Origin of the sequence: Paenibacillus sp. FSL H8-0548 (genome assembly GCF_038630985.1) — a bacterium.
Classification (GTDB): Bacteria; Bacillota; Bacilli; order Paenibacillales; family Paenibacillaceae; genus Pristimantibacillus.
Genome location: NZ_CP152049.1, coordinates 7,030,676 through 7,261,361, shown reverse-complemented (window position 1 = coordinate 7,261,361; position 230,686 = coordinate 7,030,676). Strand labels below are relative to the sequence as shown.

Sequence of the window (230,686 nt, the reverse complement as noted above, 5' to 3'; positions counted from 1 at the left end):
GTAGAAGCTGTGCAGGACAGGGTCAAGCCGGAACGCGATGAACAGTACCTGAAGTATATCCGGGATAACACGATCAGGATTAATCGCATGATCGAGGAGTTGTCCTTCTTGTCGCATTTGGAGACGGGACAAGTCTCGTACCGAATGGAGCCGGTTCATGTGATTCACTTCTTGCGTGGTTTTTTTGAACAATATGAGCTGGTTGTGCGTGACGCAGGGCTCAATTTCACGCTGGATATCGGAGATGCGGAAGATCAACGACCTAACTCGCCTGTCGTCGAGATGGATGCGCAAAGATTAGAGCAGGCGTTGTTTAATCTAGTGTCGAACGCGATGAAGTTCACCTCTAGCGGTGGGTTGGTGCGTATTGCGTTAGCTGTGGAGCAGGTGAATCATACCCACTATGCGATAATTAGTGTACAAGATTCTGGCACGGGTATTCCTCCAGATCAGCTCGAGCAAATCTTCCATCGCAATTACAAGTATGATCGACCGGGCGTGGAGAACGGAGTAGAGGGCAGCGGGCTCGGGCTGGCGATTTGCAGGGAAATCGTACAAGCGCATGGAGGGACGGTTCGAGCGGAGAGCGACGGCAAGACGGGGTCGATATTTTATGTATCGCTTCCTTGTATTGTAAATGAAGGAAGGTGACGGTGTGGTGGATACTCACAAAATAATGATCGTCGATGATGATCCCCATATATGCGAGATTGTTCAGGTGTATTGCGAGAGGGAGGGTTTCATATCCTCCTACAGTCATAGCGGGACAGAAGCCATGAAGCTGCTTGCGTCTTTCGAGCCGGATTTGATTGTACTGGATGTACTGCTGGCTAATGAAAACGGTATTGATTGGTGCAGGAAAGCTCGCAGCTATACGAATGCACCGATCGTGTTTCTGAGCAGCCGTGAGGAAGACGAGGTGAAAATCAGCGCGTTATCCTATGGCGGCGACGATTATGTGACCAAGCCGTTCAGTCCGGGAGTGCTCATGGCCAAGATCAAGGCTCATCTTCGCAGAGTGTCGAGCGGCAGAAGGGAACAACTGCTGGAGTTACCGGGTTTGACGCTGGATTTCTACGCACAGTCCGTCAACATGGGTAATGAAACCATCTTTTTATCGAAAAAAGAGTTCAGTCTACTCTCCTATATGGCACAAAACGTTAATCGTGTCGTCAGTGTCGATGCATTGTTTCAGCTCGTCTGGGGAACGGAGAGTCTGGAGGATACGAGAACGGTCGCTGTACACATCAGTAATTTACGCAAAAAAATCGAGGCCGACCCTGCCAATCCTGAGCGAATTATTACGATTCGGGGGGCCGGATATATGCTGGTTGCCAGAGGTGCGTTGCAAGCTCGAACTTAATGTTTTCTTTAAGTCCCATAATTGGACCAATCTACCATGATAAAATAAAGGGTTACAGACAGCGCTGTACTAAGCCAAATAGGAGTGATGTTTATTGGGAAACACAGACAAGTTCGAAAGGATAGCCTTCCTGATAAAGCTGTATAAATAAGCCGAAACTACGCTCCTAGCAATGAAAGATTTTTATTCATGGGCTTCAGGATTATATAAAAGGACCATACTCCAGCTATAAGAGCAGACTTTCGCTGATCCGACAATACGGTGAGCCTTAATATGTAAGTGTAGATGATAATGGGGGGAGAACATGAATAAAAGGAAAGATATTTTAAATGCTTGGATTACGATAGAACAACTATCCGAAGGTTCTATTAATAGAAAAGATAAATCGCTAAAGCTCTTACATACAATGGAAGAGGACTGGAATAAGTTTTTTACAGACTTTTTAACTAAACAAAAAGAACAACAAAATGTATCAGATAAATTCTTTAAAAAGTCGGGCTTAGTATTATATTTTGATATTTTCAATTTTCAAGAAGTTGTTGATATATTGAGGGAGAAGTACAAGATTGCGAAAACCTACGAAGAAGTTAGTAACTCTGACAAATTCACCTTCTCTATATATTTTGATAACCAATTAAATTTTATAGCAGACCAATTGTTTTTTACAATGAGCGGTTATATCCGCCAACATGGTGATTTACCGGAAAATTTTTCAAAAGTTGAAAACTCATTTAGAGAAGATTTGAGCAGTAAATTTGATGAGGGATTTAATACCACCATTTCTGAGCTTTTACAAAAGTATAATGTTTCCACAGATAATTTTCGCTATGCATTTGTGAAAAACTTTGATAATAGAGAAGTAAACTTACATTCGTTTTTTATTGAAGATCTGAACAAAGCACAGATAATCACTAATAAAAATTTAGATCGATATTTTAATGGATTTTCGGGATATACACAAAATCTAAATGGCAATAAAAAGTCAATTCATTTTAATTCACAAATTTTCGAGACAATCATTTTACAACCTAAATATTATCCGTTGGGACGTTTCCCAAGTGATCCTGGTTTTGCACTTTCATTCATGCAACAGGTTGCGGTGAATCTAGCTTTAAACGATGAAAATGAAATTCGTAGTGTTAACGGTCCGCCAGGGACAGGGAAAACAACACTGTTAAAAGATATTTTTGCTGATTTAGTAGTACAACAGGCAGCGGAAATTATGCAGCTTTCTGATAAAAGGATTCAAGGTAGTCTAGTTTATTGGAAAGATGCCAAACTTGGGGTTTTACCGCCTTCCATTTCAGATAAAAATATTGTTGTTGCAAGTTCAAACAATGGGGCAGTCCAAAATATTGTTCAGGAGTTACCAAAGAAAGAAAATGTTGCTGACGATTTTCAAAAGCAATTAGATGAAGCGGATTATTTCAAAGATGTTTCTAATTCTGAATTAACTGGTGAAGGCTATGGAAAGAATCGTGAGATTAAAAGTGAGCTTTTAAATGAGGAAAATTGGGGTGTATTCTCGTTAGAAGGTGGAGCTTCAACAAATATTAACAAGTTACTTTTAAACATTGAAGCAATTGAAAAAGATTTAGAAGTTAATTATCAAGCGAATACAGGTGAAAGTGTATATCAAGAATTCTCCCGTCTCTATGATGAATTAAACATCGAAAGAGAAAAAATGCAAGAATATAGCGAAAAAATGTATTTGCTTCAAAAATTAAAAACCGAGCAAAAGGAGCAAATTATTGCTTTTGAACAAGAAGAAAAAAAGAAACGAACAGGTTTAATTTCACAGGAAGAAGAAGCGAAACGTGAACTTGAAAGACTGAGACAAGAATGTATAAATCTCCAAAAAGATTTATTGAATTCTTCCACTGAAACTGAAAATTTAATTAATGTACAAGCTCAAGCTGAAAGGAATTATGATGTAGTTACTTCACAAAAGCCAAGTTTAATGTGGTTTCAGAAATTATTTAATAAACCAAAAGTTGAGCAGTATTTTAAAAATCTGAATAAATCAAATGATCATTTAAATTATCTATCTAAACAAAAAACTGAATTGTTGAATAACCGCATGCAACTCGAAAATGGGATAAGGGAAAATGCTACGGAAAGTGAGTATGCTCAAAAACAAATTCAGGACACAAAAGCTGACTTCGATCGATGGATGACCAATCAACAAAATAATTTTAAAAAATTGGAACAAGAAATTTCGTTATTGGAAAAAAGAAAATCTCAAAGTGGCATTAAGGAACTAGATTTTTCACTGTCATATGCTGAGCTTCAAAAGTCTAACCCATGGTTTACAATGCAATTCCGTAAATTACAATCAGAGTTGTTTATTTCAGCTTTAAAAGTTAGAAAGCAATTCCTGTATGAAAACAGAAGGAGTTTGAAAGCCGCGAGGATTATTTGGAGTAGTCAGTCTGAATACATGGGAAAAGAGAATGGACATCAGTTAATTTCAGAATCATGGCAATGGTTGAATTTCACTATCCCTGTTGTCAGCACTACTTTTGCTAGTTTTGGTAGAATGTTTAAAAATCTTAATGAAAACTCAATAGGCAATCTATTCATAGACGAGGCTGGTCAAGCACTACCACAAGCTAGTGTTGGTGCGATCTTTAGAAGCAAAAAGGTTATGGTTGTTGGGGATCCATCACAAATAAAACCAGTAATGACGCTAGATTCAAATGTTCTGACCTTGATCGGAAGACATTACAAAGTCGATGAAAAATTCGTCTCTGCTAATGTGTCTACTCAAACAATTGTGGATGCCACAAGTCAGTATGGTTTCCAAAAAAATGAGGATGAATGGATTGGTATACCACTTTGGGTACACAGACGTTCGGACTATCCGATGTTTACGATTTCAAATAAAATATCGTATGACGGGTTGATGGTACAAGGGAAATCAGAAGCTGAGTCACAAGGGAAATCACAGTGGTATGATTCAACCGGAAAAGCAAATGACAAATTTGTTAAAGAACAAGCTGACTTACTGAAAAGTATGATTGATAAACGTTTGCAAGAAGATCCGAATTTGGCGGATGAAATTTATGTTATCACCCCATTTAGAAATGTGGCTTATAAACTTGCACTAGTTTTAGATGGAATTAACTTCACGAAACGAGAAAATGGGAAAACAACGAATATTGGAACTGTTCATACTTTTCAAGGGAAAGAAGCCAAAATTGTCTACTTTGTTCTTGGAGCTGACTCTGATAGCAGTGGGGCGGCAAGATGGGCTGTCTCTGATCCAAATATGATGAATGTTGCAGCTACACGGGCTAAAGAAGAATTTTATGTTATTGGCGATAAGAAATTGTATGCTTCACTCGGTAGTGAAGTGGCAAATAAAACGATTTCAATTATTGATGACTATAACAATGATGAGGTCTGGAATGATGCTTAGGGGAAGCTCTCCAAGTTGGAGGGCTTTTCTTTTCGCCTTCGAGATGTTACGGTGAGCCTTATCACAAATAAAGTGGATTTGTTGGAAAAAACATAATGAGTATCATCAGACAAGTTTTCTCTTAGGAGAGAGCTTGTCTTCTTTTTGCTGAATGTCAGTCTTGATCATTCGCTAGACGTAGAATAGAAGAATAGAGTTGCTTGAATTCGGCAGGTACTGGTAAAACGGTATCTGCTTTTTTGTATGCAGCTGAGATGGGGACAGAGTTCGTCGTTCTGGATTTTTCGCCGATAGACCCGTTACGCTGCCATGTGGCTTATGCGCCCCGGCGATGTTTTTTTTATGCTCTGAGGTCAACATGAAGTCAACATGCGGTTCCTGATACCATTGTCTGCGTGGTTACGATCAGACGCACGGCCCAATCTTAATTTATCTACTTTTTAAACACAGATGTCGGATATTTGACTTCTTTTTATGTGTAGAAAGTCTATAATGAGTCTCAAATATCAAAAGCGTGTACCATTCTTTACCTCTATGAGGCTATGATTCAATCCTCAATTAGAATTGAAAAGAAAGTTCAACGGTTGTTGTCGAAGCTGTTATACGGTGGGATCAGCCTCACCTACTTTAAGTCCTATTATTACTGAGGAGGTGGTATTAGGTAACACTTAAGTACAGCTATACAACGCTAGCGCATCAAGTAATTCATCTTAGCCTATTTCAAATAGAAAGCGCTTTATCGCAGGGAAAACGGAGAATAGCTTTCTGCGGCCGAACTGGTAACTATATGCATTACTAAGAGGAGCGAAGTAAATGAAAAGAAGGCTTAAGAAGTACATGTCTGTACTGCTCACCGTTTCCATGGTATTTATGCTTATGCCCTCGGTGGTTTTGGGGGCGGAAGAAGCCGGCAGTACCACGCCTATCGCTTTGACACAAGTAGGCGATGTATTGGATTTTGAGGATGGCGATTTAGCGGGGATAGTAACCGACGCTCCTGGAACCACTGGTCCTGGATCAGTTACGGTAGCGAATTTTGAATCGAAAGCACTTCGCGTTCAACCTCCATCCAGCGGTGGAGCAAGTTATTGGTGGACCCTTCCCCTTGATAGCGGAGAATATGACCTTACCGGCAAAGATCAGGTTGAAGTAACCTTTGACTGGTGGGTTGATATTACCAGACCTAGCGCAAACTCGCTTGATGTCCGCCTTAACAACGGTGCGGACCAAGTCGTAACGCTTCGAACTGCAGGAGGCGGAACGAATGCAAACTCACCGGCGACCATCTCGTATTACACAGGAAATATGGCCGCCAGCAACGTTCCGGCAACAGGAACCGCCACTACTGCGCTGACAGGTGTGCCGCGCTTGACCAAGCTTTCGGTTATCATTAACGTTGATCTTCTGGCACAGGAGGCGTTAATCAGCGTTACCGACGGCGGTTCAAGGGCATACACCACGCCACAGCCAATAGCAATAGACTCCGGTAAGCTGACCAGCCTGAGTATAGGCGCAAGCCGGGCAAACGGACAGAACTGGGCCAGGTTTAACGCGGTTGCGGGTGTTGATTGGGATGAAGACACCTATGGCATGCGCGTTGATAATATCCAATTCAAGGCTGCTTCGTCCGGCGATGTTAAACCGATTATAAACCCAAGTGAAATAACGCTATCCCCAACTTCCGCTAATTTAGAATATGGAGAAGGTTCGCTTGCGGATAAGCATTCAGCGACATTCAGCGCGGTTGTATTGCCAGTTAATGCAAGCGACAGGACGTTCACCTGGTCAATCAGCGACGAGAGCATTGCTACTATAGCTGTAAACGAAGATAGCAGCGTGACGGTTACCGGGGTTGGTGCAGGCGTGGCCACTCTTACGGCTGTGTCCAATATGGATGGTTCCATTACGGGCAGCGTGTCGATCAATGTGCAATATATTCCGCCGATTACTGAACCAACTCCGGACTTTTCCGCCCTATTAGCGGAAGGGTACACGCAGGAGTTCGGGAGCAATTTTGACGGTGATGATGCAACCCCGCTATGGATATTCGCTGGCGGGAGCTACCATACGCTTGCCAGGGAAGACGCTCCTCAAGTCAATAATTATTTCAGATTTGACGCATCCGGTTCAGGCAACCGCGGCGGTAAGGGAGATCTGCCACAGGCTGTTTTCGGCAGTAAGGTATATGCTAATTTTGACTGGAAGGTTCCAGCAGTTACCACCGCGCAAAATACGTTTAACTTAAGCTTCCAGGATGGAGCGAGTGTTCTGCTTAGTTTAAGAACAGGCACCTATAACGGCGCAAGGACAATAGGCGCGTTTGCAGGGGCTTTACCAGGTCCGACCGGCACTGATCCTGCTTATTTTTGGAGCAATGACCGTTACCATGCGTTTACATATAACGAGGTTAATATATGGTATACGGTAGGTGTAGAGTTTGATTTTGATACGATGATCGCTACGGTTTCCCTTGTTCCGAGGGATGATGCCGAGGCGGAGCCTTCCGTGCTGACGATTCCTTTTGAGGGAATCCAAATAAGCTCGTTCGTTCTCACTGGCGAACGCGCGGCAGGCAATAACGTCAACGTTGTAGATAATGGCGTTGATAACTTTTACTTCTTTACAAAGCCGCTTTCACCGGACACGATATCAGAAGTGCTACCCTATGACTTCTTGTCGGAGCGCCCCGCAACAGCGGACAACAATACATGGCAGAGCTGGTTTAAGACTGTCTACATCGGGCAATTGACTGACGAGGCAGGGCTTAACCTGCCGGCAACCGTTAACGTTAAAGTGGCGGGCGGCACTACTGAATCGGTAGGCGTAACCTGGGAATTAACAGAAGTCCCATGGTCTACAACAGCCGCGGAGTTGGTGTATGACCCGAATAAGCAGGGCGTATTCTCCTATGTCGGAACGCTTACGAGTGTTCCTGACGTAGCGGTCAACAGAATGGGAGTAAAGGCGAAGCTTTACATCGAGAACCGACATGGAGACAAAATTACTTCCAAGCCGTTCTCAATGGAGTGGTTGGACAGAGGAGTAGTAGCCGTTCCGGAAAATAGCGGACAAGGCATACTTGTAACGTGGCGATTGCTCGCTTCGGAATATAACAAGGGTTTAACATTTAACGTGTACAGAAACGGCGATAGGGTCAATACGTCACCGGTTGCTACGCTAGATTATGTTGACGCAGACGGTAATACCGGAGATATTTACGTGGTAGAGACTGTAAGTACCGGCGAAACAAGCAAACCTGCAACTGCATGGGCCAATAATTATATTGACATTCCCATGCAGAGACCGGCGGATCGTCCAAACCCGGCGCTTGCTTACGGCGCGACATCCAATGCGGATCCGATTACCTACACAGCTAACGACACCTCCGTGGCGGATGTTAACGGTGATGGACAGTATGAAATTCTTGTGAAATGGTATCCGTCTCAGGCGCAAGACCCGGGTCTTGCTAACAGACATACTGGCGAGACGATATTCGACGCCTATACCCTTGAAGGTAAGCTGTTGTGGCGAATCAATCTGGGTATCAATATCGTATCCAGCGCGCATCACAGTGCGTTCAACTTCTATGATCTGGATCAGGATGGAAAAGCAGAGTTCTCGATTAAGACAGCCGACGGAACTAGGGGTTATCTTCCTAAAGCGGATGGTACAATCGATGACCTAACAGACACTCCGGCTTGGGTATTGGGCGACCCTGAAGCGGTATGGGTAGGCGGCCTTCAAAACCCGGCAAATGATAACCAGGTCAACAATACGGCGCTTGGCAGAGTTGCGTCCGGCCCGGAAACATTTACAGTATTTAACGGAGAAACAGGACAGCCGGTTAATACGGTCAATTATTTTGCGCAGTACAACATAACCCCCAACTGGGGCGACAACAACAATAACCGCAGCGACCGCTTTAATGGCGCGGTAGCCTATATGCCGAAGAATGGCGTGAATGGCGCAGAGCCTTATCCTACGGTTATTGAGGTACGTGGTCACTACGGCCCGCATTTTGTAGCTGCCTATCAGTTTATAGACAGTGAAATTGTGAAAGTTTGGACGTTTAAGCTAGCGGATTGGAACGCCGGTAGTAATCAGGGCAATCATAATTTGAAGGTTGCCGATGTGGATTTTGACGGTTACAGCGAGGTTGTGCTTGGTGCCATCACTTTAGACCATGACGGAACGATCTTGTGGAGCTCCAATGGAATCAATGGTACAGTAGTTGCGGGCCACGGCGATGCGCTGCACGTAGGTGCCATGATTCCTGGCAGTAACGAAATCTATGTTTTCCAGCCACATGAAGCTGGACCTCCGAACAATGTAACCTTGGTTCGCGGTTCCACAGGAGAGCCTGTATGGACGTATTCGGCAAACCTAGGCGATGTTGGGCGCGGCGTTGCGGCCAATATAACTCCTTTGCCGGGCTTCGAGGTTTGGGCAATTGAGACGCCTATGTACAACATAGTGAGCGGCGAGGTTATTACAACCGAAGTCGGAGGCATTGGCTCAGCTAACAAGGCTCCTGTTAACTTCATCCTGTATTGGGACGGAGACCTGCTTAGCGAGTTCTTCGACGGGCCGGATAATCTGACCACAACAGGTGGGCCATCCATCACAAAGTTTAATTATGATGTGGCAACTGGGGAAAGCGAGCTTGCAACGCTTCAGACTTTGACCGGAACCTATTCCAACAACGGAACCAAAGCAAATCCAAGTCTTATCGCCGATATCTTCGGAGACTGGCGTGATGAGATTCTTGTTCGTACTAGCGACAATAATTCTTTAAGAATCTACACTACGGATATTCCGACGGACAATGTGATTTACACCCTAATGCATGATCCGCAGTATCGTTTGGCGGCGAACTCGCAGAACGCTATGTACAACCAGCCGGAGCACTTGAGCTTCTATCTGGGCGAAGACATACGTGATGAAGTTCAGGCTCTGCAGCTTCCTGTGCCGAACATCTACTATACTGATGCGTCAACGGAGAATGCTACGCTCTCGGCAGCAACGGCAACGTTCTATAGGAATGCTAGTAATGACATCATGGTGACGGTGACATTAAACGGCAACACGCTCACGGGAATCAAGAAGGGCGATACTGCTCTTGCTGACAACGACTACAGCCTTGCTGCTGCAACTTCGGATGGCAAGCAAGTGGTTACGATTAAAAGGAGCTACTTGGCAACGCTATCGAATGGTGACGTCCTAGCCTTCGTGTTCAGCGCAGGTGAGCCTGTGGAACTGAAGATCAATGTGACGACGCAGCAGACGAATGATCCAACAACGAATCCGGTAACCCCGACGGATCCTGACTCCGCAACGCAGACGCCAACTCCGGAGAAGCCTGTACTGAACAGTGCGATCGCGAGCGCAGAGTGGACAAAGGCTAATGTACAGCGAACGCTGCAAGCGAATCCGTCGGTTAACTTCCCCGACGTACCAGAGAAGCATTGGGCTGCTAAAGCAATCCAATATGCATCGCAGATTGGTATTGTCGAAGGCGTTCCTAACGGTCAGTTCAAAGGTTCGGATAGTGTAACACGAGCTGAATTCGTTGCGATGATCGTTCGTACTTTAGGTATTGATACGACAGGAGAGGACGGTTCCTTCTCTGACACGGATGGACACTGGGCAGATGTCCTTATCAGAGCATTGCATCGTGCAGGTATCGTGTATGGTACAGGCAATGGCACGTTCAATCCTGACCAAGAGATCTCTCGCGCCGAGATGGCTGCAATCTTAGCTCGTGTGCTGAATATGAGCACGGCTAACGGAGCATCGAAGTTCTCCGATCTCAGCGGTCATTGGGCTGCAGACCATATCGATCAGCTTAGCCGAGCAGGCATCTTGAACGGTGTCGGCGCCGGTAAGTTTGCACCAAACGATACCGCTACCCGCGATCAGTCGGTGGCGATCATCATGCGGATGCTGAACATTGTACTCGATCTTGGTCTGGATCTGTAAGACAGCTATATCTGTAACAAATGAAGCCGTCCCCAAAGTCAATCGACTTAGGGACGGCCCATTTTGTCGGGATCATGAACCACATCCTCTTCATGGCAGAGAACTGCATTCCATTCCTAACGGCAGAGTCTGAGAAATATACTTTTTGGCTGGTGCCCTTCGTATCGCGCATATTCATCGGAGTTCCGTTACCGGGTGGATAACGGTCCATGGGAGATTTCGGTGCGCAAACGTCCCGAATGGTGGGGTCACCCTGTTTGGGGTTGAATTGCTATGACTCTCCCTCAATAAGGTCATCTCGGTCCGTTAGCCTTCAGAAGGAAGTTACTCCAAGCTCAGATTCCCGATACGCGATTCTAATCAGCTCATTTTCCTCCATGTAATCTTCTATTAGAGGGGGAATTTCGTAAGTTCCTATTTTCTCACTAATCTCCAGTCGTCAAGCACTGATTTCTGTTTTGATCCAGATAACCTGCTCTTTTTCTTCATTTTTGGCCCTGCACCTTAACTTAATGACATTGGTTTACCAAAGAGGGCTTTTTTAGGCTACTTATGATTGGAGCGCTATTGGAGTGAGGAGGTGAAAGGTTGTCCGGAATCAATTCCGGTATGGATAAGCTGGACATCTGTTTCAATGGTGAAATTGCTTTTGCTGAAGCGCTCGGGCCAATCCTGCTCCCACTTCTTCCATAGTCTATTATGGTAACGATGAAGCCTTGCGCTTACATCAATGACATCGGTTTTCTCCGCCAAGATAAATCGCATCGTTTCTTCAAGTTTCTTCTTTAGAATCCGCTCAACCTGCTCAGTAAAGCGATTGGTTTCCTCTCCAGTAGTAAGCTGCGAGCATGTTAATTCCATTACGCTTCCTGATGCGAATACCTTTATATCCAGTGTCACATTCCCGTTAATGATTCGAGGCGAGAGATTGGTTTCCAATCTAAGGATCTTGAAGGATTCACTACTAAAGCCTCCCGTTTTATTGTTTGGGCAAGGGATGTTGATTATGCCGCTGCGAAATTGATTTCTAAGCATCAGCAAATAGGGAGATTTACTGCTGGGCACGATCCGAAGAAGCTTTCCCTCGGGAAAACGGAATATTGCCGTCGTATTCGAAGGCGGCAGCATCTGATCAGCTGTAGAATAAACGAGAGGCATTAGAAAAGTAGCGCTTGGCTGCTTGGCGTAAATACTCAGATCCGTTAAGGATACGCTATTTGATAAACCGGATTGCTCTTCGGTTGTTTTGATGCTGGAGGAGAGCTGCTGCCCGGCATTGTTATCTATGAAAGGCAGTTTCGATAAGTAGTTATAGGCATCGCCTTTTGTGATGATGATAGATATGGAGCTCTTTGGTTCATTGGAGCGGGAGAAAAAATCAAGCACGTCTCCAATGTTTCTTTTTCTGGAGAAGTTCTCACCTACTAATAAAGCTTCCATATGGCTCCATTGCAGCTTTCGGCCAAGCTCGTTGTCTATGCGAAGCGAAGCGCCAAACACTGTGGAGCTCTCACTTGTTATATTGAAGAAGGAGGAGCTCTTTCCTGGAGAAAGTTCCTGAGCTTGCGTTCCGCCTGGCTTGTAGATTTGAGTCGTCAGCCGGATTCGTCCGTCGTCGGTAAGATCGATGCCTGCTGCTTGTACAAACGCCCAATCGTTGAGCTCCAGCCTGTCCCAGCAGCCACTCAATATAGGAAACACTAGGAAAAGCATGACGAGCACATGAAGGGTTCTCATCAGTCAGCCTCCTTTCATGAATTATCCCTTGTTTCCGGAACGATGCAATCTGCGATTTCTAGGAGATTTCAACATGGTTTTCAGTGGAACTCGGACGAATATGTCGCGGAGATCCCTGATTTTAAATGGAGCTAGCGATGATAAATAAGGCTCGCCTAGCGGCTGAAGGCAGGTTAAATGAAGCAGTGTCAGCAAAAACACGACCATCAGTCCGTAACCACCAAGCATGCTGGCGGCAATCATATAAGGAAAGCGGAGAATCCGAAGGGCAATAGCCATATCGTAATGCGGTATGGCAAAGGAAGCAATGCCAGTTAAGGCAACAACGATGACCATAAAAGGGGATGCGATCTTGGCCATTATCGCAGCTTGTCCGATTACGAGAGCACCAACGATACTTACTGCGGACCCGACCGTTCGAGGCAAGCGAATTCCAGCCTCTCGAAGGAGCTCAAATGAGATTTCCATAACGAGCGCCTCAACGAAGGCGGGGAATGGAATTCCTTCCCTCGAGTCTACAATCGCGAGCAGCAGCACTGTCGGAATTAGCTCAGGATGGAAAGTAGACAGCGCGATATAAATACTGGGTAAAGTGAGCGCAATAATAAAAGCCAGCAAACGTAAAAAGCGAATGAATGTCGCGAATACGGAGCGTATGTAATAATCCTCGGCCGTTCCCATAAAATCCACCAGCAGAGCCGGACAGATCATAATCATAGGGGAATTTTCAACGAGAACGATTATTTTTCCATCCAACAATGCTGCAGTAGCTGAATCTGTGCGTTCCGTGTAGCGCACCTGCGGAAACGGAGTGAGCGTGGATTCCTCAATCCAGTCCTCAATGTAAGAGGTTTCTAATACTTCATAATCAACGATGCTTGCTAGTCGCTTCCGGAACTCGAGCAGCACGCTAGGATTGACGACCTGATTCAGGTAACCGAAGCCGATTTTGTTCTTAATGACCTTGCCCACCTGCAAAAACTCCACCTTAAAGTCAGGTGTGCGCAGGCGCTGTCTGATCATGCCTAGATTCGTCGCCATATTTTCTACGGTACCTTCTCTTGGTCCATGTACGGCAGGCTCATTCACAGGTTCGGTTACTTGTCTTTGTGCTGTCGACCCGGATTCGAAGGCCAATGCTTTGCCGATTTGGTCAAAGAGAATAACGATATAGCCATTCATAACAAATTCCAATATTTTGTCATATTCATCGAGAACGACGAAAGGCTGAAGAGCGGTGTTGGATCTAGACATACATACCTCTAGCTTCTCCGGGGTAATGGAATCCCACTTCTCCGAAGTGTAAGCAGCCACATGTTCCAGAGCTTGCTGAAGCAGATGAGTCGTATAGCTGGCAAGCGAAGCACAGTAAATAGAAAGTGCTTCGTATTGGAATGATGCTCCGTATTGCCAATCTTGAAAGTTAACGTCCTGGCAGCAGGAAAATACTTGTTCAATTTCTTTTTGGTTATTGGTCAGGTTCGTGTTGAGCTTTTTTATTGATCGGATCGCTTCATTCAAAGTCCCAGCCTCATTTGTCTATCGATATTTTATTTTTTATCCAAGTTATAATAGTTAAAGAAAAGATGAGCATACAGCCAATTGCAAGAACCGAAAATGGCCAAATCAGATATACCTGCTCTTGAAAATCAGCAGGGCTTTTAAACATCGTTGCCGATAAAAAAATACAGATCAGCGCTAGCGGATAGAGGAGAATCTTATCGTCTTTTATACGGAGCAACTCGATGAAAACATAATTCAGAATCATGAGCAGCAGCGTCGCTTTCATGTAAGAGCCCAGAATAAGGGCAATTCCAATGACGGCCTCAACCCTTTGGAACAGCTCGGCAATGCGGATTTCAATAGCTAAGCGGTACAGCGAGTAGTTAAAAAAACCGGCAGCTGGACCAAATGCCATCGTTGCGCTGATCGTTGAAATAAACAGCATGAAACCAGTGAAGGAAAACGCGAGATAGAGCTTCTTATTCAGTTCTTGCTGGCTGCTTCTGGAAACAAAAGGCAACAGCATGGAGAATAAGCAAACCTCACCAAACGGGAAACCTGCCGCTATAAAGAAGCCATGCGTGACGGGTTTAAAGCCATGGTCAAAGAAAGGCAGTAGGTAGCTGGGGTGATAGACTGGAATAGCAAGTAAGATAACGGTTATGGAGAAAAGAATCAAAATGACCAGTAGCAGCAGAAACATTCTAGCCGCTATCTTAATGCCTGCTCTAGACGTTAAGGCGGCAAGGATCATACCGATAGAATGAAAGACATACGGCGGAGTTTGGTCCATCATCACCGTTGTAAAGAAATCGCCTATGCTGGAATTAATGGCGCTTATTGCAAAAAAAAGCATGCAAACTATAGGTATTGATACAAGGAGGGTAAGCGGATTGCCGATTAGCGCACGGCAGTAAGCAATCAAATTCTGACTATTATGCTTGCTGTGCAAATAGAGTACGCAAGCAAGTACAAGCATGCCAAACCCGTAAGCGAATATGACGCACAACCATGCATCATTGCCGGCTGCCGCGGTTAACGGGTTGGGGATAAAAACGATTGCCGAGCCTATGGAATAGGCAGAGAGCAAACAGGCAAGCTGCGTGATCGTGATGGTTGAGTGCTGGGAAGACATGTAGATTACCTACTCTGCATTAGAATTTATTTTAAGAGGGCCAATAACTGTTTGGCGGGCCAGCCATAAATTAATCTGGACAGCGAACCGATATTAGGCCAAGACAGATGGAAGATAAACAAGATGGATAAATAGGTTGCTGGTAAGAGCAATAACACATATGCGGCTTTTGTCTTTGTGTCTGCTTGTTTAAAGTTTTGCAGGTCGCTTATCAATAATGCGATGATCAGCAGAGCTGCCACAAATAGGTTTTCTAGCATAATTAGCCGCCTTTCTAAAAAAATTGATTGAATGACCTTATAATTCCTATAAGCATTCATAATTATGCAAAGGAAGGCTGCCTGCTCCTTACAAAGCTGAGGGGACAATTTCAAGTAATTCATGCTATGAAACATTCCTCTTACAGTTATGGCGTGCACAGTCTTGTCGGCGAACTGCGTTTTAAACATCACCGGACTTGCGAAGAAATTGCAGACGCTTCAAACGAACGTGGTGTCGTGACCAGTGAGCGCTATCAAATGCTGTCGTCCGCCAGTCTCGACGATTATGTCAGACAATGTATGGCAGAAATAACTGCGCAAAATGGTGAAATCATCCTATCCATGGATGGCGTCCAACCCGAGAAGGGGAACGAGATGCTCTATGTCATTCGCGAGGTATTCAGCGGCACGATTCTAGCGGCTCGAAACATGAAGATTGGAGCAGCAGCCGAATTGCGTACGCTGATCGATCCCATTATCGAAATGGGGTATCCCATCGTAGGCATTGTAAGCGACGGACAGGTTTCCATCTGGCAGGCTTTCGAGTCCCTCTTGCCTGATGTGCCGTATCAGTACTGCCAGTACCAAAACAGAACTTTGATCCTGTGCAATTCCAGCATATCTCACAAATTAATTGTGATAGTCCCCTTTTGGAAGTTATTAAAAATGCTCATAAGAACAGGAATTCTGTTGATCTATATCTTGTCCTCACTCGTGATAAATCGGATCATGAGATTATTATTTCAGTAGATCTTGATAAATTCAATAATATGAATGGAAGCAAAAGCACTGCTAGTCTTGCTCTTAGATTATATTATAAAGTTAGTGACTTTCTGATCCATCAAATATGTATTTCAAATATCAGGCCTGTTTATTAACCACTAAATGGTAGAAAAAAAGCCGTCAACCCGGTAAAATGTTTGTACCCCTACAAACAGACCAGAAGGTGACGACTCCATGAAAAAGTCTAACACGATTCTCCCCATTCTTTAAACTGTTCTACGCCCGAAGAGGCGGAATCCATCGTGAAAACGGTTGGCTACGTCGATACGGCGCGAAAATTCACCGTTTATCAGTTGCTTCACTATTGGGTTGCCACAGTCAGTGAGGAATGGTCTGGCTATTGTTTCGGCGCGGATCACGCGACCGTTTACTATTACAAAGGATTTCATATGCTCACGCTTGGCTGGTCGAATGGTCATACGTTTATCCCGGTTGACTTCTCTTTGCTCGCTTCTCTTAAATCGCAAGTCAACGGCATCATGGAAGGTAACGACAAGCGAACCTCTGGTTACAAGCGATGCGTGGAAGCTCTACTGCCTGATCCAGATTAGTTCAGGTTACTGTCAGAACATTTTTCAATAAGGTGTATGTTCCTCACTGTAATAAACGATCCAAATCCGGCTGTAGTTTGGATCGCAGAACATACAGCATGATGGCACCAACAAGGAAAGCGACGGCATCCGCAATGACGAGCGACCAGACCACCCCGTGGAAGCCGTTCATGCGATTGGCGATAAACAACACAGGAATCAGAGTAATACCCTGAATAATGGACATAATAAACGCGGCAGTTCCTTGCGCTGTTGCTTGGAAGATCCCCGTAAACAACGTAGTCATTCCTGTAATAAACAAGGATAAGAACGTAACATGCAGAATGTAGCTGCCCATTTCGATTAATTGCGGGTCATTCGTAAATAAACCAATTAAATGGTCGGAAATCAGATAGACGATGATGCCGAACACGACGGCTAACGCTACAATCGCCTTGATCGTAAATCCAATAGTATGCTTCATTCGTAATTTATTCGCTGTAAAAGTGAAGGCAATCAACGGTACGACCCCCTCGCATAAGCCCATCAGAATAAATTCAGGAAATTGCAATAAACGTGATGATATTCCGTAAGCTGCCACAGCTTGATCCCCATATTCAACAAGAAAATGGTTCATGATGAGCGACATTGCACCTAAGAAGATACTCATAATAAAGACGGGAACTCCGATTTTGAATACATTGCTCAGAATCTCCTTGGTAGCCTTGAACCATTTTAGGGAGATGGTTAAGAATTGGCTCTTATAACTCATATGGAAGGCGTAGAATATACTCGCAACCAGGTTTGAAATGACCGTAGCAGACGCAACGCCGATCACGCCCCAATGGAAGACGAAGATAACTAGCGCATCGAGAATAATATTTACGACAACACTGAGAATCATACCAATCATCGATGTGATTGCTGCTCCCTCTGAGCGAACCATATTCTCCAGCGTGAAGAATAACACGACGAATGGTGAACCTATAAGCATAACCGTGACATAGTCCTTCGTGAATCCGAAGGAGTCAGGCGTTGCCCCCAGGCCATGGACGATTGGATCGATCAACGGGAGGCCGACGGACATCACAATAATACCGAGAACCAAACTGCTGTAAAAGGCGAATGATGACACATGCTTTACAACATCATATTTTTTCTCTCCCAGCAAACGGGAGATGAATGTACCGCTACCCATGCCAATCAAGTTGCCTAGCGCCATAATGACTGCGAATAACGGCAAGGTTAGTGCGAGTGCGGTTAACATGGCCGTATTGCCCAGTGTACCAAGGAAATAGGCATTCAAGATGGAATAGATGACACCCATTGACGTGCCTAGCATCATCGGTACAGCGAAGTGAGCTACGGCTTTTGCGATTGGTGCTTTTTCAAAGTAATGAAGGTTTTCTGTATCCATGCGGGTCACTACTTTCTTCATTTATTTTGTCCTTCACTCTAACGGTGTTAGATTGTGTCTTACAGTGTTAGATGATATCATGAACCTAAGAACCTGTAAAGCATAAACTTACACTGTTAGATAAAAAGGTGGATACCGATGAAAAAACAGCAGCCTCAGATTTCGGAGGATAAAATTTTGGAAACCTCGTGGGAGCTTCTTGGAGCGGAGGGCATTGAAAAATTCAGCATGAGACGATTGGCCGACCGCTTAGGGATTCAGGCGCCCTCTTTGTATTGGTACTTCAAGAGCAAGCAGAATCTCTATCAGCGTCTGGCCAACCAGGTATCAAAAATAATTCTGGAGGAGTTCCACTCTGAGGGGGACTGGAAGGAGCAGCTGACAGAACTTGCGGTTACGGTACGGAGTGTGCTCCGCCGGTATCCCTGCTCCACGCAGCTCATGATGATGACGCTGCCCCACGAACCGGACATCATCCGGTTCACCAACCGTATGCTGCTCTGTGTGGAATCGACGCCGCTTGAGCAAGAGCAGAAATTGCAAGTGGTTACTACACTTGTGAACTTTGTCTTCTATTTCGTCCTAGACGATTATCAGCATGAGCGCAATGTCTCCGCTATTCGTAAGGACCAGGGAACACTCCCGGGTGAAGAAATGATTCGCCTTCTGGACTCCATGAGCGAGACGGAAGCGGGACTGTTCCGAAGAATGTTTACGAACGGATTGTTCGAGCTGATGGGGACTGACGGAGCGTTTGAGTTCGGATTGAAGCTGATTCTGTTGGGGGTCGAGCAGGTGATCAAGGAGCAGGAGAGGTAGAATGTACGCTATTTCTTTTGACGGTTTAACCGATAGTCCCGAACCTCAATTTGGATCCAAACACATCTCGAAGAGATGTGTTTTTTCGTTTGTTTTTTGGGAGAAAAAAAATAGCTGGGGTGGCAAGCGATATCGATGAGACCGAATAAACTACCCAAACGGGGAGGTTATTTGTAGAAAAAACAGTGATATAGTCAAATAAGGGTGTATTTTGTCGCTGTCTATTTTAAAGGAGATGCGATAACAGCAACTAGCACAATAAAATGACTATGTGATTCTTCAAGAACACTAGGAGGAGAACTCATATTTGATCTTTAATTCATTAGCATTTCTTGTTTTTTTTCCGGTTGTTACGATCACTTATTATTTATTACCTCATAAATTGCGCAATATAGGACTGTTTGCTGCAAGCTGTTTTTTCTATATGTACGCTGTTCCCATTTACATAGTGGTTATGCTTGTGATGATTACATTCGATTATTGGGCTGCTCTTTGGATTAGTAGAACCGATGGAAGAGGCCGCAAAATTGCGTTAATAGCTAGCATACTCGGTAATGGACTGCTCTTGTTCTCATTTAAATACTATAATCTCTTTGCCGATAGTATGAACGTTGTTCTTGATACGCTGCATATAAGTAACCATTTACCCCATTCCAGCTGGTTATTACCCATAGGACTGTCATTTCATAACCTTCAAAGTATTGCCTACATCGTTGATGTCTATCGTAAATCAATAAAACCAGAGAGAAATTACATTATATTCGGACTTTTTGTGATGTTCTATCCGCAAATGGTGGCTGGGCCAATTGAGAGAGCAGCGAAAATGCTGCCGCAATTTCGTCAAAAGCACGAGCTGCGCCTGCAAAACGTGGTAGAGGGAGGACAATTGATTCTCTGGGGCTTGTTTCAAAAGCTAGTGATTGCCGATCGCTTGGCCATTGTGGTCAATAAGGTGTATGCCGATCCAGGCTCTCACAGCACAACTGAAATTTTATTGGCTTTATTCTTCTTCTTTATTCAAATTTATTGTGATTTCTGCGGGTATAGCGATATAGCTAGGGGCTGTGCGCGTGTTATGGGTTTTGAGCTGTCTTTAAACTTCAACAATCCATTTGCTGCTAGAAATTTGATCGATTTCTGGTCTAGGTGGCATCTTTCCTTAACCTCATGGATTCGCACGTACATATTTTTCCCAATGATGCGCAGCAAAATATTCGGAGGTTGGGCGTTATTCAATGTGGTTGCGATGTTTGTTTTTAGCGGTCTCTGGCATGGAGCGAATTGGACGTTTATTGTATGGGGGATATTAAACGGATTGGTATATCTGATTCAAAGGAAAAACCGATTTCTGCACAGCAGCGGATTTAAATATATCAAAATTGCAATGAATATCGGGTTAATAAGTTTGCTGTGTGTTTTCTTTCGATCCACTAATCTGGAGCAGTCTGGTGAGGTATTTAAGTATTTGTTTGTGAATTATGAGGGCTCATTTAATATCATGGGGATATTGGATCGGCTAGCGATTAGTCCTTTCGATTTACTTATAGATTTGCTGCTCGCACTATTCATTATCGGTATTCAAATTGCCATGGATGCAAAAGGTAAAAACTATATTGAGCTTGTTAAAATACCTGGACTTTTGCCTACATGGTTACGTTATTTGTTAATCTATGCGCTTATTTTCGGTATTTTGTTTTTAGGTGTATTTACGGGAAATACCTTTATTTATTTTCAATTCTAGGTGAGAAGGGGTTCTTCATTGTTAACATTTTCCTTTGGGTATTTGGGTTTTATGATAGCAGCGACAGCAATCTATTTACTACTTCCCATTCGTTTTAAGCCAATTGGCTTGCTCTTATCGGGGTTAGTATTTGTAGTTTTGTTTATACCTCATGCGCTGCCCTATTTACTTTCGTTAATTCTATTTAATTATTTATTTGGCAAATCCCTAATTGGTAGAAAGACTAATCGAAATCGTCTGCTTCAGCTAGGGATCGCTGTTAACGTGACTTTGTATATTTGTTATTGGATAACGGCTGGAATTCTGAGGCAGGAAATGAACCATCCGTTACTGATCCATCTCGGTGCGGTGTTTATTACCTTGCAAAGCATTAGTTATTTAATAGAGCTTTACCGCGAGAAAATTTCACCGAATATCAGCCTGCTTGCTCTATCAAATTACCTGTTGTTCTTTCCAAAGCTGATTGCAGGGCCGATCGAGAAGCCGGGAGGTTTCTTTAATCAAAATAATGGGCATCACGTTTTCAATCGCCAGCGCATAACAGAAGGGGCTAGATTGGTCCTTTGGGGTATCTTTCAGAAAGTAGTTATTGCCGATCGAATGGCGATCATTTCTAGTTCTGCGCTCTCTGAGCCTGCGGATCACTATGGGTGGGAGCTGGTTTTGGGCGCTATTTGTTTTATGTTTGCGCTCTATTTTGATTTATGCGCTTATGTGGATATCTCGGTTGGCTTTGCCCATATGATGGGCTTTCAAATGTCTCCTCATTCTAATCTCCCCTTCGCTGCAGACCGCCCAATTCACTATTGGAATCGTGTAATGACTTCTTTAACCGCATGGGTCAAAGACTATTTAGCTTCACCAATAGCGGGATGGACAAGCAGGGATAAGCCTAGATTAGCTGCTGCCCTTATACCTATTCTTTGTACTTGTATTCTCTTCATCGGAGGCGGGGTAGGTTTTCTATTCTGGGGTATGGTTTGGATGATTTCAGTTGCGGGCAGTAAAACGGTCATTACAGATAAAATACCCGCTTTGGAGCTGCCTTTTGCTAGTAAATGGTTGGTTTGGCTAACCGCATGCTTGGCTTCTGTATTCCTTGCATTCTCGAGTTTTCAAGACGGAGCCTACTTCTTCCTGCATGTGTTCCAGCGCTTAAACCACTTTCAGGGTGAACAATTACTATTAAATATGGGAATTACCTCAAATGATTTAATTATAGCTTTGGTGGGGTTAGCTGCAGCTATTGTTGTAGGGTTTGGGAGCTTTGGGACGAAGTATAGCTACCCGAAAAGCGTGTTTCAGATGTACCAGAAAAAGCCTTGGAAGCGTTGGGCTGTCTTTTATATAGGCGTTATATTGCTGTTGATTTTTAGTGAGATTGGAAAGACAGCTTTTACTTTCGGTTTTTAACGAAATCCATCTCTCAATTAAGGAGGTAAAGGATGCGCAAGCTTATGATCAAAATTGGACTATTTATCCTTCCCTTCATCGTTTTAATTGGCATACTCGAAGTCGGGCTAGGTAATGTTCAGGATGTCTATTCCTATAAGGCAGATTTGTTCAAAAAACAGCAAGATCAGATTGAAACCTTGTTTCTAGGGTCATCGCCTACAGCTTATGGTGTTGATCCGAGTTATTTGCGGGCTAATTCATTTAATTTAGCCAACCTATACCAATTCTTAGATCAGGACACAGCACTCGTCAGTAAATTGGCTGCTGAGATGCCGAATCTGAAGCTGGTTGTATACAATCTGATCCCTCCGGCAATCGAACTAGGGAGCAGGAACACAGAGGTGGAGATTCTGACTTATAAGTATCACCAGTTTTATGATACGAGATTTGATCACTGGAGTGATTGGCTAGACCTCCGAGCTTACAGTGAAATCGCTAGGTTTGGTTATCGCGACAGTATCGATTATCTGCTCAAGGGCTTTAAGGTTTCTTTGTTACAAGGAAGGGAATTTTCGGAGGAAGGGTTTGTTAGCAACTCGAGTGTTGGGGACGCAGCTAATGAAGGAGAAACCAATGATGAGGCAGTGAAAAAAGCTCGAATAGCAACTCTGATTACACCCTTCCAAGCTCAAGGAAATATCGTGCATAATCAACAGCTTATTGAAGCGAATATCAAGTTGTTACAGGCAAGAAATATAACAGTTGCTTTTATCATTTCCCCTGTAATGCCTCAGTATGCTGCGTTGTATACAGAATCCTATAAGGATACTAAAGCTTTTATGGAGGAGATGGAGCTTAACTATAAAGTGAAGGCTTATGATTATTATCAAGATAATCGCTTCAGCAAAGAGCATTTTAGTGATTATTTACATCTAAATTCACAAGGAGCCATTGAGCTGAGTGAACTAATCGCTAGGGAGGTGATGCCGGTTTATTATGGTAAGGATTAAGTTATTACTAAGAAAATTCAAGGAGGAAAAAAGCATGTGGGTTCAGCGAATGAGAAGTAAAATCAGTGGTTATTTAGTTTTGAGCGTGCTTATAGCTGCATTAGCTCCTGCATTGACTGCAGCTGCAGAGCCTATGCAGACATCGGAAATATCAAAGGTATTAGCAGGGACTACATTCAGTGGGTCAAACACTCAATTGAATGGGAGTGCATTTTTTTCGGGGGAAGGAGCTATTTTGAACGGTAATAACCATTTCGGTGGTGCTTTCACCCAAACTCCTGTCACCTTGGACGATAACAAAGGCTTTAGTGCATACGCTCAGATTACTTCCAATTCATCAAGTAGCTTCCAAACCTATAACCGTGATGGCGGTTTTGCATTTGTACTGCAGACTAATGGTAAGAACCTTGGAATTAGCCCTACCAATCTCAATTTTGGCTATGGAGGCATTCTCCATAGTATAGCTGTTGTAGTTGATGTGGAGAACAATAGAATAAAACTGATGAAGAATGGCGATACAGGCAGTGTACTGGCTTCAGAGCCGATCAGTTCATCGTATTTAATAAGCACGACTCCTGAAACAAAGCATCTCTGGGTAGAGTATGACGGTTCAGAACTAAGCGTTCGTCTGGCGGCTACAACCTCTCGTCCGGAAACTGCCGATTTAACCTTATCCATTGATTTATCTGATGGTATTCTCAATGGTAATTCGGTGTATGCCGGATTCACAGCATCTTCGCATTTATCGAGTTGTGGAGAAATAGCATACCACAAGCTGAATAAATTTTATTTCGACAGCAAGATAGCCCCTATTACACCAGCAACAAATACGTATGTGCAAGTTCTAACAGCCGTTAATAATGTAACTGTTCCTGCAGATGGAGCTTACTTAGTAGGAGATAGTTTAGACTTTTCTGTAAAATATAATGCTGCTATCACAGTTACGGGGACACCTCTTTTGCCCATTACGATAGGTTCGAATTTAGTAAATGCCTCTTATGTATCGGGCAGCGGGACGAATACTTTACTTTACCGCTATGTAGTCCAAGCGGGTGACAGCGATTTAGATGGGATTAGCGTTGGAGCGAGTCTTTCGCTTAACGGAGGGTCATTAAAAGACCCAAACAACGATAATGTATCATTAGTATTAAATAATGTAGGAAGTACGACAGGAGTAAACGTAGAAAAGTCTAAGCCAACGGTTACGACAACTACAGTATCAGCAATAGCAACGACAACAGCTACAGCAGGCGGGAATGTAACTGCTGCTGGTGGTGATGCGGTAACGGAGCGTGGGGTGGTGTATGCGACCAACACTAATCCAACACTGTCTGATTCCAAACTTATCGTTATAGGAACTACAGGCAGCTATACAGCAGCGTTAACTGGATTAACTCAAGGAACAACCTATTATGTTAGAGCGTATGCGACTAATGCTGTAGGAACCAGCTATGGAAGCGAAGTAAGCTTTACCACGAACGCAGAACTACCATCGGTTACGACAACAGCGGTAACGGAAGTAACATCAACAACCGCTACAGCAGGTGGAAATGTAACTGCTGATGGCGGTGGTGTGGTAACGGAGCGAGGTGTGGTGTATTCCACTACGAGCGATCCAAACGTGGACGACGCCAACATTCTTGAAGTTACAGGAGCGACAGGCAGTTATACAGCGGCATTAATTGAATTAACTCCAGGAACAACCTATTATGTGCGGGCTTATGCGACTAATGCTGTAGGAACCAGCTATGGAAGCGAAGTGAGCTTTACCACAAACGCAGAACTACCATCGGTTACGACAACAGCGGTAACGGAAGTAACATCAACAACCGCTACAGCAGGTGGAAATGTAACTGCTGATGGCGGTGGTGTGGTAACGGAGCGAGGTGTGGTGTATTCCACTACGAGCGATCCAAACGTGGACGACGCCAACATTTTTGAAGTTACAGGAACGACAGGCAGTTATACAGCGGCATTAACTGAATTAACTCCAGGAACAACCTATTATGTGCGGGCTTATGCGACTAATGCTGTAGGAACCAGCTATGGAAGTGAAGAAAGCTTTACCACGGATGCAGTACAACCGACAGTGACGACAACAGCGGTAACGGAAGTCACCACGATAACCGCTACAGCAGGTGGAGATGTAACTAGTGATGGTGGCGAAGTAGTAACGGAGCGAGGTGTGGTGTATACGACTAACACTAATCCAACACTAGCTGATTCCAAACTTATCGTTACAGGAACTACAGGCAGCTATACAGCAGCGCTAACTGGGTTAACTCCAGGAACAACCTATTATGTTAGAGCGTATGCGACTAATGCTGTAGGAACCAGTTATGGAAGTGAAGAAAGCTTTACCACGAACGTAGTACCAGCGACACCGACACCAGCGACACCAACACCAACACCAGCAACACCAGCACCAACACCAGCAACACCAGCAACACCAACACCAGCAACACCAACAACACCAACAACACCGATATCAACACCAGCACCAACGCCGACACCAACATCGGAGTTATTTAAAAGTGATGTTGTCGATTTTGCTAATGTAGTAAGTTCTATCCAGTCATTAGTAGAGAGAGCCAATAGCTCTGCATCTCCGGTTGAACTGTCAGATGTTAATGGCCATTGGGCAGAAGAGACTGTAAATACGTTCATTAAGCTTGGTGTCATCCAAGGTAGTGGCAACAATAAATTTAATCCGAATGAAGACATCACACGGGCGGAATTTGCAACGATCCTGTCGAGACTATTCAGCATGAAGACAGGGAGCAAGGCTGTAGAATTAAGTGATGTCAATAAACACTGGGCTAAAGAGGCTATCGAAACGCTTGCATCCCTTGGAGTAATAAACGGCTACAGTAATGGTACATTTGATCCAGATCGTACCATTTCTCGTGAAGAAATGATTATCATTATTTCTCGCATCGTAAATTTAACTCCTGCAGCTGAAGGAGTAAATAACAGTGCGTTTACGGATATTGATGATTCTTATGCTAAAGACACGCTTAACGATGCTGTTAATGCGGGGATCATCTCAGGCAAAGGCAATAATAAAATAGAGCCTAAGAGCAAAGCTACACGTGCAGAGGCATTAACGATTTTGCTAAACCTATTGAAACTTGATCCTCAAATTACAACCTTATTAGATGAATTGAAGTAATAAATGTCTCGATTTGAACCTCCAACTCCACTCTTTTAGTGGTCTTGGAGGTTTATTTATTTATAATTTGGACGGGCTCATCTAGCCTTTGTCAACCCAGTATCCCTAATTCTCTGGCACGCTGCAGTGCTAGCACGCGATTATTTACTCCAAGCTTTCTGTACACATTTTTAATATGATACTTCACGGTTTCACTCGTGATCGTAAGATGAAGAGCGATAGCCTTGTTAGGCAGTCCGTCCGCGATCAACTGTAAAACCTTCGTTTCCTGCTCAGTCAGTATCTCTTTAAACGATATAAACCCTTCCGTGGTGACTTGCAACGCTTGAAGCAGCTGCCTCACATAGGCCAAAGAAACCATTGGCGTATTCGGAATTGGATTGCTTGATCTTGTCTTCAAATAAGCAGTCAGCAGCTCGGATATCTCAGCGCCTTCGTCCACGAAGCTGCGGACATATCCATGGGGCTCCGCCAATTGCAAAGCGGTCTCTAACTGAGTCAGAGCATCGGCTGTCCTGCCTAAGCGCTGAAGTACCACACTTTGCATAATTAGCACCTTAATCCGATCCCGGAGACGATCTTCCTTGCGCAATAGCTGATTCAGGCGACCCAGTAAGTCCAGCGCTTCTTCTAATTGTCCGCTTGCTGCAAGCACTCTAGCCAGAGCCAAATACTCCAGAACTTGATGGAGAGAAACTTCATCCGTATGCGCCAAACCGCATCCTTGCAGCCAAACAAAAGCATCTTCAGCTGCGCCTTGCCTCAGGGCCAGACAAGCTTGCTCGGCTTCGATTTTTAGTGTGAATAATTGATAATCAGGGGAGTCGATCTGCGACTTCAATTCCGCGAGTAGCTCTGAGGCCTGATTCGGATTTCCGAGGGCTTGCTGAATCGTCGAAGCGCTCGTGGCGACTTGAATGAAAATCCGTACAAAGGGCTGAATATCTCTTCGTCCAAGCGCCTGACTTGCATAAAACTCAGCTTCCTCCAGCCGATTCCACTCGTACAGTAATTTGCTGTAAGAAGCGAGAAAGAAACCGGCAAAAGGATAGTTTGCCTTTTTCTCCAAAGCAACAGCCCATCTGGATAAAAAAGCATCCGCAGCATGCAGGTCGTTGATATACGCGAAAAAATCTACAAACGGATCATAGCCAACATATTGGTAGCGCCTCATCGTTTGAAAGAAGCTGCCTTCCGGCATATATTGCTCTACCAGCTCGTAGTATTCAGAGGTTTTTACCAAGTCTTTTTGCAGATAAGAGGTGACTGCACTGAAGAAGTAAATATTGCCCATGGCCTGCTTCCATTCTGCATCAGTCAGATTTTCTTTCAGCGCTTGAAATCGGCCTTGGGCCTGTTCTATTCGTAGAGAAGCAGCTTCCCATTTCCCCACTCCAAACAATACCGATATATAAAACAGTTCAACCATTGGCTTCTCGGCAAAAGAATATTCCGGCAAAGCAGAGACCCATCTGATCAGCACTATACTTTGCGATTGCACTAACATATGAAGATTTTTCTCAATTAAGCGAACAGCGTCCGCATAGTGTTGGCCTGCTAAAAAATGCTCCATTGCATCTTCGTCGAGTCCGTAATTTTCCAACCAGCATGCCGCATTCCTATGTGCTTGCACCCAGTTGTCCGGATCGGTAATCGACCCCATTCGCTGTAAAAATTCTGAAAATAAATGATGATAGCGATACCATTCCCTCTGATCGTCTAAAGGAATGATAAATAGATTCATTTGCTCTAATCTTTCCAAATATTGTTGACTGTTCTTTTGACCGGTTACGGCCTGGCACAGGGATTGATTCATTCGACTTAAGATAGACGTAGCTATTAAAAACGAGCGCATTTCCTCTGATTGATGGTGAAAAACTTCCTCCAGCAAATAATCAGATATATGATGCTGTCGTCCGTTAAATTGATGAATAGTGTCAGCTATATTAGCACTTTGCTTCAGAGAAATCGCCGCCAGCTCCAGCCCGCTTATCCAACCCTCGGTCTGATAGTGGAGCTCCGCCACTTGCTCCGATGTTAACCTTAAATCCGTGGTGACCTGAAAAAAGACTTGCCCCTCATCCAGCTGGAAGCGCAAATCCTGCATCGTGATTTGATTGTATTCGCCCTTTGCCATCAATCTGGCAGTTGGTATCGGCAACTCGCTGCGACTCGCCATATATAGATGAATGTGAGAGGGCAGCCGCTCAAGTAAATAGGTCAAAGAGTTATGAATATCAGGACTCTCGATGAAGTGATAGTCATCAAGAACTACCGCTAGCTCGCTGGGGAATCGATCAAGGTCATTCAGCAGCGCAGGAATCGCATGCTCTAAAGATGCCCAAAGCCCTTTCTCAAGAAAAGAGCAAATCGCCTCGCCAAAGCCTGGGACCCTCTCCTGGATAGAAGCGGTTACACCACTCCAAAATTGAATATAATCGTTATCCCGTGTATCCAGCGAAACCCAAGCCACAGGCGCGCCGCATTGCTTCGTCCATTGGCCTAACGCTGTTGTTTTGCCGTAACCGGCCTGTGCGGAGACGTGTGTCAGCTTGACTTTCATTCCCTCATTAAGCGTACGAATCAGCCTTGGCCGAGCTACCAATTCGCGCCGTACATGGGGGATATGAAGCTTCGTACGTACAATCATGTAAATTCCTCCGTATGTAAACCGCTGTTAATACATACTATAATTCGACAAATTTCTATGTTCTCCTGTCATCTAGGCTGGGATCAGTATATGCGATTTTAAAAACCAGCTTTAAAAAGTGAGGGAACCGTAAGCCAAAGAGCTTGAGCGGTTCCCAAATATCTAGCTGTATGCCGGTTATTTCGCAGCTCCCAGAGGGGAACGGCAGCCTCCCGTTCCCAATCCCAATTGGTTATAGTATTCTTTTATATTCACAATGGTCTGACCATGTGTGACCTGAGCAATGAGCGGTTCGATTGCTTCAACATTTACGGTTTTGCTCTCCAGAAGCGCATCAAAGGCATGCTTGATTTCTTTAGGAAATACATTTCCGACCATACTGGACAAACCATTACATCCACCTATGGCAATATTGGATACTAGGTTTACATCACCTGCTGCGAACCGAACAAATGATTCAGGAAATAACGTGTCTCTATGGCGATGAACGTCCCCACCCTCCTTAAAACCGAGGATATTTTCATGTCTACTTATTAAATCATGTAATGACCCTGGGCTCAGATCAAAACCTGTTCGGGAAGGATTGTTGTAAAGAATTACATTTTTGGTTGTGTGTGTGAGCAGCTCATCCACATACATGATAGCTTGTTGTTGGGTCGGTTTAATGTAAGGAGGGAATCCAATCATTATGATATCAAAGACCGAACCTTCAAGCGCTTGCATTAATCTCACTCCGTCTCGGGTTCTAGTGGATGCAACGCCAAAAATCAATTCCACATCCAGAAAATGCTTTTGATTGAAATAGTCTATAATATGCAGTCGTTCCTCAATGCTCAATGAATGCTGTTCTCCTGTAGAGCCTGATATAAATAAAGAGTCGATTCCGTTTTCCTTCAGATAATTGACTATTGGCTCGAATCCCTCCAAATATAGGCTTTCATCATCTCGAAACGGAGTAGGTATGGCAATATGAAAATTGTTCATTTGGATCAATGACCTCCCAGACAAAAAAATTGTACTACTTTGACTATATAGCATTACAGGGTGAAAACGAAGCTGACATTAATATCTATTGTGATGCAAATCGCCAATGAATTCCTCGTACAATCATCGCGTTAAGCCCTTAAAGGAAATAAAAACTGGATATGACGGATTCAGGATGGAAACTTGTTCTTTCGGGCATGTTAGGGAAAATAAATGGAGGGGAGTGTACCATGATGGCAAGAAGAAGGAGAAGGTATGCGGTGCCAGGGGTAGAACAGGGGATGCAGGCTTTCAAAGCGGATGTAATGAAGCGGGAAGGATATACCGTTGATCCGAATCGACCGGATGACGTAAAATATGAAGTAGCCAAGGAGCTTGGTGTACCTTTGCAATCAGGTTACAATGGTGGTCTAACTACGGAATCGGTGGGCCATGTCGGCGGCAAAATTGGCGGCTCCATGGTTCGGGAATTGATCCGTCTTGCCCAAGAGCAAATAGTAAACAGGGAGCAACCTTGAATTTGGAAGGACAATTACAGTGAAGAAAAAATAAGATTAAGGACTCATCCGTAGAAATGCGGGTGAGTTTTTTTATATTGCACTATTTTGCGAATCAATGATATGTTTGGAGATGACTGGAGGAGAGGAGATGAGAGAAGAGAATGCATACGAAAGAAAGCTTAATGGAGCAATTAATACAACTCGGCATTGATCGTAAAGGAACGTTGCTAGTTCATTCTTCAATGAAAAGTATGGGAGAGGTCGAGGGCGGTGCGGACACTGTTTTGGACGTGTTCATGGAGTATATGAAGGACGGACTCCTCGTATTTCCTACTCATACGTGGTCTTATATTAATGCAAAAAATCCGAAATATTACGTCGATCAATCCGCTTGCTGCGTAGGGATATTGCCTGAGCTTTTTCGGAAGCGGCTCGGTGTTGTGCGTTCGCTGCATCCTACCCATTCGGTTGCTGCTCTGGGACGCGACGCGATAGAGTTTACAGGTGACGATCATCGTTTTGATACGCCATGCGCTAGAGGCTCATCCTGGGGGAAACTGCTCGATCGCAAAGCGACCATTTTACTAATTGGTGTAGACTTGAAGCGTAACACATTTATTCATGGCGTGGAAGAATGGGTGGACATACCAGGCAGGATGACGGATGACCATGAGATGCTCTACACTGTATTATCCGATGAGACGGAAATTTCTGTACCTTCCCGCAGGCATTGCGGTCTGTCGTGGTCGGAGCATTTTTGGAAAGTAGATCATGTCCTTGAGAATAGGGGAGCAATGTATAAGTCGAGTCTAGGCGACGCTATCGTCAGCGTTTGTGATGCAGCAGCGGTGGCAGAGATCATAACTGAAATGCTCTTAGCAAACCCGGATTTATTTTCAGACAATAACCCACTAGACTATGACGATACATAGAGTTCTCTATGGCTCGTGAGTTGTTGGTTAAAAAAAGGGGCTTTTCCTAGCTAAGAGGAAAAGCCGGCGTTACTGTTTACGTTGATTAGTTGGCAGCCGGATTTCGAATACTGTCTTTTCAAACGGGACACTCGTCAAGATAATTGATCCGTCGTGGAAAGCAATGATTTCTTTGACAATGGATAGTCCAATGCCGAGTCCTTCGCCTTTTCTGCTGCTATCGGCACGGTAGAACCGTTCAAAAATATGCTCTTGATCTTGTACAGGAATACCGCGTCCTTTATCAATAACGGTCATGAATATGATATTATCCTTTTCCGACAGTCCGATCTCAAGATAATGACCTTCTGATCCGTAACGGATTGCGTTGTCGAGCAGATTTCGCAGCGCGCGCTCAAGCAGGGAGGCATCGAACCAGGCTTCGATATCCTGCTCTGGGATATTTACTTCAACAGTAAAGCTTTGGCCCTCCAAAAGCATTAGGTAGTCTACAGCAATTTTCCTCATCATTTCAGATAGATTATGCACTGCAAAGTTAGGCTCAATATTTCCCTCATCCTGCCGAGCTATATCTAACAATTGATCTAACAATTTATCCATATAACGAGAGCGCTGCAGCATAATCTTGGCGCTAGCTTGCAGCTCCTGCTCATTCTTATATAATCCAGCTCGAATCGTTTCCGCGTAGCCTAGAACTATAGTCAGTGGGGTACGTAAATCATGTGAAAGATTTGACAGCAGCAGCTTGCGTCTCTTGTCAAATTGCTTGATTTGCTCGGTTTGATTTTGAAGACGGCGAGCCATAGCATTATAATGCGCAGTTAGCTGACCGATTTCATCTTTTTTCGTGTCCTCTAGTACAGTGATTTCACTTTGTAGGTTAAGCTGCCCTATCGCATAATTGAGCTTATTAATACGTTTGTTCATGGAGAAGAAAAACCATAGAGATAGCAGATATGGAACTAAGAACGCAACGATTAACGGTAACATAAAAAGAGACAAGACTTTAAAGGTGCGCATAAAGAAATAAATTTGTCCTTGTTTCATAGCGTCACTGGATAAACTCATGAGCAGGTAATAGGGTTGGTCCTGCAGACTAATGGAAAAAGTAAGCGTAATTGGCTCATCGACACCCCAGAGGTTCTGAGGCATATAAAGCATACGGTCCGCAAGCTGCCTAAAATCATAGTTGTTCTTTTCCCCGAGGGTATCATAAATCGTCGATCCATCTTCTGCAATCCACTCAAAACGAATATCAGGATGGTTGCTATGAGTATTATCCAGTAGGGGTGTTATGTCTGCAGCATGAAAAGCTTGTTGCTCTTCAATCGTATCAAGAACTTCTTGCGAGATGGCGTTCAGGCTATTCAGATCATATCCCCGATCTCCTATGTTAGCCAAAACGACGCTTAGCGCAATAAACAGCAGAATACTCGCGATTGCACTAATAAGCATAAGCATCCAAAGCTTCGTTCGACTTTTCATTGTCCGTCTCCCGAGAATCGATAGCCGATTCCACGTATGCTATGAAGGTAGTGGGGAGACCCCTCCGTTGGTTCAAGAATGCTTCGCAGTTTGCTTATAAAAACACTTAAATTGTTATCATCAAAGTTTTCATGATTCCACACCTGCTTGTAAATTTCTCTTTTGGTTAAAACGCGGTCTGGATTTTGCATGAACATTTCTAACAGTTGGCACTCTACCGGAGTTACAGAAAATGATTTTCCATCATTTTGCAATGAATAATTATCGATATCCAGCACTAATTTATTTAAACGCAGAATCTTGGCAGGATAAGAAGAATGAGGGCGATGTCGTCTTAGCTGTGCTTGCACACGAGCAACCAATTCCACTGGGCTAAAAGGCTTTGTGACATAATCATCTGCACCTAATCCGAGCGTTAAGATTTTGTCTTGCACTTCTCGCCTTGCACTAAGTGCAATTACTAACGACTCAGCATTTGCTTCTCGTAAATATTGCAGTACCTCAAACCCGTTGCCATCATCCATCATGAGGTCCAGTATCAATAATTCAATGGCATTTTCATGTAAGTATTGAATAGCTTGTCGTCCTGAGCTGGCTTCTATGACCCCAAGCCCTGCTTGTTCCAAATGCATCCGAATTAACTGACGAATTTCGGGTTCATCATCTACAATTAAAATATGATTGATGGCGAATCAATCCTCCTTCTTCCATGCCATTAAATCCATCTTGATCACGATCAAATCATAACAATAATAAATAGAGAAATACATAGTTTATACCATTCATTAAGAATCCATTAAGAAAAGTAAGTTTGTATGTCCACTGCTATTTCTTCTTCAGTACTCTGTATGCAGGTGACTTTGTCAAAAGTGCGGTGCTAATGTCGAATAGGCGGAGGATTGACGAAAGTTTTATCGGAAATATAGATTGCCCCATTATCGTCAACGGATGCATAGAAGATATCTTCTTGGCGAACCCCCATCTCTTGCAATTGCGACTCCAGCCACAAGGTATCTTTCTTGATATAAGAGAGCGTATCTTTGTATACGGTTCCTTCAACGACTAAAGAATAGGACAAGTCGCTCTGCCGCTTGACCAGGCCCAGATCTTCGAGAGTCGGCGCCGATTTTGGGCTCTTCTTGTAGACGGTCAATTTTCCGTTGGCCTCCAGTACGGCAAACTCGACATCGGCGAGATGAAAAACGTCCTTCTCGCGCAGCATCTGAAGGATATTATCGATCGAGTATCGTGATTTCTTCAGGTTATTCACTAATAGGTTTCCTTGATGCACGACGACGGTCGGCTCGAACGATACCATTCTTCCGAACTTTCTCGATTTGATCGTCAAAACGGAAACAACCCGCTGCAGGAGACCGATCAATACGATCGCTATTCCCATATGGATATGGTTAACGTCAGGCTCAGCAATATCAGCACCAACGACGGATCCTAAGGAGAGGATGACCAGAAAATCGAATACGGGTAATTCCCCCAGAGAGCGTTTGCCCATAAAAAGACCAACCATTAACATAAGGGGAAAAATCGTCACGATCCTTCCTGCAATCAGCAATGAATCTTTTGCGGTTTCTATCCACATGTACGAGATACCTTCCTTTTATTCCAATTAACCTTCATCCAACGTCAAGTTCGAGGCTTCCATTTCAGGTTACCCTCAAACTTGTTGGTGTAAACAAAGCGAAAACCGTCACACACCTGATCGCAACTTAGGGTTGCGGGGCCGTGCAACCAAAGCGATCTTTACTTCTGCATGCGATTAGCCCAATATAGGCTTATAAATTGCAGAAAGGCAGTTGCTGCTATGATCTTTGGAGAGAAGCTAAAAACGGAAAGAAATAAGAAAGGTTGGTCACAAGAAGAACTAGCCGAGAAGCTGTTTGTAAGCCGGCAGTCGGTTTCGAAATGGGAGAATGGTCAAAACTATCCAGGCATTGAAATCATTATTAAAATAAGCGATCTGTTTGGGTTAACTATCGATGAGCTATTAAGGAGTGACGAGGAGTTGACAAAAAAGGTGATAATAGCAAGCAAGCAATTGGCTCACCCGAAATTAAAGTTTCTGTTTGATGTCCTCTTTTTAGCAGGCCTTGTGCTGTTGGTGTTCAAACTCGTTGTCCTCTTTCTGAACAAAACAACGGCGCTGGAGATTCCACTGTATGGCGGGTCATTTTTTTGGAACTTCGGTTCTTTGATTCTAATGGTTGGCGGGGGAATAGGCTCCAGCATGCTGAAAGAAAAATATAAACAAGACTAATCAGACGACAAGGGTTGGCCTCGGAATGTACAGTCCTTCGCCATGCGGATCGGTTTAATCGTATCTGGTATTTTACTAGCAGGGTACGCTATAATTGAAATCGTTGTAGCCCCTCTTCAAATAACAGAAAGGGTTTTTTTATGATTAAATTACATCATGTCAGTAAAAACTTTTCTCAATTTGAAGCTCTTAAATCGATATCCTTAACGATAAATAAGGGGGAGATTTATGGCATTATTGGAGCAAGTGGATCAGGTAAATCCACCTTACTGCGGATAATGAATTTTCTCGAAATTCCGGATCAAGGTGAAGTCAAAGTTAATGATGAAACATTAAATGATATGAGTAGTTCAGAACTTCGACAGGCACGTAAAACAATCGGGATGATCTTTCAACATTTTAATCTAGTGGCGAATAAAACGGTGTACGAAAACGTAGCTGTATCGTTGAAACTAGCCAATGTTCCAAGGAAAGTACGGCAAAGCCGCGTGCTGGAGTGTCTGCAATTTGTTGGGCTCGAGAGCTTTGCAGATAAATACCCAGCAACATTAAGTGGGGGACAAAAGCAGCGTGTGGCTATCGCAAGAGCATTGGCAAATCATCCACAGGTTTTGTTATGTGATGAACCGACCTCATCGCTTGATCCTAGTACAACGGCTGAAATACTGGCTGTATTAGAAAATATAAATAAAAGTTTTGGTGTTACAATTGTCATCGTTAGTCATGAGATGGACGTGATCAAAAGTATATGCAATCGCGTAACGGTTATGGCTGATGGAGAAATTTATGATACCGTAGTGATTGAACCAAAAGGAATTCGTCAGATTGAAAATATCGCCGAAAGCTTTGTTAAGCAGCTTACAGGGGCTGGTGACATAGATCATGCCTGAAATTTTAGTGCAATATAAAACCGAAGTTTGGGACGCTATAGGGGAAACCTTTTTCATGGTGGGTGTGTCTATTTTAGCCGCAGTGTTAATCGGTCTCCCCGTCGGAACGCTGCTGTTTCTTTGCAGGAAAGGTCAAATACTGGACAATCGCTTTGTTTTTTCAATATTAAATTTGCTGGTAAATATTACTCGTTCATTTCCGTTTTTATTATTAGTCGTTTTTTTAATCCCCTTTACAAGATTAATTATTGGTACGGCAATTGGTACAGCGGCTGCAACTGTTCCGTTATCGATTATAGCCATCGCTCATTATTCACGATTAGTCGAGCAATCCTTATTGGACGTGCCAAGAGGTGTAATGGAGGCGGCGATTTCAATGGGGGCTTCTATTAAAGAGATTGTTTTAAAGTTTCTTTATGTTGAAGCTCGTTCTGGACTCCTGCTAGGGTTAACAACGTCGATTATTAGTTTCATTTCCTATTCCACGATTATGGGGGTTGTTGGAGGCGGAGGTATCGGGGATTTTGCTATTCGGTATGGGTATCAACAGTTCAAAACTGACTTAATGATCTACGTTATTATCATTATGGTCATACTCGTACAGTCCATCCAGTTTATTGGATCAACAGCAGCAAAAATGATTGATAAGAGATAAATAATAGGAGAGAAACAAAATGAAAAAAATACTGTTATTCGTTATGTTGTTTACATTTATTTTAGCTGGGTGTGGACAAAATAAGGTAAATAATCAAGTTGCTCCGCAGGATACTGCTAATGGAGTGGTAACCTTAAAGGTCGCATCTTTAATTCCACCAATGACGGACATCCTTGAGATCGTTAAGCCAACGCTAGCAGAGAAGGGTATTCAACTAGAAATTGTTGTATTAGGTGATAATGTTCAGCCTAACAGCGCTCTTAAAGCAGGTGAAGTTGATGCGAACTTCTTCCAGCATGTCCCGTATATGGAGGAATTCAATCGAAACAATGCAGCAGAGCTAGTTCCGGTGGTACCGATCTATTTTGCGAACTACGGTGTATACGCTAAAAATCACAATACAATGGATGAATTACCAGAGGGCGCAGTAATTGCTATTGCAAATGATTTTTCAAATATCGATCGTTCATTATCTTTGCTCGCTCAACATGGTGTTATTACGTTAAAAGAAAAAACGGGTACCTATTATACGCAGGCTGATATTACTAATAACCCAAAAAACTATAAATTTGAAGAAGTAGATCTATTAATGCTAGCGAGAATGTATGATGATGCAGATGCAGTAGTTATGACGCCTGCTTACGCCTCGCCACTTGGATTAACACCAAAAAGTGACGCTCTTCTGACGGAAGGGATCGAAAATAACTTCGCGATTACTTTAGTGGCACGCAAAGACAATGTTGACTCGGAGCCAATTCAAAAGCTAGCTGAAGTAATGACGGGTCCAGACGTACGTGAGTTTTTAGAAGAAAATTATGATGAAACGGCAATACCAGCGTTCTAATAAACATTAAAAGGGTTATTCGAGTTTAAATGGCTCCTCTCTCCCCAGCTCCAGAAGCATTTGATCCGATAGGGGTCACTATTCCTGATGGATAGTTCTATATAGGTAGAAAAAAAGAACCGAAAGCGAATTTGACTATCGTAACGTAGTCATCTAGCTGTCAGTTCTTTTTTTATTGCTCTTTAACAAAGAGGGGATGCAAATTTAAAAAGCCAATTAACCTTTGAGGGATTTCAATTTGCGTTTTAGCCAAAATTTATTTAGAAGCCATTAAATTATTATATAATACTTACATATGAAACCATTTCATAATCATCCTGGGAATGAGGTGTAGTTATTGATGTATAGAGTGGCTCTGTGTGACGATGAGGAAAAACAACGGGAGCTTGTTAAGAATATCCTAATTACACTATCGATAAAGTCTAATATAGAATTTGAGTTCGAATTGTTCGATTCGGGAGAGCAGCTAGTATCTCATTATGAGAGTAGTGGAAATCCCTTCCATATTATAATATTGGATATTGAAATGGGTGGTATTAACGGAATACAAACAGCCCAGTTAATCAGAAATTTAAAAAATTTTGATGAACAAATTATTTTTCTAACAAGCTATCCAGAATATATGGTGGAAAGTTTCGACGTAATTACTTTCCAGTATTTAATAAAGCCAATTGCACCCCACATCTTGGAGGAAAAAGTCATAAAGCTGTGCCAATACTTTCAAGCACTTGATAAGAAGTGGATGATTATTAAGTCAGCTTATGAAGAAGTGGTGTTAAGATATGATGACATCATTGGTATTGAAGCTGCCAAAAGCTTAACGATAAAAAGTAAACTAAACTTTATAACAACGAGTCAAACCTATGATAGCAAAGGCATTATATCCGAATACGCATTAGCATTAAAAGATTTTAATTTCTTGCAAATTCACCGTTCCATTATTATCAACCTGATTCATGTGAAGAAATTTGCTAGTGGAGCTGTACTCATGTCGAACGGTGCGGAGTTTCCTATAGGTCGTTCGAAAGTGAAAGAGGTTAAAGACTTTTACACCAAATTTATGGTTATGAAGGGCCATTAATATGATTCAATATAATCTGCCTATTGTTCTCTGTGTCGCACTTGTCATGTGCTTTCAAATCAATTTATTTTTTAATTCGGTCCTAGATAAGTCAACCAGAAAGGGGAATAGAGTTGTTTACTTCATCATATTCGTGGTGCTTGATTTCATATATTTGACGGTTTCTATGACTACTTTTGCATCCTCGATCTTAGCATTGGTGATGATATTTAGTTTAGCGCAAGCTTATCGAGTAGAGTTAAAAACAAAAATTATTTTTACGATAATTTATGTGGTTCTAATGACTATCGTTAATGTTATAACCCTTTATATTTTTTATGTGATTGACTCCGTTGACTTAAGCACCGTTGATCCTACAAATGCACAAGCTCAATTGCCCTTTATTAAGGCAATATTACTCAATTGCATTATCATGTTTGCTATCATTCAGATGATACGGCTCATAGCCAAACGCAGGAGCTTCTCTATCCATTATCGTTACTACATTATATTCATGATTGTCCCGGTAATAAGTATATATCAACTTAATTTTCTAATTAATTACAGTGAAAAGAATATTTATTATTTCATATCGATCATTGGATTTCTTTTCATAAATGTGGGCATCATCTATATTTTTGATAACATTATTGATAAATTTCAATTCATGCATGAGAATGCTCAATTGCAAAATCAAATGGATTATCAGGATGCGAACTACGAGAAAACGGTGCATAGCTTCAAATCGATTAAGAGAATCATTCATGATACAAATCAGCAGTTTCTATATATTGAAGAGTGTATTAACCGAAATGAATTAGCAGCGGCAAGGGAGCATATTAAGGTTACATTGAATAAGGTCGAAGGAGCCTATCAAAGGGTGAATACGGGTAATCTAGTGATAGATGCCCTTGTTACGAATACGCTTAATATTGGCCAAGCGAATGGCATAAAAATAAATACAAAGCTAAGCTTATATTCACAGGAATTAAATATTGATAGGTATGACTTATGTGTCGCGCTAGGCAATATGTTGGATAATGCGATAGAGGCATCCAAGAAGGTTAAAATTGCAGAGGATAGATACATACTTATTAAGATACATTCAGATGAGTCTGCTCTATTTATCCACATTGTTAATCATATGGAGAATGAGTCTGCCCATTTGCATAGCCAAAAGTCAAACCCAGATTTTCATGGCATTGGCTTAACAAATATATCTAGAATCTGCGACAAGTATGGCGGGAATATGACCATTGAAGCGAATCATAAAGTTTTTAATAATATGGTTCTAATCCCATTTTAGAAAAACAATCCTTAGACAGCATGCTGTCTAAGGATTGTTTTTTTCGTTTCAGGGTGTTTTTCTATATAAAATTGTTCGTTATAGTATCATTCATACAGCACAGTATGGTTCATTCAGTTCAGTATAGTACGATTCGTTCAGCAAGAAACTCTGAGAGTGGAATGGGCCTATATTATTGCACAAGATGAAAATGGAGGGATTTAAGATGGCAAATGTTACAGTTGGTAATGAAAATGGCGCTCCGATTCAGCTTCACTATGAGGATATCGGCTCGGGAAAACCGGTCGTACTCATCCACGGTTGGCCGCTTAGCGGAAGGTCATGGGAGAAACAAGTGTCTGCTCTGGTGGAAGCCGGCTACCGCGTGATCACGTATGATCGTCGCGGTTTCGGGCAGTCGTCTCAGCCTTGGCAGGGATATGACTACGATACATTCACGGCCGATCTACATGAACTGATTCTGTATCTAGATCTCCGTGATGTGACACTTGTAGGATTCTCAATGGGTGGTGGCGAGGTTGCACGCTACATCGGTACCTACGGAATGGAACGGGTATCGAAGGCGGTGTTGGCTGGGGCGATTCCACCGTATCTATACAAATCTGAGGATAACCCGGATGGCGGGTTCGATGATGCAGCAATTAAGGGTTTCCAAGATGGGGTGAAGGCGGATCGGCTAGCATTCCTGGATAACTTCACGACCACGTTTTTTGCCTCGGGAGATAGAACTGACTTGGTCAGCGAGGCGTTCCGCTTGTATAATCGAGACATTGCGGCCTTCGCGTCACCGAAGGGTACACTCGACTGCATCTCGGCGTTCGGCTATACGGATTTCCGCGGCGATTTGGCGAAGTTTAACGTGCCAACACTAATTATTCATGGCGATGCGGACGCAATCGTGCCGGTTGAAATCAGCGGGCAAAAGGCGCATGAGCTGATTGCTGGCAGCCAGCTCGTAGTGATCGAAGGTGGCCCGCACGGGTTCAACGCCACGCATGCCGAAGAATTTAACGGAGCTTTGCTGCAATTCTTGAAAGGTTGATTATTCAATAAGGAATCGCGCCCCTTTAAGAGGCGCGATTTCCAAACCAAGAGGAGAACGAATCGAATGACGAACAGAACTTTGAACGCTGCATTGCAGCAAATCGCAGCGACAACGCCAATCGAGGCGCATAATCTTCTACAGGCATTCATTAAGGAACAGCAAAACTTAGGGTTGGCAAACGGGCTGCCGGTCGGTGGTAAAGCGAAGGATTTCGAATTAAAAGATACGTTTGGCAGGGGAATCTCGTTATACGAAGAGTTATCGAAAGGACCTGTTGTCCTGACGTTTTATCGCGGTGGCTGGTGCCCATACTGCAACCGCCAATTGCGGGCGTATCAAGAGGTCTTGCCGGACATTCAGGCGCTGGGATCCCAACTGATCGCGGTCAGTCCGCAATTGCCGGACTCCACGCTTTCCTTCAAGGAGAAGGCAGAGCTGACATTTCAGGTCCTTAGCGATCCGAAGGGGCTAGTGTCCGCCGGATATCGGCTGTTGTACGATGTACCAGAATCACTGAAACAGCTGTTTATGGAGATGAACATTGATCTGAAGGAATACAACGGGACAGAGCATTGGATTCTCCCCGTTCCGGCAACGTTCATGATCGATGAACATGCTGTCATTCGTTCGGCTTTCGTCACACCGGATTTCATGAAACGGATGGAGCCTGATGAGATTATACGAGAACTGCGGTCGCTATAATACGCAAAGTAAATGCCATCCGATTTGCACCATACAATCTAATGGTTATGCCGTATGGTTGAAGATAGATGATTAATTAGCCAATAAGATGATGGCCGTTGAGATTCCAGAAGGAGGATGAATCACATTAGGAGGTAACGCAGGGGGGGGAGAACTTATGTTTAAAAAGAGAAGCAGCGTGTTGATATTTTTGGGGGTTGTCATGTTAACGCTTGCTGCTTGCAGTTGGACTCAGGATGCGGCATCGAAGCCAGTGAAGCAGATACAAAAACAACCTAAAGAGGAGCAGCAGAACGAACAGATACAGCCAGCAGAAGAGCTTACGCCGACGTTGAAGGAATCGGCGGCACAGGTTATGACTGCTCTTAAGGCTGGAGATATGAATACGCTCGCGGGCTGGTTGAGCTCGGACGGGGTTCGATTCTCACCGTACGCCAACATTAACACAAAGACTGATATTGTATTGGCAAGTGATGAGCTTGAAGGTTCAATGGCGGATACTAAGAAACGCGTGTGGCGGACTTTCCCTGGTACGGATGATCTCATCGAGTTGACGTATTCAGAATACCATAAACAATTCGTCTATGATGCGGACTTTATTAAGGATGCAGAGATTTCAGTGAATGAGGAGTTGGGAGAAGGTGCAATGATCGGCAACTTGAATGAGGTGTATCCAAAGGATAGCTACGATTTTGTAGAATATCATATTGCGGGTACAGATCCTTCAGCCGAGGGGAGAGACTGGCGCAGCCTGCGCCTTGTCTTTGAGAAGGTAGGAGACGATCATATTAAGCTAGCCGGTATCATTCACGATCAGTGGACACCATAAGTGAAAAGGTAAAATCGATTCCAAATACGAACGATGAACCTTTTATTTTTGGACAGGGTAATGGACCTGACTCCGCCTGCAATTATCATTTGTGAATTCGAATGTGAGCAATGGTATGCTTTAAGGAGATACTGAAAAGGCGGTTACATGCGGCATGGACATAAATGATCTCGTTGTTCTGTGGAATCACGTGCATTGCAAAGTCATAGATATTCGTCGCATCACGCTTCGGGCTGGTGAATCCATACGCTCCTATTATGTGCCCTCAAGCTTATTTCTTATGGCGATTCGCGGGCATTGCCGCCGAAATGGCCGATCCTGGCTGGGCTTCGTTTACTACAGAAGCATTGCCACAGTATGCGGGAGACTATATTATTCTGACCTCCGATTCGGAAGCGCTGGATGAGCTCAAAGCTAATCCGATCTGGGGCTCGCTGCCAACAATCAAAAACGATCACGTGTTTATATGGACAAGCGATCGCTCCGGCTACTGGGACCCGATAGCTATTCTGAGCCAGACGGAAGAATTGGCTGCATGGCTGACAAGCCTCTGATTTTGCTGCGTGTCCGATCAGAAGCATGGAGACCTCGATAGTGACGGTATCTGCACTATGCAGAATTACTGAATAAATATCAGCCAATTGTTAATTTTGAAGGACCACTGGCTTCTTATCGATAATTGTCAAATAACTGCAGGAAACAAGTATATGGCATTTTTAATAGATTACAAATGAATTCTGCCCGAAGCAAGTTGTGGGGAGGATTCTTTTTTATTATATAGGAAACTATGGATTCTCCAAACCTATTGATAACGATGCTGCACGAGCAGCCGGAGAGGGGATAACGAAAGCTAACGGAAGCCAGCGACGCTAAAGTTGCATTTTGGGTTAGCGTCACATTTTAACGGAAGTGGGAGACGCTATTACGCAGAAATGAAGCGATATCGTGTATCTTTTGTACAAATAGAGGCCCGTGTTTCCGTTACAATCTTGAAACGACATATATAGGCGATTTAGCGTCTCTGGTTTCCGTTAGAAGTCCGAGCTGACGCGTCTGCGATGTGTAATCACCTGTAAGGGTGATTTTGTTATGATTTCATTCCAGAACTACATGCTGGTCCGTATTTTGATGTAAACGGAACAGCAGAGACAGCTGCTTGGCGAGAAAGAGCGGCGTGTAGGGCATATCATCGCGAAGCCAGCAAATAATGGTGCCGATGAAGGCGGAGGAGCCATACCAGATTGCAATATCTTTCGGGACGATTACAGCCGGAGTAGACGAGGAGTCGTCTCGGCTCTCTTTTCGAGTAGTAATAATATCAATCATCAGATTCATAAGCCTATCGCTGAAAATAGGTATGCGTTGTGTAGAGAGCAATACCTTGTAAAACTTTGAATTTTCTGCGATGTGCTCGAGTATTTTGACCAATATGGACCAATCCCTATCTATAGAAGGAGACAGATTTTGAACATCATTCAGAATAGCTTGAAGTACATCAATCATGTCATCTGCCATCTTCTCAAGCATATCTGGAATATCACGGTAATGAAGATAAAAGGTCACACGATTAATGGTTGCGCGTTCAGCAATCCGGTTCACGGTCATTTTCTCAAGCTCAGTCTCTTCAAGCAAATCGATAAATGCATCTCGAATCAATTGGCGTGTACGAAGTACACGCGGATCGGTACGCGGTGGTGGTGTTGACAAAGACGCTCAATTCCCTTCTTCATAAATTTTCTATACGACAATTCAATCATGTTTTGTCGTTTATTTTCCGAGTAGACGACAATTTTTGATGGATTGTAAACTAATAAACATTTTTCGGAAATCTGTAGTTTGTGAAATATAAGAGAAATAATTATAATCTTTTACATCGAGCTTATTATACTACAGAGTGTCTATTAGGTTCACGGAAAATTTGAAGGGATGGAGCAGGATGAGTAAAAACTTAGCTTTTGACAGCAGTACCATCAAGAAAGGTCCTTTATTGTTTGTTATGATTCTGGGGGCGTTCATCGCCGTTCTGAATCAAACCATAATGAGCGTTGCACTGCCGGAGCTGATGGTGGACTTCAGCATTGAGGCCTCCACCGCGCAATGGCTAACAACCGGATATATGCTGGTTAACGGGGTTCTTATTCCGATAACAGCCTATCTCATGCATCGGTTTACTACCCGTGAGCTTTTTCTGTCTTCTATGTTTATTTTTCTCGTCGGAACCATTGTTTCGGCAGCAGCGAATGACTTCAACATATTGCTGACTGGCCGTTTGATTCAAGCGGCTGGCGCTGGTATTATTATGCCGCTGCTAATGAATGTCATCCTTACCGTTTTTCCTCCTGACAAGCGGGGAGCCGCGATGGGAATGGTCGGTTTAGCCATTATTTTTGCCCCTGCTATCGGGCCTGCAGTCGCTGGTTTTGTCATGGAGCATTATTCTTGGAAGACTATGTTCTATGGAATGATTCCGTTTGTTGTTATTGTTCTAGTTGTGGCATTAATTTATTTGAAAAATGTGACAGAACGAAGCTATCCCAAAATTGATGTTTGGGGTGCGCTTCTCTCAACGATCGGATTTGGTGCTGTTCTTTACGGTTTCAGCAGTGCTGCAAGCAAGGGGTGGTCAAGCGCGGAAGTGGTTATACTTCTTGCTGTAGGTATTGTCTCCTTGATTTTGTTCACCTGGCGGCAACTGGTTTCCAAGAGTCCGCTCCTGGATCTAAGGGCATTTAAATACAGCATGTTCTCCCTAACGACCATTATTAATATTGCGGTTACCATGGTTATGTATGCAGATATGATGCTGCTTCCTCTATATTTGCAGAATGCACGTGGATATACAGCTATGGAGTCCGGGCTTTTAATGCTTCCTGGAGCACTTATGATGGGACTGATGATGCCGGTGACAGGCAAGCTTTTCGATCGGTTTGGAGCGAAGTGGCTGTCCATTATTGGTATGGCTATTACGATCGTGACAACAATCGGCTTCGTTAACCTGACCGACTCCACCAGTTTTACGTATTTGGTTCTGATGTCTACAGGACGACGTATCGGGATGGCCTTGTTTCTGATGCCAATTACAACGGCGGGCCTAAACCAGCTACCCACAAGACTGCATGCGCATGGTACGGCCATCTCCAATACGATCAAGCAGGTGGCTGGTGCGATAGGTACCTCTCTGATTGTCACGATTATGACGAATAGTACTAAGTCGCATCTTCAGGATATGGCCGCCGCTGGTGACTCCTCTTCACAGAAGGATATGATCGTGCAGGCGTCTATTCAAGGTATTAATGATGCGTACCTTTTCATTATTGGAATCGGCGTTGTCGGGCTACTGCTTTCTTTCTTCATTAAACGTAAGGGGCAGGCCGAGGAAGTAGAAGAAAAACCGAGTGTTGCTCTGAGCGGAAAAACAGCTGTTGAATCATAGGAAGAAGAGTTAGCCTTGAAGTAAATAGGCAAACAAAATAAAGACCCGAGAATGGTCGCTTTGAGAAAAGCGACTATTCTCGGGTCTTCTTTTGAAATATAGGAAAGTATATCATTTCGCCATACTATCTCTATATTTCTCCGGAATGAAACGCGCAGCGTCGCCAAAGGGCGGCGATAGCCGTTTCACCTTGAAATATAGGAAAGTATGGGTTTTCCTAACCTGTTGATATCGATGCTGCGCCAGCAGCTGGAGAGCGGATAACGAAAGCTAACGGAAATCAGAGACGCTAAAGTTCCATTTTTGGTTAGCGTCACATTTTAACGGAAATGGGAGACGCTATTCCGCAGAAATGAAGGGAGATCGGGCATGTTGGGTACAAATAGAGGCCTGTGTTTCCGTTACAATCTTGAAACGAAAAATAAAGGCGATATAGCGTCTGTGGTTTCCGTTAGAAGTGTGAGCTGATGCGTCTGCGATTCCAATCACCTGTATTTATCAAACGATATAACTTGAACTTAAAAAATGTAGATCTAGCGAAGCTAGAAGATTGTTCTGAAGGGCTGCGCAGCGCTCAAAACATAAATGCTTAGATTAACTTATATACGCTGAAATTTTTTTTGAAAAAAGACTTACATCGGAGTCATGAATTTTGATATACTAACAAACAGACCGGTTGGTATGTTGGGAGGAAAGAATGAATGTGGATACAAAATCGCGGATGATTGCTATGGCTACAATCCTTTTTCAGCAAAAAGGTTATAAAAGTGTAGGGCTCAATGAAATTTTAAAAGCCTGCAATGTTACAAAAGGAGCGCTCTATCATCATTTTCCAAATGGCAAAGAGGAACTGTTAATTACTTGTTTATACGGCTTAAATGAATCGATTACGACAGATATCGAGGCTATTTTCAAGAGGCATCCAGCAACTAAGGAAGCGGCACAATCCATAATTGATACGCTCATTCACAGCTTCGAATCAGAGGGGACTATTACTGGCTATACATTTAGCAGTATTGTCAGTGAAATGGCCACCGTGAGTGAACCTATTCGCAACGCATGTAGTGCACTTTATGAAAACATTCAACAGATATACTATGTGAATCTTGTATCCGAAGGCTTCTCGAATGAAGCAGCTTCCGCTGCCGCATTGTTGTTGACAGCTTCGATTGAAGGCGCGATGATGCTCTGTTTAACGCAAAAATCATCAGATCCTTTAAAAACGATCGGTAAGCTATTACCGAATATACTGAAGGTTTAGTCATGCGAAAAAGTATGATTAGCTTAACGGTTTTACCCTATATTTGAAAGGAAGAAAAAAATGAATCAAGAAACTAGATTGCCAAGAAACGGGAAAGAGGGCGCGTTATTTGGTGCCATCATTGTTACACTTACAGCTGCATTTATGACGACATTTAGTGTCATTCTTGCTGTTGGGGAATTCAATCAAGATGTTCTCTTAATGATCCTTAAGACGTTGCCGATCATGTGGGTGATTGCCATGATTCTTGAACCGGTTCTTATTGGTCGTATTGCAGAAAAATTGGTGGCGAAATTCACAAAACCAACGGATAGCTTTAATGCAAAGATTTTATTTCGCATCGTATTTACTGTAGTAGGAATGTCGTTCTGTATGACGCTTATTGGTGGCATTGTAGGGAATGGTTTTAATACAGAAACCTTTAGCAACTTCTTATCGAATTGGCCAAGAAACTTCGCAATTGTACTGGTCGCTGAGTGCTTAGTGATTCAACCCATTGCACGATTTGCGATGGTAAAGCTGCATGCCGCTCAAGAGAAGAAGCAAGCCGTGCTGACGTAATATACATGATGCAACGAAACTAAAACTTATAATAAGTGAAACAAGCTCTCAGTCGAACCTATTCGTCTGAGAGCTTGTTTTAATTTTGATAAACAGCTCCTAAATGATGCCATATGTTTCCTTTGCGTTTTCTGCTAATATTGGATTTGAATTACGAGAATAATAATCCAGCACGGGGGCTTGCAGCTATGCCATACAATATGTATTTATCAGCGTTGCTGATGGCAGCCACCTGCTGCTCACTGGTCATCAGTTATCTTTGTTGGAAAAGAAGAGAGCTCCCCATCGCGATCAGCTATGGGCTGGGTGTGCTGGCGGGCGCCTTTTACTCATTTGGTTATGCCTTTGAAATTATTAGCGGCTCCCTAGAGCATATACGCTTCTGGCTGCGCGTCGAATATATCGGAATCCCTTTTGGCACGATCTTGTGGTTTATTATGGTGCTGCAATATACGGGGCGCCAATCACTTGTCCGTACGAAGTTCGTCATACTGCTGCTGATGGTTCCCCTGATTACCTTTATTGCTCATCATACGAATGAGTGGCATCATTTATTTTATACAAGCATGAGTCTAGATTACTCGGAGGGCTTCCCTCTGGTTATTCTGGAAAAAGGACCGCTCTATCAACTCCACGTCATATATTCCTATTCGTTTTTTGTCGTAGGCATGGGCTTAATGATTCAGATGTTCCTTAAAGCGACATCCCGGATGAAAAAGCAAATTGCCCTCATGATCATTGGTTCCTGTGGCCCTTACGGCTTTACTTTGATCTATTTAAGCGACTTTCTCCAATTATCGATTGATATTTCTGCCTTTGGGTTCCTGTTCTCCGGTATCTTCTTTATGTGGGGCATTTACCAATTTAATATGCTGAGACTTGCGCCCCTAGTGCTGCAAAAGGTATTTGCCTCTATGCAGGACGCTGTTATGGTGTTTGACCTGGATAATACGTTAACGAGCTTCAACGATTCGGCTAAACGCGTCATTGAAGGCATTCACTACAATTGGGTTGGCCTTCCCGCTGATCAGGTATTTGCGAAATACCCCAATTTGCTTGAGAAAATGCTGCAAGGTCCTTTGCAGGAAAATAAGGTTCAGCTTGCCCGACCAGCGGATGATCGATTTTATAATATTCATATCTCTTTCATTCAAGACAATAGGCACAAGCCCGCAGGGAAAATGCTGCTATTAACCGACGTAACGGAAACGGTACGAACGGAGGAACGGCTGCAAAACAACGCTAGGCAGCTTCAGGAGCTAAATACGTTTAAGGACAAAATGTTCAGCGTCGTGGCCCACGATATTCGTGATCCGCTTGCGGTATCTCTGAATTTAATGGAGCTGATGGAGGAAGAGCTGCAGGATTGTGGAGAGCAGCATAATGAAATTGTATTTGAAATGGGCCAGCAAATTCAGAAGACGTATCAATTGGTAGAAAGTCTGCTGGAATGGTTTCAGAGCCAGCGCGGCGGAATGGTGTTCAATCCGGTGGTCAGGAATCTGGCACAGACGATACGGATGAATACGCAATTGCTGCAAGTCCGTAGTGAAAGCAAAAATATTCGCATCCTATCCGAGGTCGCGCAGGAAACGTATGTTGTAGCGGACAAAGAGATGCTGGATTTGATAGTCCGCAATCTGCTGTCCAATGCAATCAAGTTTACGGAGGAGGGCGGAGTAATTCGAGTAAGAGCAGAGCATGCAGATGGAAAAATGAAGATCTCGGTAAGTGATACGGGAATGGGGGTTCCTGCGGAGCAAGCGGATTCCCTCCTGCAGAAAAACGCCTTTCCTGTCCCTTCAATTGGAACCGCCGGGGAGCGTGGTGTTGGGCTGGGCCTCACCTTATGCCGAGAATTTGTTCAATTAAACGGGGGACATATCTGGTTCGATACGGCTTCTGGGCAAGGGAGTACGTTTTATTTTACCCTCCCACTGTCGGAGCCAGCGCAGGATGTAGATAGGAGGACTGCCGGGTGAGGGTTGTTATTATTGATGATGAAAATGCAATGCATTTGATTATGAAACGAATGCTTAGCAAGATCGATGGAATTGAGATCGTAGGCAGCTTTCATGAGACGGCAGCTGCTAGTGCATTTATGCTTGATCATGACATCGACATGATCTTTATTGATGTTCATATGCCGAAGGAGAGCGGACTTGAGTTTGCCCAGCGTCTAAGGGAGAGCGGAAGACAGACAAAGCTTGTATTCGTCACCTCGCATAAGGAGTATGCGCTGTCGGCGTTCGATGTTTACGCTTATGACTATATGGTGAAGCCTGTTGTTCAGGATAGGCTGCGTCAAACCGTCCAAAGGGCTCTTTCCGAATGTATTGGAGACTCTGCCCCTGCAGCTAAGCTGTGGTTCAATTGTCTGGGGCGAATAGAAATTCGAAATACCGAAAACAATATTGTAAAGTGGAGGACGAGCAAAAGCACGGAGTTGTTCGCCTATTTGTCGATGCATAAAGGCAGGCTGGTATCAAGAGCAAGACTTATTGAAGATATGTTTGGCGGTATGCCTCGAAAAAATGCAGAAACCTATCTGAACACAACAGCGTATCAGCTGCGCAAGCTTCTCGAGGATCATGGACTTAAGGGGAGTCTGCATTCCGATGGCAATCATTATGCATTAAATCTTAATGAATTTCACATTGATTTATTGAGATTTGAAGAGGGCTGCAAACAGATGGTGAGGGTTCATCATCAGAATATTGAGCAGGCGCTTGAGCTTGAACAGCTTTATGTTGGCGACCTGTTCGGAGATCTCGCTTACCCTTGGGCGTGGAGCGAGATTGAACGGTTTTCGCAAATGTATATGTTATTTTCCCAGCGAATATGTGGTTTTTTGTTGAATAAGGGAGATACGGCAGAAGCGATTCGACTGTTGAAGAAACAAAGCGCGATAAACGAACTGGATGAAGAGATGGTTCAGCTGCTAATGCGGGCACTCGCGATACAGAAAAATAAAGAAGCGCTAATTCGAGCCTATGAGCAATTCTCAGTTTCCTTGTATGTTGAAATGGGCATAAGCCCTTCGTTTGAAGTAACAGTTTTGTTCGAGCAGCTGCTGATGGAGCTGGATTCATAATAGGTTAGAAGTAAAGGTCCTGCACACGCAGGACCTTTTTTGCTTTTTATTTAAGCTTTTGTATACTTGCCAATTAAGGCAGCAAGCTCGCTCCAGTGCTCACATTGATCCCAGTGGAACGATGCTGGAAGCTCGTACATCTCCTCCCAGGATAGCTTTTGCAGGAATGGCTTTAAGATTTGCTCCACGCAGATCACCTGCATAATTGTTCTCATGCGGAACTGCAGCGGATAGCGCCGCTCCTTGGAGATCGGCTGGAAATAGGTTTCTGCCATGTAATCGACTAATGCTTCGCCCTTTTCCTGCTCTTTATGCTGATTCCATACTTGTTTAATTTCATCCGTTAACTTACGCCAAGGGGTGTCTGCTCGGGGGTAAACGATCCCCATAGTAGCAGCATCCTTGTAGGTCCATAGAGCCCAGGACACATCATTTTCCTCGCAAAGATCCAGCATATCTTCTATAATCGTGACCTGAAACTCGATGACTTCCTTCTCAAACACTAATCCAAGCTCACCGCACCAGATCGGGCGCTTATATTTCTCGCGAATCGTAATCAACTGATGGAACCCCTCTGCAAATATTTCTTTACGACGCTTGCGGTCCATTTCCTTTGTAAGTACAGCTGGTTCATCGACGAATGGATAGAAATGAAATTCATAAGCGACCTGTGGATCATCAATCGGATCGATCATGGAAAAGTCAGTTGTGAATGTATTGCCTTCAATAAAAATAATATGCTGCTCGTCATATTTGCGGATTTCAGCAATGACCTTTTGATAAAATTCATTGAATACGGCAGCATTGGTAACCATGGAGGGTTCATTTACAATATCGTAAGCGGCTACCCAAGGCTGATCCTTGTAATACTGGGCGATATAGCCCCATAATCCGATAACGGTATCGCGCAAGGCTCCGTACTCCCAGAATAACGGCAGACCTGAGTTCGTATCACAGTGCCAATCCGGATTTTGTCCGCCTGGAACGGAGTGAAGGTCGAGAATACCGTAGATCTCGTACTTTTCACATAAGGAAATGATATGGTCAAGATAGACAAAACCTTCGTATTTATATTGATTTGGATTCTGATCATCGATAAAGTACTTATAGTTAAACGGAATCCTTAAGGAGTTAACGCCTAGTTTTTTGAGAAATTCAAAATCCTTTTCATCTACAAACTCTAATAAGAAGCGGTCGAAAAATGCTGTGCTGCGCTCGTCGCCGTATACCTCAGCAAAAGCTTGTTTAATCATCGTGTCGGTGCCGGGCAAACCGATCATAAAATGCTCAAGATTCATCCAAGAGCCTAAGCCAAAGCCTCGAAATACTATTTTTTCACCGTTAACTGTAAAATCCTCGCCAACTACCTGTACAAACGTATTGCTGCTATTTGTCATATCTAAGCTCCTCATTTCATCTGTTAGTTTTTCATACCTGTTGTTGCGACTCCTTGAATAAAGAATCTCTCACCTATCAAAAAGACAATAACCATAGGAATGGTAGCTAGCAATGTTCCCGCCATAAGCAATCCATAGTCCATGGTGTGCTCGGTTTGGAATGCTTTTAAACCTAGCTGAAGTGTCTTTAATGTATCGTCATTCAAGTAAATCAGCGGTGCTAAATAGTCATTCCACATAAATGTAAACGTAAAAATACCAAATGTAGACAAGCCTGCTGCGGATAATGGCATAATGATTTTCCAAAAAATCTTCCATTCATTAAAACCATCTACTCGGGCAGCCTCATTAAGCTCATTAGGCAGGCTCAAGAAAAATTGCCGCATGAGGAAAATACCAAAGCCGCTAAACAACTGAATTAAAATATAACCGCTATGGGTGTTATACAGCCCTAAGCTGCTCACTACTGAAAACTGTGGCACCATAATGGAATGCCAAGGCATCATTAAGTTAGCCATAAATAATACAAAGATCGTATTCTTAAACGGTACCTTCAGCTTAGCGAAGGCATAGGCTGCCATGGAGCAAATAATAACCTGCAAGCCAGTAATGATCACAGACAGCTTTAAGGTGTTTAAGAAATATCGGCCAAAAGGAATGGTCGTCCATACCTCTTTGTAATGATCTAGATATAACGATTGAGGAATCCAATTCATCGGATTTTTAAATAGATCCACATCCGTTCGAAGTGAAGTAGAAATCATCCATAAGAACGGAAAAAGAGTTGCGATCGAGAAAGCAATAAGAAAAAATAGCAATAAATAGTATGCAAGCTTATCTCTGTTCGATTTATTGATGATATCCATCTTGGGTACCTCTCTTTCATCTTAGTAATTCACCCATTTTTTCTCTAGCTTGAATTGAATTAATGAGATCACCATAATAATGAGAAACAGAACCGTAGACATCGCTGCAGCATAGCCCATTCGGTAATGAATAAATGCTTCTTGATAGATTCTGAGGACTAGCACATTGGTCGAGCGCCCAGGTCCACCGTCTGTCATGACGGATACTAAATCAAACACTTGGAAGGAGTTGATGATGGTTAATATGAGCACCATAAATAGAGTTGGCGACAGTCCAGGCAAAGTGATATATAAGAACTGCTTAAACTTACCGGCACCATCAAGCTTAGCGGACTCGTATAAATGCTCAGGAATTCCCTGAATGCCTGCAAGCAAAATAATCATGTAATAACCAAAGCTTTTCCAAACAGCGACAAGTACAATAGCGAATAATGCCCACTGAGAGGACATTAACCATTCAGGAGGATTGGTTATGCCTATAGCCTTTAGAATATGATTAATGGGACCAGATAAAGGGTTGAACAAAAGGCCCCAAACGATTGCAATAGATACCATGGACGTGATTTGAGGTAAATAAAAGGCCATGCGTAAATATTTGCGAAGATGCCATATGTTGTTTAAGGCAATGGCAGAAAATAAGGCGAACAGCATCGTTAACGGAACAAATAAAAGGGTATAAACAAAATTGTTTTTTAGTGAAATAAGAAAATAATCATCTGATAATAGTTTGGTATAATTGCGGATGCCAATAAAATTCGCTTTAATATTGAAACCGCCGTAATCGGTAAAGCTCATCATAATCCCATAGACTAATGGAATGAAAATAAAAATTGCGAATAAAATGAAGGCCGGAAGAATGAATAGCGACCCTGTCATATATGACTTGTAGTGATGCAGACGTCTACTCGTCATCACATCAACCTCCTTATCGAATGTATTAAGCGATGAAAACAAGATCGGCTTCCGTCATAAAGCGGAAGCCGATTGCTTAGCTATAATTACGGATTAAGAACAGATTGACGTTGTTTTGAGAAGTTTTGCATGGTCTTTGCAGAGTCCTGCTCTTGGAACAGGAATAGATCTCGATTTTCGCTATATACGCGATTAACCTCATCAATTTGTGAAATAGGTTGATTTTCTACAACTGTGTTGGCTTCGAAAAAGAAGCTGCTGCCTTGAATTCCTGTTGCATTAAGGAACGCTGCCTTTGTTTTATCGCTGGAATATGCCGGCAATACACTGGATTCGGCAATGATGGATTCGCCTTCCTCACCCGTTACAAACTGCACAAATTTGAAAGCTGCATCTTGTTTGTCACTTTCTCCGTTAATCCCAATAAAAGTACTTACTCCACCAACGGTGATCGGGTCAGTCGTTCCTTCTGGCAATGGAAGGGGGGCCATATCAAAGGCAATATCGGTCTTGCCGTCTGCAATATCCGCTTTAAGCATATTGAGAGTCCATTCGCCATTAATGAGCATAGCCACATTTCCACTTTCAAATTGCTTAATCCAATCAATGCTTTCGGATTTCATTTGTTTATAGCTCATATGAGAACGATCCTGCGTATATAGGCGTTCTAAGTAATCTAGCCAATCCGCTACATCATCTAAACTATCGTCTAAAATGGTTGAGCCCTTTTGAAGAGCGCCAAGTGGTGCAGTAATCCAATCCGCGTAGTAACCGCCCCATTGCTTGTCTACTCCTTCGCCTTTGGTTAAGCTTTTCGCTAACTCGGCATATTCATCCCATGTCGTTTGTGTAGGATATGGAATGCCTTCGCGATCAAAAATAGCTTTGTTATAGAACAATGCGTACTGCGAGGTACGATAAGGAAGAGCATAATATTTGCCTTCTGTTAACACCTCGATAATATCTTGAAAGCTAGTACCATATGCACCCACGTCCAAATTCGCCTCTTTAATTCGATCTGTAATATCAAGAAGCTGGTTTTTGGATGAGTATAAGCCTAAGCTGCTTGTGCCGTTGATGCTATACACATCCATTTCCGAGCCGCCCAAAAGATTAGTCATAATTTTTGTATTATACTCATTCGAATTATTGCTGATGGTGTTCAGCTGCACCTCAATATCGCTATTTTGTGCATTAAAGGCACCAACAACCTTTTTCATATAATCCTCTTCATCGGTCCATGTGTAATATTGCAAAACCACTTTTTCGTTGCTGCTTGTACTGCTTGGCGTGTTGGTGTTGTTTGAGCTGCAGCCAGCTAATGTTAACGTAAGTGCTGCAATTAACGATAAACTGATATAACTATATTTTTTACTCATGTGAGCCCCTCCTGTATTTGTGTTGTGCTTTCATCTTAATGGCAAAGGGTGATTTGGGTAAGGTGGAACTTTTATCATCGCTTTATACATAGGAGAGCAGCTGAATTGTATAATTACAGTAGTGAATGGAGTGTTTTAGTATCATACTGGTGGAGTCGCAGCTTGAGAGGGTGTATAAAATTTCAACCTTTACAGAACAATGGATATCACATAGAATCTGTTTTATTTGAGTGGAAAGGATGGCTTGTATGTTTATTTTCTTAGTGTTTATTCTATTTATTGCTATAGCGCTATTCTGTCTGACACAGCAAAAATATACAAAAGCCACTCTATTTATGCTATTGATGGGGCTTTCCTATCTAATTGTAGTTTCCTGTATCATTATTTACATGTCCAAGGATGCCTATTATTACTATAGTCTTGATAATTATTTTGGAATAAAGCAAGCGCTTCAAAATCAATTAATGTTTCTGCCCATTTCAAAATTCACCTTGATTCGAGTTTTTAATCTTTTTACGATGCTATTTATTTACACGGGACTTTGTTCAGCGATCTATTTTGCTTTTAACATTTCTTCCAAACGTGGAACGATGCTGTTGGCCTTGTTAGCTGTTCCATGTATGGTACAGGTCGTTTTATATGATCCATCCTTCTATACGTACCTATATTATAAGCTTTATCCAGACTACATGACCTCGCAAGGCTTTAATTCTGCCTATGAAGCCATTCATAACATCACGTTTACGATGAATACCATTTATATTGCAGCGGGGGTTGTTCTGCTCCTATATGCTTTGTATGATGCACCTAAGGTTCGTCAAATCCGAAGTAATATACTCATGATTTTAATGTCGTATATCTCCGTTCAAATTACGTATTATTATATGAATTACTGGGCGCCGGATATTTTAATTAAGGTTTCAAAAGCAGCTCATTTTATACGGTTCAAACCGATTAATTTAGTGGGGAATCCATCGATTTATACGTTATTGCCGTATATTGCGGCGTTTTGTTTATTTGTTAGTTTATATAGCATATACAAATATGCCCGAATCCAAAATAGTATTAAAAATCAAGAATCCGTTATTTCTCATAATATTGATTCTGCATTATTAACGTCCCGCGTATTTAGTCATTATATTAAGAACGAATTGTTGGCTATTATGGCACAAACGGAGTTTTTGGAAAGCATGTGTGAAAAATCGCCTGAAGTCGTTGAGGAAATACGTGTGATTGAACAGCGTTGCCATAAGGTATATGATCGATTAGATGCAGTGCATCAAAAAAACCTAAAATCTAAAATCGAGTTAGAGCCTGTCTCATTAAACGAGCTTCTGGATAAGCTGCTGGATGACATGAGCTTGGAGCTCAAGCATACTAAGGTGAATTATGCGAGGCTTCAAAGACAGCTGTTCATTATGGCTGATCCCTACTATTTCTCTCAAGCTATGGAAAATATTTTATCTAATGCAGTGGATGCACTTGAATTTGTTCCTGAGAAATCGAGATCTATTGATATTGAAATCAATCTTAAAAATAAGTGGGTCGAGCTAGTTATTGGTGATAATGGTGTCGGAATTGCGGAAGAGAATATGAGAACTATTTTTCAACCCTTTTATTCGTCTAAGCCTACGGCTACAAATTGGGGGATGGGGTTGTCGATATGCCACACGATTATAACGACGCATGGGGGCAAAATCAATGCGGTTAGTAAGGAAGGCGAAGGCAGCTCGTTTCGTATTGTTATGCCTTTGCTTTCGGCTGCCGAAAATTGAGGGAGATGAAGAACAGCATGACTATGCCCAAAATTAAGGTGCTTATTGTAGAGGATGATCACTTGATTGCCAAGCGCTATCAAATGATTCTATCTAAAGATGAGCAAATCGAATTTGTTGGGAGGGCGTCCAGCGGATACGAAGGAACCATGCTGGCCGCACTCAACAAACCAGATATTATTTTGATGGATATTGAGCTGGAGGATAAGCAGGCGGGACTCAGAGCAACTTCGGAAATTTTAAACTATATGCCCGAAATTAAAATTGTCATACTGACCGTTTGTGAGACGGATGATACGGTATTTCGCGCATTTGAGCTAGGTGCAATGAACTATTTGTTAAAAAACATGCCAGCAAATGCGATATTGGACGCTGTAAAGGATGCTTATTATGATAGACCGTCCTTGCACGCCAATATTGCTGGGAAAATTACGCGGGAGTTCAAAAGAATTAAGACAACGGAAGATAGCTTGCTGCACAATTTTTATATTTTGACTCAGCTCACACCTACGGAACTGGAGGTTTTAGAGCTATTAATGAAGGATTATACCCGTCAGGAAATATGCAAGCTAAGACATGTGGAGCCTTCCACTCTAAAATCACAAATTAACAGCATTTTAAAAAAATTCAATAAAAGCAGTGTTCAAGAGATTGTACCTGCCTTGCGAGAGCTGCATATACCGCAAATTCTTTCACAAAGAAAAGGAAAGCAATCACTTTTTTAACGGGCACAAAAGTAAATGAGGAGCAGATCGCTTGTGCGAACGGCTCCTCATTTTAATATTTTCAGTCTGCTACTGTGTTTTGGGCTGAAGCAGGCTGTTTCTGTACTCGGTCAGTGGCGCTAGCCAGACCATGCCAGTTCCCCGGTACACATTAACGAGCCCCTCGCCGGACATGGCAGAGCCTATCCGGGTTTTTCCGGATTTCTCAACGGTGAAGTCCAGCGAATTAGACCACATTAATGCAAAGTTTCCATCGACCTTCAGCACATCATTCTGCAGCTCGATGACAACGGCCTCCTCCGAGGGAATTGGGGCTTCCAGGGCCAGGATGCCTTTACCTTTCGCACTCAGATTAAACAGCCCTTCCCCGCCCAGAGCGGCAGAGGAAAGGTTCTTGCGCGCAGAGACTGCGATTTGCAGTGATGTCTCACAAGCGAGGAACATGCCATCTTCAATGACAATATGGTCGTTATCTACATCAATCAGCCATAAGTATTTATAGGTCGTTTCCAGCATAATCGTGCCAGTGCCTTTGTAGAGCGGTTTAATGGCACTGGTCCCGGTTACTGCACTGGACACGAGATTTCTCATCAATCCTCCGACCCCCTTCACTCCTGAGGTCATTTCAATATTGCCGACCATATACTGCATAGCCCCAGCGCTCAGCATAACCTCGCTGTTTTTCAGCTCAATCATCAGCTGCTTGTTGCGCATATTGCTCTTGCTCATGAAGAAGTTGGACTGTGCTTCCGCGAAGGTAGTATTACTCAAATCCTCTTTATATTCGATAACCGAAAACCCGCCAAGCTGTTCCTTGATTACGACGTTGCTGTTATCTTTGAGATTATTAATGGTGAAAGCCATAGTTAACCTTCTCCTCTACTTACAATTATAGGTGTTAAAGCGAATCTTCAAAGGCTAGATATTCGACATAAAAATGGTATATCCTTGCCTTTGTTATAATTTTTTGATGAAAATTTGGAAAACTATATTATAAGTAGGGCGAATTCTTAATCGTCACCTTTCCCAAGGGAATTTAATACGATGAAGCATGGAACATGACATTAGCCCAGAAAGGTGTGCGATTATGGACGGAACTATCCTTAATTTCTATGCGGGAGGAAATACGGCTCACGGATTCACGAACCTGTATGATTCGTCGCTTCAAGGATTAACACGTGTATTTGTTTTAAAAGGGAGCCCGGGTACGGGGAAAACGAAGCTCATTCGAGAAATCGGAGATCAGATGGTGCAGCAGGGCTGCGAGGTCTGGTTTATCCACTGCGCTTCAGATAACGATGCGTTGGATGGCGTCATTATACCCAAATTAAAAGTAGGAGTTGTGGATGGAACGGCGCCGCATCTCATTGAGCCCGATTTACCTGAGGCGAACATCGTTTATGTGGATTTGGAGCAGGCTGCTGATAAGCTTCAGTTAAGCTTGCGAAAGCAGGAAATCAAAAGCTTGATCGAGCAAATTATGCAAGCGCATAACCGCGCGTATTCCGGCTTTGCTGAAGCGCTTCGCATTCACGACGAATGGGAAGCCATCTATATTGCCAATATGAGCTTTCAAGCAGCTGATGAATTGACCGAGGAATATACTCAGCTCCTCTACGGTGACCAGAACCTAGAGAGGCTAAGCCGAATAGACCATCGTTTTCTTGGTGCGGCGACGCCTAAGGGTGCTGTAGATTACGTCCCTAGTCTGACCGCAGGCTTAAAGAGGTATTTGGTTAAGGGCCGAGCTGGCTCAGGTAAATCAACCCTGTTGAAAAAATTAGCAGCCGAAGCAGTTCAGCGCGGCTTTAATATTGAGATCTATCATTGCGGCTTTGATCCGAACAGTCTCGATATGATTATCGTACGAGAGCTGGGGTTCGCTATTTTTGACAGCACCGCACCGCATGAGTATGATCCTGATCGTGTTACCGACGAGATTGTCGATATGTATAGCAGATGTATTAAGCCAGGCACGGATGAAACCAATTCGGATGCTATCGCCGAGATTAAAGGACGATACACTCAAGCTATGAAGCAGTCTATACAGCATCTGGCACATTCCAAATGTTTGCGGGATGAGCTAAAGGAAATCTATGCGTCGGCAATGGATTCCGACCGTGTAGATCAGATTAGATCCCAAATTGAACAGGAAATCAACAGAATAACTCATTAGACTGGTAGTGGCGCCATTATTAATGGACAGATCCTTGGGCAGCATTCGCTTTAGGGAATGCTGCCCTTATCCAGTTGTCTATCATCCGGTGGGGTTCAAGGGTCTCGAGGGATCGGATTGCAAGTCGATGGAAGGAATTAGAGGTCATATTCGTGAAGATAAGCAATGGCTTCCGCTCTGCTGGAAACGCGAAGCTTTTTGTAAATGGTATTAAGGTAGTTTTTTACTGTACCCGTTGTCAAAAATAAATCTGATGCTATCGCTTGATTAGACTTTCCTTGCTTTAGATTCCTTACAATGTTTTTTTCCTGAATGGTCAAGCTATTCAAGTTTTCATTATGGCTTGGATTAGAATGAGCTGCTGCTATTTCCTCCAAGGTCCGTTCCCCTAGCTGTTCTGAAACGTTTAGTGCGTTAATAAGGCGCGATTGAATGCTGAAGGGATAGTTTATTCTCCCATCCAAACAGTCCTGAACAGTAGATAAAATTTTATCAGTCTCGACACCCTTAACTAAAAATCCGCTGGCACCATAACGTATAGCCTCCAAAATATATTCCTCATCCTCGAAAGTAGACAGAATAAGTATCTTTGTATCCGGATAGTCTGCTTTAATTTGCTTGGTTGCCTGCAAGCCATCCAGCTTTGGCATATGGATGTCCATGAGTACAAGCCCAGGCCGATGCAGCTCTACCTGTGCTACCGTTGCCAAGCCATCACCCGTCTTGGCAACTACTGTATATTTATCCTCCATATGCAAAATAGCCGCTAAGCCATCACGTATTAAAGGCTGGTCGTCAGCAATAATAACGGTTGTTTTAGACAATATGCTCACTCCATTCAAGTGGTTTTGTTATAAATGGAATAGTGATTTCCAGTGTAACACCGCGGGCTGAGCCATTGCTTGTAATCGACATTTCTCCCCCAGCATCCGTCACTCTTTCTTTCATGGCGTTTAGACCAAAGCCATACACCATCTGCAAGGGAGGCTTGCCGTTATCGGATAATATAAATCGGATGAGTCCAGCATGATGAGTTAAGGAAAACTGAAAATGGGTGCTGGTGCCATGTCGAATTCCATTGGTTAAGCCCTCCTGAAGAGCGCGATAAATGGTTAGCTCAATCAATGGAGGCAGCTCGGGCAATGCAGGGTCTATTTCGTATGTAATTTCAATACGGGTTTGCGTCCTCGTTTCATTAATCAATTGTACAAGCTCGGGCATAAAAGAGTCACCCGGCATATTCTCACGCAACAAATGCACCGATGACCGTACGTCATTCAGTCCGCTATTAATCGTATCCTTCGTTCGAGTGACCATTTCCAATGCAATGGTATATTCATTTTTTTGGATAGCATGCGCAGCGGTTTGCAGTCCCGTTATGGCGGACGTTAGCGTATGTCCAACGGAATCATGAATATCTCTGGATATTCTTGTACGCTCTTGTAATATGGCTTTTCGTTCTAGTTCCATCGAGGCAATTCTGAGTTGTTCATTGTCGGTTGCTAGTTGATTCTTTTGCTGAAAAGCAATTCTGGCAAGAAGACTCATTCCGAAAATAGCAAAGTAATCGATGACCCGAGGGAAAAGTAGATATACTTGTTCGAGCGGCGGCATTTGGCGGTAGATCAAAACACCTATTATTATGCTGACATAGCTTACTGTAGTAAAGATAATAGCATGGCCTCTAGAGTGATAGAAGGTAAATTCCCCAATGAGAATTAACAGATAAATTTGTGCAAAAAAGCTTTCCGACCATATCGATATGACTAAAGACAATGCTAGTTGGAAAATGATAAACAGAGTTCCCATCATTCGACTTAGATCAAGCTTTAAGAGGTAATCTCGAATTAAGACAAGTACGGCATAGCTGCATGAGAGCAGAGCCAGCCCAAAAGAAAGATTAGCGGTATGGAGTAATAAGACGACTGTTGCTCCTAGGACGAATATGGTTAAGATGAGAGTCATTCTTTTAGTTAATTGTACATCCATAGCATACCTCTTCGGTAATGATTAGTTTTGTTAAAATATAGGAAAGTATATCATTTCGCCATACTATCTCTATATTTCTCCGGAATGAAACGCGCCACCGCCATAAGGATGGCGACAGCCGTTTCACCTCGTTAATTGTAACATAAACGTGACTTTAGTACTGTAAAACCGTAGAGCAATGTCGAATTTTAGCTAGAAAATTGATTTTTTAGTGAACCTCTTCATCTAGATTGGTTTGTGAAAGTGGTTTGTCATATGACAGAATTAATGACAATGCTCACTACTTCGGGAATTTACTTTTCTATATGATAATACTGTACGATCGTCTGAAGTATGGCCATTTGCTGCATATAGCCTGCAAAATGCAGATGCAGAGTACGGTGCGTTGATCTTTAATGATGAGGATCAATGGAAGGTTGAGGTGTATGGAACGGCAGAGGAGCTTCATATTGAATCCGTTACGCTTGATGATGCGAAGCATATTGTTCCGACCGCCATTATCGGTTATACAGCAAGAACCCAAGAAGAAGTTGTTCTCCACGACGCTTTAGGAAATGGAATGTTCGAGAGAAATAAATATACTAAAAATAAAGAGCAGAAGTCAGTTCTTTGCTTGCCGATTATACATCAGAACAAGCTGATCCGCCTGCTTTATATGGAAAATAATATGTCGAAAGGCGTATTTACGGAGGAGCGGCTGTACGTATTAAAGCTGCTAAGCTCGCAATGTGCTATTTCAATCACGAATGCCAAGCTCTACTTGAGCGTTCAGTACTTAAAAAACAACTTAGAGGAGCAAGTCGAGGAGTGCACGCGCACGCTTGAGAAGTTGATGAGAGCAACCTCTGAGGCACTGTCGGAAATGACAGTTTAAGCGGAAAGAAACCGGATTGCTCAGGAAATTCACGATATGGTCGGACATACGCTCACTTCAACGATACTCCAGATTGAAGCGGGAAAACGGCTGTTGCAAAAGGAGGTGGACAGCGCTGTAGCTCGTTTTAAGGAAGCGCAGGATCTAGTTCGGCACAGCTTGAGTGAAATCCGTAATTCGGTTCATTTGCTGAGGGGGCCTTGCTGAAGTTTTGACTACAAGATAATGGAAAGGGATTAGAAATAGTATATAGAAGCACAGTGAAAGTTGGAGCCTGTATAAAGTATGAATAATGCGCAACGTCGGTAGACGGCTGCGTGTTGATGCTTTATACAGGCTTTTTTTGCATCCTACAGGGCAGCGGGATTCATCCGCCTAGCTTATAAACGGGGGGGGGGATCTAGCAAGCAGTAAATATGAAAGCAGGCTTGTTTATTGGCAGCGTATCAGTGCTCGCGATCATTCTCATTCATTTTCAGAAGATAAAGGGATTAAAATCATGCAAGGTCTTCTTGAAAATGACTACATCTATGAAAAGATCGATGACGCTATTGATTATTTCATGAATGAGACGAAGGTAATTGAATAAATAGATAGATAAAACAGTTTAGCGAATGAAACGGGAGTAACTATGCTGAGAAAATACAATATACTTCTCTACTCATCATCGCAAGAAAGATTGTAATAAAGGCTTGTGCAGATCCTTATCTCATGTTGTTATTTATTGATATGTGTATGAATGGAACCAGTATAGGGCTTCCCATTAAAAACATTTTCCCTCTGCGCGTCACGCAGATCGATTCTGTGACGACATAGTCAAGTATAGAGTCGGCGCTGACTTAAGCTAACTTGGTAGGGGGAATTGAAATGGGTAAAATTAATGTTAACAAATCGGGGTTTAATGTTGCGGTGGAAGACACCGACCATTATACGCAAATAGGTACAATTTACGACAATGAGGTTTGGTGTTATGACAAGGCTGACACGAGTCCAGGATACGCGGTAATTAAGTTCCGGAATTCCGCTGGCCAAGTTGTAAAAGGGTACATGTTAATGACGGGTTTCAGCAACTTGCAAAGTGCATACGGGCTTCATCCGAGCTCAACCGCGACGTTGTACGACTATAGTAGCAGTAAAAACATGGCTCATGACATCTTTAATGTTCGCCATGCGACAACGATTTATAAACCTAACGCTTCTTCGATGGGAATCTCTATTCCTGCAGGTGGTCAAGTTGCTATGCGTGACTCGGAAGCGGGGGATTCAGGGTCGTCTAACCCGGATTGGTTGTTGATTCGTTATTATCGTACTACGGCTACTGGTACATGGCAATCCATTTGGGGTGCGACCAGCAATACAGACTACCATGGTTTCGTTCCAGTCGGTTTAAGCAAAGGTTCTACGAAAAACACGATCTCCGTTTACGGCGACTGGTAAGAATCGCGAAAGACGCCTTGGGTTTGCCCAAGGCGTCAAGTTTTACAAAAAGTGCTTTTTTTATTTGAATCGTGAAACCATGTGATCCCTTGTGATCCCAAAAGGTACAGCCATCTCACTTTTCTTGAGTGAGTGTACTTTTTTAAAGCAGGGGATTTTTTCATAATCTTAGTTTTCGTGCTGATGTTTATTCGTTACATGTTATCTTTATTTATCAGCGATGACTTGCGTCTTCATTGGCATAGACAAATTCTCTTCGGGAATTGGCCTAGCGTCAGATTTTACACCCTCAATGGTCATCTTATCCCCGAACATGTAAGTAACATAGCGTTGCAGAATGTCCCGCGCTTTAATGAAGCGAGTATCTGCTGAAAATTCGCGTATCGTGGCATGCTCTTTTTCCTCGTCAATACCCATTTCGTCGTCGACTTCCGTATTAGACCAAGAAAGGTTATCAATCGCCCCAGCGTATGCCGTATCAACTTTAAAAACGACACTGAGTAGTCCGCCATCGTTTTTTCTGCCCCATGGGATGTTGTTCATCTCACCGCTTTCCTTGACGAATGATTTTGCACGTTCAAGTTCGTCAGCATATAACGTTTTGAACTGTTCCCAGTCGTCATTTAGCAGCTGTTCAACTTCAAACGGGTCAAGCGCGAAATCACCCAAGCCTTGCGTCTCAGCGGTTCCAAGAATATAGGCGTCAATCACTTTATACGAGTGTGTAAGAAGGGCCTCGGTTTCTGTTCGACGGTTCTCAACAAATCGCAAGACATCGGTGTCCATACGTTTGGATATGCCCGAATCATTGGTCTTAAAGACGTATCCCTTCTTCGTTTCTTCCTTTTCAGTTAGTGGGTTGTACTCGACGTACTCTGATTCAGTAAGTGTAGTCCTTGGAACAGACGATACTTCGGATGACAAAGCGGCTGCCGTATCCCTTGGCATTGCTCCCTTAGTCCCCCCCCTTTCACTCACCTTCGTGTATTCAGCGGCTGCGTATGCTGAACCCCCGGCAACTAAGACAAGTACTAAAACTCCAGCAACAATTTGGGGTATTTTCAATTTATCACTCCTTATATTCGGAATACTTGTATATTATTGGACGATTGTAAATAGGCAGATGTTGCGCGTTTCAAAAAATATGACCGGCCAATTAATGAACTAAAGAAGCATATTCTTTGAAGCAGTGTCCGAAAATTAATCTTCTAGTTTGTCTGCAGTCACAATTAAATGAACTGTTACGACATGTATTATCAGTGGCTACAAGTTCAGTATATGAATGGAGAAGCCCATAAGCAATTCAAAGGAAAAGAGGCTGATAATATGGATCAAATGGTGCTTACAGTTCAAGAATGGGTAAATGAAACCTATGCAAATAATCCCCACTACTCTCAAATTGAAGAAAACGGAAAAACAGGTTGGCCAACGATTACAGCTCTTACAATAGGGCTGCAAATCGAGCTCGGCATTCCATCGCCTAACGGTACTTTTGGACCGACAACTATAAATCTCTGTCCAACACTTTCGACAGCATCGGATTCTACTAACGCTCAAACAAAGAATATCATTAAGATCCTTCAAGGTGCCCTTTACTGCAAGGGATATAATCCAACTGGTATTACTGGAACGTACGGGAACAACACTAAAGCTGCCATTACCACATTTCAGACGCACGCTGGTATGCCGAGTGCAAATGGTATTGCAACCCCAATGTACTTTAAAGCACTTTTAAATATGGATGCATTTGTCAACGTTGGTGATCCAAAGGTTCGCATTATTCAACAGAATCTAAACAAAAATTATTCCAACGTCATCGGTTTAATCGCTTGTGACGGCCGATATTATAGAACTACAAATAAAGCACTCATTTATGCCTTGCAAATTGAAGAAGGTATTCCTGAACCAAATGGTACCTTTGGTCCTTCGACAACAGCTCTTCTCCCAACTTTATCACAGGGAAGCACACTAACGAAATTTATTTATATTCTCCAGTATTCGTTATATGTTAACGGTTTTGATCCAAATGGTTTCGATGGATCATTTGGTCCAGGGTGCCGGGAAGCTGTTCGAGAGTTTCAAGCATTTTCTATTTAGCCCCCTAGGAGACTTGGACAGTACACCCCTTACTCAGATACAATAATATTGAGGCGGAGGGGAACGAAATGAAGAAAAAACAGTTTGACCTACATTTTAAGAAGACAGTGGTTGCCAAGGGGAAAGAAATTGGAAACATGACCGCTGTAGCAAGACAGCATGAGCTGGATCCCAAGATGGTGCTCCGATGGGCCAGAGAGTTGGACCGAAAGGATCTCGATCAACTGGATGGGGGGACCATCAAGCAAGCAAAGTTTGTGCCTACTGCAGAAGATTATGCACAGCTGGAGAAAGAAAATGAAAAGTTAAAGAAGCTCTTTGCTGAGCAAGCCTTGGAGAGGGATATTCTCAAAGACCTACTAAAAAAAACGAACCCGCACTTGCGGATAAAATAGCCATAGCCCAAAAGTACATTGAACTAGGGCACCCCACCTCTCGCGTGCTGCGCATCCTGGAAGTGGAGCGTTCAACGTACTATGCACATGTGAATAAAGGCAAACAAGAATCTAAAACGATCCACAGAAGCGGTCGCCCCGCACCTGGTTACTCCTATACAACAGATGGCAAGCTAATAAGTGACGAGCAGATCTGTGAACGGATCATGGAACTGCTAGCTGACGAGTACACATCCAACTATGGATACCGAAAATTAACGAAAATCCTTCGGCGCGATCACCATTTGGTGATTAACAAGAAAAAAGTATACCGCTTGTGCAAGGAAATGAAGGTGCTGCGTCCACAGCGAAAACTAAAGGTCAAGTACCCCAAAATACTTGCAAATAATCGGCTCATCACGGGCTCTAATCAGCTGTGGGAAACGGATATTAAGTATGGTTGGGTTGAGGGTGAGCAGCGCTTTTTCTTCCTGCTGAGCATCATAGACGTGTTTGATCGGGCTATTGTCACGTATCACCATGGACTGTCCTGTGAGGCAAAGGATTTGGTTCAAATCACGCAGGAGGCACTGATGAAGCGCCAGCTCTTTGACAAAGTGGATAAGCCTGTCATTCGGTCTGACAATGGTCCGCAATTCATCAGTCATCGGTTTGCAGAGGCCTGTGAACAGTTTGGGATTACTCATGAGCGTATACCGCCAAAGACACCTAACAAGAACGCCCATATCGAGTCCTACCATGCCATTCTAGAGTTGGAGTGCTATCGGCGTCACGAATTTGAAAGTTATCAACACGCATATGATGTCGTGAGTCGCTTTATCTATAATTACAATCACAACCGTATTCATGGTAGCATCTATGACATGTCGCCATACGAATATATGGAAGCTGTCGCGCAAGGCATCGTGAAGCCAAAAGCAATAAAGGTGTGAATCCCAAAATCACCGTGATTTGCAGAGATATCGAGCAATTCTATACAATCTATTGAATAAGGGGTGCAGTGTCTACTATAAGGGGGTTTAACCGTTTTGTATGCTCACTGTTGATGGTAGTGTTGGTAAGTAAACTTGGGCCTCCTTACTCGTGAGTACAGGCGATAAAACAAGGAAGGGTACTGCACTTGACTGTGTGACCACGATTACCTCTGCACGAGCACAGACGTTAGCCAGCAATGGTTACACAACTGTAGGGCGTTATATTATTGGCGATTGGAAAAAAATCAAACCTGGCGAACTAGATACCATTTTCGGAGCAGGGATGAAGGTGTATCCGATTTATCAATCGTCCGGTAATAATCTAAATTACTTTAACCCTACACAAGGCGCAAAAGATGCTAAAGGGGCTTTAATTGCAGCTAATAGCTATGGCTTCCCATCAGGGAGCTTGATTTACTTTGCCGTCGATTTTGATGCTTTGGACGGAGAGGTAACATCGAACATCATCCCGTACTTTAGAGCCCTGTACAATAAAATGAACGCTCTAGGTGGCAGATATCGGGTAGGTATTTATGGACCAAGAAACGTTTGTAGCCGTGTTGCATCTGCAGGCTATTCATTCAGCAGCTTTGTATGTAATATGTCTACTGGGTTTAGTGGGAATTTGGGTTACCCACTCCCAAAGGATTGGGCATTCGATCAAATTTCAACGATCACAATCGGTAGCGGGGATGGTCTAATTGAGATAGACAACAATATTCAATCGGGTAAAAATCCTGGCGTCTCCTTCGTTGTCCCTCCTATAGATCTTACTACTCTGGATGACGAACTCTTTAAAGTTCAATATAGTACAACGTTAGAAACCCAGTTGGTTGATCTGGCAGATTCACACATGGGGACTATTCAAAAAGCGAAAGCAGTACGCTCTAGAGAAAATGCCGTTGCTAAATTATTTGAGTATGATACCTTGATTACTCAACTCAGTCAAACGTACAGCATCCGTAAAGCGATGATCCAAGCGGTTCTTTATCGTGAATTATGCTTCGAAGGAGCAGAAGACACTGTGGTAGACTCATTGGTTGTGTCCTATTACAGCTATAAACTGAGTTTAGAGTCTTGGGAAAACTTGCCTTTAGCACTTAAATTAATCACGCCAGCCCCAACTTTTCCCATTGGTGCCCGGGATGACTGCAGTACAGGCCACGGACAAATTTTTGCGAGTACGGCAATTGATTCAAATAACTACGCTGTACAGAATGGGATTATTTCAGGACAATTGTACGATGCTACTGATTGGAAGGACCAGTGGCATGTTTGGAACCTGTTAAATACGGACCAAGATTATAATATTAGCACATGTGCCCTCGTTATCATTAGAGCAGCAAATCAAGTTTCATTGGATCAAATATTTTATGAGTACGATGCTACTAACATTAAAAAAGTACTAGCTCGTTATAATGGTACAGGGGATGAAGCTGCTGTGTACGGTGATGAAACATATGAGTACTACTTGGCTTTTGAACATTTCAATAAACTGATTCGTGAACAATAACATGAATATCTTAAAGCCGCCTAAGCATCCGCTAGGCGGTTTTCTTTGAAGAAAGAAACTTTATCCATTGAACATACGTTTATAAAAAGGAATACATTTAAAGGGAAGGGGCACTCCTATGAAAAGGTTTGTATGGATTGGATCAATTACGGCCATAGCCTTAATTATAGTTGTTTTGACGCTCCATTTGGGTACAAGCAAAGAAAGGGTCTCAGAGCAATTTGCAGAACACCTTTTTGATTATCCCCTGCCGTCTGAGACTTCGCTTATCGCAAACCATCAGTTCAATGGCAAGAATTTTGTTGATGGAGGAGGAAGCGGGGGATACTGGAATGTAATAGCGATCATGGAATTAAGGTCTACCCTTACAAAGGAAGAAATCCTTTCTTATTATAAGCCTATTGAATCTTTCCCTTACCCTAAAGGAAAGCGAAATGGTGTAGAATTAGAGATTTATTTTGAGAATAATAGCGAAAAAGTCATGAACTCCACAGGGTTCTACTATCGAGATAATGCTGATCGTATCAGAACCATTTCTACCTACTCTCTTGAATCGACAATTCCTCAAGTTAACCAGGTATCAGGTGAAACAAAGTATTTTCTTCAGATATCTAGCGGATTTGATTACTTCTTAAACATAAATTGAAAACTAATATTTTTATTCAAACCGTGATCTGGTGATACAGACCACGGTTTTTTCTATTGACCGCATTTCCAAAAGATGATAATTTTGGATATGAGTAACGAACAAGTGTTCCCGTACGACATATATAGGTATAACCAAATATCGGAGAGATGCTCACAAAATAAATAAAAATATCAATAATTGTCTTGTCAATGACCTTGCATATCACTTTGCCCAGACCGAAGACCAGTGGGCATTTAGTCAATTGTTTCTGGAATTAAAATCACTCATTATTAATAGAGCGAGAAGTTCTTGTCAACGTGCACAACGAACAGGACTGAATATACCGCTTGAAGACTTCGTTTCATTTTTTAGTCAAGGATTATTTCAGGCCACGAAAGGTTACGACAATAAGCTTGGAAATTTTTTGCCACGATATCATTCATACTTAAAATTACGAGAGGCTGATGTGTGGCGGTGTTATGAGACTCGAGGCAACAATCAGTCGGATCGCAAATATGAGAAGGCAAGGCTCCTTACTTTCTCCTTGGATCAACCTGCTGGAAATGACGACTCTGATGAGACGAGGTTTACGTTACTCGACATTGTTCCAACTCCATCAGCGGAAGATTCTTATATGGAAAGTGAGCAATCGAGGACTTTGATCATGGAGTTTTCAAAGCTAAACAAAAGATATGCTTTGATTGTAGAGCTTTTAGACAACGGCCATCCGTTAAAAGAGATTGCTTTATTAATGGGAGAGAGTTCATACAACTCAAAAGTAAGAAAACTTGTGCAACGCACGAAGATTAAATTTAGTGAATATCTGAATAGTCGAATCCTATAAGGAGGGTATTTCATGGAGCAGCAAATTTTCGAAATTGTAACAAAGCAAGGAATATGGGCTATTTTATTCATCTCCCTTTATTATTACCAACTAAAAGAAAGCAAGCGAAGAGAGCAAGAAAGCATCGAAAGAGAAAGAAAGGTCTTGGACTTTATTTCTGACATCGCCATGCAGTTTGAAGGGCTTGTTAAACAATACGAGAAACTATCGGAAGATGTACAGGATATCAGAATGGAATTAAGCAATCAAAATAAAACATATACCTCTAAAAGTACCTAGTTATCTGAGCATGCGCTTCCCCGTTATTATAAGACGGTTTATTATAAGGACCTGTTCCAAACTAACGTCAACTAAACAGATGAAATTTTCCTTGCCGTTATGATCCGAGCAGGGAAGGGGAAACGCTGAATAATTAGCTTATATACATAGGTTCAGAACTATGGAGACCATAAAGATACGCGGACATGTGTATCTATTTTTGGGTCTCCATTTTTTTATGTCTAAAAAGAGGGGGAAATACATTGCAGAGAGAGGCTATCCTCTCTGCAGGGAAAGAAGAGTTAGAAGTACCAGGCATTTATTACTGAATATTCGTTCATGAATCGATGCGCAAAAATATCGTGCTTCACGAGGATGAGCTAGGGAATATGGACTCAATTCGATGGGACTTGCAGGACGAAGGGTTTGAGGTGCTTTGGGACTCTGCTTTGAGTCGACGAGAGGTAAACCGTTATATGACGCAGTTTTATCAGGAGTATACCAAATTTGATACGACACCGTGATAACGGTCTACTTCTAGAGGTTATTCGTTTGTGTGTACGTAGAGCGTTCAAACACGCTTGCAGTAAACTTTATACAGCTGCTATAGGCGTATCGCGCGTGAACTGGGTTACCGCTCTATGAGTACTTATACCTTAGTGGAAAAATCCGGATACCCACGCACAGCTAACTTTCGTTTAATGAACACCATACTGTGGCGAAGCAAGCCCGTTAGTCAAAATGAAACTTGGGTACTGGTGTAATACTGTATCCAGTTGCACACAGATGTTTTAACTGAATTGATGAGATATGAAAATATGTCCATAGAGTAAGATAAAGGCGCTGCAAATGAAAATCAGGGGTGATTTTGTGCGAGGATTTCTCTTATTACAGAATCTTCTGCAAGACCTAATGATGCTTGGTTTTGTTTATATGATAAAGCACGAAATGAAAGTGACGGAGCACAATAAAACAGAAATATTTGTATTGTAGCAGCCGGAAACTCTTATGAATAAAGGAGAGTTGATATTTATTCATAGCCTACACAATTTATTAATATGGGGATGACAATTAGATAACAATGCAGGAATAAGATTGGTTTAAACATAAACGAGTATGAGGTAGGCGATTATCGAACATAAATAAACATTTTCACAATAAATCGAGTACATGGTTAGAAAAATCGTTAGCTTGGAGGAAATGCAATGCATTACGGACAGGTCATCATGCAGATGATTGAACAGATGGAGCCAAAGGTTAAACAGAATATCGGGATAGATACCATTCTAATTGAAGCGGGTGCACTAACGAAGCTGCCTCAATATTTAGAAGACAAGCAATATGAACGTGTTCAAGTCGTTGTCGATGCACACACCTATGAGGCTGCTGGAAAAAGAGTGGAGGCGCTGCTTGAGAAAGGGTTCATTCAAATAAATACAACCTTCATAACGCCAAATGCGATTGGAGATGTCATTGCGGATGAAGCGTCGATTGTACAGCTTCTACTGGATATTCAACAGCATCGACCTCAAATCGTAATTGCGGTTGGCGGTGGAACCTTGCATGATATTGTTCGTTATGCAGCGTATACGTCGTCACTGCCTTTTCTCTCCGTGCCAACGGCTCCTTCCGTGGACGGCTTTAACTCGAAGGGGGCTCCCATCATTATTCGAGGCTACAAAAAAACGATCATATCGATCGGGCCAAATGCTATTTTTGCCGATCTGGATGTGTTGACAAGAGCTCCACAGCCCATGGTTGCAGCGGGGTTTGGCGATATGATCGGCAAATACACCTCTCTATTTGATTGGAGATTCGGAAGCCTGACGAATAACGAGCCATTTCTCCAAAAATCAGAGAGTATTACGCAGCAAGCTCTGAATAGATGCGTGCAGCACGTCTCGCTTATTGCCAAGAGAGATGAAGAAGGAATCGCATCATTAACTAGCGCTCTAATCGAATCGGGTGTAGCTATGCTTATCTTTGGCAAATCACATCCAGCCTCTGGGGCCGAGCATCATCTATCCCACTTTTGGGAGATGGAATATATCGAGCTTGGGAAAAAACAGCTGCTTCATGGTGCCAAGGTTGGTGTTGCATGTATCCAAATCTCCAAGCTTTACCGCCAATTGAAAGAGGAGCAGTTCGGTAAACGAGCTAAAGTAAGAGAAAGTATTACTCGAAATTGGCATGAAATCATAACACGAATCGAACAAATACCAACGGAGGCGGAGCTTACATCACTGCTATCCATGGTAGGCGGGCCGACTGGAATGAATGAGCTCGGCGTGTCTGAGGATTTGTTCATGAGAAGCCTGCAGGGAGCTCATCTCATTCGTCCTGAACGATATACACTGCTGCATGCTTGGAATACAAGTAATGAATGGTAGAGGAGGTTAGCTCATTGCTAGCTGCTGAGCGCAAGCACCGGATTTTGGAATATGTGAGAAAACATAATACGGCAACAGTGAGCACACTCTCCAAAGAATTTAAAGTTCATGAAGCGACGATACGCAGAGATCTCTCTGAAATTGAACAAGAAGGTGTGCTCAGGAGGACGCATGGCGGAGTCGTGATGGAGGAATGGACCAATGGCGAGCCTACGTTTAATGAAAGATCGCAACAAAGCACCGATGAAAAGATGAGAATTGGCCGGATGGCCGCGAGTCTAGTACAGGATGGCGACCATATTATTATCGACTCTGGAACGACTACTCTTCATATCGCTCGAAATCTTGTGAATCATTCCAATCTGACGGTAGTTACCAACGATATTAACGTAGCTAGCGAGCTAAGGGATGCGCCTGGTGTAAAGGTCATTTTGACTGGCGGAGAGTTGTATCCCTCAAGCTATATGGTTAACGGCATGCTGACTGATTATGCATTGAAATCGCTGCATGTTGTAAAAGCCTTTATTGGTACACCGGCACTTCATCCACAGCATGGCCTTATGCACCCAGAAGCGCAGCTTGTACCGACAAAGCAGGGAATGATTCATGCTGCGAGAGAAATTATTGTCGTAACCGATCATCGAAAGCTGGGGAAGCTGTCGCTTCATACCGTGGCCCCTACAAGAGCCATTCATACTTTAATTACAGGAATTGAGGCATCCGAGGAGGATATTGACTCCTATAAAGCTAGTGGCATGACCGTATATGTCGTTTGAGAAATTACGAAAAGACCTTTGAGGAGGTAATATTCATGGCGTCTATTCAATTGCTGAATATAACAAAGTCATTTGATAAACAGGATGTTATTAAGGATTTGAACTTAACGATAGAGGATGGGAAATTTACCGTATTAGTTGGTCCTTCCGGCTGCGGGAAGACGACACTGCTTCGGATGATTGCTGGTCTCGACCCTCAAACATCAGGCCAAGTGTTAATTAACGGGCAGGACGTGTCGAAAACCGCGCCTGGCAAACGGGGAGTTGCAATGGTTTTTCAAAACTATGCGATTTACCCGACGATGTCTGTTCGAGAAAATATTGAGTTCGGATTAAAGAATAATGGCGTTCAGAAGGCCGTTAGAAAGGAGCTAGTGGAGAGCATTAGCTCTACTGTTGGCCTGTATGAGTACTTGGATCGCAAGCCCTCCACCTTATCGGGCGGACAGCGTCAGCGTGTTGCGCTTGCAAGAGCGATGGTCAAGCAGCCTTCGGTATTTCTAATGGACGAGCCATTATCCAATTTGGATGCTAAACTTCGTGTCCAGATGCGAATCGAGCTCATTGAATTGCATAAGAAGCTAGGCACCACCTTCGTCTATGTTACCCATGACCAAGTGGAAGCGATGTCGATGGCAGATAACATCGTCTTGATGAACAAAGGCTTGATCCAGCAGGAAGCACCTCCTGAGGTCATGTATCACAAGCCAAGCAACCAGTTCACTGCACAATTTATCGGTGTTCCTCCTATGAACATTGAAGAGCTTCCGGGACAGAAGCTGACCTTTGGATTTAGGCCGGAGAGTGCAGAGCTTTCCTATGAACCAAGCACGCACTTGTTTTCTATTAGAGGCGTAATTGCAACAAGGGAAATGCTTGGATCGGAAACGATCTATCAGGTGAAGGCGGAATCATATTCCTTCATGATCAAATGCGTAGAGGACCATTTCGTGGTCGATGATCAGGTGTTTATCGGTGTTCCAGCTGCGAAGCTTAATTTCTTCGATAAAGATGAGCTGCGAATCGATCAGCAGAGTGAAGCGCACGCCCGAGGTCTCGAGATACTGAGAGGGCGATTCCATGGATAAGAAACGATTAAGCGAGGTACTCAGACCGTATCTTATGATCGCTCCAGCGATGCTTGGGATTGCTGTATTCGTTGTTTACCCTGTCTTTTATCTAGCCTATCTCAGCTTCTTTAAGTACAACTTGATGAATTCGGCAAAGAGCAAGTATATAGGCTTTGATAATTATATCAATATTTTCTCAAGAGCCGATTTTTACAAATCATTAAGCAACACAGCTATCTATACGGTTGGAACGGTTGTTCTTACTCTATTGATTTCGTTAATGCTTGCCGTTTGGTTAAGCAAAAAAACAAAAATGAATAGGTTTGTCCAAACCGGAATATTCACACCGCATATCGTGTCCGTCGTATCGATCTCACTGGTATGGCTGTGGATGATGGAACCGAATCTAGGCTTCTTAAATTTCATATCGCGAAGCGTAGGATTGCCTGCGTCTCGGTGGCTGCAAAGCTCAGATACCGCGCTGCTATCGATCATCATCGTCTCGGTATGGCAAGGAATCGGTTATTATGTGCTCATTTTAGTAGCGGCGCTGCAAGGGATTTCACCAAATATTTATGAGGCAGCGGCACTTGATAATGCAAGCAAGTCCAGAGTGTTTTTCAAAATCACGCTGCCAATGATATCGCCACAGCTATTTTTCATACTCATTATTATGACCATAGGCTCGTTTAAAGTATTCGATACGGTGAAAATGATGACCTCGGGCGGTCCGAACGATGCGACGAATACACTGGTCTACTATATTTTCCAGAATCGTACGACAAACATCGGATATGCATCAGCAACAGGCATGGTTCTTATGGCCATTATTGGGGTTCTTACTTTCGTATATTTCCGAATGCTAGCCAAAAAGGTCCATTATCAATAAGGAGGATATGATGATAAAAGCGCTGCATTACACAAGGCTAACGGCGAGCTATCTCCTGAAAACAATAGTGTTAATGATTTTTATTTTCCCGTTTTTATGGATGATCTTAACGTCTTTGCAAACCTTTCGTGAAACGTTGGCCTATCCGCCTACTTTGATACCTGCAGTTCCGCAATTCATTAACTATTTCACTGCGCTGCAGGCGGGGCCATTTCTAACCTATTTTAAAAACTCTGTCCTTGTGACGGGTTCCATTATTGTGATTCAATTGCTTGTTTTGATACCTGCTGCCTATGCTTTTGCTAAATATAAATTCAAAGGCAGCGGAATATTATTCAGTCTTGTTCTGCTTGCCTTTATGATTCCAGGTCAGGTAACTTTTATTCCGGTCTATCTGATGATGGCTGATTGGGGAATAAACAAAACATTACTGCCGCAAATATTGCCTTTTATGACGAATGCCTTTGGCATCTTCCTGCTTAGACAATATTTTATGCAAATTCAAGAGGAAATTGTTGAAGCGGCACGGCTGGACAATGCTAGTGAGTTCAAAATTTTATGGAAGATCATGATTCCGATGTCTAAGCCTGCACTAGCAACGATTGGACTATTCAGTTTCGTCAGCCATTGGAATGATTATTTCTGGCCGCTGGTGATGACCGATTCTGCAGCAGTGAGACCTTTAACGATTGGGATTTCGATGCTCAGAGAGACAGAAGGAATAAGCAACTGGCATGTCATTATGGCTGGGAACGTCGTTTTGGTCATACCTATTTTGATCGTTTATCTATTTTGTTCCAAGCAAATTGTCAAAGCGTTTGTGTACTCTGGTATCAAATAAAGGCAATATGCCTCTGACATAGAGCGGGATGATAAATCAAATTACAAAAAAATGGAGGTAATTTTCTTGAAAAAATTCTCAGTTATACTGGCATCAACGATGATCGTTGGTTTGCTGGCAGCATGTGGAACCAACAATACAGGTACTGCAAATAACACGACAGGCAATACGCCAGCGACGGCAACGAACACCGCTTCTGGGGCTAAATCAACCGTTCAATTCTGGCATTCCATGGGCGGAGGCAATGGTGAGCGTGTGGACGCCATGGTTAAACGTTTTAATGAATCGCATGATGCTATTGAAATCGTCGCCACCTTCCAAGGCAATTATGCTGAAACTACGACCAAGCTTCAACAATCTATAGCTGCTGGAACTGCACCCGATGTATCGATGATCGAACGTGCAGATGTAGAGATGTTTGCTGATTCGGAAGTGCTTGAAGATCTAACGGCATACATGGAAAAGTCAGAAGTGAAAGAAACTGATTTTATTGAGGGTCTTATGGGCCATTCCTATTTCAATGATCAAATATTATCTCTTCCGCTTAATCGCTCGACACCCATTATGCATGTAAATAAGACGATTCTAGATGAGCTTGGCATGGAGGTTCCAACAACATGGGACGAGCTTAAAGCAGTAACCAATGCGGCGGTAAAAAAAGAAGGCAATGAATTCACACGTTACGGCATGTCGATGCCATTCGATACATGGTACCCAATGGCGATGTTCACTCAAGCTGGAAGCTCGTTTTTTAACGAGGATCGTACATCTCTAGCATTTGTTGATGATGGTGCAGGCGAGAAAGTATTCCGCTATTTGAAGGACTTGCAGTCGACTGGCGCGTTGTTCTATCCACCTGCTACAGATTCAGGTACGATCGTGAACGGTATGTTTACAGAAGGCAAGCTAGCGGTAATGTTCCAATCGACAGGTTCAATTGGCGGCTTGCTTAGCGCAGTTGATTTTGATTATGTAACAGCATTTCTGCCTATGGACGAGAAATTCGCCAACCCTACTGGCGGAGCTAACGTATCGATGTTGAGCGGATCGGCAAATAAGGAAGCGGCATGGGAATTTATTCGTTGGATGATGGTAGAAGAGGACGGTGCATTGCCATTCATTCTGGATTCGGGATATCTTCCAGTTACCCATGTTATGGTCGAGTCGGATGCGATCAAGGAGCTTTGGGCGAAGGAGCCAATCCGCCAAACGGCTTATGAGCAGCTTCAATATGCAGTAGATACGAACAAAGATGTCGCATGGCCGGCGATTGGACTGGAATTCAATTCAGCCATTGAAGCGATCATGTACGATAGTGAAGATATTCCAGCTACGCTAGCGACACTGAAAAAAGAAGCCGAGCGTCTGTTGTCGGAATAATACTTGAGGTAGGGGAGGAGACGTGAACGATGATTGAGCAAGTGAGGGATACGGGTTCCATTATTGTATCTGGGCATCGCGGTTATAAATCCGACTACCCGGAAAATACGCTGCTCGCATTCAAGCGCGCTATTGAAGTAGGCGTTCATATGCTGGAGTTTGATTTACGAATGGCTAAGGATCGTACGGTCGTTGTGATTCATGATGATACGGTGGATCGTACGACGAATGGTACAGGAGCTGTACGCGACTTTACACTGATGGAGCTGAAAGCATTAGATGCGGGCGGTTGGTTTTCCCCTGTATTTGCTGGACTCAAAATTCCTGCTTTCGAAGAGCTCTGTCAGCTGCTAGCTGAGTATCCAGAGGTTCTTCTGAATGTAGAAATTAAGTCCAGCGTGGATGCTCAGGATACAGTTGATGAGGCAGTTAAGCTGCTTGAGAAGTATCAATTATTTCCAAGATGTGTGTTTACATGCTTTGATGCTCAAATTATTGCGTATCTTTATGATCGTTATGGTGCGAAAACGCAAGGGTTTAAAGCAGAGGTTATGCGTAACTTTGTCTCCGGCGAGGGCGGTACTTATTCTAAAATGTGGGCGTTAGCTCTAGAAATGTCTCTTCTGAATCGACAGGATGTACAGACATTCAGGGATATGGGCTTACAGGTTTGGAGTTACTGTCCGGATACAGCAAGCGACGTTCATTACTCGATTGGATGCGGAACGACTGTGATGACATGCAATGATCCTATTCCTGCGCTTGAAATTAAGAAAAGATTAGAAGCATAGCCGAGAGCGAATAGTGCAGTGCAAAGCCCGCTAGATGGAGGAGATATCCTTCGCTAGCGGGCTATATACAAGGTTATTATTTGACAAACGGAAATAATCGTTATACAATATCTTTAAATAAAGATATACAATATTAAGATATAATTTAATGACTACAGCGTGCCTATTCTTTATGGAGGGCATAATACAATATGGAGGATGATATTCATGAACAATTTAAAAGGGATTCACCACGTAACCGCGATTACAAGCAGCGCAGAAAAAAACTATGAGTTTTTCACTTATGTATTAGGTATGCGTTTGGTTAAGAAAACGGTCAATCAGGACGATATTCAAACGTATCATTTGTTTTTCGCTGATGATAAAGGCAGTGCAGGAACAGATATGACATTTTTTGATTTCCCGGGCATTCAGAAAGGCAGACATGGGACAGACGAGATATCGAAAACATCGTTCCGTGTGCCGAATGATGCAGCTTTGAACTACTGGGTAGAGCGCTTTGATCGTTTGAAAGTAGACCATACAGGAATTCAAGAGTTTTTCGGTAAAAAGACGCTTTCCTTCGTTGATTTTGATGACCAGCAGTATCAGTTAATCTCCGATGAGCTTAATCAGGGCGTCGTTTCTGGCACGCCGTGGCAGGACGGCCCAATTCCATTAGAGCATGCGATTACAGGTTTAGGACCCATCTTCATTCGTGTATCAAATGTGGACTATTTTAAAGAAATGCTGGAGAAAGTGCTTTTATTTAAAGAGATTGCGAAGGAAGGCTCCTTCTATCTATTCGAGGTAGGTGAAGGCGGCAATGGCGCCCAAGTCATTGTCGAGCATAATGTTATTCTTCCTAGAGCACAGCAAGGCTACGGTACGGTTCACCATACTGCTTTCCGTGTGAATGATCGCGCTGAACTCGATGCTTGGATGGGGCGTCTGGAGAGCTATAACTTCTCGACATCAGGTTATGTGAACCGTCATTTCTTTGAGTCGCTGTATGCAAGGGTTGCTCCGCAAATTTTATTCGAATTTGCTACCGATGGTCCAGGCTTTATGGGGGATGAGCCTTATGAGACGCTGGGTGAGAAGCTATCGCTGCCGCCGTTTCTAGAGCCTCAGCGTGAGCAGATTGAAAAGCTGGTCCGCCCGATTGATACCGTTCGCAGCACCAAGCAATTAGTGAAAGAATAATAGTAGTGATGATAAGGGCGTCCATAGGGATGCCCTTTCATTTTGCATGAGAGGGGAGGGGGTGTCATAATGAGTGGGCTGTATATATAATGGGCTATAAGATGGACTACAGTTAGGAGTGAAAATGTTTATGCAGTTATACATTATTCGTCATGCAGATCCTGACTATTCAATTGATAACCTGACAGATATCGGCCATCAGGAAGCGGCAGCATTGGGCAAGCGTATGGCTTCTATTGGTCTGGATAAGCTATACGCTTCATCACTTGGCCGAGCACAGACTACAGCAAGCTATATTGCCAAAGAAACAGGGCTTGCCATTGATACGCAAGCGTGGACATGTGAGCTGGATTGGCCGGGAATTATAATTTCGGATGATAAGCATGGTCCCATTTGGGATTACCCTGGTGAACATATTCCGGAGCTATCAAGCGGGAAACGGCAATGGGGGGATGAGACTGATTTTTGGCTGAAGCAGGAGGGATATAAGGTCAGATACGAAGGCTTGCAAGCGGCCTCTGATGAATTTCTGCTTGGTCAGCATTATAAACGAGAGAATGGCCTGTATCGCATCATGAAGCCCTCTACTGAAAAAATAGCAGTGGTGTGCCATGGCGGCTTTGGTCTTGCTTGGCTCGCCCATTTGCTGCAAATTCCATTAGCGCTTGCTTGGTCGATCTTCTGGCTGGCACCAAGCTCGGTTACAACGGTTCTGTTTGAGGAGCGAAGCGAGCATTTTGCCGTTCCCCGGTGCATTGGCATGTCCGATGTCTCCCACCTCTACGCGAGTGGAATGAGTCACCAGCCGCGCGGTCTGCTAGGAAACCATGCTTAGCTAGACGACTGCTTTAATGGTATCGATCTCATGATCGGACTCTCAGCAGTCATATAAAAAGCAACCACCGGTCCATGTGACAGGTGGTTGCTTTTTTTGTCAGCTTAAGGAAGGATGTTGCCTGCTGCACGATAGATCGCATACCATTCCTCGCGTGTTAGGTGAACGTCGCTTGCTTTACAGCAATCCTTCAACCGTTCAATATTCATAGTACCGATAACGGGCTGCATATGCGCGGGGTGGCGCAAGAGCCAAGCTATGGCGATCGTCGTGTTGCTAACCTCATATTTTTTCGCAACTTTATCGATTTGCTTGTTTAATTCTGGGAACTTGTCGTTTCCGAGGAAAACACCCTCGAAGAACCCATACTGGAAGGGAGACCAAGGCTGAATCGTGATATCGTTCAGTCTGCAATAGTCGAGCACACTGCCATCCCGATTTACAGCAAAGTCATTTTCCATGTTGACATTAAATCCGCTAGAGATCATCGTCGTGTTGGTAATGCTTAATTGCAGCTGGTTCGCAACAAGCGGCTGCTTCACAGACTTTTTCAATAGCTGTATTTGCATCGGGTTCTGATTGGATACGCCAAAATGGCGTACTTTTCCTGAGCTTTCAAGTAGATCGAAGGCTTCGGCAACCTCTTCTGGCTCTACCAATGTATCAGGGCGATGGAGAAGCAGAATATCCAAATAATCGGTTTTTAGCCGTTGCAATATACCATCCACGGACGCCAAAATATGCTCTTTGGAAAAGTCGAACATCCCTTTTCGAATGCCGCATTTGGATTGCAGAATGATTTTTTCGCGAACATTCTCGCTCATATGTATGGCATCTGCAAATATTTCCTCACACGCGCCAGCACCGTAAATATCAGCATGCTCGAAGAAGTTTGCGCCTTGCTCTAGAGCCGTTTGGACAAACTGCTCCGCCTCGGTTTTGTCCAGTGAATTTATCCGCATGCATCCGACTGCAACAACCGGTACATCTAATGTACTCGTTCCAAGCTTCATCGTCCTCATGATCGTTGTGGCCTCCCTAATCATTGGTTATATTTGAGAAATGGGTTTATCCTTGTTGATTGTCTCACAAAAGTGATTGAGGTTTCAATGCTTATCGTTCTTGCAGAAAAAGCTTTAGTAGATAAGCCTTCTGGATCGGATACTGAAATCGTATTTTAATCAGGTATGATCTAGCAATTGTGCTTTTTTAAGTGAAAAGATAGTGTGAGCGATAATGAGAAAGCGCATTTGAGGCGCTAGCCAAAGAAATCGAGCCATCCTTCGGCGTGTTGATCAGGGGGACGTTCCGCTGCGAATGCCGCTTGGCAGCGATGCTTACGACGACATTTGGGCAGCACTCGTGAAGAGGCTGGAAGAATTGGATGCCCCAAAAGCGCTTGCTTATTCAACCGACGGAGATAACGTCATACGGCAAGCTGTCCGACAAAGAAAGTTGTGATTTTCCAGCCGGTTTACTCTAAACCGGCTGGAAAGTCACAACTTGACACCATACATGACTTTTGCAATTCATCCCCAATACTAGAGGATCATGTATTCCATACTAGTATCGCTTGTCAAAGGAAAAGTAATTGTATCTCTCAAGTACTGCACAAAGGTAACCTACAGACAGTTTTGTTTACTTAACATAATTACGTAACTTTATAATGTGTAATCGATTAACATGTAGTCCAGCCTCTTAACCCCGGATCAACGTGACCTTAAATACACTTCCCGATTCGGAACTCGACTCCAGTTCAACGGTCCCCTGGAAGATTGCAAGCAAATGGCGGACAATCGACAGGCCTAGACCAGCCCCGCCATGGCTGCGTGCTCGAGACGAGTCGAGTCGGTAAAACCGCTCGAAAACCAGCTCTCTTGATGGAGGAGATATTCCCTTCCCCGTATCCGAAACCCGAACTACAACCTTTCCATCTTCCTGCGATACCTGCAGCGTAACGTTCCCATTTGGCCGATTATACCGGATTCCGTTGTCCAGCAGATTTCGAAAGACCAGGAATAAGAAGCTTTCTTCCCCCTTAACCATAGCATCGCAAGGCTCCATCAGATGAAGTGTCACCCCGTATTTGACTGCCATCGGTTCCATAAAAGAGGTTGCGTCTGCAAGAATGTCGGCAAGCTCCACAACCTTGTGCTCGTTATGCTCCCGATCGTATGTGCCGTCAGCCAGCAGCAACAAATCCTCCGTTAATGACTCTAGTCGCGTAAGCGTCCGCTCTGTTGTCGCACTGTAATCTCTCCATTCGCTTGGATCAATGCCCTCGCTGTCTCCGGCCACTTCAAGATTCGTGCGCAGGATGGAAAGCGGCGTTCTTAATTCATGCGCGGCTGCGGAAACGAAACGGGCCTGTTGTTTAAAAGAGTGTTCCAGCCCATCCAGCATCGTATTAAATACGATCCCTAGCTTCTTCAATTCATCATGAAGTTGGTCAATCTCAAGTCGTTGGTCCAGGGTGGCTGCTGTTATTCCAGCAGCGGTTTCACTCATCCGTTTCACAGGCTTCAGAATAATCACTGCGAGCCATTGCGCGCTGAGAACCATGCCTCCTAATACGACAAGCAAGCTTATGAGTCGCCCCTGCATCTCTGGTAAGACCTTGTATACGGAGATCAAAGACTCTATTCCGACATATAGAGTAATCAAGACCCCCAAAAAAAGAATAGCAAACAGCGTCAATCTTGTACGCAGTGAAAGCCGGTTCCATGGTCTCATGTCGTTTCCTCTTTCTTTGCGGCTGTGCTTAGGCTCCATTTATACCCATAACCTTGAATGGTCTGAATATACCTTGCTCCTGCCTCTGGATCATGGTGAGAGAGCTTTCTGCGCAAGGAATTGATGTGAACCCGAACCGTTGTGGAAAAGGGATCCGCATGGATATCCCAAACATGCTCAAGAAGCCTTTCCGATGAAATGACCTCGCCGGGATGCAGCATCAGATATTCGAGCAAACCGAATTCTTTTTTCGTCAATGAAATAAAAACATTCTCGAGCCAAACTTCCTTTGTCTTTGAATCAAGAGTAAGCTGTTCGAACTGCAGGACGGGGCTTTTCACAGAGGAACTACGGCGAAGGAGCGCCCGGATGCGAGCAAGCAATTCATTGAACACAAACGGTTTACGGAGGTAGTCATCCGCACCCGAATCGAGCCCTTCTTCCACCTCGTCCGGATGGCTGCGAGCTGTCAGCATGAGAATAAAAACATCGTTATGGCGCGAGGACTGGCGAATTCGTTGACAAAGTGAAATGCCATCCAGCTCCGGAAGATTGATGTCGAGAAGAATCACGTCATAATCATTGGTATCCGCGAGCTCCCACCCGATTAGCCCGTCAGCAGCGATGTCCACTGCATAACCTTCCCGCCTTAAACCCTTGGCTAATGCGCGTGAAAGGTCCTCCTCATCTTCGACAATGAGGATTCGCATATCACCACTCCTTCCTTCCATGACAATGATAATAGAATATCACACATGTTTCCGCGAAACGAGGAAATTCATGCAGTTTTTCGGAGCTTCACTGACTTAACAAGGATTTAACAGCTCGACCTTTATAATCAAAGCAAATCTTCCTTTTGCATGGAGGATGTATATCAGAATGGAGAAGAAGGAGGAGGTCTTTTGTTAATCGAGGTTGTATCAGCTGGACCAGGCTGTTCCATCTGTCAAAAAGCGATAAAGATAGTGAATCAAGTAGCGGCGGAATTTCCGCAAATCGATATTCAGGAGTTGCATGTGGTCGATCAGTTTGAACGTCTTCAGGAACTGAACATTTTCAGCGCCGGAGCGATTCTCATCAATGGGAAAGCGGAATTTGCCACTTTGCCCTCACTGCCTAAGCTTCGTAAACGTGTGTATGAATTGCTTGATTGAAAAATCCGCTAGATAAAAGGAGAAACGAATGGAAGATTTATATCATTTTACGATTACAGGCGGAATTTCCGCTTCTACCTACATCCTTGTGTTCGTCGTCGGAATCGTGAGCGCGGTATTAGCATGTTATTTGCCCGTGCTTGCTATGTTTGCGAATTATGTCCAGAAAGGAGCTGCCGGCGATAGAAGAAAAGCAATTCGGATCGCTGTCAACTTTATCTTGGGTATGGTTGTCACTTCGGTGTTGATTGGTTTGATCATCGCGCTGCTCGGCCAACAGTTCCTGCCTTCTGTTGCGAAATATCGTTTGTTAACCTGGGTTCCGCCTCTCTTTGACATATTGGCTGGGCTGCAGTTGCTTGGTGTCATTTCATTCGCAATGCCTACTTTCCAAAAGCCGATCAGCCGGCCAGAACTCCCGCAAAGCAACTTGGCCGCTTTCAAGCTAGGGATTCCTTATGGACTTGTTATTTCGCCTTGTGCGATTCCCATCTTTTTTGCGCTCATTAGTTATATCGCACTTCACGGAAGTCCGCTACACGGAGCGTTGCTCATGACGACTTATTCGTTAGGGAAAGGCGTGATACTCGTGGCCGTCGCAGTCTTTTCCATTTCCATTCTAAGCAAATTAGCGAGATGGGGCGGCCCTATAAGAAAAGTTGCCGGCTACCTCTCCATTGCGATTGGTCTCGTTTTTCTGGTTATTGGGTTTATGAAATTTTAGCTTAACGTATTAAAATCTAAAGGAGAATAACGATGACCTTGAATCAGGAATTAGCGCAGATGAAGAAGACGTTTGACCCTCTTACGCCGCTGGAAGCGCAGGCTGCTCTGTCTCGGCTAATCCGAGAGCAACAGGAATCGGCAGCCCCTTTCGGTCTGCAGGTTGGACAGAAAGCCAAGGATTTCACCCTGCAGGATGCACTTGGACGGGCAGTCAATTTATATGATGAGTTGACCAGGGGCCCGGTCGTTTTAACCTTTTACCGCGGAGGTTGGTGCCCTTACTGCAGCAGACAGCTCAAGTCTTATCAGGAAGTGCTGCCTGAAATAGAAGAGCTTGGCGCTCAGCTGATCGCGATCAGTCCGCAAAGCCCAGATGCTACACTGTCCCAATCGGAGAAGGATGAGCTGCGCTTCCATGTGCTCAGCGACCGGAACGGTCTGGTTGCGGCGATGTATCATATCCTTTACGACGTGCCGTCCTACATCCAGGACGTATTTCAGCAAGGCCTAGGTCTCAATCTGGCTGAATACAACGCCACGAGCCGATGGATTCTGCCGGTGCCCTCGACATTCATGATTGACGAGAGTGGCTCCGTCCGTTCGGCATATGTTAATCCGAACTTCATGCAGCGGTTTGAGCCTGAAGATATATTAAGAGAATTGCGCAAGCTGTAACCACCAGCGTGCGGGGTTACCCAATTTACTAAACACGGTCTATAGGATCGTGTTTTTGTTTTATGTAGTAAAGCGGATTCTGGGTACGCACAAGTACGTTTTTTTCTCAAATACAGCAAGATGCCTGATCGTCCGCTTGTCATTACGACCTTTGCGGATGACCGCTTAGTCCGTCTTGCAGCAGGGACAGCTTTGCTTGTGATTCACAGGCAAGGCTTCGATATGAAGATGATCGGCTCCAATAAGTAGGATTGGGCTAATCTGTAGTTCTGGTAAATCGAGCATTTCATTGATATACTGGATCTGCATCTGTCTATTCCGTCTGTTGTAGTGTAGGACTTTCAACAATAAAGGATTAGCAGATATTTTCCGTTTTTATACGAACCTTTTTTAGTCAAATACTGATTCCTGTATTGAACTTTATAAGATTTATGCAATTTTTAATTTGATAAACTGTGGTCAAATTGGTTATGATTGAAAAGGAATAGCAAAGATACTTAATTACAGCAGCTGTATAATTTGAAGGAGGATTTAACATGGCATTAGTTTCAATGAAAGAAATGTTAAACAACGCAATGAAGGAAGGGTACGCAGTAGGTCAATTTAACATAAACAACCTAGAGTGGACGCAAGCCATTCTAGATGCTGCTCAAACTGAGAAATCACCAGTTATTTTGGGCGTTTCTGAAGGAGCTGCTCGTTACATGGGAGGTTTCACGGTTGTAACTGCAATCGTTAGATCCCTAATCGAAGAAATGAAAATTACAGTTCCAGTTGCTATTCACTTGGATCATGGTTCAAGCTTTGAAAAATGTAAAGCAGCTATCGATGCTGGTTTTACTTCCGTTATGATCGATGCTTCTCATTCCCCATTTGAAGAGAATGTGAAAACAACTCAAGCAGTTGTTGCCTATGCTCATGAGCGTGGAATTTCAGTAGAGGCTGAGCTTGGAACTGTTGGCGGCCAAGAGGATGACATTATCGCTGATGGCGTTATTTATGCAGATCCTAAGGAATGTCTTGAGCTTGTTAAGCTTACAGGTATTGATTGCCTTGCTCCAGCACTTGGTTCCGTTCATGGACCATACAAAGGCGAACCAAACCTAGGCTTTAAGGAAATGGAAGAAATCGGAAAAACAATCAATTTGCCAATGGTATTGCACGGTGGTACAGGAATCCCAACTGAGCAAATTAAAAAATCAATCTCACTTGGAACGGCAAAAATCAATGTAAATACAGAGAACCAAATTGCATTTACAAAAATTGCTCGTGAGATCCTTACACACGATGCTGATGTTTTCGATCCACGTAAATTCCTTGCTCCAGGTCGTGAAGCGATCAAACAAACCGTTATTGGAAAAATCAAAGAATTTGGTTCTTCTAATAAAGGCTAGATTGACCTGCTGACTGCTTCTTATTGGAAGTAGACATTAGAATAAGCAAGCAACTGGTGAAGCCACATAGAGAAGGATCTTCTCTTCGGTGGCCTCACACGGTTAGCTGCTGCTTCGCTTGGCCACTGCTTCTCATCAATAATGTCTCCGTTTTCCAATTCGCAAGCTGTTCTGCTCCGGAAACCATCCTCGATTTCTATAGGTCTGACTCTCAAGTACAAATCATTCATTTGGTTATCATAATGGAATAAGAGATTATACTAAGGGCACCTAAATTAGGTGCCCTTAACTATTGAGCAGATGCTATCTTCTGGCGAATTCGCGCAATAGATTCTATGGTCACTACTTCTCCTGCCGCTATATAGTTATCTGCATCCTTGAAGCTGATCTGATTGAAACCCAGATCAGGCCGCAAAATAATATCTGCAAGCTGAAGCTCTTCCTTCACCAGCTTCGCGCTCATAATATCTATCGTATTCATTAATGAATCAATCAAATGTCTAGCGGACCCCTTCGTGAAGGATTCAGGGCATACATTAACTGCGATGACAATATCAGCTCCCATGCTTCGAACTAGCGCAGCGGGCACAGGGTGAACGACAGCCCCGTCAGCTAGCTGCTTACCCTGATGGTTTACCGGTCGCATCGCTACAGGAACAGCTGTACTCGCGCAAATGGCATGAGCGAGCGATCCCGTTCGCATAATATGAGCCTCGCCATTGGAAACATCTGAAGCTATAGCACCAAATGGGATAGGCAGGTCCTCAATTTGACGCTTGCCGATGTACTTTTCAATAAAGCTGATCATGGGAGCGTTGTGAACTAGGGAGCGCATGGGGAATGTCGGCCGCACCAACTGTCCCCAGCTAATCGTAGAGAGCACCTTTACGCAGTCCTTCACAGACATTCCAGCCGCGTATACACCTCCTACCATGGAACCGACGCTGGTTCCGGCAATCATGTCAATGGGTATGCCCTCCTGCTCCAAAATACGAAGAACGCCCAGATGAGCCATGCCTCGGGCGGCCCCACTTCCCAGCGCTAAGCCGATGGTTGGGCGTTCGCCTGCCTTGCGGGTTCGGCCGAAGCGAAGATGATGACTATAGATGATACGTCCTTCGCTGCGAATATAAGCCTCCTTCACGATATTGCGCAGCTCCTCGACATTATGGTCTAAGTAAGGGAACAGAGCGAGCTTGCTTAAAGCATCCTGTGAAATGCTTTCGTTAGCGGCTCCCCCTTCTTTTTCTATAAAATAGTTTGCAAGCAATGGGATATCCTCTACCCGCTCGCGCAGCGGAGGGACCTGCAGAACCTCTGTATTTGTCACATCTAGCGGCCGCGTAGAGGTCAGAACAACTCGGGTATTGGCAGAAGCATGCAGCATCTGCTTCATCTTGTCAGCAGGACAGCCTTCTGCCCCCTCGACGATGATCGTGCCGCCCTTCGCTGCCTTTGCATTCGTCTCCCAATCATGTAAGCTCATATCATTTACATTTAGGGTTAGCAGCGGATATTGTCCGCTCGTTGTTCTGTAATGCAGCTCACGCGCTACATTAACCTTTCCTGTCCCAGCCTCACCTATAATGATCAGATGCTTTTGCTCGTTGGACAGACGATTGAGCCTTTCAAGCAATGCTCGCATGGAGGCGCTCTCGCCGATCAGACGACCATAGCGCTGCTGCTCCTCTGATTCCTGCAGCTTCATAATAACAAGGCTTTTTGTATGTTCCTCAACGACTCGTTCATTAGAGCTTTGGATTCGCTGAATCATGGCATCAATTATTTTTTTGCGGAAGTCGTGATTTTTATCCATTAATAGCAGCATTCCCATTCGTGATACCGTAACCACATGAACATCGTCAATAGCCTCTACATGCGCACTGACTGGATCACCCGTCAGACAAGACATCTCGCCAAAAAATTGTCCATTGGATAGGACGGCTAATTCTACCTTTGTTTCTTTATTGATATATACACGGGCTTGCCCAGATACAATAATATAAATTTGCTGGCTGACCTTGTTCTGCTTCATAATAAGCGTACCCGCAGTATAATGAACCTCTTGGAGTTCAGGTAAAATCTGCTGCAAAACTTCGGGAGATAGATGTTCCAGCATAGGGTAATTGTTATACATTTGAAGCAAGCCTGCACCCCCTTGGTTGGTATAATGCGATAATCTTAACTAATAAATATAACCGATAAACCATATTATTTATAGTGAATATTGTTCAATCCTAAACATCTATATAGAGCAAGATTAAATAGTTAAGATATTAGTGATCTAGTTTTAGCCTAAAGCCATAGCTGGATATAGGGATTTGGAGTTATAGCAGCCTGTTGCTTCTATGCAATTGGCTGCTTTATATATTCGGAAAATAAATAACTTAAATATAGTTACTAGACAAAGGTAACTTCGAGGTTTAGACTAAACCATAGTGAAATATTTTAGCTTAGATCAGCCTGTATTTTAGAAAATGGAGGTTTTTATGATGAAAATTGTGGCCCTTGTAGGAAGTATTCGTAAGGAATCGTATAATTTAAAACTCGCAAAGTTTATGCAGGAACGATATAAAGGCCGTTTAGACATTGAAATTGGAAATATCCGTGATCTTCCGCACTATGATCAAGATATCGAGCTTGATCCTCCTGCTGTTGTGAAAGCATTTAAAGAGACGATTGCTGATGCAGATGCGGTCTTATGGGTAACGCCTGAATATAACTATTCGATTCCAGGTGTGCTCAAGAATGCTATTGATTGGCTGTCGCGCGTAGACAAGCTTATGATCGGCAAGCCATCGCTTGTAGTTGGAGCCTCGATGGGCCAGCTGGGAACTGTGCGCGCTCAACAGCATTTACGTGATATTTTATTTTCTACCGGTGTTTCGTCCCCTAATATGTCAGGCAATGAAGTATATATTGGCAGTGTTCATGAGAAAATTAATGATGCAGGCCAGCTGGTCCACGAACCAACCATTGCTTTTTTAGATACCGTTGTTGATAACTTTATTAAATTTCAAAAGTAAAACCAGAGTATACTGAAAAAAAGCCGTGATATCTACGTATTGTAGACATTCACGGCTTTTCTGATTAACCATTTGTATGGATAGGGAAACCATCATACAGCAGCCTATCGGACGTATATGCCTCGTTCATATTGGACGGGAGGCTGAACCGTTCTAGTTACGTCTTTAATGGCATGCAGCGCCCAGTAAGGATCGTTCAGCATTCCGCGGCCTACCGCGACAAGGTCAGCGTCTTCGTTCGCCAATGTTGCCTCTGCAAGCAGAGGGTCATCAAGCTTGCCTACTGCAATGATTGGGACATCCAATGCTTGTTTAAACGCGCGGGCAAATGGAATTTGGTAGCCAGGGTGACTAGCAGGCTTTAATTTACTCCCAGGAGGCGCTTCTCCGCCAGACGATACATGAAAGATGTCGACACCAGCTTCTTGATAACGCTTTGCAATCTCGATCGAATGCTCCAGTCCATAGCCGCCATCCATATATTCAATTGCAGAAATTCTCATAATAAGTGGCATATCCGCGGGCATGACGCTGCGAGCTGCTTGGATAATCTCAACCCCAAACTGATGTGGATTTTGGCCATAAACATCGGTTCGGTCATTAATACCAGGGGAATGAAATTGGTGGATCAAGTAACCATGCGCGCCGTGCAGCTCAATCGTATCGAAGCCTGCTTCAACGGCTCTTCGAATCGCTTCTTTGAATTTATTTACCATTTGTTTCACTTCCTCAGTGGAAAGTGCGCGAGGGATCGTTAGCTCGCCTCGTTTGGTTTCTTCCTGAAGGACAGCGACTGGTTTATTGGAAGCACCGACAGGCTCTGCGGCATCCTCGGCTTTGCGTCCGGCATGAGCAATTTGGATGCCGATCTTCGAACCGTATTTATGAACCTCGGATACAATCCGGCTGTAAGCAGGAATTTGTTCATCGGACCACAGCCCCAAATCTCGATTCGTGATCCGGCCATCAGGCTCCACATCCGTCATTTCAACGATAATCAACCCTGTTCCACCTACTGCTCTGGATACGTAATGAACGAAATGCCAGTCATTTGGCTTGCCGTCTTCTGCATCCACCGAGTATTGACACATAGGAGCCATAACGATGCGATTTTTCAGCGTCAGGCCCTTGAGAGTTATGGGTGAGTCTAGCTTTGCCATTATGATTAACCCCTTTATTAGGTAATTGGTTTGCAGTTGTTATTTAAACTGAGTTCTGATAGTATGCGGCAGGTAAGCTAATAATAAAATTAATTTTTTATATACTCAATGCATTATCTTGTTTTTGTCTCTGATAATGTGATCTATCTTGCTTTTTGGAGCGATTGCTGTACGATGAAATGAAAAAGGAAAAGGTGATTGTTATGGGGGAAATCAATACAGAAGCATTCCCCACATTGGTTTATATTGGCAAGGTAAGTGGAAATCCAAATTGGAAACTTCCAAGTCATTCACATGAGGATGTGAGTGAAATGGTTTTTATTTCGCATGGAGAAGGACTCATAAAAATAGATGGGCAGCCGTATGTTGTCGAGCAAGGTGATTTATTAATTTATAATCGAGGGATCGTGCATGAAGAATGCTCGTCCCCTATTTGTCCGCTGAACACGTACTATTGCGGGGTAGCGAACATAAAGAGCGGCTATAATATTATTCCAGAAGGCGCAGCACCGCATATAAAGACGGAACAGTATGCCGATAAAATGAATACCATTTTCTCATTCTTATATGAAGAATCCTCTAATAAAGCTGCGGGGTACGAAATGATTAGCGGAACTCTGCTGCTGACGTTGATTACGTTAATTCAGCGAATGGTTCATAAAGAGGAAGAATTGCCTGCAAAGGATCCAGAGGAGCTGGCGGTACAGCTGAGAGCATTTTTAGATCAAAATTACTTGAAGCATTTGAAATTGACTGACGTTGCCAATGCGTTCCACATGAATGCTTATTATCTCTCGCATGTTTTTAAGAAAAGATATAACGATTCCCCTATTAATTATATGCTCCATAGAAGGATGGGGGAGGCTGGGCGTTTGCTGCTTAACACCAATATGCGAATAAACGAAATTGCTGAGTTTTTGGGCTATGACAATGCGAACTATTTTACCATTTTATTTACGAAAACGATGGGCGAATCACCTACAAAATATAAGAAAAACGAGAAAAGACAACGAGTGAATGTACTGGAATGAGGCTCTTGATTTGTCAATCGGATGAGAGTATGACAAAATACAAAGGGAAAATTGAAAATCATGTATCTGGTTTAATAATAAAAATAGCGAATGGAGAGCATGACATTATGAACGTATTGCCAAATTGTCCAGCATGCAATTCTGAATATACTTACGAGGATGGAAGCTTGCTGGTCTGCCCCGAATGTGCGCATGAATGGTCTTTAGAATCAGATAGCGAGAATAATGAGGATCAGAAGATAATCAAAGATGCCAACGGGAATGTATTAAACGATGGTGACAGCGTAACGGTAATTAAAGACCTGAAAGTAAAAGGAAGCTCGTTAGTAGTGAAGATAGGAACTAAGGTAAGGAATATACGTTTGGTTGACGGAGATCATGATATCGATTGTAAAATTGACGGCTTTGGAGCTATGAAGCTAAAGTCTGAATTTGTTAAAAAAGCATAAGAGAGATTCGGAGTCTAAGTCCATTCTTATATGGCTAGCTCCGTATAATCGATTTGATACGCGTCATACCGAGGTTACCCCTTGTATATAGAGCTGGATTGCACTTTATACAATAGATTTGAAGTTAATGACCTGGCATTGCATGTACGCTGCACTTTATGCAGTGGATTTCCTGTTTTGAGAGGTAAATGGCCTATGAAACGTTAATCCTGTTGCAAAAGTACACTGTAGCTGTTGCGATGAGCACTCATGTAAGGTTTTTATTGTAAAAAGTACATCGTAGGCTTCTGACCCTTGGCTACAGCCGTATGCGGCAGTATGAGGCGGACGCCTATAGGCGACGTTTGGGACAAATGGCTTGTGTAGATTAGAGTGAAATGAATTTTTCATTAGTCTTTTTGTAAATAAGAAAATGCCCTTGTGTCCATTGGACATCGAGGGCATTTTTTTGGTAGCCCAGCATGGGCGCTATTTCTAGGGTTCAAGTTCCGAAAGATGAAGGCAGTAGTTCTCCTACTCGATTAATTTGATAAATGAATATACGAGAGAATGTGTGTGTATAAGCGGTGAAGATAAATTGGGGGGAGCCATATCATAAGTAGGGCGAAATATAAGGATTAAATAAGTAGAAGCGAAAAGCACCTTTTAAGAGAATTTCTCTTAAAAGGTGCTCATGAGTATTGTAGTAGATGGACGTAGCTACAATAGATTTACATTGAGTGCTATAAAAAAGACAAAAAATAAAGATAACCTACTGTAACGTTAAAACGTTCCAGAGTTATCTTGTGCCATCTAGAATGGCTCGTAATGCTACTTTAAAGTATATTCATTGAAAAAGGAAATGTCAACAAGTTAAGAAAATAATAATTTCCAGTCTCTATAGTTTACATTACCCATTCTTTGAAGAAGTCGAGTATTCAGGTCATAGGTCTTTTTCTGAAAATATTTATTGTTACTGTAAATAATTTTTTGTAATGGTTTTTTTAATCTTGATAAATCTGCATACATTCCTAGGACATTTAAAGTATCATAAAGGTTTAATATTGCTGCATTTTTATTAACATTTCCCTTACCGTTAACATATATACGTCTGGCTTTTTGAGCTGGTGATAAGTTCAATCTGCTCACCAAAACAGGTAGAATCTTGATTGATGATGAAGTTGAAAACCTGTTTATTAAAGAAAAATGAGCACATTTATTACGAAATTCTCTTATAATATCTAAAGAATTTAAAAATAAATCTCTATCTGAATATTTTAATCCAAAATCATTCAACACTTTTTCCATAACAGCTCTATTGGCATAATGACAAAATCTTTGAAGAGTACCAAAATCAAAAGTTTCTATTACTACCCATAAAGGAACAACAATATGCCGATTACGTTCTACAAAGGAAGCACATCCCTGAGGAGGGGTATATTGATTAAATGGTGTAGAGAATATATTAACATTAATGAAATCATTACATCTTACCAGAGTATTGATAAAGTTTGGTTTGAATAACAAAAAATCATTATATTTGTCTATAATACTCTTGTTTTGATCATGGTAAAGTGGATAACTTGTACTAAATATATTGGGCAAATCCAAGAAGTTATGTTTATTGGTATACTGCATGGTATTACTAGGAGTTCTGCAGAATGATTCGGTAAAATGTCTTGCTATTGACGTTTTTAACTTTGTTTCAAAATCATGCAAAATTGATAATACTTGATTAGTAAGCGTTTTATCAAATTTGTGGAGTCTAACAAAATCGTTAAATGATGCTGTACCATAAAATTTATTATTACCACCAGGATCGATAAGCAATAAATCTTCGTTTCCATTGATGACATTAAAGTAATTGTTTTCATTAATATATTTAATAAAGAAATCCTTATCTTTAATTCTGAGACCTCTAGAAATTAACAAATCATATTGTTCTGATGTTGATTTAAATGGTTTTACTGGCACAGTACCTTTCCCCCTAACTAGATACATTATATAACATAGTTCGCTATACATGTTCTTATATTAATAGTGTTAGAGGTACAAATACCTAAATGTTTTATGGATATGGGCTTGTTGGAGTATCCTGTGGTGGTAAACAATCAGTAAAAGCTGTAAATGAATAATAGATGAGATCATATGGAAATAGTGAGTTAGCTACTCTATTGGGTGTTTTTTGATGTTTTTGATTTCGCTCTATAGATGATACGGTGAACCATATCACAAATAGGACGAATTTTTTATAAAAGATAGGGCTGTCCCAAAGATCTGATGTCCGTATCTATCGAAAATAGAGACAAATAAGGGATTGTATTTTTATAAGAAGTTCTATGCTCATGGCGCTAATGCAGCAGCTGCTTGAGAAAAACATAATGATTATATTCAGACAAGTTTTCTCTTAGGAAAGAGCTCGTCTTCTTTTATTTGTCTGTGAAGGAAAATGAAAGTATGCCCGAATTCGACTATTTTGCTGCGTTTGGATAATAGAATGTGCGAAGGCAAGAGGGTAATATTTAAAAATGGGGGAAACTGAGGTGTATGATCTATGGATCAAACGATAGTGCATTTAGCGGTGGCAGATAACCTAGTGCGATGGCCTCAGTGGAAGCACGAAGCAGCTTTCCAGAGTCGTATCGTGGATGGAGATAAATGGGGAATATAAACTAGCTTGCGTAATCGTGTGAAAGAATCCTTTGCGTCTACTGACGTTTATATGCAAAATAGATTTGACGTATTGACTAAGATTGCCGAGGCCTATCCAGAGCTTAAAGCGAGTGAAAATTATCTTCAGATGTAATACAAGTATTAGCTCCATGCCTATGATCCTAATTGCTGTGGTTTTTGGATTTAAGACGGCAGGGCTGTATTTTCATATATAGAATGGTTTTAACTTGTCTGATGTGTTAAGATTTAGTTCTATATAGAAAGAGGACGTGATCGATTATGATTAACATAACTATTCCGGTACCGGATGTTGTCATTAGAAAACAGGCTGACCCTCAGTTAAGCCATATTTACGGATTTACTGATTTTCATCTGATTCCAAGAGACAAGGGTGGCTTCTTTACGTTCTACAACGACAAGAATGAACTGCTCTTTGTTGGCAAGGCTAGGAAGATTAGACCAAGAATCAAGAAGCATTTTGAGGACTCGGTTTCCGTCATGAAGAACTATCGCAATGAAGTGACCAAGATTGAGGTTTTCGTTAATGAGGACCCTGTTGAACGGGAGATTTATGAAACCTATATGATTAATAAATCAAGAGCCAAGTACAATGTGGAAAAGGTTTATTATAAATAAACAAGGAGAAAGCTGTCGCTAATTGCGACAGCTTTCTCCTTGTAATGTGCTCTACGTCCGCTGCTCATACAGCTTAACGATTTCGATAATGGTATTTACGGCTTGCACCATATTGTCGGCGGATACGTACTCGTATCGTCCATGATAGTTTTCCCCGCCAGTAAATAGGTTCGGTGTCGGCAATCCCATATAGGATAGCTGAGAGCCGTCCGTACCGCCGCGAATAGGCTCTATAATCGGCTTGATGCCGAGGTTCTCGAGTGCCTCTCTGGCAATGTCTACGACCTCTTTGACGGGCGCAATCTTCTCTCCCATGTTGAAGTATTGATCCTTGATTTCGAGCGCAATTCGTTTATCTCCGTATTTTTCCTGCAGTTCCTGTACAAATCCCGTAAGCTCAACTTTTCTTTCGTTGAATCGATTCTGGTCATGATCGCGAATCAAGTATCGAAGCTGGGTCTGTTCAACGTCGCCTTCAATAGAGGTTAGGTGGTAAAAGCCCTCGTAGCCCGCAGTCTGCTCCGGTGTTTCATCGGCAGGCAATTTGCTATGGAGCTCCATGGCGATTTTTGCGGAGTTGATCATCTTGCCCTTAGCGGTGCCAGGATGAACGTTCTTGCCGATACAGGTAATGACGGCAGACGCTGCATTAAAGCTCTCATACTGAAGCTCGCCAAGCGGACCGCCATCCATCGTATAGGCATATACAGCATCAAATGCAGCCACACCAAACCGGTGCGGTCCTCTGCCAATTTCCTCATCCGGGGTAAAGGCTACGCGAATCTTACCGTGCTTCAGCTCAGGATGAGTGATTAAATAGGCCATCGCAGTCATAATCTCGGCGATGCCGGCTTTATCATCAGCGCCAAGCAGTGTAGTACCGTCTGTTGTAATTAGGGTGTGTCCTTTATAGCCAGTCAGCTCAGGGAAATCGGTTGGTGACAGGACGATATGGAGTGCTTCGTTTAAAATAATGTCTTGTCCATCATAGCTTTCCACGATTTGTGGCTTCACATTCTTACCTGTAAAGTCGGTAGCGGTATCGATGTGGGCCAGAAAACCGATCGTCGGAACCGCTTTGTCGGTATTGGCCGGCAGGGTAGCCATGACATAACCGTTGTCATCCATGGTTATTTCTTGCATGCCGATCGATGTAAGCTCTTCTACGAGCATGCGGGCTAGAACCCATTGTCCGGGTGTTGACGGACAGGTCTCGCTGCTGTCATCAGATTGTGTCTCTACCTTGGCGTAAGAAATAAACCGGTTTATAATTTCTGTTTTCATCGTCGCAGCTCAGCTCCATTGCCATTATTTTTTATAGGGTAAATTATAATACAAAAGAAGCGGCATCCCAAATGATGCCGCTTCTTTGTGTGCTTTCCAGAAGATTAATAAAACACCTTGCGATGCAGCAGCTCAAGCGCGTGTGCCAGCTCCTGCATCTCTTCCTCCGATTCCTTCTCAATCCGCTGTGCAAATCGGGCTGCAATGAACCCGAAAGCTTCGCCCATCATCGCTTCGCCTTTCGCAGAAAGCCGAATAAACTGCTTGCGGCGGTCTTCCTCGTCGGTAACCTTCTCGCATAGCTCCTTATCGGTTAGCTTTTTCAGCTCCCGGCTCGTATTCGGCATGGACATCAACATGCAATCACTGATTTTGCTGAGCGTTACGGGTTGGCTGACGGAAATATATTCAAGAATTTTATATTGAACGGGCGTAATGGATTTGGGTCGTATATCCTGGGATATTTCATTCGTGGTTTGATGAACGGCAGTCGTAAAGGCCACAAATTTTTGAAACATGGCATTGTTGTCCATGGGATCACCTCTACTGAAACCATAGCAAATTAGTTCTCATAAAACAATTATCATTTGACAACTAAAATTGCAATGTGATACTGTTTTGTTATCAAATGATAAGTAAAAGGAGTTTTATTATGAATATGCTCATTATTTATACACATCCGAATCATAAGAGCTTAAGCTATGCTTTTTTGCAGGAGGTTATTCAAGGAAGCAAAGAAAACTCGGCAATCAAGGAGGTCAAGGTACTGGACTTATACGAGGAGCAGTTTAATCCAGTCTTGGTCTTTAATGAGACTAAACGGCGCAGAAATATGCACTCCGAACCGAGTCTAGCTCTATACAGAGAGCAGCTTACTTGGGCCGACAAAATCGTGTTTGTATATCCGATCTGGTGGGGGCGTCCGCCGGCGATGCTTATGGGTTATATTGATCAAATGTTTGCTTCGGACTTTGCGTATAAGGATACAGGCGGGCTGCTGCCGGAGGGCTTGTTGAAAGGGAAGTCGGTCGTTTGTATCTCCAGTATGAAGGGACCAAGGTTTTATCCATTGCTGTGGCTTAATAACGCTCACAAGGTTTTAATGCGCAAAGCGCTGTTCAATTACGTAGGAATTAAAAAAGTGAAATTTTTCGAGTTTGGCAGCATGGAGAGCTCCAAAGGCCGGCATGAACAGAAGCTAAAGAAGATTAATGCCTATTTCAGGACGGTAAGCCAGTGATGTGTCAGCTCCTTGGCGCTTTTGTATGCTTACTGTAATTTTTATGGAAATGTTGTGAAGCTCAAGGACAGCTTTACAAAACCTTTACCCTGAGAAAACAGTTCTATAATATCCCTTTGTTATGATAAGCCCGTCCGGTAGAGCCGGAAGAGTCAAATTCATTTATAAAGGAGATTATTATGAACAAGGTTTACAGCAGGTTATTATCTATTCTGTTATCTTCGGCACTATTGCTAGGTCTGTTCGGTGGAGCCGCACCATCATCGGTATCGGCAGCTCCAGCGGATGAGCCGATCATCCTGCTGTCCGGAAATTCGGAGTGGAAATATTTCGATAAAGGCATCGATCAAGGAACAGTGTGGCAGTCCACTTACGATGATTCGGCATGGAGCTTCGATTCAGCTCCATTCGGTTACAAGGATTCAGGAGCAGGAATCAGCACCGCACGTTTTGGTGCTTTGAAGACCGTTGTCGATTATGGCGGGGATAAGAAGAAGAAACATCGGACGACTTATTTCCGTCAGATTCTAAATATTGATAAAAATGAAATCGATGGGTACGGTCAGCTGCTGGCTACTTTTGCGATTGATGACGGTGCCGTCTTTTATGTAAACGGTACGGAAATCAAACGCTTTGGCTTGCCGGAAGGTGAGATCACGTACAGCACGTTTGCTACGTCAAACAAGGACCTTCCGGTCCTCTACGAGGCTGTTGATCTGACAGCTGAATTAAAAGCAGCGCTTCGCGAAGGTGACAATGAGCTGGCGGTAGAGGTTCATCAGCAAAGCGACAGCAGCTCGGACCTTTATTTTGATATGGAGCTTGCAGCACTTCACAAGGCACCAGCCATTGAAGTTAGCAAGGTGACGGTAACTTTTAATGGTGATCCGGTCAGCTCCAAAGGATTTACCTGGTACACGCCGCTTGCTTCTACTCGCAGTGACCTACAGGTGGTAGAGAAATCGGGAAGCGCGGCTGATTTTACAAATGCAGCCCTGTTTACGGGTACAACTACCGTTTCCAAAAATTCAAACGGCGAGCATGTACATAAGGCAGAAGCTACTGGCCTCAAAGCAGATACGTCCTATTTCTTCCGCGTTGGCGACCAAAGCCTGGATGTATGGAGCGAGACGGGAACGTTTCAAACCGCACCGATTGGCGGAGCATTTTCCTTTATTGATCTGACAGATACGCAAGCGAAAGAAGAAGACGAAGCGATTCTTTCGGCAGAAACATTTTCCAAGGCGCTAGCTACGGTACCGAACGCGAAGTTTATCGTGCATAACGGCGACGTTGTTGAGAACGGTACTTCAGAGCAAGAGTGGAACTGGCTGCTAGGCCATTCGCAAGCCAGCTTGCTGAACACGACGCTCGTTCCGGCAGCCGGTAACCACGAAGACGATAACTATTCCTTTATCGACCATTTTAATGTAAAAACTCCTGAGAATGCAGCTACGGAAACGGGAGCGTACTATTCTTATGATTACAGCAATGCACATTTTATCGTATTGAACTCGAATGAGAACTCTGCCGAATATGCTAACTTCTCTGTTGAGCAAGTAGAATGGATGAAGAAGGATGTGGAGGCTGCGAAAGCAGCGGGTGCAGAGTGGATTCTTGTTAATATCCATAAAGGGCCGTACACGACCTCCAACCATGCAACAGATAGTGACATTATGGGCACTAACGGCGTACGGAACAAAATCGCGCCTCTGATGAATGAGCTGGGCATTGATTTTGTATTCCAAGGACATGACCATATTTATGCCCGTACCAAGCCGATCAAAAGCGATGGCACTGCGGAAACGGTTGAAAAAATTACAGAATCGATCAACGGAAAAACAATTGAGTATGCGGTTAAGCCAGACGGCACGATTTATTTGATTCCGGCAACTGCAGGCGCTAAAGTTTATTTCAAAAATACAAAAACGCAGCTAGGCGATGCCTATTTTAATCTGTTCGAGCTTGCTGAAGAGAACCATGCAAGAAAATATGGCGACACGACTAGCCTTGCGCGTGGTCATGTACAAAACTTTGTCGGCGTTACGATCGACGGCGGCAAGCTGACAGCCGTTACGTATGAAATCGACAAAAACATTAACAACGGCGTCCCGTTCATTATTGATCAATTCGGAATTGTAAAAGATACAAAACCGGATTACAGCAACGAGAAAATAAGCAAGGTGACAGTGACGTTTAACGGAGATACAAAAACCGCTAAAGGTTTTGCATGGTATAGCTCTCTCCTGCTTACAGGAACGGACCTACAGGTTGTCGAGAAAACAGACGCAGCAGCTGATTTTAATCATGCTCTGACGTTTACTGGACGCTCAAGCGTGTCCTCGAACTCGGTGAATGAGCTTGTTCATAAAGCGGAGGCGACTGGCCTTAAAGCTAATACCGCTTATGATTTCCGCGTCGGCGATGCGGCACTAAATATTTGGAGCGATGCGGGTACCTTCCGTACGGCGCCAGAAAGCGGAGCGTTTACGTTTATTGATTTGGCGGATACACAGGCGAAAGAAGAGGATGAAGCGGTGTTATCGGCCGAAACGTTGGCAAAGGCGCTTCTTCAAGTCCCAAATGCGCAATTTGTTGTTCATAATGGTGACATTGTGGATACTGGCACGAAGGAAGAACAGTGGGACTGGCTGCTAGGCAATTCGCAAGCAAGCTTGCTGAACACAACAATCGTTCCTTCAGCGGGTAACCATGAAGACAAGAATAACGCTTTTTACGAGCATTTTAACATCAAAGAAGCGGAAAATTCCGCGACGCTAACCGGTGCTTATTATTCTTATGATTACAGCAACGCACATTTCGTGGTCCTCAACTCCAATGAAAATTCAGAGGAGTATGCTAACTTCTCAGTTGCCCAAGTCGAATGGTTAAAGAAGGATGTGCAGGCTGCTAAGGCAGCAGGTGCACAGTGGATCATCGTCAATATCCATAAAGGCCCATATACGACTTCGAACCATGCAACGGATACTGATATTATGGGTGCTAACGGGGTGCGCAACAAAATTGCACCGCTAATGGCCGAGCTGGGCATTGACTTTGTTGTCCAAGGCCATGACCATATCTATGCACGTACGAAGCCGATCAAACAAGACGGAACAGCTTCTGCGCCAGAGAAAATTACAGAAACGCTGAACGGCGAGAAAATCGAGTATTCGGTTAATCCTGACGGCTCAATCTATTTAATTCCTGCTACTGCAGGCCCGAAGGTTTATTACAAAAACGCAAAACCAGAGCTTGGCGATGCGTATTACAGCCTCTTCGAGCGTGCTGAAGAGAATCATGCTGAAAAGTACGGACCAGATGAAAACGACAGCAAGCGCCCGAAACGCAGCCAAGTGCAGAACTTTGTTGGCATCACTATCGATGGCGGCAAGCTGACGGCAGTAACGTATGAAATTGATCAAAACCAGTACAATGCTGAGCCGTTTATCGTGGATCAGTTCGGAATTGTGAAGAAAACCGTCACTGACCCAGGAACAGATCCAGGCACAACAAACCCAGGTACGAACCCAGGAACAACCAATCCAGGTACAACAAACCCGGGAACGACGAACCCTGGAACTGGAAATGGTGGAGGCAGCACGCCATCCGTAGTTCTGACAGATATCGCGAGTCACTGGGCTGCGTCTGCCATTGAGCAAGCGGTGGAAGCAGGCTTCGTGAAAGGGTATGAAGACAATGCCTTCCGTCCGAATAAGGGCGTGAACCGTGCCGAGTTTATTACGATGCTGGCTCGTGCGCTGAAGCTTCCTGATTCAGGCAAGACCATGGATTTCAAGGATGCTGATAAAATCCCGGCATGGGCGCAATCTTTTGTTGCACAAGCCGTAGAATCAGGCATTATTAGTGGCTATCAGGATGGCACCTTTGGTCCTGAGAAAGAACTGAACCGCGCAGAAATGGTCGCAATGATCGTTCGTGCTAGCGGAATCAAGGTTAATCCAGATGCCAAGCTTTCTTTTGCAGATACGAAAAACATTCCAACATGGGCGGTACCATACGTAGCCGCGGCAGTAGAAGCTGGTCTCGTTAGCGGGGTAGGCCAAAACCGATTTGCACCGCTGCAAGTAGCGACTAGAGCGGAATCGGTCGCATTAATCATCGGATTGCTTAACCAGACGAAATAAGAGAAAAGTTAATCTTTCTAAAAATAAGCCTGCGAATCTCGCCATCCCGGTGAAGTTCGCAGGCTTATGGTATTTTTTATTCAAAATAAATGACTCTTCTCTACTTGTTTTAATGTTACAATTTTGGGACAATAATAAGCAGATTATATGTTTCGGCAGACTGGTCAAAGCAGGACTGAATTATGGCGTTTTGAAAAGAGGCTATCACATGAATAAAGAATCTATATATGGATTGACGTTTGATCAATTAACAGCATGGCTGAACGGGCATGGTTTTACGAAATTCCGTGCGTCTCAAGTATGGGAATGGCTTTACCGGAAACGGGTAACCCAGTTCGCTGAGATGACAGATGTGAAGCAAGAGTGCATCGCGCTGCTGGAAGAGCATTTTGTCATCCAGACGCTTACGGAGCATACTAGGCAGGAGTCCGCTGACGGAACGAACAAATTTTTGTTCAAGCTGCAGGACGGCAATCTGATCGAGACGGTACTTATGAGACATAAGTTCGGATTATCGGTTTGCGTGACAACTCAGGTAGGCTGCAACATCGGCTGCAGCTTTTGTGCGAGCGGCCTGCTGGCGAAGAGCCGTGACCTGTCCAGCGCCGAGATCGTGGAGCAAATCATGCAGGCGCAATTGCATCTGGACCGGTTGGAACAGGAAGAGCATGTAAGTCATGTTGTCGTTATGGGTATCGGCGAGCCCTTCGATAATTTCCAGAACATGACTGACTTTATCGGCGTGATCAAGAGCCAGAAGGGTCTTGCCATAGCGGCAAGGCATATTACGGTGTCTACAAGCGGACTCGCGAACAAAATCGTGGAGTTTGCCGATTCCGACCTGCAGGTTAACCTTGCGGTTTCTTTGCACGCGCCCAATAATGAGCTGAGAACCCGTATTATGAAAATCAACAAGGCGATTCCAATCGAGAAACTGATGCAGTCAATCGATTATTACTTGGAGAAAACCAACCGGAGAATTACGCTGGAGTACATTTTGCTCAAGGACGTTAATGATCAGCGCGAGCATGCATTGGAGCTTGCGGAGCTCATCGGGAACCGCCGCAGTCTTGCAAACGTGAATCTCATTCCTTATAATCCGGTGGATGAGCACAGCCAGTACCAACGGACGGACCGTGAAACGATTCGCGCGTTCTATGATACGCTGAAGAAGCAAGGCGTCAGCGTCAGCGTGCGCCTGGAGCATGGTACGGACATCGATGCAGCATGCGGACAGCTCAGAAGCAAGCAAATCAAAAAAACCAAGGAGCTTCAGCTTGGCTAGTCAATCTCTTCATTTAAAGAGCATCTCCTTCACTGGAGATGCTCTATTTTTGGATAAAAAGGATGTATCGATATGAAGAAGAAGGTAATGGACCTGCTCATTATTATGGCAGGAGCATTTATTTTTGCGCTAGCGATCAATTTATTCGTTATTCCGAATGAGCTTGGTGAAGGCGGAGTCACGGGAATAACGATTATTTTATATTATTTGTTCGGTTGGTCACCAGGTATAGTGAGTCTTGTTTTTAACTCATTTCTGCTGCTCATCGGTTATCGCTTTCTGGACAAGCGTACAGTGGTATACACGATTGCGGCAGTTATATTTCATTCTCTATTCCTCATCCTGACGGAGAGCTGGAATATTGATTCGGATGAAATTATGATTAATGCTGTATTTGGCGGCTTATTCGCCGGCATTGGGATAGGCATGATTATTCGTGTCGGAGGAACGACAGCAGGGACGACCATTTTGGCGAGGATTGCTAATAAATATTTGGACTGGAACATTAGCTATGCGCTCTTGTTCTTTGACCTCATTGTTGCCTTTTCTTCTTATTTCATCATTGGAGCACAGGCGCTGATGCTAACGATTCTGATGCTGTATATCGGCACGAAGGTCATGGATTTCATCATCGAGGGCGTGAATCCGAAAAAAGCGGTGACGATTATTTCCAAGGAGCAGAACACCATTGCCGAGCAAGTCAATTTGGTTATGGATAGAGGGGTAACCGTTATTTATGGCCGGGGCTACTATTCCCAAACGGCACAGGAGATTCTGTATATTGTCATTAGCAAGCAGGAGCTAAGCCAGCTGAAGAAGATCGTAAAGGCTGCTGACAAGCAGGCATTTATTACGATTCATGATGTGCGAGACGTGTTTGGCGAAGGCTTTATTGACATATCGAAGTAATCACAAATCGAATAAACAAACGTAAGCCCCCTGATTTTTCGGAAATCAAGGGGCTTTTTTTACATGAAATGAGCCGTTTTAGCGATTTTGTCTATTGCATTGGAGAAATGCTGGAGATTTGGACTAGAAATCAATATGGAATCTCTTATTTTGCTCATATCGGCTGCCCGATAAAATCGTTAATCTGTGGAAGAGATGCATCTCACCATATTATTAACGGGGGTTACGAAATGAAGAGACTGTTAACTTCTACATTAATTCTTACCATGCTGGGAACGTCGTTGATCGCTTGTTCATCGCAGGGAGATAAGGCAGGCAGCAATAACGTTAATACAGGTACAACAAACGATACGGAAGCAAGCACGGGGGTAACCACGTATCCAATCAATACGGATAAGAAGCTTTCTTATTGGGGAGAAATTAACGGAAATCTCGTTGGGGTAAAAGCGACACATGATGAGGTTCCTTTCTTCCAGGACTGGCAAAAGCAAACCGGCGTATCACTTACGTTTACAGCTCCTCCTACAGGGCAAACGAAAGAAGCGATGAACGTCATGCTGGCGTCTGGCGATTTGCCGGACATGATCGAGTACAACTTTTTGGGTGACTTTCCAGGGGGGCCTGAGAAAGCAATTAATGACGGCTATATTTTGAAGCTGAATGATCTCATTGATGAGCATGCACCAAACTTGAAAAAGTTTTTGCAAGAAAATCCGGATATCGACAAGATGGTTAAGACGGACAGCGGCAGCTACTACGCGTTTCCTTTCATTAGAGGCGACGAATATTTACGGGTGTTCCAAGGCCCGATTATTCGCCAGGATTGGCTGGATGAGCTAGGCCTGCCTGTGCCGGAGACGATTGAGGATTGGACAACGACATTGACGGCATTTAAGGAGAAGAAAGGGGCATCAGCTTCTTTCGGAGTCGTAAGCAAGCCTCGCTTCTTCAATGAATCAGGCAACGGGGCGTTCCTTGGCGCATTTGGCGTGACGCGCGGCTTTTATTTAGAAGATGGTTCGGTCAAGTTTGGACCGGCTGAGAACGGCTTTAAGGAGTATTTGAGCTTGTTCCGCCAGTGGTACAAAGACGGCTTGCTCGACAAAAATATCGCAACAGCCGATACCAAATCATTGGATGGCAATATAGCATCCGGAGCTACAGGTGCATCCGTAGGAAATGCCGGCGGCGGCATTGGGAAATGGCAGCCGCTCGTTGAGAGCAATGACAAGGATGCGGTGCTGGTAGGTGCGCCATATCCGGTACTGAACAAAGGCGACAAGCCGAAATTCGGACAAAAGCATAAGGCGTATGCATCAGAGGGTACAGTAGCGATTACAACAGCAGCAAAGGACCCTGTTTTGGCTGTGAAAATGCTGGACTATGGCTACAGCGAGGAAGGCAGAATGTTCTTTAACTTCGGTATGGAGGGCGTCAGCTACAACCTTGCGGATGGATACCCGAAATATACGGACCTGCTGCTGGCGAATCCAGATAAGCTAGCACCTGCTCAAGCGATCTCACTATATACACGGGGCAGCTACAATGGTCCATTTATTCAAGACAAACGTTATGCAGAACAGTTTTTTGCTCTTCAAACACAGCGTGATGCAGTTGTGACGTGGCAGAATACGGATGCGGATAAATACAGCCTGCCTCCGATTACGCCAACGCCAGAGGAGAGCACGGAATATGCGAAAATTATGAATGACATCAATACGCTGGTGGATGAAATGACGCTAAAAATTATTTTAGGAGCGGAGCCAGTGGATCAATTCGAAAGCTATATTTCAAAAATGAATTCGCTGCATCTCGACCGTGCCATTGAAATTCAGGCAGCAGCTTTGGATCGATACAACAAACGGTAAGGGATAAGAGCTCAGGAGAGAGGGCAATTGCCCTCTCTCTCAATCTGGATTGAGGTGAGACCATATGGAAAATACGCAAATAAAAACGAATCGCTATGTCCGCGATTTGATGATGAATAAGTACCTCTATATCATGATGCTTCCTGTTATCGGCTATTATCTTGTTTTTCACTATGCACCTATGTATGGGGCGTTGATTGCCTTTAAAGAATATTCCCCGATGAAAGGGATACTCGGCAGCGATTGGGTCGGTCTTAAGCATTTTTATGATTTTTTCAACAGCTATTATTTTTGGAGGATTCTGAAGAACACGATCGTTATTAGTGTTTATTCCTTAATCTTTGAATTTCCCGCACCGATTATATTGGCTCTGCTAATTAATGAGGTTCGCAGCAAATCGTTTAAACGTGTGGCGCAGACGATAACGTACATGCCGTATTTTATTTCGCTCGTCGTTATATGCGGAATCATTACCGATTTTACGAATGCTGACGGTGTTATCAATAGATTGCTTATGCTACTCGGCTATGATGGTCAAGCCATGCTCCAGAAGCCTGAATTATTCCGTCCAATCTATATTTTATCGGAAATTTGGCAGCGAATTGGCTGGGAGTCGATTATTTACATTGCAGCCTTAATGAGCATTGATGTGGAGCAATATGAGGCAGCCAAAATGGATGGCGCGAGCCGTCTCAAGCAAATTTTCTATATTACATTGCCGGGTATTATGCCTACGATTGCGATTATGCTCATTCTTCGCATGGGCAATTTGCTCAATGTCGGCTTTGAAAAAATTATTTTGCTGTACAATCCGATTACGTACGAGACAGCCGATGTCATTTCATCCTTCGTCTACCGTAAAGGGCTTCTTGAATTTGGTTGGAGCTACAGCTCGGCAGTGGGCTTGTTTAATTCCCTTATCAATTTGGCTCTATTGATTACAGCAAATTATATCAGTCGCAAGGTTAACAAAAGCAGCTTATGGTGAGGTGAAGCAAATGAAAAGGCAATCCAGTTTATTCGATAAAATATTTGATGTTGGCATATACGCGCTTCTCATCTTTCTCGTTGTAGTGACGCTGTATCCGCTGCTTTATGTGCTCTTCGCTTCGTTCAGCGACTCGGGGCAGCTCATCGTGCATAAAGGGATACTGTGGAAGCCGCTGGGCTTTAGCCTAGAGGCGTACAAGAGTGTTATCGCGAATCCAGGCATTTTGATTGGCTACCGAAATACGCTGTTTATCGTATTTTTCGGCTTATCTGTCAATTTAGTTATGACTGCGCTTGGCGCCTATGTGCTGTCTCGCAAAAATGTGCTGCTCAATAACGGCTTCATGGTGTTTATTATTTTTACTATGTTTTTTCACGGAGGGCTCATTCCTTTGTACCTCGTAGTTAAAGGAGTAGGCTTGCTCGATTCGCTCTGGTCGACGATTATTCCGTTCTCGATCAGCACGTTCAATCTGATCATTATGCGTACCGCCTTTATGGGCATACCGGACAGCTTGGAGGAGTCAGCGAAGATTGACGGAGCGAATCATTTTACGATATTGTTCCGCATTATCATTCCGCTCTCCATGCCGGTCATTGCCGTTATGATTCTTTATTATGCCGTAGACAAGTGGAACGGCTGGTTTTATGCATCGGTATTTATTAAGAGCAGGGATCTCTATCCGCTGCAGCTTGTACTGAGAGAAATATTGATCGCGAATTCAACAGACAGCATGTCTGCGGGAGCGAGCGCCGGAGACCGCCATCAGATCGGCGAGACCATCAAGTATGCGACGATTATGGTTGCGACTGTGCCCATTCTATGCGTCTATCCGTTCGTTCAGCGCTTCTTCGTTAAAGGGGTTATGGTAGGCTCGCTGAAAGGCTAATTGGCAATCGATTATGGTGAAGGAGTGAGAAGATGGATGCTTTGCAGAATAAGCTGAATGCTTCTGTCGTTTGGGAGCAATTGGAGCGTAAGGTAGATCGGATGATTTCCCTTATTGGCGATAAATCGCCTCATGTGGCTAAGGCTGACGGCAAGTACGATGATCAGCGCATCGATTGGTGGACATCAGGCTTCTGGCCGGGCATGCTGTGGCTATTGCACGATATGACGGGAAAACCGCACTATAAGGAAGCAGCATGGAGCTGGGATGAGCGTTTGGAGCAGCGTATGCTTCAGCCGAACTATTTTGACCATGATGTAGGGTTTCAATTTTTGCATACGGCAGTGTTCAAGCATAAGCTGACGCAAAACGAGGATGCTGCTCGTCGGGGGTTGTTCGCCGCAAATTTTCTAACTGGACGATTTAATCTGAGCGGCAGCTTCATTCGGGCTTGGAACAGCGATAAGCATGGCTGGTCTATTATAGATACCGCGATGAATTTATCTCTCCTGTTCTGGGCGACCGAGCAGTCGAAGGACCCTAGGTTCGCACACGTGGCAAGAGAGCATGCGAATACGGTACTGAAGCATTTTATTCGCGAGGATGGTTCGGTTAATCATATTGTGTGCTTTGACCCGGAGACGGGGGAATATCTGGAGGCATTAGGCGGTCAAGGCCACGCACCTAACTCTGGCTGGAGCAGAGGGGCCGCTTGGGCATTATATGGCATGGTTAATACATTCCGCTATACGGGTGACGCAGCGTATTTAAGGGCAGCTCAGCGCGTTGCACACTTCTTCATTGCACATCTGCCAGAGGATCATGTCCCGCATTGGGATTTTCGTGCCAATAAGAGCTTAGCTGATGAGCCGCGCGACACATCTGCAGGTGCCATCGCTGCTTCGGGATTGTTGGAGCTCGCTGATCAGCTTCCCGGAGAAGAGGGATGGGCTTACCGCGATGCTGCCGAGCGCATGCTATTATCTCTATATGAGAACTACGGGACTTGGGATAATGAAGCGCATGAAGCGATTCTTCTTCAGGGAACGGGCTATAAGCCAGCCGGAGAAAACGTAGATGTCTCCTTGATTTACGGAGATTATTTCTTCGTCGAAGCGATAGCGAAGCTGAAGGGTTGGAAAAACCGCATTTTCTAAAATAACCCCATGCCCGAATGAGCGTTACTCATTCGGGCTATTTGTGCTCCCCAAACCCGCAATTTCATCCCCAAATCGCTATTTTATCAATCGTTTTGAACTTTTTGAGCATTCCTCCCCCTGCAATGATGGTTATAATTAGAATACGGTAAGGGCAATCCTATTCGTTTACAACCTAATCAGATATGAGGGGTTCCGTTTGAATTTCAATGATTTATGGAAAAAGCGAAAAAGCATTATTTTTACATGGCTCCTTTCTTACAGCGCAGTTTTATTCGTCCCAATGATTATTAGTCTAATTGTCTATTCACAGTCGAGTGATACACTTAAGAGTGAAATTCATCGTGCCAATGACTCAATGCTGAGGCAAGTGAAATACACGATTGATACGCAGATTGATTTAATGAAGCGCTTAAATATGGAAATTACATGGAATTCCAAGCTGCAAAACTTAATGTATTCGACGATTTCAGCTGGTGAGGCCCAGTTCACGGCCTATCAATTAGTGAAGGAATTCCGGATGTATCAGACCTCTTACGCATCCATTGATGAGTTTTACGTGACTTGGAATCAAGAATCGGCTGTGCTTCGCTCTGGCAATGTACGAGATATGGAAACCGCATTTAAAACGATTCATGATACAGGAACGATGAGCTATGAGCAGTGGCTCGATCAAATTCGTCATTCTAAAAACAACCGTTTTTTATTGCTTCCTCACTTGGATTCGGTAAAGCCGCAAACCGGAATCGCTTATTTGACCCATTTGCCTAAGGACCTGAATGGAGAGGAAACGGGTACTGTCGTAGTTATGGCCGATATCGGACGTTTTCAGCAAGCCATTGAGAGCATTTCCGGCTTCAGCGGTGGCCAAGTGCTCATACTAAATGAGGATAATCAGGTGCTGCTGTCCAATTTGCCGGTTTCGATTAATCAGGAAAGTTTGCTTCAACGGTTCAAGGACGGATCTCAGGTCATGTACACGCCAACGCGGGACGGTGATTCGGAACTGTTTTACATTCATTCAGCGGTGTCCGAATTAAAATATGTATTGGTTATTCCCAGCCGTATTTATTGGGAGAAGGCAGAGTATGTACGCAAATTTACGTATATGAGTATCTTAATCAGCTTGATAGGGGCAGGAGTATTAACTTGGTTCTTTATGCGTCGCAATTATTCGCCGATTCAGCAGCTGGTACAGTCGCTTTCTGATAAAAATGTATATGGAGAGCGGACCGATTGGAATGAATTGAGCTTTATCCAAAGGGCTATTTCGAATACGAGAAGCGAGAAAGAGAAAATATCGCTGCAGTTCGAGGCCCATCAGCAGGTGCTGCGCTCCAATATGCTCAATCGGCTGCTGAAGGGGAAAATGGATACGCTTATTCCTTATGAAGAGGCGTTCACCTCGTTTAATATGAAGCTGCTGTCGGAGCAATTCGCTGTCATACTATTTGTGGTGGAAAATGATAGCAGTTTATCTGTCAAATTGCCGGGAATGGATACCAATGAGCGCAGCAAGCTGATTCAGTTCATTATTACGAACGTGGTAGAAGAGCTTGTTGGCCATTATCATCATGCGGGGTACGTAGCGGAAGTTGATGATATGATGGTTTGTTTGGTTAATTTCGGAGCTGCGGATTCGGCGGGCTTTAAGGAGGAGCTGCACGCTATTGCAACAGAGGCACAGCGATTTCTGCTTCGCTTCCAGATGGATTTAACGGTATCTATCGGCGGTATTCACGCATCGCTGCCTGGTATTGCAGAAGCTTATCGCGAGGCCGTTGATGCGATGGCATACAAGATGGTGCTTGGAAAGCAGGAGATCATTACGTATGATGAAATACGCAGAGATACCGAGGATAATCTGCAATTTGGCTATTATTATCCGCTGCAAGTCGAGCAGCAAATCATTAACCTGATTAAGGTCGGTGATTTCGAGCAGGCCTCTAAATTTATGGAGGATGTGACGGATCGCAACTTTAATAAGCCTATCATGTCATTAACACTCGCTAGATGTCTGATCTTTAATTTAGCGGGTACGATGGTGAAGGCGATTAATGAGCTAGGGGACGGCGATAACAGCATTTTGGGAGACAATCCGTTGTGGCTCGACAAAATCATTGCCTGCGATACGATTCTGGAAATGAAGCAGGAGCTTCAGACGCTGTTGAAGGAGGTTTGTGCCTTTGCTGCTGCCAAGCTGGAGAATAACGTATCTCATGAACGTGCGGAATCGCTGCGTGATCTGGTGACAAAGGTGACTTGTTATATTGAAGAGCAGTATAGCGACCCTAATCTTAGTGTCAACACGCTCGGAGAGCATTTTGAGCTGAAGGGCAGTTATTTGTCGAAGCTGTTTAAAAATCAGACAGGCGAAGGTTTGCTGGATTTCATCAGCAAGTATCGTATCGAGCAAGCTAAGCGCATGATAAAGCGCAAGCAGCATTCCATATCTGACGTTGCTAAGCAAGTAGGCTATAACGAGGTTGCTACCTTCATTCGCGTATTCAAGAAATACGAGGGGATTACACCCGGGAAATTCAAAGAAATGGATTGAGCAGTCCATGGGCAGAGGTGGTTAGAAACATGAAAATAAAGGGATTGTTCGCATCGGGCTTGCCGCTGATGCTTATATTAGCGATTCTATGCTCCTCCTGCGCCAAATCAAACGATCCACGCTCAGAGGTGGATGATTTTATCGAAAGTACACCTGAGGGAACTCCGACCGCCCACTACGGAGGCTTATATCCCATCAAGACGGACAAGCAGCTCACCTATTGGGCGGAGCTAAACGGCAATGCAGGCAGCATAAAGCCAAGCTTTCAGGATGTGCCATTCTTCCAAGAGTGGCAGCGGCGTACAGGCGTGAAGCTTGATTTCGTTCAGCCGCCAGCCAATCAGGCCAGAGAAGCCATTAACGTGCTGCTAGCCTCTGGCGACCTTCCAGATATGCTTGAATATGAATGGGCCAACTTTCCTGGCGGGCCAGAGAAGGCGATCAATGATGGCTATATTTTGCGTTTGAATGACGTCTTTGACAAGTATGCGCCCCATCTAAAAAAATATTTGAGCGAGCATCCTGAAATTGATAAGCAAATAAAAACCGATGATGGCAGCTACTATGTATTTCCTTTTATTCAGGGAGATGATATGCTGCGGACCTATCAAGGGCCAATTATCCGCAAGGATTGGTTAGATGAGCTGGGCTTGCCGCTTCCTGTTACGATTGATGATTGGTACACGGTACTGAAGGCGTTTAAGGAACAGAAAGGCATTGAGGCACCGCTGACGTTCTTAGGCGTGCCAAATCCGTTATTTGGGCTTGAGAGCGGCGGCTTCGTAGGAGCCTATGGAATCAAGAAAGGCTTTTATTTGGATCAGGGTGAAGTAAAGTATGGGCCGCTGGAGCAAGGCTATAAATCGTTTCTGGCGTTATTTCGCAAATGGTATGCAGAAGGATTGATTGATAAGAACATCGCAACCGTTGACACCAAAACGCTCGATTCCAATATGATCTCCGGCAGAAGCGGAGCGAGTATTTGGAACGCAGGAGCGGGCATTGGCACTTGGCAGCCCATAGTAATGGACAAGCAGCCTAAAGCACAGTTCGTTCCGGCTCCTTATCCGGTATTGCAGGAGGGTGACAAGCCGAAGTTTGGGCAAAGAACCTATGCGTATACGGGAAGCGGTGGCGTCGCGATATCAAGCAAGAGTGAAAACGTAGAGGAAGCCGCGCGGATGCTTGATTATGGCTATAGTCCAGAGGGGCATCTGCTCTTTAACTTCGGTATTGAAGGCTTGAGCTATGTGATGAAGGACGGTTATCCCGCCTATACCGATCTAATTCTGAATAACCCGGATAAGCTGGTTCCCGCTCAGGCACTTGCTATGTATACTCGCGCGAGTTATTTTGGCACCTTTGTACAAGACGTTCGGTATATGGAGCAGTATTATTTGCTGCCACAGCAGAAGGAAGCGCTCAAGATTTGGTCAAATACCGATGCAGAACGCACGATGCTGCCGCAAATACCGAAGACGGAACAGGAAAGCACGGAGTTATCAGCCATTATGCTGGATGTTACGACGCTTGTAGATGAAATGTCTTTGAAAATGATATTAGGTATTGAGCCGCTGGAAGCTTTTGACGATTATGCAGCTCAAATTGAGTCTTTAAAAATTCATCGTGCCATTGAAATTCAAAGAAATGCACTGGAACGATACCAAAAGCGATGACTTTGCCAGTCATCGCTTTTCGCTTATTTTCGAAAAATAGGTTAAGATTAAGGGAAGAAAGTAAATAGGAGTTGTTCAAATGTCGAAAGACGAAGTGATATTAACTAAAGAGGGCTTGGCTCAATTGCAAGCTGAGCTCGATGATCTCAAATATGTGAAGCGCAAGGAATTGGCTGCAAGAATCAAATTAGCCATTAGCTACGGGGATCTTAAGGAAAATAGTGAATATCATTCTGCAAAAAATGATCAGTCCTTTATGGAAACAAGAATTCTTATTCTAGATAAAATGCTGAAGAAGGCCCGTGTAATTGAGGCAGCAATCCTAGATCTATCCAAGGTGAGCATCGGTTTAACCGTCATTTTAAACGATATTGAATTTTCTGAGCAGATTGAATACAAGATCGTAGGAACGGAAGAGGCGGACGTTGCCGAAAATAAAATTTCCTATGAGAGTCCACTCGGCAAAGAGCTTCTCGGCAAAACGATCGGCAGCATCATAAGCGTCAACGCGCCTATGGGTGTAATTAAATACGAGCTTCTGGAAATTAGAGCGATGTAATTCTTTATATCGAAAGCAAAGGGCGGATGAGATATGGGAAAACAATTTGACGCAATGCTACCGCAGCATGAGGCTTTCATTGGCCAGCAGCATATTTTTTTCGTAGGATCAGCACCGCTCTCAGAAGATGGGCATGTTAACATATCGCCTAAAGGGCATGATTGCCTCAGAATCCTGTCCGCTAATCGTGTTGCCTATTTGGACATGACGGGCAGTGGCAATGAGACTAGTGCGCATATTGCTGAGAACAAACGTATTACGCTCATGTTTTGCGCATTCGAAGGCGCGCCGAACATTCTGAGGCTTTATGGCACAGGCACTGTCTTGCTCCCGGGTTCGCCGGAATGGGATGCTTTGTATCCGCTGTTTCCACCCCTTCCAGGTGCACGGCAGATCATTGACATCGATGTCCATAAGGTGCAGACGTCCTGCGGCTACTCTATTCCATTCCTATCCTATACAGGCGAGAGAGAGACGCTGCAGCGCTGGTCCATTCAACAAGGCGAAGAAGGCTTGAAGAAATACCGGGAAGAGAAAAATTCGAAAAGCATTGATGGGATGCCGACACCGCTTGGTTCTCATCGTTGTTAATAGGTGCGGAACAAGCTAATCCAACGATGCGGGGGATTGGCTTTTTTCACCTTAATTAACAGAAGCGACAGCTTTACTGTCCAACCGATTTAGATAATCATATTCCGACAAAATTAGATGAGAAAAAAATAATGGGCATGGGACTCTAGTTTGATGTAAACTATTACTTTGTATGGCAAAGTAATACTAAGGAAGATGCCTTGTATAACGTGAGCTTTTACAATACTTATTTCGTTTCCCCAAACCTTTTTTTAGGAGGAAAGCTATTATGAATTTTCATTTTTTTGTAGGCAACGATAACGGAAATAGCGAGCATGATCTTATTATTGACGGTAAACTCATTCAGCAGCCGAATGTGAATTGTACTGTGGACGAGCTTCCATGGAGTGAAGAGCAATCGCCAGAAAGCTTTGTGAAAAATTTGCAGGACCAGCTTGTTGTTACGATTGACTCACCTGCGGCAAGACCAGGAATGTATTATGTTGGAAAGTTTGCGCTTGAGAGCGGAGAGATTTTGGACAACCTTCAAATCGGCATCGATCTGAAAAGCGATGTCGATCTGCCGATCATAAATTCGCTGGCACAAATCGCAGCAATGGCTGTCCAGAAGGCATATGAGGATGGGAAGAAGATCCCTGCTCAAATTGATGTCGAGGTTGACATGGCAACGGCACTGCCCGTTACCCAGCATACGGATGAAACCTCGGGCAAGTTTGAGAAGCGTTTCACTGCGGGGACCCATCATGTGACGGTTCACTTAGGCATTCAACGTGTAGCTGTAAAAATCGTATTTCCATTTGCTAAGGTTGTTCCTGAGGCAACGCCGGTTATTTTCGCGCTTCAGAAGGATGCCGAGGGTGGCTGGAGAGAAGGGGAAATATTCGATGATTTTCTTCAGTCCTATGAGATAGAGAAGAAATTTAACGGCAGCTATTTCAAAGATAAACGAATTCTTCATATTGATATTGGTGACGGCTCTACGGAATATCCGATTACAGAAGGAAATAAATTTTTACGTCAATTCGTACACGGCAGCCATCATGGAGCGGGTTATGCGATCGAGGAGGCCCTTCAGGAGTTCAATCGCCTCATTCATTTGCCGGACAGCCCAAGACAATTTTTTAGTGATGTCATTAAAAACCCTAAGCATAAATATCATGCTAGAGCGCTCAAAACGTTGAAGCGTCCGCTTGAGAGTCAGGTTAGACAAATTGTACAGCAAGTCAAGAAGCAGCTGACTAAGGCTCGCAACGAGATTGATATCATTTGTGTATATGGCGGCGGCAGCATTCTTATGCGTTCGGTCCTGTATCCGCAGCTTAAGGAACTATGTGCGGAACGTGAGATGCAGCTGCTGTATATTCCTGCAAACTATGCTGTACTCTTGAATGCGATGGGTCTGGATGCTTTTGTGCGGGGTAAAATTTACGAAGCGCTGAAAAACAAATCGATTCAGCCGGCTTAAGGAAATCCAGCACAATCTGGATCATAAATTAACGTATTTTGGTAGGTGATTTATATGAAAAAGGTAAAGCTGCCTGGCGGCAATATTAGCTTGAAGACGAAGAAGACCGAGGACCCCTTGGTCATGCAATGGCTGAACGCGCAATCGAATCTAATGGATTCTCTTCGATATTTGGTAGAGAATGAAATTGCACAAAATGGCGTTCGCAACTTACAAGCGTTCGTACCGATGGAACGTAATCGGTTGCAGGACTCCGCAGGATTGCCGGAGGCTGTTGTTAGTGAGCCGCCTGCTTATGCGGCGGCAGCGACGACCATTGGAGCTGAACAAACAGCTGCTGCCTCAGAGGCGATACATGCTCCTGAGCCTGTAGTGGAGGAAGAAATCGACGACGATGATATTGAAGCATGGAGCTAATTGTAAAGATTCAACATGCAAGTATCACTTAAGAATACTTAGTAACACTCGGTAATCGCATTCATAGTAACATTTAGTAATACCAAGTATCCCGTTATGATACTTGGTATTACTTTCTTTTATTTCGATTATTTTCACAGTGACAAGGCAACTCATTCCTTATACGATAGAGTAAAGTGAAATCGACGAGATGCTAATGAAGAAGGGAGAACTTAAGATAAAAGAGCATAAGGCCTTTTATTATGAAAACGCTGTGAATTTTATAGTGGTGATTATATGCTGGGTTATGATATTTGTTTTGTCAGCCGGCTTCATGATTGAATATTTTAAAGGATTGCGTGAGCTGTCTTTTGTTATCCCTATACTGGTGACCGGCCTTGTCTCGGTAATCATAGGTACAATTGTTTATAGAAGAAGCCCCTTAACTAAATATGTGAGATATGTAACCTTTGCTGGTTTCTTTATTATGTATATGTTTACATTGCTGACGGCAACGACATCGGTGACATTCACCTTTGTATTCCCGCTCGCAGCTTTATTTTGTCTATATGTTGATCGATGGTTTATGATGCTGGTTTGCGGTCTTGTTCTGCTGTTAAATGGATACTATATCGTGGATAAGTTCATGACTACAAGCAGGCTAGAGGTTGGGCAAGCCGCCTACAATCAGTTCACAACGACGATGCTCATTCATTCTTTCGTTTTGCTGCTGTTCATGTCCAGTCTGATTGCAATCGTCTACGTTTTTCACCGCTTAAGGAATGCGATGGATTACAAAATACAAGAAGCGCATAATGCTAGAGTCACAGGTCAGAAATTGTTGGCACAAGCGACTATCGATGATCTCACTGGCATTTATAATCGCAGACATTTTGTGGAATTAGTACGGGGGCAGATGGGGGAGACAAGCTCAGACTGTTCCTTGCTGCTTCTCGACATTGATGATTTTAAGCAAGTAAACGATGTGCACGGCCACATGGCAGGAGATCAGGTGTTGATGACCTTCTCAAGCATTTTGCATGAGGTATACGTGGATTATGGAATAATAGGCAGGGTAGGCGGAGAAGAATTCGCAGTATTCTTGAAGGGCAGCAGCGAGGCTGACAGCTTGGAGCTGGCGGAACGCTTGCGAGCCACAGTGGAGGGCAGCGAGATTAGCTTGACCCAGGGCAAACAAATTACAGTTACGACTAGCGGTGGAATCGCTCACGCGAGCGCCAGCGACCGCATAACGTTCGAGGAGCTCTTCCAGCAAGCAGACAAAGCGCTTTATCTCTCCAAAAATGATGGCAAGAACAAAATTACAAGAGTTGCTGGAATAAACGGAGATTAGAGCTGTCGAAGCGGAGAATGAGCGGCAGTTAAGACAGGATAAAAATAAAGCAGGAGGGCAATTTGCCCTCCTGCTTTGTTTTTTGTATATTAGTGTGCAAGCGCGAATAGGCCGTGGATATGCGACAGGTAACGAATGTTGCTTGCTTCCTTCATAAGGGATGCAGGCAAGCCTTTCAATTGTGTCGAGTTTCCGCCGATCGTGCCTACGCCGTCTTTGCGTCCAAGGCTTCCAAGTGTACCTGAGAAGACCGGTACAAATTTATCCATAGCGCCACCTTTAATTTGAACCGCTAGGTTGTAGCCTACCGTTTCGCCCATTTGCCAAGCAAGCTGGGCCGTTGGCGGGTAAGGACGTTCGCCGCCCTCTGGGAATACAACCGCACAGTCGCCAGCTAGGAATACATCAGCGTGGGAAGTCGATTGAAGTGTAGGTGTAACCGTTGAACGGCCACGATCCTCTGCAAGGCCGCTGCTGCCGACAACAGGGTTGCCTTTTACGCCGCCAGTCCAGATGATTGTGCTGGATTCAATCGTACGTCCATCTTTAAGTGATACCGTGTTTTTAGTTGCTTCTGTAATCGCTACGCCCGTTACGAACGTTACGCCGCGTTTCTCAAGGCTGGTTACCGCGCGATCGATCAATACTTTCGGGAAGATTGGCAGAACGGCAGGGCCAGCTTCTACGCAATATAGCGAAATGTCATTGAAGTCGATTCCTTTGCTGCGGCAAACCTCAGGAAGTCTGTCAGCGAATTCGCCAACAAGCTCGACGCCAGTCAAGCCGCCGCCGCCAACAACGATCGTTGCATCCGCTTTGCTGCCTGATTTTTTGTAAGCGTCAAGGCGATCCTCAACATGCTTGCGGATGCGGTTAGCATCAGCAACGGATTTAAGAACAAGGCTGTTCTCTTCCAGTCCTGGGATACCGAAGTAGTTCGTTTCGCTGCCTAGGGCAACGACAAGCATGTCGTATTTTTGAACCTGACCGCTTTCTAGAACCACTTGTTTTTCATTTGGTTTAATTTCTTTAACCGAATCCACGATGATATTAACGTGTTTATCGCCTAACAGCTTGTTAAGTGGAAGAGCTACCGCTTGCTCAGCGATGGAATCCCCTGCAAGTCTGTGCAGCTCGGTAATAATTTGGTGCGTAGGATAACGGTTAACGATTGTAATGCTTGCTTCTGCTGCTGTCAAATGCTTACGTGCTGTTAGAGCAGTAAGAAGACCGCCATAACCGCCACCAAGGATCAAAATTTGCTTAGACATGTTTATCCTCCGTTCGTTCTATAAGTATTAGGTGTTTTAAACGTTTTCGTTTTTACGTTCAGACAATACGCTCAAGAAAGCTTGCGCAAAGCGTAGCGTTTTTTGAACTTCCGGATCTTTCAGCATTTTCAACATAGCGAACAGGCCAACAGACGAATTAGCAGCCTCTTGTGAGCGTTCACCAGCTTCAATAGCTGCTGCAGCAATACCTTTTGCTTTTTCTTGAACCGGTTTGACGAATTCACCAATACCTTGAGCGAAATCGTTGATCAATACTTTGTCTGTAGCGATGCCTTGTGCGAAATCATAAGCTTTGGTCATCAAAGTAACCATTTCAGCTAATTTAGGAAGGCTGTCCACGAGCACAGTCAACGACTCTTGAACCTCCGGCTTCATTAACTGATCAAGTACATCTAGTGTTTGCTTTTCTTCCACGAGGCTAGCTGCGACCTCTTGTCCAGCAGATGGTTGTGACATAATAGAATGTCCTCCTTTACGCAAATTTGAAAGTAAGTTGTGGTCTCAATTGTGTCAGCCGCTAAGGTAAGGCTGTACTCTCGAAAGATTGTTACACTTTTCACATAGTTTTTCAAAAAATGTCTATGCGCAGTTAACAGCCTTAATCCCCGGATAAGGAGAAAGATGAGGTAGCGAGTATGACGTAATCGGATTCAAACCCTTTGTGTCTATTCTACATCGTTTTCATGAAAAGTTAAAAAGAAATTTATAACTTTTACAAAAAATATTTCTTTTTTCGCCAAATGACGCTCAGCCCCACGAATTTTGTCGGATTTCAGCGTTTTCATGACATTAAATTGTCATAATTACCACATATTATGGTCATCGGACTTATAATTAAATACAAAAGAATCTGAGCAGAGAGGGAATAAAACCTATGCAGCCTTTTACGCTAAGAGTTATTGAAGTCATAAAATCCATTCCTGAGGGCTCCATCATGACATACGGACAAATTGCGGAGCAGGCTGGTAGCAGAAGAGCGGCTAGACAGGTCGTGCGGATTTTACATTCCTTAAGCGGTATTCATAATCTACCCTGGCACCGGGTAGTTAATGCAAAGGGTGAGATTGCCATTCCAGATGAAGAGAGTCGTTATATGCAAACCGTTATTTTACAAGGGGAAGGTGTAGAGGTTAGCAAGGATGGACGGGTCGATGTGGACAAATACCGCTATTATCCTGTGAATGAGGAAGAAATTTTCTAATGCTAATTGACTCTCACGCAACGTGATACCCTATAGTGATGAATAAGGGAGGTGAGCATCCATGAAAGTAAAGGAAGTTGCAGATTTGGTCGGGATCAGCGTGCGCACGCTGCATCATTATGATGAGATTGGTCTCCTTAAGCCAGGTGAAATAACGGAGGCCGGCTATCGTCTTTATTCCGATCAGGAGCTGGAGCGTCTTCAGCAAATTTTGTTCTTTCGTGAGCTGGACTTTCCTTTGAAGAAAATAAAAGAAATACTCAGCAGCCCTGCCTTTAACAAAGAGGAGGCGCTTCAGCTTCAACGCAGAATGCTGCATAGCAAGCAGCGCCAGCTGGAGCAAATGATCCGAACGATTGATCGGACGATTCTACACATGAGAGGAGAAATTGTAATGACCAATGAACAGAAATTTGAAGGCTTTAGCTTTGGTAGCAATCCCTATGAGCAAGAGGCTCGCGAGCGCTATGGAGATGAGAGCGTAGATAATTCCAAGGCTCAAATAGGTAAAATGACTGAAAAAGAGCAAGCAGATTTGGCAAGCGGTATGAATGCGATCTACTTCAAGCTGGCAGCGCTTCGCAACGATCCACCAGAGTCGGAGCAATCACAGGCAGCGATACAAGAGTGGTACAACTATTTGAATAAATTAGGCAGCTATTCGCTGGAAGCGTTCAAGGGGCTCGGACAAATGTATGTAGAGGACGGGCGTTTCATGAAGAACATTGATCAATTTGGCGAGGGCTTGGCGGTATTTATGCGTGATGCAATGGCTGTTTATGCCGATCAAAACAAATAAATAAGCAGTTCATTGATTTTAAAAATAGACTTAGCTGGTTACCATTAACTTTTTTTAATAAAGCCTAAATTGAAACTCCTTATCCGAACCTATATTATGGTATAGACCAATCGGAAGGGAGATCTACAAATGACAACAGAACTTACGCCTAACCATGTACGCAACTTTACTGTATCCACCGAAATCTTTTTTAACCCAAGCTTGGATATTTATTCGCAAATGATTTATATCGTGCTGAGCTCGGGTACTGTAGACTCTGCATCGCTGACGATAGATGACGTCGCCAAGAAAGGCCGGATGACAACAAAAAATGCTATTAAAGCGATGCAAGCATTAGTTGATGAGCAGCTAATCCCACATAAATTGTTCCGCAAAATGATTGGGGAATTTCAGGATGACCGCTTATCCTGGGCGGCGAAGGGGCTGCTCACCTATTGCAAGGAGCATAAGAACCTTACGCTGTCTGACCTGCTGGCGCTCTCAGACCAATCAGGCGAGGATGAACAAAGCATTCGGAAGGCGTTGTCGGAGCTGGAGAAGCACGGCTATTTAGAAGAGTTTCCTGAACTGAGCAAGCTGGTGAATTAACAAGAAGAGCAGGAACGGAAGCAGCATAGCAGCTGCGAGCGTTCCTGCTCTTTTTACATGCCCAATGGGCGGGAAAATGCTGGTTTTCTGAGGAATATATAAGTTGAACTAAACATTTACGTTTTGGTCGCTGCGCGAGTAGATCATTCTTACGATCGCTGTTGCAGCCAGATTCTTTGATTTCCTAAGACATTTAAAGGTAAGAATAAGGCTACAAAGGCGAACACTTCGTTTCTCCAGAACGATCTTCTCGCTCCGCTAATCTTTATTTTTTAAGTTCAACTTATATAGATCTAATTTTTAGACCTAATTCACCGGAAATAGCCAAATTGGAGGAAATAGATCTAAAAAATAGATCTAATATCGCTGGGTGGTCCCAAATAGGCGGAAAAATGCTGGATTTTTGAGGAATAGATCTAATTTTTAGACCTAATTCACCGGAAATAGCCGGGTTGGAAGAAATAGATCTAAAAAATAGATCTAATATCGCTGGGTAGTCCCAAATAGGCGGAAAAATGCTGGATTTTTGAGGAATAGATCTAATTTTTAGACCTAATTCACCGGAAATAGCCGGGTTGGAAGAAATAGATCTAAAACATAGATCTAATATCGCTGAGTGGTCCCAAATAGGCAGGAAAAGGTTGGTTTTTTGAGAAATAGTTGTAATATCACCAGGTTAATTGTTTTTCCATGTTTTCTCTATGTTTCTCGGATTGAAACGAGCTGGCGCCGCCAAAGGACGGCGACAGCTGATTCACCTTGATTGGTGGGTGTAGGTGCTAATCCTTGCTCAGCCTCTCTAGCAGCGCGTCGCCTTTTTTGCCAACCTTTACGTAGGCGTAGCGGGCGTTTCGCTCGGTTTCGAGACCCGTACCCTCCGGTACAAAAAACGTTTCGATACCATAATAGAGGTTTTGCCAGCCGCTGGCGGAAGCGTTGATAATGACCTCGCTTACCGCAAGAGCTTCTCCGCTTTGGTAAAAGCGGTCAAACGCATAGACTCCGTCGGCGCTTTCCTGCAGAACAACCTTGATGCGGCTGAGCCCCTGTTTGTTGTCCAGCTCCTGACGAACTGCTTCTGGTGGTGTAGAAATGCTGTAATTAAGCCTTACATAGTCGCCTTGAAGGAGTGACCGGGGATCAAGCGGCTCAATGGCGAGCTTAATCGATTTGCCGGTTGACAGCAGCACTTCGCTAGTAGCTGCGTGATATCCGACGTAACCAAGCTGCAGCACAATAACGATGGCGATCAGTACCTTGCTCTTGCTCAGCAAGCGTCCGTATTCATCTGCCTTCTCCGGTACGGCAGAACGGGTCCGGTAAGCGAAAAAGTAAGTAACAGCGATAATAATCAAGCCGAGCAGTGCGAGCGTAATTGACTTATGAAGCAATGTCCAGAAAATATCGTAATATTTGAAGCCAATATAGATGAACCAGAAGGTTAAGCTGGCAGCTGCCTCCAACGCTTGGCTGCGACGGACGAATAGGAAGGTCAGGGCAGTGACGACAAGGAAATTGAGCACATTAAACAACTCGTAGGAATACGGGAATATATCTTCCATAAACGTCAGCCAAAATAAGAACAGCAGCATGTACAGCAGTCCGCATTCCCTTGCATTTTGCCGGAGCGCGCCTTCGCTAAGCAAATGGTGGCTTGCATAGATGACAGCGTTCAGCGCCGCCATAATGAGGACGATAAAGGAGTAGGCATGCTGGACGGATTCAAATAGCTGAAACAGCAGAATGGCTATATTGATGTTAAATAACGAATAGATAAACAGATGTTGTCCCCGCCCATCCAGCCGCAGCCAGCCGGCAGTCGTTACCAGCAGAAAAAGCAGGGTCAGAAACGGAAGATTGATCCAGGCAATGGCAATCAAGCCTGCTGCATATCCGATCGTGAGGATCGTATACCGAACGATTGCATTTAGACGAGTCAGAAACAGGGCCGGGATAATGAATAACAGCGAGATGACAAAGAGCACATACTCTGTGTTATCGCCGTCGGTGGCCAAAAAGACGAGACCAATCAGCGATATGCTGCCAATCAATACGCCAATAACGGTTACAGCGGTAGAGACGATTTTGCCGAAAATGGCGCTCTTATGTTCATTCCCCTCGGCTTTGGCTTCTAGCTTCTCGGTACCTTGGACAGATTGGCCGAGTCGATTCAGGTACCGGAAGAACAACACGTTGCCAGTGAGCAGCAATGCCACAAAGAGCAATCCGAATACAAAGAAGGACGTAGAGGCATGCTCGGTCAACAGCTCTAAAAACTTGAATATAGCGTATGCGGATGCTGCAAGCGCATTGAGGGTAAGCATTATTTTATTTAAGCGCATCTGACTAAAATAGTAGAAACCGAAAGCGATAGCGGCCACACTTACAATGTTCATCCAAGGTCCGTACTGCTCATAGATCAGGGAATTGCTTAGGACGAGCAAGGCAATATGGAAAGCGATAAAGCTTACATATTTCAAAGGGGGGGAGACGAGAAGTTTCGTTTCCGTGAGAATGAACAGAACCAGATTAATCAGGGCGAATAAGCCACCGATCAGAAATAACTCTCCATCGCTGTGGTAGACATTTAGGGATGAAGGGAAAAAGTACTGCCATAAAGTCAGATGAGCTAGCGCGTAGGTGAGCAAATAAAAGGGACTGAACCGCGTTATCAATGAAAATAAAAAGGCGGGTATCGTCCACACCAAAAACAGCTCATAGGTATCGGCATGTGAATTATAAATTTGATTGAGCAGGGCTACCGCCGCTCCAAACGAGATACAGCCGCCGACTAGAAAAATAGAGGACAGGAAGGAGTGGTGTCCCAGCATGATCTTCATCTTCGCGAACAGAAAGGACGATCCGTAGAAAAGAACCATGATTCCTGCAGAGGCTAAAATTTTATCGGCACGACCAAGGCCGCCCCAGTTAGCGGCAAAGAAATAAATAATGGCGGCAAGCAGGAGAGAAACGCCCATAAGGAAGCTGACACGTGTAACATTTAATCGTAGCATTGCACTCACACGCCTTTCATATTGGTATGTACTTTCATTATAGTGACCTATTCTTATATCAACTAGTACTCACTTTTTGTAGTACTAGTGCTCCACGGAAAAGACCGCTTTCATCTCCTAATTTTGTGACATAACAGCCACTGAATAATTAAATCGACAAAATTCAGCAACGATCCTATAATTGGGGTACAAATAGGAAATAGCGTTGTTTGATGAACACGATATTATCTTTATAGTGGGGTGGAAGACGATCATGACAAACATCATTAGAAACATCCGTATGGTTGTAAAGGAGAAGGATGAGCAGTTATCCGAGAGAGACCGTGATATGGTCAGACGCAATCTTGTAGTACTGTGTGCTTTATTATTTACACTAGGTATCACATTGTTAAGCATACTTGCTTTTATTGGCCAAGGATCAGTGGACGCCAGCACATTCAGAATTATTGTTTTACAGCTTTTGACCACGGGTTTGTATGCTTTTTTTTATTTCTCGCGGAAGCTTATTCCTTATATTTGTTATTTAGCTATTATCGGATCAAGTATTAATACCATATCTACGATCCTTCAGTCCCCCAGCATATCCAATACATTTTCAATCTTTTATATGCTTGTCATTTGCGTTATTTTTATGAAGCTATGGCCGCTTGTGTTAGGGATTACTCTAGGGTTTGCTGAGCTGCTGTACATATTAATTGGGCAAGGTGAACAATTACAGCTGGATGCAGCGACAGTTCCTACCTATATAATTATGTACATATTAATTGCTTTTCTATTATTCGGTGCGATTAACGTTTCCACGAAAATGATCAAAAGCATGGAAGCAGCGCGTGAGAAAGCGGAGCATTTATCCGAGCAGCAAGCCAGCCAGCAGCAAGCGCTGATTGATCATGTTAATGTGGTTACCGCCCATTTGAACAATATAACCGCAGCTGGAGAGGAGAGTAATAATTCCTTCGTAGAAATGAATTTTGCTTTCCAGGAAATAGCACGCGGCGCCACCGATCAAGTAGATTCTACATTATCTATTAGTGACTCTATTCAGGATACGAATGCACTAATCAATCAGATGTCTGCATCTATTGATGACCTGCTTCATAAGACGAGTGAGGCGGCGACTCTTGCAGAGCAAGGCAAAGGCAGCATGGCCAAGCTAATGGAGACCAATATGGAATTCTCGCAGGATATTGCTTCCGTGAACGAGGAGACGGCACTGCTTATCGACCGATTAGCAGAAACTAGCCAATTTAGCACGACGATACGGGATATAGCTAATCAAACCAATCTATTGTCACTGAATGCCAGCATCGAGGCCGCTCGTGCAGGTGAGCATGGCAAAGGCTTTGCTGTTGTCGCAAATGAAATTCGCAAGCTGGCTGATATGACTGCACAGGCTGCTATACGTATTACCGAGCAGCTGACACAGTTTTCCGGCCAATCGGAGTCGACGCGCAGCAATCTGTCCCAAGCGGCTCATCGTATGCAGGATAGCCATGCCATTACAGAGTATACAAGAGAGTCCTTTGATTCCATTGTTAGCTCAGTATCGGAGCTTAATGTATTGACAATAGGCTACGGCAGTCTGATGCAAAAAATTAATAGCTCCTCAGGGGTTATTGGCGATTCTACAGCGAACCTTGCCTCTATTAGCGAAGAGGCTTCTGCAACGCTGGAGCAGCTCTCGGCGACGATTGAATCGCTGCTTGAAAATAATCGAAGCAGCCAAAGGCTTATCAAGCAAGCAGAGACGGATTTGCGTCATATCACTGAATAATAAGCTAGAGCACGCCTGACAATATCTTGTCAGGCGTGTTTGCTTTATGGAGGTGGATTATTGGGGATTATAGTAAGGTGTTAAAGGTTTATGAATCAAAAGACTGCCGAGTATGCTATGCTTAAAGTTACGAATAAACTAAATGTGCAGAAGAGGTCAATAGATGAGTGAAGTGAAGTTTGCGGATTATTCTTTAAGTAATGAAATTGTGCGGGCGCTAGAGAGCCTGTCCTATGAAACACCGACCGAGGTGCAGCGCGAGGTTATACCCGTAGCGCTTGAGCAGAAGGATCTTGTAGTCAAATCCCAAACGGGCAGCGGCAAGACAGCAGCTTATGGCATTCCGCTATGCGAGCTGGTCGATTGGAATGAAAATAAGCCGCAGGTGCTTGTTTTGACGCCAACAAGAGAGCTTGCTCTCCAAGTAAATGAGGATATTACGAATATAGGACGATTCAAACGGATCAAGGCGATGGCTGTTTATGGTAAGGCTCCATTTCATATTCAGAAGGCAGAGCTTAAGCAAAGAACACATGTGGTTGTAGGGACGCCGGGGCGTGTGCACGATCATATCGAACGCGGAACACTTGCGATTGATCGGATTAAATACCTAGTTATTGATGAAGCAGATGAGATGCTGAATATGGGCTTTATCGAGCAGGTGCAGGGTATCATTCAACAGCTTTCAACAGACCGAGTAACGATGCTCTTTTCCGCGACATTTCCAGAGGATGTAGCGAAGTTAGCGCACAAATATATGAAGGACCCTGTACAGGTGGAAATTAAGGCTGAGGGGTTAACGACAGCTACGATTGAGCACACCGTAATAGAAGTGAAGGAAGCGGACAAGTTCAAGCTGCTGCAGGATGTTATGATCGTCGAAAACCCGGACAGCTGCATTATTTTTTGCCGCACACAGGAAAATGTCGATCAAGTATTCCGGCAGATGGCTGAGCTGCAGTATCCGTGCGATCGCATTCACGGCGGAATGGAGCAGGATGAGCGCTTTGAAGTGATGAATGCTTTCCGCAGAGGACAATTCCGCTACTTGGTGGCGACCGATGTTGCTGCAAGAGGCATTGATATTACGAACATTACCCATGTCATCAACTTTGATATTCCGCTGGAGAAGGAAGGTTATGTTCACCGCACAGGCAGAACAGGCCGGGCCGGAAAGTCGGGAAAAGCGATTACCTTCGCAGCGCCTAAGGATGGGCGGCGTTTAGCTGAAATCGAAGGCTATATCGGGTTCGGTATTCATAAGGCCAAGGCGCCATCGGAGGAAGCGGTTGATCTTCGACGCGAGGATTTTGAGCAAAAGCTTAATATCGGTCCGGTGCTCAAAAAGGATAAGCGTGAGCAATTGAACAAACAGATTATGAAGCTGAATTTCAATGGCGGAAAGAAGAAGAAGCTTAGAGCGGTTGATTTTGTCGGCACGATTGCGAAAATAGAAGGCGTGTCTGCGGATGATATCGGTATTATCACGATATTGGACAACGTTACGGATGTAGAGATTCTAAACGGAAAAGGATCGCTCGTACTCGAAGTGATGAGAAATACGACGGTCAAGGGCAAGCAGCTGAAGGTTCGCAGAGGCAATAAATCCTAAGGCAGTGAGTCTGTAGAGGGGGCTGGGGTCTGTCGATGGAAAACCTCGTCTATCAGATGGTTATGATGATTGTGGCTGCAGCCGTTCTGGCTGCGGTCTTATACATCGTTTATAAGAGCTGGAGAAACGGCATATCGCCGATGCCTGCATCGGCAGCTGTTAGACATGCAGTTGTCCGTGTGATGAAACAGCGGGCGAGTCGCGGAGTTATGGTAGAGGCGGGTTCGGGCTGGGGTACATTAGCGCTGCAGATTGCAGAAAGCTGCAAGGGCTGGCGAGTGATCGGCATCGAAAATTCAGTTATCCCCATGTGGATATCTTTTTTGGCGGCGAGGCTTGGTAATCATCCCAATGTATCGTTCGAAAGGACTGATTTATACACATATTCATACAGGGGTGTGGATACGGTTGTGTGTTATCTTTATCCGGGAGCGATGCAGCGGCTAAGTACAATTTTTCGAGCACAATTGGATCCCGGAGCATATGTCATCAGTGTCTGCTTTGCGCTGCCGGACTGGGAGCCGGAGCAGACCATTATTTGTCGCGATCTGTATCGTACTAAGCTGTATGTATACAAGGCTTGACCATTGGGATGGAGAGCGGGAAGTGGGGAGTAATGATGAAGCTGGATTTAAAGGAGCAATTTGGCGATATTGATATCTACCTATTTGATCAGCTGCTCAAAGGCAGAGTGACACAGGAGATGCGGATACTGGATGCCGGCTGCGGCACTGGGCGGAATTTAACGTATTTGCTTCGCGGCGGCTATGAGGTGTATGCGGTCGATCGCTCGGAGGCTGCGATTGGGGAGGTGCAGAAGCTGGGGGCTGCAATCGCTCCAGGCTGGCTCAGTGAGCAGGCTCGCGTTGAGGCTGTGGAGCAGATGAGCTTTGCCGACGAAAGCTTTGATTTTATTATAAGCAGCGCGGTGCTGCATTTTGCGAATGATGAGGCTCACTTTGAACAAATGGTTCATGAGCTATGGCGGGTATTGAAGCCGGGCGGGAGATTATTCGCACGTTTGGCCTCATCCATCGGGATGGAGTCCAGTGTGCAGCCGCTTGGCAATGAACGTTATCTGCTTCCAGATGGCAGCATTCGTTTTCTTGTAAATGAAGAGCGGCTGTTAAGCTTGACTGACAGGCTGAACGGTCAATGGTATGAACCGCTCAAAACGGTCATCGTAGCAGGAAAGCGCTGCATGACCACATGGTGTATCCAAAAAACCATCTACAAAATTCAGAGCTGAACTAGAAAGCCAAAGCATACTGCTCCATATGAAATTAAGAAATGACCGCTACCTCTGATGAGGGCGGTCATTTTCCATTCTCAATGGATCACTTGCTGTATTTGGCCGATAGCGACATACACCTAGCAGCATTGTGGAGAAAAACCTACTTATTAGTAAAGTCATTATTGGAGAGAGGCCAGCGATGCTTGATAGGATGGTGGGAAGCGATTTGCGGCTTGGTGATGGAAAGTAGTGTACTTTGTACAACGGAATAGGTTGCAAAGCGCGATTCACAGGTCTACGTTGTACAAAATACAGTAGATTCGCGCTTTATTGGTCAATTTATGCCCTCGGAGGCCGATTCTATTGTAGGAAGTACACTGTAGGCTAAATGGAGCCGCTCAGACGCCGGTTTCATTGTAAAAAGTGCAGTGTAGGAGCGGCGGGTGGGCTGGCACCAACCAACCAACCAACCAACAAACATGGCCTTTGGAAGCGCAGCTAAGCTGCTCCTTGGCGAGATAACTAGATGTAATAGAAGTTAGTCTGGCAAATAAGCCGTACAGCGAGCGATCCACAATAGGCTAATTTTAGAGCTGAGGATGCTTAAACTCCTGCAGCTTGCTTATCATTTCATTATCAACGGAAACATTCACGTTTTTTAACGCCAAGAGAACTGAACCGATTACGGGTGCGAATTGCGGCTTCATAATGGAATAGCGCTTATTGTTTCCGATGGTGAGCCGATCGCTCAGCGTTCGTAGGAAATAAGTGCTGTTCGCTACGCTGCCAATGAAGGTAACGGCTACTTCTTCACTTGTGAAGGAAGCGGCAATAAGCTCGATGCCAACCTTAATTTGAGCGATGGCACGGTTGCATACGCGGATAGCAAGCACGCTTCCTTGCTCAGCCGCCTCAGTAATGACAGGAGCAAAATCGCCAAAATGTTTGTCGCGCTCGCGCCGATCCTCGGCAAAACCTTTTTTGGCAGCTTCCGCAAGCTGATCAATAGCTTGAACCCCAAAGTGCTCAAGCATCTTTAGGAGAAGAGGACGATCGGTTTCGTCATAGCCTCCAGCCAGCATTTCATATACCGCATCATAAGCGATAGAGCGAGCGGCGCTTACTGCGTAATGATGAAAATCATAATTGCGTATGAATTGACCATCTTCCGTACTACCTACAATAATGGAGCCGGTACCGGCAATAACGACGATTCCAGGCTTGCCCATCAAGGCGCCAGAGTGGGCAGATACGGCATCATTTACATGCCATTTTGGACAAGACAGACCAGGAAGCTCTGTAAGCGGAGTAATCCATTCGAGATCGGACGGCGCATCGTAGCCTGCTATGCCAGCAACCAGCGCGACTACCTGTTCATTTGTCCGGTTAGCCTGGCGCAAAGCCTCGGCTATGGCACCCTGTACATTTTGAGCGGCCTTCTCGTCCTTATAAATAGAAGCCGAGCCTCTCTCAACAAAGGAGAGCACATGACCCCAAAGATCACATATCATAACGCGGGTGTAGGTCCCGCCGCCATCTATTCCAATTACTACATGCTCCGAGTTCATAATAAAGCCTCCTGCAAAAATGATGGTGATACGATTCCAAAACGATGCCGCAGCAGTTTAATTTTACCTCATTTTCCCACCCGCAAGAAGCGGTTGTTTTGGAGATGGCTAAAGGCATCAGTTGCTTGCGGCTTCCTAATATGTGATTATGGTGTTGTTTATATTGTGTTTAAACAGGGAGTGTAAAGTAAACAGCGTGGTGGAGAGAAGAGAGATAGAGGAGTGAGATATATGAAAGACAAACGGAGTAATGTTAAGCGGTTTATAGGACTCATTATGGAGACAAATCCTCCAAAGGTGATGCTTACTATAGCGGTTATTCTAAGTGTCATTACAACACTTGTGGGATTGACGATTCCTATTTTTACAAAAAATATGGTTAACGGATTTTCACTGGGCTCATTAAGCACGGCTCAAATGATCGGCATGGGAGTCGCTTTTATTGCGCAGGTCGTATCCGGCGGTGTTTCAGTCTATCTGCTGCATTACAGCGGCAATAAAATTGTATCGTCCATTCGCGAGCGTCTATGGAGCAAGCTGCTGCGCTTGCCGGTTCCCTATTATGACAATAAATCCTCAGGGGATACGATTAGCCGTCTTACCAACGACACCGCACTGCTGAAAGGACTCATTACGGAGCATGTAACAGGCTTTTTTACAGGGATTTTGTCCATTGTTGGCGCATTGTCGATCCTATTCTATATGAATTGGCAGATGACGCTCATTATGCTTACTGTTTTTCCAGTCGCTGCTTTAATTATGGTACCGATTGGCCGCAAAATGTACACCATCTCCAAGGCGACACAGGCGGAAAATGCTCAATTTACGTCTGTCATCAATCGCGTCGTATCTGAAATTCGTCTAGTGAAGGCGTCCGGCTCGGAGCCGGTAGAATATGAGCAGGGACGTACAGGTATTCAAAATTTGTTCGGACTTGGCCTGAAGGAAGCGCGTATGCAGGCAATTATTTCGCCTATCGTTACTTTTGTTATGCTGCTGCTGCTCGTATGCTTAATTGGGTTCGGCGGTGTTCAAGTATCTTCAGGTGCAATGACTGCAGGCGAATTGGTCGCCTTCATTATGTATCTGTTTCAAATTATGCTGCCGATTACACAGATCTCACAGTTCTTCACACAGTTTCAGAAAGCAATGGGAGCGACCGATAGTATTATTGGTATTATAGAGTCAGAAGAGGAAGATCAAGATAGCGGCAAAGCCGTTACGGAGATGAATCAGACGCTGCAGGTAGACCATGTTTCCTTCTCCTATAAGCCGGAAGAGCCGATTCTTAAGGATGTGAGCTTAACGATAGCAGCGGGCAAGGTAACGGCGCTTGTCGGCCCAAGCGGCAGCGGCAAGACGACGCTTTTCTCGCTGCTAGAGCGCTTCTATGATCCAACCTCTGGCGCCATTCGGCTAGGCGGAACGGATATTCGTAATTCCTCGCTGCGCTCATGGCGCAGCCAGATCGGCTATGTGTCACAGGAGAGCCCGATTATAGCCGGGACGATAAGAGATAATCTGTGCTACGGGCTATCCCGTGAAGTCACAGATTTGGAAATCGAGCAGGCTGCTAAGATGGCCTATGCAGACGGCTTTATTGATGCACTGCCCGATCGCTATGAAACTAGTGTAGGAGAACGCGGCATTAAGCTCTCAGGCGGTCAGCGTCAGCGGATTGCTATTGCAAGAGCGCTGCTTCGGGACCCGCATATTCTCATGCTCGACGAGGCCACGTCGAATCTGGATAGCAAGTCAGAGGAAGTAGTACAGGACGCGCTGAAAAACTTGATGATCGGACGGACGACCGTCGTGATCGCTCATCGTTTATCGACGGTTGTGGATGCGGACTCGATCGTATTTTTAGAAAAAGGGATCATAACTGGTGTTGGAACTCATGATCAGCTGTATGACAGCCACGCAATGTATCGTGAATTCGCCAATGGTCAGCTTCGGTTGAATCAAACGGCCTCCTAATCGGAAGAAGAGGGTGTAGAAATGGGCTATGTACTAGTGGTGGACGATGATCCGCATATACGGGAGCTTGTTTGTGTCATTTTGCAGAAAGAGGGACTGAATGTGGAGGAGGCGCCAGACGGACAATCGGCGCTTGCACAGATGGCGAATTTACCGGCGGATATGGTTATATTGGACATCATGATGCCCAATATGGACGGCTGGGAGCTATGCCGAGAGCTGCGGAAGCAGTACGATATTCCGCTGCTCATGCTGACAGCCAAGGGAGAGATGGGGGACAAGGTAAAAGGCTTCAATCTGGGAACGGACGATTATTTGGTCAAACCATTTGATCCGGCTGAGCTAAGCGTCAGAGTCAAGGCGTTGATGAAGCGCTATCGCATAGCAGTATCCCAGCAGGTAGCTGTAGCAGAGCTAATGCTGGATCGTCAGGCTTATGAAATAAGGGTGCATTCGGAAAATATTACGCTCCCGCCGAAGGAGTTTGAGCTGCTGTTCATGCTGGTTAGCCATCTAGGCCGAACACTTCCGCGAAATCAGCTGATCGAGTCGATTTGGGGATATGATTTTGACGGTAATGAAAGAACGCTCGATGTGCATATTAACCGATTAAGGGAACGATTCGTGACCTGGCAGGTTTCCATTAAGATTAGTACGATTCGTGGTCTCGGCTATCGACTGGAGGCTTTGAAATGAAGCATCAATCATCTAAATGGCTGATTGGGCTGAAGGTTGCAGGAGCAACAGCGATGGTTTTCACGTTTAGCGGCGGCGCTTTTTCACTTGCTTATTGGCTGACTTACTGGTTCTATTCAAAGCATGAGGTGGATTTGCCGGAGTATGTGCTTCAGCTCGTGAATTGGGGCCTCGGTGTTCTCCTATTAATTTTGATTTTTGCGGTCGTTAATTTGCTGGTCCAGCCGAAGCAGAGAGCGGTTTGGAACGAGATGATGGATGCATTAAGGCGAATGGCCAAAGGCGACTTCAATGTAATGGTGGATCAGGATAAGAAGTATCGTGGTCAAATCGGTGATTTCATACAATCCATTAACGATATGGCCCATGATTTAAAGCAGGTCGAGCTGCTGCGGCAGGAATTTATCTCGAATGTATCGCATGAGATTCAATCTCCCTTAACATCTATTCGCGGCTTCGCAAGCACGCTGCAGCGCGAGGATTTAAGCGCAGAGGAGCAAAAGCATTACTTGTCCATTATTGAGAAGGAAACGACACGGCTATCCAGAATAAGCGACAATCTGCTAAAGCTGACTACGCTTGAATCGGAGCAGCAGCAGCTTGATCGGAGACGTTACCGCCTTGATGCGCAGCTGGAGAGTATCGTACTGGCTTGTGAGCCCCAGTGGCTGGAGAAGGAGCTTGAGCTTGAATTAGAGCTGGAGGAAACGGAAATTGCGGCGAATGAGGAGATGTTAAGCCAGGTCTGGGTAAATCTCATTCATAATGCGATTAAGTTTACGCCTGCTCTGGGCAGCATCAGAATCGTACTGCGCAAAGTAGAGAATAACATAGCTGTGACCATAACGGATACGGGTATTGGCATTTCGCCTGAGGACCAGCTTCGTATTTTTGAGCGCTTCTATATGGGAGACAAGCAGCGTACAAGAACTGCTGACGGAAGCGGGCTTGGACTGTCCATAGTGAAAAAAATTGTAGAGCTGCATCAAGGCGATATTCAAGTGAAAAGCCGTCTGCTCGCAGGCTCAACCTTTGAGGTAACGCTGCCAGCTGAATAGCCTCAACACCAAGAATTGACCGTTTAAAGACGCTAGTTCCTCCTGCCAAATATTACTTTTAACCAATTTGTTTCAAATGAGGTATATGTGGTTAATCTTAGCTATATGGTTATACAGAGAGGGGAAGATCAATATGGGTCTATTATGGACATTAATTGTAGGTGGAATAATTGGCTGGTTAGGCGGCTTGATCGCAGGGCGTGACATTCCAGGAGGGATTATCGGCAACATTGTAGCTGGTTTCGTCGGCGCTTGGCTTGGTACACTCATTCTAGGTGACTGGGGTCCAACATTAGGTGGCTTTGCTATTATTCCAGCCATTATTGGATCGATTGTGGTTGTTCTTATATTGAGTGCAATTATGCGCGGGGCAAGACGAAGATAAGCTGACTTTTATATAAACTTAATAGAACCGTTGTTGAAGTGTAACGTATACTTCAATAGCGGTTCTTTTTTTATTTAAAATGTAACAGTGAGAGAGGTTAGAGGAATGCTCCTATTTATTAGCATCATTGTCATCTTGATTGTTGCCGTTTATTTGATTCTGCATTATTATCCTGCGTTTGGTGCTAAACAGTCGGTGGAGCAAAGGCAGCATCTCAGTCGGTCGAGGCAATACAAGGACAAGAAATTTAGAAATGCTATTCCTACAGTAATGATGGATAGTACTACAGGCGAAAAAATTAAGCTGCTTGTGGAATTTGTAAGAGGCAATAAGAAGGCGAGACCGGCTAAGGCGGTTGTTTTTGAGCCGTTTAGCGGCAGGAGTGCTGGCGAGGGGCAGAAGCCAGCAGTGACTTGGTTTGGGCATTCGGCAGCCATGCTTCAGCTCGATAATAAGACGCTGCTGCTTGATCCGATGTTCGGCCGGGCACCGTCGCCGTTTCCTTTCATCGGGGGCAAGCGGTTCAGCCATAAGCTGCCGTTTGAGATCGAGCAGCTGCCGTTAATCGACGCGGTAATCATATCGCATGATCATTATGATCATCTGGATTACGGTTCGATTATGAAGCTGAAGAGCAAGGTAAAGCGATTTATTGTTCCACTCGGCGTGGCCTCCCATTTGGTGAGATGGGGTGTGAACCCTGCGATTATTGAGGAGCATGATTGGTGGGAGGAGTTTTCCTATGAGGGGCTGCAGCTGGCCTGCACGCCCGCAAGACATTTCTCGGGCAGAAGTCTGGGGGACCGGGATGCTACGTTATGGTGCTCATGGGTGATACAGGGACGCGAGAACAAGATCTTTTTTAGCGGCGACAGCGGTTATGGTCCGCATTTCAAAGAAATTGGCGAAAAGTATGGACCATTTGATCTTACATTAATGGAATGCGGGCAATACGATGATCGTTGGGCTGCTATTCATATGATGCCTGAAGAAACGGTGCAAGCGCATTTGGATGTCCGCGGGAAGGTGTTAATTCCCATCCACTGGGGTGCGTTTACGCTTGCGCTGCATGATTGGACGGACCCGGTAGAGCGTGCTGTCCGCGCAGCAAAGCAGCATGCGGCGTTGATTTCCACTCCCAAAATAGGCGAGACCGTTTATATCCAAGCAGCTGCGTATCCGTCCTTTTCTTGGTGGCGGTAAAGTGAATAAAGGGCTGTCATCAAAGATCTATATGGATCTTTGATGACAGCTCTTCTGTGTTGTTTCACGCTAATGTGGAAATAAAATGGGTGAGTATGATCTGAAACATTCAATTCTTGGGATGGGTGTGCTCGCCCGAGGGGGTTATTTATGAAATAGCGCTATAGGATGAGGCTACGCTGCACTTTGTACAACGTAATCGACGTTACTTGCCCGACTCGACTCGTACGCTGCAGTTTGTGCAACGGATTTCCAATTATAGAGCGATATTCGTTGGTCTGAAGCTAATTCTACTGCAATACTACATTGTAGCCGTCTGAAACAGCTCCCATGTCAGGTTTCTGTTGTATTAAGTGCAGTCTGGGTTTTTATTTGCTCAAGCGTAAGGCGTTGCTATTGGCGTATGAGGGCCGAATGCTCGGGATTCCAGCGCCATGAGGGTTGATCTCCCTTGAGCAAAACACCGCCATACCATTGGTAAATACCGTTCAAGCTGATCCAATTCTTATGCCCCTTCACGACCGTAGTACCAAGCTCGGTTAGCTTTACTTTGGATTGCAGAAAGTGTTCAGGTGAATCATGTAGTCCCGGAAACTTGCCGTCACCTTCAATGCTAAGCAGCGGATGAGAGCCTAGGGAGAGACGGCGCAAGCAGAGCCAATACTGGATATCACCCATGCCAAGCATGTGATGCTTATCGCTTGTCTGCTGAAATAGCTGGAGGGGAGTGTCTATTCCTTTGGTGAGCAGTTCCAGCGTTGTTTGTTCGATAATGCCAAGGCCATTATGTACAGAAGGAAACCGAGCTAAGTGGATGCGCAGAGCATCATGAAGAAAAGGGAGCGCTGAGGTGTCCTCTTCAAGCAGACTGACGATAGCTTCAGGAGTGGAGGATGTATAAGCTTCCCAAGCTTTGTGGCCGAGTAGAAGCTGTTCAGTGCTTATTTCTTGCCAGGTGCCGACCAGAGTAGAAAGCTGCGCTGCGGAAAGCTGGCCGAGACCATGGAATAATGGAATGCCCGGATATTCATTGATGCTTAGCAAATGCAGTCTCGTCTTGTCTTCTAAGTGCTGCGAGAACCAGTGAAGCAAATAGCTAAGCATGGTTTGGTCGAATAGGTCATGCTCGAACCAAAGGACAATATCTTCATGCAAATGAAAATCAGCGAGCTGCTTCTCTTGTGCCTCCGATGAGCTGCACCATTCCTTCAGCGGTATACCTAAAGCTTGTTCCAAGAAATCTCCTCTAGCCTTTCGATTCTCGGGCAGCTCGGGCTGCAAGAAGACAGGCCCCTCTGTATAGATTTCTCGCCAAACGAGAATATCCCCTTGAATCCCAGTCTCTCTGAGCGTATCTGCGACAGAATCTCCATTAACAATATGCAGCATCATCTCGCCTCCTTTACGTTGATTGTGGATGAGATGAAGCCTATTTGCAAACGCTATTCGTTAGCAGCTGCCTAATTTATTAAATAAGGTTGACAGCAGCTCGAAATTATATTATCTTTAACTTAAGATAATATAATTCAAGATAAATGCAGCGCAGAAGGGAGTGATAATCATGACTAACGAAAATCAAACACAAAAGCAAAATGATTCATTAGATCTTTTCATTGCGCTGTCTAGAGCGACCCAGTGGGTAAATGCGCACGCGGATCGTGATATTCGCAATAATGGCTTAAACCGTTCAGAATTTGGGGTTCTTGAGTTGTTGTACCATAAAGGACCACAGCCTTTGCAGCAAATTGGCGAGAAGGTGCTGATGAGCAGCGGCAACATTACTTATGTTGTAGATAAGCTGGAGAAGAAGCAAATGGTGCGTCGCCGCGCTTCAACGGAGGATAGACGTCTCATCTACGCCGAGCTGACTGAGCAGGGCAAGCAATTCGTAGAGGAAGCGTTTCCTGGGCATCAAGCAACGATTGAGCAGGCGGTGAACGGACTTTCGCCAGAAGAGCAGCAGTTAGCGAGCAAGCTGCTTAAGAAGCTAGGCAAGTTTGCACAGGAGCATTACAAGTAGCTGGGCATAAATAGGGAGAACAGCTGCTTTGTTCATATAGGGAAACGGGCTTCGACACTTGAATGCTGTGTGAGCCCTTGTATCTTTGTCTTATATCTTAAATTAGAGATTCTTTAAATTATAATAAAATGGAGGAATTATAATGAGTATTTCATTGGGATTGTTGATCGTTCGTCTAGTTGTAGGTTTGTTGTTCGTAGGGCATGGAGCACAGAAGCTGTTCGGCTGGTTTGGCGGGTATGGTCCGAAGGGCACGGGCGGTTGGCTGGAGTCTATTGGCATTAAGCCAGGGGTAGCGATGGCCGTTGTTGCGGGTCTCATGGAGCTTGTTGGCGGCCTGTTATTCGCAGCAGGCTTGATTACACCTCTTGCGGCTGTTTTGATCGTGCTTACGATGCTGGTCGCTATTGTGAAGGTGCACGGACCAAATGGATTATGGTCGACAGCTAACGGATATGAATATAATTTGGTTCTAATAGCCATTGCTATAGGTATTGCTTTAATAGGGGCTGGAGATTACTCCCTTGATGCTTTGATTGGTTAATAGATCATTTAGTGAGTTACATTACTTTCGAAATTACTTTAGAATAAGGAGTGCAAGCATATGACAACTCAAACGGCAGGCATTCACCATATAACGGCCTTTGTTAGAGACCCGCAAATTACAACTGATTTCTATGCAGGAGTGCTGGGGCTGCGCTTAATTAAAAAGACAATTAACTTCGATGCCCCCGAGGTGTATCATTTGTACTTTGGCAATGAGATGGGAAGCCCAGGCACCGCTATTACATTCTTTCCTTGGAAAAATGCACGCCAAGGCAGGATTGGCGGAGGTCAAGTCGGCTTTACCACCTACGTCGTTCCTGCTGGAGCGCTCGATTTCTGGAAGGAGCGGCTGACGAAGTTCCAGATAGCCTTTATACAAACGTCGAGATTTGGCGAGACCTATCTGCAATTTGTAGACCCAGATGGCTTGAAGCTTGAAATTGTAGCCCGTGAGCACGGTGCGGAGAGTAAATGGGCGTTTGGCGGAGTCTCTGCAAATAAAGCGATCAAAGGATTCGGCGGCGCTATTCTGTACAGCACCGCTCCCGCTCAAACCGCAGAGCTTCTCATCAACGTGATGGGACTTGCGAGGGTAGGTCAGGAAGGGGCCTATATGCGTTTCAAATCGACAGGAGATTTGGGCAATCTTATTGATGTTAACGTGGCGAGCATGGAGCTAGGGCATGGCGGTGCAGGGACTGTTCACCATATCGCTTGGCGAGCCAAAGATGATGCCGAGCATGCGCTTTGGAGCAGCCATGTGGAGAGAAATGGCTTCCAGCCTACACCAATTGTAGACCGTCAATATTTTAATGCACTCTATTTCCGCGAGACTGGGGGCATATTATTTGAGATTGCGACGGATACTCCGGGATTTGACCGAGACGAAGCTTCTGAGCATCTAGGAGAAAAGCTCATGCTTCCAGCATGGTTTGAGGAAAAAAGAACACAGGTTGAACAGCTATTGTCGCCATTTGAGGTAAGAGTTTTGAAGGAGGATCAATCATGAAGCATTTATTTAAACAAGGTACCGATAAAGAAGCTCCAGTACTGCTGCTCTTGCATGGAACGGGAGGCACGGAGCGGGATTTGCTCCCGCTCGCGGAGCTTGTCTCGCCTGCCTCATCTGTACTAAGCGTTAGAGGAAATGTGCTGGAGAATGGCATGCCTCGTTATTTCCGGCGGCTGGCGGAAGGTCTATTTGATATCGAGGATCTTCTGTTTCGTACGAAGGAGCTGAATGATTTTCTAGATAGCGCTGCAAGCGAGTACGGCTTTGATCGAAACAATCTAGTTGCAATTGGCTACTCCAACGGGGCTAATATTGCTGGGAGCTTACTGTTTCATTATCAAGGTACTTTGCGCGGTGCGATCCTGCATCACCCGATGGTACCCATCCGCGGCGTCACGTTGCCTGATCTAGCAGATGTTCCTTGCTTCATCGGCGCAGGCTCGAATGATCCGCTTTGCACGCCTCAGGAGACCGAGGATCTTGATCGTTTGCTGCAGGGAGCAGGTGCTTCCGTTACCGTTCATTGGGAGCAGCATGGCCATCAGCTGACAAGCTCAGAGGTGACAGCGGCAGCAGCTTGGTATAAAGAAACCTTTACTGTGTAATTAAATGATAAAAGGGGTGCTGGCTGTGCGGTCCATTGATCCAACGAGTCAAAGTGTGCAGGATAATTACAAGCTGCTCATCGGCAGTATTGTTCCGCGGCCTATCGCCTTCGTAACAACCCAATCAATCGAAGGGGTGCTGAATGCAGCACCCTTCAGCTTCTTCAATATTGTAACAGCTAACCCACCGATGGTAGCGGTATCCGTGCAGCGCAAGCCTGGCGGTGAGCAGAAGGATACTGCCCGCAATGCGGTTGCAGTAGGTGAATTCGTTGTCCATATCTCCGATGAAAGCTACATTGAAGCAATCAATGTCACAGCTGCAAATTTGCCGCCAGAGGAGAGTGAGGTTGCTCTTGCGGGGCTGACTGCTATTGCAAGTGAATCTGTGGGGGTTCCCGGCGTTGCTGAGGCGAGAATTCGTATGGAATGTGTACTTGAACAATCGCTTCCGCTGGGCGGCTCTGCCGAAGCACCGGCCTGCGACCTATTGATTGGGAGAGTTGTACGCTTTCACGTCGATGATGCTCTTTACGAAAACGGAAGAATTAACGCAGAGGCATTGAAGCCCGTTAGCCGCTTGGCCGGCAATGATTATGCCAAGCTTGGGGAGCAGTTTTCAATAGAACGGCCTGTTTGAAACATCCCGTACACGATGATTGCTCATCGGTACGGGATGTTTTTGCGAATGCGGTTATACAAGGCGCCTGCGGATCGCGCCAGAAATCATATCGATGATCGTAATCAGTACGACAATGCCGAGTAAAATAATGCCGACGCGATCCCAGTTTCGGGTGCTGAGGGCGAAGATGAGCGGTGTACCAATGCCGCCAGCACCAATCACGCCAAGGATGGTCGCCGAGCGCATATTAATTTCGAAGCGGTAAAGCATGTACGATAGAAAGCCTGGGAGCACCTGTGGCAGGACGGCAAACCATAAAATTTGCATCCGATTTGCGCCAGTGGCGAGCAGTGCTTCCACTGGTCCCTTATCCATGCTCTCCACTTCATCAGCGAACAGTTTACCGAGCATTCCGACGGAATGCAAGCCTAGCGCAAGGACACCAGCGAACGAGCCAGGACCAACGGCCTTAATAAACATCAGGGCCAATACGATTTCAGGAATGGCCCGAATGAAGCTGAGCACCATTTTGCCTGAGCCGGAGACTGCTCTTGAACTGCTCATGTTAACAGCTGCCCAGAAAGCGAGCGGCAGACAAATCAGTGTAGAGATAAAAGTACCTAGAATGGATATGGCTAATGTATCGAGCAAGCCTCGCAGCAGATCCTCGCCTTCAGGCAAATAAACAAAATCCCAATCGGGAGAGAAGATGCCAGTCATGATTGACTTCGTAATTTGAACAGCTGTTTCCTTAATGCCTGTAAACGGGACACCCGCAAAAGCCCAAATATAGACCGCAGCCAGTGCGAGATAAATCAGCCAGCGGTAATGATATTTTCTCGGTTTCTGAATGACAGTATTCCAGTTTTTGTTCATAGCAGCTTCTCCCGCAGCTTAGAGCTTGAATAATCAATGAGCAAGACGATGGCTAATGTGAAAATAATAATGACGCTCGTTTTGTCGTATTCTAGAAAGCCTAGCGTAATTTCATAATAGTGACCGATTCCGCCAGCACCTACAAGGCCAAGCACGGCTGCTGCGCGAACGTTGATTTCAAAGGTATAAAGCGTAAACGACATGAAATGAGCTTGTATTTGCGGAATGACGGCATATAAGATACGCTGCATGCTGGTAGCGCCGACGGCGGTCATCGCCTCCAGCGGCCCGCGATCAATGGATTCCAAAGCCTCATATGTCAGCTTGGCAATAAGCCCCAAAGAAAAGACGGTTAGTGCCATTGTCCCCGGCAGCGGCCCGATTCCGACAATCGCTACAAAGATGGCTGCGAGCAGCAGATCGGGAATAGTGCGAATTAGATTAAGCACGAAACGTACAGGGTGACGGAGCCACCAGCTCCTCGTTAGGTTGCTTGCACACAGCAGGGCAACAGGCACGGCAAATACAGCGCCGATCGTCGTTCCGATGAGGGCCATACGAATCGTCTCCAGCATAGCGCTAATGATATTGTCGAAATAGGTCCATTTTGGCGGAAACATCTCTGCAAGCAGATCGAACATATTTGGAAAGCCTTCAATTAGCTCGCGTGGCGTAGCCTCGGTTTGAATTGAGCTTCCCCAAAGCAGTAGAAGAACGATCACTGCCGTCAAATAATGCTTAAGCTTGCTCGGCGGCTTCGGGCGCTTAAGCTCGGTTTGGTTGTTCATGCGCGTCGCTCTCCCAGCAGTTCAGCTTCCTCAATCGGGCGACCGTATATTTCAGCAAATATCTCGTCCGTTGCCTCTGCTACCGGCCCGTCAAATACGACCTGTCCGCCCCGCAAACCAACGATACGTGTCGCGTATTGCCGTGCCAAATCGACATAGTGTAAATTTACAATCGTTGTGATGCCAAGCTCCAGATTGATTTTCTTCAAATCATCCATGACCTGCTTCGTTGTAAGCGGGTCGAGGGAGGCGACGGGCTCGTCTGCCAAAATAATTTTTGCCTCTTGCGCGAGCACACGAGCGATCGCCACTCGCTGCTGCTGGCCGCCAGAGAGCTCATCCGCGCGTGAATAAGCTTTCTCGACAATATTGACGCGGTCCAGCGCTTCGAAGGCAAGATTCATGTCTTGCTCAGGGAATCGGCCTGTCAGTGTACGTATTGTAGAATGATAGCCAACCCGCCCTGCGAGCACGTTGCGCAGCACCGATGAGCGCTTGACGAGGTTGAAGCTCTGAAAGATCATGCCGATATTGCGGCGGATCAAGCGAAGCTGCTTGCCCTTCGCTTTCGTAATGGATTGCCCATCGACCAGAATATCACCCTCTGAAATATCGTGAAGACGATTGATAGAGCGCAGCAGCGTTGACTTCCCAGCGCCGGAGAGCCCAACGATAACGATAAATTCACCTTTGGCAAAGGTGAGGTTGATCCGGTTCAAGCCTTTTGTTCCGTTTGAATACAATTTCGATACATTTCGAAGTTCGATCACAGGAAGATCATTCCTTTGCTGAATATCATCGTAATAAAGGATAGCCAGTCCGGTGCACATGCACCGAACTGGCTTAACGTACGTATGGGTCCATTTTCAAGAAATCGATAACTACTCCGTTTTGACCTTCTCGCCGTACTCACGCACGATGTTGAAGATGCTGTCCTCGGATTTCACATAACCCTGATGAGAGTAGATGTCAAAAATAATTTGGCGGCTAGCCTCATCGTTGCCTAGTGCAATAAAGGCGTCTTGAATTTTAGTTATCCATTCTGCACTCATATCGGATCGAACGGAAATCGTGTCATTCGGGATGTTTTCGGTATAAGTAAGTACGCGAGTATCATCAAAAACGGTTGGGAAATCCTTCGCTACAGTCGTACGGGCATCCTGGAAAATAGCTGCGGCATCCACATCGCCGTTCAGAACGGCGATAACGCCTTGGTCATGGCCCTTGACGGTCACGGCAGATACATCCTTCAGTGGATCAATGCTAGCTTCAAGCAGCTTGCCTGCCGGCCATACGAAGCCTGCGGAGGAGGTTGCGTTTTGATACGCGATTTTTTTGCCTTTTAGATCCTCGATCGTCTTGATGTCGGAGTCCTTCTTTACAATAAACATCGATTTATAGAAATCAACGAGCTGATCCGTCGGAGCTCCTGTATCGTCCTGTACGCCAAAGCGCTGTGCTTGAAGAATAACCTCAGCCGCGCCTTTATCTTTCGCTAATACATAAGCTGTTGGAGGCAAGAAGCCCACGTCAACCTTTTTGGAAGCCATTGCTTCAATAATTGTGTTGTAATCGGTGGAGATACTTACTTCTACAGGAATGCCAAGCTTGTCTGTAAGCAGCTGCTCCAGCGGCTTCGCCTTTGCCTCGAGTGTATCTGCATTCTGGGAAGGAACGAATTGTACGGTCAGCTTCTCAGGCACATAACCAGCAGCCTGCCCGGCTTCGTTGTTCGTTTTGTTTGCTCCGCAGCCACTGAGCAGAGAAACGGATAATAATAACGGTAGAACAAACTTAGTCACATTTTTCAAAAGATAACCCTCCAGAAATTCTAATTTAAGTTACTTGGCTAACTATAAGGAGAGTTTATTATCTGTTCGTAAAGCGGGGGATAAGCTTTTGTAAAGGAGAGGGATGGCTGTCTATTACTGCTGCTATTCCTGCTAAAATAGAAGGGTGAAAGTCGAATAACGCTAGTGGAAGGGAAGTTTATCGTATGGAGAATAGTGATCGGTTTACTTGCGAGATCATGGTAACAAGCGATATACACGGACATATTTTGCCTACGGATTATCGTACGCGCGAGGAGCAGCAGCTAGGTCTTGCCAAAATAGCGTCACTTGTAAAAGCGGAAAGAAAGCGAGCACCGGAGCTGCTATTGGTGGACAATGGGGATCTGCTGCAAGGGACACCGTTCGCATATTTTGCAGCCACATTAGGGGGAAATAGGACGAATCCTGCGATTGCAGTATTAAATGAGCTGCAATATGATGCAGCGGTGCTCGGCAATCATGAATTTAACTATGGCTTGGAATTGCTGGGCAAAGCGGTGGAGGATTCTAATTTTCCGTGGCTATCTGCGGGTATCGTGGATGAAGCGACACATCAGCCTGCATTTGGAAAACCTTATATTGTGAAGGTTTTGAATGATAGTATTAAAACGGTAATACTAGGTGTTACTACGCATTACATTCCACATTGGGAGAACCCCGTGCATATTGGCGGATTATCGTTCCACGATGCACTTGGGACGGTTAAAGCATGGACCGCCGATATTCGCGAGCAGGAGCAGCCGGATCTGCTGATTGTTTCTTATCATGGTGGATTCGAATGTGATCTATTAAGCGGTGAGCCCGCGGAGAGGCTGACGGGTGAAAATCAGGCTTATGCGATGTGCATGGAGGTTGAAGGAATCGATGTGCTGATCACCGGTCATCAGCATCGTCAACTAACAGGTGAGGTGAACGGGGTTGCTGTTATTCAGCCTGGCTGCAACGGACATGCTTTAGGTAAAATTAGCGTTGCCTTTCATAGAGAGGAGAGCGGCTGGAGCATCGTTTCCAAAACAGCGGAGCTGCTGCAGTTAGACGATAAGGTGGCTGCCGATCCCGTTATCATGGCATTAACGCAGGAAGCGGAGGCAGAGACGCAAGTCTGGCTTGATCAGCCAATGGGCAAAATCATAGGCGACATGACGATCACTGATCCGCTTCTGTGCCGCAGCGCCGATCATCCCTTCATTGCGTTTATGAATAAGGTGCAGATGGATGCGGCTGGTGTTGATATTTCAGTGGCCTCGCTGCTGAATAACGATTCGGAGGGCTTTCGCGATGAGGTGACTATGCGTGATATATTGACCAACTTTATGTATCCGAACACGTTGACTGTGCTAAGGCTCAGCGGCAAGGACATTAAAGCTGCGCTGGAGCAAACGGCGGCCTATTTTCAGATCAATGAGGACGGTACATTAGGGGTTAACCCTGCTTATATAGAGCCGAAGCTCCAGCATTATAACTATGATATGTGGGGCGGCATTGCATACGAGCTGAATGTGGCGAAGCCGATAGGCCAGAGAGTTACGAGGCTGCTGAGGAACGGAGAGCCTTTGCTTGCTGATGAGCTGTTTGATGTGGTCATGAACAATTACCGAGCAGCTGGCGGAGGCGATTACGAAATGTATCAAGGCAAGCAAGTGGTGAGAGAGGTTCAGATGGATATGGCGGAGCTGGTTGCGAGCTACCTCCAGAAGCATGCCGAGGTGGAGGCAGTCTGTCATCATAGTTGGCGAGTGGTTACTCAGCACTAACAATTATCTAATGCAATTCTCCCATTAATCTAATACTCCTTTGTTACGATAGAGCTAGATTGCCATCATAGACTTTTATAAGGGAGATTATTAAATGTTTGCAGTTCTGAAATTAGATTACTGGTCGAAAATATCATTCCGTACTAAATTGCCAGTCATGATTTGTATACTCGTAGGTGTTGTTTTGCTAACAACGAGTTACATATCCTATCAGATTGCCTCCGACATTACGCTGGATAAAAGCAAGGATGAGATTAAAGCAACGTCAGACCGCATTGGTGAGGGATTATTTTCATCTGTACAGCTCGAGCAGCAATCGGTATACCTCTTATCGATTAATTCGGAGTTTACTGAGCTGCTGGAGCTGAGAAACAGAGGTACAATGACAGACGAGGTGTTCTTCTCCGCATCAAACCAGCTTTATGTGAAAGCCAATCAAACCTTGGTAAACAGCATTAATGGCATGCCGGGAAATGAATCGCTCATGCTCATAGACAGAAATGGTATCATAGTCGCATCGAACAATCCGGAGATTGTGGCGAAGAGCAGAGCAGATCGCCAATACTTCCAAGACAGTTTGCTAGGAAAGTCGGTAGTAAGTGAATCACTCGTCTCCAAAACAAGCGGCAATCAAGTGAATGTATTTTCGCTGCCCGTTCTTGATTCGAATGGCAAGGTACAGGGCGTATTTATATCGACGGTCGTTACGTCTTTTTTTGTTGATAAATTAGAGAACGTTAAAATAAACGAAGAAGGCATTTTGCTTATTTTGGATCGGGTGGGGACACTGGTCTACCATTCCGGCGACGAGACGCTCATCGGCAAGCCTCTTGAAGGCGGAGAGTATAATGAAATCACAAAGGCTGCCGGTGAGGGGAAGCTTTCTCAGGGAGAGGTAGAGCTGAAAGAAAAGGTGGCCTATTATTCCAAAATACCGGTGTCGGACTGGACGGTTATTGTAGAGGATAACTACAAGGATGTAAATAAGCCGCTGAAAGCGATGATGCAAAAGATGGGTTCGGTGATGCTTATTGCACTGCTATTGTCTATCTTGGTCGGAGTGCTTATCTCAAGGCTGGTAACGAGGCCAATCGGACAATTGACAGCATTGTTCAAAAAGCTGTCTTCAGGTGATTTAACGACGTCGGCGACAGGAAAATACAATGGGGAATTTAAGGAGCTGGCGGATAGCTTCAATATGATGGCTGAGCGCAATAAGGACTTGATTTCAAGTATGAACCATACGATAGCGGTGCTTCACAGCAGTACAACAGAGCTGGATCAAACCTCCTCCCGGACGTCTGTCTCCATTATGGAGACGTCTACGACAACATTAGAAATAGCGAAGGCTATGGAATCGCAGGCCAATGATACCGAAGCGATCGTCAATAAATTTATGGACGTGGGCGACAAAATCGCCAGTGCTACGGAGAAATCACATACGATTAAAGCGAAGGCCGATGCTATCACTGAGATATTTACGGCCAACCATGAGGTTATTGAATCCCTAGTTGCAATCAATATAAAGAATGAAGAAGAGGTCCACAAAATATCTGAAATTACGACGCAGCTTGCGGAAAGCTCTTCGGGCATTGGGCGCATGACTGACGCGATCGCAGAGATTGCGAATCAGACAAAGCTGCTCGCATTGAATGCTTCCATTGAGGCGGCAAGAGCTGGGGAGCACGGCAGAGGCTTCGCCGTTGTAGCCAGTGAAATTCGGAAGCTTGCAGAGCAAACCTCTATACAGTCGCATGACATCAATGCAATTGTAGGACAGACAATTAATCATGTGGAGCTAAATAATCGCAGCGTTCACGCTATTGAAGCCATTACAGTACAGCATAATGACAGTGTAGGTAAGACAAAACAATCGTTCGAGCTCGTCTCGGAGCATGTAAAGGATATTATCGAGCAAGTACGGGCGATGGCGGAGGAGCTGTACGAGGTGGAGAATGATAAGAACGAGGTGCTTGATGCCGCTGAAAACTTATCTGCCTCCGGCGAGGAGGTTTCCGCCTCTGTTGAAGAGGTAACTGCTACTGTGCAGGAGCAAGCGGCAATGGTTCAGCAGCTCGCGGCTATGGTCACGACGATTGATAAGCTGACTCAGGATTTGGCTTCTGCTTCCGCTCAATTTAAAACGGAATAAACCATAAAGCACAGGCACCGTCAGTAATGGACGGTGCCTGTGCTTTCAACGTTTGCGCTGTTATCGAGGCGAAAGACTGCCTTATCTCATTATTTCGGTGAGATCGCTTGATGATCGCTTGATCCCAAGTACCGCCAATTTGCTTGCTAACCCAACGCCCACTCGCCATTCGTCCGAACAGTCCGAATAATGCTGCTGCATATCACCACGCTGAGTATCAACAAGCCTACGCTGCACTTACTGCAATAGAAACCTTACATGAGTGCCGTTTCGAGCGGCTACAGTGTATTTATGCAACAGAATCGGCGAGAAACAGCCGGTTTTCCTCTCAAAGCACTCAATCTACTGTAAAAAGTGCAGCGTACGCTGGGAGCCCAGCGAATAACGCCGATTCTACTGCAGCTGGAGCCTGCGGGATATCCCGCTAGATTAAGGGAGTAGGTGTTACTGCGGATGCTCAGTGTTGGCCGTCCATGCTTGAGTATGTGCGTCACGTTAGCAGGGTACTTAATACAATAAAAAAAGCCTGATCCCCATTATAAACAAGGGGTCAGGCTTTTTCCAAAAGGATTAACCTTTCACCGCGCCGGCGACAACGCCTTTAACGATGTATTTTTGCAGGAAGATGAAGGCGATGATGGATGGCAGCACAGCCATCACCATGGCGGTCATTGCATATTGCCAATCGGAGGTGTATTGACCCACGAAGGTATATGCGGCTAGCGTCAACGTTTTCGTATCTGGTGAGCCGTTTACCATAAGCAGTGGAAGCAGGAAGTCATTCCAGATCCACATCACATCAATAATAATGATTGTGGTTGTTACTGATTTTAGTAGCGGGAAAATGACAAGAAAGAACAGCTTAAAGCCGGAAGCGCCGTCAATCGTTGCGCTCTCGTCAATTTCCTTCGGAATACCCTTCACGAAGCCATGATAGATGAAGACAGCAAGCGGTGCGCCAAAGCCCCAGTACAGAATGCCGAGTCCCCATGTGCTTTCGGATAAATGCAGTGTTTTGGCTAATTGCATAACGGTAAGCATAATCGATTGAAAAGGGATGAGCATTGGCATGATGCAGAGCAGATAAAGCAGTCCGCTCCAGCGCGTCTTCGTTCTTGCCAGCTTGTAAGCGGCAATGGAGGAGACGAGAATAATGCCGACAATACCCACAGTCGTAATAATCATGTTATTGAGAAATAGCCTCGGATAGTTAATGAATGACCATACATAGGAATAATTCTCGAACATCAGCTGCTTCGGAAGCGCGACGACGTCAGTCATGACCTCGCCAAAGCTCTTCAACGAGTTGTTAATAGCCAAGAACAACGGGTAGAGAAACACGAGCGAGACGAGCACCAGTACAACTTCAAGAATAATGCGTCCCGCTTTGGCTTTAGTGTGCGTATTCATTAGGCTTCAACCTCCCTGCGTTTAAAGAGCGTCAACTGAATGATCGTCACGAACAATACAGCAACGAACAAAATGAGCGCCTTCGCCGTTCCATAGCCATAAAGATTGTTTTGGAACGTATCTCTGTAAATGTCATAAGCGATACTGTAGGTTGTGCCGCCAGGCCCGCCGCCTGTAAGCGAGAGAATAACGTCAAACACTTTAATGGAGTTCGTCAGAGCCATAAATACGGAAATTGTAATAGATGGCGCAAGCAGCGGCAGCGTAATGCTGAAGAAGCGTCGAACCGGACCTGCTCCGTCAACCGTCGCGGCTTCCTTCAAGTCCTCTGGTACCGATTGCAAGCCAGCAATGTAAATGACTAAGTAGAAGCCAATCGACTGCCAGATGGAAACAAGCAAGATAGAGACGAAGGCGAGTCCGGGTTCGCCAAGCCAGCTAAGGTCGAATATGCCCCAGCCCGTGCTCTCTCCAAGTGATTCGAACCCTTGCATAAAAATGAATTTCCAGATAAAGCCGACAATGACTAAGCTCAAAATATAAGGGACAAAGAAGGCTGCGCGCAGCCATGAGGTTGTTCTAAGCTTCATGTCGAGCAAGACAGCCAGCAAGATGGCAAACACGTTAACGAGTACGATGTATAGAACGGCATATTTAATCGTAAACCATGCGGAGCTTGCGAAATTGGCGTCACCCGTAAAAATTTGCTTGAAGTTATCCAGCCCGACAAATGTCGGATTTTTGGAAATGCCGTTCCATTTCGTCAAGGAATATCGAATCGTCATGGCAAATGGAAAGTAAAACGCAACAGCGATACAAATTAATACGGGCAAGGTGAAGATGCCGAATTCGAGCTTTTCGCCCCATTTTCTACCTAATGCTTTAAACATCGCTGCACCCCTTTTCTTAAGATTTGGTTTAATGGCAGAATGACAGTACAATTATTGTGGAAAAGCGAAAGCATGATTTGCCTGTAAGGCTTATCTGTCGTTTCTTCTTAACTAATCGGTATCGTCTATAATGTGTATTATAAAACAGCAGCCCGCCTGCAAAAATGGATTTAACAAATCATTTAGGGGTAAAAAGGTGAACGGAATACTGGGCAGAAGGGATGAGGGGAAATCTATATTAATCATGTATATAAGGCTGCAAAAACCGCTGTTGAACGGATGTCGAGAAGACTAGTGAACAAGCTTATTTTGCTGTTTACGTTCATAATTATACTCGTTGTAGGATCACTGACTTATATTTCATATCAAATGCTGCAGAAGGAATCGATCACAAACAGTATTTCGAGCACATCGAATAATTTGCTGCTGGTCAATCAGAATTTGGAGGACTACTTAATGGGGATGGAGCAGCTGTCCCTGCCGCAAATTAGATATGAAGAAATTACGTACGCTATTACTCACGAATCGCAAGAGTATGCATCGAAAATGTATTTGGAGGATTATTTACGTGGGCTGTATTATTCACGGAATGATCTGAAAGCCATTTATTTGTACGTCGTGAAAGAAAATAAGTATTACGCCATATCGAAGGTAAATAATGATGTGAAAATTGAGACGGGGAATAACTCTGCGATAAAAGAGCTTCCTTGGTATGAGAAAACGATGTCGAGTGCGCAAAACCGCTCCTTTCAATCGTTCGTAACGCCGAACTCCGATCCGGGCTATTCGGTCAATTCTGAAGAGAGCTTTATGGCTTACCATAGGGTGCTGCGCTCTATTGTGTCCCGGCAGCCGCAAGCGGTGCTGTCATTTTATTATGATTCATCGGTTAGAGATGAAATTCTAAGTGATATTCCTGTGGACGCGGGACAGCACTTACTGTATTTAAGCCCTGATAATGAACCATTTTATACGGATGATCCAGAATTTTATTCTCGTGTGAAGGAAGCAAGCTTGCTGGATAAGCTTGCAGAGCAGTCAAATGGTGAGTTCACATGGTCAGAGGAGCAGCAGAAGTATCTTGTCGTGTATGATGTCGGAGAGCAGGAGGGCTGGAAGCTTGTAAAGCCGATTCCGTATACGCAAATCTATGAGGCGGCTAGGACGACGCGGAACATTAGCTTCTCCATCGGGTTTCTCTTCCTAGTGCTTTCGATTATTGTTGTTATCTATTTCTCCAATGCAATTACAAAGCCGCTGCAGCGGCTATCTTATCAGATGAATCGATTCAGTACGGGAGACTTTGATGCTGAGGCAGAGGTGAAGGGCAGAGATGAAATTGCCTATTTATCCCGTCATTTCAATCAGATGGTTAAACGGACGAACGATCTCATTAATGAGCGCTATAAGATGAAGCTAGTAGAGAAAAATGCGATTTTAAAGGCGCTGGAGGCGGAAATCAATCCGCATTTTTTGTATAATGCGCTGCAAGCCATATCAACGAAGGCGCTTAAGAATGAGCGATATGACATCGCCGATATGGTTGATGCGCTGGCGCTAACGCTGCGTTATTGCATCAGCGGCAAGGATATCGTGCAGGCGCGCGAGGAGCTGAAGCATATTGAAAATTATTTGTCGCTGCAGAAGGCACGCTTCGGCAGCAGGCTTCAGGTAACCTATGCTTGGGATGAATCGTTAAGGGAACTGGAGATTCCGAAGCTATCGCTTCAGACGCTTGTAGAAAATTCAATTAAGCATGCGCTGGAGAAAGTGTCGAGTACGATTACCATCGATATTAGCGCAAGCCTGACAGAGACACATGCTGTTATTTCGGTGTGGGATAATGGGCCAGGATTTACGCCTGAGCGGTTGGCGCAGGTGAGGAGCTCATTTGAAAGCGAATGGGAGGACCGAGAGGGCGATAATGAGAGCATCGGGCTTGTTAACCTGAATACGCGGTTGAAGCTGCTTTACGGAGGTAAGGCTGAGCTTCAAATCGAGACAGACAAGGGCGGCACGAGAATGCTGATGCTGTTATCAAGAGGAGGGGTCAGTCATGTATAGAGTATTAATTATTGATGATGAGGAGCCGCTTCGCGAAGCGATTCGTATATTGGGCGATTGGAAGGGACTGGACGTCGTTGAGGTGCTGGAGGCAACCGATGGGAAGGTCGGGCTTGCGATGCTGGCAGAGCACAAAATCGATTTGGCGATGGTGGATATGAAGATGCCGGAGCTTAATGGCATAGAGCTGCTGCAGATTATTGAGCGTGACTACCCCAATCTGCTGACGATTGTCATAAGCGGCTATAATGATTTTGAATATACGCGTCAAGCGATTCACTCCAAGGTGGTCGATTATTTGCTGAAGCCCGTTAATCGGCATGAACTGAATCAATCTCTCCGCAAGGCCATTGATGTGCTGGAGGCTAAGCGGAAGAAGGACAGTGAATTTATTAATCGCAACATTACGCTGAATATGTCACTTCCGCGCTTGAAGGAGAAGGTGTATTTATCGATTATTGAGCGCAGCTTCAAGAGCAAAAATAACGAAGCTTTCCTGCCGCTGATCGGTGCCGATGACTCTGGAAATCGTTTTACAGCCGTTGTGCTTCGGGTACTGAATTTAGAGCAGATCAGGAAGAGCCGCTTCCATGAGGATACTGATCTTTTGCAATTTGCTGTTGCGAATGTAATGGATGAAATAACGGGTGACCATTTTACAGCGTTCAGCTTTGCCAGCCCGAAGCAGGAGCGTGAGCTCATTGCGATTCTTACGATGAAGGGCGGTTATGCTGACGATATCGCTTATCGGTCGATGCATCAAATGAACAAAGTAACGACAACCTTAAAGGAGCTGTTTGGCATCGTCGTTGCGGTAGGCATAGGCCACTCCAGTCCAGATGCGCTGGAAATCGCCTCTTCCTATGAAGCAGCCAAAGCAGCAATTAGCGGAATAGATCTTCTTAAGCTGAAAGGCGCAGCGGTCACGAGCATCACAGAAACGACTGCTGCTGCCGCGCCAAAGGATAATAATCAATCGCTCACCAGCCGTATCCTTATTATTCGAAACGCGTTGGAGCTGGGCAATGTACATAACGCAAAAGCGATTTTGAGTGAATATGTGAAAAAGTGGAAGTCATCGGATCATTTTAGCATCGGAGATGCGGATCGAGCGCTGCATGAGTTTGTTATTTTGCTAAATGATATGGCTTTGGAGCTTGGCGTTTCACCTGAGGAGCTTCCGCTTACCGGTGATCATGCGCTCAGAGCAATTGGCATATCGACTGACTTTGCGAGTATAGAGCAATATGAACAGCTGCTCAACCATATTTTAGACTACTACAGTGGTCAAATTAGGAATGCTCTGACGACGAATCAGCCGTTCGAAGTTGGGGATATTAAGTCCTATATCGACAATCACTATTTTGAAGAAATTAAAATTTCAATGTTTTCGGACAAGTATTTTTTGAGTAGAGAATATCTAATGAAGCTGTTTAAGCAGCAATTTGGCTTCGGCATTCATGAATATGTGCAGAAGGTCAGAATGGAGAAGGCAAAGGAGCTGCTAGCCGATTCAAATTTGAAAATACAGGACATTTCGGAGATGCTAGGATATAAGGATAAAAACTATTTCAGCAAAGCGTTTCGTAATTATTATGCCGTTTCTCCTTCGGAGTATAGATCCGCGAATGCAGATAGCTAAAAAGTGAACAGAAAGCAGTAGGACACTTTTTTACCCTTAACTATTCACTTATGTGCATTCTTATCTCATTCCTTTTTCTTTAGAATAGGCATCGTAGACAACAATTAATGAAGGAAATGGGGGCATTACAATGGTCAAAAGATTTCTTGCACTCTCTGTCAGCTTAGTGCTGATTATCGGAATACTGGCTGCTTGCGGCAGCAACAACAAGGCAGGCAACAACGAGGGTACGAATACTGGTGGAAATACAGAAACCTCTGATAAGCCAGTCACAATTAATATGTTTACCGCTTCTCCAGAATACACAGAAGCTTTCAACGCATACATCGCAGAATACAAAAAGGTTAAACCAAATGTAACGATCAATCTTGAAATTATGCAAGCTGACTACAACACGGTTCTTAAATCAAAGATTGCTGCCGGCAGCACGCCTGACGTGTTCCAAACGACAGCAGGCGGAGATATCGACACTTTCGCTGAATACAGCGCTGATCTGACAAATGAGCCGTTAGCGGATGCAATGACGGATTCCGTTAAAATCAATATGAGCTCCAAAGACGGCAAGGTTCTTGGATTCCCAGTTAAAGGAAATCTAATGAATATGGTTTATAACAAAAAATTGCTTGCTGATGCTGGTATTACTGAAGTGCCGAAAACGACTTCTGAGATGGCAGACGCCATTACGAAGCTTGAAGCAAAAGGAATTACACCATTCGCCAACGCTTATAAAGAGTGGTGGGTATGGAAGCATATCTTCCAAAACTTTGTAAACGCAGCTGCTGAGGATGCAGGCATTACACCTAAAGAATTGGTAGCGAACTTCATTGCAGGTGAAACAACGTTTAAGGAATATCCTGTACTGAACGACAACTTCTTCAGCTTTATCGATACGACTGTGAAGCATGGCACGAACAAGCCGCTTGAGCGTGACAGCAACGCTGGAGTAAGTGATTTCGCTTCGGGCAAAGCAGCGTTCATGACAGGTAAAGGCGCTTGGGACGAAGAAGCCATCAAAAAAATTACGCCAGACTTTGAGCTTGGCATCGTAGGTTACCCTGTTAGTGAAAAAGCAGACCAAACCTTGCTCGTTACAGGTGCCGATCAAGCGCTTCGTATCAACAAGGATTCTAAAGTAGTGAATGAAACGATTGAATTCTTTAACTGGCTCTACACATCGGATTACGGCAAAAGCTGGTTCTCCGACGTAGCGAAGGTTATTCCTCCGATCAAGGATGCTCCGCTTCCTGACCTGGATATGCCTAAGCAAATGGAAGAAATTTTGAAAACAGAAAAATCCGGTGACTTGTCGGTTAACTACTCGCTTGACACGTTCCACCAAAAATTTGGTGAGTTGATGCAGGCTTATATTGGCGGCAGCAAAACGAAGGATCAAGCGATCGATGAAATTCAAAAAGCTTGGATACAATTCGGATCTGCAGAATAAGCCTAACCATAGGCAAACTCTTAACTCAGCGCTGCTACAGTGCTGAGTTAAGCTGTTTTATAGACCATAAAAAAAGCTTTAAGGATGTGGGAACGAAATGAGCAAGCATATAGAAATTGTGGAAAATGGACTGTATTTTAACTTTGAGATTACCGATAGCGGAGACGTGTTGTTTCTTCATTTTGGACCGCAGCCTCTGAATGCGACTGCGATTCAAGAAGAGCAGAAGCCAGGATTTCGGCTTATGGAGCTGCAGCTGACAGGCGAAGACCGCGCGGAGTATCACGGACGGACGCACCGTGCAACATATCCGGGCCTCCGGATGGTTTATGCTGCACATGAAGATACACGCAATACACTTGGACGGAAACTTGAGCTGTGCTTGCTAGATGAGGCAACAGGACTCAAGGCGATTCAGCATTTTCAGTTTTATGATGGGCTGCAGACGGTTCGCAGCTGGACCGTGCTGAAGAATGAAGGTCAGGCATCTGTCGAGGTGGAATACGTTTCATCCTTTGCCTTAACGGGACTAGATAAAGAAGGCTTGCAGGATCGCGATGACAAAATGCGGCTGCATCTCGCCCATAATGGCTGGCAAAGCGAGCTGCAGTGGCGCTCCTACAAGCTGCCGGAGCTTGGCATGTCGCATTTGAAGGACCGCGGCTCGAAGCGGGTATCCTGCAGCAATACAGGCTCATGGTCGGCAGCGGAGCATATTCCAATGGCTGTGCTGCAAAACGAGGAGGCAGGAACGAGCTTATTCTGGCAAATCGAGCATAATGGCTCTTGGCACTGGGAGATTATCGAGCAATCTGACTTGCTCACCGTTCTCATAAGCGGGCCAACAGAGCATGACAATCACTGGTGGCTGAGCCTTGCGCCAGGAGCAGAATTTGTATCAGTACCGCTTGCCATCGGGACGGTTATTGGCGGCTTTGAAGAATCGGTTGCGCAGCTGACGGCCTATCGCCGCCTTATTCGGAGACCGAATGAGGATAACGAGCTGCTCCGTGTTATTTTTAACGATTACATGAACTGCCTGTGGGGAGCTCCTACGACAGAGAAGCTGCTTCCGCTAATTGATGCGGCAGCCGAGGTCGGATGTGAATATTTCTGTATTGATGCTGGCTGGTATGCACCAGGAGAATGGTGGGACGGCGTGGGCGAGTGGCTGCCCTCAGAGGAGAGATTCCCCGAAGGAATCAAGTATGTGCTGGATTATATCCGCAGCAAAGGGCTAATTCCAGGTCTGTGGCTCGAGCTTGAGGTCATGGGCATTAATAGTCCAAAGCTGGCGGAAACCGATGACAGCTGGTTCTTCATGCGCCATGGCAAGCGGGTTAAGGACCGCAGCCGTTATCAGCTCGACTATCGCAGCCCCAAGGTTATCGCTCATGCGGATGAGGTCATTCGTCGTTTAGTTGAGGATTATGGCGTAGGCTATATTAAGATGGATTATAATATCAACGCGGGCATTGGAACGGAAACGGCTTCCGACAGCTTCGGAGACGGTCTTCTTCAGCATAATCGTGCTTATCTAAGCTGGCTGGATCGCATATTCGCAAAATATCCAGAGCTTGTCATCGAAAACTGCTCCAGCGGCGGCATGCGAATGGATTATGCGATGCTTAGCCGCCACAGCATTCAATCGACTAGCGATCAAGAGGATTACGTGAAATACGCAGCTATTGCAGCCAGCTCGCCAGCAGTATTAACGCCAGAGCAATCTGCTATTTGGTCTTATCCCCTTCGTGAAGGTGACGATGAAGAAGTTATTTACAACATGGTGAATGCGTTATTACTGCGTGTGCATCAGAGTGGTCATTTGGCTGAGCTCAGCCCGCGCCGCAGGTCGCTCGTTAAGGAGGCGCTAGATTACTACAAAAAGATTCGCGGGGACATTCCTGCGGCACTGCCATTCTGGCCGCTCGGTCTGCCAACGCAGCAGGACGATTGGGTTAGCTATGGTCTGTATCATGGCGACCGAATCTATTTGGCCGTCTGGCGGATTGCTGGAGCTACGGCCGACATAAAGCTTCCCCTTGCACGCTGGCAGGGACAGCAGCTGGAGGCAGTGTGCGCCTACCCAGCAGATGCTTTAGGTACGAGGTGCGAATGGCATGCAGCAGATGGTATGCTCGAAGTCACTTTGCCTACGGTTAAGACGGCGCGTCTGTTCGAGCTTCGGAGAGTCTAGTTATCTATATAAGTTGAACTAAACATTTACGTTTTTTTGCGCTGCGCCAGAAGATCACTCTTACGATCGCGGTTGCAGCCAGATTCTTTGATTCCCTAAGACATTTAAAGGTGAGAATAAGGCTGCAAAGGCGAACACTTCGTTTCTCCAGAACGATCTTCTCGCTTCGCTTACACTTCATTTTTCAAGTCCAACTTATATAGTAAACTATGGACTCTCCGAACCTGTTGATAACGATGCTGCGCCAGCAGCCGGAGGGCGGATAACAAAAGCTAACGGAAACCAGAGACTCTAAAGTACCATTTTTGGCTAGTGTCACATTTTAACGGAAATGGGAGACGCTATTCCGCAGAAATGAAGCCAGATCCAGCATGTAGGTACAAATAGAGGCCCGTGTTTCCGTTACAATCTTGAAACGAACAATAAAGGCGATTTAGCGTCTCTGGTTTCCGTTAGAAGTATGAGCTGACGGGTATGCGATTTCTAATCACCTGTAAGGGTGATTTTGTTCGTATTTAAGAATTTATAAGTTTTCAATTATAAATAGGCTTAACTATCGATTGCCTTCGTTAGTACATCCGCATAGTACTCCGCTCCATGTTTGGTCAAATGTACCCCGTCACCCGAGAAGAAATCCTCTTTGCCTTTGCTCGCTGCATACCAATCCACTACAGTAACATTCGCCGTTTTGCTCGCTGTTGCTGCAAGCATCTTGTTCACAGAGTCCTGCCATTTGCGAGGAACTCGAGTGTTGACGAGAAGGATATCGCGTTCCCCTCCAATGACTTCAAGCAGCTCATTCATTTGTTTGGTTGTGAAGGCTCCGTTTGTTCCTAGCTCAATAATGACGGTGTCTCCAAGCTGATTTGCCTTCTTAAGCTCCTCAATAATCGCAGCAGCGTGGCTGAATTGTCTGCCGATTTTGCCATCGATGACAATGCCGGGATACCTTTCCTCCAAATAAGGGCCTGCATCCAGCAAGACAGAGTCGCCGATAGCTGTAATGCTGGACTGCTCCTTATCGGCTTCTTCTTCCTGGGGGACTGGAGACGGCTGCTCTGTCACCTCAGGCTCAGAAACAATGGGCTTGCTTGCTTCGGTATCCGTTGGTTTTGAGGCAGGGATTTCGCTTATAGTTTCCTCAGCTGGCTTATTCACGGGAGCATGGGACTCCGTCGTATCGTTTGGTTTAAGGCTGCTGGACGATTGCGAATCAACGCTGCTCGTGCAGGATACGCAGGTTACGACAAGCATGGCAGCAGCAAGGTAGCTGGACGATCTTTTGAGCTTAGGCGAGCGCAGGCGATGATTGGTATACGCTTTAAGTGTACGCAGCCCGCTCTCCAGCGCGCCGCGGCGAATAGGCTCCTCAATAAACCGATATGACAGCTCTGCAAAAACAAAGGTCAAAATAAGTTGGATGGCTGCACGCACCGGCTGAAACTCTCCGCTCTCAGCAGCTCTTGTCGTTAGCACGATAATCGGATAATGATATAAATATATGCCATAGGAACGAACGCCTACCCAGGTGAAGGCTTTGCTGCCGATAAGATGCGCGAGTCTGCTTGCGGGATGGGACAGTGCTGCCACGACAACTGTGGTTGCGATTGCGAAGAGCACCATGCCTCCTTGGTAAAGAAAGGAGTCGTATTCGCCGACTGTACCAATCATCAGGAGGATGCTTGCAAACCCGATTGCTGCGATTGTATCGAGTGCAATACGGCTTTGGCGAGAAATGGCTGTGGTCAGTTTCCAGCTCGGCCATACGACAGCAAGTGCCGCTCCGATAAGCAGAGCAAAGGCTCTTGTATCTGTGCCATAATAGACGCGGCTTGGGTCAGCTCCGGGCTCATAGAGCAGCGTCATTGCGCCAGCGGATAATGCGGCCGCAGCCAGCGTCCATAACGCAAGCTTGCCGCGCTTGGGCACAAAGCGAATGACGATTAGCAGAATTAACGGCCAAACGAGATAAAATTGCTCTTCCACAGCAAGCGACCATAGATGTCCGAATGGAGAAGCCGGTCCGAAGCTCTCGAAATAAGATACTTCATGAAAAATAAGCCACCAGTTGTTTATATAGAGTAAGGCGGAGCCGATATCACCTTCTAGAGAGATCAGCCTGCTTGGGTCGGTGATTGCTAGATACAGCGAAACGGCTGCTAGCATGATGAACATAGCAGGCAGAAGACGCCGAGCGCGGCGGATAAGAAATGTTTTGAAATCAAACGATTTTGGTTGATCGGAGCGAAGCTGCCTGAGCAGAATATCTGTGATGAGATAACCAGAGAGGACGAAAAACATCGTTACGCCGAGCAAACCGCCGGGCACCCATCCCAAGTTCAAATGATAGGCAATAACAGCGAGAACAGCGATGGCACGCAGACCATCGAGCCCTGGCATGTAACGGCTGCTATTGCCTAGTGGTTTAGGCATGACGAGCTCCCCCTTTACCTATTGGCATTGTAAGACGGGAGGAAAATAGGCGGATCTGAAGAAAGTCGTGGAACAGGCGATGGTTATTGATCTTGCCGGCGGTAAAAATAGTGTTCAGCCCCTCTGGAAGTTAAATCGTTGTATAAGCAATTATAGGGCTAATGCTCGAAAAATTCGTAACAGAACAGTTACAAATCGGTTTCAAAATGGAAACAAAAGATGCGTTTGGTTACAGCTAAGCGAGTATGTTTTGCCTAGCTAAGGGAACGGTAACTTTAATGCAAATTTTGGAGGGAATAGGGGACATGAATATCGTAAAAGTGAGTATTATCTTGTTGTTTGCTCTGATCTGGATGACCAATGGAGCAGAGCACGCCGAAGCGAAAAAAAGAGAAGCAGAGCTGAAGGCAGCCTTTGTACGCAGTGGAGAGCTTTGGCTAAAGGAAGGCAATAAAGAAAAGAAGCTCGATAGCGGTCCATTTATACGCCATCCCAGTTGGTCCTTTGATGGGAAGTGGCTCGCCTATACGAAAGGCGAGGTGGAGCAAGAGCTTTGGGTGCTGGAGGTTGGAAGCGGGCAAAGCCAGCTTGTCTCATCGACAGGAGGAAGCAGCTTCGCATGGTCGCCAAAGGATAGGAAGCTTGCTTATCAAATCGAGGATCGGCTGAGCTATGTCGATGTGCTGCATCCGGACCAGCCGCTAGGCACAGCTAGCGGAATCGGGAATTTTTCATGGCTTCCGAGCGGCAGCGGTTTTTTCGCATCATCGCAATCGAAGCTGCTGCCTGACGGCTGGACACCGATTAGCCTTTATCAAATATCGCTTGAAGTATTAGGAGATCCTAGCAAATATATAACGGTTCATGTGCTGCCAAAGCCATCAGACGATTTTTTTGCGGTAAATACGAGCATTTTCAAATGGTCGGCAGATGGACGCTGGATCGCTTTCCTAGCTAATCCTACCGCTTCCCTATCGGCTGACAGCAACATTCTTTGCGCGGTGACCTCGGATGGTGTCGTATTTCGAACATTGGATGAAATGGTTAATCATCCGCAGTGGTTTGAATGGGCCGAAAGCGGTGACAGTCTTGCGTATATCGCCGGTATAGGACGCCAAGCCACAAGTAACAAACAGCTGAAAGTCTTGGCGGTGACAAGGGAAAAGGGAGCTGTGTACACTCCGAAGGGTTATGTTGATCAAGCGTTCGCGTGGCAGAATATGCAGCATATTGTGGTATCTCGGGCAGTTGAGGCCAAGCCACAGGTAGCTCATGCTGCACCAGCCTATCCTTTTTTAGTAAGCATAGAGCTAGCGAGCGGAAAGCAAACGACGATCACGAGGCAGTCCAGTGAAAGCGGCTCGTTTCAACCCGTTATGCTGGGTTCAAAGCTCGCCTGGGTGAAATATAGCCATGGACAGGCTGAGGCAAGTGCTATGGTGGCTGAGGCTGATGGACGAGGGCCGATCGAATGGATCAAAGGGATTGATGCGGTTGAATCTTATTATGGGCAATGGAACTGGGGAGCGGTGCTTTCTTTTTATTAAGAAGAAACAAAAGAACCGAGACGCTGCATCTCGGTTCTTTCTTTAGGTTTGTACAAGCAGCAAAATAATAGAGGATAAGCAAAGGCATGTACTAATTAGACATAGAAACATGACGACCTGCTTATGATTTAGTCCTGCGCGAAGCAGACGATAGTGGGCTTGGCTCGCATCCGCTTGGTAGATGGCTTTTCCCTGCATCATCCGTCTAATAACGACGAACAAATTGTCGAAGATCGGAACGCCGAGTACCAAAATAGGAATGAACAGCGACATAACCGTGGCCTGCTTGAATGCGCCATCCAGAGCAATAACCGCCAATATAAATCCAAGGAAGGTTGCTCTCGCGTCGCCCATAAATATTTTTGCAGGCGGCTTGTTATACCGTACATATGCAATCGTTACACCTACTAAAATAATAGCCATGATAGCTGAGTTCGATTGACCCTTCGCAATGGCGACTATAAACAGCGTAATCGCCGAGATCGCCGAGAGGCTGCCTGCAAGTCCATCCATTCCATCGGTGAAGTTAATGACGGTCGTAACTCCGAATATCCACAAAATCGTGAGTAAAAATTGTAAAAGCACCGGCAGCAGCACATATTCTCCGGAAAGCGGATTGTAAAAGCCCGTGAAGGAAATGCCGGAGGCATAGACGAGTACCGCCGCAGAAATTTGTACGATAAATTTGGGCAGCGAAGGAAAATCCTTGCCCTTCGTCTTATACCAATCATCAATAGTGCCAATGATGAGCAGCAGCAAGCCGCCAACGAATATCGCGCCGGTCTGTAAGGAGAAGTCTCTGGTAACGAGTAAATAAGTAAGGAAGAAGCCTATAAAGATGACATAGCTTGCAGTTAGTGGAATAGGCTCGCGATGAAGCTTCCGCTCCACGTCCTTGCGGGGCTTGTCCACAAAATCCAGACGGAAAGCCAGCCTTCCGAACGGCGGAATTAAGAAATAAACAATTGTAAAAGAAAATAGTAACGCGAAGACATAAGAAATGATCGTCACCACCGATATTTATTAAGGAACAACAAAATTATACAATCCAAGCTGAAAAATGTCGATTACAGGAAACGTAAGTGAGAAGATATTAATGTATGACTTAGGCTAAGCATTCATCCATTCGTAGCAGCCAATTGGAAAAATAGCTGTGTCTACAAAGAATAGAAGCATCCTTCCGGCGATGTCTGAATAAGGATAAGCAATCATTTTCATTTTGATAAGAGGAGCGATCTAACGATGAAGCTGGATTGTGCCATTATTGGGGGCGGGCCGGCAGGCTTGAACGCTGCTTTGGTGCTGGGCAGGGCGCGGAGACACGTCATTGTGTTCGATCATAATCGGCCAAGAAATGCAGTAGCGTATGAGTCACACGGATTTCTAACGCGAGACGGCATTGCGCCTCGAGAGTTTCGCAAGCTTGCCCATGAGGATATTGCGAAATATCCTTCCGTTACGATTAAACCGGATAAGGTAATAGAGGTTATGCCGAATCATGAAGGGTTTTGGCTGACAACGAGCAATAACGTCATGTATCAAGCACGGACGATTATTTTGGCGGCGGGACTTACGGAAACTTTACCAAGGATACCGGGCATTCATGATTTTTATGGTAGAAGCCTGTTTAGCTGTCCTTATTGCGATGGCTGGGAGCTGCGCGATCAACCGCTTGTCGTTATTTCGGAGGGCTCGAATATTTTTTCCTTGGCCAAAATCGTCTACAACTGGAGTAGGGATATTATCGTTTGTACAAATGGGGCGAATCTCTTGCACCCGGAGCAGCTCAGTCAGCTTAGACATAAGGGGATTGAGGTTAACTACCAACGTATCAAAGCTTTGATTGGAAAAGAAGGACGACTTAGCCGTGTTGTTTTTGAAAATAACACTGAGACTGCGCGTACAGGCGGCTTCGTCACTCCGAGCTGGGACCAATCCGTATCCTTTGGTGAGCGGCTCGGCTGTGCCATGACGCCAAGCGGCGGCTTTGTTACGGATGACTATGGCAGAACTAGCGTGAGAGGCGTGTACGCTGCGGGGGACACCTCTATCGTCGTGCCAGCGCAGCTCATTGTAGCTGCTGGTGAGGGCAGCAAGGCCGCAATTGGCGCCAATACAGATTTATCTCATCAGGATTTTGGCTAATGAATGGAATGGTATGAGGTTTTTGATTTCGTTGTGATTAGACGCAGCCAAGCTCTCAGCTCGCATAATACTCCACTTTCTACAGTAGAATCGACGTTACTTGCCGGGCTCTCAACGTACGCTTCGGGGCGCTCGAAATGGCGATATGCAGCAGCCAGCAATAAGCGGACTCGGTTAGGCGTTTAATTACTTTGTTACAACAGGATACGCATTGGGTATTGCTTTGGAAGATAGAAATTAAGCTAGCCCTGCCCTGAACGGGGAGAGAGCGTAAGACATGAGAAAGAGGAGACAAGCTATGCTAGAGAGGCTGTACACCGATGATCTTGTATTAAACCAATATCCGTTTATGAAAGACGAGCTGTCATATAATTTGGTTCATTTGATTGTCGCATTCGAAGGAGCGACTACGTTCAAGACGGCTGATGGGCGCATGGTATTTGCAGGCTCGCCAGGCCATAATGCTTGGTTATGGCTGGCAGAGGAGATGACGGACGAACGAAGGTTGCTGCTCATGAAGGAGCTCGTCGCATATTATGAAGAAATAGATCTGCCCGGCATTTGCGGATCTCCTCATACGGTGGAGCCATTTGCTAAGCTGTATGCTGAAATCAGGCAAAAAAATTATCACACCTATATGATGATGGAAGCCTACTCTTGTCCTAAAGTGATCAAGCCCACGAAGGTAAAGGGGGCAATGGTGCAAGCGACAAGGCAGCACCTTGAGCTTGTCGCTGAATTTATGGCGGGTTTCTCCGAGGATGCGTATGGGGCATCAGTTATTCCCGCTAGCCAGCTAGCAGCTGCTGAAGGTATGATTATGAGAGGGAATTTATATTTCTGGTCGGTGGACGAGCAGCCTGCTGCGATGGCGAACATTGCACATCGATCTCCTCGACATGGACGAATTAATGTCGTCTACACGCCGCCGGTGCTGCGGAAAAACGGATATGCCAGCGCTCTCGTTGCAGGGCTTTGTTCTATTTTGGAAGAGGAGAACAGGAAGCCGATGCTGTATGCTGATACTAGAAATCCAGCGTCGAACAAGGTATACAAAAATATAGGCTTCGTAGAGAGCGGACCTATTGCCGAAATTCGTTTTGAATAGAGAGAAGATTTGGGAAAGTAGGGGCCTATCTGAAAATTGATCGATTACTTGCGATGACGGTGCTGCTTCTGAATCGCGGAAGAATTAGCGCGAAGGAGCTCGCCGACCGATTTGAAGTATCCACCAAAACCATTTATCGCGACATGGATACGTTAAGCCAGTCCGGTATTCCTGTATTCGCCCATCAAGGGACGACAGGCGGGTTCGAGATTATGGAGCAGTATACGATTTCTCGCCAATATTTAACCCTAGGCGAAATATCTTCTATTATTGCTGCAGTGAAGGGAATGGGTACTGCCTTGGACGATGCGACCTTCTCAAGCTTGCTTGAGAAGGTTGAAGTGCTGCTGAACCGATCGGAGAAGGACGGGGTGAGTCACCGAGGGGAGAGTCTGGTCTTTGACCTTAATCCATGGGCTCAGGGACCAGTGGCTCGCCATAAGGTGAATTTGTTCAAGGAAGCGATTGAAGCCAGCCGAAGGGTTCAGCTCAGTTATATTAATAGGAATGGCACAGAAACGGAGAGAGAAACTGAGCCGTATGCGTTAATTTTAAAGGGAAATGTATGGTACTTGCATGCTTATTGTTTGCTCCGTGAACAATTTCGCGTGTTCCGCTTATCTCGCGTCCAGCAGTTTCATTCGTTGCCGGGTACGTTTGAACGTCGTCAGACGCCTGTGTTGGATAGCTATGCATGGGATCAGGAATGGCTGGGCACTGACGAAACGGAAGTCACACTTGTTTTCCGTGCGCAGGTACGCTATCGAGTGGGAGATGCTTTTCCTGCGGACCAAGTAACTGTTCTAGAGGATGGAACCTTGCGTGTAAAAAGAATGTTTACGCTAGATGAATGGTTTTACGGAATGCTGCTGAGCTATGGCGATCAGGTGATGGTGGAGCAGCCTGACTATATAGCGGAGGAAGTCATTCAACGCGCAAAAAATATTATTGGCCGGTATCAGAACTAAGACAGACTGCTGTCCATATTCCCCATGTACAATAAGGGCAAACCAATAGAAATGGGGAATAAACGTTGAATACAGAGAGTATTGTAAAACCGGAAGTATCACTTATCGGAGTAGCTGTCCGCACCACCAATGCTGAGGAAGCGGGACCAAGCGGACGCCTTGCGGCGCTTTGGGACACCTATTTCGCCAGCGGAATCGCAGAACAGATAGGGGCAAGCAACGCTCATTTAATTTATGCGTTATATACGGACTATGAGAGTGACGCTAGCGGTGCTTACACAGTGCTTATTGGACATGAGCGTGGCGATAACGCTACATTACAGGTACCGACTGGCATGGAGCAGGCGCTGATTCCAGAGTCTAAATTTATCGTATTTAAGACGAGGAAAGGTCCCGTGTATGAGGTCGTGCTGGAAGCATGGGGGGAAATATGGGCGTTTTTTGAGCATTCATCCATTGAGCGAGCGTATACAGGTGATTACGAGCTGTATGACGGCCGATCCTTCAATCCGGCAGATGCGGAAGTCGACATCCACATAGCTATAAAATAAGTTACTTTTCGATTGTTTCATTAAATAAAAAGAAGAAAGCACTTCAACTGAGTTGAAGTGCTTTCTGCGACTATAGAACCGCTTCCTCGCGGTAATCCTGAACAAGCACCTCTAGCGCACCTGTTTCCGGATCGAAGATAAAGCCGTGAACAGGAATGTCCTTCGGAAAGAGCGGATGCTTCCGAATTAATTGGACGCTGTGCATGACGCCTTCCTCGGAGCTTGAGAAGCCCCGCAAAAATTTCTCCATGCGAATGCCTGAGGTTTCTAGCGTCTGAATGACAAGCGGATCAATGCCGTGATCGATGAACTTATTAACCATGCCAGCGGAATCAAGATTAGTCATGCCGCAGCCGTGATGCCCAATGACAAGCACCTCGCGCGCGCCAAGCTCATAGACGGCAACGAGGATACTGCGCATTGCGCTTCCGAATGGCTGAGTCAAAATGGCGCCAGCATTTTTAATAAATTTGGCATCGCCATTTTTTAAATTTAAAGCTTTAGGAAGCAGCTCTACGAGCCGCGTATCCATGCAGGTAAGGACGGCTATTTTTTTATCAGGGTATTTGTCCGTAAGATAGGCCTCATATTGCTTTTCCTCGACAAATTTTTTGTTGAATTCCAACATACGTGGAACGATGGACATATAATTTCCTCCTAGCCGTATGACTTTCTATCTATCTATTTATTATTCATAGAAAGTGGCTAAGAGTCAAATATTGTTCTAATGAATTAATCCGCTTTTCTTTGCTTTTTCCAGCATTTTGGTAGTAAAAGGGTTAATCCATTTTTTTAAAGCTAGTCCAATTAATAGAGAGATTCCGGCAAAAACCGCTAGAGCAATCAGGTCTCTAACGACAATATCCCACAAAATACCACCGACCGCTTCTCGCATCATACTAATGGCATAGGTGAAGGGGAGAAAGGGATGAATGGCCTGGAAAAAAGGAGAGGTCACCTGAATAGGGAACGTTCCCCCCGATCCCGCAAGCTGGAGCACGAGCAGAACGATAGCCATCGCTTTGCCTACATTGTCGAATACGGATACCAGCGTGTAAACAATAAGCATAAATACCGCGCTAAGCACGAGTCCAAACCCGATGAACGCTGCTTTATCTGCGACGTAAGCTTTAAGCAGCCATATGTCGCCAATCGTCACGAGCAGTGACTGAACGAGCGCGATGGTAAGGAAGGTGAGATAACGGCCAAAGTAGATGTGATAGCTTTTATACGTACTTTCCGAATGATGCACATCCACGGTCAATAAGGAAACGAGCAGAAGAGCGCCAACCCATAACGAGAGTGTTGTGAAAAAAGGCGACATTGCAGATCCGTAGTTGGGTATAGGGTACAGTCGATTTTCTTTTAAAATGACGGGTTCGGCAAAGAAAGCACCCTCGCGCTCAGCATCGTTTTTGAGCAAATCAATAAGCTCATTCAAATTCCCTTCCTTCTCAAGCTCCCGAATCCGCTTTGCGAAGTCTTTAATCCGCTGCTCAGCAGCAGGCAATCCTTGCTGTATTTTCACAAGCTCTTTACTGCCGGCTTCAAGCCCCTTTGCTGCATCGTTCACGATTTGAATGGCACTTGGCATATTTTCGTTGGCTGCAGTTAGCAATGCCCCGGATTTTTCTGCGGCCTGCTTAGCGTTGTTGACAGCTTGCGTAACGCTAGGCAAAATTTCGTCATCATATCTATTCAGTATATCTGCCAGTATGGAGGAGGATTCCTTGGACAGGGAGCTGAGTCGATCCACAAGGCTTTGCGCGGGCTTCTCTCCCTTATCAATTGCTGAGCTTATTTGCTGAACAAGTGTGAGCTGCTGCTGGAAACGGCTGTTTACTTGCTTCAACCGATCTATTGTGGAGGAAAGGGGCTTGCCCTCTGCCGTTGCATTCAAACTCTCAAGCAGTGCGATTGTTCCACCAGTTACTTGGGAAGCGCTCGTTAATCGTTGCTGGGCCAGTACCAGTGCTGATTTTACGGCTTCCGGATCAACGGATGTATCCTGCAAAATAGCGGTAAGCTCCTCTATGGCATTGGCCGTTTGCAGCAGCAGCTGCAAATCCTGCTTGATAAGCGGGCCAGCTGTACCGAGTACCGTCGAACTTTGTTTGAAAAAGACCGCAAGCTGCTTCGTGAAGGCTTCGCCATCTTTAGCGAGCTGAGCAGCCTTCGGGAGCTCGCTTTGCACCGCTGCGACAATCTTTTTGGATTTATTCATATCGGTTGCCGCTAAGGCTACAGCTTCATCAATCTGCGGAATTAATGCTTCCAGCTTAAATATCGTATTGCGCACCTGCTCAATGGCAGGCTGATTCTCCTCCAGCTCTAAGCCGATTTGATTAAAGATACGAAAGATCGTTTCGTTCGCGGTTTTGACAAAGGTGCTGCGAACCTCCTCGATAATGCCGCTTGCTCCTTTTTGCGCTATTTTTGGAGCTACTGCATTGATCTTCTCGTTTACTGCATAATCCAGCTCTGCTTGCTGCGCATTGTCCGTAAGAACGGTAGCCATTTTCGCTGAAAAGTCGGCCGGAATCGTAATGCTGGCATAATATTCGCCATGTTTCACACCGGCCAGCGCATCTTTCTCATCAACAAAAACCCAGCCAATATTTTTATTTTCCTTCAAGGAGGCTATGATTTCATCGCCAATCTTAAGGGGGGTACCGCGGAGCTCGGCGCCTTCGTCGTTGTTCGCGACAGCAATGGCGAGGGAGCTTGTCTGTCCATAAGGGTCCCATGAAGCTTTGATATTGAACCAGGCGTATAACGATGGCAAACAAGCGAGTCCGATAATAATGATCGCGGCGGCGCTATTTCGAAATATATTGCGAAGATCGTTTAAGTAAATGGAAAAAATACGGGTCATATTCAGCTGCCTCCCAAAAAATACGTATCTTAGTATGACTGAATCCATCAAAATCTACGCATCGATACGTATAGGATTATTAACATGAACATAGGAAAAAAGCAGCAGCTCGGCTTGGATAGCGGAGCTGCTGCTTTTTCTGAGACAATTATGTTTATTGCGCGGCCGAGTCGCGGCTTTCCTGCACGATTTCAGCGAGCAGCTCGAAGGAGCGGAGCCGCGCTGCATGATCATACACCTGGCTGACGACAATAAGCTCATCCGCTTCGGTTTGCTCGACGATGGCGTTTAGTTTATCTTTGACGGTTGCTTTCGTACCGGTAATGGTAAAGCTAAGCTGTTTGCGTACGATCATTTTTTCCTGCTCGCTCCAAAGCTCGTCCATACTATCTACAGGAGGAGCCAGCTGACCCATACGTCCACGTATGAGGTTCAGGAATGCCTGCTCCTGTGAGGTTGCTAGAAACTTGGCTGCTTCGTCTGTATCAGCAACGATGACGTTAACGGCAATCATCGCGTAAGGCTTGTCTAGTACATCGGATGGTCGGAAATGATCACGGTACAGCTTCAAGGCCGGCAATAAAAAGTCGGGAGCAAAATGGCTAGCGAATGCAAACGGCAGCCCGTGGTGCGCAGCCAGCTGTGCGCTAAAGCCGCTAGAGCCGAGCAGCCATATTGGGACATTCAGATCCTCTCCAGGAACAGCTTTAGGCATAACCGCACGGGATTCGTCAGTCGGATTGAAATAATGACGAAGCTCGTTCAACTGCTCAGGAAAGTCCTCTCCGTTGCTCCCCAGTCCACGCCGCAGTGCTCGTGCTGCAAGCTGATCAGAGCCAGGCGCTCTTCCGAGGCCAAGATCAATCCGCCCAGGGTACATCGATTCCAGCGTGCCAAATTGCTCGGCAATGACAAGCGGTGCGTGATTTGGCAGCATAATGCCGCCGGAGCCGACACGAATTTTTTCAGTGCCAGCCGCTACGTAGCCAATGACGACCGATGTTGCTGAGCTCGCAATACCGGGCATATTGTGATGCTCTGCAAGCCAAAAACGGTGATAGCCCCATTTTTCCGCATGCTGAGCCAAATCAAGCGTATTTCGGAACGAACTAGCCGGCTTGCTGCCAGTTACGATTGGAGCAAGATCAAGGATAGATAAAGGAATATCATGAATAGACATCGTGAATAGCACCTCCTTAGGAAAGTATAAACGACAAGTCAGGTCAACATTGCTGGGAGGAATGAACTTGATCAGCCTTAGACGTAAAACCCCTAGCGCCAGCAAAAGGGCGAGGGGTTCTGAGGTAACACTTTTTTACTGTGGGTTGGTTGTCCAAATTCCTGCTGATTTAATAAACACACGGTCTGGAAGCTTCAAAGTCGCCAAGACAAGCTCAGCCATATCCTCAGCCTGCATCATACGATCCTCATCGCCAATTTTGAGGCCGGCAGTTACGGCAAGCTCGGTATTAACAGTACTTGGCGTGAGTGCTGTTACACGGATGTTTGATTTGCGGACCTCCTGCATGAGCGATTCAGTCATCCCGATAACCGCAAACTTGGATGCGCAGTAAGCGGAGCCGGTTGCGAATCCGCGCTCACCAGCGGTAGAGGCGATATTAATGATGCTTCCCCCTGTTTGCTCAAGCATCGTTGGAAGTGCTGCGCGAGTGACGTAGTAGGTTCCCATGACATTCGTTTGAATAATACGCTCCCACTGCTCATGGTCCATATCCAGCAGTGTGCCAAAGGTTCCGATGCCCGCGTTGTTAATGAGAATGTCGATGGAGCCTAGGCTCTCCTTCAGTGCTGCAATGGCTTGATCTACGTCAGCCTTTACCGAGATATCCGCCGTGGCGATAAAAATATTAACGCCGTATTTGCCTGCAAGCTCAGCCTGCAATGTCTCCAAATCGGAGCTTGTCCGAGCGAGTAGACCAAGGTTAACACCCTCTGCTGCTAACGCAACGGCGATCGCTTTACCGATCCCTTTGCCAGCACCGGTAATGATCGCGGATCTATTTTTTAATTCCATGATAATCTCTCCTTTGTCTATTGCATTTTATTCGATTCGTATGAAGCGACATAGGTATGATATCCTTTTATTAAGGCATCGCATACGTTAAGTTCAATTATTATGTTATATCATACTTAAAGCAAGTACCAACTTATTAGTAAGATAGTATTATTTTTATACTAAAAGGAGTCGTTTACGTTGGGAGATCAGCATTTTAAAGAAACCGTGGAGCTGACCTTGAAGGTTATTGGTGGCAAGTGGAAGCCAGTCATTCTTTGTCATCTGACGGAGGGTACGCATCGTTTCGGCGAGCTGAAAAGGGAAATGCCTGCTATTACTCAAAAGATGCTTACCCAGCAGCTGCGGGAATTAGAGGAGGATGCGATCATTGACCGGAAGGTTTATGTGCAGATGCCGCCTAAGGTGGAGTATTCTTTAACGGAGTATGGATTATCGGTGAAGGAGCTGCTAAACGTCATGTCGCAGTGGGGAGAGCAGCATCAAGAAAGAGAGTTGCGGAAGCCGGAAAACTGAATGAAATAGCTCCTTATAGTTCCCAAATGGGTACTACGTTCCGCAAAAGTGCGTACTGTTCTATTCGAGCAGGAGGGTCTAGAATAGGGGTTGTTAGCGAAACAGAACCTATGAGGAGTGAACGATAAATGAAATTGCAATTAGCGCTTGACCTTGTTGATATACCTGGAGCCATTGAGCTTGTGAAGCAAGTGGAGTCTTTTGTTGATATTGTGGAAATTGGCACACCAATCGTCATTAATGAAGGACTGCACGCTGTCAAAGCGCTCAAGGAAGCTTTTCCAAACCTATCTGTCCTTGCTGATCTGAAAATTATGGATGCGGGCGGCTATGAGGTGATGAAGGCGGCAGAAGCTGGAGCGGATATCGTGACGATTCTAGGCGTAGCCGAGGATGCGAGCATCAAGGGCGCGGTTGAAGAAGCGAAGAAGCAAGGCAAGCAGATTTTGGTCGATATGATCGCAGTGAAAAACTTGGCGGAGCGTGCGGCGCAGGTGGATTCATTCGGCGTGGATTATATTTGCGTGCACACAGGCTACGATCTTCAAGCTGAGGGCCAGAATTCCTTTGAAGATCTTCGTACGATTAAATCGGTAGTTAAAAATGCAAAGGTAGCCGTTGCCGGCGGAATTAAACTGAGCACGCTTCCTGAGGTTATCGCAGCGGGCCCTGACCTCGTTATCGTAGGCGGCGGCATTACCGGACAAGCCGACATTAAGGCAGCAGCCTCCGAGATGCAGCAATTGATCAAGCAAGCGTAATGAAGATAATGCCAAAGCAACCTAACTTGACGCTGATCGTGGACGAGCTTAACCAAGCGGCGAATCAAATAGATGAGCAGCAGCTTGAGCAATTGACCGATGCGATCAGCAAGGCAGGACGCGTATTCGTAGCGGGAGCTGGCCGCTCGGGACTGATGATGCGAGCGTTCGCGATGCGGCTCATGCATCTGGGGCTGGATGTATATGTGGTCGGTGAAACGGTCACACGCAGCTTGAGCAAGGATGATCTGCTGCTCATTGGCTCAGGCTCTGGGGAGACGAAGTCACTTATACCGATGGCAGAGAAGGCTCACAGCCTTGAGGCCAAGGTAGGTGCTTTGACACTCTCTGAGACCTCAACGATCGGCGGACTTGCTGATATCGTCGTGAGGCTGCCTGGCGCGCCTAAGGATCAAGCAGGAGATACAGCTTCGACGATCCAGCCGATGGGCTCGTTATTTGAGCAGATACTTTTACTCTTATGCGATACAATTATTTTGCGGTTGATGGCAAGGGAAGAGCTGAGCGGCAAGGCGATGTACGGCAATCATGCTAATTTGGAATAATCAAATGGCAATAGCGAAGGGGCAAGCTCGGCAGTCAACATGACCGGGGCTTGCTTTTTTTGTTGTCTGATGATAGCCGAGGATTACCGCCGCACACTGCCCTATCCGGATGGTTATGGGTTTTTTAAGAGAGGCTCGATAGCGAAGGCGATGCGTAGACGCAGGCTCTCTATCGGATCCTTGAGCTTAATGCCCATTAGTTTCTCGCATTTATCCAATCGATAGATAACCGTGTTTCGGTGCACAAAAAGCTGTTTGGACGTTTCGACGAGCTGGCACTGTGTGTCGAAATATACATTTAGCGTGCGCAGCAGCTCCTTTTGCTCATTTTCTTCACTGGATGAGAAGGGACGAAACGTTTCCTCATAAAAATGCTTCAGCTCCTCATAAGGAATCAACCGGAAGAGATAACTAACGTCCTTGGCTTGATATGATTGAATAAACCTCGTTTTTTTCATTTGATAGCCGATTTGCAGCGCTTTGACTGCCTCGCTGTAGGAAAGTCCGATATCAAGTACATTTGATACTGGATTGCCTACCCCAAGCGAGATGCTGAGCTGGGATTGCGCAGCAAGCTGCTCTGTCATAGCTGCTAACTGCTTCAGAAATACAGCTTCCTCCCACTCCGTCTCTGGAATGAACAAGAGCACACCGAACAAATCATTTTTTGTGAACAGGACAAAAGTTTCTCCAAGCTGCGATAATTGGCGCTTGATCAGCTCATATTGCACATCTCTCTCAGAGATCAGGCGCTCGTCGGCTAAGGACGTGCTGTTTTTTGTGATGCTTGGACCTAAATGAAATGACTCATCCTTTCGTGCAGCTAGAAGCAGCCATGTTCCTGGCGACCTAAGGCCGTATTTTTTTCCCCGATGAAGCGCTTCTTGCTCAGATCCAATAAAACCATCGATTAAATCAGAGAAAAATTCGTTTTTGTAGCGGCGCGAACGCTCCTTCACTGCGTACTGCTTCGACATTTCTATGCCGATAACGTTGGAAGCCTGCTCTAGTGTTAAGCCATATTTACTGGAGGCAGCTTGCTGGGGTTGGTAGGCAATGAGGTATCCCTCATGCCGATAGGTGAAAATGGGATAGAGCTCAATGTAACGATAATTTCTTACAGCCGGATCAAGCAAGCAAAGCTTCACTGCCGCAGGGATGACAGAAATATGGCTTAATACTGCCTCAGTAGCGGTAATGACCGATTGCATGTGGGAATGCTTGAAATGCTGTGACTGTGCGGTCACCTGAAGCTTGCTGCTGAACAGCAGGATAGGTGAGGAAAGCAGCTGTGTTAGTGCATCCATAATTTCATCAATACCGTTCCCGTGCATAATCATTGTGGAAAAACGTTTGTGGATATTTAACGAGTACTGCAATTCTTCATTTCTATTGTCCAAAATAATACTGGTAGAGTGCTGCAATATTTCCCCCAGCGAATGCCCAACTGAGGAAATTTCAATAATCGGAAATTGAATACGATTTGCCTCCTGGAGTACCTCCTGCGGAATATCGAGCTTGAAACGTTTGGTTTTTACTGCTAGTCCAGCACATTTCAATTGATTCATGTTTCTCATGAGCTCCAGCAGCATTGCAGGCTTTTCCTTCATGAAGTAGCCATTCGTGAGCAGCAGCTCGCCGGGTCTTAGGAAGTGAATGATATCAGGGGCATCCATAATATTAACGGTCTGAACGGTACGGTTTAAGCCGTTGTGGCCTGCAATAACCTGCATTTTAGAAAATATAGTATTGGACAGCAATTGCTCAAGCAGCATTTTCGTCCATCCTCTCGTCAATGGTGATGATATAAAAACTAACATCAATTCAAGTAGTTGTAAAGAGTATGCTGGACGAATGATCTAAATGTTAATGAAACATTTAGATTTAACGTACAATGACAGCGGATCAGCAAAAAGTTATGCTCTTTCTAAGTTAATTAATGTTAGATAACATGACACGTTCGAGGGTGGGAAAGGCGATGCTTCACATCCTCAAATTTTTAAAAAATTGCGTAAGTTAGAGGTGAGTGGAATGCTTGATTTACTGCTTACACAGGTACGACTACAAAACGCATCAGCAGTAATGGATATTGGTGTGCGAAATGGCATAATCGATTATTTAGCACCGAGTGAACGTGAATATAAGCCGGATGCGTTAAGCATTGAGGATGGTATGGGAGGCATGCTGCTCCCTGGCCTAGTAGAGCCCCATGTTCATCTTGAGAAGGCGCACTTGCTCTCGCAAATGGAACAGGAGGCAGCATCCTTGCAGGATGCCATTCGAATGACAGCAGCGATGAAGCACGGCTTTACGAGGGAGGACATGAAGCAGCGATCACTGGCTGTCATTCGCGAGGCAGTTCGCAGTGGTGTTACACATATGCGCTGTCACGCAGAGGTTGATCCGATTCTAGGACTTAGCGCGTTCGAATCAGCACTGGAGCTGAAGCAGCTAGTGAGTCATGCGCTTGATTTGCAAATTGTTGTTTTTCCGCAAGAAGGTATTTTCAAAAATGCTGGAACGGCAGAACTTATGGAAGAAGCCATGCGGCTTGGAGGGGATGTGGTGGGCGGCATTACGTATCAAGATACTGACCTGCAGGCCCATTTGCAATTTGTGTTTAATTTGGCAGAGAAATATGGAAAATCGATTGATATTCATACTGATTTCTCTGATAATCCCGAGCATCTTGCCATTGTCGATATTGCAGAAAGAACGATTGCAGCAGGTATGGAGGGACTGGTCTCTGCTGGGCATGTGACCTCTTTAGGCTCTCTTGAGCACGGGAGAGCGGAGGCCGTCGCTGAACGTATTCAGGAGGCTAATCTTCACATCATGAGCTTGCCAGCTACCGATTTGTTTATTAACGGCAGGGCTGATATGGAGAGAAAGCGGCGTGGATTGACTCCAATTGTCATGTTGCTTGAGAAGGGTGTCAATGTCGTCATAGGCGTCAATAACGTACGAAACCCATTTACGCCGTTCGGCAAGGCGGATCCACTCGAAACGGCATGGCTGGTTGCAGTTACCGCCTATATGGGTGGAGACAGTGAAGCTCGTCAATTGATTCGGATGCTGACGGAAGGGGCGGCACAGGCGCTTGGCCTGAAAAATTATGGACTGCGATTAGGAGCAGAGGCGGATATGGTGCTTTTTTCAGTACCGACCGAACGTGATATTTTGCTTGATAAGCCAGAGCAAAGAACAGTATGGAAACGCGGTATTAAGGTAGCGGAAACGCAGGTTGCAATTCTTTTAAATAGGCTTTAATTAAAACGATATAGAGGAGTGGGTATTCGGATGAGGAAGCTATCTAGCAAAAAAATGACATTGGGTTTATTGGTTGTAGTCATGATGTGGGTGCTGGCCGCATGTGGAGGCGGCGATAAGGAGTCAAAGGGAGTAAATGCACCCGCAGCGAGTAATGGAGCGGGAAGTAAGCAGCCAATTCTAATCGGTATGTCAACAGAAGCGACGGGCGATAACGCGATGAACTCGATTAATCTGTACCAAGGTGTTCAAGTAGCGGTTGATCAAGTGAATGCCAAAGGCGGCATAGATGGTCGCTTGATTGAGCTGGTTGTGCGTGATACCGAGCAAAATCCGACGCGAGGCATTAGCATTATCCGTGACTTTAGCCAAAAGGAGAAGGTATTAGCTGCAATAGGCGGTTTCCACAGCACGGTTATGCTGGCTCAGTCGCCTATTATTATGGAAGAAAAGTTTCCGTTCATGGTCGCTACCTCTAACGTGCCGGCATCTGTAGAAACGGGTATGCCCTGGACGTTCGGCGTGCGGATGAATGCGAATATTACGGCACAATATGCGCTTAAGTTTATTAAGGAGCACTTTAATACGACAAATATTGCGGTTCTGCACGAGAATGGCGGCTATGGCAAGGGCGCAGCAGCAGCAATGACGAAGGTGCTTGAATCAGAAGGCTTGAAGCCGGTAGCGGTTGAGTCCTTTGACAATGCGAAGGATAAGGATATGACGGCACAGGTCAACCGTGCGAAGGAAGCTGGGGCAGAGGTTATTTATTTGTTCGGCCAAGGCGCAGCTAATGGCTATGTGCTGCAGGCGATGGATAAGCTTGGCTGGAAGGTGCCGATTGTAGGCGAGAATGGCATGGCGAACAAGGGTGTGCAAGAGGTCGGCAAGGAGCTGGCGAATGGCACGTACGCGATTCAGACAGCAAACTTCAACGTAGATCAAACGCGTGAGACTGCAAAGGTATTTTTGGAGGACTTCACGGCCAAATTTGGCCATATCCCAACCACCTTCGCTTCTGCGGCACAAGGCTATGACGGAGCAATGGTGATTTTTCAAGCGATCGAGAAAGCGGGCTTGACCGGTGATTTGGCAAAGGACCGCGAAGCGATCAAAGATACGCTCGAGACTGGGCTTGGATCGTATAGCGGCGTGATCAAGGATTGGGACCAAATGTTCACGGCTGAGAACCATGACGCGGTCGATGTAAATTCGTACTTGATGTGTGTATGGAAGGACGGCAAGCTGGTTATTTCCGACAAGCAATAGGTCATTACACAAAGAAAGAGGGATGGACATGTCGCTTATACTTCAGCTCGTCATTAGCGGGCTCTCTGTCGGATGTCTATATGCCTTGATTGCGCTTGGCTACAGCTTAACGTTCGTCGTGAACGGAACGCTAAATATGTCGCAGGGACAGCTGGTCATGCTTGGCGGGGTGCTTATGTTCGGATTCTCCGAGCTCGGGCATCTGCCCTTTCTCGCTTCATTTGCGCTTGCTGCGTTAATTGTTGGGCTGCTCAATCTGGGCATAGAGAGACTTGCAATTCGTAAGTTCGATAAGGGAGCAAATTCGATCGAGTGGGTGCTCAGCACGATAGCGGTAGGTATTATTATCCAAGATGTCGCCCTCTATATTAACGGGCCGGATGAGGGTGTTACGCCTTCTCCGGTTGGCGACGAAATGCTTCGCATATTTGGGGCAGGGATCTATTGGAAGGAATTTATTTTCCTGCCGGTCGTAGGCATTCTTCTGATTCTGTTAGTTTTATTTTACAAAAAATCGCATTGGGGTTTATGGCTTCGAGCAACTGCCGACAATCGGACAGCGGTTGAAATTATGGGAATTAGCAGCAATAAGATCGTTGCAGTTGCTTATGTATTGAGTGGTTTGCTTGCGGGCATTGGCGGAGCCCTAATGTCTACCAATTATGCAGTTTCTGTCGATATCGGTCTACCGCTCGGACTTAAGGCAATTTCAGTCGCCATACTCGCTGGAGTTAACAATCCGAAAGGAATCGTTGCCGCCGGTCTGATTCTAGGTATATCTGAGGCCATTATAGGACAGTACATTTCAACAGCTTTTAGAGAGATGTTTGTCTACGGTTTAGTTATTCTCGTGCTGTATTGGAAGCCGATGGGCCTCTTTAATGCACGCAAAACGATAGTGAAAGTGTAATATCGCAAACGTCAGGGGGCGCGCACATGAATCAACTTATCGAACGAAGCTTCGGCTACCGCACGGCAGCCGCTTGGATTGCAGGTGTTGCCGCCGTGGGGCTGCTTGCTGCCGGGCCTTGGCTGGTTGACACGTATTATTTGAATCTATTGTTTATGATCGGAACCTTTGTCATTACGTGCACAGGGATGAACATATTAATCGGCTACTGCGGCATCGTTTCCATCGGGCACGCAGGCCTAATGGCAATCGGTGCTTATATGTCCTCCTTCCTCAGCACCCAGTACGGACTCTCGTTCTGGACAGTGGCAATGATCGGCATGCTGGTTTCCTTGATTATCGGGAGCCTGATCGCCATTCCAACCATTCGGGCGGGCGGCGTCTACTTATCTATGATTACAATCGCCTTCGGCGTCGTTATTCACGAAGTGCTTATTCGGTGGGATGGCTTCTCTGGCGGTCCGCTTGGCATTTCGGGCATTGCAAAGCCGCAGGCTGCCGGTTATACGTTTGATTTAAAGAGTATGTATATACTCGTATTGGCCATCGCAGTGATTGCACTGCTGCTAGCTCGCAACTTGCGCCGCTCCTCTTGGGGCAGGGCAATGATTGCGACGAAGGAGAATGAAATCGCGGCGGCATCACTTGGTATTCGCAAGTTTACGGTGCAATATGCAGGATTTGCAATTAGTTCTGTGCTAGCGGGGTTGTCGGGTGCGATCTATGCGCATACGAACAGCTTTATCAGCCCGGATACGTACAATTTTCAGACTTCGGTCCAGCTGGTATTGATCGTTATTTTAGGTGGGGCGGGCAGAGTGCTGGGTCCGGTCATCGGAGCTGCTATTATCGTGTTTCTGCCGGAAGTACTTGATATGGAAAAGCTGCGGATGGCTCTTTACGGGAGCATTATGTTTGCGGTGCTGTTTTTCCTGCCGAAAGGTATTGTCGGTACAGCAGCAAGCTGGCTTTCGCCGCGGCTAAGCCGTTTTGTGCCGAAAGAAAAGAGTTCGTCATATGGGGCCGTGGATGAAAGTGTTTTGTTTGCCGCCTCATCGCAAGAGAATGATAAGCCGCTGCTTGTGCTTGAAGGCATTAATAAATATTTTGGCGGACTGCATGCTTTGAAGGATGTAAGCTTTTCGGTAGTCTCCGGTACGATTCACTCGCTGGTAGGTCCTAACGGAGCTGGCAAAACAACGCTGCTAAACGTCATTTCCGGCTTGTATAGCTCTGAGCAAGGCAATTTTGCACTGCACGGAAAGACGCTCGTACCGCGTTCGTTGTCTGCTGTGGCTCAGCTTGGTATTGCTAGGACGTTCCAGCATTCTAGGTTGTTCAAGGAGCTGTCAGTGCTTGAGAATGTCATGACCGGTATGACGAAGAAGGAGCGCACCGGGCTCGGAGCCTCCTTGCTGCGAACGAAAAAGCAGCTTCGTGCGGAGCGGCGTATGGAGGAGCGAGCACATGCGCTGCTGGATCTCATCGGATACGAAGGGGATCGGGATATGCCTGCAAGCCAGCTGCCCTATGGACATCAACGGATGGTGGAGATTTCCCGCGCATTGGCTACGACGCCAAGCCTGCTCCTGCTTGATGAGCCGGCGGCAGGCATGACAACTGCCGAGATTGAGCAGCTCGAGGAGCTTCTGCGTAAGCTTGTCATGTATGGCTTGACTGTCATATTGATCGAACACCATATGGATTTCGTGCAGCGTGTATCCGATACGGTGACGGTGCTGGATTTCGGCAGAGTTATCGGAACGGGCAGTCCAGAGCGAATGCTGAGCGATCCTCGTGTCATTCAGGCTTACCTTGGCGGAGAAGAGGTGGCGGCTAGTGCTGAACATTAAGGGACTGGAAGTAAAATATGGCGCCATTCATGCTTTGAAGGGCATCGATATGGAGCTTGGCAAGGGCGAGATCATCGCAGTTATCGGATCGAACGGAGCAGGCAAAACGACGCTGCTGCAATCGGTGCTCGGTCTTGTTCGCCCGAACGCAGGGGTAATTGAGCTGGAGGGGAAACCGATTACCTATTTATCTGCGAACAAGACATCAAATCTTGGTGTTTCTCTTGTGCCGGAAGGGCGCGAAGTATTCGGAACATTATCGGTCATTGAGAACTTGCGCATGGGACTCAAGAGAAAGATCGGCTCGGTATCAAAGCAGCAGTTCGACGAGGAGTTAGCATTAATATTCGAGCGGTTTCCCCGCCTGCATGAGCGGCGCAATCAGCTTGCTTTCACACTTAGCGGAGGCGAGCAGCAAATGCTCGTTCTCTCACGGGCTATGATCAGCAAGCCGAAGCTGCTTTTGCTTGATGAGCCGTCACTAGGGCTAGCGCCGATTATCGTGAACGAAATTTTTGCTATAATTAGTGAACTTGCACAGGACGGTACTGCGATTTTGCTTATAGAGCAAATGGCGCATAAGGCGCTGTCGATTGCGAAGTATGGTTATGTCATAGATAATGGCAGCATAGCATTGCAGGGTGCATCGTCTGCACTGCTGAATGATGATCGAATGATCAAAGCATATTTGGGCGCACACTAACTAAACGATCAAGTAAAGGGTGACAGACATGGAGATAACACAAATCAATCGTATTCGCATAAATGAAAGTCTGTATGATTTGAGGCTGGACGTAGAGAAGGGGATTATCTCACATATTACGCCTAGTAATCATGCTTCTGAAGGAGCAGCGGCAGCGGGCGTTAGAGATGCAGAGGGCTTGCAGTATTTACCGGCAACGACTGATATGCATATTCATTTGGACAAGCATTTTTTGGGCGAGCCGTGGAAGCCGCTTCAGCCTTTTGTAACATTGCCCGGGCAATTAGCATTTGAAAAGTCTATGCTGGCATCACTTCCAACAACGGTAGCTGAACGCGCACGCCGACTGATTGATTTGCTGCTTAGCCATGGGACGACCAAGATTCGGACGCATGTTGACGTCGACCCGCAAATCGGAATTTCACATGTGGAGCAGGTGCTTGAGGTGCGAGAGGAATACCGAGGCGTGATGGAAATTGAAATCGTAGCATTTCCACAGCAAGGGCTGCTTCGCTCGAATTCGTTGCCTGTCATGAAGGATGCGCTGCGCGCTGGCGCTGAATATGTTGGCGGTGTCGATCCTGCGGGACTAGACCGACAGGTTGATCGGAGTCTGGAGACGACTTTTGAGCTAAGTGCTGAATTTAATGCAGGCGTTGATCTTCATTTGCATGATCCGGGTCACTTGGGTTTATATACGATCAGCCGGTTTGCTGATTTAACGCTGGAGGCAGGCAAGGGTGGCAGAACAGCAGTCAGCCACGCGTATTGCTTGGGACAGGTTTCGGAGGCAGAATCGAGAGAGCTTGCGCAGCAGCTAAAGGCCAACAACGTAGCAATCATTACAAGTGTCCCGCTCGACAGACCGATGCCGCGCGTGGATCAGCTTGTAGCCGAAGGCGTGCGTGTGCATGTTGGCTCTGATAATATTCTTGATGCTTGGAGTCCGTTCGGAAATGGAGATTTGCTCGCGAGAGGTGCGAAGCTGGCTGAGAAATTCGGCTGGATACTTGATGAAGGGCTGATGCAGACGTATCCGCTTATATCTGCTGGCGCGCTAACGCCGAAGGTGGGCGATTCCGCAAGCTTTATGCTTGTATCAGCAGTCAATGTGAAGCATGCGATTGCAGCTGCTCCACTAAGGGAAGCTGTCTTCTCCGGAGGCAAGCTGGTGGGCGGCAAATGGTCCGAAGCGCTAAAAGTGGCTTCTCTGCTTTAGAGGTCTGCTCCGCGGTGTAGATGTTCAGGCTTGTTCATATTGGGTTCATTTTCCTGATGTATGCTTGCTATATTCTTATAGCATCCTGGGGGAGGAATATACAAAATGAACATATCATCGGTATCAAGCAGCAAAGCATCGTATTCCGCACCAGCGGTGGACACATCAAGCTTAGAGAAGCAGCTGCAGAGTCTGCAATCGGAGCTCAAAAAAGTAAATGACAGCGATGATGAGCAAGCGGCGAAGGATAAGAAGGCACAGGTTATCCAGCAGCAGATTCAACAAATTCAGCAAGAAATCGCTAAACAGAAGGCGGAGGCAAGCGCTAATCAAGCTATTCAGCCTGCGGCTAATACAAATACAGCTGCAAACGAAGGTGCTAGCGCAACGAAGGCGGCCACTGGTCCTGTAGCTAATTCTGATCGATTATTTGACGTACGGGTATAAAGTATAAGGTGATAGGAATGGGCTGGGCATTTGCATGTTCATTTGACATGAAACCAAAAGGTATCATATAATCATAATGCGAAACCAAAAGGTTTCATGTTTATGAAAAATATAATTTAGATATTCCTAGTGGAGGCAATCAAATGGATAATAATACGCAAAATACGTTACCCGATATTCGACAAACGCTGGTGCTGAATGCGCCAATTCAGAAGGTATGGGCTGCGGTTGCGACGGCTGAAGGCATTGCAGCATGGTTCATGCCTAACAATTTTCAACCGGAGCTGGGCTATGAATTTCATCTGGAAGCCGGACCCTTCGGCAATTCTCCTTGCAAGGTAACCGTGCTTGATCCGCCCAACTGTCTCGCTTTTGAATGGGGCAAAGATTGGTCATTGACGTTCGAGCTAGTCGAGATGGACGGTAAAACCGAATTTACGCTTATTCATGCTGGCTGGGATGCGGATAAGGTTACAGAGTTCGGTCAATCGCATAACGAGGTTCGTGATAGAATGTCGGGTGGCTGGGTTGGAATTGTACAAAAGCTAAGCAAGATTGTAGAGGACTAAGATGGCTGATCCCGCACCGAAGCATGATGTGTTTCAGGCGATCGCAGATCCCACACGGCGCAAGCTGCTGCATCTGCTTGGGGATGAGGAGCTGCCGGTCAATGTGATTAGCGGACATTTTACGATGAGCCGAACAGCGGTATCGAAGCATTTGCGCGTATTAGCGGATGCGGGGCTTGTGAAGGATAGGAAGGTTGGCAGGGAGACACGTTATCGCCTAGATCCGGAGCCGCTGCGTGAGTTAAAGCGCTGGTTAGCTTATTATGAGCGATATTGGGATAATAAATTATCCGCTCTGAAGCGCTACGTAGAAGCTGATGAAAGTATAACGGCGGACTCTTATGAGCCGCTTGCCGCTATAGAACCTAATGCCGACAAATAAGCCCGTAGCTAACAAACGCGACTTCGGGAGCAATAGATCTATCACCCAGATCTAATGCCACTCATATGATCTATGGTCAAAAAAGGAGCAGCTCCTCAAGTAGATAAATCTACTTGAGGAGCTGCTCCTTTTTGTTGAAATATAGAATAGTATATCATTTCGCCATACTATCTCTATATTTCTTGGAATGAAACGGGCCGCACCACCAAGGGACGGCGACAGCCATTTCACTTTGATTCTATTAGGTGTATAGCGCAGCCAGCTTCATTAACGAAGCAGCGACAAGTCGAAGCTTGGAACAAGCCCTTCCTCAGCTGCACGTCCGAGCAGGGCGGTTATTGCAGCGTAGCCGTCCTCGCCTAAGCTTGCAGTAAACTCGTTGACGTACAGATCGATATGCGCTTGAGCGACATCAGGCGACAGCTCTTGAGCATGCTGCATAATATAAGACTTTGATTCCTCTGGATGCGCCCAGGCGTAATCGACTGACGCACGAATCCACTTGGTTATGGCATCGGTATCTAGCGAACGCTTGGCGATGATGGCTCCAAGTGGAATAGGCAAGCCAGTATCAGCTTCCCACCAGCTTCCAAGATCCGTCAGCATGTTAAGCCCATAGGCTGGATAAGTGAAGCGGGCCTCGTGAATGACAAGGCCGGCGTCGATCTCGCCATCGCGCACCGCAGGCATAATTTCGTGAAAGGGCATAACGACAATTTCACCGACTCCTCCAGGTACATTGCGGGCTGCCCACAGTCGGAAGAGGAGATAAGCGGTGGAGCGCTCGCTAGGAACGGCGACCCGTTTGCCGGATAGAGAGGCGGGGCTCGATTCATCCTTGCTGTTCGTTAACACAAGCGGACCGCAGCCTCTTCCAAGCGCACCGCCGCAAGACAACAGTTTATAATCGGATAATACCCATGGCAATGCGGCATAGGAAATTTTCATGACTTCGGGGCCTTTCGATTTGGCGGCCCAATTATTCGTAATATCAATGTCGGCATAGGTGACATCCAGCTCAGGTGCGCCGGGGATAAGGCCGTGAGCCCAAGCATGGAAGACGAATGTATCATTTGGACATGGAGAATAAGCGATATTCATATTAATACCTCCTGTATAGCTTTGCATGCTGCTTCTAATGAAGCTAGTGCTTCACCGATTCGCCAAGCTGCGCGATCCCGCGGTCCTACCGCATTCGAGATGGCGCGAATCTCAGTGACAGGAATACCGAGTCCCGCGGCAGCAACGGCAACCCCGTGGCCTTCCATACCCTCGGCTGCTGCACCGTTTATTCGTGCTTCTAATGCAGCGGTTGTCTCTGCGCTGCCCGTAGCTGTTGTAACCGTTAGAATAGGACCGCTGCAAACGGATAAACCAGCTGCCTGAATAGCGTCAACCAGCCGGCTATTCCATTTTGTGCTTGGGGTGATGCGTGCGGAGCCGAAGCCAAGCTCGTCCAAGCTGAGGAAGCCATCCGGCGTCTCAGCCCCTAAATCAGCAGCGACGATAAGATCGGCTACCACAAGCGAGCCAATTGCGGCTCTTTCTGTAAAGCCGCCGCCAATTCCTGCACTTATGACCAAGCGATATGGTTCGGCTGTGGAAACAAGCGCCGCTGCCGTTCGAGCAGCGGCAGCGGCAGCGCCTACACCCGCAGCAATAACGTCAACGCCTTGCAGGCCCTGCAATCCGCGAAGCACAGCATCACGCTCAGCGTCAACAGCGGTAACGATCAGCACGCGCTTGCTGCTGGGCGTTTGGTCATTCTTATTTTGAATCGAATCGATTTGTGATGGCAATGGCATGAAGACACAAGCTCCTTTGGCGACGGTATCGGTTCTCTTGATATTATCGTACACTTGCCTGTTAATAGATGCAATCGGCGAAGCTAGCCGATCGTAATTTTTCCTTCAGGGAATCGGTACAGCTCCTTCTTCGAGCGTGTATTCAGTGCAAAAGCGAGTGTGACGGGCCCTAGACGCCCAACAAACATGAGCACAATAATAATAATTTTCCCAGCCTCGCTTATATGGCTCGTTAAACCTGCTGACATACCCACCGTACAATAGGCAGAGGTTGCTTCAAATAATATAGCAAGAAATGATCCGGTTTCTGTTATGGAGAGAATCATCGTCCCTGCACAAATAATGGAGAATGCGATCATGGTGAACATAATGGCTTGATGGATTTGCTGCTTGGCAATTCGATAACGAAATAGCACGACATCGTCTTTTCCACGCATCATGGCAACAATCGCTCCGATGAGAATAGCGAAGGTTGTCACGCGAATACCGCCACCGGTAGAGCCTGGTCCCGCACCAATAAACATTAGCAGGACAAGGAAAAACTGCGTTGCTTCCCGCAAGAGGCCGGGATCAACGGTGCTTAGGCCAGCAGAACGTGCCGTAACCGATTGAAACATGGAGCTCAAAAATTTGCCGATTGCTGACAACGGCTGCAGCGTATGAGGATTGGAGAGCTCAAGTGCAAAAATAACGATAGCTCCTAGCACAGTAAGAAGACCGGTAACGGACAATACCACCTTGCTGTGCAAGCTTAGCTTTCTGTTTTTCGGATAAGTCACAAGCTCTGAGATAACGATAAAGCCAATTCCACCGAAGAAAATGAGCAGCATCGATACGACATTGACGAAAGGGTCCTCTGCGTAATGGATGAGACTGCTCGGCCGATCGGGAAACTGCGAGAATAAATCAAAGCCCGCATTATTAAAGAACGAAATACTATGGAATATGCCAAAATAAATCGAACGGCCTACTGGCATCTCCAGCATGAAATATCCGCTAAGCAGCACTGCTCCTGTGAGCTCTATAACTAGCGCATAGAGCAACACTTTTCGGATCATGCGCACGATTCCTTCATTGGAGCCATAATTCATAGATTCCTGAAGGACGAGACGCTCACGAAACGAAATCTTTTTACGAAAGAGCAAAGCAAATAAGGTGGCCATCGTCATAAAGCCCAGCCCCCCAATCTGGGCTAGCGCGATAATAACGACCTGCCCGAATGTGGAGAAGTGCGTGCCGGTGCTAAGTACAGTCAGACCTGTAACGCAGGTGGCGCTTGCTGACATAAATAATGCATCAAGATAAGATATGCCGATGTCATTTGTGTAGGAGATCGGCTGTGTCAGGAGCTGCGCGCCAATGAAAATGAGCAAGATAAAGCCGAAAGTCATGATCTGCGGCGGACTTGGTCGAAATCGTATTTTGTTGCGCAGGACGGCAGCTTTTAGCATAAATTCAATCCCACCTATCTCTTTCACGCTAGTATGGTTATTTTTGTTGGTTTGCATGTACTTCATGCGGATTTGACAGGTGAACAGCATTCCGGCCGCTATTTTTCGACTGATAAAGGGCGATGTCTGCCTCGTATAGCAGAGTTTCGAGCGGCACATCAGCTTCTCTGGCCTCAGAGACACCGAAGCTTGCGGTGATGGATATCGCTTTAGAGGCGCTGTAAAGCGGATTTCCGGAAATGTCTGCTCGAAGTTTCTCAGCTGCTTGTCCCGCCTGCTTAATGGTCATATTCGGTAAACTAATGGCAAATTCCTCGCCGCCGTAGCGCCCGAATACGCTATCCGCGGGAAGCGATTGCTGGCAGATCGTGACGACATGCTGGAGAGCAAAATCGCCAACGCTATGACCAAAGCGATCGTTGATTTGTTTGAAATAATCAATATCGAACAAAATAAAAGAGATCGGCTGTGCAGCTTGATGAGCGGCAAACAGGAGAGCTTTGCTTTTTTCTGTGAAAAAAGTGCGGTTATAAATGGACGTAAGACCATCAATTTCAGCCAAATGGCGCAGCTTATGCTCTAGCTGCGTATGCTCCGTAACATCGATCATAACGATAGTTCGGCCTGCAAGCTCCCCATTTTGCCTTAATAGATTGGAGGCTCTTATTTGATAATAGAATGTTTCACCGCCGCGTATCCATTTAAGCTCCTGCTCCTCTGTTTCGTCCATTCCAAATGAGAAAGCGCCAGACTCCGCTCCGCGTTTCCAAATGTGATCCAGCTTTTGACCGATGGCTTGCGGTGTAAGTGCAGGAATGATTTTGGTAGCGGCGCTATTAAAGTCCATAATTTGATTGTCTAGATTAAGGACAAGCACACCATCGCGCATACTTTCAAATATATGTTCTCTTGCGATCGGGGCTACGGTCAGCAGTGACGATGAGAAAATGGACGTAACATACAAAATGGAGGTAATGCACAGGATAATCGGTACAGGGTCCATTCCAAGTGGAGCGAGGCCGAGTACATACAAAAGTGCGCCCAATAAAGGGAGCAAGGTTCCGAAAGCTAGTGTCAGCATCTGTTTGCGATAAATAGACCTTGTCCTCCGGCGATAAAGCCACAGAATAAACAAGCTGGCGAACATCGAGCCGGAAGTATACGCGCCATGAACGTAATACCAAATACCCGGCACCACATCAACAAGAGGAGTGGCAACGCCAGGCCGCAAAAAAATTGCTTTATAGAACAATTGATGGTATTCATTTGTCGTAACCATCAGCAGAGTGATGGCAGGGATGACAAATAAAACCCATGATTTTTTTATGGAATTGAATTTTTCATAGCCTACATAATGCATAATTAGAAGAAGGCTGCAGGGTGCAATGAACGGCATGCCGATGTACTCGATATTTAACCAGAATCGAATTTCGCGAAGCGAATCGCTGGCAAGCTCGAAAGCAAAGGCAAAGGAATATATGGCAGAGAGAATGGTCGACCACATAAACACCTTCATGCCTGTGAAGCTTTTCTTGTTGTAGAAAGCATATATGGAAAGCAGCACGCTAAGCACACCAGAGATGATAACAATAATAATAAACTTTGAAAGAGATGTATCCATAGTTATCAACATAAACGGCTCCTGATGTAGCGGAATAGTAGGAAAGTATAAGTTTCACATGTATACTCTGCCTGCATTTTTGCGAGAAACTTCTTGTAAAATTAACGGGACAAATTCCATCTATTTCATATGCCAAGCGAATAACGTTATTTTAACGGGAGAAATTCCAGCTAAATTCATCGAGTTTATAATCGTATAAAAAAAGGCTACGGACACAGTTTACCATAGGAGCTTGCTTTTCTTCAAAACAATAAAAATACGTACAGCGGGATCGATATGTCGCATGTGAAATGTTGTTCTTAATCATATTGTTTGTTACTTATGCAAAAAAATCACAGAAGCTGACACCGATCTGAATTCGTTGTCAGCTTTTTTTTATTTTGAAGGCTATAGTTTTTATAGAGGCAGTGAAATCTCGACACAGGTGCCCTTGCCAAGCTCACTGCGGAAGTGAATCGTGCCCTTATGAGCAGCAATAATTTGTTGGCTGACCATGAGGCCAAGACCGTTTCCATTCGTTTTTTTCGTAAAAAAGGGCTCTCCTAAGCGAAGTAAGTCAGCCTCGGCAATACCGCAGCCTTGATCGATAAACTGCAGCAAAATGTGATCTATTGTATTACTCTTAATCTGTATGGTTAGTGTTCCTCCGTATGGCATAGATTCAATACCGTTCTTCATAATATTCACGAAGACCTGCTTTAACTGACTTGCTTCGCCAATGACCCTAGGCAGCTCCGCGTCAGCGAGCAAAACAAGCTGAACACTGCTCAATTTCGCTTCCGAATCAAGCAGCAGCATAATATCGCTAACAAGGCCAAGCACGTCGATTGGCTGATAGTGGTTGGCTTGAGGTTTCGCAAATACGAGAAACTCGCTCACAATCATATTGATCTGATCGAGCTCGCCCAGCATAACCTCAAGATGGGCTGGCGACAATGTGCCGGTCTGCTTTTGCAGCTGCACGAAACCTCTCAGCGTCGTTAGCGGGTTGCGTACCTCATGTGCAACACCTGCAGCTATTTGGCCGACAACAGATAGCTTCTCCGACCGTCTGATGATTTCCTCTGTCTGCTTGCGAGACGTAATATTGCGTGAAATGGTAGCAATTGCGATAATAGCACCCTGCTCATCGCGAATAGGTGAAATCGTAATGCTTAGATCAATAAGATCGCCTGATTTGGTGAATCTGATCGTCTCGAAATCAGTAACCGAGCCTCCGCTGAGAACGATTGCCTCTAGCTCAAGATGGGAGCTGGCATAGCCGGCTGGCACATGATCTAGCGGCTTGCCAAGAGTCTCTTCTTGACTCCAGCCATACATTTTTTCAAAAGCGTTGTTCGCCTTAATAATTTTACCTTCCAAATCAGCAACATGAATGGCATCGGACGTATGATTGACGAACGATTCCAAGTACTGCTTCGTGCTTTGCAGTTCTTCAGCGGTTGTTTTCAGCTCTGCTGTGTAGTGCTTCAAATTGCTGCCCATCGTATCTACGCGAGAGGCGAGCAGTCCAAATTCATCGTTGCTGCGAATTGTAATGACCTCGTGAAAGTTTCCGGCGGCAATGGCATTTACTTTACGCATAATTTGATTAAGGCCGCGCATCATGAAGCCCGCTATGAAATAGCTCGCGATCATTGTAATCAGGACAAGGCTAAGGGAGATAATGATTTGCAAAACAAGCAGCTCATTGATAGGTCTCTGGATCGCTTGACGATCAAATATGACGCTGAAGACATAGGTTTTATTCATTTTAATTGGAATGAAATTTTTGATGACCGGAATGCCGTTAACGGTTCCCTTTACGGTTATTGGCTTGCCGGTTGTATTCGATTCCCAAATGTTTACAGGATCATTAATCAGATCTCGATAATTATAGTCGCCAAAGGGGATTTCCCGAACATCAAGATTGTAGACCGGTATTCCCTGCTTGTACTTAATTATTTTATCTTTTCCGTAAAATTCCAGATCAAAGCCGGTAATTTCTAAAATGTCAGGTTGATCGGCAATGATTTTGTTAACGATGGCGTTCGTTCCAATAGTATAGTTAAAATCGAGCAGTACCTGCGCATTAACGTACGGATTGATAATATAGTTGGTTGACCCATCGTAATAATAGCCCCATTTGCGAATTTCTGATGGATCCGATGTTGCAAAATTAAACGGTCCTGACCAATAATTTTCAAGCTTTTGTCCTTCATCTATGGTGACGACCTGGTTGTCGAACAGCTGTAGAAAAGCGACATGCCAATAATCCCATGTTTTTGAGCTCATGCCGATCTCGCTAGGGTCGGAGGATTTAGCTACGATAACATCATCTCCAACGCGCTGCCATAATGTGATATGGTCGACCCCAAGCTTGGCGCTTAAGCTTACCAGCTGCTCGTTGGTTACATTATTAATATCGGGATCCAGCTGCTCTTTTGCAGCGAGGGATGCGATTCTCAGCTTATCCCCAAGCGTGTCCTCCATATATTGAAGAGCGTTCTCTGAAGCCTCAACGGTATGACTAATTTGTTTGGCGATATTATTAAGCTGAGTCACGAGATTGGCCTCGCTCTCTGATTTGGATGAATAGTAATAGAGAGAGGTACTGAGTGCCAATATAATTGCCACGATGATGGAGATGGAAAAGGATAGTTTTGCTTTTATAGACAACATGGATACCTCCTTTGAGTCTGTGGTGGAAGTAGTACAATTAGACACGGAGTGGCAAAAATCCTGTTTTTCAGCACATAAAAAAGGAGAAACATGAGCTGCTTCTCCTTGTACTGGTTCATTATTCAGTTAAGCCCGCGTAAATTGCTCTTCTTCTAAGTACAGTACAGCCTCTTCATAGGTTTCGAAAGCCGATTCCAAATTCAGATCAGCATATAAGTACCAGAGGTCTTCCTCGAACAGCAGCGTAAGAACGGCGTTATTCGGTCCGATCCAGCGTTCTTCCTGCGGAGGCTTGTTTTTTTTCTTTTTCTTGGACTCCGGCTTCTCAGGCGGAGCAAGGGCGAGTGCTTGAATTGCTTTCTCAATAAGTGAGCGAAGCTCATCCTCGCTGTAATCTCTAATATTTACGAGCCCTTTCTCGTCGGTTGCGACACCAGGAACGAGACCAGCGAATACGTAACCATTGCCGTTCGGATGCAAATGGTGTACGACCGATTTTTTCTCATACAAACTTTCCTCGTAATGGAAGTTCGTGCGCCCCAGTGAGACGTTCTTCCGTTGCAATTCAGGAAAAGCTTCGATTATAGCAAGCTTTTGTTCAAAAGATAACATTGTTTTTTTTCCTCCTAAGGTTTGCGGAGCAAACCACATCGTAAGCATAGGCTAAGGTTTGCGGAGCAAACCACATCGTAAGCATAGGCTAAGGTTTGCGGAGCAAACCACATCGTAAGCATTAGCTTACGTTTGTGCAGCATTTGCTGCGACGCTTGTGATTATACCATACAGGCGGAGGAAGCTGTTACATGTCTTTCTTCTTCATGAGAAGTATTGCGCCAGCAGTAATGATTATGATCGCGATGATCGGTTGGCTAAACGCGAATTTGTTGTAGATGGAGCCTATCGAGAAAACCGCAAAGAAGAGCAGCGAAAGCACGGTTAAAATATTAATCGGGATCAGCAGCCATTTATTGCGGTTTCCGAACCAATAAAATTCAAATAAGCCGACAGCTACAGCGAGAATAAAGCCAGGCCACATATAACCCCAATTGTTGAAGAGCATGGAGACTTGGCAAATTACACCTGCAGTGAACAGTATGCCTCCTGGGATTAAGACGCCGATCCCTTTTCTGCCAATCATGCTGAAGTATAGCCAGTGAAAAAACAGGCCCAGCGGTATGACGAAAATCGATGGCCAAAAGTAGGTGAAAATGGTTCCAGGGCCAAATGCTTTGCCTTGATTTAGAAATAGGCAGGCACCGAGCAGGACGAGAACAATTCCCCCAATAGTTTTCAAATTCATAGCTTTAATGCACCCCAATCTTCAATTTATTAGCTCCATTCAGCATAGCATACTGTGAAAACGGCCGCCTCCTGCTACAGGTAAAACGGTGAACTAGACTAAAGTCTAGTATAGAATATAGCGGATGAGGAACGATGATCGCTGGGCTGGGGCAGACCTTCGGCGAGCAGTGTCAGTGTATTGTAGCGTATTTTCACCATACACCCTTTCGTCGGCTGCAAGAAGGAGCTTGCGCCTCTTTGGCATCCACCGATAAACGCCGCCTATCCTGCACGCATGCAGTAACTTCGCGCTTTTCAGCCTTCCTAGGCGGGCTATCCTGCACCTATGCATTAGAATAGACTGATTTTGGCTTAAGACATACCTGTGAGGCTATCTATAGTGCAGCAGTGCAACATAGACACGCGGGAGCACGAAAAACTAGCCTCTATCCTGCTCAAGTGCAGGATAGCACCGTAGTTAGTTGGTTGGTTAGTTGGAGAGCCCGATGGAGAACTGGTTGGAGGGTTAGATCTAGGATAGTCGTACATTTACTCCGAGCACGAACCCCCGCTTCCTCCGTACACCGCCTATCCTGCAAAAGTACAGGGTAGGAACAAGAAGCTATTCTACTTATCTAGTTCTGATGGGGCGTAAAAACCGCCGTAGGTATGAACGCCTCACTAGGCCTCAGACCGAGCCGTTAGTCGAATGATAGCGAACAGGCTCGAACCCTACAAAAAGCGGAAATAGTTCTTATGAAACGACAATTTACACCTCTTGTATAGTTCTATGAAAGCGCTACAATTAAGTTATTAAGAGACGGGAGGTGAATAATATGAGCCAAGAAGAAGAAGTAGTTCAAGAAAGTGCGGAAGAAACCGCAGAACTCATTTCGGAAGAGGCTCCAGCGGAAGAAGCAGTAGAAGCTGTTGAGGCTGAACTGGATGAGGAAGCGGAAGAAGCGGCTGCTGCGGTTGAGGAAGAAGCTGCAGAGGAAGCGGAAGAAGAGGCGGCTGAGGAAGAAGCTGCTGATGAAGAGTCTGAAGAGCAATAATGATATCTATCATTTTAAATTATAAAGAGAAAGACTGTTCCAAAGTCGTTTCGACGACAAGGGTTCAGTCTTTTTTTAATATATAGGAAGAGATACATTTTATTTGTGTAAATCGTATTTCTTGCGTGCATTAGACCTATCAATGTGCTAAGATACCTGTGCTTTACTTTACCTATTAGAAGAAGGTGACATCATGAGTACGGCAACAGCCGGTAATGGACAAGGGCAGCAGGAGCAGAAGGGTATTAATTTATTTTTTCTGACATGGCCTATTTTTTTGGAAATCTCTTTGTTTATGTTTATGGGTATTGCAGATACGTTGATGCTGAGCGCGATTTCGGATAATGCAGTATCGGGAGTCGGAGCATCGAATCAGTTTTTGCATATTGCAATTTTGCTGCTTGAGGTGATCGGCAACGGGGCGTCTATTGTGGTAGCACAATATATTGGATCACGCAAGTTTGTCGAGGCGGCTAAAATATCAGCGCTTGCTGTAACGCTCAATCTGGCAGTAGGGCTGCTTCTCAGCTTAACCTTTGTTCTGTTTGGCGGACATTTGCTGCAGACGTTGAATTTGCAGGGCGAAATATTAGTACATGCCAAAAGCTATCTGTCGATCGTAGGCGGATTTATTTTCTTGCAGGCCATCATTAACTCAATCGCGGCAATTATTCGTGTACATGGATTTACGAAGGAAGCGATGTATGTATCGCTAGGCATGAACATCGTGCATATTATAGGCAATTATTTACTCATATTTGGCAATTTCGGCTTTCCAGAAATGGGTGTTCAAGGCGCTGCGCTCTCATCCGTGATTAGTCGTGGGCTCGCGCTCGTCGTATTTTTCTGGATGCTGTACCGCATTATGTCGGTGAGAGTAGAGCTTCATTACTACTTTAACCTGTCTAAAGAGTATGTATCTAAAATTTTGAAAATCGGCATTCCGTCTGCACTGGAGCAAGTCATGTACCAGGCATGCCAAATTGTTTTCTTATACTATGCCACCTATCTTGGGGCAGCCTCGCTAGCGGCCAAAAACTATGCAAACAGTATTTCGATGTTTACTTATTTATTTGCATTTGCAATCGGAATGGGTACATCGATTATCGTTGGCAGGCTGGTAGGTGCTGGTGAACCAACGACGGCGTATTATCGGGTTTGGAAAAGCGTCCGCTGGGCAAGCGGTGTAACCTTGATTGCGGTTCTGCTCGTCATTGTTTTCCGTGAGCCGCTCATGCGCATATTTACCGATGACGAGGAAATTATTCGTCTTGGAATTAACGTCCTGCTGCTCAGTATCGTGCTGGAGACGGGACGTACGATCAATATTATACTTGTGAACTCGCTCCGTGCAGCAGGGGATGCGAAGTATCCGCTCTGGATCGGTATGTTTTCAATGGTGGCGATGAGCCTTCCGCTCGGTTATTTCTTTGTGTTCCAGCTGGAGCTGGGCCTTGCAGGCATTTGGCTTGCGATCGCGGCGGATGAATGGCTGCGTGCTTTTATTATGTTTTTCCGCTGGCGCAGCAAAGCGTGGGAGAAGCATGCGCTGGTCAAGCGCGATTCAAAGGAGCAGACTGCGGTTCTGCATAGCTAACATTAAAGGGTGCAGTCAGGCAAGGAGTAAGAGAAGAGGCGTCAGTGAAGTGATTTTTAACTTTGCTGGTGCCTCTTCTTTTTTGAAATATAGGAAAGTAAATGATGACTGCTGCGGATTATTCGTATTAAAAAAGAATTGACAAAATTGTGTCGGTACAATAGTATGTGTATATACAAAATAAAAGTTAGTTAATTATAAAAAGTAAGTTTATAAACATTCATATAATAATAGGAGGTTTTTTTAAAATGGCAAAATCACAATGGACGGTTGACTCTACGCACAGCAGCATTGATTTCTCAGTAAAGCATATGATGATAGCAAAGGTTAAAGGTACTTTTCAAGCCTTTGAAGCAAACATCGTTGCCGACGCTCATGATCTGACTTCAGCAGATATTCAAATTACGATCGATCTAAACAGCGTGAATACACGCAACAATGATCGTGATGCACATCTTCGGAGTGCTGATTTTTTTGAAGTTGAGAAACATCCTTCTCTAATCTTCACATCAACAGCGATTACAAAAACAGATGAAGGTGAATATGCGCTTATAGGCGACGTGAATCTGCATGGTGTAACACGCTCCGAGACATTTTCTGTCACCTTTGAAGGTGCGGGCAAAGATCCTTGGGGCAATGAAAAAGTCGGTTTTAGCGCGACGGGCAGCCTGAAACGCAGCAACTACGGACTAACCTATAATGCTGCTCTAGAAACAGGCGGCGTACTCATTGGCGACGAAGTGAAGGTTTCGATTGAAATTGAAGCGTCTCACCAAGGTTAAGACTCATATCTACTTACTAATGAACGGCTTATCGGGCGATTTTTCCGATAGGTCGTTTTTTGTTGAAATGAAACGCTTTGGCGCTACTAAAGGACGGCTACAGCCGTTTCACCTTGCTGTATAGCGCATTCAGAGTTACGATAAGGAAAGGAAGAGTGAGTAGGGGAGATATGCAAAATGGCATCTAACGCTTCGCAAAATATACGAAATATCGGAATTTTTGCCCATGTGGATGCAGGAAAGACGACGACGACTGAGCAAATACTGTTTCACAGCGGTCGTATTCGCTCACTGGGCAGTGTCGATGCTGGCACGGCGCAGACTGACTTTTTGGAGGTTGAACGCTCCAGAGGGATTTCTGTTCGCGCGGCGGCAACTAGGTTCTCGTGGCAGGGAATTACGATTAACCTAGTGGACACGCCGGGACATGTCGATTTTCTTTCCGAGGTAGAGCGCTCCTTGCGTGTGATGGATGGCGCAGTACTGATTATATCTGCGGTTGAGGGCGTACAGGCGCAGACCGAAGTGATATGGGATGCGCTGCGGGAGCGAAATATTCCAACGCTGATCTACGTGAACAAGCTCGATCGAATCGGGGCCAATCCACTAGGTACAATGCGGCAAATTAGACGACTGCTAACTCCCTTGGCTGCGCCGATACAGGCGCCAAACGGTGTAGAGGACAGCTTTAGCGGCCTAATCAACTTACTTGAGGATGACAGCCAGCGGGAGGAATGGCAGTCGTATTTGCTGCTGCTTGAGGAAACAGTTGCTGAGCGAGACGAATCCCTTCTTCTTCACTACTTGGAGCACGGGACGCTGCTTAGGGCAGAGCTGAAGCAAATGCTGCCAGCGCTTACAAAGAACAGAGAGCTGTTTCCTATTCTGTTTGGCGCATCGAATCGAGGGATTGGCATTGAGCCGCTTATGCAGGCGATGGTTGCGCTGCTGCCACCTCCGGAAAATGTCGTGGAAGGGCCTGTATCCGGAGTCGTCTTTCGTATCGAGCGTGATTCGGTGATGGGTAGAATCGCCTATGTGCGCCTATACAGCGGTGCCATCCGGAATCGGGATTCTATTGTGAATAAGACACAGCAGATTGAGGAGAAGATTACACAGATTCGCAAAATCGATGGGCAAAAGGTAGAGGATGTCGGATTGCTGGAGGCAGGCGATATCGCTGCTGTTTGCGGCTGGAATCAGGCGCGTATTGGCGATATTATCGGCTGTGCCGACTATGTTCCCGGAGAGACACGGCTGGCGGTGCCGCTTCTAACGGTTCAGGTGCGCTGGAGCAGTGAGGCCGATTATCCAGCTGTCGTTGCCGCGCTGCAGGAGCTGGCGGATGAGGACCCGCTGCTTGGCTTGCAATGGCTGCAGGAGCAGCGGGAGCTCCATGTGAAAGTAATGGGACCTATACAAATTGAGGTGCTGACTCATCTGCTGAACCATCGCTACGGCTTGAAGGCCGGCTTTGGCGAGCCTTCCGTTATTTATAAAGAAACGCCAGCACAGGCAGGAGAGGGTTTTATTGCTTATACGATGCCGAAGCCGTGCTGGGCGATTTTGCGGTTTCTTATTGAGCCTGGTGAACGCGGCAGCGGGTTAACCTACAGCTCTGTCGTTCGCTCAGAGCGGCTGCTTGACCGCTATCAGAACGAGGTTGCTAGAAGTGTGCCGGAAGCGCTTCAGCAGGGGCTTTTTGGCTGGGAGGTCACGGATCTGAAGGTGACGCTCATTGAGGGAGAGCATCATGTATGGCATACGCATCCGCTTGACTTCGCGCTTGCTACGCCAATGGGCATTATGGATGGCCTGTCACATATAGGAGTGAAGCTTCTCGAGCCGATGCTCTCGTTCCGTCTCTCTGTACCGGAGGAGAATGGGGGCAAGCTGATGAATGAGCTCATTCTCATGCGTGGTGAGTTTGACACGCCAGTTGTCAGGCAGGAGAGAATGGAAATTGAAGGAACGCTGCCAGTTGCAACCTCGCTCGATTTTCCAGCGCGGTTTGGTTCGCTGACCAAGGGCAGGGGAGTTTTGGCGACCTTCTTCGCGGGCTATCGTGAATGTCCTCCTGATGTGCATGCAGAGCGTGAAAGACGAGGAGTTAGCCCGCTGGATCAATCCAAATATATTTTAGCCTTTCGAAACGCGCTTGCGAGCTCTTAGCAGACTTGATTTTGAGGAACAAAAAAAACCAGCCACTCACTCCGTTCTCGGGTGAGGACTGGTTTTTTTCAAATATAGGAAAGTATAAGTTTCACATTTATTCTCCGTCTATATTTTTGCGAGAAACTTCTTGTTCTTAGACAAGGACGACGTAGTCGCTTCTTCTTATTAGGAAGGGTTAACGGCAATGATGCCATACACCTGAGGCTCCTCGGCTGATGCTCCGAACCACAGCTCGCCGTCTCCAACCATGACACCTTGATCGCGAACAAATAAATCTTCTACCTTCTGAGCAGCCAGAGCATCCTTTACGGATTGGGTTATAATTTGGTCGTATTTCTCTATAAAATCCGCCTTGGACGTAATTTTAACAGGATTTTCTCCATTTACCTGAAGTGGAAACAAGACAAGCTCCGCAACAGCCTTCTTTTCATCAGCGGCAATTGCTGCTTTAGCGATCTCAAACATTTTTACAAAAGCTGTTGGATTATTAATACCTGCCGCCGCATAGGGATTATTCTCGTCTATTTGTGCGTTCATTCCGTCGCTTGAACCTGGCGGTGTGATGACAGCAGCGTCTACATTAGAGCTATCACCCATATTACTGGTACCTGTCTGCCCACAGCCTGCCAATAAGGTCATGGCAATGCCAAAAGCGGCGAAGGTGGTAAAGCCCTTCCTATTGCTTTTGACCTTTCTTATCGTTGTCATATCGTTCCACATGATGATCCTCCTTTAATAGGGCCAAACTCGTCTCATCCCGAGGTCAACCCCTTTATTAATGTAAACGTATTTTAGTATTTTCAACCATATATTTATAGAAAGTCACTTTTCGCTGTCGAATGGTTGCTGAATGTATGGGAGATAAAAGAAGGTGAGTTAGTCGATAAAGCGTATGAGCAGGAGGGGATTGATTGGTAATACTTTGTGATACAGAGTATTGCGATTTTGAGGTTGAGAAAAGTAGGCGTATGTGTGAACGTAAAAGATGGCTGCAAGCGGAGTGTGGGTGAGCCCGAAAGATAGCTGTAAGCTCCAAAGTCATTAGGATGTGGTCTGTAAGGACGCATGCGTCCTTACAGAGTGAAATCGGAGTATGAAGAAATATTTATATGCTCTAAAGTAAGAGTTGAATAGCATGTTTTTGTATTCGCACTTGTTTTCTTACTGATTCATATGCTATAGTACTAGAAAATTAATTATCGGATCACGCCAGTGAAGAGAATCCAACTCGGAGGCGTTCTCGTCAAGGGGAGGAAGACACCTCCCCCTAAGTTTACCGGGTCCGCCCGTTATCGCGGAGCAAAGAGGATTGAACAGCTTGTCTGTTTGGTCAATTTGGGTGGCACCGCGAGTAAAAAACGCTCCTCGTCCCATATAGGGATGAGGGCGTTTTTTGTGTTTTTCTATTAAAAAGGAGCGTGGTGTCATGTTGGACATGAAATGGATCAGGCAAAATGAGGAACAAGTGCAGAAGGTAGCCGCTCAGAAAGGGATACTCATTTCGATTACGGAGCTGCTGCAATGGGATGAGAAACGGCGCTCGCTGTTGCAGGAGGTTGAGGCTCTAAGGAGCCTGCGCAATAAGCTGTCGAACCATATCGGGACGCTGGTGAGGCAGGGCGCACCGCAGCAAGAGGTGGAGCAGGCGAAGCAGAAGGTAAAGGAAACGAATGAGAAGCTAGCCGTTGCAGAAACAGAGCTGACAAGAGCGGAGTGCAAAACGGCAGAGCTGCTCGCGCTAGTTCCGAATATCGTGTCGCCGGATACGCCAGAGGGCCGCTCGGATGCCGATAATGTGGAGCAAAGACGGATAGGCGAAGCACCAATCTTTGGTTTTGAGCTGAGGGATCATATGGCGCTTGGCGAGCTCCACGATATGGTTGATGTTCAGCGGGGCGTAAAGACAGCGGGCAGCCGCAACTATTATTTGAAGGGAGCGGGTGTGCTGCTCCATCGGGCGGTGCAGCAGCTGGCCCTTGATATGCTGCTGCAAAAAGGCTTCACGCTGCTCGATGTGCCGTTGATGGTTCGGACGGAAGCGATGAACCATACAGGCTTTTTCCCGTTAGGGGAAGACCAAACCTATCGAATTGCGAATGAGGATAAATGGCTGGTCGGCACCTCGGAAGTGCCTATGGTTGCCTATTACGCAGATGAAATCATAGACGCGGATCGTCCAATCAAGCTGGCCGCGGCTTCGACCTGCTTCCGCAGCGAAGTTGGCTCGGCGGGCAGGGATGTTCATGGGCTATACCGAGTTCACCAGTTCGCTAAGGTGGAGCAGGTCATTCTATGCAAGGCTGATCCTGTGCTATCGGAGGCGCTGCTGCAGCAAATAACGGCGAATGCCGAGGAGCTGCTGCAATGCCTGGAGCTGCCTTACCGGGTCATGGCGGTATGTACCGGCGACATGTCGCAAAAAACATATAAGCAATACGATATTGAAACGTGGATGCCGAGCCGTGGAGCCTATGGGGAGACACATTCGTCGTCGAACCTGCACGATTTTCAAGCGCGTCGCTCGAATATCCGTTACCGAGATAAGGATGGCTCGCTAAAGTTTTGCCATACGCTCAACAATACGGCAGTGGCAAGCCCGCGTATTCTCATTCCACTCCTCGAGAATCATCAGCAGGAGGATGGCTCTATCCGTATTCCGGCAGCGCTTCAGCCTTATATGAATGGCATGCAGCAGATTCTTCTGCCCAAAGGTTAACCTAGTAAGTTTGACGAATTAGCTCGATTAAAGCATCTTATCAATGAAAGGTGGTATAAAAATGAATATATTTATCGACCAAAATGGTAATTCTATGGTCGCAATTGTAGATAGTTCTGATATCGTAATACACGATGTTCAAGATGCATTGGATTTAATGGCTTCTATTAGTTACAACAACAATGGTTGCAATAAAATAATGATTAACAAATCGAACATAACTGAGGATTTCTTCGAGCTAAAGACTGGACTTGCTGGTGATGTATTGCAGAAATATGCGAACTACAATGTTAAGCTCGCTATTGTCGGAGAATTCGCTGAGTATAACAGCAAGAGTTTGAAGGATTTTATTTATGAGTGTAACAATGGCAAGCAGGTATTCTTTTTAAAAGATAAACAGGATGCACTTCACGCTCTTCACAGTATCAATTAATTACCATTAATAATAGTGAATCGTATCATTTGTCATTACGCTAACAAGGAACGTTAGCTCAATAAAACAGTGGTAGTCTAGGACTTTATTTTCTCGTCCATGGCTGCCGCTGTCTTTTTGTTGGAGCCAGTGTAATACTTTATTGCTTCTGACAAAAGCCTACGTTGCACCTTTTGCAGTAGAAATCTCACATAGGAGTCAATTCGAACAGCTACGTTGCACTTTTGCAGCAGAAGTAGCTTCAAACGAACGATTTATGCCTCAAAACAAGGAATCTACTGTATATAGTGCAGTGTACGCGAGCAGTCAGTGCAGCAGCAGCAAATCTACTGCACAAAGTGCAGCGTACGCTGCGCTGGACCCCGTCTCGAAACAAAAGAAAGAGCCCTGATCGATGATCGACAGGGCTCAAAAAAACGTCTGCTCAGCAGTGATTAAAATAATAATGCTCTAACGAACTAGGCTACTAATCCGCTCTCTAGCAGTTAGCTGCCTACCTTAGGCAGCGGCTGGCCGTTGACAACGAGACCGACGCCTTCCGAGCAGACCCCGTATTTCTCCCACGGACAAGTGGTACAGAGCCGGCTAATATCCTCAGGCACCATTGTAGCTGCAACGCGGCTGCATATGGACTGCCAGCTGTCGCGTTCATTTGCACTCAGTCCAAGCTTTGCAAGCACAGCCGCATCTAAACCGTAGACCGTGCCTTCACAGTGGTAGGCCTTATCTGGCGGATAAGCTTTGCATACATCGTCTGGACCGATGACAATCTCAACCTCGGTATGGGGGCTGGTGCGCAGCGTCTCATAAATGATCGTCATATTGGTGCAGAAATCATCAGAATAGCCCATGCCTCGGTAACCGAGTAAACAAAGCAGATGATGCCCCCGCAATCGAATCGTCATCCCGTTACCGCCCCTTATGCTAAAATAATATATGTTAACTATTTTATCATAACGGTAGGTTTACATATATAATATTTTGCAATAGCGGCTTCGACAATCTATTAACCCAAATATTTATCCTGAATGATCCTCCAATGATGAAGCTCATGCCCTGCAATGATATATGCTATTGCTCTAGCTGTGATCTCTGTGCCATTAGCTGAGCCAATGCGTTGCCAAGCCTCGTCGGACAAGCCGCGCAGCAGCGTGAGTGTTGCCTTTCGAACGGATATATAGTCCTCAATGATCTGGGATAAGCTCCAGTCCTGGAACGAGGAGCCGCTCATAAATTGGTCTTGGTCATAGCCAGCAAGCGGTGTATTATCGCCGCGGGCGATGCGAAGCAAGCGATAGCTCATGACGCGCTCGTTATCTGAGATATGCCCAATAACCTCCTTAAGCGTCCATTTGCCTTCTGCATAGCGGAAATTTGACTGCTGCTCAGGAATATCAGAGAGCAGCTCAGTCGTGCTTGTCAGCTGTTTTGCAAGTGTATCAATTAGCGGTTCGTCTCCTACTAATGCAACATATTGCTCATAATAGGCCATATATTCTTCCTTGGACGGTCGTTGCAGCATGCGTCTAGCCTCCCAGTCATATTGAAGAGCAAAGTATGATTCGAAAAAATATCTACTCTTTATTATCGGTTTATTCACCGCGTTTTTTATAGCGATACTGACCAGGCGTGATGCCTTCCTGTTTGCGGAAGGAGCGAATAAAATTTTGCGGATTATTATAGCAAAGCTTGGCAGCAATGTCCTTGATCGGCATTTCACTCTCAGCAAGCCATTTCTTAGCCATTTTAAAACGGTACATCGACAAATACTCGCTAAAGGAATGGCCGGTTTCCTTGCGGAACACGCTGCTTAAATAATTGGCATTATAATGAAGGCGTGAAGCGCATTCCTCCAGCGTAAGGTCGGTATCGTATTGATGCTGCACGAGATCAATGATTTTCTCGGAAATGTTATGATACTGCGCCTCTTGGCGATCCTTGAAAATCTTGATCATCGGATAAACGACTTTAGTCCAGAACCAGTCGTCAATTTCTGTAGTCGTGTGCAGCTCCAGCAGCTCCTCGAGCAGCGAGCCCTTCATGGGGTGAATCTGATTCAAGCTTACTCCGGATTCCTGCATGACGATCAGTAGGTTATTGAGCAGCCGAGCCAGCGGGATCTGGTATTCCTGGGGGGACAGCTCTACGGCAAATACCGCCTGCAAAAAGGTCCGAAGCAGCTCCTTCGATTTGTCTTTATCCGCCAGCTTAATGGCATCCATAAGCTCGTTCTCAATCTGCCCTGGATAATTCAGATTTAAATAGTGATTGCCTTCATTGATGTTCTCATACTGAATGATGATGCCCTCGCCTAATTTGATCCGATGCTTCAGCGCCTCCAGACCTTCCCTGTACGCAGTGGCAAGCGCGGAGAAGGAATGAAACGGCAAGCTCATGCCTATGCTGACCTGCACGTTGAGATAGCTCGTAATTTGCTGCTGAAGATGCTCGGTTAGGGCGTACTTGGCCGTGTGAAACGCTTCTAGGTCAGATTCGCTGCTGCCGATTATCGTCACGATAGTCTGATCCATGATGACCGGCGAGAGGCGCTGCTCAGCAGGAATAAGCTCCTCAATCATATTGTGCACGGCGAATAGCAGCAGCTCTGAATCGCTTTTTGAATAACGGCTGCTGTCGCTGAAATCGATTTGCAGCGTAATGGCAGCCATCGTGCTCCACTCCTCCAGCTGCCGCTTATAGCCGAATTGAACCAGTCTCTCTGGGATCTCACTTTGCTTAGCTGTTCCTTGGAAGGCTTTCATCAGGAAGAAGGTACGGACCTGATGGATATGCTGGCTAACCTCTTTCTCCAGCTCTGATTTTGATTGGAATAAATGTGTAACACGCTCGCCAATGGCCTGGAATTCATTCGTTTTCCGTTTCTGAATATCAGTCAGCCGCTCACCGATCTGATTCAGCAGGAGCTGAATGGGGGAGTACATGCGGCGAGAGACAAGCCAAGCAAGCAGCATGCTCAGCATGACCATAAACAGGCATATATAGAGCGTGTACGCGCCAATTTTAGTCGATTCCTTCGTAATGCTGGCAATGGAGGTCGTCGACAAATAGATCCAGCCGTTAAGCTCGGAGCGATAGTAGGAAACTGAATAATTCTGTTGATCGATCGCAGCCGTATACTGGCCTGATGTATCTGTAAGCTGCTCCATGTGTAAGCCGCTCTCCGCTAAGGGCTTGCCAATCAACGACTGATCGTGATGCAGCAAAATGCGAAATTGATCATCCAAAATCATCATATTAGAGAAGGGGTCGCCTTCATTTTCGAGCAATTCCTCTAGGCTGCAGGTCGGAATATTGGCAAGCGCCAAGCCGTAATGCTCAAGTCCGTTGGTAGGGAGCTTCTTAACTAGACTGATGCTGTAGCTGCAAGCGGCACTTCCTGCGGCCTCCTCGCTATAAAACCAGCTGGATGGGTTCAGTACCCAAGAGGTGCTCTCGCTTTCTTGCATCAAGCTGGCAAGCTCCTCATAATAAGCATAGTGCTCAAAATCATATAGACCGGAGTTTTTGATCATCCAGTTATGCCGATCATTGATCAGCACAACATCCTCCAGCTTTGTGTCAAACGATTGCATATGCCGAATCTCGCTTCGCAAATCGTCATACATGACAAATTCGTTTACGGTGAGCGGCTGGTTCATCGCTTTTTTCAGAACCGTCGAGTTGATGACCTGATTCAGCGTGTGGTTGACAGTTGTTAGTTTCTGCTCTACATTTGAGTTGATTTGCATAATCAACTGCATTTTCCCTGCGTTTACATTTTTCTGGATTTCTTTGGTAGAAGTCACGTAGGAAAAGCTGCCGATAAAAATAACAGGAAGCGTGCTGAGCAGAAATCCGAATATCGTCATCTTGCTTAGAAAAGTTAAGGATCGCACAGCCATCAACACCTTATCAAGAATTGAGAGAGCAATAGCTTTATTTTAGTAAACGCATACATTTTGAGCAATAATCATCTGGACGATAGATAATCAGTTCCTTAGATTATGAAGAAAAAAGGCTGATTAAACAAGGAGGATACCTATGGGCAACCGTTCACGTCAAGCAGGACTGCATAGTAGCGGACGTATTCTCGCTGTATTTCTTATTCTCCTTTTGTGTGCTTCCTGCGCCGCATCAGCTTCACAAGAGCAGGGGGGCAGCAGCACCAGACCGACGATTTCGATTATGGCGCCGCTGCATTTTCCTCATCCGCCAAGCGAGGAAATTATTGCGGAAATTGAAGAGCTTACGAATGCGAAGCTTGAAATCAATTGGGTTCCCGACGGTATTTATACGGATAAAATGAATACGGCGCTTTCCACCAACTCGCTTAAGAAGGCAACCTTCGTGAAGCATACCGATTATATTTTTGTGAAAAATGCGATTCGCTCCGAATCCTTTTGGGAGATTGGCCCTTATTTGAAGCAGTTTCCGAATTTGCGGCATTTGGATGAAGGCATTTTGGCGCAAGCTGCGATCGAAGGGCGGATATATGGACTCTATACGGAAAGGCCATCCTCAAGACAAGGCATTATCATTAGGGAGGACTGGCTGGATAACCTAAAGCTTGGCAAGCCGGGAACACTCGAAGAGCTGTATGAGGTGATTAAGCAATTTACGCTGAATGACCCTGATCGAAATGGGAGACAGGATACGGTTGGACTAGCTGACCGCAATGATTTGGTATTTGGTGCCTTTAAGACGTTGAGTTCTTATTTTGGCACGCCTAACAACTGGGGAATCGCGGGCAAGGCGGTAGTTCCGGAATTTGAAACAGCATCTTATATGGACACGATGAACTTCATGAAGCGGTTGTATGATGAGAAGCTGATGAACGCGGACTTTGCAGTTACGAGCAAGGAAATGCAGCGGGACAAAATTATACGCGGGGCCGCAGGCGTTTATATCGGGAGCATGACCGACGTGCAGCGGCTGTCAGATGAGGCGAAGCAGATCAACCCCGATGCGCGATTTACGCTGGTGAACCGTATGCAGGGGCCAGAGGGCTACCGTGTATGGTCAATTCCTAATTATAACGGGCTTTATTTATTTTCCAAAAAAGCGATTCGCACGGAGGAGGAGCTGCTGGAGCAGCTTGCTTTCTTCGACCGCACGATGGATAAGGATGTAGCCAATCTGATGCGCTATGGAATAGAGGGCAAGCATTACACAATGGATGGAGAACAGGTACAGCTGCCCGAAGCCACCTCGCAATTGCGAGTCTCGGAGGTAAACGCGCTCTATTCACTGATGATTGCTGACCTTAGCAACCCTAATTTGCTGAAGGTCGCGGAGAAGGAGTCCATGTGGGAGCTCGCGGATCGACTTAGCGCAGACAACGAAAAATTTATTGTGAAGGACCCGACAATTGGCCTTGAATCTAGGACATATGACGAGAAGAGCATGGAGCTGTACAAAATCGTTTCCGATGCAACGTATAGATATGTTTTGGGGCAGATTAGCGCCGAAGGCTTCTATCAGGAGGTTGAACGCTGGAAGCGCAGCGGCGGGAGCATGATGATGAGTGAGTATACGGATGCGTATTTTATAAAGCAATAATAATAATAGTCCATTTCAATGCGGCCGTGCAGGCTATATTTATCCTGCACGGCCGTTCTGTTTTTCATTGGAATGAGCACAAAGAAACAGGTTTTTTTAATTTGGTTAGGTATAAAGATTCATCGACGTGTCGAACTAAATCGAATTATGTTCAGAATTTGCACAGACTGTTGTTGTAAAATAGGTCCATTACCATTATTTGAAAAAATGCGCCATGGAGTGTGACAAAAATGAAAACGGATTTCTTCAAAGAAGTGCATAAGCTGGGCCATGATGACGAATGGAGATACCATTTGCTGATAAGAGGACTGCGTAAAATTCAGGAAGAGAAGCAGAACCAAGGTTTTTTCAAAAGGCTGGAAAGAAGGCTCGTTCGCAAATATAAGAAAATAGAAATTTCAGCTTGGAAATAACGGGAGCGGTGACCTTAATGTCATCTCGATCCTAACTATAGGATTACATGAGTTTAAGGGCGAAGAGCGATCTTCGCCCTTTTTGTGCTGCGTATCTTTCCATTCCTCCGCATGGTGTCATGTACAGCAGCAGTAATCATTAGCTCAGATCGGCGTGAAATCAGTGTTCATGTGTACAAATGATTGTATCGGCACTCTCGTTTGGGATGATAGCTTGGAGGTGTAGCAACCAAAACGATTGATGGAGGTCAATGCTGTATGAAGAGAAAATCGATGGTGGTTTTGATGAGCGTGGTTTTGACGTTTAGCTTATTGCTCGCAGCATGTTCAGGGGGTAATAATAATGGCGGCAGCAAAAATGCTTCGCCGGCTCCAACCAATGACAACGGTGCAAAGACAGAAGAGACAGCTAAACCGGCAGAACCGGAGAAGCCAACCGAAATTACGATTATGCTTCCACTTAACATCGCAGAGACGCCACCGGATACGATCAAAAAGGAAATTGAAAAGCTAACCAATACGAAGCTGACTTATCAGTTCTTTCCAGCTGACAGCTATGAAGAGAAGCTAAACGCGTCCTTTGCTACAGGCTCGCTTCCGCAGGTTACTTATTTGAAAAATCAAGCAACCTTCGTCCAAATGAAGGAGGCGCTTCGCGAGGGCCAGTTCTGGGAAATCGGGCCTTATCTAAACGAGTTTCCGAATCTTGGCAAGCTGAAGGAAGAAATTTTGAACAATACGAAGGTCGACGGCAAGCTGTATTCGGTATATATCGGCAGACCGCTTGCGCGTCAAGGCATCATATATCGCAAGGACTGGGCAGATCAGCTGGGCATCGCTGCACCGGCTAACGAAGATGAGCTGTTTGCCATGATGGAGAAATTTACAACTGGTGATCCAGACGGAAACGGTAAGCCGGATACGGTTGGTTTGGCTGATCGCAATGATCTCATTTACGGCGCGTTCAAAACCGTATCTGCTTGGTTTGGAACACCGAATAACTGGGGCGAGAGAGATGGGCAGCTTGTACCTGATTTTACGACACCTGAATATGTAGCAACGATGGATTATATAAAAAAAATTCGTGATGCCAAATTGATGAATGTGGACTTTGCAGCGACGAGTAAGACGGATCAGGTAAACATGTTCACAAGCGGCAAAGCGGGCGTCTATATCGGCTCTATGCAGGATGTGGATTCCTTGGTGAAGGATCTAGTCAAAAACGTGCCGACAGCTGTTGTCGATACGCATAGCATGGTTGCCGGACCGGAGGGTCAGCTGGCTTCTTGGTCTATTCCAGGCTACAACAACGTAGTGCTGTTCCCGAAATCTGCAATAAAAGACGAAACGGAGCTGAAGAAAATTTTGGCGTTCTTCGATAAGCTGATGACGCCTGAAGTAGCGAACGTCATGTTCTGGGGTATTGAAGGCACTCATTATACAGTAGTAGATGGCCAAGCAAAAGTTTCATCGGACAAAGAGCTGATTGAGCGTGAGGTGAAGGGCTACAAGGACAGCGTTGTAGGAGAGTCGGAAACAAACGGCATGTACGAGAGCCTTAATGAGCTTCCAGCACGTATTCATGCGGAGCAGCTTATCATTGAGAATGAGAAGATCGCGATCGCTGATCCAACTGCAGCTCTTGATTCATCAACATATACAGAGAAGGGTACACCGCTTCAAGATGTGATTAAAGATGCTACTTACAAATATATTTATGGTTCAATCGATAAAGCTGGGTTCGACAAGGCTGTTGAGGACTGGAAGAAACGCGGCGGTGCTCAAATTATTGAGGAATTTAATGCGGCTTACAAAAAATAAAGATTGGTCGTCATTCGAAGTAAAGCAGTGAAGCGTTGGGGGCTGCACGAAATCTCGGGCAGTCTCCAAAACCTCCGGTGGAAAGGAAGAACCGACATGCAGGAAACGGTTATTCAGCAGGCAAGGGTGCCACAGCCTCGTACAAGCGAGCTTAAGAAGCGTTTATGGAAAAACAAATTGCTTTATGTCATGCTGCTGCCGGGTATCTTTTATTTTATTATTTTCAAATACATTCCGATGTTTGGGCTTACGATCGCCTTTCAAGATTATAAGCCGTTCAAGGGCTTCGGCGGGAGCGAATGGGTAGGCTTCAAGCATTTCGAGAGATTGTTCACCGAGCCTGATTTTTTGAACATTTTGACGAATACCTTGCTGCTGTTTGGCATGAATTTATTGTTTTATTTTCCAGTTCCGATTATATTGGCGCTTATGCTTAATGAGGTTCGAACATCATTTTTCAAAAGAACGTTCCAGACGCTGGTTTATTTGCCTCACTTTATGTCATGGGTCATTATCGTGTCGATCAGCTTCGTAATGCTGACGTCAGACGGCGGTATCGTAAATGAGCTGCTTGTGTATTTTGGATTCGAAAAAATCAATTTCCTGCTCAGTCCCGAGTGGTTCAGACCTACTTACATCCTACAAGTCATCTGGCGGGAAGCGGGTTGGGGAACGATTATATATTTGGCGGCTATCGCCTCTGTAGATCCCGGGTTATATGAAGCAGCGCGCATGGATGGTGCCGGGCGGCTCAGACAGGTGTGGCATATTACATTGCCTGCCATCCGCAGCGTAATCATTATTTTGCTCATACTGAAAATTGGCGATGTGCTTGAGCTGGGCTTTGAGCATGTATATCTGCTGATCAATTCCATGAATAGAGATGTCGCCGAAATTATCGACACTTACGTGTATACGGCAGGGCTAAGGCAAGGACAGTTCAGCTACAGCACCGCCATTGGCTTCTTCAAATCCTTTATCGGTCTCGTGCTCGTCATGGGAGCGAATAGGCTGGCGAAGAAGATGGGTGAGGAAGGCGTCTATTAACGCAGGCTGTTTCTACAAAAACTTTAGGAGGGTTCTGCATGGTAGAGGATAAAACGCTCAGCGGTCGGCTTTTCCAGATTGTGAACTTTACACTGCTCGCCATTATTGCGCTTGTAACGGTGCTCCCGTTTCTGCATGTCGTTGCTGGATCGTTTACGACGAGTGCCGAGATGGCGGTGAAAAAGTTCATCCTCGTGCCAACCATTTGGAGCTTGGACGCTTATAAATTTATATTTTCGACGGATACGATTTTCCGTGCAATGGCGGTTTCAAGTGGTGTTACGCTGTTTGGTACTGCATTCAGCATGTTCACGACGGCCCTGATGGCGTATGGCTTGTCCCGAAGAGATCTCGACGGACGCAAAGCCATTATGTTCCTTGTCGTATTTACGATGCTGTTCAGCGGTGGACTCATTCCAACCTTCCTCGTCGTGAAAGAGATGGGGCTGATCAACAGCTATGCGGCGCTTGTTATTCCGTCGGCGATCAGTGCGTTCAACCTTATTATTATGAAAAACTTTTTTCAAAATATTCCGGAAGGGCTGGAGGAATCGGCTAAAATTGATGGGTGCAACGATTTCGGCATTCTGTTCCGGATCGTGCTGCCGCTTTCGATGCCCGCGATTGCGACGATTTCCTTATTCTACGCAGTTACGTATTGGAACACGTATTTAAGTGCGATTCTATATTTGGATGACAGCGCGAAATGGCCGATTCAAGTGCTGCTGCGCCAAATTGTCGTACTTGCAAGCGGCATGGATTACAGCTCAAATCTCGATGCAGCCGTACCGCCACCGGATCAGACGGTGAAGATGGCCGTTATCGTGGTAGCAACGCTGCCGATACTGATCGTGTATCCGTTCTTGCAAAAGCATTTTTCCAAGGGCGCGATGCTGGGCTCAATTAAAGGCTAACAAAAGGGAGGAGCTCGACTATGATGCTTCAGACAGAAAAAATGACACCGATGGAATGGGCGAGAGCGGCATGTGATTCATTAATGAGCACGTATTTGCCGGAGGAGCTGCCGCCTGCTGGCCGCTGGCATTATCATCAAGGCGTGTTCCTTTGCGGAATGGAGATGCTCTGGCAGGCAGAGCGGGATGATCGTTATGATGCCTATATTAAGCGTTATGTGGATAAATTAGTGGACGATTATGGAAATTTTGAGTTTGCCCGTGATGAGCTGGATGCGGTGCAAGCAGGACTGCTGCTGTTCCGGCTGGATGAGCGGGGTGCTGATCGCAAATATCGGGCAGCAGCGGATAAGCTGCGCAGCTTATTTCAGACCTTAAACCGCACCTCGGAGGGCGGTTTCTGGCACAAGGACAAGTATGCCTATAATATGTGGCTGGACGGCTTGTATATGGGCGGCGTGTTTGCAATGAAATATGCGAACGCTTATGGCGAGCCAAGCTTGCGCGAGATGGCGCTGCATCAGGAGCAGCTGATGCGCCGATATATGAAGGACGAGAAAACGGGATTGCTGTATCATGCATGGGATGAGAGCAGGCAGATGTCATGGGCTGACCCCGAGACCGGCTGCTCACCCGAATTTTGGGGACGCTCGCTCGGCTGGTATGGACTTGCGGTCGCGCAGTTTCTGGATGAATTGTCCGAAGGGGAAGCGGGACGCTCGGAGCTTGAGGACGTGCAGGCTGATTTCTCAAGGTCGCTAGTCAACTATCAGGATGCGGAGAGCGGCTTGTGGTATCAGATTGTAGACAAAGGCGGCTTATCGGACAACTGGCTGGAAACCTCCTGCACCTGCTTGTTCGTCTATACGCTTGCAAGAGCTTATAAGCTTGGGCTTGTTGGCGAGGAAGGCTTGAATGCTGCAAGGCGAGGGTTCGCGGGACTGGTGAGCGTGGTGCGATTTGACGAGCAAGGCGGATTTATTTTGCCGGATATTTGTATCGGAACTTCTGCTGGCGATTATGAAAGCTATGTCACTCGGCCGACCTGCGAGAACGATCTGCACGGGGTAGGCGCATTTGTGATGGCCTGTGTGGAGATGGAGTCGCTTGTTGCTGCGAAGCAATAACGAATAAAATGAAAGCTCTGCGGCTGGGTGAGCCGCAGAGCTTTGTTTGAATTTGTTACGTGCAGCAAACGTTTATCCGGCTTAGCAGCTTGCTGCCAGCTATGTTCAGCTCAGTGTGCTATACTGCGTGCGTATACGATGAAGGCTAGATTTGAATGGTTAGCAGATGTGGACTGCTTAGGTATTTATTGCTCTTCCTCATCTTTAGCCGGAGCATTCTATTGTAGTTTTTACAGTAGAATGTCCTAGTTAGAGCCGATCGAATGTCTACGCTGCAGTAAATGCAATAGAATCAGCAATTATGACCTCGAATGAGACGAAAACCATTCAATCTGCTGCATAACTGCAACGTAGCTCAATTAGCTAAGCCTCATGTAAGGTATCTGTTGTAGAAACTACAACGTAAATTAGCAGCCTGTGACTATAAACGACTAGTGTGCGCTTAAGCTTTTGTTTGCTAAGCCGTGAACGGTGCGTTTAGAGCACCTGCTCCAGAAACCGCGCTGCGCGCTCGCTTTGCGGCTTGCTGAAAAACTGCTCGGGCTTCGTCCGCTCAACCAGCTTTCCTTGGTCGAGGAAGTAGATCGTATCCGCAGCCTCACGCGCAAACTTCATCTCATGGGTGACGATGAGCATCGTCATGCCGCTGTGGGCGAGTCCGCGAATGACGCTCAGCACTTCCTTCACCATCTCAGGATCAAGCGCTGAGGTAGGCTCGTCGAACAGCATAATGTCGGGCTCCATCGCGAGGCTGCGAGCGATAGCTACGCGCTGCTTCTGTCCGCCAGACAAGCGCGATGGATAGCTGTCTGCTTTGTCTGAGAGACCTACGCGGGCAAGCAGCTCCTTCGCTTTGCCTTTAGCCTCCTCAGTCGACATTCCTATGACCTGGATGGGAGCAAACGTAATGTTATCCAGCACAGTCATATGCGGGAATAGGTGAAAATGCTGAAACACCATCCCAATGCGCTGACGAACGCGGGCAATGTCAGTTTTCGGATCAGTAATTGGCGTGCCATCAATCGTAATGATACCGGAGGTTGGCGTCTCCAGCATATTTATACAGCGTAGGAAAGTAGATTTGCCAGAGCCTGACGGCCCAATCAGCGCAACCACCTCTCCTCGTTCAATCGTTGTTGTGATGCCTTTAAGTACCTGATTTTTGCCGAAAGATTTCGTAAGGTCGGTTACATTAATCACTGCGGCGCAGCCTCCTTTCAAGTCTACGAGCAATTGAAGTTAAGATAAGCACGAGCACGTAATAAATAGCGGCAATAAACAGCAGCACCTCAATGGAGCGGAATGTGTCGGAACGTACGACATCTGCGCGGCGCATTAGATCGGCGACACCAATGACGGATACGAGTGAGGACTCCTTCAGCAAAGCGACACATTCGTTAACAAGTGCTGGCAAAATCGTACGAAGCGCCTGTGGGAAAATGATGCGCAGCATCATCGTGCGATACGGAATCCCGAGCGCGACAGCAGCCTCGCGCTGCCCCTTATCGACGGCCATAATGCCGCCGCGAATCGTTTCAGACAAATAAGCGGCGGAGTTGAGGCCAAAGGCAAGGCCAGCAGCCATCAGCGCAGGAATATCATAATGAAACAGCTGCGGTGTTGCATAATAAATAATCGTTAGCTGGACGAGCAGCGGCGTTCCGCGAAAAATAGAGGTATAGGCGGTCGCGAACCACTCGAGCGGCTTTACACCGGAAATCTTGAACAGCGACAATACCGTTCCCCATACTAGTCCGAATAGTGCGGAAACTAGTGTGAAGAGCAGGGTTACGTAGACGCCTTTCAAAATATAAGGGATATAGTCCTTTAAAATGCTGAAGTCGATGTTCAGACCGGAACTAGACTTTGAGCTTCCGTCAGGAAACCATTTTTGTACGATTCGATCAAGCTCGCCGTTTGCTTTCATCTCTGCAAGCACGCCATTGAACTGATTCACGATCGTTGATTGCTTAGGAAATGCTATGGCATAGCCATTATCGGCAGACTCTGCTGGCAGAAAGTTCATGACCAGATCTGGGTTAAGGCTTGTCATCTCGATCGCAACGGCATCCTCAACGATAGCGGCGTCAATACGTCCGGAGCCCAGCTCTTGAATAAGATCAGGAATTTTATTGAGCTTCTTGAGGACGGCACCTTCGATGGTTTGCGCATATAAATCCTGCGTGGAGCCAAGCTGGGTACCTACCTTTTTGCCGGAAAGAGAGTTTTCTGTTTCCAGCGGTGCGGATTTTTTGGAGACAATGGTATTGCGTGCAGCATAATAGGTATCGGAGAAGTCGACATTTTGCCTGCGTTCATCCGTAGCGGACATGGCAGACATAACGAAATCGACGCGTCCGGTTTGGAGGGATGCAATAAGACCATTGAAATCCATGTTTGCGATTTCCAGTTCATAACCGAGCTGGCTGGTGATATACTTGGCAATATCGAGATCTAGTCCGACGATTTCACCGCTGCTCTTGGCATCTACGCTCTCGTATGGAGGGTAATCGGCTGAGGTTCCCATGACTAGCTTCTTTTTTTGTCCCTCTACCGCTGCAGCAGCTGTACTTTCTGCGTGGACAGAATAGGAGCTTTCTATGTTAAATGGGAGTGCCTGCCCTAGGGAAAGAAGCAGGATGATCAAGGCGATGAGCGGCAAATAGATGAGATGTAACTTTTTTCGTTTCATGAGATCCTCTTTCTTCTAAGTTGATTGTTCATTGCACTGAAATGCGGCTGTCTATCGGCCAATGCAACCTAGAAAGTATATGTTGTTCACCATCTATTTGTAAATAACCAACTAAATTAGAGCTGTAACATATTTGTGATGGTTGTACTCGTAATTAGAACAGAATTACTGATATAATAACCAAATAGAATGAAAAGTATTTTGATTATTAATGCAAGGAAGGGAGGTGAATACATTGTTTGAGTTTGAGCTGCATGACATTATACCGTATTTGATTTCGATTAGCTTGTTATGCTCCTTGGCTTACGCCTATGCTGCACATTTGCATTCAGGAGCCTATGAGTATTGGGAACGGCACAGGGTTGTAAGTATATTGTATATTGCATTGCCGCAGGTGCTGTTACGCACTGTTCCACTGCGGCACTGGCTGGTAAGGAAGGTTAAGCGAAAGGAATCGCCGGATGACGACATAGCAGACTGCTCCGCCTCGTTTGTAGCGCTATTTTCAAACAAACGAGGAGGATTTTTATGCAACCGAGCAATGTATTCCCTTCATTAAAATATGGACGACTGTTATTGGCCGGCATGATGCTGGCAGGCCTGCTTCTAGTAAGCGGCTGCAGTACCGCTAGCGGTACGATCGATGGAAATACACCAGGGGTATTCAATCATTATGTGATCTATCCGTTATCTGCGGTTCTTCAGTATTTGGCAGATATGTTCCATGGTAATTATGGTTTTGCGATTATCGGCATTACCCTGATTATCCGTCTGTTGCTGCTGCCGCTTATGATGCGCCAGTATCGCTCGCAAAGTCAGATGAAGACAAAGATGGCAATACTTCAGCCCGAGCTTAAGCAGCTTCAAGACAAATATAAGAACAAGTCAGATGCAGATTCCAAGCAGAAGCTTCAGCAGGAAACGATGCAGCTTTATCAGAAGCATAAGGTCAATCCGCTTGCCATTGGCTGCTTGCCGATGCTCATTCAAATGCCAATATTGATGGGTCTATATTCAGCCATTAAGCTGACCCCCGAGCTGGCGGATCATTCTTTCCTTTGGTTCAAGCTGGGCTCGCCTGATATTGTGCTTCCGATCATCGCGGCGCTCGTTTATTTTGTGCAGTTCAAGGTATCGCAAACAGCGCAGCCAAACGCAAATGCGGCTCAGCAGAAGCAGCTTGCTTTCATGGGATATTTGTCACCGGTTCTCATGGGCGTGTTCGCCTTATCGGCACCTGCAGCTATTTCGTTGTACTGGGTGGCGGGCGGTATCTTTATGATTGCGCAATCCTATCTAGCCAAAAAAGTGTACGCGCCCAAGGTGGAGGTCGCACTCGGGGGCAGCGTCTAATATGAAGGAGACGGTCAGATGTCAGTCGGTGTATTAGCTCATTTATTCGGAAGCTTGCCCTATAAGGAGCTTGCTCCTAAAGTAGCGGAAAGCGGCTTTACGCATGTTCAGCTTGCATTGTGGAAGGCGATTAGCGATGTGGATTTCAGCAAGCCGGGCAATATAAGTCCAGGGCTTGCGAATGCAATCGGCGAGCAATTCGATAAGCATGGTGTTTCAATCTCGGTGCTAGGCTGCTACGTTCACTTGTTTGAACGAGACGAGAAGCTTCGCCGTGCGAACGTGAATCGTTTTAAGGAGCTTCTGCGTTATGCCAAGTTTTTTGGAGCGCCAATGGTGGCGGCTGAAACTGGACGCAATGAGGGCAACGACTACACCGACCGCGACTGGGCGACTATGAAAGCTACTCTGGAAGAGCTGGTAGAGGAAGCAGAGAAATGGGGCGTATTTGTTGGCCTCGAGGCGGCAAATGACCATTTGATCGGGACGGCTCCCGAGCTTGCTCGTATGCTGGAGGAGGTTCCTTCCTCCAATATCGGCGTCGTTATCGATCCGGGCAACCTGCTGACGGCTGCAAATTTTGCGAAACAGGATCAAGTGATCGAAGAAGCGTTCGAACTGCTTGGCGACCGAATTATTGCAGCCCATGCGAAGGATCGTATTTTGCTGGATAATGGTGAGCTAGGAACCGTGACGGCTGGACTTGGCAAGATGAACTATGAGCTTTATATGAAGCTTCTAAATCAATATAAGCCGCATGTCCAGATCATTATGGAGGAAGCGAAGGAGCATCAGATGGCGCAGTCGAAGGCTTATATTGATGGGATTCGCGGACGAATATAAGAGCCTTTAAAATAAATAACAGCAGCTCGAGGAGATTCCTTGGGCTGCTGTTTTTTTGCTATTTTTCATTTGCTATAAGGACACATCTGCAGCTATCTATAATTGATAACGATTCTCAATGATGATATAATGTATGAAGTTGTTATAAGGAAATTATTCAGAATGGACAGATCGGATGGAATAGGCTTAGGGGGTATGTGATGCATTGGGAACGGAATCATTCGAAAACAGAGAAGGCTCGGCAGCCTAAGACTGATTTGTTTGAAATTCGGGTGTTTATGGAGCAGCATTTTAACGAGCAGCTGTCTGTTGAACAACTGGCTGCGATGGCGAATATTAGTCCAAAATATTTCGTTGACCTGTTTACGAAAACCTATGGTCAAAGTGCGATGGACTTCTTGACGGATCTGCGCATTAACCGGGCGAAAAGATATTTAATTGAGACGGAATATCGGCTGAGGGAGATTGCTCAGAGGGTCGGATATAGCGATGAGTTTTATTTTAGCCGGAAGTTCAAGAAAGAGGTTGGAGTATCGCCCTCCGCATTCGTCAAGCATCCGCGAAAGCGTATTGCGGCTTGCTCACCTTCGATTATTGGTCAGCTTCTAGCGCTTAACATCATTCCAGTTGCAGCACCGCTCGACTCGAAGTGGACTCCTTATTACTACAATGTTTATCAAACGAAAATCAAGGTTCATATGAGCTATGGGGATGCGCAAAGCTTGGAGGAATCAGATAAGCTCATTAAGAGCCGACCGGATGCGATTGTGGGCTTCGGATATTTGCAGGAGGAAGAAAAGCAGAGGCTTAGCAGCATTGCGCCTTCGCTATTTGTAGAGGTCTCGGGAACAGGCTGGAGAGAGCAGCTCTATCAGATCGCTGTATTTGTAGAACGGGAAAAGCAAGCTACAGCCTGGATTGAAGGTTATGAACAGAAGCTGGAACTGGCTCGAAAGCAGATGCAGCAGACGATAGGGGAGGATACCTTTGTCGTTCTTCGCGTGTATGGCCAAGGGCTCCATTTATACTGCAATCATGCTATTCAAGGCGTATTATATCGTGATCTGAAGCTTTCTTCCGCCTATGCGGAGGAGTCACTGTACAATCAGCTGATCACGTTGGAGCAGTTGAATGAGCTTGATGCTGATCGGTTTATTCTTTTGGTTTGTCCGGAGGCAGAGTCGCGGGCGTATTGGTTATCTCTTCAGCATGATAAGAGCTGGCGTTTCCTTAAAGCGGTGCAAAAAGGCAATGTCTATGTTGTTCCATCTGACCCGTGGTGCGAATCTTCGGCGGTTGCGGCTAATCGTATGCTGGATGAAATGCTGCTGCTGTTAACAGGACATTGTCCAAATATGGATATGGATAAAATGCATGGAGACTCCGAGGCGCATCCATTATAATCTTCCTAAATGAGAATAATTATCACAGGAGGAGATTTTTTTATGTTTCAAAAATCGTACCCGTATTTAAAATTACTGAAAAAAAGCAGTCTTATATTACTTTTGGTTGTAATGACCGTTAGTCTGCTTTCTGCCTGCGGTTCCAATGCTGGTCATGATGTTGGACCTGCAGAGGAGACCATAGCCCCAGTAGAAACTGCGGCAGTAGAGGTCCAAGAAGAGCCGTCGACTAAGGTCGTCATTGATGAGCAAGATCATGAACTCACAATACCAGCCAAGCCTTTAAAGGTATTTGCTCCTTATATGGAGGATTCTCTACTTAGTATAGGCGTTAAGCCTGTGGTGCAATGGGCTGACGGGGGAGTAGGACAGAAGTATTTGCAGGATCAGCTCCAGGATGTGCCGTTAGCCAATTTTGCCGGCGGTCTGCCGCCATCCCCTGAGGTGGTAATGGCGTTTGAGCCTGATTTGATTATTTTGCATAACGCATTTTATGCTGAGAACGGCGTTTACGAGAATTATTCGAAAATTGCACCAACCTATGTGTTTAATAATGCTGCCGGCGATCTGGAAAGCTCCATTACAAAGCTTGGTGAGCTGCTTGGCAAGCCTGAAGAAGCGGTTAATGCTCTGAGTGCATACGAGCAAAAGAAAGAAGAGGCCAAAGCTAAGCTCGCACCTGTCGTAGATGGGAAAAACGCAGTATTAATTAATTTTAACGGAAAAGGCATGTACCTAATTGGCGGTAATTATTTCGGAGGCTATGTTCTCTCACATGAGCTTGGAATTGGCAAAAGCAAGCTGTTAGAAACGGCGAACAGTTTAGATGCATCTTTAGAAATTCTTCCTGATTTGGATGCCGACTTTATTTTTACCATTAATTACGGGGGTACTGGTACGGCAAACATTATGGAGCTAACGGATAATGCGATCTGGAAAAGCATGCCTGCTGCTAAAAATGAAAATGTATTTGAAGTCAGTGATCAATACTGGACAGGCAGCGGACTGATTGCTTATGGCAAAATGATTGATGATGTTGTCGCGCTTCTAGCACCATGAGCAAGGAGACATCGATAAGCGGCTCTATTACCGGGAATGTTGAGTATATTTTATATTCGAGTCATAAGCAGCTGGAGTATCATATTAGGATTGCAAGACCGAAAGAGGCTCCCCCCTCGCAAGGCTACCCTATAATTTATGCTTTGGATGGTGATGCCGTATTTGATACATTGGCTGAGGCGGCTCGCTTGCAGACGCGTAAGCCTCATGGTTATGATCCTGTCGTTATCGTGGGTATTGGCTATCCATCAAGGGAGCCCTTTGATATGGATCGGCGCTGCTATGACTTCACCATGCCTGCGCAGGTGGAGAAGCTGCCTGTTCGCCCTAATGGACAGGCATGGCCGGAACATGGCGGAGCTGATCTCTTTCTTGACTTTATTGAGGCGGAGCTCATGCCTGAGATTGAGAAGGACTACCCGATTGATAAAAATCGACAAACAATTTTTGGGCACTCTCTAGGAGGGTTGTTTGTTCTTCATGCCTTATTCAACCGTCCGCAGTCATTTCAAAATTTTGTAGCGGGAAGTCCCTCTATCTGGTGGAATGGTCATGCAGTGCTGGAGGAGAAAGCAAGCTTTGAAGCGATGGAGCTTCATGTCGATACGCTGCCAAGGCTCATGATTACCATCGGTGCGGATGAGCTTCCGGATATGGTGATGGATTCCGAGCAGCTGGCTGAAAGCTTAAAGCCGCTCGCAGCCAAAGGCTTTTATTCGAAACTGGTGAAGTTTCCGGAAGAAGGACATGTGAGTGTGCTGCCAGCAGCCCTTAGCAGAGTGTTGAAATTTGCATTGTCGAGCTAGCATAAATGATTTCAGCGAACTAAAGAACATTCAGGTGCGGGATGACGAGCCCGCCGTAAGCAAATGCGATAACGATGACGATGGCAGGATGGATTTTGCGGAATTGCATCGCCCAGAAGGCGACGGCAGCAATAATAAGGGATTGAATAATACCAATCGATTCGACAGAGCTCTCCGCCATTTGCCATGTGAGAAGCAGCATCATGATCGCAATGACGGGCTGCACGAGCAGCGTCATGCCCTTCACAACGGGCGATTGCCGATGCTTTTGCAATACTTTAAGAAGCAGAATAAGTGCTATAGCTGAAGGTACTATCGTTGCCGTAAGGGCCGCGATTAAGCCGATCCATCCTCCGACGTCGTAGCCGACAAAAGCGGCAATTTTTGTTGCTATTGGTCCTGGGAGTGCATTTCCTAAAGCCAGGATATTCGAAAACTCCACCGGCGTTGTCCACGCATGATTGGTCACGATCTCCCGGTACATAAGCGGAATGGAGGCAGGTCCCCCGCCATAGCCGAGCGCATTGGCAACAAAGAAACCGATAATTAAATTAATCCATTCCACGAGTTACACCCTCCTTCTGCTGTGCGCGGCGCTGCTGCTTCTTCTGTTTTCTTCGCTGAAGCGCAGCGACTGTTCTCAGATGAAAAGCACCGTAGCCAAGAAACGCAACAATGACGATTGCGGGATGAATATGGATGCCCTGCAGCAAGCCGAAAGCGATCGCGAAAAATCCGAAGCCGACATATTTGCCGAGCCCTTTGACTGCTCGTTCACCGAACTCATAAGCCATCATGCCGAGCATAACAGCGACGACGGGCGTTACCGCGCCGATCATCCCTTGAATAAAGGCGGCGCTGCTCAAATACTGAACAAAGCTCAGCAGCAAAATCATCGCAAGGCCGGACGGAATGATGTGGGCAAGAACCGCTGTAACAGCTCCAAGGGTTCCTTTCTCTCTATAGCCCAGATAAGCGGCCATTTTGGTTGCAATAGGACCGGGCAATGCATTGGCTATCGCAAGAATCTCGCCAAACTCCTCATCTTCAATCCACTTGTAATTGGTGACTGCCTCGTAACGAATAAGCGGAATAACCGAAGGTCCGCCTCCATAACCGATAATGCCCGTCTTCATCATCGCCCAAGATAGCTGCATATAGCGGTTGTTCATTATTTTATTTCCCATATGCTACAGCCTCATTCCCATTCGGCTTTTGTAACGATTAATGAGTACCTGACAGTCGACGCTCATAATGCCGGGCAGCGGGTAGAGCTTCTCTTTCAAGAAATACTCCATCTCCTGATTGTTGCGGAATAGACCATGCATATGCAGCTTGCTAGGTCCGGTCATGTGATAGAGGCTGGTGACAAATGGCTCCTCCGATAGCTGATCGGCTGCGGCGTGCAGATGCTTGGGCTCCACCTCAACATTGAAAAAAGCCGACACCTGTATACCAATTCGTTCAGGGTTGATGACGGCAGTGAAGCGTTCAATTACGCCGCTATCCATTAACGCATTGATTCTTGATTGTACGGCTACACGAGATAAACCAATTTCTTTCGCTAAGTCAGTGTAAGATATTCTCCCATTAATATTAAGTTCTGCAATGATTTTACGATCGATGTCATCAATTCCGATTTCCGATGACTCATCAAGCGGTTTGGAATGCATGTATGATCAGCTCCAATTCTCTTTGGTTAAATTTCAAGGTGTACTGTAATATCGTGTTTCGATTACCATATGTATAAATATATACACATTGTCAGTCGTTTTCAATACAATAAATTAATTTTGATTACATTTTAGTTGCCTATCATCTATGAAAGTGTTATTTTAAATTCATAGATTGTGTTAGGTAATCTGACATTGAATTATATTTATAGTGAATTTATTCATAATCGTAAACTTTTTTTGGGAGTGGTAGCCGTGAATCAGTCCGTAATCGGTACGAAAGCAATGATTGTCAGCCCTCATTATTTGGCTACTGCGGCTGGGGCGCGTATTTTGGAGCAGGGCGGCAATGCGTTTGATGCCGCTGTTGCCGTCAGTGCCTGTCTCGCAGTCGTTTATCCGCATATGACAAGCTTGGGAGGAGATTCCTTCTGGCTCAGCTATGAGCATTCGGAAGGAAAGGCACGCGGCTACAACGCCAGCGGTCGTTCTGGATATAACGCTAATATAGGTGCCTACGCAGGCATGTCGGCCATTCCGAATCGCGGTATTGAAAGTATTGTGACGGTGCCCGGCATGGTTGACGGCTGGGATGCGGTTCATCGTGAATACGGACGGCTTTCATGGGCGAAGGTGCTGGCTCCTGCTATCGAATATGCTGAAAATGGTTTTCCAATGTCGAAGGATCAATATCATAATACGGTGCATAACGAAGCGGTGCTGGCGAGGACACTTGAGACGGCGGATATTTATTTGCCAGGCGGGCAGGCCGTAAAGATAGGCGAGCGATTTAAGCAGCCTGCGCTTGCGAAGACGCTGCGGCGCTTAGCGGAATTTGGCCGCGATGAGTTTTATAAGGGTGAGACTGCGAAGGAAATCGTTCGTTTTCTAGGCAAGCATGATGGCCTTTTGACAGCGGATGATTTGGCGGATCATCATGGCGATTGGGTGACGCCGATCGAGGGCAGCTACCGTGGCTACACGCTTCATCAGATGCCGCCCAATTCACAGGGCTTCTCCGCGATTATGGCGCTTCAAATATTGGAGCAATTTAAGCTCGGTGAAATCGAGCATGGCTCCCATGATTACTATCAGCTATGTGTCGAGTCGCTTAAGCTGAGCTTCCGCGACCGAAACCAATATTTATCCGATCCTGCGTTTGCGAACGTGCCGCTGGAGCGGCTGCTGGACAAAGGCTACGCAGCGAGTCTAGCAGCCTCTATCGAGCTGAATCGTGCATCATCGGAAAAATCGGAGGTGCTGGGCAGCGATACTGCCTATGCGGCAGTTGTAGATGAGGAGGGGAATTCCGTCTCCTTTATTCAAAGCTTATACTTTGAGTTTGGTTCAGGCGTGGTGGCAGGAAACACAGGTGTTTTATTGCAAAATAGAGGCTCCTTCTTCTCGCTCGATCCGAATCATGTAAACAGTCTTAAGCCTGCTAAGCGGACCTTTCATACGTTAATGCCAGCGATGGCTAGTCGCGATGGCAAGCCTGCGGTGCTTTACGGCACGCAAGGCGGGGAAGGACAGCCGCAGACGCAGACAGCGATATTTACTCGAATGATAGATTACGGAATGGACCCGCAGCAAGCGATCAATGAGCCTAGATGGGTGTGGGGCCGAACATGGGGCGAGCCTACACAGGAGCTGAAAATAGAAGGGCGTGTAGCTGCAGAGGTGCTGGAGTCATTGGCGCAGGCAGGACATACGGTACGAAAAGTAAAAGATTTTGATGGTATTATGGGGCATGCCCACGCCATTATGCGCGATGAGCAGGGATTTCTTCAAGGCGGATCAGATCCGCGCTGCGACGGGGCAGCTATAGGCTGGTAGTGATGAAGACGAGCGAACTGGAGGCAGGGACAGAGATGAAGCAAAGCTGGAACGCGTATGCGAATGAGCAGGTAGTAGTAGAGCCGCTGGCAGAAGGAAGTCTTAGCGGAAAAACGTTTGCGGTTAAGGATGTGTTTAATATTGCGGGTCATACTTCGGGAGCAGGCAATCCAGATTGGCTTCGCTCTCATGGCCCGTCTACCAGGCATGCTGTCGTTGTAGATAAGCTTCTGCGCAGCGGTGCCAGGCTTGAGGGAACGACCATTACCGATGAAATTATGTATAGCATTAATGGTGAGAACGCACATTACGGCACACCCATGAACCTGAGTGCGCCGGGCCGCATTCCCGGTGGCTCCTCGAGCGGGTCAGCGGTTGCTGTATCAGCAGGTTTAGCGGATTTTGCTATTGGTACCGATACGGGAGGCTCCATTCGAGTGCCAGCCGCATATTGCGGGATCTATGGCATACGTCCTACGCATGGAGCAGTTCCCACTGGCGGGCTAATTCCACTCGCCCCCAGCTTTGACACAGTGGGCTGGATGGCTCGCGACGCCCAGACGCTGCTTGATGTGGGACGTATTTTGCTTGATTCGCCTGAGGACAGTGAAGAGTCTTTCTCAAGATTGCTGCTTGCCCAAGATATATGGTCATTAACAGATGAGCATTCGATGGCAGCAGCGTCGCCTTTCTTTGACGCACTGAGCGGACTGGTGGAATGGAATGAGGATGTAGTCGTTGCTCCGGACGGTTTACGGGACTGGATGAATGCGTTTCGTACGATTCAAGGAATTGAAATTTGGCGTGAGCATGAGGAATGGATTACAAGCGTGAAGCCCTCGTTCGGGCCTGGCATAGCTGAACGATTTGCATGGGCGAGCACGCTAAAGACGGAAGAAAATGCTGAGGCCTATGCGCTGCGTGAAGCGGTGCGCCACAGAATGGACGCCTTGCTTGGAGATGATGCAATACTGATTGTTCCAGCAGTACCGGCGATTGCTCCGCTTCTAAATATGGCTGGCCCTGAGGTAGAGCAGCGCCGTATGCAGACGCTCGAAATGTGTTGTGTGGCTGGACTGTCAGGATTGCCGCAGGTGACGGTGCCGATAGCTGGCGAGCTTGGTTTTCCTATAGGGATATCCTTTATCGCAGGTCGTGGCCAAGATCTAAGGCTGCTGGAATGGGTAGCTAATAACGCAGCAGAAAAAATAAAGCAGCTAAGCTAAGAAAAGGAGCCTGCGGGTATGAAGATATCGACTGTAAAGGTGAATGGACAGGAGCTCGCCGCTCTTCCTAGCGAGAATGGACTAGTATTAATAGAAACAATTAATAAATCAGAAGGAACGGGCTGGAGCGCGGAGCTGTTCGAGCTTATCCGGTTTGCGGAGCTGGAGCAGCTATCAAAATGGTACGACGAGGGCGGCAAGGAAAAGTTAATTCAACTGACGGCTATTCCTTATGAAGAAGTGGAATATGGGCCCTTGTATCGACATCCGCGCAAAATATGGGGTATCGGCATGAATTATGTGAAGGATGCTGCCGAGCTCGCAACTACTGCTCCTGATGATGAGCCGGTCAGCTTCATGAAGCCGGATACGACGCTTATCGGTCCGCTTGATGCCATTCGTATTCCGCTTGGTGCGGGGCAAATTACGGCGGAGGCAGAGCTGGGTATTATTATTGGCAAGACATGCAAAAATATAACAGAGGCCGAGGCTCAGGATGTTATTGCTGGCTACACAACGACGATCGACATTACCGCGTCTGACATTCATGCGAGAAATCCGCGCTATTTAACGAGAGCCAAAAGCTTTGATACGTTCTTCAGCTTCGGACCGCAGCTCATAACGAAGGACGAATTTCCTGACCCGTTGGAAATGGAAGTCAAGACAGTCATTAACGACGAGATAGCTCATCGAAATAAAGTGTTCAACATGAAGTTTCGTCCGTGGTTTACGGTAGCCTTTCATTCGAAAGTGATGACGCTGCTCCCTGGCGATATTATTATGACAGGAACACCGGGCGCTGTCGTTATTCGTAATGGCGACATTATTGAATGTCAGATCAAAGGCTTCGAGCCGCTTCGAAATCCGGTGGGTGATTGAGTTGACGGAAACATATAAGATGGACTAGAAATCTACGTTTTGGGCGCTGCGCGAGTAGATCATTCTTTAGATTCGGGGTTGTGCAGCGCACCGAACCACAGCGCGAGGCTTGCTTGCTAGACTGAAAACTGCTATAAATAAGTAAGTAAATAAACAGTTGTTTGGAGGAGAAACGATGATTAACGTATTTTCCGATGCAACGCGGCATTCAGCCGATCTCGGCTGGCTGCGCAGCCGGCCAAGCTTCTCATTCGGTGGCTATCATGATCCGAATCGGACAGGCTTTAGTGTTATGCGTGTGTGTAATGACGATTCTTTAGATCCAGGCAAAGGCTTTGGCGCTCATCCGCATAGTGATATGGAAATTGTATCTATCGTATTAAACGGTTTAATTAGACATGAAGATAATATGGGCAATTCTGTCGTAACCTCGTTTGGCGAAGTACAGCGTATGTCGGCGGGTACAGGTGTCATTCATACAGAGTTCAATGCATCGGAGACGGAGGAGCTTCGTTTGCTTCAGCTGTGGTTTATGCCTAAGGAGCGGGGCATGGCGCCGTCTTACGAAGCGAGCAGGTTCGATATTAATAAACTGCACAATGCGCTGCTTCCTGTCGTATCTGATCAAGGGCTGGAGGAAGCTGCCTCAATCGGCCAAGATATGACGATCTATTTGAGTAAGCTTGAGACAGGCAAGCAGCTGCCGTACGAAGTTAAGTCTGGTCGCAAACAGTTCGTATTCATCATTGAGGGTCAGCTGCAAGTGCATGGCGAAACGTTGGCGACAGGTGATACGGCTCAGATCGAGGCAGTGGAGGAGCTTGTTTTTACTGCTAAGGAGCCGGCCTTTTTTATGCTGATTGATCTGCCATAGCTTGCAATTAAAGCTTGCGTATGCACGCTTTCAAGGAGGGATTCGGGATGAAGAAAACGTTTCAAGTAAAGCATGCCGTAGGCGGACGGATGTTTATTGACACCAATAAGCAGCATATTCCTTATACGCTCGTTCAGCATGGGGAAGGCTGGATATTTACAGTAGACGTGCCATGGAGCGAGGCGATTAAGGAGCTGCTTGCTCATAAGCAGGAGCTGAACGTATTTATCTTTCAAGAATTTGACGATCAGCCTACGCTAAAAACATGGTATTACGTCAAGGACGGTCCGGTCGAATACGATACAGAACATAACCGTCTGACGATCGCAGCAGATTCACGCATTGAATATTATCCCCATGAGTATTCGGTATAACGTCCAGCTTGTCCCTCTATTGGATGTTGAAGCTTGTTTTTATTTTTTCGAATTCATCAAAATCTGAAGCTTTAAACTGAGGCTTGCTGACGAAAAAATTTAAAGTAATATAATCAGATCCATATTTTACGATAGCGAGCTTTCCAACGGAGCCCGGGGTTTCATAGCTGATTTCTTTTGCTTTTTGCTTCGCTAATGTAAGTTCTGCTTGATGAGTGGATTTTCCTCCCATCGCTTTAAGCGCGGAAGCTGTATAAGAGTCCAGAGAGCTGCCTTCGACGCTTTCGAAATAAAACTCAATACCCATGTAGGAATTGCTGTACAGCAAATGATTTCTTGTTAAAAGCGAAGGATGCCAGTTGCCGTTTATGATTAGCTGATAGAAGCCTTCGCTGCTCGGCGAAGATACATTTATAGATTTTTTGCTGCCAAGCACCAGCTTGTTGTTTTTCTGATCGTATTCGATTTTGCTGCTGAGCGCAGCCATGGATGCTATATTGCGAACGGGCAAATACGTGGTTCCTTCATAAATGATTGCTTTCATAGGTGCCAAAAGCTCGCCGTTAAGCTCTACGTTTAATGCGGGGTTCAGAGCTGCTTTTATTTCTTGGAATTTTGAATTTGCTACCGCTCCTGCTGCACTTCCAAGCAAGAATACAAGCGAGACGCCGAATACAGCTAGCTTTTTAGTAATCATACGTATTCCTCCTAACGATATTTACTAAGTTATGTAAATTCGACTAGGAAGAGGACTCTCCTGCTTTTCATAAAAAAATGCCCCTCTAGAGCACTCGCGGTTAGAGGGGCATTTGGTTCTAATTACTTATTGGTGCCGTGCTGCTTGTTGGAGAGTCTTTCTGCTGGATTGCCATTGCCATTGCGTCTTTTATTGAGCTCGGCTTTGTGCTGAGTAGCTTTAAGTCTCTCAACAAACTCTTTTGTGCTTTCCATATCGCTTATCCTCCTTCGATCGGGCTTTATTATAGGGCTACCTCCATTAGAATATCCAACAATTCAAATATCACAGCGTGAGCATTAGTTTTTTATAAAATAGTCATTGAATGCAGAGCTTGCCCTGCCTTATGATAACGATGTATGGATAATATATTTCAGGTTCTGATTAAGCACCGATTTGCATAAAATGAAATGAGCGGCTCTTAGTATTCAACTGCTGAGTACATAGCGATAAAGCAACGCCCTGTTAGCACAAATCACCGAAGCGAGGGAATGTATGTTTAGAATTATTGCACGTGCGCACATCAAGGAAGGCATGGAGGAAGAAGCGATCGATGCAGCGAAGCGGGAGCAAGCTGTCCATGAGCTAATCGAGCAGGGTGAAATAATGACGGCAGGCTGCTTCAAGTGGGAGCGCAACGTATATGTTTACTTCGAAAGCGTTGATCGACAGCTTGAGCCAGAGGAAATTTTGCCCAGGATGGCCTCGTATTTAGAGGATTGGCCGGGACAAGCAGCTTCGCACAAATGGATTCCGATGATCGATGTGTTTCATTTCAATGAGCCGGCGAGCTATGAGCATTGGCTTCGCAAAGAGCCTGTTGAGCGTCGAGTAGGCAGAGTGGCGCACTTGAAGCCGGAAATGGCAGCCAGCTACATTTATTATCATTACCAGCTGCAGGAGGAGCGGGCCTTCCTTGGACC

Annotated in this window: 204 protein-coding genes and 1 pseudogene (2 of these 205 cut by a window edge); 140 read left to right on the top strand and 65 right to left on the bottom strand. The window is 45.4% G+C overall.

The genetic code is table 11. From position 1 onward, the window contains the following. From MHI37_RS30685 to MHI37_RS30670, 4 genes are all read left to right on the top strand, one after another. Nucleotides 1-651, top strand: partial view of an ATP-binding protein gene (locus tag MHI37_RS30685; protein WP_076338370.1) — the 3' end only. The gene continues 1,500 nt to the left of window position 1, outside the view; the window shows 651 of its 2,151 coding nt (coding positions 1,501-2,151); the start codon falls outside the window, past its left edge; its stop codon occupies nucleotides 649-651. Between the two features lie 7 nt (nucleotides 652-658). Further along, nucleotides 659-1,363: a response regulator transcription factor gene (locus tag MHI37_RS30680; protein ID WP_144023744.1), complete on the top strand. Its 705-nt coding sequence runs from the start codon at nucleotides 659-661 to the stop codon at nucleotides 1,361-1,363. A 304-nt stretch (nucleotides 1,364-1,667) separates the two neighbouring features. Next, entirely contained in the window at nucleotides 1,668-4,784 is a 3,117-nt protein-coding gene (locus MHI37_RS30675; RefSeq protein ID WP_076338368.1) for an AAA domain-containing protein, read from the top strand. An 813-nt stretch (nucleotides 4,785-5,597) separates the two neighbouring features. Further along, nucleotides 5,598-10,763 carry an S-layer homology domain-containing protein gene (locus tag MHI37_RS30670; RefSeq protein WP_076338367.1) on the top strand — a complete coding sequence of 1,722 codons (5,166 nt, stop codon included), beginning with the start codon at nucleotides 5,598-5,600 and terminating at the stop codon, nucleotides 10,761-10,763. Nucleotides 10,764-11,327: 564 nt separating this feature from the next. Here MHI37_RS30670 and MHI37_RS30665 read toward each other — a convergent pair. Genes MHI37_RS30665 through MHI37_RS30650 form a run of 4 tightly spaced genes read right to left on the bottom strand, consistent with a single transcriptional unit; the run spans nucleotide 11,328 to nucleotide 15,521 of the window. Continuing rightward, nucleotides 11,328-12,500 (bottom strand): Ger(x)C family spore germination protein, encoded by a 1,173-nt coding sequence (locus MHI37_RS30665; RefSeq protein ID WP_076338366.1) that lies wholly within the window; start codon nucleotides 12,498-12,500, stop codon nucleotides 11,328-11,330. Between the two features lie 21 nt (nucleotides 12,501-12,521). Next, a complete protein-coding gene (locus MHI37_RS30660) occupies nucleotides 12,522-14,021 on the bottom strand; it encodes a spore germination protein (RefSeq protein ID WP_076338365.1) in 1,500 nt (499 codons plus the stop codon). 10 nt (nucleotides 14,022-14,031) lie between these two features. Continuing rightward, on the bottom strand, nucleotides 14,032-15,138 hold the full coding sequence (locus MHI37_RS30655; protein ID WP_076338364.1) for an endospore germination permease: 1,107 nt from the start codon (nucleotides 15,136-15,138) through the stop codon (nucleotides 14,032-14,034). Between the two features lie 26 nt (nucleotides 15,139-15,164). Continuing rightward, nucleotides 15,165-15,521, bottom strand: a complete 357-nt coding sequence (locus MHI37_RS30650; protein WP_076338363.1) for a hypothetical protein — start codon at nucleotides 15,519-15,521, stop codon at nucleotides 15,165-15,167. Nucleotides 15,522-15,524: 3 nt separating this feature from the next. On the opposite strand from MHI37_RS30650, the gene MHI37_RS30645 reads away from it, so the two are divergent. Both MHI37_RS30645 and MHI37_RS30640 read left to right on the top strand, forming a co-directional pair. Further along, nucleotides 15,525-16,148, top strand: coding sequence for a hypothetical protein (locus MHI37_RS30645; protein ID WP_076338362.1), 624 nt, complete (start codon nucleotides 15,525-15,527; stop codon nucleotides 16,146-16,148). 374 nt (nucleotides 16,149-16,522) lie between these two features. Then, nucleotides 16,523-16,714, top strand: a pseudogene (locus MHI37_RS30640) (IS4 family transposase); the annotation flags it as partial. Between the two features lie 61 nt (nucleotides 16,715-16,775). On the opposite strand, the gene MHI37_RS30635 reads toward MHI37_RS30640, so the two are convergent. After that, nucleotides 16,776-18,128 (bottom strand): MATE family efflux transporter, encoded by a 1,353-nt coding sequence (locus tag MHI37_RS30635; protein WP_076338420.1) that lies wholly within the window; start codon nucleotides 18,126-18,128, stop codon nucleotides 16,776-16,778. Nucleotides 18,129-18,266: 138 nt separating this feature from the next. Between MHI37_RS30635 and MHI37_RS30630 the strand changes: the two genes are divergently transcribed. The 5 genes from MHI37_RS30630 (at nucleotide 18,267) to MHI37_RS30610 (ending at nucleotide 26,265) form a co-directional block, all read left to right on the top strand. Continuing rightward, nucleotides 18,267-18,947 (top strand): TetR/AcrR family transcriptional regulator C-terminal domain-containing protein, encoded by a 681-nt coding sequence (locus tag MHI37_RS30630; protein WP_076338361.1) that lies wholly within the window; start codon nucleotides 18,267-18,269, stop codon nucleotides 18,945-18,947. A gap of 307 nt (nucleotides 18,948-19,254) precedes the next feature. Further along, on the top strand, nucleotides 19,255-20,688 hold the full coding sequence (locus MHI37_RS30625) for an MBOAT family O-acyltransferase (RefSeq protein ID WP_076338360.1): 1,434 nt from the start codon (nucleotides 19,255-19,257) through the stop codon (nucleotides 20,686-20,688). Between the two features lie 18 nt (nucleotides 20,689-20,706). Next, nucleotides 20,707-22,101: a hypothetical protein gene (locus tag MHI37_RS30620; protein WP_076338359.1), complete on the top strand. Its 1,395-nt coding sequence runs from the start codon at nucleotides 20,707-20,709 to the stop codon at nucleotides 22,099-22,101. A gap of 32 nt (nucleotides 22,102-22,133) precedes the next feature. After that, the gene (locus MHI37_RS30615) at nucleotides 22,134-23,093 is read left to right on the top strand and encodes a hypothetical protein (protein WP_076338358.1); all 960 of its coding nucleotides are present in this window, start codon (nucleotides 22,134-22,136) and stop codon (nucleotides 23,091-23,093) included. A 34-nt stretch (nucleotides 23,094-23,127) separates the two neighbouring features. Beyond that, on the top strand, nucleotides 23,128-26,265 hold the full coding sequence (locus MHI37_RS30610) for an S-layer homology domain-containing protein (protein ID WP_342556524.1): 3,138 nt from the start codon (nucleotides 23,128-23,130) through the stop codon (nucleotides 26,263-26,265). Nucleotides 26,266-26,356: 91 nt separating this feature from the next. Here MHI37_RS30610 and MHI37_RS30605 read toward each other — a convergent pair whose 3' ends face one another. Further along, the gene (locus MHI37_RS30605) at nucleotides 26,357-28,915 is read right to left on the bottom strand and encodes a LuxR C-terminal-related transcriptional regulator (RefSeq protein WP_076337670.1); all 2,559 of its coding nucleotides are present in this window, start codon (nucleotides 28,913-28,915) and stop codon (nucleotides 26,357-26,359) included. Between the two features lie 177 nt (nucleotides 28,916-29,092). Continuing rightward, nucleotides 29,093-29,899, bottom strand: coding sequence for a dihydrodipicolinate synthase family protein (locus MHI37_RS30600; protein ID WP_076337669.1), 807 nt, complete (start codon nucleotides 29,897-29,899; stop codon nucleotides 29,093-29,095). A 233-nt stretch (nucleotides 29,900-30,132) separates the two neighbouring features. Between MHI37_RS30600 and MHI37_RS30595 the strand changes: the two genes are divergently transcribed. Together MHI37_RS30595 and MHI37_RS30590 are read left to right on the top strand one after the other, a co-directional pair. Then, nucleotides 30,133-30,417: an alpha/beta-type small acid-soluble spore protein gene (locus tag MHI37_RS30595; protein WP_083676341.1), complete on the top strand. Its 285-nt coding sequence runs from the start codon at nucleotides 30,133-30,135 to the stop codon at nucleotides 30,415-30,417. Nucleotides 30,418-30,560: 143 nt separating this feature from the next. Beyond that, nucleotides 30,561-31,331 (top strand): AAC(3) family N-acetyltransferase, encoded by a 771-nt coding sequence (locus tag MHI37_RS30590; RefSeq protein ID WP_076337667.1) that lies wholly within the window; start codon nucleotides 30,561-30,563, stop codon nucleotides 31,329-31,331. Nucleotides 31,332-31,400: 69 nt separating this feature from the next. On the opposite strand, the gene MHI37_RS30585 is transcribed toward MHI37_RS30590, so the two are convergent. From MHI37_RS30585 to MHI37_RS30575, 3 genes are all read right to left on the bottom strand, one after another. After that, complete coding sequence (locus MHI37_RS30585) at nucleotides 31,401-32,816, bottom strand: HAMP domain-containing sensor histidine kinase (protein ID WP_076337666.1); 1,416 nt, start codon at nucleotides 32,814-32,816, stop codon at nucleotides 31,401-31,403. Continuing rightward, entirely contained in the window at nucleotides 32,813-33,487 is a 675-nt protein-coding gene (locus MHI37_RS30580) for a response regulator transcription factor (RefSeq protein ID WP_256710571.1), read from the bottom strand. Before MHI37_RS30580 ends, MHI37_RS30585 begins: the two co-directional genes overlap by 4 nt. 206 nt (nucleotides 33,488-33,693) lie before the next feature. Then, nucleotides 33,694-34,413, bottom strand: a complete 720-nt coding sequence (locus MHI37_RS30575) for a DUF421 domain-containing protein (protein WP_256710566.1) — start codon at nucleotides 34,411-34,413, stop codon at nucleotides 33,694-33,696. 222 nt (nucleotides 34,414-34,635) lie between these two features. On the opposite strand from MHI37_RS30575, the gene MHI37_RS30570 reads away from it, so the two are divergent. From MHI37_RS30570 to MHI37_RS30525, 10 genes are all read left to right on the top strand, one after another. Continuing rightward, on the top strand, nucleotides 34,636-35,088 hold the full coding sequence (locus tag MHI37_RS30570) for a helix-turn-helix transcriptional regulator (protein WP_076337664.1): 453 nt from the start codon (nucleotides 34,636-34,638) through the stop codon (nucleotides 35,086-35,088). A gap of 140 nt (nucleotides 35,089-35,228) precedes the next feature. Further along, a complete protein-coding gene (locus MHI37_RS30565; protein WP_076337663.1) occupies nucleotides 35,229-35,978 on the top strand; it encodes an ATP-binding cassette domain-containing protein in 750 nt (249 codons plus the stop codon). Then, nucleotides 35,971-36,633 carry a methionine ABC transporter permease gene (locus tag MHI37_RS30560; RefSeq protein WP_076337662.1) on the top strand — a complete coding sequence of 221 codons (663 nt, stop codon included), beginning with the start codon at nucleotides 35,971-35,973 and terminating at the stop codon, nucleotides 36,631-36,633. The genes MHI37_RS30565 and MHI37_RS30560 overlap by 8 nt, the downstream gene beginning before the upstream one ends. Before the next feature lie 19 nt (nucleotides 36,634-36,652). After that, the gene (locus MHI37_RS30555; protein WP_076337661.1) at nucleotides 36,653-37,477 is read left to right on the top strand and encodes a MetQ/NlpA family ABC transporter substrate-binding protein; all 825 of its coding nucleotides are present in this window, start codon (nucleotides 36,653-36,655) and stop codon (nucleotides 37,475-37,477) included. A 340-nt stretch (nucleotides 37,478-37,817) separates the two neighbouring features. Then, nucleotides 37,818-38,558: a LytTR family DNA-binding domain-containing protein gene (locus MHI37_RS30550; RefSeq protein ID WP_076337660.1), complete on the top strand. Its 741-nt coding sequence runs from the start codon at nucleotides 37,818-37,820 to the stop codon at nucleotides 38,556-38,558. 1 nt (nucleotide 38,559) lies between these two features. Beyond that, a complete protein-coding gene (locus MHI37_RS30545) occupies nucleotides 38,560-39,843 on the top strand; it encodes a sensor histidine kinase (protein ID WP_076337659.1) in 1,284 nt (427 codons plus the stop codon). Between the two features lie 205 nt (nucleotides 39,844-40,048). Further along, the gene (locus tag MHI37_RS30540; RefSeq protein ID WP_076337658.1) at nucleotides 40,049-40,885 is read left to right on the top strand and encodes an alpha/beta hydrolase; all 837 of its coding nucleotides are present in this window, start codon (nucleotides 40,049-40,051) and stop codon (nucleotides 40,883-40,885) included. 66 nt (nucleotides 40,886-40,951) lie between these two features. Beyond that, nucleotides 40,952-41,590, top strand: coding sequence for a peroxiredoxin-like family protein (locus MHI37_RS30535; protein ID WP_076337657.1), 639 nt, complete (start codon nucleotides 40,952-40,954; stop codon nucleotides 41,588-41,590). Between the two features lie 157 nt (nucleotides 41,591-41,747). Further along, the gene (locus MHI37_RS30530; protein ID WP_076337656.1) at nucleotides 41,748-42,419 is read left to right on the top strand and encodes a hypothetical protein; all 672 of its coding nucleotides are present in this window, start codon (nucleotides 41,748-41,750) and stop codon (nucleotides 42,417-42,419) included. 236 nt (nucleotides 42,420-42,655) lie between these two features. After that, entirely contained in the window at nucleotides 42,656-42,973 is a 318-nt protein-coding gene (locus MHI37_RS30525; protein ID WP_256710565.1) for an ABC transporter substrate-binding protein, read from the top strand. Nucleotides 42,974-43,514: 541 nt separating this feature from the next. Here the strand turns inward: MHI37_RS30525 and MHI37_RS30520 are convergent. Further along, nucleotides 43,515-44,126 carry a TetR/AcrR family transcriptional regulator gene (locus MHI37_RS30520; protein ID WP_076337655.1) on the bottom strand — a complete coding sequence of 204 codons (612 nt, stop codon included), beginning with the start codon at nucleotides 44,124-44,126 and terminating at the stop codon, nucleotides 43,515-43,517. A 229-nt stretch (nucleotides 44,127-44,355) separates the two neighbouring features. Between MHI37_RS30520 and MHI37_RS30515 the strand changes: the two genes are divergently transcribed. The 5 genes from MHI37_RS30515 to MHI37_RS30495 all read left to right on the top strand — a co-directional run bounded on the left by MHI37_RS30515 (nucleotide 44,356) and on the right by MHI37_RS30495 (nucleotide 50,768). Beyond that, the gene (locus MHI37_RS30515) at nucleotides 44,356-45,852 is read left to right on the top strand and encodes a DHA2 family efflux MFS transporter permease subunit (protein ID WP_076337654.1); all 1,497 of its coding nucleotides are present in this window, start codon (nucleotides 44,356-44,358) and stop codon (nucleotides 45,850-45,852) included. Between the two features lie 697 nt (nucleotides 45,853-46,549). Further along, entirely contained in the window at nucleotides 46,550-47,113 is a 564-nt protein-coding gene (locus MHI37_RS30510) for a TetR/AcrR family transcriptional regulator (protein WP_256710564.1), read from the top strand. A 60-nt stretch (nucleotides 47,114-47,173) separates the two neighbouring features. Further along, nucleotides 47,174-47,674, top strand: coding sequence for a DUF2798 domain-containing protein (locus MHI37_RS30505; RefSeq protein ID WP_076337653.1), 501 nt, complete (start codon nucleotides 47,174-47,176; stop codon nucleotides 47,672-47,674). A gap of 188 nt (nucleotides 47,675-47,862) precedes the next feature. Next, nucleotides 47,863-49,656 (top strand): histidine kinase N-terminal 7TM domain-containing protein, encoded by a 1,794-nt coding sequence (locus tag MHI37_RS30500; protein ID WP_076337652.1) that lies wholly within the window; start codon nucleotides 47,863-47,865, stop codon nucleotides 49,654-49,656. Further along, nucleotides 49,653-50,768, top strand: coding sequence for a response regulator (locus MHI37_RS30495; RefSeq protein WP_076337651.1), 1,116 nt, complete (start codon nucleotides 49,653-49,655; stop codon nucleotides 50,766-50,768). The genes MHI37_RS30500 and MHI37_RS30495 overlap by 4 nt, the downstream gene beginning before the upstream one ends. A gap of 50 nt (nucleotides 50,769-50,818) precedes the next feature. Here the strand turns inward: MHI37_RS30495 and MHI37_RS30490 are convergent, their stop codons facing one another. The 4 genes from MHI37_RS30490 to MHI37_RS30475 form a co-directional block, all read right to left on the bottom strand. Further along, nucleotides 50,819-52,165, bottom strand: a complete 1,347-nt coding sequence (locus MHI37_RS30490; protein ID WP_076337650.1) for a cellulase family glycosylhydrolase — start codon at nucleotides 52,163-52,165, stop codon at nucleotides 50,819-50,821. Between the two features lie 23 nt (nucleotides 52,166-52,188). Beyond that, nucleotides 52,189-53,031, bottom strand: coding sequence for a carbohydrate ABC transporter permease (locus MHI37_RS30485; protein ID WP_076337649.1), 843 nt, complete (start codon nucleotides 53,029-53,031; stop codon nucleotides 52,189-52,191). 21 nt (nucleotides 53,032-53,052) lie between these two features. Beyond that, entirely contained in the window at nucleotides 53,053-53,943 is an 891-nt protein-coding gene (locus MHI37_RS30480; RefSeq protein WP_076337648.1) for a sugar ABC transporter permease, read from the bottom strand. Between the two features lie 86 nt (nucleotides 53,944-54,029). Continuing rightward, the gene (locus MHI37_RS30475) at nucleotides 54,030-55,322 is read right to left on the bottom strand and encodes a sugar ABC transporter substrate-binding protein (protein WP_076337647.1); all 1,293 of its coding nucleotides are present in this window, start codon (nucleotides 55,320-55,322) and stop codon (nucleotides 54,030-54,032) included. A gap of 248 nt (nucleotides 55,323-55,570) precedes the next feature. On the opposite strand from MHI37_RS30475, the gene MHI37_RS30470 reads away from it, so the two are divergent. Both MHI37_RS30470 and MHI37_RS30465 read left to right on the top strand, forming a co-directional pair. Then, nucleotides 55,571-57,097 (top strand): HAMP domain-containing sensor histidine kinase, encoded by a 1,527-nt coding sequence (locus tag MHI37_RS30470; protein WP_076337646.1) that lies wholly within the window; start codon nucleotides 55,571-55,573, stop codon nucleotides 57,095-57,097. Between the two features lie 17 nt (nucleotides 57,098-57,114). After that, complete coding sequence (locus MHI37_RS30465) at nucleotides 57,115-57,822, top strand: response regulator transcription factor (protein WP_179090243.1); 708 nt, start codon at nucleotides 57,115-57,117, stop codon at nucleotides 57,820-57,822. Between the two features lie 69 nt (nucleotides 57,823-57,891). On the opposite strand, the gene MHI37_RS30460 is transcribed toward MHI37_RS30465, so the two are convergent. Further along, complete coding sequence (locus MHI37_RS30460; RefSeq protein ID WP_076337644.1) at nucleotides 57,892-58,686, bottom strand: AIM24 family protein; 795 nt, start codon at nucleotides 58,684-58,686, stop codon at nucleotides 57,892-57,894. Nucleotides 58,687-58,909: 223 nt separating this feature from the next. On the opposite strand from MHI37_RS30460, the gene MHI37_RS30455 reads away from it, so the two are divergent. After that, nucleotides 58,910-59,998, top strand: coding sequence for a PRK06851 family protein (locus MHI37_RS30455; RefSeq protein ID WP_076337643.1), 1,089 nt, complete (start codon nucleotides 58,910-58,912; stop codon nucleotides 59,996-59,998). 137 nt (nucleotides 59,999-60,135) lie between these two features. Here the strand turns inward: MHI37_RS30455 and MHI37_RS30450 are convergent, their stop codons facing one another. Both MHI37_RS30450 and MHI37_RS30445 read right to left on the bottom strand, forming a co-directional pair. Then, a complete protein-coding gene (locus tag MHI37_RS30450) occupies nucleotides 60,136-60,822 on the bottom strand; it encodes a response regulator transcription factor (protein WP_179090242.1) in 687 nt (228 codons plus the stop codon). Beyond that, nucleotides 60,815-61,987: a sensor histidine kinase gene (locus tag MHI37_RS30445; protein WP_076337642.1), complete on the bottom strand. Its 1,173-nt coding sequence runs from the start codon at nucleotides 61,985-61,987 to the stop codon at nucleotides 60,815-60,817. Before MHI37_RS30445 ends, MHI37_RS30450 begins: the two co-directional genes overlap by 8 nt. A 355-nt stretch (nucleotides 61,988-62,342) precedes the next feature. Between MHI37_RS30445 and MHI37_RS30440 the strand changes: the two genes are divergently transcribed. The 3 genes from MHI37_RS30440 to MHI37_RS30430 all read left to right on the top strand — a co-directional run bounded on the left by MHI37_RS30440 (nucleotide 62,343) and on the right by MHI37_RS30430 (nucleotide 64,298). After that, nucleotides 62,343-62,861: a GAF domain-containing protein gene (locus MHI37_RS30440; RefSeq protein WP_256710570.1), complete on the top strand. Its 519-nt coding sequence runs from the start codon at nucleotides 62,343-62,345 to the stop codon at nucleotides 62,859-62,861. A 15-nt stretch (nucleotides 62,862-62,876) separates the two neighbouring features. Further along, complete coding sequence (locus MHI37_RS30435) at nucleotides 62,877-63,068, top strand: histidine kinase dimerization/phosphoacceptor domain-containing protein (protein WP_256710569.1); 192 nt, start codon at nucleotides 62,877-62,879, stop codon at nucleotides 63,066-63,068. 660 nt (nucleotides 63,069-63,728) lie between these two features. After that, nucleotides 63,729-64,298: a hypothetical protein gene (locus MHI37_RS30430; RefSeq protein WP_076337640.1), complete on the top strand. Its 570-nt coding sequence runs from the start codon at nucleotides 63,729-63,731 to the stop codon at nucleotides 64,296-64,298. 207 nt (nucleotides 64,299-64,505) lie between these two features. Here the strand turns inward: MHI37_RS30430 and MHI37_RS30425 are convergent, their stop codons facing one another. Then, entirely contained in the window at nucleotides 64,506-65,246 is a 741-nt protein-coding gene (locus MHI37_RS30425) for a hypothetical protein (protein WP_144023712.1), read from the bottom strand. A 378-nt stretch (nucleotides 65,247-65,624) separates the two neighbouring features. Here MHI37_RS30425 and MHI37_RS30420 point away from each other — a divergent pair, with 378 nt between their 5' ends. The 17 genes from MHI37_RS30420 to MHI37_RS30340 all read left to right on the top strand — a co-directional run bounded on the left by MHI37_RS30420 (nucleotide 65,625) and on the right by MHI37_RS30340 (nucleotide 81,164). Next, nucleotides 65,625-66,395, top strand: a complete 771-nt coding sequence (locus MHI37_RS30420; RefSeq protein ID WP_083676340.1) for a peptidoglycan-binding protein — start codon at nucleotides 65,625-65,627, stop codon at nucleotides 66,393-66,395. Nucleotides 66,396-66,463: 68 nt separating this feature from the next. Further along, nucleotides 66,464-66,790: a transposase gene (locus tag MHI37_RS30415; RefSeq protein ID WP_076337637.1), complete on the top strand. Its 327-nt coding sequence runs from the start codon at nucleotides 66,464-66,466 to the stop codon at nucleotides 66,788-66,790. Continuing rightward, nucleotides 66,787-67,722, top strand: a complete 936-nt coding sequence (locus tag MHI37_RS30410) for an IS3 family transposase (RefSeq protein ID WP_076337636.1) — start codon at nucleotides 66,787-66,789, stop codon at nucleotides 67,720-67,722. The genes MHI37_RS30415 and MHI37_RS30410 overlap by 4 nt, the downstream gene beginning before the upstream one ends. Before the next feature lie 151 nt (nucleotides 67,723-67,873). Next, entirely contained in the window at nucleotides 67,874-69,277 is a 1,404-nt protein-coding gene (locus MHI37_RS30405; protein WP_083676330.1) for a glycoside hydrolase domain-containing protein, read from the top strand. Nucleotides 69,278-69,395: 118 nt separating this feature from the next. Then, on the top strand, nucleotides 69,396-69,923 hold the full coding sequence (locus MHI37_RS30400; RefSeq protein WP_076337634.1) for a hypothetical protein: 528 nt from the start codon (nucleotides 69,396-69,398) through the stop codon (nucleotides 69,921-69,923). Nucleotides 69,924-70,167: 244 nt separating this feature from the next. Then, nucleotides 70,168-70,749, top strand: a complete 582-nt coding sequence (locus MHI37_RS30395) for a hypothetical protein (protein ID WP_076337633.1) — start codon at nucleotides 70,168-70,170, stop codon at nucleotides 70,747-70,749. Between the two features lie 12 nt (nucleotides 70,750-70,761). Continuing rightward, nucleotides 70,762-71,028 carry a BhlA/UviB family holin-like peptide gene (locus MHI37_RS30390; RefSeq protein WP_076337632.1) on the top strand — a complete coding sequence of 89 codons (267 nt, stop codon included), beginning with the start codon at nucleotides 70,762-70,764 and terminating at the stop codon, nucleotides 71,026-71,028. 368 nt (nucleotides 71,029-71,396) lie between these two features. After that, nucleotides 71,397-71,531 (top strand): hypothetical protein, encoded by a 135-nt coding sequence (locus MHI37_RS30385; protein WP_256710563.1) that lies wholly within the window; start codon nucleotides 71,397-71,399, stop codon nucleotides 71,529-71,531. Between the two features lie 681 nt (nucleotides 71,532-72,212). Next, nucleotides 72,213-73,397, top strand: coding sequence for a sn-glycerol-1-phosphate dehydrogenase (locus tag MHI37_RS30380; RefSeq protein ID WP_076337631.1), 1,185 nt, complete (start codon nucleotides 72,213-72,215; stop codon nucleotides 73,395-73,397). A 14-nt stretch (nucleotides 73,398-73,411) separates the two neighbouring features. Beyond that, nucleotides 73,412-74,173 (top strand): DeoR/GlpR family DNA-binding transcription regulator, encoded by a 762-nt coding sequence (locus MHI37_RS30375; protein ID WP_076337630.1) that lies wholly within the window; start codon nucleotides 73,412-73,414, stop codon nucleotides 74,171-74,173. Nucleotides 74,174-74,208: 35 nt separating this feature from the next. Next, nucleotides 74,209-75,261, top strand: coding sequence for an ABC transporter ATP-binding protein (locus MHI37_RS30370; RefSeq protein ID WP_076337629.1), 1,053 nt, complete (start codon nucleotides 74,209-74,211; stop codon nucleotides 75,259-75,261). Then, nucleotides 75,254-76,132, top strand: coding sequence for a sugar ABC transporter permease (locus MHI37_RS30365; RefSeq protein WP_076337628.1), 879 nt, complete (start codon nucleotides 75,254-75,256; stop codon nucleotides 76,130-76,132). The genes MHI37_RS30370 and MHI37_RS30365 overlap by 8 nt, the downstream gene beginning before the upstream one ends. Nucleotides 76,133-76,142: 10 nt before the next feature. Continuing rightward, on the top strand, nucleotides 76,143-76,973 hold the full coding sequence (locus MHI37_RS30360; RefSeq protein WP_218638935.1) for a carbohydrate ABC transporter permease: 831 nt from the start codon (nucleotides 76,143-76,145) through the stop codon (nucleotides 76,971-76,973). A 66-nt stretch (nucleotides 76,974-77,039) separates the two neighbouring features. Continuing rightward, entirely contained in the window at nucleotides 77,040-78,353 is a 1,314-nt protein-coding gene (locus MHI37_RS30355; RefSeq protein WP_256710562.1) for an ABC transporter substrate-binding protein, read from the top strand. A 29-nt stretch (nucleotides 78,354-78,382) separates the two neighbouring features. After that, nucleotides 78,383-79,144, top strand: a complete 762-nt coding sequence (locus tag MHI37_RS30350; RefSeq protein ID WP_076337625.1) for a glycerophosphodiester phosphodiesterase family protein — start codon at nucleotides 78,383-78,385, stop codon at nucleotides 79,142-79,144. A 207-nt stretch (nucleotides 79,145-79,351) separates the two neighbouring features. Then, nucleotides 79,352-80,329 carry a ring-cleaving dioxygenase gene (locus MHI37_RS30345; RefSeq protein ID WP_076337624.1) on the top strand — a complete coding sequence of 326 codons (978 nt, stop codon included), beginning with the start codon at nucleotides 79,352-79,354 and terminating at the stop codon, nucleotides 80,327-80,329. Between the two features lie 130 nt (nucleotides 80,330-80,459). Then, nucleotides 80,460-81,164: a histidine phosphatase family protein gene (locus MHI37_RS30340; protein WP_076337623.1), complete on the top strand. Its 705-nt coding sequence runs from the start codon at nucleotides 80,460-80,462 to the stop codon at nucleotides 81,162-81,164. 104 nt (nucleotides 81,165-81,268) lie between these two features. Here MHI37_RS30340 and MHI37_RS30335 read toward each other — a convergent pair whose 3' ends face one another. Then, a complete protein-coding gene (locus MHI37_RS30335; RefSeq protein ID WP_076337622.1) occupies nucleotides 81,269-82,186 on the bottom strand; it encodes an aldo/keto reductase family oxidoreductase in 918 nt (305 codons plus the stop codon). A gap of 295 nt (nucleotides 82,187-82,481) precedes the next feature. Between MHI37_RS30335 and MHI37_RS30330 the strand changes: the two genes are divergently transcribed. Continuing rightward, nucleotides 82,482-82,625 (top strand): hypothetical protein, encoded by a 144-nt coding sequence (locus MHI37_RS30330; RefSeq protein ID WP_179090240.1) that lies wholly within the window; start codon nucleotides 82,482-82,484, stop codon nucleotides 82,623-82,625. 237 nt (nucleotides 82,626-82,862) lie between these two features. Here MHI37_RS30330 and MHI37_RS30325 read toward each other — a convergent pair whose 3' ends face one another. Both MHI37_RS30325 and MHI37_RS30320 read right to left on the bottom strand, forming a co-directional pair. Next, the gene (locus tag MHI37_RS30325; RefSeq protein WP_076337621.1) at nucleotides 82,863-83,897 is read right to left on the bottom strand and encodes a HAMP domain-containing histidine kinase; all 1,035 of its coding nucleotides are present in this window, start codon (nucleotides 83,895-83,897) and stop codon (nucleotides 82,863-82,865) included. After that, nucleotides 83,894-84,607: a response regulator transcription factor gene (locus MHI37_RS30320; protein WP_076337620.1), complete on the bottom strand. Its 714-nt coding sequence runs from the start codon at nucleotides 84,605-84,607 to the stop codon at nucleotides 83,894-83,896. Before MHI37_RS30320 ends, MHI37_RS30325 begins: the two co-directional genes overlap by 4 nt. Before the next feature lie 192 nt (nucleotides 84,608-84,799). On the opposite strand from MHI37_RS30320, the gene MHI37_RS30315 reads away from it, so the two are divergent. The 5 genes from MHI37_RS30315 (at nucleotide 84,800) to MHI37_RS30295 (ending at nucleotide 87,846) form a co-directional block, all read left to right on the top strand. Further along, nucleotides 84,800-85,051, top strand: coding sequence for a thioredoxin family protein (locus MHI37_RS30315; protein ID WP_076337619.1), 252 nt, complete (start codon nucleotides 84,800-84,802; stop codon nucleotides 85,049-85,051). Between the two features lie 28 nt (nucleotides 85,052-85,079). Continuing rightward, nucleotides 85,080-85,775 carry a cytochrome c biogenesis CcdA family protein gene (locus MHI37_RS30310; RefSeq protein WP_076337618.1) on the top strand — a complete coding sequence of 232 codons (696 nt, stop codon included), beginning with the start codon at nucleotides 85,080-85,082 and terminating at the stop codon, nucleotides 85,773-85,775. A gap of 32 nt (nucleotides 85,776-85,807) precedes the next feature. Next, nucleotides 85,808-86,452: a peroxiredoxin-like family protein gene (locus tag MHI37_RS30305; RefSeq protein WP_076337617.1), complete on the top strand. Its 645-nt coding sequence runs from the start codon at nucleotides 85,808-85,810 to the stop codon at nucleotides 86,450-86,452. Nucleotides 86,453-86,572: 120 nt separating this feature from the next. Beyond that, nucleotides 86,573-86,701, top strand: a complete 129-nt coding sequence (locus tag MHI37_RS30300) for a hypothetical protein (protein WP_256710561.1) — start codon at nucleotides 86,573-86,575, stop codon at nucleotides 86,699-86,701. A 287-nt stretch (nucleotides 86,702-86,988) separates the two neighbouring features. Further along, nucleotides 86,989-87,846 carry a class II fructose-bisphosphate aldolase gene (locus MHI37_RS30295; RefSeq protein ID WP_076337616.1) on the top strand — a complete coding sequence of 286 codons (858 nt, stop codon included), beginning with the start codon at nucleotides 86,989-86,991 and terminating at the stop codon, nucleotides 87,844-87,846. A gap of 20 nt (nucleotides 87,847-87,866) precedes the next feature. Here the strand turns inward: MHI37_RS30295 and MHI37_RS30290 are convergent, their stop codons facing one another. Together MHI37_RS30290 and MHI37_RS30285 are read right to left on the bottom strand one after the other, a co-directional pair. After that, a complete protein-coding gene (locus MHI37_RS30290; RefSeq protein ID WP_144023711.1) occupies nucleotides 87,867-88,061 on the bottom strand; it encodes a hypothetical protein in 195 nt (64 codons plus the stop codon). Between the two features lie 74 nt (nucleotides 88,062-88,135). Next, nucleotides 88,136-89,983 (bottom strand): patatin-like phospholipase family protein, encoded by a 1,848-nt coding sequence (locus tag MHI37_RS30285; protein ID WP_256710567.1) that lies wholly within the window; start codon nucleotides 89,981-89,983, stop codon nucleotides 88,136-88,138. 355 nt (nucleotides 89,984-90,338) lie between these two features. Between MHI37_RS30285 and MHI37_RS30280 the strand changes: the two genes are divergently transcribed. Then, nucleotides 90,339-90,872, top strand: a complete 534-nt coding sequence (locus tag MHI37_RS30280; protein ID WP_076337615.1) for an NADPH-dependent FMN reductase — start codon at nucleotides 90,339-90,341, stop codon at nucleotides 90,870-90,872. A 104-nt stretch (nucleotides 90,873-90,976) separates the two neighbouring features. On the opposite strand, the gene MHI37_RS30275 is transcribed toward MHI37_RS30280, so the two are convergent. After that, nucleotides 90,977-92,032, bottom strand: coding sequence for an NADH:flavin oxidoreductase/NADH oxidase (locus MHI37_RS30275; RefSeq protein ID WP_076337614.1), 1,056 nt, complete (start codon nucleotides 92,030-92,032; stop codon nucleotides 90,977-90,979). Nucleotides 92,033-92,211: 179 nt separating this feature from the next. On the opposite strand from MHI37_RS30275, the gene MHI37_RS30270 reads away from it, so the two are divergent. Beyond that, entirely contained in the window at nucleotides 92,212-93,063 is an 852-nt protein-coding gene (locus MHI37_RS30270; RefSeq protein WP_076337613.1) for an AraC family transcriptional regulator, read from the top strand. A 107-nt stretch (nucleotides 93,064-93,170) separates the two neighbouring features. Further along, nucleotides 93,171-93,512: a zinc ribbon domain-containing protein YjdM gene (locus MHI37_RS30265; protein WP_076337672.1), complete on the top strand. Its 342-nt coding sequence runs from the start codon at nucleotides 93,171-93,173 to the stop codon at nucleotides 93,510-93,512. Between the two features lie 852 nt (nucleotides 93,513-94,364). Here MHI37_RS30265 and MHI37_RS30260 read toward each other — a convergent pair. Continuing rightward, nucleotides 94,365-95,465, bottom strand: coding sequence for an Abi family protein (locus MHI37_RS30260; protein WP_076337612.1), 1,101 nt, complete (start codon nucleotides 95,463-95,465; stop codon nucleotides 94,365-94,367). A 978-nt stretch (nucleotides 95,466-96,443) separates the two neighbouring features. On the opposite strand from MHI37_RS30260, the gene MHI37_RS30255 reads away from it, so the two are divergent. Then, nucleotides 96,444-96,800, top strand: coding sequence for a nucleotide excision repair endonuclease (locus MHI37_RS30255; RefSeq protein ID WP_076337611.1), 357 nt, complete (start codon nucleotides 96,444-96,446; stop codon nucleotides 96,798-96,800). A 51-nt stretch (nucleotides 96,801-96,851) separates the two neighbouring features. Here the strand turns inward: MHI37_RS30255 and pepT are convergent, their stop codons facing one another. Both pepT and MHI37_RS30245 read right to left on the bottom strand, forming a co-directional pair. Further along, the gene (pepT, locus tag MHI37_RS30250; protein ID WP_076337610.1) at nucleotides 96,852-98,084 is read right to left on the bottom strand and encodes a peptidase T; all 1,233 of its coding nucleotides are present in this window, start codon (nucleotides 98,082-98,084) and stop codon (nucleotides 96,852-96,854) included. A 104-nt stretch (nucleotides 98,085-98,188) separates the two neighbouring features. Further along, entirely contained in the window at nucleotides 98,189-98,617 is a 429-nt protein-coding gene (locus tag MHI37_RS30245; RefSeq protein ID WP_076337609.1) for a MarR family transcriptional regulator, read from the bottom strand. Nucleotides 98,618-98,736: 119 nt separating this feature from the next. Between MHI37_RS30245 and MHI37_RS30240 the strand changes: the two genes are divergently transcribed. The 15 genes from MHI37_RS30240 (at nucleotide 98,737) to MHI37_RS30170 (ending at nucleotide 119,169) form a co-directional block, all read left to right on the top strand. Then, entirely contained in the window at nucleotides 98,737-99,324 is a 588-nt protein-coding gene (locus MHI37_RS30240; RefSeq protein WP_076337608.1) for an NAD(P)H-dependent oxidoreductase, read from the top strand. 179 nt (nucleotides 99,325-99,503) lie between these two features. Continuing rightward, a complete protein-coding gene (locus MHI37_RS30235) occupies nucleotides 99,504-103,472 on the top strand; it encodes an S-layer homology domain-containing protein (protein ID WP_083676325.1) in 3,969 nt (1,322 codons plus the stop codon). 208 nt (nucleotides 103,473-103,680) lie between these two features. Then, entirely contained in the window at nucleotides 103,681-104,757 is a 1,077-nt protein-coding gene (gene rlmN, locus MHI37_RS30230; RefSeq protein ID WP_076337606.1) for a 23S rRNA (adenine(2503)-C(2))-methyltransferase RlmN, read from the top strand. 72 nt (nucleotides 104,758-104,829) lie between these two features. Beyond that, entirely contained in the window at nucleotides 104,830-105,666 is an 837-nt protein-coding gene (locus MHI37_RS30225) for a YitT family protein (RefSeq protein WP_076337605.1), read from the top strand. A gap of 230 nt (nucleotides 105,667-105,896) precedes the next feature. After that, nucleotides 105,897-107,534, top strand: coding sequence for an extracellular solute-binding protein (locus tag MHI37_RS30220; protein ID WP_076337671.1), 1,638 nt, complete (start codon nucleotides 105,897-105,899; stop codon nucleotides 107,532-107,534). A 64-nt stretch (nucleotides 107,535-107,598) separates the two neighbouring features. Continuing rightward, nucleotides 107,599-108,522: an ABC transporter permease subunit gene (locus MHI37_RS30215; protein WP_076337604.1), complete on the top strand. Its 924-nt coding sequence runs from the start codon at nucleotides 107,599-107,601 to the stop codon at nucleotides 108,520-108,522. Between the two features lie 10 nt (nucleotides 108,523-108,532). Further along, complete coding sequence (locus MHI37_RS30210; RefSeq protein ID WP_076337603.1) at nucleotides 108,533-109,414, top strand: carbohydrate ABC transporter permease; 882 nt, start codon at nucleotides 108,533-108,535, stop codon at nucleotides 109,412-109,414. Between the two features lie 32 nt (nucleotides 109,415-109,446). Then, nucleotides 109,447-110,571, top strand: coding sequence for a glycoside hydrolase family 88 protein (locus tag MHI37_RS30205; protein WP_076337602.1), 1,125 nt, complete (start codon nucleotides 109,447-109,449; stop codon nucleotides 110,569-110,571). Between the two features lie 199 nt (nucleotides 110,572-110,770). Continuing rightward, a complete protein-coding gene (locus MHI37_RS30200) occupies nucleotides 110,771-113,128 on the top strand; it encodes a helix-turn-helix domain-containing protein (protein WP_076337601.1) in 2,358 nt (785 codons plus the stop codon). Nucleotides 113,129-113,157: 29 nt separating this feature from the next. Beyond that, nucleotides 113,158-114,804, top strand: coding sequence for an extracellular solute-binding protein (locus MHI37_RS30195; protein WP_076337600.1), 1,647 nt, complete (start codon nucleotides 113,158-113,160; stop codon nucleotides 114,802-114,804). Between the two features lie 79 nt (nucleotides 114,805-114,883). After that, nucleotides 114,884-115,363, top strand: a complete 480-nt coding sequence (gene greA / locus MHI37_RS30190) for a transcription elongation factor GreA (RefSeq protein ID WP_076337599.1) — start codon at nucleotides 114,884-114,886, stop codon at nucleotides 115,361-115,363. Nucleotides 115,364-115,396: 33 nt separating this feature from the next. Next, a complete protein-coding gene (locus MHI37_RS30185; RefSeq protein ID WP_076337598.1) occupies nucleotides 115,397-115,954 on the top strand; it encodes a pyridoxamine 5'-phosphate oxidase family protein in 558 nt (185 codons plus the stop codon). A 268-nt stretch (nucleotides 115,955-116,222) separates the two neighbouring features. After that, nucleotides 116,223-117,419: a ParM/StbA family protein gene (locus MHI37_RS30180; protein ID WP_076337597.1), complete on the top strand. Its 1,197-nt coding sequence runs from the start codon at nucleotides 116,223-116,225 to the stop codon at nucleotides 117,417-117,419. A gap of 54 nt (nucleotides 117,420-117,473) precedes the next feature. After that, on the top strand, nucleotides 117,474-117,836 hold the full coding sequence (locus MHI37_RS30175) for a hypothetical protein (protein ID WP_076337596.1): 363 nt from the start codon (nucleotides 117,474-117,476) through the stop codon (nucleotides 117,834-117,836). 286 nt (nucleotides 117,837-118,122) lie between these two features. Next, complete coding sequence (locus MHI37_RS30170; protein ID WP_179090239.1) at nucleotides 118,123-119,169, top strand: GGDEF domain-containing protein; 1,047 nt, start codon at nucleotides 118,123-118,125, stop codon at nucleotides 119,167-119,169. Between the two features lie 89 nt (nucleotides 119,170-119,258). On the opposite strand, the gene MHI37_RS30165 is transcribed toward MHI37_RS30170, so the two are convergent. Both MHI37_RS30165 and MHI37_RS30160 read right to left on the bottom strand, forming a co-directional pair. Beyond that, the gene (locus MHI37_RS30165) at nucleotides 119,259-120,440 is read right to left on the bottom strand and encodes an NAD(P)/FAD-dependent oxidoreductase (RefSeq protein ID WP_076337594.1); all 1,182 of its coding nucleotides are present in this window, start codon (nucleotides 120,438-120,440) and stop codon (nucleotides 119,259-119,261) included. 36 nt (nucleotides 120,441-120,476) lie between these two features. Next, nucleotides 120,477-120,917 carry a DUF1641 domain-containing protein gene (locus MHI37_RS30160; protein WP_076337593.1) on the bottom strand — a complete coding sequence of 147 codons (441 nt, stop codon included), beginning with the start codon at nucleotides 120,915-120,917 and terminating at the stop codon, nucleotides 120,477-120,479. 418 nt (nucleotides 120,918-121,335) lie between these two features. Between MHI37_RS30160 and MHI37_RS30155 the strand changes: the two genes are divergently transcribed. The 3 genes from MHI37_RS30155 (at nucleotide 121,336) to MHI37_RS30145 (ending at nucleotide 123,049) form a co-directional block, all read left to right on the top strand. After that, nucleotides 121,336-121,662 (top strand): MGMT family protein, encoded by a 327-nt coding sequence (locus tag MHI37_RS30155; RefSeq protein ID WP_076337592.1) that lies wholly within the window; start codon nucleotides 121,336-121,338, stop codon nucleotides 121,660-121,662. A gap of 61 nt (nucleotides 121,663-121,723) precedes the next feature. Next, entirely contained in the window at nucleotides 121,724-122,461 is a 738-nt protein-coding gene (locus MHI37_RS30150) for a MerR family transcriptional regulator (protein ID WP_076337591.1), read from the top strand. A gap of 129 nt (nucleotides 122,462-122,590) precedes the next feature. Beyond that, nucleotides 122,591-123,049 carry a hypothetical protein gene (locus tag MHI37_RS30145; RefSeq protein ID WP_076337590.1) on the top strand — a complete coding sequence of 153 codons (459 nt, stop codon included), beginning with the start codon at nucleotides 122,591-122,593 and terminating at the stop codon, nucleotides 123,047-123,049. A 779-nt stretch (nucleotides 123,050-123,828) separates the two neighbouring features. Here MHI37_RS30145 and MHI37_RS30140 read toward each other — a convergent pair. Beyond that, nucleotides 123,829-126,063, bottom strand: coding sequence for a GDYXXLXY domain-containing protein (locus tag MHI37_RS30140; protein WP_179090160.1), 2,235 nt, complete (start codon nucleotides 126,061-126,063; stop codon nucleotides 123,829-123,831). A 253-nt stretch (nucleotides 126,064-126,316) separates the two neighbouring features. Here MHI37_RS30140 and MHI37_RS30135 point away from each other — a divergent pair, with 253 nt between their 5' ends. From MHI37_RS30135 to MHI37_RS30120, 4 genes are all read left to right on the top strand, one after another. Continuing rightward, nucleotides 126,317-127,837, top strand: coding sequence for a methyl-accepting chemotaxis protein (locus MHI37_RS30135; protein WP_076335661.1), 1,521 nt, complete (start codon nucleotides 126,317-126,319; stop codon nucleotides 127,835-127,837). Nucleotides 127,838-128,000: 163 nt separating this feature from the next. Beyond that, on the top strand, nucleotides 128,001-129,449 hold the full coding sequence (locus tag MHI37_RS30130; protein ID WP_076335660.1) for a DEAD/DEAH box helicase: 1,449 nt from the start codon (nucleotides 128,001-128,003) through the stop codon (nucleotides 129,447-129,449). A 35-nt stretch (nucleotides 129,450-129,484) separates the two neighbouring features. Beyond that, nucleotides 129,485-130,033, top strand: a complete 549-nt coding sequence (locus MHI37_RS30125; protein ID WP_076335659.1) for a class I SAM-dependent methyltransferase — start codon at nucleotides 129,485-129,487, stop codon at nucleotides 130,031-130,033. A gap of 32 nt (nucleotides 130,034-130,065) precedes the next feature. Continuing rightward, nucleotides 130,066-130,698: a class I SAM-dependent methyltransferase gene (locus tag MHI37_RS30120; protein WP_256710124.1), complete on the top strand. Its 633-nt coding sequence runs from the start codon at nucleotides 130,066-130,068 to the stop codon at nucleotides 130,696-130,698. Between the two features lie 572 nt (nucleotides 130,699-131,270). On the opposite strand, the gene MHI37_RS30115 is transcribed toward MHI37_RS30120, so the two are convergent. Continuing rightward, nucleotides 131,271-132,251 carry a BadF/BadG/BcrA/BcrD ATPase family protein gene (locus MHI37_RS30115; protein ID WP_076335658.1) on the bottom strand — a complete coding sequence of 327 codons (981 nt, stop codon included), beginning with the start codon at nucleotides 132,249-132,251 and terminating at the stop codon, nucleotides 131,271-131,273. Nucleotides 132,252-132,482: 231 nt separating this feature from the next. Between MHI37_RS30115 and MHI37_RS30110 the strand changes: the two genes are divergently transcribed. The 5 genes from MHI37_RS30110 (at nucleotide 132,483) to MHI37_RS30090 (ending at nucleotide 137,570) form a co-directional block, all read left to right on the top strand. Beyond that, nucleotides 132,483-134,228, top strand: coding sequence for an ABC transporter ATP-binding protein (locus MHI37_RS30110; RefSeq protein ID WP_076335657.1), 1,746 nt, complete (start codon nucleotides 132,483-132,485; stop codon nucleotides 134,226-134,228). 21 nt (nucleotides 134,229-134,249) lie between these two features. Beyond that, a complete protein-coding gene (locus MHI37_RS30105; RefSeq protein WP_076335656.1) occupies nucleotides 134,250-134,924 on the top strand; it encodes a response regulator transcription factor in 675 nt (224 codons plus the stop codon). Beyond that, nucleotides 134,921-135,982, top strand: coding sequence for a HAMP domain-containing sensor histidine kinase (locus tag MHI37_RS30100; RefSeq protein ID WP_076335655.1), 1,062 nt, complete (start codon nucleotides 134,921-134,923; stop codon nucleotides 135,980-135,982). Before MHI37_RS30105 ends, MHI37_RS30100 begins: the two co-directional genes overlap by 4 nt. Before the next feature lie 133 nt (nucleotides 135,983-136,115). Continuing rightward, the gene (locus MHI37_RS30095) at nucleotides 136,116-136,367 is read left to right on the top strand and encodes a GlsB/YeaQ/YmgE family stress response membrane protein (RefSeq protein ID WP_076335654.1); all 252 of its coding nucleotides are present in this window, start codon (nucleotides 136,116-136,118) and stop codon (nucleotides 136,365-136,367) included. A 105-nt stretch (nucleotides 136,368-136,472) separates the two neighbouring features. Further along, nucleotides 136,473-137,570, top strand: a complete 1,098-nt coding sequence (locus MHI37_RS30090) for an MBL fold metallo-hydrolase (protein WP_076335653.1) — start codon at nucleotides 136,473-136,475, stop codon at nucleotides 137,568-137,570. Nucleotides 137,571-137,963: 393 nt separating this feature from the next. Here the strand turns inward: MHI37_RS30090 and MHI37_RS30085 are convergent, their stop codons facing one another. Then, complete coding sequence (locus MHI37_RS30085) at nucleotides 137,964-138,962, bottom strand: DUF1835 domain-containing protein (protein ID WP_256710119.1); 999 nt, start codon at nucleotides 138,960-138,962, stop codon at nucleotides 137,964-137,966. A gap of 169 nt (nucleotides 138,963-139,131) precedes the next feature. On the opposite strand from MHI37_RS30085, the gene MHI37_RS30080 reads away from it, so the two are divergent. The 5 genes from MHI37_RS30080 to MHI37_RS30060 all read left to right on the top strand — a co-directional run bounded on the left by MHI37_RS30080 (nucleotide 139,132) and on the right by MHI37_RS30060 (nucleotide 142,393). Next, on the top strand, nucleotides 139,132-139,590 hold the full coding sequence (locus MHI37_RS30080; protein ID WP_076335651.1) for a MarR family transcriptional regulator: 459 nt from the start codon (nucleotides 139,132-139,134) through the stop codon (nucleotides 139,588-139,590). 142 nt (nucleotides 139,591-139,732) lie between these two features. After that, complete coding sequence (locus MHI37_RS30075; protein ID WP_076335650.1) at nucleotides 139,733-140,134, top strand: DoxX family protein; 402 nt, start codon at nucleotides 139,733-139,735, stop codon at nucleotides 140,132-140,134. Between the two features lie 60 nt (nucleotides 140,135-140,194). Continuing rightward, a complete protein-coding gene (locus MHI37_RS30070; protein ID WP_076335649.1) occupies nucleotides 140,195-141,145 on the top strand; it encodes a ring-cleaving dioxygenase in 951 nt (316 codons plus the stop codon). Continuing rightward, nucleotides 141,142-141,753, top strand: coding sequence for an alpha/beta hydrolase (locus tag MHI37_RS30065; RefSeq protein ID WP_076335648.1), 612 nt, complete (start codon nucleotides 141,142-141,144; stop codon nucleotides 141,751-141,753). Before MHI37_RS30070 ends, MHI37_RS30065 begins: the two co-directional genes overlap by 4 nt. A gap of 25 nt (nucleotides 141,754-141,778) precedes the next feature. Beyond that, a complete protein-coding gene (locus MHI37_RS30060; protein ID WP_076335647.1) occupies nucleotides 141,779-142,393 on the top strand; it encodes a flavin reductase family protein in 615 nt (204 codons plus the stop codon). A 54-nt stretch (nucleotides 142,394-142,447) separates the two neighbouring features. Here MHI37_RS30060 and phnE (MHI37_RS30055) read toward each other — a convergent pair whose 3' ends face one another. The 4 genes from phnE (MHI37_RS30055) to MHI37_RS30040 form a co-directional block, all read right to left on the bottom strand. Continuing rightward, nucleotides 142,448-143,251, bottom strand: a complete 804-nt coding sequence (phnE, locus tag MHI37_RS30055; protein WP_076335646.1) for a phosphonate ABC transporter, permease protein PhnE — start codon at nucleotides 143,249-143,251, stop codon at nucleotides 142,448-142,450. Further along, the gene (gene phnE / locus MHI37_RS30050; protein WP_076335645.1) at nucleotides 143,248-144,039 is read right to left on the bottom strand and encodes a phosphonate ABC transporter, permease protein PhnE; all 792 of its coding nucleotides are present in this window, start codon (nucleotides 144,037-144,039) and stop codon (nucleotides 143,248-143,250) included. The genes phnE (MHI37_RS30055) and phnE (MHI37_RS30050) overlap by 4 nt, the downstream gene beginning before the upstream one ends. Next, nucleotides 144,036-144,809 carry a phosphonate ABC transporter ATP-binding protein gene (gene phnC / locus MHI37_RS30045; protein ID WP_076335682.1) on the bottom strand — a complete coding sequence of 258 codons (774 nt, stop codon included), beginning with the start codon at nucleotides 144,807-144,809 and terminating at the stop codon, nucleotides 144,036-144,038. Before phnC ends, phnE (MHI37_RS30050) begins: the two co-directional genes overlap by 4 nt. 111 nt (nucleotides 144,810-144,920) lie before the next feature. Next, a complete protein-coding gene (locus tag MHI37_RS30040) occupies nucleotides 144,921-145,850 on the bottom strand; it encodes a phosphate/phosphite/phosphonate ABC transporter substrate-binding protein (protein WP_076335644.1) in 930 nt (309 codons plus the stop codon). Between the two features lie 185 nt (nucleotides 145,851-146,035). On the opposite strand from MHI37_RS30040, the gene MHI37_RS30035 reads away from it, so the two are divergent. Together MHI37_RS30035 and MHI37_RS30030 are read left to right on the top strand one after the other, a co-directional pair. Further along, complete coding sequence (locus MHI37_RS30035; RefSeq protein WP_076335643.1) at nucleotides 146,036-147,625, top strand: bifunctional UDP-sugar hydrolase/5'-nucleotidase; 1,590 nt, start codon at nucleotides 146,036-146,038, stop codon at nucleotides 147,623-147,625. Nucleotides 147,626-147,719: 94 nt separating this feature from the next. Further along, the gene (locus tag MHI37_RS30030; protein ID WP_076335642.1) at nucleotides 147,720-149,777 is read left to right on the top strand and encodes a methyl-accepting chemotaxis protein; all 2,058 of its coding nucleotides are present in this window, start codon (nucleotides 147,720-147,722) and stop codon (nucleotides 149,775-149,777) included. On the opposite strand, the gene MHI37_RS30025 is transcribed toward MHI37_RS30030, so the two are convergent. From MHI37_RS30025 to MHI37_RS30015, 3 genes are all read right to left on the bottom strand, one after another. Further along, nucleotides 149,764-149,946, bottom strand: coding sequence for a hypothetical protein (locus tag MHI37_RS30025; protein WP_144023619.1), 183 nt, complete (start codon nucleotides 149,944-149,946; stop codon nucleotides 149,764-149,766). The genes MHI37_RS30030 and MHI37_RS30025 overlap by 14 nt on opposite strands. A gap of 401 nt (nucleotides 149,947-150,347) precedes the next feature. Beyond that, the gene (locus MHI37_RS30020) at nucleotides 150,348-151,187 is read right to left on the bottom strand and encodes a carbohydrate ABC transporter permease (RefSeq protein WP_076335641.1); all 840 of its coding nucleotides are present in this window, start codon (nucleotides 151,185-151,187) and stop codon (nucleotides 150,348-150,350) included. Continuing rightward, nucleotides 151,187-152,077 carry a sugar ABC transporter permease gene (locus MHI37_RS30015; RefSeq protein ID WP_076335640.1) on the bottom strand — a complete coding sequence of 297 codons (891 nt, stop codon included), beginning with the start codon at nucleotides 152,075-152,077 and terminating at the stop codon, nucleotides 151,187-151,189. The genes MHI37_RS30020 and MHI37_RS30015 overlap by 1 nt, the downstream gene beginning before the upstream one ends. 279 nt (nucleotides 152,078-152,356) lie before the next feature. Here MHI37_RS30015 and MHI37_RS30010 point away from each other — a divergent pair, with 279 nt between their 5' ends. The 4 genes from MHI37_RS30010 (at nucleotide 152,357) to MHI37_RS29995 (ending at nucleotide 159,424) form a co-directional block, all read left to right on the top strand. Then, nucleotides 152,357-154,141, top strand: a complete 1,785-nt coding sequence (locus MHI37_RS30010; RefSeq protein WP_083676117.1) for a histidine kinase — start codon at nucleotides 152,357-152,359, stop codon at nucleotides 154,139-154,141. After that, entirely contained in the window at nucleotides 154,134-155,783 is a 1,650-nt protein-coding gene (locus MHI37_RS30005; protein ID WP_076335638.1) for a response regulator, read from the top strand. The genes MHI37_RS30010 and MHI37_RS30005 overlap by 8 nt, the downstream gene beginning before the upstream one ends. A gap of 130 nt (nucleotides 155,784-155,913) precedes the next feature. Beyond that, the gene (locus tag MHI37_RS30000; protein ID WP_076335637.1) at nucleotides 155,914-157,227 is read left to right on the top strand and encodes an extracellular solute-binding protein; all 1,314 of its coding nucleotides are present in this window, start codon (nucleotides 155,914-155,916) and stop codon (nucleotides 157,225-157,227) included. A 97-nt stretch (nucleotides 157,228-157,324) separates the two neighbouring features. Beyond that, a complete protein-coding gene (locus MHI37_RS29995; RefSeq protein WP_076335636.1) occupies nucleotides 157,325-159,424 on the top strand; it encodes a glycoside hydrolase family 36 protein in 2,100 nt (699 codons plus the stop codon). Between the two features lie 549 nt (nucleotides 159,425-159,973). On the opposite strand, the gene MHI37_RS29990 is transcribed toward MHI37_RS29995, so the two are convergent. After that, on the bottom strand, nucleotides 159,974-161,857 hold the full coding sequence (locus MHI37_RS29990) for an acyltransferase family protein (RefSeq protein ID WP_076335635.1): 1,884 nt from the start codon (nucleotides 161,855-161,857) through the stop codon (nucleotides 159,974-159,976). Between the two features lie 305 nt (nucleotides 161,858-162,162). On the opposite strand from MHI37_RS29990, the gene MHI37_RS29985 reads away from it, so the two are divergent. Beyond that, nucleotides 162,163-163,404: a PD40 domain-containing protein gene (locus MHI37_RS29985; RefSeq protein ID WP_076335634.1), complete on the top strand. Its 1,242-nt coding sequence runs from the start codon at nucleotides 162,163-162,165 to the stop codon at nucleotides 163,402-163,404. A 42-nt stretch (nucleotides 163,405-163,446) separates the two neighbouring features. Here the strand turns inward: MHI37_RS29985 and MHI37_RS29980 are convergent, their stop codons facing one another. Beyond that, nucleotides 163,447-164,406: an MraY family glycosyltransferase gene (locus MHI37_RS29980; protein WP_076335681.1), complete on the bottom strand. Its 960-nt coding sequence runs from the start codon at nucleotides 164,404-164,406 to the stop codon at nucleotides 163,447-163,449. Nucleotides 164,407-164,646: 240 nt separating this feature from the next. Here MHI37_RS29980 and MHI37_RS29975 point away from each other — a divergent pair, with 240 nt between their 5' ends. The 4 genes from MHI37_RS29975 to MHI37_RS29960 all read left to right on the top strand — a co-directional run bounded on the left by MHI37_RS29975 (nucleotide 164,647) and on the right by MHI37_RS29960 (nucleotide 168,176). Beyond that, nucleotides 164,647-165,549, top strand: coding sequence for an NAD(P)/FAD-dependent oxidoreductase (locus tag MHI37_RS29975; RefSeq protein ID WP_076335633.1), 903 nt, complete (start codon nucleotides 164,647-164,649; stop codon nucleotides 165,547-165,549). 277 nt (nucleotides 165,550-165,826) lie between these two features. Then, a complete protein-coding gene (locus MHI37_RS29970; protein WP_256710103.1) occupies nucleotides 165,827-166,657 on the top strand; it encodes a GNAT family N-acetyltransferase in 831 nt (276 codons plus the stop codon). Nucleotides 166,658-166,710: 53 nt separating this feature from the next. Beyond that, nucleotides 166,711-167,625, top strand: coding sequence for a YafY family protein (locus tag MHI37_RS29965; protein WP_306010662.1), 915 nt, complete (start codon nucleotides 166,711-166,713; stop codon nucleotides 167,623-167,625). Between the two features lie 65 nt (nucleotides 167,626-167,690). Then, nucleotides 167,691-168,176, top strand: coding sequence for an effector binding domain-containing protein (locus MHI37_RS29960; RefSeq protein ID WP_076335630.1), 486 nt, complete (start codon nucleotides 167,691-167,693; stop codon nucleotides 168,174-168,176). Between the two features lie 70 nt (nucleotides 168,177-168,246). On the opposite strand, the gene MHI37_RS29955 is transcribed toward MHI37_RS29960, so the two are convergent. The 4 genes from MHI37_RS29955 to MHI37_RS29940 all read right to left on the bottom strand — a co-directional run bounded on the left by MHI37_RS29955 (nucleotide 168,247) and on the right by MHI37_RS29940 (nucleotide 173,086). Next, nucleotides 168,247-168,822, bottom strand: coding sequence for a carbonic anhydrase (locus MHI37_RS29955; protein ID WP_076335629.1), 576 nt, complete (start codon nucleotides 168,820-168,822; stop codon nucleotides 168,247-168,249). Between the two features lie 78 nt (nucleotides 168,823-168,900). Then, nucleotides 168,901-171,051, bottom strand: a complete 2,151-nt coding sequence (locus tag MHI37_RS29950) for a YhgE/Pip domain-containing protein (RefSeq protein WP_076335628.1) — start codon at nucleotides 171,049-171,051, stop codon at nucleotides 168,901-168,903. A gap of 154 nt (nucleotides 171,052-171,205) precedes the next feature. After that, nucleotides 171,206-172,231, bottom strand: a complete 1,026-nt coding sequence (locus tag MHI37_RS29945; protein WP_076335627.1) for an LLM class flavin-dependent oxidoreductase — start codon at nucleotides 172,229-172,231, stop codon at nucleotides 171,206-171,208. A gap of 135 nt (nucleotides 172,232-172,366) precedes the next feature. Continuing rightward, the gene (locus MHI37_RS29940; protein WP_076335626.1) at nucleotides 172,367-173,086 is read right to left on the bottom strand and encodes a 3-ketoacyl-ACP reductase; all 720 of its coding nucleotides are present in this window, start codon (nucleotides 173,084-173,086) and stop codon (nucleotides 172,367-172,369) included. A gap of 180 nt (nucleotides 173,087-173,266) precedes the next feature. On the opposite strand from MHI37_RS29940, the gene MHI37_RS29935 reads away from it, so the two are divergent. The 3 genes from MHI37_RS29935 (at nucleotide 173,267) to hxlB (ending at nucleotide 174,929) form a co-directional block, all read left to right on the top strand. Further along, on the top strand, nucleotides 173,267-173,602 hold the full coding sequence (locus tag MHI37_RS29935; RefSeq protein WP_076335625.1) for a helix-turn-helix domain-containing protein: 336 nt from the start codon (nucleotides 173,267-173,269) through the stop codon (nucleotides 173,600-173,602). Between the two features lie 128 nt (nucleotides 173,603-173,730). Beyond that, nucleotides 173,731-174,363: a 3-hexulose-6-phosphate synthase gene (gene hxlA / locus MHI37_RS29930; RefSeq protein WP_076335624.1), complete on the top strand. Its 633-nt coding sequence runs from the start codon at nucleotides 173,731-173,733 to the stop codon at nucleotides 174,361-174,363. An 8-nt stretch (nucleotides 174,364-174,371) separates the two neighbouring features. Beyond that, nucleotides 174,372-174,929, top strand: coding sequence for a 6-phospho-3-hexuloisomerase (gene hxlB / locus MHI37_RS29925; protein ID WP_076335680.1), 558 nt, complete (start codon nucleotides 174,372-174,374; stop codon nucleotides 174,927-174,929). 113 nt (nucleotides 174,930-175,042) lie between these two features. Here the strand turns inward: hxlB and MHI37_RS29920 are convergent, their stop codons facing one another. Further along, complete coding sequence (locus MHI37_RS29920) at nucleotides 175,043-176,704, bottom strand: PucR family transcriptional regulator (RefSeq protein WP_076335623.1); 1,662 nt, start codon at nucleotides 176,702-176,704, stop codon at nucleotides 175,043-175,045. Between the two features lie 256 nt (nucleotides 176,705-176,960). On the opposite strand from MHI37_RS29920, the gene MHI37_RS29915 reads away from it, so the two are divergent. The 9 genes from MHI37_RS29915 to MHI37_RS29875 all read left to right on the top strand — a co-directional run bounded on the left by MHI37_RS29915 (nucleotide 176,961) and on the right by MHI37_RS29875 (nucleotide 185,551). Beyond that, nucleotides 176,961-178,199 carry an amidohydrolase family protein gene (locus tag MHI37_RS29915; protein WP_076335622.1) on the top strand — a complete coding sequence of 413 codons (1,239 nt, stop codon included), beginning with the start codon at nucleotides 176,961-176,963 and terminating at the stop codon, nucleotides 178,197-178,199. Nucleotides 178,200-178,229: 30 nt separating this feature from the next. Next, a complete protein-coding gene (locus tag MHI37_RS29910; RefSeq protein ID WP_076335621.1) occupies nucleotides 178,230-179,468 on the top strand; it encodes an ABC transporter substrate-binding protein in 1,239 nt (412 codons plus the stop codon). Between the two features lie 28 nt (nucleotides 179,469-179,496). Next, on the top strand, nucleotides 179,497-180,378 hold the full coding sequence (locus MHI37_RS29905; protein WP_076335620.1) for a branched-chain amino acid ABC transporter permease: 882 nt from the start codon (nucleotides 179,497-179,499) through the stop codon (nucleotides 180,376-180,378). A 26-nt stretch (nucleotides 180,379-180,404) separates the two neighbouring features. Beyond that, complete coding sequence (locus tag MHI37_RS29900; protein ID WP_076335619.1) at nucleotides 180,405-182,231, top strand: branched-chain amino acid ABC transporter ATP-binding protein/permease; 1,827 nt, start codon at nucleotides 180,405-180,407, stop codon at nucleotides 182,229-182,231. Next, nucleotides 182,218-182,934: an ABC transporter ATP-binding protein gene (locus MHI37_RS29895; protein ID WP_076335618.1), complete on the top strand. Its 717-nt coding sequence runs from the start codon at nucleotides 182,218-182,220 to the stop codon at nucleotides 182,932-182,934. The genes MHI37_RS29900 and MHI37_RS29895 overlap by 14 nt, the downstream gene beginning before the upstream one ends. 28 nt (nucleotides 182,935-182,962) lie before the next feature. Further along, nucleotides 182,963-184,153: an amidohydrolase family protein gene (locus MHI37_RS29890; RefSeq protein WP_076335617.1), complete on the top strand. Its 1,191-nt coding sequence runs from the start codon at nucleotides 182,963-182,965 to the stop codon at nucleotides 184,151-184,153. A gap of 105 nt (nucleotides 184,154-184,258) precedes the next feature. Beyond that, nucleotides 184,259-184,600, top strand: coding sequence for a FlxA-like family protein (locus MHI37_RS29885; RefSeq protein WP_076335616.1), 342 nt, complete (start codon nucleotides 184,259-184,261; stop codon nucleotides 184,598-184,600). Nucleotides 184,601-184,743: 143 nt separating this feature from the next. Then, nucleotides 184,744-185,169: an SRPBCC domain-containing protein gene (locus MHI37_RS29880; protein ID WP_076335615.1), complete on the top strand. Its 426-nt coding sequence runs from the start codon at nucleotides 184,744-184,746 to the stop codon at nucleotides 185,167-185,169. A gap of 1 nt (nucleotide 185,170) precedes the next feature. Continuing rightward, entirely contained in the window at nucleotides 185,171-185,551 is a 381-nt protein-coding gene (locus MHI37_RS29875) for a metalloregulator ArsR/SmtB family transcription factor (RefSeq protein WP_076335614.1), read from the top strand. Nucleotides 185,552-185,818: 267 nt separating this feature from the next. On the opposite strand, the gene MHI37_RS29870 is transcribed toward MHI37_RS29875, so the two are convergent. The 7 genes from MHI37_RS29870 to MHI37_RS29840 form a co-directional block, all read right to left on the bottom strand. Next, nucleotides 185,819-186,652: a 1,4-dihydroxy-6-naphthoate synthase gene (locus MHI37_RS29870; protein WP_076335613.1), complete on the bottom strand. Its 834-nt coding sequence runs from the start codon at nucleotides 186,650-186,652 to the stop codon at nucleotides 185,819-185,821. Next, nucleotides 186,649-187,356, bottom strand: a complete 708-nt coding sequence (locus MHI37_RS29865; protein WP_083676114.1) for a futalosine hydrolase — start codon at nucleotides 187,354-187,356, stop codon at nucleotides 186,649-186,651. The genes MHI37_RS29870 and MHI37_RS29865 overlap by 4 nt, the downstream gene beginning before the upstream one ends. An 83-nt stretch (nucleotides 187,357-187,439) precedes the next feature. Continuing rightward, the gene (locus MHI37_RS29860) at nucleotides 187,440-188,807 is read right to left on the bottom strand and encodes a TrkH family potassium uptake protein (RefSeq protein ID WP_076335612.1); all 1,368 of its coding nucleotides are present in this window, start codon (nucleotides 188,805-188,807) and stop codon (nucleotides 187,440-187,442) included. 37 nt (nucleotides 188,808-188,844) lie between these two features. Then, on the bottom strand, nucleotides 188,845-190,440 hold the full coding sequence (locus MHI37_RS29855; protein WP_083676113.1) for a histidine kinase N-terminal 7TM domain-containing protein: 1,596 nt from the start codon (nucleotides 190,438-190,440) through the stop codon (nucleotides 188,845-188,847). A gap of 384 nt (nucleotides 190,441-190,824) precedes the next feature. Beyond that, entirely contained in the window at nucleotides 190,825-193,089 is a 2,265-nt protein-coding gene (locus tag MHI37_RS29850) for an ATP-binding protein (protein ID WP_083676112.1), read from the bottom strand. A gap of 126 nt (nucleotides 193,090-193,215) precedes the next feature. Further along, nucleotides 193,216-193,701: a hypothetical protein gene (locus tag MHI37_RS29845; RefSeq protein ID WP_076335611.1), complete on the bottom strand. Its 486-nt coding sequence runs from the start codon at nucleotides 193,699-193,701 to the stop codon at nucleotides 193,216-193,218. 187 nt (nucleotides 193,702-193,888) lie between these two features. Further along, the gene (locus MHI37_RS29840; RefSeq protein WP_076335610.1) at nucleotides 193,889-194,389 is read right to left on the bottom strand and encodes a hypothetical protein; all 501 of its coding nucleotides are present in this window, start codon (nucleotides 194,387-194,389) and stop codon (nucleotides 193,889-193,891) included. Between the two features lie 817 nt (nucleotides 194,390-195,206). Here MHI37_RS29840 and MHI37_RS29835 point away from each other — a divergent pair. The 4 genes from MHI37_RS29835 to MHI37_RS29820 all read left to right on the top strand — a co-directional run bounded on the left by MHI37_RS29835 (nucleotide 195,207) and on the right by MHI37_RS29820 (nucleotide 199,976). After that, complete coding sequence (locus MHI37_RS29835; protein WP_076335609.1) at nucleotides 195,207-195,425, top strand: hypothetical protein; 219 nt, start codon at nucleotides 195,207-195,209, stop codon at nucleotides 195,423-195,425. Nucleotides 195,426-195,618: 193 nt separating this feature from the next. Beyond that, the gene (locus MHI37_RS29830) at nucleotides 195,619-197,022 is read left to right on the top strand and encodes an MATE family efflux transporter (protein WP_076335608.1); all 1,404 of its coding nucleotides are present in this window, start codon (nucleotides 195,619-195,621) and stop codon (nucleotides 197,020-197,022) included. Between the two features lie 248 nt (nucleotides 197,023-197,270). Continuing rightward, nucleotides 197,271-197,804: a YceI family protein gene (locus tag MHI37_RS29825; protein ID WP_076335607.1), complete on the top strand. Its 534-nt coding sequence runs from the start codon at nucleotides 197,271-197,273 to the stop codon at nucleotides 197,802-197,804. A gap of 177 nt (nucleotides 197,805-197,981) precedes the next feature. Beyond that, the gene (locus tag MHI37_RS29820) at nucleotides 197,982-199,976 is read left to right on the top strand and encodes a TetM/TetW/TetO/TetS family tetracycline resistance ribosomal protection protein (protein WP_076335606.1); all 1,995 of its coding nucleotides are present in this window, start codon (nucleotides 197,982-197,984) and stop codon (nucleotides 199,974-199,976) included. A 168-nt stretch (nucleotides 199,977-200,144) separates the two neighbouring features. Here the strand turns inward: MHI37_RS29820 and MHI37_RS29815 are convergent, their stop codons facing one another. Beyond that, the gene (locus tag MHI37_RS29815; protein WP_076335605.1) at nucleotides 200,145-200,699 is read right to left on the bottom strand and encodes a hypothetical protein; all 555 of its coding nucleotides are present in this window, start codon (nucleotides 200,697-200,699) and stop codon (nucleotides 200,145-200,147) included. Between the two features lie 706 nt (nucleotides 200,700-201,405). Here MHI37_RS29815 and serS point away from each other — a divergent pair. Next, nucleotides 201,406-202,695: a serine--tRNA ligase gene (gene serS / locus MHI37_RS29810; protein WP_076335604.1), complete on the top strand. Its 1,290-nt coding sequence runs from the start codon at nucleotides 201,406-201,408 to the stop codon at nucleotides 202,693-202,695. Nucleotides 202,696-202,756: 61 nt separating this feature from the next. Then, complete coding sequence (locus MHI37_RS29805) at nucleotides 202,757-203,128, top strand: DUF4180 domain-containing protein (protein ID WP_076335603.1); 372 nt, start codon at nucleotides 202,757-202,759, stop codon at nucleotides 203,126-203,128. A 485-nt stretch (nucleotides 203,129-203,613) separates the two neighbouring features. On the opposite strand, the gene MHI37_RS29800 is transcribed toward MHI37_RS29805, so the two are convergent. The 3 genes from MHI37_RS29800 to MHI37_RS29790 all read right to left on the bottom strand — a co-directional run bounded on the left by MHI37_RS29800 (nucleotide 203,614) and on the right by MHI37_RS29790 (nucleotide 207,024). Continuing rightward, nucleotides 203,614-204,033 (bottom strand): DUF1284 domain-containing protein, encoded by a 420-nt coding sequence (locus MHI37_RS29800; RefSeq protein ID WP_076335602.1) that lies wholly within the window; start codon nucleotides 204,031-204,033, stop codon nucleotides 203,614-203,616. Between the two features lie 101 nt (nucleotides 204,034-204,134). After that, on the bottom strand, nucleotides 204,135-204,650 hold the full coding sequence (locus tag MHI37_RS29795; RefSeq protein WP_076335601.1) for a DinB family protein: 516 nt from the start codon (nucleotides 204,648-204,650) through the stop codon (nucleotides 204,135-204,137). Between the two features lie 70 nt (nucleotides 204,651-204,720). After that, nucleotides 204,721-207,024, bottom strand: coding sequence for a helix-turn-helix domain-containing protein (locus MHI37_RS29790; protein ID WP_083676111.1), 2,304 nt, complete (start codon nucleotides 207,022-207,024; stop codon nucleotides 204,721-204,723). A gap of 145 nt (nucleotides 207,025-207,169) precedes the next feature. On the opposite strand from MHI37_RS29790, the gene MHI37_RS29785 reads away from it, so the two are divergent. The 6 genes from MHI37_RS29785 to MHI37_RS29760 all read left to right on the top strand — a co-directional run bounded on the left by MHI37_RS29785 (nucleotide 207,170) and on the right by MHI37_RS29760 (nucleotide 214,009). Beyond that, entirely contained in the window at nucleotides 207,170-208,687 is a 1,518-nt protein-coding gene (locus tag MHI37_RS29785; RefSeq protein ID WP_076335599.1) for an extracellular solute-binding protein, read from the top strand. Nucleotides 208,688-208,917: 230 nt separating this feature from the next. Beyond that, the gene (locus MHI37_RS29780) at nucleotides 208,918-209,100 is read left to right on the top strand and encodes a hypothetical protein (protein WP_076335598.1); all 183 of its coding nucleotides are present in this window, start codon (nucleotides 208,918-208,920) and stop codon (nucleotides 209,098-209,100) included. 258 nt (nucleotides 209,101-209,358) lie between these two features. Next, nucleotides 209,359-210,921, top strand: a complete 1,563-nt coding sequence (locus tag MHI37_RS29775) for an extracellular solute-binding protein (RefSeq protein ID WP_076335597.1) — start codon at nucleotides 209,359-209,361, stop codon at nucleotides 210,919-210,921. A 96-nt stretch (nucleotides 210,922-211,017) separates the two neighbouring features. Beyond that, nucleotides 211,018-211,968: a sugar ABC transporter permease gene (locus tag MHI37_RS29770; RefSeq protein WP_076335596.1), complete on the top strand. Its 951-nt coding sequence runs from the start codon at nucleotides 211,018-211,020 to the stop codon at nucleotides 211,966-211,968. A 38-nt stretch (nucleotides 211,969-212,006) separates the two neighbouring features. After that, complete coding sequence (locus MHI37_RS29765; RefSeq protein WP_076335595.1) at nucleotides 212,007-212,882, top strand: carbohydrate ABC transporter permease; 876 nt, start codon at nucleotides 212,007-212,009, stop codon at nucleotides 212,880-212,882. Nucleotides 212,883-212,902: 20 nt separating this feature from the next. Further along, nucleotides 212,903-214,009, top strand: a complete 1,107-nt coding sequence (locus MHI37_RS29760; protein ID WP_076335594.1) for a glycoside hydrolase family 88 protein — start codon at nucleotides 212,903-212,905, stop codon at nucleotides 214,007-214,009. Nucleotides 214,010-214,486: 477 nt separating this feature from the next. Here MHI37_RS29760 and MHI37_RS29755 read toward each other — a convergent pair whose 3' ends face one another. After that, the gene (locus tag MHI37_RS29755; protein ID WP_076335593.1) at nucleotides 214,487-215,209 is read right to left on the bottom strand and encodes an amino acid ABC transporter ATP-binding protein; all 723 of its coding nucleotides are present in this window, start codon (nucleotides 215,207-215,209) and stop codon (nucleotides 214,487-214,489) included. After that, nucleotides 215,202-216,701: an ABC transporter substrate-binding protein/permease gene (locus MHI37_RS29750; protein ID WP_076335592.1), complete on the bottom strand. Its 1,500-nt coding sequence runs from the start codon at nucleotides 216,699-216,701 to the stop codon at nucleotides 215,202-215,204. The genes MHI37_RS29755 and MHI37_RS29750 overlap by 8 nt, the downstream gene beginning before the upstream one ends. Nucleotides 216,702-216,936: 235 nt before the next feature. Between MHI37_RS29750 and MHI37_RS29745 the strand changes: the two genes are divergently transcribed. From MHI37_RS29745 to MHI37_RS29720, 6 genes are all read left to right on the top strand, one after another. Then, the gene (locus tag MHI37_RS29745; protein WP_076335591.1) at nucleotides 216,937-217,260 is read left to right on the top strand and encodes a hypothetical protein; all 324 of its coding nucleotides are present in this window, start codon (nucleotides 216,937-216,939) and stop codon (nucleotides 217,258-217,260) included. Beyond that, the gene (yidC, locus tag MHI37_RS29740) at nucleotides 217,230-218,054 is read left to right on the top strand and encodes a membrane protein insertase YidC (RefSeq protein ID WP_076335590.1); all 825 of its coding nucleotides are present in this window, start codon (nucleotides 217,230-217,232) and stop codon (nucleotides 218,052-218,054) included. The genes MHI37_RS29745 and yidC overlap by 31 nt, the downstream gene beginning before the upstream one ends. Before the next feature lie 18 nt (nucleotides 218,055-218,072). Next, nucleotides 218,073-218,897: a sugar phosphate isomerase/epimerase gene (locus MHI37_RS29735; protein ID WP_076335589.1), complete on the top strand. Its 825-nt coding sequence runs from the start codon at nucleotides 218,073-218,075 to the stop codon at nucleotides 218,895-218,897. A 200-nt stretch (nucleotides 218,898-219,097) separates the two neighbouring features. Beyond that, on the top strand, nucleotides 219,098-220,300 hold the full coding sequence (locus MHI37_RS29730; RefSeq protein ID WP_076335588.1) for an AraC family transcriptional regulator: 1,203 nt from the start codon (nucleotides 219,098-219,100) through the stop codon (nucleotides 220,298-220,300). 42 nt (nucleotides 220,301-220,342) lie between these two features. Further along, complete coding sequence (locus MHI37_RS29725; protein WP_076335587.1) at nucleotides 220,343-221,359, top strand: ABC transporter substrate-binding protein; 1,017 nt, start codon at nucleotides 220,343-220,345, stop codon at nucleotides 221,357-221,359. Then, complete coding sequence (locus MHI37_RS29720) at nucleotides 221,356-222,165, top strand: alpha/beta hydrolase-fold protein (protein ID WP_076335586.1); 810 nt, start codon at nucleotides 221,356-221,358, stop codon at nucleotides 222,163-222,165. Before MHI37_RS29725 ends, MHI37_RS29720 begins: the two co-directional genes overlap by 4 nt. A gap of 19 nt (nucleotides 222,166-222,184) precedes the next feature. Here the strand turns inward: MHI37_RS29720 and MHI37_RS29715 are convergent, their stop codons facing one another. Genes MHI37_RS29715 through MHI37_RS29705 form a run of 3 tightly spaced genes read right to left on the bottom strand, consistent with a single transcriptional unit; the run spans nucleotide 222,185 to nucleotide 223,838 of the window. After that, the gene (locus tag MHI37_RS29715; protein ID WP_076335585.1) at nucleotides 222,185-222,730 is read right to left on the bottom strand and encodes a chromate transporter; all 546 of its coding nucleotides are present in this window, start codon (nucleotides 222,728-222,730) and stop codon (nucleotides 222,185-222,187) included. Then, entirely contained in the window at nucleotides 222,717-223,352 is a 636-nt protein-coding gene (locus MHI37_RS29710; RefSeq protein WP_306010661.1) for a chromate transporter, read from the bottom strand. The genes MHI37_RS29715 and MHI37_RS29710 overlap by 14 nt, the downstream gene beginning before the upstream one ends. Nucleotides 223,353-223,355: 3 nt before the next feature. Further along, nucleotides 223,356-223,838 carry an Lrp/AsnC family transcriptional regulator gene (locus MHI37_RS29705; RefSeq protein ID WP_076335584.1) on the bottom strand — a complete coding sequence of 161 codons (483 nt, stop codon included), beginning with the start codon at nucleotides 223,836-223,838 and terminating at the stop codon, nucleotides 223,356-223,358. A 255-nt stretch (nucleotides 223,839-224,093) separates the two neighbouring features. Here MHI37_RS29705 and ggt point away from each other — a divergent pair, with 255 nt between their 5' ends. From ggt to MHI37_RS29680, 5 genes are all read left to right on the top strand, one after another. After that, nucleotides 224,094-225,674, top strand: coding sequence for a gamma-glutamyltransferase (gene ggt / locus MHI37_RS29700; RefSeq protein WP_256710073.1), 1,581 nt, complete (start codon nucleotides 224,094-224,096; stop codon nucleotides 225,672-225,674). 2 nt (nucleotides 225,675-225,676) lie between these two features. Then, on the top strand, nucleotides 225,677-226,900 hold the full coding sequence (locus MHI37_RS29695; RefSeq protein ID WP_256710071.1) for an amidase: 1,224 nt from the start codon (nucleotides 225,677-225,679) through the stop codon (nucleotides 226,898-226,900). 18 nt (nucleotides 226,901-226,918) lie between these two features. Further along, nucleotides 226,919-227,779 carry a fumarylacetoacetate hydrolase family protein gene (locus MHI37_RS29690; protein ID WP_076335582.1) on the top strand — a complete coding sequence of 287 codons (861 nt, stop codon included), beginning with the start codon at nucleotides 226,919-226,921 and terminating at the stop codon, nucleotides 227,777-227,779. Between the two features lie 175 nt (nucleotides 227,780-227,954). Further along, on the top strand, nucleotides 227,955-228,653 hold the full coding sequence (locus tag MHI37_RS29685) for a pirin family protein (RefSeq protein WP_076335581.1): 699 nt from the start codon (nucleotides 227,955-227,957) through the stop codon (nucleotides 228,651-228,653). Nucleotides 228,654-228,700: 47 nt separating this feature from the next. After that, nucleotides 228,701-229,027 (top strand): hypothetical protein, encoded by a 327-nt coding sequence (locus MHI37_RS29680; RefSeq protein WP_076335580.1) that lies wholly within the window; start codon nucleotides 228,701-228,703, stop codon nucleotides 229,025-229,027. A gap of 16 nt (nucleotides 229,028-229,043) precedes the next feature. On the opposite strand, the gene MHI37_RS29675 is transcribed toward MHI37_RS29680, so the two are convergent. Further along, nucleotides 229,044-229,724, bottom strand: coding sequence for a hypothetical protein (locus MHI37_RS29675; protein ID WP_076335579.1), 681 nt, complete (start codon nucleotides 229,722-229,724; stop codon nucleotides 229,044-229,046). A gap of 122 nt (nucleotides 229,725-229,846) precedes the next feature. Then, a complete protein-coding gene (locus tag MHI37_RS29670; RefSeq protein ID WP_076335578.1) occupies nucleotides 229,847-229,978 on the bottom strand; it encodes a DUF4023 family protein in 132 nt (43 codons plus the stop codon). A 280-nt stretch (nucleotides 229,979-230,258) separates the two neighbouring features. On the opposite strand from MHI37_RS29670, the gene MHI37_RS29665 reads away from it, so the two are divergent. Beyond that, nucleotides 230,259-230,686 carry the 5' portion of a hypothetical protein gene (locus MHI37_RS29665; RefSeq protein ID WP_076335577.1) on the top strand. Its footprint extends 247 nt past the window's final position, so 428 of the gene's 675 nt are visible here — the first part of the coding sequence; its start codon is at nucleotides 230,259-230,261; the stop codon falls past the right edge of the window.

Bases quoted from the DNA above. Each gene is read 5' to 3' on its own strand.
- MHI37_RS30675 (WP_076338368.1), top strand. From the start codon at position 1,668: ATGAATAAAAGGAAAGATATTTTAAATGCTTGGATTACGATAGAACAA.
- MHI37_RS30670 (WP_076338367.1), top strand. From the start codon at position 5,598: ATGAAAAGAAGGCTTAAGAAGTACATGTCTGTACTGCTCACCGTTTCC.
- MHI37_RS30665 (WP_076338366.1), bottom strand. From the start codon at position 12,500: ATGAGAACCCTTCATGTGCTCGTCATGCTTTTCCTAGTGTTTCCTATA.
- MHI37_RS30655 (WP_076338364.1), bottom strand. From the start codon at position 15,138: ATGTCTTCCCAGCACTCAACCATCACGATCACGCAGCTTGCCTGTTTG.
- MHI37_RS30650 (WP_076338363.1), bottom strand. From the start codon at position 15,521: ATGAATTACTTGAAATTGTCCCCTCAGCTTTGTAAGGAGCAGGCAGCC.
- MHI37_RS30645 (WP_076338362.1), top strand. From the start codon at position 15,525: ATGAAACATTCCTCTTACAGTTATGGCGTGCACAGTCTTGTCGGCGAA.
- MHI37_RS30635 (WP_076338420.1), bottom strand. From the start codon at position 18,128: ATGGATACAGAAAACCTTCATTACTTTGAAAAAGCACCAATCGCAAAA.
- MHI37_RS30630 (WP_076338361.1), top strand. From the start codon at position 18,267: ATGAAAAAACAGCAGCCTCAGATTTCGGAGGATAAAATTTTGGAAACC.
- MHI37_RS30615 (WP_076338358.1), top strand. From the start codon at position 22,134: ATGCGCAAGCTTATGATCAAAATTGGACTATTTATCCTTCCCTTCATC.
- MHI37_RS30610 (WP_342556524.1), top strand. From the start codon at position 23,128: ATGTGGGTTCAGCGAATGAGAAGTAAAATCAGTGGTTATTTAGTTTTG.
- MHI37_RS30605 (WP_076337670.1), bottom strand. From the start codon at position 28,915: ATGATTGTACGTACGAAGCTTCATATCCCCCATGTACGGCGCGAATTG.
- MHI37_RS30600 (WP_076337669.1), bottom strand. From the start codon at position 29,899: ATGAACAATTTTCATATTGCCATACCTACTCCGTTTCGAGATGATGAA.
- MHI37_RS30595 (WP_083676341.1), top strand. From the start codon at position 30,133: ATGGCAAGAAGAAGGAGAAGGTATGCGGTGCCAGGGGTAGAACAGGGG.
- MHI37_RS30590 (WP_076337667.1), top strand. From the start codon at position 30,561: ATGCATACGAAAGAAAGCTTAATGGAGCAATTAATACAACTCGGCATT.
- MHI37_RS30585 (WP_076337666.1), bottom strand. From the start codon at position 32,816: ATGAAAAGTCGAACGAAGCTTTGGATGCTTATGCTTATTAGTGCAATC.
- MHI37_RS30575 (WP_256710566.1), bottom strand. From the start codon at position 34,413: ATGTGGATAGAAACCGCAAAAGATTCATTGCTGATTGCAGGAAGGATC.
- MHI37_RS30570 (WP_076337664.1), top strand. From the start codon at position 34,636: ATGATCTTTGGAGAGAAGCTAAAAACGGAAAGAAATAAGAAAGGTTGG.
- MHI37_RS30565 (WP_076337663.1), top strand. From the start codon at position 35,229: ATGATTAAATTACATCATGTCAGTAAAAACTTTTCTCAATTTGAAGCT.
- MHI37_RS30560 (WP_076337662.1), top strand. From the start codon at position 35,971: ATGCCTGAAATTTTAGTGCAATATAAAACCGAAGTTTGGGACGCTATA.
- MHI37_RS30555 (WP_076337661.1), top strand. From the start codon at position 36,653: ATGAAAAAAATACTGTTATTCGTTATGTTGTTTACATTTATTTTAGCT.
- MHI37_RS30550 (WP_076337660.1), top strand. From the start codon at position 37,818: ATGTATAGAGTGGCTCTGTGTGACGATGAGGAAAAACAACGGGAGCTT.
- MHI37_RS30545 (WP_076337659.1), top strand. From the start codon at position 38,560: ATGATTCAATATAATCTGCCTATTGTTCTCTGTGTCGCACTTGTCATG.
- MHI37_RS30540 (WP_076337658.1), top strand. From the start codon at position 40,049: ATGGCAAATGTTACAGTTGGTAATGAAAATGGCGCTCCGATTCAGCTT.
- MHI37_RS30535 (WP_076337657.1), top strand. From the start codon at position 40,952: ATGACGAACAGAACTTTGAACGCTGCATTGCAGCAAATCGCAGCGACA.
- MHI37_RS30530 (WP_076337656.1), top strand. From the start codon at position 41,748: ATGTTTAAAAAGAGAAGCAGCGTGTTGATATTTTTGGGGGTTGTCATG.
- MHI37_RS30515 (WP_076337654.1), top strand. From the start codon at position 44,356: ATGAGTAAAAACTTAGCTTTTGACAGCAGTACCATCAAGAAAGGTCCT.
- MHI37_RS30510 (WP_256710564.1), top strand. From the start codon at position 46,550: ATGAATGTGGATACAAAATCGCGGATGATTGCTATGGCTACAATCCTT.
- MHI37_RS30505 (WP_076337653.1), top strand. From the start codon at position 47,174: ATGAATCAAGAAACTAGATTGCCAAGAAACGGGAAAGAGGGCGCGTTA.
- MHI37_RS30500 (WP_076337652.1), top strand. From the start codon at position 47,863: ATGCCATACAATATGTATTTATCAGCGTTGCTGATGGCAGCCACCTGC.
- MHI37_RS30490 (WP_076337650.1), bottom strand. From the start codon at position 52,165: ATGACAAATAGCAGCAATACGTTTGTACAGGTAGTTGGCGAGGATTTT.
- MHI37_RS30485 (WP_076337649.1), bottom strand. From the start codon at position 53,031: ATGGATATCATCAATAAATCGAACAGAGATAAGCTTGCATACTATTTA.
- MHI37_RS30480 (WP_076337648.1), bottom strand. From the start codon at position 53,943: ATGACGAGTAGACGTCTGCATCACTACAAGTCATATATGACAGGGTCG.
- MHI37_RS30475 (WP_076337647.1), bottom strand. From the start codon at position 55,322: ATGAGTAAAAAATATAGTTATATCAGTTTATCGTTAATTGCAGCACTT.
- MHI37_RS30470 (WP_076337646.1), top strand. From the start codon at position 55,571: ATGTTTATTTTCTTAGTGTTTATTCTATTTATTGCTATAGCGCTATTC.
- MHI37_RS30465 (WP_179090243.1), top strand. From the start codon at position 57,115: ATGACTATGCCCAAAATTAAGGTGCTTATTGTAGAGGATGATCACTTG.
- MHI37_RS30460 (WP_076337644.1), bottom strand. From the start codon at position 58,686: ATGGCTTTCACCATTAATAATCTCAAAGATAACAGCAACGTCGTAATC.
- MHI37_RS30455 (WP_076337643.1), top strand. From the start codon at position 58,910: ATGGACGGAACTATCCTTAATTTCTATGCGGGAGGAAATACGGCTCAC.
- MHI37_RS30445 (WP_076337642.1), bottom strand. From the start codon at position 61,987: ATGGATGTACAATTAACTAAAAGAATGACTCTCATCTTAACCATATTC.
- MHI37_RS30430 (WP_076337640.1), top strand. From the start codon at position 63,729: ATGGGTAAAATTAATGTTAACAAATCGGGGTTTAATGTTGCGGTGGAA.
- MHI37_RS30425 (WP_144023712.1), bottom strand. From the start codon at position 65,246: ATGCCAAGGGATACGGCAGCCGCTTTGTCATCCGAAGTATCGTCTGTT.
- MHI37_RS30420 (WP_083676340.1), top strand. From the start codon at position 65,625: ATGGATCAAATGGTGCTTACAGTTCAAGAATGGGTAAATGAAACCTAT.
- MHI37_RS30415 (WP_076337637.1), top strand. From the start codon at position 66,464: ATGAAGAAAAAACAGTTTGACCTACATTTTAAGAAGACAGTGGTTGCC.
- MHI37_RS30400 (WP_076337634.1), top strand. From the start codon at position 69,396: ATGAAAAGGTTTGTATGGATTGGATCAATTACGGCCATAGCCTTAATT.
- MHI37_RS30390 (WP_076337632.1), top strand. From the start codon at position 70,762: ATGGAGCAGCAAATTTTCGAAATTGTAACAAAGCAAGGAATATGGGCT.
- MHI37_RS30385 (WP_256710563.1), top strand. From the start codon at position 71,397: ATGGACTCAATTCGATGGGACTTGCAGGACGAAGGGTTTGAGGTGCTT.
- MHI37_RS30380 (WP_076337631.1), top strand. From the start codon at position 72,213: ATGCATTACGGACAGGTCATCATGCAGATGATTGAACAGATGGAGCCA.
- MHI37_RS30370 (WP_076337629.1), top strand. From the start codon at position 74,209: ATGGCGTCTATTCAATTGCTGAATATAACAAAGTCATTTGATAAACAG.
- MHI37_RS30365 (WP_076337628.1), top strand. From the start codon at position 75,254: ATGGATAAGAAACGATTAAGCGAGGTACTCAGACCGTATCTTATGATC.
- MHI37_RS30360 (WP_218638935.1), top strand. From the start codon at position 76,143: ATGATAAAAGCGCTGCATTACACAAGGCTAACGGCGAGCTATCTCCTG.
- MHI37_RS30350 (WP_076337625.1), top strand. From the start codon at position 78,383: ATGATTGAGCAAGTGAGGGATACGGGTTCCATTATTGTATCTGGGCAT.
- MHI37_RS30345 (WP_076337624.1), top strand. From the start codon at position 79,352: ATGAACAATTTAAAAGGGATTCACCACGTAACCGCGATTACAAGCAGC.
- MHI37_RS30340 (WP_076337623.1), top strand. From the start codon at position 80,460: ATGCAGTTATACATTATTCGTCATGCAGATCCTGACTATTCAATTGAT.
- MHI37_RS30335 (WP_076337622.1), bottom strand. From the start codon at position 82,186: ATGAGGACGATGAAGCTTGGAACGAGTACATTAGATGTACCGGTTGTT.
- MHI37_RS30330 (WP_179090240.1), top strand. From the start codon at position 82,482: ATGCCGCTTGGCAGCGATGCTTACGACGACATTTGGGCAGCACTCGTG.
- MHI37_RS30325 (WP_076337621.1), bottom strand. From the start codon at position 83,897: ATGAGACCATGGAACCGGCTTTCACTGCGTACAAGATTGACGCTGTTT.
- MHI37_RS30320 (WP_076337620.1), bottom strand. From the start codon at position 84,607: ATGCGAATCCTCATTGTCGAAGATGAGGAGGACCTTTCACGCGCATTA.
- MHI37_RS30310 (WP_076337618.1), top strand. From the start codon at position 85,080: ATGGAAGATTTATATCATTTTACGATTACAGGCGGAATTTCCGCTTCT.
- MHI37_RS30305 (WP_076337617.1), top strand. From the start codon at position 85,808: ATGACCTTGAATCAGGAATTAGCGCAGATGAAGAAGACGTTTGACCCT.
- MHI37_RS30300 (WP_256710561.1), top strand. From the start codon at position 86,573: ATGCCTGATCGTCCGCTTGTCATTACGACCTTTGCGGATGACCGCTTA.
- MHI37_RS30295 (WP_076337616.1), top strand. From the start codon at position 86,989: ATGGCATTAGTTTCAATGAAAGAAATGTTAAACAACGCAATGAAGGAA.
- MHI37_RS30285 (WP_256710567.1), bottom strand. From the start codon at position 89,983: ATGTATAACAATTACCCTATGCTGGAACATCTATCTCCCGAAGTTTTG.
- MHI37_RS30280 (WP_076337615.1), top strand. From the start codon at position 90,339: ATGAAAATTGTGGCCCTTGTAGGAAGTATTCGTAAGGAATCGTATAAT.
- MHI37_RS30275 (WP_076337614.1), bottom strand. From the start codon at position 92,032: ATGGCAAAGCTAGACTCACCCATAACTCTCAAGGGCCTGACGCTGAAA.
- MHI37_RS30270 (WP_076337613.1), top strand. From the start codon at position 92,212: ATGAAAAAGGAAAAGGTGATTGTTATGGGGGAAATCAATACAGAAGCA.
- MHI37_RS30265 (WP_076337672.1), top strand. From the start codon at position 93,171: ATGAACGTATTGCCAAATTGTCCAGCATGCAATTCTGAATATACTTAC.
- MHI37_RS30255 (WP_076337611.1), top strand. From the start codon at position 96,444: ATGATTAACATAACTATTCCGGTACCGGATGTTGTCATTAGAAAACAG.
- pepT (WP_076337610.1), bottom strand. From the start codon at position 98,084: ATGAAAACAGAAATTATAAACCGGTTTATTTCTTACGCCAAGGTAGAG.
- MHI37_RS30245 (WP_076337609.1), bottom strand. From the start codon at position 98,617: ATGGACAACAATGCCATGTTTCAAAAATTTGTGGCCTTTACGACTGCC.
- MHI37_RS30240 (WP_076337608.1), top strand. From the start codon at position 98,737: ATGAATATGCTCATTATTTATACACATCCGAATCATAAGAGCTTAAGC.
- MHI37_RS30235 (WP_083676325.1), top strand. From the start codon at position 99,504: ATGAACAAGGTTTACAGCAGGTTATTATCTATTCTGTTATCTTCGGCA.
- rlmN (WP_076337606.1), top strand. From the start codon at position 103,681: ATGAATAAAGAATCTATATATGGATTGACGTTTGATCAATTAACAGCA.
- MHI37_RS30225 (WP_076337605.1), top strand. From the start codon at position 104,830: ATGAAGAAGAAGGTAATGGACCTGCTCATTATTATGGCAGGAGCATTT.
- MHI37_RS30220 (WP_076337671.1), top strand. From the start codon at position 105,897: ATGAAGAGACTGTTAACTTCTACATTAATTCTTACCATGCTGGGAACG.
- MHI37_RS30215 (WP_076337604.1), top strand. From the start codon at position 107,599: ATGGAAAATACGCAAATAAAAACGAATCGCTATGTCCGCGATTTGATG.
- MHI37_RS30210 (WP_076337603.1), top strand. From the start codon at position 108,533: ATGAAAAGGCAATCCAGTTTATTCGATAAAATATTTGATGTTGGCATA.
- MHI37_RS30205 (WP_076337602.1), top strand. From the start codon at position 109,447: ATGGATGCTTTGCAGAATAAGCTGAATGCTTCTGTCGTTTGGGAGCAA.
- MHI37_RS30195 (WP_076337600.1), top strand. From the start codon at position 113,158: ATGAAAATAAAGGGATTGTTCGCATCGGGCTTGCCGCTGATGCTTATA.
- greA (WP_076337599.1), top strand. From the start codon at position 114,884: ATGTCGAAAGACGAAGTGATATTAACTAAAGAGGGCTTGGCTCAATTG.
- MHI37_RS30185 (WP_076337598.1), top strand. From the start codon at position 115,397: ATGGGAAAACAATTTGACGCAATGCTACCGCAGCATGAGGCTTTCATT.
- MHI37_RS30180 (WP_076337597.1), top strand. From the start codon at position 116,223: ATGAATTTTCATTTTTTTGTAGGCAACGATAACGGAAATAGCGAGCAT.
- MHI37_RS30175 (WP_076337596.1), top strand. From the start codon at position 117,474: ATGAAAAAGGTAAAGCTGCCTGGCGGCAATATTAGCTTGAAGACGAAG.
- MHI37_RS30170 (WP_179090239.1), top strand. From the start codon at position 118,123: ATGATATTTGTTTTGTCAGCCGGCTTCATGATTGAATATTTTAAAGGA.
- MHI37_RS30165 (WP_076337594.1), bottom strand. From the start codon at position 120,440: ATGTCTAAGCAAATTTTGATCCTTGGTGGCGGTTATGGCGGTCTTCTT.
- MHI37_RS30160 (WP_076337593.1), bottom strand. From the start codon at position 120,917: ATGTCACAACCATCTGCTGGACAAGAGGTCGCAGCTAGCCTCGTGGAA.
- MHI37_RS30155 (WP_076337592.1), top strand. From the start codon at position 121,336: ATGCAGCCTTTTACGCTAAGAGTTATTGAAGTCATAAAATCCATTCCT.
- MHI37_RS30150 (WP_076337591.1), top strand. From the start codon at position 121,724: ATGAAAGTAAAGGAAGTTGCAGATTTGGTCGGGATCAGCGTGCGCACG.
- MHI37_RS30145 (WP_076337590.1), top strand. From the start codon at position 122,591: ATGACAACAGAACTTACGCCTAACCATGTACGCAACTTTACTGTATCC.
- MHI37_RS30140 (WP_179090160.1), bottom strand. From the start codon at position 126,063: ATGCTACGATTAAATGTTACACGTGTCAGCTTCCTTATGGGCGTTTCT.
- MHI37_RS30135 (WP_076335661.1), top strand. From the start codon at position 126,317: ATGACAAACATCATTAGAAACATCCGTATGGTTGTAAAGGAGAAGGAT.
- MHI37_RS30130 (WP_076335660.1), top strand. From the start codon at position 128,001: ATGAGTGAAGTGAAGTTTGCGGATTATTCTTTAAGTAATGAAATTGTG.
- MHI37_RS30125 (WP_076335659.1), top strand. From the start codon at position 129,485: ATGGAAAACCTCGTCTATCAGATGGTTATGATGATTGTGGCTGCAGCC.
- MHI37_RS30120 (WP_256710124.1), top strand. From the start codon at position 130,066: ATGATGAAGCTGGATTTAAAGGAGCAATTTGGCGATATTGATATCTAC.
- MHI37_RS30115 (WP_076335658.1), bottom strand. From the start codon at position 132,251: ATGAACTCGGAGCATGTAGTAATTGGAATAGATGGCGGCGGGACCTAC.
- MHI37_RS30110 (WP_076335657.1), top strand. From the start codon at position 132,483: ATGAAAGACAAACGGAGTAATGTTAAGCGGTTTATAGGACTCATTATG.
- MHI37_RS30105 (WP_076335656.1), top strand. From the start codon at position 134,250: ATGGGCTATGTACTAGTGGTGGACGATGATCCGCATATACGGGAGCTT.
- MHI37_RS30100 (WP_076335655.1), top strand. From the start codon at position 134,921: ATGAAGCATCAATCATCTAAATGGCTGATTGGGCTGAAGGTTGCAGGA.
- MHI37_RS30095 (WP_076335654.1), top strand. From the start codon at position 136,116: ATGGGTCTATTATGGACATTAATTGTAGGTGGAATAATTGGCTGGTTA.
- MHI37_RS30090 (WP_076335653.1), top strand. From the start codon at position 136,473: ATGCTCCTATTTATTAGCATCATTGTCATCTTGATTGTTGCCGTTTAT.
- MHI37_RS30085 (WP_256710119.1), bottom strand. From the start codon at position 138,962: ATGATGCTGCATATTGTTAATGGAGATTCTGTCGCAGATACGCTCAGA.
- MHI37_RS30080 (WP_076335651.1), top strand. From the start codon at position 139,132: ATGACTAACGAAAATCAAACACAAAAGCAAAATGATTCATTAGATCTT.
- MHI37_RS30075 (WP_076335650.1), top strand. From the start codon at position 139,733: ATGAGTATTTCATTGGGATTGTTGATCGTTCGTCTAGTTGTAGGTTTG.
- MHI37_RS30070 (WP_076335649.1), top strand. From the start codon at position 140,195: ATGACAACTCAAACGGCAGGCATTCACCATATAACGGCCTTTGTTAGA.
- MHI37_RS30065 (WP_076335648.1), top strand. From the start codon at position 141,142: ATGAAGCATTTATTTAAACAAGGTACCGATAAAGAAGCTCCAGTACTG.
- phnE (WP_076335646.1), bottom strand. From the start codon at position 143,251: ATGAACAAAAACTGGAATACTGTCATTCAGAAACCGAGAAAATATCAT.
- phnE (WP_076335645.1), bottom strand. From the start codon at position 144,039: ATGAACAACCAAACCGAGCTTAAGCGCCCGAAGCCGCCGAGCAAGCTT.
- MHI37_RS30035 (WP_076335643.1), top strand. From the start codon at position 146,036: ATGGAGAATAGTGATCGGTTTACTTGCGAGATCATGGTAACAAGCGAT.
- MHI37_RS30030 (WP_076335642.1), top strand. From the start codon at position 147,720: ATGTTTGCAGTTCTGAAATTAGATTACTGGTCGAAAATATCATTCCGT.
- MHI37_RS30025 (WP_144023619.1), bottom strand. From the start codon at position 149,946: ATGGCGAGTGGGCGTTGGGTTAGCAAGCAAATTGGCGGTACTTGGGAT.
- MHI37_RS30020 (WP_076335641.1), bottom strand. From the start codon at position 151,187: ATGAATACGCACACTAAAGCCAAAGCGGGACGCATTATTCTTGAAGTT.
- MHI37_RS30015 (WP_076335640.1), bottom strand. From the start codon at position 152,077: ATGTTTAAAGCATTAGGTAGAAAATGGGGCGAAAAGCTCGAATTCGGC.
- MHI37_RS30010 (WP_083676117.1), top strand. From the start codon at position 152,357: ATGTCGAGAAGACTAGTGAACAAGCTTATTTTGCTGTTTACGTTCATA.
- MHI37_RS30005 (WP_076335638.1), top strand. From the start codon at position 154,134: ATGTATAGAGTATTAATTATTGATGATGAGGAGCCGCTTCGCGAAGCG.
- MHI37_RS30000 (WP_076335637.1), top strand. From the start codon at position 155,914: ATGGTCAAAAGATTTCTTGCACTCTCTGTCAGCTTAGTGCTGATTATC.
- MHI37_RS29995 (WP_076335636.1), top strand. From the start codon at position 157,325: ATGAGCAAGCATATAGAAATTGTGGAAAATGGACTGTATTTTAACTTT.
- MHI37_RS29990 (WP_076335635.1), bottom strand. From the start codon at position 161,857: ATGCCTAAACCACTAGGCAATAGCAGCCGTTACATGCCAGGGCTCGAT.
- MHI37_RS29985 (WP_076335634.1), top strand. From the start codon at position 162,163: ATGAATATCGTAAAAGTGAGTATTATCTTGTTGTTTGCTCTGATCTGG.
- MHI37_RS29975 (WP_076335633.1), top strand. From the start codon at position 164,647: ATGAAGCTGGATTGTGCCATTATTGGGGGCGGGCCGGCAGGCTTGAAC.
- MHI37_RS29970 (WP_256710103.1), top strand. From the start codon at position 165,827: ATGAGAAAGAGGAGACAAGCTATGCTAGAGAGGCTGTACACCGATGAT.
- MHI37_RS29965 (WP_306010662.1), top strand. From the start codon at position 166,711: ATGACGGTGCTGCTTCTGAATCGCGGAAGAATTAGCGCGAAGGAGCTC.
- MHI37_RS29955 (WP_076335629.1), bottom strand. From the start codon at position 168,822: ATGTCCATCGTTCCACGTATGTTGGAATTCAACAAAAAATTTGTCGAG.
- MHI37_RS29950 (WP_076335628.1), bottom strand. From the start codon at position 171,051: ATGACCCGTATTTTTTCCATTTACTTAAACGATCTTCGCAATATATTT.
- MHI37_RS29945 (WP_076335627.1), bottom strand. From the start codon at position 172,231: ATGTCTATTCATGATATTCCTTTATCTATCCTTGATCTTGCTCCAATC.
- MHI37_RS29940 (WP_076335626.1), bottom strand. From the start codon at position 173,086: ATGGAATTAAAAAATAGATCCGCGATCATTACCGGTGCTGGCAAAGGG.
- hxlA (WP_076335624.1), top strand. From the start codon at position 173,731: ATGAAATTGCAATTAGCGCTTGACCTTGTTGATATACCTGGAGCCATT.
- hxlB (WP_076335680.1), top strand. From the start codon at position 174,372: ATGCCAAAGCAACCTAACTTGACGCTGATCGTGGACGAGCTTAACCAA.
- MHI37_RS29920 (WP_076335623.1), bottom strand. From the start codon at position 176,704: ATGCTGCTTGAGCAATTGCTGTCCAATACTATATTTTCTAAAATGCAG.
- MHI37_RS29915 (WP_076335622.1), top strand. From the start codon at position 176,961: ATGCTTGATTTACTGCTTACACAGGTACGACTACAAAACGCATCAGCA.
- MHI37_RS29910 (WP_076335621.1), top strand. From the start codon at position 178,230: ATGAGGAAGCTATCTAGCAAAAAAATGACATTGGGTTTATTGGTTGTA.
- MHI37_RS29905 (WP_076335620.1), top strand. From the start codon at position 179,497: ATGTCGCTTATACTTCAGCTCGTCATTAGCGGGCTCTCTGTCGGATGT.
- MHI37_RS29900 (WP_076335619.1), top strand. From the start codon at position 180,405: ATGAATCAACTTATCGAACGAAGCTTCGGCTACCGCACGGCAGCCGCT.
- MHI37_RS29890 (WP_076335617.1), top strand. From the start codon at position 182,963: ATGGAGATAACACAAATCAATCGTATTCGCATAAATGAAAGTCTGTAT.
- MHI37_RS29885 (WP_076335616.1), top strand. From the start codon at position 184,259: ATGAACATATCATCGGTATCAAGCAGCAAAGCATCGTATTCCGCACCA.
- MHI37_RS29880 (WP_076335615.1), top strand. From the start codon at position 184,744: ATGGATAATAATACGCAAAATACGTTACCCGATATTCGACAAACGCTG.
- MHI37_RS29875 (WP_076335614.1), top strand. From the start codon at position 185,171: ATGGCTGATCCCGCACCGAAGCATGATGTGTTTCAGGCGATCGCAGAT.
- MHI37_RS29870 (WP_076335613.1), bottom strand. From the start codon at position 186,652: ATGAATATCGCTTATTCTCCATGTCCAAATGATACATTCGTCTTCCAT.
- MHI37_RS29865 (WP_083676114.1), bottom strand. From the start codon at position 187,356: ATGCCATTGCCATCACAAATCGATTCGATTCAAAATAAGAATGACCAA.
- MHI37_RS29860 (WP_076335612.1), bottom strand. From the start codon at position 188,807: ATGCTAAAAGCTGCCGTCCTGCGCAACAAAATACGATTTCGACCAAGT.
- MHI37_RS29855 (WP_083676113.1), bottom strand. From the start codon at position 190,440: ATGTTGATAACTATGGATACATCTCTTTCAAAGTTTATTATTATTGTT.
- MHI37_RS29850 (WP_083676112.1), bottom strand. From the start codon at position 193,089: ATGTTGTCTATAAAAGCAAAACTATCCTTTTCCATCTCCATCATCGTG.
- MHI37_RS29845 (WP_076335611.1), bottom strand. From the start codon at position 193,701: ATGTTATCTTTTGAACAAAAGCTTGCTATAATCGAAGCTTTTCCTGAA.
- MHI37_RS29840 (WP_076335610.1), bottom strand. From the start codon at position 194,389: ATGAATTTGAAAACTATTGGGGGAATTGTTCTCGTCCTGCTCGGTGCC.
- MHI37_RS29835 (WP_076335609.1), top strand. From the start codon at position 195,207: ATGAGCCAAGAAGAAGAAGTAGTTCAAGAAAGTGCGGAAGAAACCGCA.
- MHI37_RS29830 (WP_076335608.1), top strand. From the start codon at position 195,619: ATGAGTACGGCAACAGCCGGTAATGGACAAGGGCAGCAGGAGCAGAAG.
- MHI37_RS29825 (WP_076335607.1), top strand. From the start codon at position 197,271: ATGGCAAAATCACAATGGACGGTTGACTCTACGCACAGCAGCATTGAT.
- MHI37_RS29820 (WP_076335606.1), top strand. From the start codon at position 197,982: ATGGCATCTAACGCTTCGCAAAATATACGAAATATCGGAATTTTTGCC.
- MHI37_RS29815 (WP_076335605.1), bottom strand. From the start codon at position 200,699: ATGTGGAACGATATGACAACGATAAGAAAGGTCAAAAGCAATAGGAAG.
- serS (WP_076335604.1), top strand. From the start codon at position 201,406: ATGTTGGACATGAAATGGATCAGGCAAAATGAGGAACAAGTGCAGAAG.
- MHI37_RS29805 (WP_076335603.1), top strand. From the start codon at position 202,757: ATGAATATATTTATCGACCAAAATGGTAATTCTATGGTCGCAATTGTA.
- MHI37_RS29800 (WP_076335602.1), bottom strand. From the start codon at position 204,033: ATGACGATTCGATTGCGGGGGCATCATCTGCTTTGTTTACTCGGTTAC.
- MHI37_RS29795 (WP_076335601.1), bottom strand. From the start codon at position 204,650: ATGCTGCAACGACCGTCCAAGGAAGAATATATGGCCTATTATGAGCAA.
- MHI37_RS29785 (WP_076335599.1), top strand. From the start codon at position 207,170: ATGGGCAACCGTTCACGTCAAGCAGGACTGCATAGTAGCGGACGTATT.
- MHI37_RS29780 (WP_076335598.1), top strand. From the start codon at position 208,918: ATGAAAACGGATTTCTTCAAAGAAGTGCATAAGCTGGGCCATGATGAC.
- MHI37_RS29775 (WP_076335597.1), top strand. From the start codon at position 209,359: ATGAAGAGAAAATCGATGGTGGTTTTGATGAGCGTGGTTTTGACGTTT.
- MHI37_RS29770 (WP_076335596.1), top strand. From the start codon at position 211,018: ATGCAGGAAACGGTTATTCAGCAGGCAAGGGTGCCACAGCCTCGTACA.
- MHI37_RS29765 (WP_076335595.1), top strand. From the start codon at position 212,007: ATGGTAGAGGATAAAACGCTCAGCGGTCGGCTTTTCCAGATTGTGAAC.
- MHI37_RS29760 (WP_076335594.1), top strand. From the start codon at position 212,903: ATGATGCTTCAGACAGAAAAAATGACACCGATGGAATGGGCGAGAGCG.
- MHI37_RS29750 (WP_076335592.1), bottom strand. From the start codon at position 216,701: ATGAAACGAAAAAAGTTACATCTCATCTATTTGCCGCTCATCGCCTTG.
- yidC (WP_076335590.1), top strand. From the start codon at position 217,230: ATGCAACCGAGCAATGTATTCCCTTCATTAAAATATGGACGACTGTTA.
- MHI37_RS29735 (WP_076335589.1), top strand. From the start codon at position 218,073: ATGTCAGTCGGTGTATTAGCTCATTTATTCGGAAGCTTGCCCTATAAG.
- MHI37_RS29730 (WP_076335588.1), top strand. From the start codon at position 219,098: ATGCATTGGGAACGGAATCATTCGAAAACAGAGAAGGCTCGGCAGCCT.
- MHI37_RS29725 (WP_076335587.1), top strand. From the start codon at position 220,343: ATGTTTCAAAAATCGTACCCGTATTTAAAATTACTGAAAAAAAGCAGT.
- MHI37_RS29720 (WP_076335586.1), top strand. From the start codon at position 221,356: ATGAGCAAGGAGACATCGATAAGCGGCTCTATTACCGGGAATGTTGAG.
- MHI37_RS29710 (WP_306010661.1), bottom strand. From the start codon at position 223,352: ATGGGAAATAAAATAATGAACAACCGCTATATGCAGCTATCTTGGGCG.
- MHI37_RS29705 (WP_076335584.1), bottom strand. From the start codon at position 223,838: ATGCATTCCAAACCGCTTGATGAGTCATCGGAAATCGGAATTGATGAC.
- MHI37_RS29695 (WP_256710071.1), top strand. From the start codon at position 225,677: ATGAAGACGAGCGAACTGGAGGCAGGGACAGAGATGAAGCAAAGCTGG.
- MHI37_RS29690 (WP_076335582.1), top strand. From the start codon at position 226,919: ATGAAGATATCGACTGTAAAGGTGAATGGACAGGAGCTCGCCGCTCTT.
- MHI37_RS29685 (WP_076335581.1), top strand. From the start codon at position 227,955: ATGATTAACGTATTTTCCGATGCAACGCGGCATTCAGCCGATCTCGGC.
- MHI37_RS29680 (WP_076335580.1), top strand. From the start codon at position 228,701: ATGAAGAAAACGTTTCAAGTAAAGCATGCCGTAGGCGGACGGATGTTT.
- MHI37_RS29675 (WP_076335579.1), bottom strand. From the start codon at position 229,724: ATGATTACTAAAAAGCTAGCTGTATTCGGCGTCTCGCTTGTATTCTTG.
- MHI37_RS29670 (WP_076335578.1), bottom strand. From the start codon at position 229,978: ATGGAAAGCACAAAAGAGTTTGTTGAGAGACTTAAAGCTACTCAGCAC.